Origin of the sequence: Sutcliffiella horikoshii (genome assembly GCF_044809035.1) — a bacterium.
Lineage (GTDB): Bacteria > Bacillota > Bacilli > Bacillales > Bacillaceae_I > Sutcliffiella_A > Sutcliffiella_A horikoshii_G.
The window spans coordinates 3,785,573-4,016,258 of record NZ_CP085237.1; the positions used below are offsets into that span (position 1 = coordinate 3,785,573).

At 39.7% G+C, this 230,686-nt stretch carries 184 protein-coding genes and 3 pseudogenes (2 of these 187 cut by a window edge); 53 read left to right on the forward strand and 134 right to left on the reverse strand.

The window, feature by feature from the left end:
* The 3 genes from LG307_RS19630 to LG307_RS19640 all read right to left on the reverse strand — a co-directional run.
* A protein-coding gene (locus LG307_RS19630; RefSeq protein WP_404445540.1) for a cell wall-binding repeat-containing protein crosses the window boundary here: on the reverse strand, positions 1-2,047 show its 5' end (the start). 2,510 nt of this gene lie to the left of the window's left edge; 2,047 of the gene's 4,557 nt are visible here — the first part of the coding sequence; the start codon lies at positions 2,045-2,047; its stop codon lies off the left edge, out of view.
* Positions 2,048-2,254: 207 nt separating this feature from the next.
* Positions 2,255-6,586, reverse strand: a complete 4,332-nt coding sequence (locus tag LG307_RS19635; protein ID WP_404445543.1) for a S8 family serine peptidase — start codon at positions 6,584-6,586, stop codon at positions 2,255-2,257.
* Positions 6,587-6,738: 152 nt separating this feature from the next.
* Complete coding sequence (locus LG307_RS19640) at positions 6,739-7,851, reverse strand: heparan-alpha-glucosaminide N-acetyltransferase domain-containing protein (protein ID WP_404445546.1); 1,113 nt, start codon at positions 7,849-7,851, stop codon at positions 6,739-6,741.
* Positions 7,852-7,930: 79 nt separating this feature from the next.
* Between LG307_RS19640 and LG307_RS19645 the strand changes: the two genes are divergently transcribed.
* Positions 7,931-8,665 (forward strand): PIG-L deacetylase family protein, encoded by a 735-nt coding sequence (locus LG307_RS19645; RefSeq protein WP_404445549.1) that lies wholly within the window; start codon positions 7,931-7,933, stop codon positions 8,663-8,665.
* 194 nt (positions 8,666-8,859) lie between these two features.
* Here the strand turns inward: LG307_RS19645 and LG307_RS19650 are convergent, their stop codons facing one another.
* Positions 8,860-10,197: a cell wall-binding repeat-containing protein gene (locus LG307_RS19650; protein WP_404445551.1), complete on the reverse strand. Its 1,338-nt coding sequence runs from the start codon at positions 10,195-10,197 to the stop codon at positions 8,860-8,862.
* A 133-nt stretch (positions 10,198-10,330) separates the two neighbouring features.
* Positions 10,331-12,610, reverse strand: a complete 2,280-nt coding sequence (locus LG307_RS19655) for a cell wall-binding repeat-containing protein (protein ID WP_404445554.1) — start codon at positions 12,608-12,610, stop codon at positions 10,331-10,333.
* Between the two features lie 268 nt (positions 12,611-12,878).
* Here LG307_RS19655 and LG307_RS19660 point away from each other — a divergent pair, with 268 nt between their 5' ends.
* Positions 12,879-13,244 carry a hypothetical protein gene (locus LG307_RS19660; RefSeq protein WP_404445556.1) on the forward strand — a complete coding sequence of 122 codons (366 nt, stop codon included), beginning with the start codon at positions 12,879-12,881 and terminating at the stop codon, positions 13,242-13,244.
* A 48-nt stretch (positions 13,245-13,292) separates the two neighbouring features.
* On the opposite strand, the gene LG307_RS19665 is transcribed toward LG307_RS19660, so the two are convergent.
* Both LG307_RS19665 and LG307_RS19670 read right to left on the reverse strand, forming a co-directional pair.
* A complete protein-coding gene (locus tag LG307_RS19665) occupies positions 13,293-15,479 on the reverse strand; it encodes a cell wall-binding repeat-containing protein (protein ID WP_404445558.1) in 2,187 nt (728 codons plus the stop codon).
* A gap of 111 nt (positions 15,480-15,590) precedes the next feature.
* Positions 15,591-16,358, reverse strand: a complete 768-nt coding sequence (locus tag LG307_RS19670; RefSeq protein WP_404445560.1) for an SGNH/GDSL hydrolase family protein — start codon at positions 16,356-16,358, stop codon at positions 15,591-15,593.
* Between the two features lie 141 nt (positions 16,359-16,499).
* On the opposite strand from LG307_RS19670, the gene LG307_RS19675 reads away from it, so the two are divergent.
* Positions 16,500-17,270: a hypothetical protein gene (locus LG307_RS19675; protein ID WP_404445563.1), complete on the forward strand. Its 771-nt coding sequence runs from the start codon at positions 16,500-16,502 to the stop codon at positions 17,268-17,270.
* A 225-nt stretch (positions 17,271-17,495) separates the two neighbouring features.
* Positions 17,496-18,422: a LytR family transcriptional regulator gene (locus LG307_RS19680; RefSeq protein WP_404445565.1), complete on the forward strand. Its 927-nt coding sequence runs from the start codon at positions 17,496-17,498 to the stop codon at positions 18,420-18,422.
* An 88-nt stretch (positions 18,423-18,510) separates the two neighbouring features.
* On the opposite strand, the gene LG307_RS19685 is transcribed toward LG307_RS19680, so the two are convergent.
* From LG307_RS19685 to LG307_RS19740, 12 genes are all read right to left on the reverse strand, one after another.
* The gene (locus LG307_RS19685) at positions 18,511-19,302 is read right to left on the reverse strand and encodes an SGNH/GDSL hydrolase family protein (protein WP_404445568.1); all 792 of its coding nucleotides are present in this window, start codon (positions 19,300-19,302) and stop codon (positions 18,511-18,513) included.
* Between the two features lie 149 nt (positions 19,303-19,451).
* The gene (locus LG307_RS19690) at positions 19,452-20,222 is read right to left on the reverse strand and encodes a tyrosine-protein phosphatase (protein WP_404445570.1); all 771 of its coding nucleotides are present in this window, start codon (positions 20,220-20,222) and stop codon (positions 19,452-19,454) included.
* Between the two features lie 275 nt (positions 20,223-20,497).
* Positions 20,498-21,853, reverse strand: coding sequence for a sugar transferase (locus LG307_RS19695; protein ID WP_404445573.1), 1,356 nt, complete (start codon positions 21,851-21,853; stop codon positions 20,498-20,500).
* A gap of 364 nt (positions 21,854-22,217) precedes the next feature.
* Complete coding sequence (gene tuaG, locus LG307_RS19700; protein ID WP_404445575.1) at positions 22,218-22,976, reverse strand: teichuronic acid biosynthesis protein TuaG; 759 nt, start codon at positions 22,974-22,976, stop codon at positions 22,218-22,220.
* 15 nt (positions 22,977-22,991) lie between these two features.
* Positions 22,992-23,693: a hypothetical protein gene (locus LG307_RS19705; RefSeq protein WP_404445577.1), complete on the reverse strand. Its 702-nt coding sequence runs from the start codon at positions 23,691-23,693 to the stop codon at positions 22,992-22,994.
* A gap of 15 nt (positions 23,694-23,708) precedes the next feature.
* Positions 23,709-25,211, reverse strand: coding sequence for a teichuronic acid biosynthesis protein TuaE (gene tuaE / locus LG307_RS19710; RefSeq protein WP_404445579.1), 1,503 nt, complete (start codon positions 25,209-25,211; stop codon positions 23,709-23,711).
* 125 nt (positions 25,212-25,336) lie between these two features.
* Positions 25,337-26,644, reverse strand: a complete 1,308-nt coding sequence (gene tuaD / locus LG307_RS19715; protein WP_404445581.1) for a UDP-glucose 6-dehydrogenase TuaD — start codon at positions 26,642-26,644, stop codon at positions 25,337-25,339.
* Between the two features lie 10 nt (positions 26,645-26,654).
* Complete coding sequence (gene galU / locus LG307_RS19720; protein WP_404445583.1) at positions 26,655-27,545, reverse strand: UTP--glucose-1-phosphate uridylyltransferase GalU; 891 nt, start codon at positions 27,543-27,545, stop codon at positions 26,655-26,657.
* 28 nt (positions 27,546-27,573) lie between these two features.
* A complete protein-coding gene (locus tag LG307_RS19725; protein WP_404445585.1) occupies positions 27,574-28,743 on the reverse strand; it encodes a glycosyltransferase in 1,170 nt (389 codons plus the stop codon).
* On the reverse strand, positions 28,743-30,215 hold the full coding sequence (gene tuaB, locus LG307_RS19730; RefSeq protein WP_404445587.1) for a teichuronic acid biosynthesis protein TuaB: 1,473 nt from the start codon (positions 30,213-30,215) through the stop codon (positions 28,743-28,745). The genes LG307_RS19725 and tuaB overlap by 1 nt, the downstream gene beginning before the upstream one ends.
* Positions 30,216-30,424: 209 nt before the next feature.
* Positions 30,425-31,918 (reverse strand): cell wall-binding repeat-containing protein, encoded by a 1,494-nt coding sequence (locus LG307_RS19735; RefSeq protein WP_404445590.1) that lies wholly within the window; start codon positions 31,916-31,918, stop codon positions 30,425-30,427.
* Between the two features lie 165 nt (positions 31,919-32,083).
* The gene (locus LG307_RS19740) at positions 32,084-32,449 is read right to left on the reverse strand and encodes a hypothetical protein (protein ID WP_404445593.1); all 366 of its coding nucleotides are present in this window, start codon (positions 32,447-32,449) and stop codon (positions 32,084-32,086) included.
* Positions 32,450-32,617: 168 nt separating this feature from the next.
* Between LG307_RS19740 and LG307_RS19745 the strand changes: the two genes are divergently transcribed.
* Complete coding sequence (locus LG307_RS19745; RefSeq protein ID WP_404445596.1) at positions 32,618-33,703, forward strand: acyltransferase; 1,086 nt, start codon at positions 32,618-32,620, stop codon at positions 33,701-33,703.
* 132 nt (positions 33,704-33,835) lie between these two features.
* Here LG307_RS19745 and LG307_RS19750 read toward each other — a convergent pair whose 3' ends face one another.
* Entirely contained in the window at positions 33,836-35,116 is a 1,281-nt protein-coding gene (locus LG307_RS19750; RefSeq protein ID WP_404445598.1) for a nucleotide sugar dehydrogenase, read from the reverse strand.
* Between the two features lie 345 nt (positions 35,117-35,461).
* Between LG307_RS19750 and LG307_RS19755 the strand changes: the two genes are divergently transcribed.
* On the forward strand, positions 35,462-36,388 hold the full coding sequence (locus LG307_RS19755) for a LytR family transcriptional regulator (RefSeq protein ID WP_404445600.1): 927 nt from the start codon (positions 35,462-35,464) through the stop codon (positions 36,386-36,388).
* 105 nt (positions 36,389-36,493) lie between these two features.
* On the opposite strand, the gene LG307_RS19760 is transcribed toward LG307_RS19755, so the two are convergent.
* The 3 genes from LG307_RS19760 to LG307_RS19770 all read right to left on the reverse strand — a co-directional run bounded on the left by LG307_RS19760 (position 36,494) and on the right by LG307_RS19770 (position 38,426).
* Positions 36,494-37,102 (reverse strand): class D sortase, encoded by a 609-nt coding sequence (locus LG307_RS19760; RefSeq protein WP_404445602.1) that lies wholly within the window; start codon positions 37,100-37,102, stop codon positions 36,494-36,496.
* A gap of 95 nt (positions 37,103-37,197) precedes the next feature.
* Complete coding sequence (locus LG307_RS19765) at positions 37,198-37,515, reverse strand: hypothetical protein (RefSeq protein ID WP_404445604.1); 318 nt, start codon at positions 37,513-37,515, stop codon at positions 37,198-37,200.
* Positions 37,516-37,640: 125 nt separating this feature from the next.
* The gene (locus tag LG307_RS19770; RefSeq protein WP_404445606.1) at positions 37,641-38,426 is read right to left on the reverse strand and encodes an N-acetylmuramoyl-L-alanine amidase; all 786 of its coding nucleotides are present in this window, start codon (positions 38,424-38,426) and stop codon (positions 37,641-37,643) included.
* Between the two features lie 188 nt (positions 38,427-38,614).
* Between LG307_RS19770 and LG307_RS19775 the strand changes: the two genes are divergently transcribed.
* From LG307_RS19775 to LG307_RS19785, 3 genes are all read left to right on the forward strand, one after another.
* Positions 38,615-39,151 carry a BsuPI-related putative proteinase inhibitor gene (locus tag LG307_RS19775; protein WP_404445608.1) on the forward strand — a complete coding sequence of 179 codons (537 nt, stop codon included), beginning with the start codon at positions 38,615-38,617 and terminating at the stop codon, positions 39,149-39,151.
* 364 nt (positions 39,152-39,515) lie between these two features.
* A complete protein-coding gene (locus LG307_RS19780; RefSeq protein ID WP_404445610.1) occupies positions 39,516-41,069 on the forward strand; it encodes an SWIM zinc finger domain-containing protein in 1,554 nt (517 codons plus the stop codon).
* Complete coding sequence (locus LG307_RS19785) at positions 41,062-43,875, forward strand: DEAD/DEAH box helicase (RefSeq protein WP_404445612.1); 2,814 nt, start codon at positions 41,062-41,064, stop codon at positions 43,873-43,875. The genes LG307_RS19780 and LG307_RS19785 overlap by 8 nt, the downstream gene beginning before the upstream one ends.
* Before the next feature lie 142 nt (positions 43,876-44,017).
* Here LG307_RS19785 and LG307_RS19790 read toward each other — a convergent pair whose 3' ends face one another.
* The 3 genes from LG307_RS19790 to LG307_RS19800 all read right to left on the reverse strand — a co-directional run bounded on the left by LG307_RS19790 (position 44,018) and on the right by LG307_RS19800 (position 46,342).
* Entirely contained in the window at positions 44,018-44,548 is a 531-nt protein-coding gene (locus tag LG307_RS19790; protein ID WP_404445615.1) for a VanZ family protein, read from the reverse strand.
* Between the two features lie 83 nt (positions 44,549-44,631).
* The gene (locus LG307_RS19795) at positions 44,632-45,126 is read right to left on the reverse strand and encodes a hypothetical protein (RefSeq protein ID WP_404445618.1); all 495 of its coding nucleotides are present in this window, start codon (positions 45,124-45,126) and stop codon (positions 44,632-44,634) included.
* Positions 45,127-45,790: 664 nt separating this feature from the next.
* Positions 45,791-46,342, reverse strand: coding sequence for a single-stranded DNA-binding protein (locus tag LG307_RS19800; protein ID WP_404445620.1), 552 nt, complete (start codon positions 46,340-46,342; stop codon positions 45,791-45,793).
* 335 nt (positions 46,343-46,677) lie between these two features.
* Here LG307_RS19800 and LG307_RS19805 point away from each other — a divergent pair, with 335 nt between their 5' ends.
* The gene (locus tag LG307_RS19805) at positions 46,678-47,106 is read left to right on the forward strand and encodes a YwpF family protein (RefSeq protein WP_404445622.1); all 429 of its coding nucleotides are present in this window, start codon (positions 46,678-46,680) and stop codon (positions 47,104-47,106) included.
* A gap of 74 nt (positions 47,107-47,180) precedes the next feature.
* Here the strand turns inward: LG307_RS19805 and LG307_RS19810 are convergent, their stop codons facing one another.
* The 5 genes from LG307_RS19810 to LG307_RS19830 all read right to left on the reverse strand — a co-directional run bounded on the left by LG307_RS19810 (position 47,181) and on the right by LG307_RS19830 (position 50,627).
* Positions 47,181-47,432, reverse strand: a complete 252-nt coding sequence (locus tag LG307_RS19810; RefSeq protein ID WP_404445624.1) for a hypothetical protein — start codon at positions 47,430-47,432, stop codon at positions 47,181-47,183.
* Positions 47,433-47,498: 66 nt separating this feature from the next.
* On the reverse strand, positions 47,499-48,143 hold the full coding sequence (locus LG307_RS19815; RefSeq protein ID WP_404445626.1) for a class D sortase: 645 nt from the start codon (positions 48,141-48,143) through the stop codon (positions 47,499-47,501).
* A 3-nt stretch (positions 48,144-48,146) separates the two neighbouring features.
* Positions 48,147-49,091 (reverse strand): processed acidic surface protein, encoded by a 945-nt coding sequence (locus LG307_RS19820; protein ID WP_404445629.1) that lies wholly within the window; start codon positions 49,089-49,091, stop codon positions 48,147-48,149.
* A 142-nt stretch (positions 49,092-49,233) separates the two neighbouring features.
* Entirely contained in the window at positions 49,234-50,289 is a 1,056-nt protein-coding gene (locus LG307_RS19825) for a YecA family protein (RefSeq protein ID WP_404445631.1), read from the reverse strand.
* 191 nt (positions 50,290-50,480) lie between these two features.
* Positions 50,481-50,627, reverse strand: a complete 147-nt coding sequence (locus LG307_RS19830; protein ID WP_404445634.1) for a hypothetical protein — start codon at positions 50,625-50,627, stop codon at positions 50,481-50,483.
* Between the two features lie 216 nt (positions 50,628-50,843).
* Between LG307_RS19830 and LG307_RS19835 the strand changes: the two genes are divergently transcribed.
* Positions 50,844-51,269 carry a hypothetical protein gene (locus LG307_RS19835; protein WP_404445637.1) on the forward strand — a complete coding sequence of 142 codons (426 nt, stop codon included), beginning with the start codon at positions 50,844-50,846 and terminating at the stop codon, positions 51,267-51,269.
* A gap of 67 nt (positions 51,270-51,336) precedes the next feature.
* On the opposite strand, the gene manA is transcribed toward LG307_RS19835, so the two are convergent.
* The 13 genes from manA to LG307_RS19900 all read right to left on the reverse strand — a co-directional run bounded on the left by manA (position 51,337) and on the right by LG307_RS19900 (position 67,873).
* The gene (gene manA / locus LG307_RS19840) at positions 51,337-52,293 is read right to left on the reverse strand and encodes a mannose-6-phosphate isomerase, class I (protein WP_404445640.1); all 957 of its coding nucleotides are present in this window, start codon (positions 52,291-52,293) and stop codon (positions 51,337-51,339) included.
* A gap of 63 nt (positions 52,294-52,356) precedes the next feature.
* On the reverse strand, positions 52,357-53,916 hold the full coding sequence (locus tag LG307_RS19845) for an FAD-dependent oxidoreductase (protein WP_404445643.1): 1,560 nt from the start codon (positions 53,914-53,916) through the stop codon (positions 52,357-52,359).
* A 58-nt stretch (positions 53,917-53,974) separates the two neighbouring features.
* On the reverse strand, positions 53,975-56,311 hold the full coding sequence (locus tag LG307_RS19850) for a family 10 glycosylhydrolase (RefSeq protein ID WP_404445646.1): 2,337 nt from the start codon (positions 56,309-56,311) through the stop codon (positions 53,975-53,977).
* A gap of 132 nt (positions 56,312-56,443) precedes the next feature.
* Positions 56,444-57,331, reverse strand: coding sequence for an ROK family protein (locus tag LG307_RS19855; RefSeq protein ID WP_404445648.1), 888 nt, complete (start codon positions 57,329-57,331; stop codon positions 56,444-56,446).
* A 1-nt stretch (position 57,332) separates the two neighbouring features.
* Positions 57,333-58,859, reverse strand: coding sequence for a DUF4127 family protein (locus tag LG307_RS19860; RefSeq protein ID WP_404445651.1), 1,527 nt, complete (start codon positions 58,857-58,859; stop codon positions 57,333-57,335).
* A 15-nt stretch (positions 58,860-58,874) separates the two neighbouring features.
* Entirely contained in the window at positions 58,875-61,454 is a 2,580-nt protein-coding gene (locus LG307_RS19865; protein ID WP_404445653.1) for a glycoside hydrolase family 38 C-terminal domain-containing protein, read from the reverse strand.
* The gene (locus LG307_RS19870) at positions 61,451-62,344 is read right to left on the reverse strand and encodes a carbohydrate ABC transporter permease (protein ID WP_404445656.1); all 894 of its coding nucleotides are present in this window, start codon (positions 62,342-62,344) and stop codon (positions 61,451-61,453) included. Before LG307_RS19870 ends, LG307_RS19865 begins: the two co-directional genes overlap by 4 nt.
* A gap of 5 nt (positions 62,345-62,349) precedes the next feature.
* Positions 62,350-63,225, reverse strand: coding sequence for a carbohydrate ABC transporter permease (locus LG307_RS19875; protein ID WP_404445659.1), 876 nt, complete (start codon positions 63,223-63,225; stop codon positions 62,350-62,352).
* A complete protein-coding gene (locus LG307_RS19880; protein WP_404445661.1) occupies positions 63,222-64,142 on the reverse strand; it encodes an ROK family protein in 921 nt (306 codons plus the stop codon). Before LG307_RS19880 ends, LG307_RS19875 begins: the two co-directional genes overlap by 4 nt.
* A gap of 19 nt (positions 64,143-64,161) precedes the next feature.
* Positions 64,162-65,028, reverse strand: coding sequence for a MurR/RpiR family transcriptional regulator (locus LG307_RS19885; protein WP_404445663.1), 867 nt, complete (start codon positions 65,026-65,028; stop codon positions 64,162-64,164).
* Positions 64,979-65,722 carry an N-acetylmannosamine-6-phosphate 2-epimerase gene (locus LG307_RS19890; protein ID WP_404445665.1) on the reverse strand — a complete coding sequence of 248 codons (744 nt, stop codon included), beginning with the start codon at positions 65,720-65,722 and terminating at the stop codon, positions 64,979-64,981. The genes LG307_RS19885 and LG307_RS19890 overlap by 50 nt, the downstream gene beginning before the upstream one ends.
* Positions 65,723-65,800: 78 nt before the next feature.
* Complete coding sequence (locus LG307_RS19895) at positions 65,801-67,114, reverse strand: ABC transporter substrate-binding protein (protein WP_404445667.1); 1,314 nt, start codon at positions 67,112-67,114, stop codon at positions 65,801-65,803.
* Positions 67,115-67,138: 24 nt separating this feature from the next.
* Positions 67,139-67,873, reverse strand: a complete 735-nt coding sequence (locus LG307_RS19900; RefSeq protein ID WP_404445670.1) for an alpha/beta hydrolase-fold protein — start codon at positions 67,871-67,873, stop codon at positions 67,139-67,141.
* Between the two features lie 245 nt (positions 67,874-68,118).
* Here LG307_RS19900 and LG307_RS19905 point away from each other — a divergent pair, with 245 nt between their 5' ends.
* Complete coding sequence (locus LG307_RS19905; RefSeq protein ID WP_404445672.1) at positions 68,119-68,649, forward strand: hypothetical protein; 531 nt, start codon at positions 68,119-68,121, stop codon at positions 68,647-68,649.
* A gap of 255 nt (positions 68,650-68,904) precedes the next feature.
* The gene (locus tag LG307_RS19910) at positions 68,905-70,269 is read left to right on the forward strand and encodes a hypothetical protein (protein ID WP_404445675.1); all 1,365 of its coding nucleotides are present in this window, start codon (positions 68,905-68,907) and stop codon (positions 70,267-70,269) included.
* 131 nt (positions 70,270-70,400) lie between these two features.
* Here the strand turns inward: LG307_RS19910 and LG307_RS19915 are convergent, their stop codons facing one another.
* The 6 genes from LG307_RS19915 to LG307_RS19940 all read right to left on the reverse strand — a co-directional run bounded on the left by LG307_RS19915 (position 70,401) and on the right by LG307_RS19940 (position 77,783).
* Complete coding sequence (locus LG307_RS19915; protein WP_404445678.1) at positions 70,401-71,438, reverse strand: Gfo/Idh/MocA family protein; 1,038 nt, start codon at positions 71,436-71,438, stop codon at positions 70,401-70,403.
* Positions 71,439-71,632: 194 nt separating this feature from the next.
* Entirely contained in the window at positions 71,633-72,403 is a 771-nt protein-coding gene (locus LG307_RS19920) for a helix-turn-helix domain-containing protein (RefSeq protein WP_404445681.1), read from the reverse strand.
* The gene (locus LG307_RS19925) at positions 72,381-74,177 is read right to left on the reverse strand and encodes a sensor histidine kinase (protein WP_404445684.1); all 1,797 of its coding nucleotides are present in this window, start codon (positions 74,175-74,177) and stop codon (positions 72,381-72,383) included. The genes LG307_RS19920 and LG307_RS19925 overlap by 23 nt, the downstream gene beginning before the upstream one ends.
* A gap of 452 nt (positions 74,178-74,629) precedes the next feature.
* A complete protein-coding gene (locus LG307_RS19930) occupies positions 74,630-75,907 on the reverse strand; it encodes an ABC transporter substrate-binding protein (protein WP_404445687.1) in 1,278 nt (425 codons plus the stop codon).
* A gap of 80 nt (positions 75,908-75,987) precedes the next feature.
* Positions 75,988-76,815: a carbohydrate ABC transporter permease gene (locus LG307_RS19935; RefSeq protein ID WP_148987365.1), complete on the reverse strand. Its 828-nt coding sequence runs from the start codon at positions 76,813-76,815 to the stop codon at positions 75,988-75,990.
* Entirely contained in the window at positions 76,815-77,783 is a 969-nt protein-coding gene (locus LG307_RS19940; protein WP_404445690.1) for a carbohydrate ABC transporter permease, read from the reverse strand. Before LG307_RS19940 ends, LG307_RS19935 begins: the two co-directional genes overlap by 1 nt.
* Positions 77,784-78,099: 316 nt before the next feature.
* Between LG307_RS19940 and LG307_RS19945 the strand changes: the two genes are divergently transcribed.
* Together LG307_RS19945 and LG307_RS19950 are read left to right on the forward strand one after the other, a co-directional pair.
* On the forward strand, positions 78,100-79,728 hold the full coding sequence (locus LG307_RS19945; protein ID WP_404445693.1) for a diguanylate cyclase domain-containing protein: 1,629 nt from the start codon (positions 78,100-78,102) through the stop codon (positions 79,726-79,728).
* A 173-nt stretch (positions 79,729-79,901) separates the two neighbouring features.
* Positions 79,902-81,281, forward strand: a complete 1,380-nt coding sequence (locus tag LG307_RS19950; protein ID WP_404445695.1) for a Glu/Leu/Phe/Val dehydrogenase — start codon at positions 79,902-79,904, stop codon at positions 81,279-81,281.
* A 123-nt stretch (positions 81,282-81,404) separates the two neighbouring features.
* Here the strand turns inward: LG307_RS19950 and LG307_RS19955 are convergent, their stop codons facing one another.
* The 3 genes from LG307_RS19955 to LG307_RS19965 all read right to left on the reverse strand — a co-directional run bounded on the left by LG307_RS19955 (position 81,405) and on the right by LG307_RS19965 (position 84,342).
* Positions 81,405-81,902, reverse strand: coding sequence for a VanZ family protein (locus LG307_RS19955; protein ID WP_404445697.1), 498 nt, complete (start codon positions 81,900-81,902; stop codon positions 81,405-81,407).
* A gap of 116 nt (positions 81,903-82,018) precedes the next feature.
* On the reverse strand, positions 82,019-83,062 hold the full coding sequence (locus LG307_RS19960; protein ID WP_404445700.1) for an acyltransferase family protein: 1,044 nt from the start codon (positions 83,060-83,062) through the stop codon (positions 82,019-82,021).
* A 152-nt stretch (positions 83,063-83,214) separates the two neighbouring features.
* Positions 83,215-84,342 (reverse strand): glycosyltransferase, encoded by a 1,128-nt coding sequence (locus LG307_RS19965; RefSeq protein ID WP_404445702.1) that lies wholly within the window; start codon positions 84,340-84,342, stop codon positions 83,215-83,217.
* Positions 84,343-84,521: 179 nt separating this feature from the next.
* Between LG307_RS19965 and galE the strand changes: the two genes are divergently transcribed.
* The 3 genes from galE to LG307_RS19980 all read left to right on the forward strand — a co-directional run bounded on the left by galE (position 84,522) and on the right by LG307_RS19980 (position 89,357).
* Entirely contained in the window at positions 84,522-85,535 is a 1,014-nt protein-coding gene (galE, locus tag LG307_RS19970) for a UDP-glucose 4-epimerase GalE (RefSeq protein WP_404445704.1), read from the forward strand.
* Positions 85,536-85,715: 180 nt separating this feature from the next.
* Positions 85,716-86,249 (forward strand): competence protein ComK, encoded by a 534-nt coding sequence (locus LG307_RS19975; RefSeq protein ID WP_404445706.1) that lies wholly within the window; start codon positions 85,716-85,718, stop codon positions 86,247-86,249.
* A 288-nt stretch (positions 86,250-86,537) separates the two neighbouring features.
* Entirely contained in the window at positions 86,538-89,357 is a 2,820-nt protein-coding gene (locus LG307_RS19980) for a leucine-rich repeat domain-containing protein (RefSeq protein ID WP_404445708.1), read from the forward strand.
* Positions 89,358-89,425: 68 nt separating this feature from the next.
* On the opposite strand, the gene LG307_RS19985 is transcribed toward LG307_RS19980, so the two are convergent.
* Positions 89,426-95,188: a pullulanase gene (locus LG307_RS19985; protein ID WP_404445710.1), complete on the reverse strand. Its 5,763-nt coding sequence runs from the start codon at positions 95,186-95,188 to the stop codon at positions 89,426-89,428.
* A gap of 334 nt (positions 95,189-95,522) precedes the next feature.
* Here LG307_RS19985 and LG307_RS19990 point away from each other — a divergent pair, with 334 nt between their 5' ends.
* The gene (locus LG307_RS19990) at positions 95,523-96,653 is read left to right on the forward strand and encodes a YecA family protein (RefSeq protein ID WP_404445713.1); all 1,131 of its coding nucleotides are present in this window, start codon (positions 95,523-95,525) and stop codon (positions 96,651-96,653) included.
* A gap of 48 nt (positions 96,654-96,701) precedes the next feature.
* Here LG307_RS19990 and LG307_RS19995 read toward each other — a convergent pair whose 3' ends face one another.
* The 3 genes from LG307_RS19995 to LG307_RS20005 all read right to left on the reverse strand — a co-directional run bounded on the left by LG307_RS19995 (position 96,702) and on the right by LG307_RS20005 (position 99,124).
* Positions 96,702-97,127: a DUF4064 domain-containing protein gene (locus LG307_RS19995; protein ID WP_404445716.1), complete on the reverse strand. Its 426-nt coding sequence runs from the start codon at positions 97,125-97,127 to the stop codon at positions 96,702-96,704.
* 590 nt (positions 97,128-97,717) lie between these two features.
* Complete coding sequence (locus LG307_RS20000) at positions 97,718-98,107, reverse strand: VOC family protein (protein WP_404445719.1); 390 nt, start codon at positions 98,105-98,107, stop codon at positions 97,718-97,720.
* A gap of 465 nt (positions 98,108-98,572) precedes the next feature.
* A complete protein-coding gene (locus tag LG307_RS20005; RefSeq protein WP_404445722.1) occupies positions 98,573-99,124 on the reverse strand; it encodes a hypothetical protein in 552 nt (183 codons plus the stop codon).
* A 299-nt stretch (positions 99,125-99,423) separates the two neighbouring features.
* Between LG307_RS20005 and LG307_RS20010 the strand changes: the two genes are divergently transcribed.
* Genes LG307_RS20010 through LG307_RS20020 form a run of 3 tightly spaced genes read left to right on the forward strand, consistent with a single transcriptional unit; the run spans position 99,424 to position 102,261 of the window.
* Positions 99,424-100,890, forward strand: coding sequence for a hypothetical protein (locus LG307_RS20010; protein ID WP_404445725.1), 1,467 nt, complete (start codon positions 99,424-99,426; stop codon positions 100,888-100,890).
* Positions 100,887-101,267: a GtrA family protein gene (locus LG307_RS20015; RefSeq protein WP_404445728.1), complete on the forward strand. Its 381-nt coding sequence runs from the start codon at positions 100,887-100,889 to the stop codon at positions 101,265-101,267. The genes LG307_RS20010 and LG307_RS20015 overlap by 4 nt, the downstream gene beginning before the upstream one ends.
* 13 nt (positions 101,268-101,280) lie before the next feature.
* Entirely contained in the window at positions 101,281-102,261 is a 981-nt protein-coding gene (locus LG307_RS20020; protein ID WP_404450511.1) for a glycosyltransferase family 2 protein, read from the forward strand.
* Positions 102,262-102,326: 65 nt separating this feature from the next.
* Here the strand turns inward: LG307_RS20020 and LG307_RS20025 are convergent, their stop codons facing one another.
* The 3 genes from LG307_RS20025 to LG307_RS20035 all read right to left on the reverse strand — a co-directional run bounded on the left by LG307_RS20025 (position 102,327) and on the right by LG307_RS20035 (position 106,838).
* Complete coding sequence (locus LG307_RS20025; protein WP_404445731.1) at positions 102,327-102,782, reverse strand: hypothetical protein; 456 nt, start codon at positions 102,780-102,782, stop codon at positions 102,327-102,329.
* Positions 102,783-102,851: 69 nt separating this feature from the next.
* A complete protein-coding gene (locus LG307_RS20030; RefSeq protein WP_404445734.1) occupies positions 102,852-103,229 on the reverse strand; it encodes a nuclear transport factor 2 family protein in 378 nt (125 codons plus the stop codon).
* A gap of 174 nt (positions 103,230-103,403) precedes the next feature.
* Entirely contained in the window at positions 103,404-106,838 is a 3,435-nt protein-coding gene (locus LG307_RS20035; RefSeq protein ID WP_404445737.1) for a S8 family serine peptidase, read from the reverse strand.
* A gap of 330 nt (positions 106,839-107,168) precedes the next feature.
* Between LG307_RS20035 and LG307_RS20040 the strand changes: the two genes are divergently transcribed.
* Positions 107,169-108,413 (forward strand): helix-turn-helix domain-containing protein, encoded by a 1,245-nt coding sequence (locus LG307_RS20040; RefSeq protein ID WP_404445739.1) that lies wholly within the window; start codon positions 107,169-107,171, stop codon positions 108,411-108,413.
* A gap of 87 nt (positions 108,414-108,500) precedes the next feature.
* On the opposite strand, the gene rarD is transcribed toward LG307_RS20040, so the two are convergent.
* Positions 108,501-109,439 carry an EamA family transporter RarD gene (gene rarD, locus LG307_RS20045; RefSeq protein WP_404445741.1) on the reverse strand — a complete coding sequence of 313 codons (939 nt, stop codon included), beginning with the start codon at positions 109,437-109,439 and terminating at the stop codon, positions 108,501-108,503.
* A gap of 133 nt (positions 109,440-109,572) precedes the next feature.
* Positions 109,573-110,787: a transglutaminase-like domain-containing protein gene (locus tag LG307_RS20050; RefSeq protein ID WP_404445743.1), complete on the reverse strand. Its 1,215-nt coding sequence runs from the start codon at positions 110,785-110,787 to the stop codon at positions 109,573-109,575.
* Positions 110,788-110,997: 210 nt separating this feature from the next.
* Between LG307_RS20050 and LG307_RS20055 the strand changes: the two genes are divergently transcribed.
* The gene (locus LG307_RS20055) at positions 110,998-111,705 is read left to right on the forward strand and encodes a hypothetical protein (RefSeq protein ID WP_404445745.1); all 708 of its coding nucleotides are present in this window, start codon (positions 110,998-111,000) and stop codon (positions 111,703-111,705) included.
* Between the two features lie 349 nt (positions 111,706-112,054).
* Here LG307_RS20055 and LG307_RS20060 read toward each other — a convergent pair whose 3' ends face one another.
* Positions 112,055-113,542 (reverse strand): anti-sigma factor family protein, encoded by a 1,488-nt coding sequence (locus tag LG307_RS20060; RefSeq protein WP_404445747.1) that lies wholly within the window; start codon positions 113,540-113,542, stop codon positions 112,055-112,057.
* Positions 113,523-114,098: an RNA polymerase sigma factor gene (locus LG307_RS20065; protein WP_404445750.1), complete on the reverse strand. Its 576-nt coding sequence runs from the start codon at positions 114,096-114,098 to the stop codon at positions 113,523-113,525. Before LG307_RS20065 ends, LG307_RS20060 begins: the two co-directional genes overlap by 20 nt.
* 277 nt (positions 114,099-114,375) lie before the next feature.
* On the opposite strand from LG307_RS20065, the gene LG307_RS20070 reads away from it, so the two are divergent.
* On the forward strand, positions 114,376-114,933 hold the full coding sequence (locus LG307_RS20070; protein WP_404445753.1) for a hypothetical protein: 558 nt from the start codon (positions 114,376-114,378) through the stop codon (positions 114,931-114,933).
* A gap of 40 nt (positions 114,934-114,973) precedes the next feature.
* Here the strand turns inward: LG307_RS20070 and LG307_RS20075 are convergent, their stop codons facing one another.
* The 3 genes and pseudogenes from LG307_RS20075 to LG307_RS20085 all read right to left on the reverse strand — a co-directional run.
* The gene (locus LG307_RS20075) at positions 114,974-115,534 is read right to left on the reverse strand and encodes a thioredoxin family protein (RefSeq protein ID WP_404445755.1); all 561 of its coding nucleotides are present in this window, start codon (positions 115,532-115,534) and stop codon (positions 114,974-114,976) included.
* Between the two features lie 128 nt (positions 115,535-115,662).
* Positions 115,663-116,040 (reverse strand): hypothetical protein, encoded by a 378-nt coding sequence (locus LG307_RS20080; RefSeq protein ID WP_404445757.1) that lies wholly within the window; start codon positions 116,038-116,040, stop codon positions 115,663-115,665.
* Positions 116,041-116,388: 348 nt separating this feature from the next.
* Positions 116,389-116,568 (reverse strand): annotated as a pseudogene (locus LG307_RS20085) (SRPBCC domain-containing protein); the annotation flags it as partial.
* A gap of 281 nt (positions 116,569-116,849) precedes the next feature.
* On the opposite strand from LG307_RS20085, the gene LG307_RS20090 reads away from it, so the two are divergent.
* The 3 genes from LG307_RS20090 to LG307_RS20100 are packed head-to-tail and all read left to right on the forward strand — an operon-like array spanning position 116,850 to position 118,228.
* On the forward strand, positions 116,850-117,347 hold the full coding sequence (locus LG307_RS20090) for a hypothetical protein (protein ID WP_404445760.1): 498 nt from the start codon (positions 116,850-116,852) through the stop codon (positions 117,345-117,347).
* Positions 117,337-117,867, forward strand: coding sequence for an exosporium protein D (locus LG307_RS20095; RefSeq protein ID WP_404445763.1), 531 nt, complete (start codon positions 117,337-117,339; stop codon positions 117,865-117,867). Before LG307_RS20090 ends, LG307_RS20095 begins: the two co-directional genes overlap by 11 nt.
* A complete protein-coding gene (locus LG307_RS20100; RefSeq protein WP_404445765.1) occupies positions 117,854-118,228 on the forward strand; it encodes a hypothetical protein in 375 nt (124 codons plus the stop codon). Before LG307_RS20095 ends, LG307_RS20100 begins: the two co-directional genes overlap by 14 nt.
* Positions 118,229-118,734: 506 nt before the next feature.
* Here the strand turns inward: LG307_RS20100 and LG307_RS20105 are convergent.
* The 8 genes from LG307_RS20105 to LG307_RS20140 form a co-directional block, all read right to left on the reverse strand.
* Positions 118,735-119,049 (reverse strand): DMT family transporter, encoded by a 315-nt coding sequence (locus tag LG307_RS20105; protein ID WP_404445768.1) that lies wholly within the window; start codon positions 119,047-119,049, stop codon positions 118,735-118,737.
* Between the two features lies 1 nt (position 119,050).
* The gene (locus LG307_RS20110; protein WP_404445771.1) at positions 119,051-119,386 is read right to left on the reverse strand and encodes a DMT family transporter; all 336 of its coding nucleotides are present in this window, start codon (positions 119,384-119,386) and stop codon (positions 119,051-119,053) included.
* Between the two features lie 67 nt (positions 119,387-119,453).
* Positions 119,454-120,023 (reverse strand): TetR family transcriptional regulator, encoded by a 570-nt coding sequence (locus LG307_RS20115; RefSeq protein WP_404445774.1) that lies wholly within the window; start codon positions 120,021-120,023, stop codon positions 119,454-119,456.
* 233 nt (positions 120,024-120,256) lie between these two features.
* Positions 120,257-120,763 (reverse strand): SRPBCC domain-containing protein, encoded by a 507-nt coding sequence (locus LG307_RS20120; RefSeq protein WP_404445776.1) that lies wholly within the window; start codon positions 120,761-120,763, stop codon positions 120,257-120,259.
* Positions 120,764-120,885: 122 nt separating this feature from the next.
* Positions 120,886-121,656 carry a hypothetical protein gene (locus LG307_RS20125; RefSeq protein ID WP_404445779.1) on the reverse strand — a complete coding sequence of 257 codons (771 nt, stop codon included), beginning with the start codon at positions 121,654-121,656 and terminating at the stop codon, positions 120,886-120,888.
* A gap of 127 nt (positions 121,657-121,783) precedes the next feature.
* Positions 121,784-122,545 carry a TerC family protein gene (locus tag LG307_RS20130; RefSeq protein WP_404445782.1) on the reverse strand — a complete coding sequence of 254 codons (762 nt, stop codon included), beginning with the start codon at positions 122,543-122,545 and terminating at the stop codon, positions 121,784-121,786.
* 108 nt (positions 122,546-122,653) lie between these two features.
* Complete coding sequence (locus LG307_RS20135; protein ID WP_404445784.1) at positions 122,654-124,111, reverse strand: spore germination protein; 1,458 nt, start codon at positions 124,109-124,111, stop codon at positions 122,654-122,656.
* Between the two features lie 122 nt (positions 124,112-124,233).
* A complete protein-coding gene (locus tag LG307_RS20140; RefSeq protein WP_404445787.1) occupies positions 124,234-124,410 on the reverse strand; it encodes a Spo0E family sporulation regulatory protein-aspartic acid phosphatase in 177 nt (58 codons plus the stop codon).
* A 107-nt stretch (positions 124,411-124,517) separates the two neighbouring features.
* Between LG307_RS20140 and LG307_RS20145 the strand changes: the two genes are divergently transcribed.
* From LG307_RS20145 to LG307_RS20155, 3 genes are all read left to right on the forward strand, one after another.
* On the forward strand, positions 124,518-125,411 hold the full coding sequence (locus tag LG307_RS20145) for a LysR family transcriptional regulator (RefSeq protein WP_404445790.1): 894 nt from the start codon (positions 124,518-124,520) through the stop codon (positions 125,409-125,411).
* Between the two features lie 225 nt (positions 125,412-125,636).
* Positions 125,637-126,563 (forward strand): LD-carboxypeptidase, encoded by a 927-nt coding sequence (locus LG307_RS20150; RefSeq protein WP_404445793.1) that lies wholly within the window; start codon positions 125,637-125,639, stop codon positions 126,561-126,563.
* Between the two features lie 458 nt (positions 126,564-127,021).
* On the forward strand, positions 127,022-127,384 hold the full coding sequence (locus LG307_RS20155) for a DUF3889 domain-containing protein (protein WP_404445796.1): 363 nt from the start codon (positions 127,022-127,024) through the stop codon (positions 127,382-127,384).
* A gap of 129 nt (positions 127,385-127,513) precedes the next feature.
* Here LG307_RS20155 and LG307_RS20160 read toward each other — a convergent pair.
* Positions 127,514-127,999: pseudogene (locus tag LG307_RS20160) on the reverse strand (plasmid pRiA4b ORF-3 family protein); the annotation flags it as partial.
* Positions 128,000-128,197: 198 nt separating this feature from the next.
* Positions 128,198-131,275, reverse strand: coding sequence for an efflux RND transporter permease subunit (locus LG307_RS20165; protein WP_404445798.1), 3,078 nt, complete (start codon positions 131,273-131,275; stop codon positions 128,198-128,200).
* A gap of 95 nt (positions 131,276-131,370) precedes the next feature.
* Between LG307_RS20165 and LG307_RS20170 the strand changes: the two genes are divergently transcribed.
* The gene (locus tag LG307_RS20170) at positions 131,371-132,210 is read left to right on the forward strand and encodes a TetR/AcrR family transcriptional regulator (RefSeq protein ID WP_404445800.1); all 840 of its coding nucleotides are present in this window, start codon (positions 131,371-131,373) and stop codon (positions 132,208-132,210) included.
* 273 nt (positions 132,211-132,483) lie between these two features.
* On the opposite strand, the gene LG307_RS20175 is transcribed toward LG307_RS20170, so the two are convergent.
* From LG307_RS20175 to LG307_RS20215, 9 genes are all read right to left on the reverse strand, one after another.
* Positions 132,484-133,440 (reverse strand): carbohydrate kinase, encoded by a 957-nt coding sequence (locus LG307_RS20175; protein ID WP_404445803.1) that lies wholly within the window; start codon positions 133,438-133,440, stop codon positions 132,484-132,486.
* A gap of 77 nt (positions 133,441-133,517) precedes the next feature.
* A complete protein-coding gene (locus tag LG307_RS20180; RefSeq protein ID WP_404445805.1) occupies positions 133,518-134,993 on the reverse strand; it encodes a glycoside hydrolase family 32 protein in 1,476 nt (491 codons plus the stop codon).
* Positions 134,994-135,107: 114 nt separating this feature from the next.
* Positions 135,108-136,709: an extracellular solute-binding protein gene (locus LG307_RS20185; protein WP_404445808.1), complete on the reverse strand. Its 1,602-nt coding sequence runs from the start codon at positions 136,707-136,709 to the stop codon at positions 135,108-135,110.
* A 32-nt stretch (positions 136,710-136,741) separates the two neighbouring features.
* On the reverse strand, positions 136,742-137,644 hold the full coding sequence (locus tag LG307_RS20190; RefSeq protein ID WP_404445809.1) for a carbohydrate ABC transporter permease: 903 nt from the start codon (positions 137,642-137,644) through the stop codon (positions 136,742-136,744).
* A 15-nt stretch (positions 137,645-137,659) separates the two neighbouring features.
* Positions 137,660-138,550, reverse strand: coding sequence for an ABC transporter permease (locus LG307_RS20195; protein WP_404450512.1), 891 nt, complete (start codon positions 138,548-138,550; stop codon positions 137,660-137,662).
* A 574-nt stretch (positions 138,551-139,124) separates the two neighbouring features.
* Positions 139,125-139,757, reverse strand: a complete 633-nt coding sequence (locus tag LG307_RS20200; RefSeq protein ID WP_404445812.1) for a YesL family protein — start codon at positions 139,755-139,757, stop codon at positions 139,125-139,127.
* Positions 139,758-140,155: 398 nt separating this feature from the next.
* Positions 140,156-141,478 (reverse strand): ABC transporter substrate-binding protein, encoded by a 1,323-nt coding sequence (locus LG307_RS20205; RefSeq protein ID WP_404445815.1) that lies wholly within the window; start codon positions 141,476-141,478, stop codon positions 140,156-140,158.
* A gap of 25 nt (positions 141,479-141,503) precedes the next feature.
* On the reverse strand, positions 141,504-143,096 hold the full coding sequence (locus tag LG307_RS20210) for a response regulator (RefSeq protein ID WP_404445818.1): 1,593 nt from the start codon (positions 143,094-143,096) through the stop codon (positions 141,504-141,506).
* Positions 143,077-144,864 carry a sensor histidine kinase gene (locus tag LG307_RS20215; protein WP_404445820.1) on the reverse strand — a complete coding sequence of 596 codons (1,788 nt, stop codon included), beginning with the start codon at positions 144,862-144,864 and terminating at the stop codon, positions 143,077-143,079. The genes LG307_RS20210 and LG307_RS20215 overlap by 20 nt, the downstream gene beginning before the upstream one ends.
* Positions 144,865-145,295: 431 nt before the next feature.
* Between LG307_RS20215 and LG307_RS20220 the strand changes: the two genes are divergently transcribed.
* Both LG307_RS20220 and LG307_RS20225 read left to right on the forward strand, forming a co-directional pair.
* Entirely contained in the window at positions 145,296-146,027 is a 732-nt protein-coding gene (locus tag LG307_RS20220; RefSeq protein WP_404445823.1) for a bacteriorhodopsin, read from the forward strand.
* Between the two features lie 602 nt (positions 146,028-146,629).
* A complete protein-coding gene (locus tag LG307_RS20225) occupies positions 146,630-147,400 on the forward strand; it encodes a TerC family protein (protein ID WP_404445826.1) in 771 nt (256 codons plus the stop codon).
* A 250-nt stretch (positions 147,401-147,650) separates the two neighbouring features.
* Here the strand turns inward: LG307_RS20225 and LG307_RS20230 are convergent, their stop codons facing one another.
* The 3 genes from LG307_RS20230 to LG307_RS20240 form a co-directional block, all read right to left on the reverse strand.
* On the reverse strand, positions 147,651-148,283 hold the full coding sequence (locus LG307_RS20230) for a TasA family protein (RefSeq protein WP_404445828.1): 633 nt from the start codon (positions 148,281-148,283) through the stop codon (positions 147,651-147,653).
* Positions 148,284-148,367: 84 nt separating this feature from the next.
* Positions 148,368-148,913 carry a signal peptidase I SipW gene (gene sipW, locus LG307_RS20235; RefSeq protein WP_404445830.1) on the reverse strand — a complete coding sequence of 182 codons (546 nt, stop codon included), beginning with the start codon at positions 148,911-148,913 and terminating at the stop codon, positions 148,368-148,370.
* A complete protein-coding gene (locus tag LG307_RS20240) occupies positions 148,882-149,613 on the reverse strand; it encodes a DUF4047 domain-containing protein (protein WP_404445833.1) in 732 nt (243 codons plus the stop codon). Before LG307_RS20240 ends, sipW begins: the two co-directional genes overlap by 32 nt.
* Before the next feature lie 228 nt (positions 149,614-149,841).
* On the opposite strand from LG307_RS20240, the gene LG307_RS20245 reads away from it, so the two are divergent.
* Positions 149,842-151,590, forward strand: coding sequence for a M4 family metallopeptidase (locus LG307_RS20245; protein WP_404445836.1), 1,749 nt, complete (start codon positions 149,842-149,844; stop codon positions 151,588-151,590).
* A gap of 569 nt (positions 151,591-152,159) precedes the next feature.
* Here LG307_RS20245 and LG307_RS20250 read toward each other — a convergent pair.
* On the reverse strand, positions 152,160-152,285 hold the full coding sequence (locus tag LG307_RS20250) for a hypothetical protein (RefSeq protein WP_404445839.1): 126 nt from the start codon (positions 152,283-152,285) through the stop codon (positions 152,160-152,162).
* Between the two features lie 534 nt (positions 152,286-152,819).
* On the opposite strand from LG307_RS20250, the gene LG307_RS20255 reads away from it, so the two are divergent.
* The gene (locus tag LG307_RS20255) at positions 152,820-156,869 is read left to right on the forward strand and encodes a S8 family serine peptidase (RefSeq protein ID WP_404445841.1); all 4,050 of its coding nucleotides are present in this window, start codon (positions 152,820-152,822) and stop codon (positions 156,867-156,869) included.
* Positions 156,870-157,805: 936 nt separating this feature from the next.
* On the opposite strand, the gene LG307_RS20260 is transcribed toward LG307_RS20255, so the two are convergent.
* The gene (locus LG307_RS20260) at positions 157,806-164,384 is read right to left on the reverse strand and encodes a 5'-nucleotidase C-terminal domain-containing protein (protein WP_404445844.1); all 6,579 of its coding nucleotides are present in this window, start codon (positions 164,382-164,384) and stop codon (positions 157,806-157,808) included.
* Positions 164,385-165,201: 817 nt separating this feature from the next.
* Between LG307_RS20260 and LG307_RS20265 the strand changes: the two genes are divergently transcribed.
* Entirely contained in the window at positions 165,202-167,088 is a 1,887-nt protein-coding gene (locus LG307_RS20265) for a cell wall-binding repeat-containing protein (RefSeq protein ID WP_404445847.1), read from the forward strand.
* 222 nt (positions 167,089-167,310) lie between these two features.
* Here LG307_RS20265 and LG307_RS20270 read toward each other — a convergent pair whose 3' ends face one another.
* Positions 167,311-168,456, reverse strand: a complete 1,146-nt coding sequence (locus tag LG307_RS20270) for a glycerate kinase (protein WP_404445850.1) — start codon at positions 168,454-168,456, stop codon at positions 167,311-167,313.
* Positions 168,457-168,645: 189 nt separating this feature from the next.
* Here LG307_RS20270 and LG307_RS20275 point away from each other — a divergent pair, with 189 nt between their 5' ends.
* Positions 168,646-169,008: a DUF948 domain-containing protein gene (locus LG307_RS20275; protein ID WP_404445853.1), complete on the forward strand. Its 363-nt coding sequence runs from the start codon at positions 168,646-168,648 to the stop codon at positions 169,006-169,008.
* A gap of 552 nt (positions 169,009-169,560) precedes the next feature.
* Positions 169,561-169,908: a hypothetical protein gene (locus LG307_RS20280; protein ID WP_404445856.1), complete on the forward strand. Its 348-nt coding sequence runs from the start codon at positions 169,561-169,563 to the stop codon at positions 169,906-169,908.
* A 113-nt stretch (positions 169,909-170,021) separates the two neighbouring features.
* Here the strand turns inward: LG307_RS20280 and LG307_RS20285 are convergent, their stop codons facing one another.
* Positions 170,022-170,171 (reverse strand): S8 family serine peptidase, encoded by a 150-nt coding sequence (locus tag LG307_RS20285; RefSeq protein ID WP_404450513.1) that lies wholly within the window; start codon positions 170,169-170,171, stop codon positions 170,022-170,024.
* 219 nt (positions 170,172-170,390) lie between these two features.
* Here LG307_RS20285 and LG307_RS20290 point away from each other — a divergent pair, with 219 nt between their 5' ends.
* Complete coding sequence (locus LG307_RS20290) at positions 170,391-170,582, forward strand: helix-turn-helix transcriptional regulator (RefSeq protein WP_404445859.1); 192 nt, start codon at positions 170,391-170,393, stop codon at positions 170,580-170,582.
* Positions 170,583-171,047 carry a hypothetical protein gene (locus tag LG307_RS20295; protein ID WP_404445861.1) on the forward strand — a complete coding sequence of 155 codons (465 nt, stop codon included), beginning with the start codon at positions 170,583-170,585 and terminating at the stop codon, positions 171,045-171,047.
* A gap of 34 nt (positions 171,048-171,081) precedes the next feature.
* Here the strand turns inward: LG307_RS20295 and LG307_RS20300 are convergent, their stop codons facing one another.
* Positions 171,082-171,636, reverse strand: a complete 555-nt coding sequence (locus tag LG307_RS20300; RefSeq protein WP_404445864.1) for a hypothetical protein — start codon at positions 171,634-171,636, stop codon at positions 171,082-171,084.
* A gap of 384 nt (positions 171,637-172,020) precedes the next feature.
* Between LG307_RS20300 and LG307_RS20305 the strand changes: the two genes are divergently transcribed.
* Entirely contained in the window at positions 172,021-172,497 is a 477-nt protein-coding gene (locus tag LG307_RS20305) for a hypothetical protein (RefSeq protein ID WP_404445866.1), read from the forward strand.
* A gap of 124 nt (positions 172,498-172,621) precedes the next feature.
* Here the strand turns inward: LG307_RS20305 and LG307_RS20310 are convergent, their stop codons facing one another.
* The 10 genes from LG307_RS20310 to LG307_RS20355 all read right to left on the reverse strand — a co-directional run bounded on the left by LG307_RS20310 (position 172,622) and on the right by LG307_RS20355 (position 183,154).
* Positions 172,622-173,176 carry a glycerol-3-phosphate responsive antiterminator gene (locus LG307_RS20310; protein WP_404445869.1) on the reverse strand — a complete coding sequence of 185 codons (555 nt, stop codon included), beginning with the start codon at positions 173,174-173,176 and terminating at the stop codon, positions 172,622-172,624.
* Positions 173,177-173,405: 229 nt separating this feature from the next.
* The gene (glpK, locus tag LG307_RS20315) at positions 173,406-174,935 is read right to left on the reverse strand and encodes a glycerol kinase GlpK (RefSeq protein ID WP_404445872.1); all 1,530 of its coding nucleotides are present in this window, start codon (positions 174,933-174,935) and stop codon (positions 173,406-173,408) included.
* A gap of 37 nt (positions 174,936-174,972) precedes the next feature.
* On the reverse strand, positions 174,973-175,800 hold the full coding sequence (locus LG307_RS20320; protein WP_404445875.1) for an MIP/aquaporin family protein: 828 nt from the start codon (positions 175,798-175,800) through the stop codon (positions 174,973-174,975).
* Positions 175,801-176,065: 265 nt separating this feature from the next.
* Positions 176,066-176,695 (reverse strand): type 1 glutamine amidotransferase family protein, encoded by a 630-nt coding sequence (locus tag LG307_RS20325; RefSeq protein ID WP_404445878.1) that lies wholly within the window; start codon positions 176,693-176,695, stop codon positions 176,066-176,068.
* Between the two features lie 75 nt (positions 176,696-176,770).
* Positions 176,771-177,724 (reverse strand): helix-turn-helix transcriptional regulator, encoded by a 954-nt coding sequence (locus tag LG307_RS20330; protein WP_404450514.1) that lies wholly within the window; start codon positions 177,722-177,724, stop codon positions 176,771-176,773.
* Between the two features lie 765 nt (positions 177,725-178,489).
* Positions 178,490-178,957: a DUF600 domain-containing protein gene (locus LG307_RS20335; RefSeq protein WP_404445880.1), complete on the reverse strand. Its 468-nt coding sequence runs from the start codon at positions 178,955-178,957 to the stop codon at positions 178,490-178,492.
* Between the two features lie 306 nt (positions 178,958-179,263).
* Positions 179,264-179,680, reverse strand: a complete 417-nt coding sequence (locus LG307_RS20340) for an immunity 70 family protein (RefSeq protein ID WP_404445883.1) — start codon at positions 179,678-179,680, stop codon at positions 179,264-179,266.
* A 301-nt stretch (positions 179,681-179,981) separates the two neighbouring features.
* The gene (locus LG307_RS20345) at positions 179,982-180,536 is read right to left on the reverse strand and encodes an SMI1/KNR4 family protein (protein WP_404445886.1); all 555 of its coding nucleotides are present in this window, start codon (positions 180,534-180,536) and stop codon (positions 179,982-179,984) included.
* A 174-nt stretch (positions 180,537-180,710) separates the two neighbouring features.
* The gene (locus LG307_RS20350) at positions 180,711-181,250 is read right to left on the reverse strand and encodes a SecY-interacting protein Syd (RefSeq protein ID WP_404445889.1); all 540 of its coding nucleotides are present in this window, start codon (positions 181,248-181,250) and stop codon (positions 180,711-180,713) included.
* Positions 181,251-181,267: 17 nt separating this feature from the next.
* Positions 181,268-183,154: a T7SS effector LXG polymorphic toxin gene (locus LG307_RS20355; RefSeq protein WP_404445891.1), complete on the reverse strand. Its 1,887-nt coding sequence runs from the start codon at positions 183,152-183,154 to the stop codon at positions 181,268-181,270.
* A gap of 244 nt (positions 183,155-183,398) precedes the next feature.
* Here LG307_RS20355 and LG307_RS20360 point away from each other — a divergent pair, with 244 nt between their 5' ends.
* Positions 183,399-184,067: a hypothetical protein gene (locus LG307_RS20360; RefSeq protein ID WP_404445893.1), complete on the forward strand. Its 669-nt coding sequence runs from the start codon at positions 183,399-183,401 to the stop codon at positions 184,065-184,067.
* Positions 184,068-184,198: 131 nt separating this feature from the next.
* On the opposite strand, the gene LG307_RS20365 is transcribed toward LG307_RS20360, so the two are convergent.
* From LG307_RS20365 to LG307_RS20440, 16 genes and pseudogenes are all read right to left on the reverse strand, one after another.
* Positions 184,199-184,381 carry a hypothetical protein gene (locus LG307_RS20365; RefSeq protein ID WP_404445895.1) on the reverse strand — a complete coding sequence of 61 codons (183 nt, stop codon included), beginning with the start codon at positions 184,379-184,381 and terminating at the stop codon, positions 184,199-184,201.
* A 3-nt stretch (positions 184,382-184,384) separates the two neighbouring features.
* Complete coding sequence (locus tag LG307_RS20370) at positions 184,385-184,807, reverse strand: hypothetical protein (RefSeq protein ID WP_404445897.1); 423 nt, start codon at positions 184,805-184,807, stop codon at positions 184,385-184,387.
* Positions 184,807-185,529, reverse strand: coding sequence for an SAR2788 family putative toxin (locus LG307_RS20375; RefSeq protein ID WP_404450515.1), 723 nt, complete (start codon positions 185,527-185,529; stop codon positions 184,807-184,809). The genes LG307_RS20370 and LG307_RS20375 overlap by 1 nt, the downstream gene beginning before the upstream one ends.
* 92 nt (positions 185,530-185,621) lie before the next feature.
* Positions 185,622-186,566 (reverse strand): S8 family peptidase, encoded by a 945-nt coding sequence (locus LG307_RS20380; protein ID WP_404445900.1) that lies wholly within the window; start codon positions 186,564-186,566, stop codon positions 185,622-185,624.
* 420 nt (positions 186,567-186,986) lie between these two features.
* Positions 186,987-187,277 (reverse strand): hypothetical protein, encoded by a 291-nt coding sequence (locus LG307_RS20385; RefSeq protein ID WP_404445903.1) that lies wholly within the window; start codon positions 187,275-187,277, stop codon positions 186,987-186,989.
* A gap of 16 nt (positions 187,278-187,293) precedes the next feature.
* Entirely contained in the window at positions 187,294-187,593 is a 300-nt protein-coding gene (locus LG307_RS20390; RefSeq protein ID WP_404445904.1) for a hypothetical protein, read from the reverse strand.
* Positions 187,557-189,152: a ribonuclease YeeF family protein gene (locus LG307_RS20395; RefSeq protein WP_404445906.1), complete on the reverse strand. Its 1,596-nt coding sequence runs from the start codon at positions 189,150-189,152 to the stop codon at positions 187,557-187,559. The genes LG307_RS20390 and LG307_RS20395 overlap by 37 nt, the downstream gene beginning before the upstream one ends.
* A gap of 350 nt (positions 189,153-189,502) precedes the next feature.
* The gene (locus tag LG307_RS20400; RefSeq protein ID WP_404445909.1) at positions 189,503-190,069 is read right to left on the reverse strand and encodes a hypothetical protein; all 567 of its coding nucleotides are present in this window, start codon (positions 190,067-190,069) and stop codon (positions 189,503-189,505) included.
* Between the two features lie 239 nt (positions 190,070-190,308).
* Positions 190,309-191,070, reverse strand: coding sequence for a DUF4230 domain-containing protein (locus LG307_RS20405; RefSeq protein ID WP_404445912.1), 762 nt, complete (start codon positions 191,068-191,070; stop codon positions 190,309-190,311).
* A 374-nt stretch (positions 191,071-191,444) separates the two neighbouring features.
* Entirely contained in the window at positions 191,445-193,973 is a 2,529-nt protein-coding gene (locus LG307_RS20410; RefSeq protein ID WP_404445914.1) for an RNaseH domain-containing protein, read from the reverse strand.
* Complete coding sequence (locus LG307_RS20415) at positions 193,970-197,437, reverse strand: hypothetical protein (protein ID WP_404445917.1); 3,468 nt, start codon at positions 197,435-197,437, stop codon at positions 193,970-193,972. The genes LG307_RS20410 and LG307_RS20415 overlap by 4 nt, the downstream gene beginning before the upstream one ends.
* A gap of 12 nt (positions 197,438-197,449) precedes the next feature.
* A complete protein-coding gene (locus LG307_RS20420) occupies positions 197,450-198,604 on the reverse strand; it encodes a hypothetical protein (protein ID WP_404445920.1) in 1,155 nt (384 codons plus the stop codon).
* 376 nt (positions 198,605-198,980) lie between these two features.
* On the reverse strand, positions 198,981-200,015 hold the full coding sequence (gene lsrB / locus LG307_RS20425) for an autoinducer 2 ABC transporter substrate-binding protein LsrB (protein WP_404450516.1): 1,035 nt from the start codon (positions 200,013-200,015) through the stop codon (positions 198,981-198,983).
* 18 nt (positions 200,016-200,033) lie between these two features.
* Positions 200,034-201,032, reverse strand: coding sequence for an ABC transporter permease (locus LG307_RS20430; RefSeq protein ID WP_404445922.1), 999 nt, complete (start codon positions 201,030-201,032; stop codon positions 200,034-200,036).
* Between the two features lie 49 nt (positions 201,033-201,081).
* A pseudogene (locus tag LG307_RS20435) lies at positions 201,082-202,035 on the reverse strand (ABC transporter permease); the annotation flags it as partial.
* An 8-nt stretch (positions 202,036-202,043) separates the two neighbouring features.
* The gene (locus LG307_RS20440; RefSeq protein WP_404445924.1) at positions 202,044-203,552 is read right to left on the reverse strand and encodes a sugar ABC transporter ATP-binding protein; all 1,509 of its coding nucleotides are present in this window, start codon (positions 203,550-203,552) and stop codon (positions 202,044-202,046) included.
* A gap of 241 nt (positions 203,553-203,793) precedes the next feature.
* Here LG307_RS20440 and LG307_RS20445 point away from each other — a divergent pair, with 241 nt between their 5' ends.
* From LG307_RS20445 to LG307_RS20465, 5 genes are all read left to right on the forward strand, one after another.
* A complete protein-coding gene (locus LG307_RS20445) occupies positions 203,794-204,738 on the forward strand; it encodes a sugar-binding transcriptional regulator (protein ID WP_404445926.1) in 945 nt (314 codons plus the stop codon).
* Positions 204,739-206,298, forward strand: a complete 1,560-nt coding sequence (gene lsrK, locus LG307_RS20450) for an autoinducer-2 kinase (protein ID WP_404445928.1) — start codon at positions 204,739-204,741, stop codon at positions 206,296-206,298.
* Positions 206,299-206,322: 24 nt separating this feature from the next.
* Positions 206,323-206,685, forward strand: a complete 363-nt coding sequence (locus LG307_RS20455) for a cupin domain-containing protein (protein ID WP_404445931.1) — start codon at positions 206,323-206,325, stop codon at positions 206,683-206,685.
* Positions 206,642-207,502: a 3-hydroxy-5-phosphonooxypentane-2,4-dione thiolase gene (lsrF, locus tag LG307_RS20460; RefSeq protein WP_404445934.1), complete on the forward strand. Its 861-nt coding sequence runs from the start codon at positions 206,642-206,644 to the stop codon at positions 207,500-207,502. Before LG307_RS20455 ends, lsrF begins: the two co-directional genes overlap by 44 nt.
* A 381-nt stretch (positions 207,503-207,883) precedes the next feature.
* On the forward strand, positions 207,884-208,318 hold the full coding sequence (locus LG307_RS20465) for a hypothetical protein (RefSeq protein WP_404445936.1): 435 nt from the start codon (positions 207,884-207,886) through the stop codon (positions 208,316-208,318).
* Between the two features lie 179 nt (positions 208,319-208,497).
* Here LG307_RS20465 and LG307_RS20470 read toward each other — a convergent pair whose 3' ends face one another.
* On the reverse strand, positions 208,498-208,653 hold the full coding sequence (locus LG307_RS20470) for a hypothetical protein (RefSeq protein WP_404445937.1): 156 nt from the start codon (positions 208,651-208,653) through the stop codon (positions 208,498-208,500).
* A 169-nt stretch (positions 208,654-208,822) separates the two neighbouring features.
* On the opposite strand from LG307_RS20470, the gene LG307_RS20475 reads away from it, so the two are divergent.
* A complete protein-coding gene (locus tag LG307_RS20475) occupies positions 208,823-209,722 on the forward strand; it encodes a helix-turn-helix domain-containing protein (protein ID WP_404445940.1) in 900 nt (299 codons plus the stop codon).
* A gap of 58 nt (positions 209,723-209,780) precedes the next feature.
* On the opposite strand, the gene LG307_RS20480 is transcribed toward LG307_RS20475, so the two are convergent.
* The 7 genes from LG307_RS20480 to LG307_RS20510 all read right to left on the reverse strand — a co-directional run bounded on the left by LG307_RS20480 (position 209,781) and on the right by LG307_RS20510 (position 219,038).
* Positions 209,781-211,160 carry an MATE family efflux transporter gene (locus LG307_RS20480; protein ID WP_404445943.1) on the reverse strand — a complete coding sequence of 460 codons (1,380 nt, stop codon included), beginning with the start codon at positions 211,158-211,160 and terminating at the stop codon, positions 209,781-209,783.
* Positions 211,161-211,178: 18 nt separating this feature from the next.
* Positions 211,179-212,240: a hypothetical protein gene (locus LG307_RS20485; protein ID WP_404445945.1), complete on the reverse strand. Its 1,062-nt coding sequence runs from the start codon at positions 212,238-212,240 to the stop codon at positions 211,179-211,181.
* A gap of 12 nt (positions 212,241-212,252) precedes the next feature.
* Positions 212,253-213,824 (reverse strand): YcaO-like family protein, encoded by a 1,572-nt coding sequence (locus LG307_RS20490; RefSeq protein ID WP_404445947.1) that lies wholly within the window; start codon positions 213,822-213,824, stop codon positions 212,253-212,255.
* Positions 213,821-214,882, reverse strand: a complete 1,062-nt coding sequence (locus tag LG307_RS20495; protein ID WP_404445949.1) for a hypothetical protein — start codon at positions 214,880-214,882, stop codon at positions 213,821-213,823. Before LG307_RS20495 ends, LG307_RS20490 begins: the two co-directional genes overlap by 4 nt.
* Positions 214,879-215,862 carry a hypothetical protein gene (locus tag LG307_RS20500; RefSeq protein ID WP_404445951.1) on the reverse strand — a complete coding sequence of 328 codons (984 nt, stop codon included), beginning with the start codon at positions 215,860-215,862 and terminating at the stop codon, positions 214,879-214,881. Before LG307_RS20500 ends, LG307_RS20495 begins: the two co-directional genes overlap by 4 nt.
* The gene (locus tag LG307_RS20505) at positions 215,849-218,800 is read right to left on the reverse strand and encodes a thiopeptide-type bacteriocin biosynthesis protein (RefSeq protein WP_404445953.1); all 2,952 of its coding nucleotides are present in this window, start codon (positions 218,798-218,800) and stop codon (positions 215,849-215,851) included. Before LG307_RS20505 ends, LG307_RS20500 begins: the two co-directional genes overlap by 14 nt.
* Before the next feature lie 97 nt (positions 218,801-218,897).
* A complete protein-coding gene (locus LG307_RS20510) occupies positions 218,898-219,038 on the reverse strand; it encodes a hypothetical protein (protein ID WP_404445956.1) in 141 nt (46 codons plus the stop codon).
* Positions 219,039-219,550: 512 nt separating this feature from the next.
* On the opposite strand from LG307_RS20510, the gene LG307_RS20515 reads away from it, so the two are divergent.
* The 4 genes from LG307_RS20515 (at position 219,551) to LG307_RS20530 (ending at position 221,620) form a co-directional block, all read left to right on the forward strand.
* The gene (locus LG307_RS20515) at positions 219,551-219,808 is read left to right on the forward strand and encodes a hypothetical protein (protein WP_404445959.1); all 258 of its coding nucleotides are present in this window, start codon (positions 219,551-219,553) and stop codon (positions 219,806-219,808) included.
* 664 nt (positions 219,809-220,472) lie between these two features.
* Positions 220,473-220,733: a helix-turn-helix domain-containing protein gene (locus LG307_RS20520; protein ID WP_404445962.1), complete on the forward strand. Its 261-nt coding sequence runs from the start codon at positions 220,473-220,475 to the stop codon at positions 220,731-220,733.
* A 167-nt stretch (positions 220,734-220,900) separates the two neighbouring features.
* Complete coding sequence (locus tag LG307_RS20525; protein WP_404445965.1) at positions 220,901-221,407, forward strand: competence protein ComK; 507 nt, start codon at positions 220,901-220,903, stop codon at positions 221,405-221,407.
* Between the two features lie 24 nt (positions 221,408-221,431).
* The gene (locus LG307_RS20530; RefSeq protein WP_404445967.1) at positions 221,432-221,620 is read left to right on the forward strand and encodes a hypothetical protein; all 189 of its coding nucleotides are present in this window, start codon (positions 221,432-221,434) and stop codon (positions 221,618-221,620) included.
* Between the two features lie 1,016 nt (positions 221,621-222,636).
* Here LG307_RS20530 and LG307_RS20535 read toward each other — a convergent pair.
* The 6 genes from LG307_RS20535 to LG307_RS20560 all read right to left on the reverse strand — a co-directional run.
* Positions 222,637-223,803, reverse strand: coding sequence for a nucleotide sugar dehydrogenase (locus LG307_RS20535; protein ID WP_404445969.1), 1,167 nt, complete (start codon positions 223,801-223,803; stop codon positions 222,637-222,639).
* Positions 223,804-223,935: 132 nt separating this feature from the next.
* The gene (locus LG307_RS20540; protein ID WP_404445972.1) at positions 223,936-225,273 is read right to left on the reverse strand and encodes an O-antigen polymerase; all 1,338 of its coding nucleotides are present in this window, start codon (positions 225,271-225,273) and stop codon (positions 223,936-223,938) included.
* 779 nt (positions 225,274-226,052) lie between these two features.
* Positions 226,053-227,378 (reverse strand): lipopolysaccharide biosynthesis protein, encoded by a 1,326-nt coding sequence (locus tag LG307_RS20545; RefSeq protein ID WP_404445975.1) that lies wholly within the window; start codon positions 227,376-227,378, stop codon positions 226,053-226,055.
* 362 nt (positions 227,379-227,740) lie between these two features.
* Entirely contained in the window at positions 227,741-228,763 is a 1,023-nt protein-coding gene (locus LG307_RS20550) for a glycosyltransferase family 2 protein (RefSeq protein ID WP_404445978.1), read from the reverse strand.
* A gap of 565 nt (positions 228,764-229,328) precedes the next feature.
* The gene (locus tag LG307_RS20555; RefSeq protein WP_404445981.1) at positions 229,329-230,471 is read right to left on the reverse strand and encodes a glycosyltransferase; all 1,143 of its coding nucleotides are present in this window, start codon (positions 230,469-230,471) and stop codon (positions 229,329-229,331) included.
* A gap of 66 nt (positions 230,472-230,537) precedes the next feature.
* Positions 230,538-230,686 carry the end of a glycosyltransferase family 2 protein gene (locus LG307_RS20560; protein ID WP_404445984.1) on the reverse strand. Its footprint extends 667 nt past the window's final position, so the window shows 149 of its 816 coding nt (coding positions 668-816); its start codon lies off the right edge, out of view; it ends in the stop codon at positions 230,538-230,540.

Below are 230,686 nucleotides of genomic sequence, written 5' to 3' on the forward strand. Positions count from 1 at the left end.
TTGCAGAAAGTGTAAAGCTTACTTTTTGAGAATCAAATGCTTTTAATTCTACTTTACCTTCTCCACTATTCTTCTCTACCACATAAACTGGAGTATCTACCGCTGCGAACAGCTGCATCATACCAGCACCTTGACGGCGAGGAGAATAGTCATTTCCATTCAAATCTTCAATACTTGCAGCTGTGTTCATCAACATAGCTTTTGCAAGTCTAGTACGTTCTTCTGCATTTAATCCAGAGAATTTCTCATCTGTTTTTAAGTATTGCTGAACTAGTGCAGCACCGCCGGCTACGTGAGGAGCAGCCATGGAAGTACCACTTTTCACTCCATACTTGTCATCATTTAAAGTAGAGTAAATGTTTCCACCAGGTGCTGTTATTTCAGGTTTCAATTCTAAGCTCGGAGTAGTACCCCAAGAAGTAAATTCTGTCATTCTGCCCATTTCTGGACTTTCTTGTTGATTTAATGCTTCAACTGTTCCTTCTCCACTTCCACTCGCAAGCGCTTCTTGGATAGCCAAGCCGTCGCCATAGCTTAGTTTCATGAACGGAATAGCCCAACCACCTTGATCCTTGTAGAATACTGGGTTATTAGTATTATAAACTACTATACCAGCTGCTCCTGCTGCAGCAGCGTTTTGCGTTTTATCAAAGAAAGTAAGTTCTCCACGTGACATGACAACCACTTTACCTTCTACATCAACGCCTTGATAATCTTCAGGATGCCCAAGACCATCAAGTAAAACTAATTCAACATTCTCCAAACCTTCCCAGCTGTCGATACCGTAACCAACACCAGAGAAATCAGTTCCATCAACTGATAAAGAATGCTCATATAAATATGCAGTATTTCCGGAAGCAGCTACCTGAATCGTGTCTTTATTAAGACCAGGAGCCCCTACAAGACCGATATCAGGGTTTTGGAACAACGGGTTGTCCCATCCGCGACCGATATGTCCAGCATTACCTGCAGATACAGAAGAAACGATACCGTTTTCAACTGCACGAGTAATCGCAACGTCTTCAGCACTGTCCACTTCATAGAAAGAAGCAGTAGAACCTAGACTCATGTTTAAAACGTCAGCACCAAGTTTGATAGAATCATCAATTGCTGCAAGATAAATATCAGACCAAGTAGAAGGATATAAAGGATCGTTTGAGAATACTTTCATCCCTAATACTTGCGCTTCAGGTGCAACACCTTTGATTTCACCGTTTGCCGCAACAGTTCCTGCTACGTGCATACCGTGCTCAGAAGGAGTAGGCCCTATGTCTTTAATTTCGTAGTTTTGATCATAGTAGTTATAACCATAAGGTACTTTTTCTGTATAGAATTTCCCTTTAAGGCTTTCAGAGCTTACTAGACCATCAACTAGTTCTTCCGTTAAGTATTCTTCCGTGTCTTCACTTAACACGAAATCTTTGTGAGATGGATCTACTCCGGAGTCAATTACGGAGACAACCATTCCCTCACCTTTAAAATGAGCATCTGCCCAAACTTGCATGGACTGGATATAATCATGACTTGTCGTCATATCCGGTTCCACTTCAGGGCGGTTATACTCATTCGCTAAGTATACATTTGACACCCCTTTGATTTCTTCAATCTTAGCGATGTCACCAAATGCCACTTCTCCACTGAAGCCGTTAAAAGCTGTCGTGTATTGGTGGTTGTAAGACATTGCCAATCCTTTAGAAGAAATCGCGCCTTTTACAGTTTCCTGTTGCTTTTCCACTGCAGCAGCCAAAGACTTTTTAGTGGAATCGCTTAATTCTTTATAAAGAACATTTTGTTTTGTCGCGTATTCAATTGGAGACTCCCCATCCAATTCTACAATGACACGAACTTTATCTGTTGCAGCAAATGAAGCTTTCGCTGAATCAGCAGCTTCTTCAAACTTTTGTCTTTCGACAAGAGACTCTCTTACTTCGTTTAGATCAAGCCCATTAGTTGTTTTCGTTACCGATGAAGCACCAACAGCAAATTGCAAGTTGGAGAACACAAGTAAGAAAGCTACAAATCCTAGAAAATACTTACGCAGTTGCACTAACAAAAACCTCCCCCGAAAATTTGTTGAAAAATGAAATGATACGTAAAAAGATGGTCCTCCTTTCTTCCTACATAAGATTTCAAATTACACTATAATTTTACAGAGGGTTTACTTTTTAGTCAATTGTTTATCTTTTAAATATTTTGAATATTATATTTTACAAACAAAAGAGACCTTTCCTATTAGAAAGGTCTCTCTGTAAAACTATTTTACTATATTAGAATCTACTGCTTTCGTCCCGCCATAGATGTAATAGTGCTTTACTTTTGCTTCATTTAAATAGGTTGTAAGGTCATTTACCATCGTTGTACCATTAACCAGCACAATCGGCATGTTATTTTTGGATGCAAAATGGCTTCCGCTCAGGGCATCTGGGAATACTTTACCGCTTGAGATCCCCACTGCAGTAGTTTCAGGATAGAACTTCTTGGCTACTTCTACCGAAGTCAAATATCTGTTAGTACCTGAAACCCTTGAAACATCCTTGGCTCCAGCAGCTTTCAATTTTTTCACCGCATCTTCTGTAACGGCAGATTTCCCACCAATTACAGTTACTTTTTTCACTTTATTCTGTTTTACGTAATCCTCCAGCTCTTTTGTTAAAGTGGTCTTGGAGGTGTTTAATAATATCGGCGTCATACTATCTGATGCATATGGAGCGATACTTAATGCATCAGCAAAGTCCAAGCCCGATACTACAATAATTTCCTCTGGATTTTTCTTCACCTTATTTGCTATTGCAATAGAAGTTTTTGTTCTGTTCTCTCCAGAGATTCTTTCTACTTTAAAGTGTTTTTTGAAGCTTTTTTCCACATTGGAAGATACTGCACTTGTTCCTCCCAAGATAACCACCTTGCCATCTTTCTTCAAAAGACGCTGTGCTTCATGTATCGCATTTTGTTGAACTTTGTCAGTATCATTGACAAGTAAGATGGTCCCATTCATCACTTGATTCAGGACAACCCCTGCCAATGCATCTGGATAATTCTTGCCGTTTGCAAGTAAAACGACATCCAAGGAGTGATCTGGAATTCTATTAGAAAACGCAAGAGATGTATCATATCTGTCAGGGCCAGAAATTCTTTCTTTGTGCCCTTCTCCTGGTGCCAGTTCCGTTTTGACCTTCAAATGATAAGGCTTTAGACTAGGGTTTCCATCTGAACTTGAAACAGCCAGATAATATGGCCCTGACTCTTGACCGACCGTCATTAAAATTTCTGCATCGCCTTGTCCATAGATACTTGATTCTTTAACCAAAGTACCCTTTTTGTCGTACAATTTAATGCTTCCATCAATGTCAGAAGGCACGTTGTATTCGATATGGAAGCTGCTATTTTTCCACGAAGGAATCTCATACCAATCTGTATCCTGGCCATTTGCGACATAGTTAAGGTAACCAGTGGATTCCCATTCCGACTCCCCTACTTGTTGTAAGGAGATAGGGTTGGAAGGAATGTTATTTTTCACAGTAGAACCTTTATCCTCGTCCACTTGATTCACATGACCGGCTGTTAACTGATATTTGGCAGTAGGTACTTTGTTCATCTCCCACATATAATTCATCATTACGATGAAATAGCCTGCATCGGCTTTACGGGTGAAGGACCCGTGCTCTCCTTCATAATCCCATCCGCGATCTAAAACTCTGATCGTACCAAACTCTGCTTCATCTAAAAATTGATCTCCATTTGTGTCTTCCACAATATAGACCATTGGATCAATAGCAGTAGGTTTATAGTCGGTTGGTAAGTCTTTTGAAGATGATTTTTTATCTACATCCACATAGAATGCATAAAGTTCTTCTTGCTCTCCCGGTTCCAAATAGAACATATCCAGGTCGTTGGTAATATCAAAGCTACCTGTTTTTACGTCCCCATCTAGTATGGTTGCCATATCTTCCGTGTCATTATATTCATTCGCATCATTCGTACCTTCAGATATCAGCTTTGAGCTTACTTGGTACGGTTCAAATGTGGCACGCATTTGCTCATTGTATACAGCGAGGATATACTTACTTCCACCCTTAAGGCCTGACTGTATATAATTTTCAAGTCCTGTCATCCCAAAGTTGAGCTGAACAGTGGACCAGCCCCATAACTCGTTATACTCTAACAGCTCCATGAATGGAGACATTTCCTCAGAGCCTTCTACTTGGAAATGATAGATTCCATCTGCATCCACTTCAAACTTGTAAAGATCGATATCATCCCCATACTGAATGTATTCCTCGTCCGTGGAACCAATTTCGTACGGTCTCGCCATTTCCCATAACCAATCTGTTTCTTCATACTCCTCATACTCGTCATCTTCAAGGACTGGAGTTAGTTCGTCAGACTTTTTGGCAAGGCGTTTTTGTGCATATTCTTTTACTCTCACTTTCTCTTCTATAACTTCTTCTTCGGATTCATATAAACCATATGGAAAACCGTCTACATCTTCAGGCAATACCTTTCCTTCCAGTGAGAACTCGTAAGGAATATGTGACGAGAAGCTTCCTGTACCTTCAAACCACATTCCAAAGAACTCATCAAAGTATTCAGGCATACTTGTTACTTCTACCCGGTACTTGAGACCAGGCATTGCTTCAAATACCAGTTGTTCTCCTTGGCTTGGTCCTTTATAGTTGCTGTAATCCATCATGAACCATTCATCGTACTCTTCTTCATACACATAAACGTTCAAACTAGTATCGACACCAGGAACACCTTTTACATGCGCCTTTACTGTTTGCAGCTCTTCTACTTCAAATTCATAATAATCCTGGTCCCCAAACTCACCTGCTAAGTAATGCTCTCCGTTTGATTCAAAAGGAAGGCTTGGCACTAGAACAGGATTTTCCATGGAGATGCCATCTTCTTTTAATTCTTGAGATTTCTCTAATGATAATGTGTAGCTTGTCTTGTTTTTAGCATCTGCATTATCATTTGCATCCTGCACTCCAATGACAAGTGTTCCATCCATAACTACTTCATAGAGATGTCCTTCTGCTTGTCCTACGTCTGCATAGTTGACGGTAAAGCTGTCCATTGCATTGTCTTCCCCAGCAGGATAGAATCTGTATACCAATTCATAATCTGCTTTTTCGGGTACTTCAAGTAGGCTTTGAACAAACTCTCCTTCTTTTACATCCATTTTGTAAAAATGTTGCTGATACGGTTGCGTGATGGATCCTGTTTCAGAAGCTTTACCTTGCTTAAAGCTAACCTTCTTTGCCGCTCCCAAAATTTCACCTTCAGAGGTATCTCCATATTCAGGAATCATATCTGTGTTAGCACTTAACGCCGCTACAGGGTTTACCAGTCCATGTCCGTACTTCAGATCATAACCCTTCTCCCCCAGGTCCCCTGCTGTGGATTTTAATAAGTATTCCACTTCATATGGGGTAAGATCAGGATTCTTTGCCAGTAACAGAGAAGCGATTCCCGCTACTACAGGGGATGCCATGGATGTCCCGCTTAATTCCATGAATGTCGATTTACCTGTATAGGCCGAATTATAAATGTTTTCTCCCGGTGCCACTACATCTACAGAAGCACCAAAAGTAGAGAAGTATGCCAACTCCTTGTTTGCATCTGTCGCACCAACACTGATTACCCCTTTATAAGATGCTGGATACTCCTTTACACTTGATGCAGAGTTACCGGCTGCAGCAACCACCGTTACATTAGAAGCTATGGCATAATTGACGGCCTCTTCAATAATTGGAGAAGGAGCATAACTGCCAAGACTCATATTGATAACTTGCGCTCCATTATCCACTGCATAAATAATACCTTCTGCAACAGAGAAATCGAACGCACCCATGTCACCGTTGAATACATCAATTGCCAACAGTTCAGCTGAAGGATTTATTCCAATACCACCAACACCATTATCCTTTTCCGCTGCAATGATTCCCGCGACATGCGTTCCATGCAGATCAGCGACAGGCTGCCTCATAGGATCCACAATATTTACAGAATCTACTACTCTATCTTTTAATTCAGGATGATTCTTATCAAGTCCAGAATCAATCACGGCTACTTTTACGCTATTCTCTCCAACCAGACCTTGAGCTTTCAACACCTCTAACTGCTCAATGTGGTACATATTGTTTACCTTCGGATCTGCAGTACCTAGTTTACGGTACATAACACTTGGCGTCACCGAGGATACTTTTTTCATTTTTTCATATGCCTGCAATGTTTGAGGAAGGCTCGATTTGGCATTCACTTTTACCACATCATAACCAAGCTTCGGAAAACTTTTCAAAAGAGTTGATCCCGCGTTTCTATGCTCTTGCGGAGAAAGCTTCTCTTTGTATTTAACGATATACGTTGTTTCACTTACAGCGGCTTGCTCTTTTTGCTTTTGGAATGAACTTTTCCCTGCATTTTCATCAGCAAATCTCTTAAACTGATTCACGATACTAGAATAATCCTTTTCAACAGACCTCTCTCCACCCGTGTAAGCCATCGCTTGTAACGGTGAACTAGCCACTACTGCTGTAATAGCAAGTGGAATAACAGCCTTACTCCATTTTTCCCAACGATTCATTCTTTTTCCTCTCTTCCATCACATAAAATAAAAGCATAGAAAACTAGATATATTTAGATTAATTACTAAATACTAGAATATTATAGCAGATATTTGAAAATATAGGTACAAAAAAAAGAACGCAACCTCTGTCACGTTCTTCCCTTCAAAACTTACACTCTCACATATTTCTTATTAGCATGCATGACCACCGCAACGGTGGACCAGAACAATACAAATAAGCCACTATAAACGAAATGCGGATAGGCTGCTATCCCTGATAAAAACTCAAACAATAATGAAGCAAGGGATCCTTCTCTTCCAAATAGATTAATAACAATTTTACCGAATAACAAGAACACTAGCATCTTCCCGAAATAGATTAAAAAGCTGTTCCGGCCGAAAGCCTCCAGGTACCAAAGTGGTATTGCCGTCACCTTGCTCTGCTTTCGTTCCTTAAAATCAATTAAATAGAAGAGAATCGCCAAAAGGAGCAAAGTCAATCCACTTGCGAGCATAGCAAATGAAGGAGTCCACAACCGTTTATTAAACTCTAAAAAGTTATTAAAAACAAATGCCAGTGATAGTAACCCAATAGCAATACCGAATACCCGTGTTAAAATCTGTTTCCTGCTATTTAGAACCATCCCCACCGCAAAACCAAAAGCTACATTAGAAAGGGCACTAAAGATAGATAGAATTCCTTCAGGATCAAATCCTTTCTCTCCTTGCGCATACATGTGATTTTCACCAAACACCTTTCCATCTATTACACCAGAAGGGTTACAGTCGCGCTGTGGAACTCCCCCTTCACAACTTCCACTTGAAAGCACGAGAACCGCCAGATAGACAGAAGCTATCAGCAACCCTAGAGCCAACATACTTTTCCAGCCTTTAGCCAAATAAGACAGAATGACGACACCAAGACCGGTAAGGGCAAACAACTGCAGCACCCCAGTGAACCTTAACGAATCCAAATTAAAGCTCCAAGAAGATATCAAGTTAAATAGCAGGCCATAAAGAACCAATAAGAAAGTCCTCCTAAGTAGGTCTTTCCACTTCACGCCTTTCCGGTACACAATAGCCAAGCCAATTCCGTACACTGTCAAAAAGGCCGGAAACACAAGGTCTGTTATCGTCAAACCGTACCAATATGCATGGCGAAGATAGTCGTATCCCCCTCCTCCAGGCAAGGCACTGACAAATACGGCTACGAGGACGACAATCCCCCTTGTAATATCTATCGATCTATATCTTTTTTTCTTACTAGAATTATTGACTGCCATAATAATTGTTCCTACACTTTCATCGATAAAGTTTGATAAAATGATTGTAGCATATTTGTCGAACAGGAAAGGAATACAGATGAAAAAATTAATACTTCTACTAACTATTATTTTGGCAGGTTGTTCTGCCACCAAGACCGATCAGGTTGATGTATTCTATTCCCCGCATCCTGATGATGAAGTCCTTAGCTTGGGACCAGCTATCATTCATGCTTTATCTTCCAGTAAAGATGTTCATGTTGTTCTATTGTCTAAGGGCAAAGCAAGCAAAGCCATTAATACCGTAAATGAGAGATTAGAAGCAGAAGGCCACCCTACCATTTCAGTCGAAGAGTTTGGGGATGCAAGAGAAGAGGAATTTAAAACAGCGGTGGAAGCTCTCGGAGTTTCAGCATCCAATGTGACAATCCTTGACCTGCCAGACGGAAAATTAAACAAAGACGAAATTTCAGAGATTATTGTCCAAAAAGATAAACTTTCCGATAAAGTCGTACATCACGTTATGAGTGACCAAGACCCCCATTCGGATCATTCCGTAACAGGACAGGCCCTACACAACTTGATAGATGCAGAAGCAGTTCAAAACGGAAAATTCTATTTTCCTGTGCAAGAGCATGAAAACTTCCCATTTGATAACAGAATACAGTTGTTAAGCAAACACCAACAATCACGCATGATGGAAGCATTAGAAGCCTATGAAAAATGGGACCCTGCTTCTGGAAGCTATTCTATCGGCAAAATCTCTGTACCAGACTACTTTATTACAGCCAAAAACAACATGGAAAGCCGCTATCATTACAAACCAACAGATTAATGGAGTCACCTAGTTGATTGGAGTGGAAGGCGCGCAGACGCCCGCGGGAGGAAGGGACAGGGGAGACCCCGCAACGGAGTGAGGAGGCTCCCGGACCGCCCGCAGGCAAGCGAAGCGCCTGGAACGGAAATCAACAGTATTATATACTTTCTAAATAAAAAAGGATGGAAACAATTCGTTTCCATCCTTTTTTATTAATGATAACGTTTAGCTCCCAAATATCTCGGGTAAAAGTAACTATTGGACATTTCATCGATTGTTACACCAATATTAGATCCTGCTGATTTCGCATGGATAAATTTATTATCCCCAATATATATACCCGCATGGGATGCACCATTGTGGCTTGGATCTGTTTTGAAGAATACAATGTCCCCAACCTCTAACTTACTTACAGATTTCCCACCAGCATATAAGTCCCGTGTCGTTCTCGGAGTACTAATACCGTGTTTTTCAAATACGAATTTTATATAGCCACTGCAATCAAAGCCAGATGGAGTTGTACCACCATATTGATAAGGCGTGCCTATGTATTGTTTAGCGGTATTCACAAGAGCTGCTGTGTTAAATCCAAGTACATTCTCCACATTTGTTGATACAGCACTTGTTCCACCAATGATGGAAGCTTGAGAAGAGCTTACAGAATTCAAGACCGTTTGTACAGGCGAAGGAACAGCATCCTTTTGAACCAGCACTAAAGAAGAATTTTTCTTTGCAGCCAAGACAGAACCTGTCAATGCATCTGCATAACTTTGGCCTGTTGCCACATATACATTTTCCCCAAATTTCACGTTAAGACCACTGACTACCTTAGACACCGTATCATATCGATCTTTCCCGGAATATCTTTTGGCATTCGGTACATCTCTCATTATCTTATCCGAGATGACACCAGTTCCACCTACGACGATGGTATTTTTATATTTTGAGAGTACCCTTTTGGTATCAGCTGGCAAAGTATCTGTCTTCGTTAACAAGATAGGATAGCCGTTTCTTGCTGCATGCGCAGCAATTGCCAAGCTGTCAGGAAAGTTCTTTCCATAAACAAGTACAGCTGTATTCGTTTGACCAGCCAATCTCTCTGCAATTTTAACAGAGGTTGCGTATCTGTCAGAGCCGCTGATTCTTTCTATACTTGTAATACCAGCATTTTTCAACTGAGCTTCCACATTGGCAGTCACTACACTTGTTCCACCAAGGATGATGGCATGCTTTGCTTTTAATCTAGTGATTTCATTTTTCGTTTCACTTGGTAGAGAATTATTTTGCGTTAATAAGATAGGTGCATTAAGTGAATAGGCAAGCGGTGTACCAGTAAGTGCATCAGGAAACTGATTTCCGGCTGCAATGATAACTGTATTGGAGCTTGTCCACCCTTTCTTAGAAACCGCTACGGCAGTTTCATATCTATTTTCCCCATTAATTCTATCGACATTAAAACTGTTTGCATAATTGACAGAAGGCAAAGTAACAAGAACGACCATACCAAGAACAAGAGCAACTATGTATCGTTTCCACGCTGAAGTCTTCATTTTTTCCCCCTAAATCTACATAATATTACATAATTTACTTTCCTATTATAACACTAGTAAAATAGTCCGAATATTAAAATTTAGTAACAAAAAAACGCCATAATGTAATATTATAGACGTTTTTTTGATAAGACTATTTAACTAGATTGATAACCGTATCCGTACGCACTGCGGATGTACCGCCTAAAACAGAAATACGGGAAAAGTCTCTAACACGAGCCAACTGCAATGTTTCCTCCGGTAAGTACGTTGGATTCACTAGTAGTAATGGCGCATTGCGTTTTGCAGCCAAAACAGATCCTGTCAGCGCATCAGGGAAATCTGTCCCACTTACAGCCAACCCTTCACTTGATGAAAAGTTAAACTGCGTGCCAATTTTATATGCTGTCTCGTATCTTGTTGCACCAGAAATTCTAGTTGCTTTCGGCATTGCTTTTAATAGATTTTGATTTACAACAGCCGTACCACCAACAACAATCGTTTTACTAGCTGAGTTAAGAATGGTTTTCGTTGGACCTGGAATATACCCCTTTTCCGTCAATAGGATCGGGATGCCATTTCTTGCTGCATATGGTGCAATCGCAAGGGCATCAGGGAAGCCGTACCCATTTACGACCACTGCAGTGGAGAAGCTTGATCCCATTTCGTTTGCAATCAACTTAGCCGTTTCAAAACGGTTTGCTCCTGCAATGCGTTTTACCTCCATCCCCATGTTGCGGACACTTGTGGCAACTGTATTTGAAACAGCCCCCGTTCCACCAAGGATGACGACATTCTTGGCACCTAAACGCACCAATTCATTTTTTGTTTCTTCTGTTAGTTCATTTTTCCTTGTAAGTAGAATAGGTGCATTCAACTTATAGGCAAGCGGAGTTCCAGCCAATGCATCAGGAAAATTATCACCGCGCGCGAGCACTACTGTGTTCGTTTTATCCCAACCGGTTCTTGAAATACTTACAGCTGTCGCATAACGGTTAGATCCTGAAATACGCACGTTGTCCAGGTAAGTGGACGCGATATAATACGTTTCCTGCGAACTCATATCTTTTACTGGGTACCATACAAAATGATTATTGCTGTTGTTACCAGCCTGATACGGACCGACAATCTGCAGTGTTTCACCTGCTGTAGTCATTCTTATCTCCGCACCCTCTGGAGATTTCCTTAACCTTACGCCGCTCTCTGTTGCTTTTACAAGATCATTGCTTGCAAAAAAGTGTTTAGAAGTGGTAAAAGGACCACTCACGTAATAATGTTCTTTTCTAAAAAGAAGAGATCCTGCTTGGTTGTAGTAAATATCATTTCTTAACTGTGATTCAGGAAATTTTGTAACTGTCAGTTGCGACATACGTTCAATATGACGATAAATGACATCTTGATAGGTATTACTTGGATAATATTGCGGGTCATTTCTACGTGAAATACCATTATAAGCCATGACTGCAAAGTACCAATCCTCTATAACATTCATGTCATTTCCGTTTATTTTAGGAATGCGTTCCCAACTGCTGTAGCTCCATTTTTCCTTCAATATTCTTAACCCTTCTTGAATATTGTAACGAATATCCCCTTTTAACCTAAGTTCTCGATCAGCAGTCATATTTGGCTCGGTAATTTGCATGATACCAATACCACCGTCAAAAGAAACCACCGGGTCTCCCTTTTTCCAAAGGCCACTAGGGTCATCTGCTGTACGGAATTGTCTCCAGGAACTTTCTTGCCATGCAATTGCTTTTACTAATTCCGGAGGAACGCCTGCGATAATTGCTTCCTGCGTTAAGATAGTATTTAATTGTGCATTCGTAGGATTTTCTCCAACAATACGGTTATCACCAGTAGATTGGAAAGAAAAGCTTTCTGCAACAGTTTCTTTAGCAACTGTCTGCTTTTCACCTTTTTTCACCAAAGTTAAAGAACCATTATCAGCGTGCGCATATGTATCTTTTAGTAGAGTGACACTGTCTACAAGACTCTCATTTGCATCTACATAGGTTACTATGACTCTGTCAGATTCAACATCTACGGTACCCATCTTATAATCTTCTGATAGATATACTTGTTTTAGAGTACCATCAGCCAATTCTAATACAGTGAACTGCATAAACCCGCCAGTACCTTGCTTTTTATTTTCTAATAAAACAAATCCTTTATTGTTAACATTCCAAGTGAATATAGTGGAAAATTCAGCGAGATCTATCTCTAACTCTTCCAGAAGTTCCCCTTCATAATAAACACTTGCAATAGAAGTCTCTCCATTGGAAACTGATACCTCGTAATCCCCTAATGACACTGTAGCACTTTCGCTTGAAGAAACGGAATGCTCCGCTGCCTTCCATTCTGCGTGGGCTTTGTCTACAGTCAGTACCAGTAATAATAGCAAACACATTTTTACGGCAATAATACTTTTTTGCACGAAAACCTTTCCTCCTTATCAAATAACTACAATTATTTCAATACAGATTTAATTTTAACAAATAGATTACAAGTATGAATAGGTAATTTGTCTATTATTTTCCGATTTTGTCGTGTTTCCACTAAAAATGTAAATGATTGCGTTATTTATTAAGGTAAAAGGTTTGAATTGTATGTTAGGAATCTAGTAAATGGGGAATAAAGTAAAGTAGGAATATTACTAGAGAGATATACATATGATGAGATTAGAAGAACAGGGGAGGTTTCTAATGGAATTCACAAAACGTTTTCTGCCTGTATTAAAGTTTAAACGACCGAAATTAAATATTAGCTTTGAAAGAGAAAACTTCTCTACTTTTTTTGAAACATATTGGATACAAATGATCATCGTATCCTGCCTATCCAGTGTTGCATTGGGGTTGCCTGCACTTGTTATAAAATTCGCCTACACCGAAGGCATTTTCACCTTTTACCTTCTTGCTCTACTACTCTCCACCCCATGGTTTTTAGTGCCGGTACTTTTTGTTCTTTACTATGTAAAAGACACAGCACTTGCTAAAAAGGCTGCCATGATTACTGGCGGGGTGTTACTTCTTACTTTCGTTATTTGGATTATTGCACTTTTTCAATTATAAGCACACTAAAATTAGCAATCCCCACTCCTTCATGGAGTGGGGATTTGCTTATTTTCCAATTAACTTTTGTGTCCAATGCCTAGCATCTTTTTCATACCCTACACCAATATGTGTCATATTCGGATTCAAGATATTTGCCCTGTGACCTGCTGAATTCATCCAGGCATTAACTACTTGTTCAGGACTTAAATGTCCTCTCGCAATGTTTTCTGCAGCAGTAGTATATTCAATGTTAAAATAAGCCATCATCTCGAATGGAGTCCCATATACAGGACTAGTATGGTCAAAGTAGCCATTAGCTTTCATATCTAATGATTTTTCCCTTGCAACCAAACTAAGCTGAACATGAGTGGACAACGGCGACACCCCATTCTTAGTACGCTCGATATTGACCAATTCAATCACTTTTCTTTCTTCCATACTTAAATCAGCTGTATTGTAAACACCCTTACTAGCTTTAAAGAGTAGATTAAGAGCTTTGTCATTCACCGCACTTCTACCACCAAGGACTTGGAAGTTAGAAAGATTTTCATTACTTACCAATTCAGAAACTACTGTTCTTTCTTTGTCATCAACAAGTAAAATGGATGTTCCTTTTTTAGCAGCAAGGACAGAGCCTGTTAGAGCATCAGCAAACGAACGACCTGTTGCTGTAAAAATATTTTCAGTAGGCATGTTAAGCTCTTTAATAATTGCCACTGAGGTTGCATAGCGGTTTTCACCTGGGATACGATTTGCTCCAGGTAATACAGACTCAACTGCCTCGCTCACCGCAGACGAACCTCCCGCTATAATCGTTTGGCTAATCTTCTTATCTCTTAATAGCCTTGCTGTCGGTTCATTAATAGTGGACGATCCACCTTTGACTAAAAGGATTGGATAACCATTTTTAGCTGCATAAGGTGCGATTGCAAGTGCATCAGGAAAATTGGAACCATTAGTAATTACCGCTTTAGCTGGTGTTCCACCCAAGCGTTCGGCTATCTTAACTGCTGTTTCATAACGTGTTGTTCCGCTAATTCGTTCCACTTCCACACCACTTATCTTCTCAATGCTTTTTCTAACGTCATCACTGACAGCTCCTGTCCCGCCTAACACGATGACTTTCCTAGCATCTAGCTTTTCTATCATTTGCTTTGTCTGATCTGGCAGGCTGTCCTTTTTAGTTAAAAGGATGGGAGCATCTAGTTTATAAGCTAGCGGCGCGCCCGCTAAAGCATCAGGGAAATTCTGGCCACTGGCAATGATGACTGTTTCTGCCTTTTCCCAACCTTCAAGCGCTATTTCATTAGCCGTAGTGTATCTTTCCGGACCAGATATTCTCTTACCAAAAGAAGTTAAATAAGAAGATGCGACGTACCCATTTTTCTTATTTCCTTCCAATTCGTTAGAAACAGGATACCAACCAAAATGATTAAAATTTCTATTGTTTGTAGCAGTATCATAAACAAACGAATCTTCAATCATGACTACTTCTTGATTTAATTTCCCAAGACTTGCACCTGTAGCGCCGGGGATATTCCTGACATTTACTTCTTCCGTCGCCACAACAAGTTCTTTTGGTTCAAACTTATGCTTTGTTTTATGTACAATTCCTTCTTGAGTGTAGTCCAACTTATCAAAGGATAATGAGCCATTCTCACCATAAGTAAGATGGGACAACTCTATTTTTTCTAGTGCAGCATTTAAATTCAAATCAGAACTTTTTCCAATGCGCTGAAAAATACGGTCCTGATATGAATCATAATTTCTTTCCCCGGTAGCTCTGATTAGCGGACTATTCACCTGCTTAATCCCGTTATAAGCCATGATTGCAAAATACCAATTCTCAATAGTGTCGCGGTTACCATCATTCAGCATTGGTATTTCAATCCCACTATAAGCAAATTTCTCGTTAAGAATATTCACTCCAATACGAATGTTATATTCTATGTTATACTTTAATCTTTCTTCATCATACTGATTTGCACGGTCCGTTATTTGCATGATGCCAATCCCATTGTCAGGTGCAACCAAAGGTTTACCATCCTTACAATGTACCCAACCTGATTCCTCAAATGCAATCGCCTTTACTATCTCTGGCGGGATGTCTTGGGATAGAGCTTCTGTTGTTAGCAATGAATCGATTTCTTTAAATGAAGGTTGCACACAATTACTGTTCTCTTGTGCATCAATAGATTGAGGTAAGATTAAGGTGAATACCAAAAACAAAATTAATAGTTTAATTTTTTTCAAAAAATGTTCCCCCTTCTCAATTTCTCTTAAAAACAAACTTCAAAATAAGGGTTGTTTTCAATTTGTTTAATAAGCTTTTTTATAGATGTGTTATAGGCGTACACGTCCCCTTTATTTTGCAATAAAATATTCTATTATAAAATCCGCCCAAATGTTTTGTCCTTTAGCGTTAGGGAATGATCCTTCAAGGAGTTCTTTTAGATTTTCTGAAGTTGTGTCTGGCCAGTTATCCCAGTGATTAAAGTACTCAATATTTTTTTTTGCGGCGAATTCTTCTAATGCCTGAACTTGTTCAAGATAAGTATTTGGCTCATAAATAGGATTTGGTGGCTGTATTATGAAATACGTTTCCTCATTTAATTGTTTAACAGAACTAATAATCTCTTCCAAATTTTTCAATGTATCTTCCGTTCTGACAAAACCATTATCATTTAATAATAATGGCTCAATAATTAAAATATCTGGTCTTACTGCTGCTATTTCCTCATGACCTTTTGATTCAATTAAATAATTTGTAGTTATCTTTTCAAAATTCATTATTTCAACATGGAAGGTTTGTTTGCCATAGTTCTCTTCTAAAGCATTTTTCACTTGTGATGGCCAAGGGAGATTGTTTGGATCACTGTTCATAATTGAATCAGAACCAACTATTAATATATTAATAGTTTCTTCAGACTCAATTTTATTTTTTATAATAATTTGTAGTTCATCACTCATATTTTTTGTTAAATCTAATAGACTGTCGCTTTTCGAATTACTAGATTGATTTGTATTTGTAAGTTTTCCAGCCTGCGCAATTTTATTATCATACTGTACCTTTCCTAAAAAGATTAAGAACGTTGCTACTGTACATAATAGTACAATTAGAATATTTTTCATGTCTTTTACACTCCTAAAAAGAATCTATCATAATTATATACATAAACATCTTAAACTAATAGATTTACAAGTAAATTTTTACAAAATATGATAAAATAAGTGTAAATAACAAGATTTATATAAAATATGCAGGAGGGCATTATGTTAAAGTCTCGAGTTGCTTTAATTTCGGCTCTTGCTTTTTCAACAATAGTATTAGGATTTGGAACTTTATCCTATGGAGAAGCAAGAAACACCCACATCATTCAAAATGGTAAGTATCTTTATTTAAATACTAATCCTATAATTGATCCAATTATTCCTGATCCTGAGCCTGAGCCTGAGCCAGAACCCAAGCCAGAACCTAAACCAGAACCTAAACCAGAACCTAAACCAGAACCCAAACCAGAACCTAAACCAGAACCTAAACCAGAACCTAAACCACAACCTAGACCAGAACCTAGACCAGAACCTAGACCACAACCTAGACCAGAACCTAGACCACAACCTAGACCACAACCCCAACCAGTAACGGAGCAGGAACTTGAACAAGAGGTTGAACCTGAAGAGAATTTGGAGCAAATAGAACTAGAAGAGGAAAACAATGAACTCTTACATACACCTCTTTCAAAAGAATTTTTAATTAATTATTTCGAGGAAACGGAATCGGATTATTCTACACTCAATACATATATTTTCTCCAATATCATTACAATACTAATTGAAAATAAGTACGCCTCTGAATCATCAAGTTCATTTTCAAATCTACCGATAAATGATTTAGCTACTAAGCTATCTATTCAACAGATTGAAGAGTTGGAAAAGTTCCTTTTAACAGATGAAGTAAAAACAATGGATACGCTTTTAATAAGTGAAAAATTAGAAGAAATCCGCGCCAAGAAAATACATCTTATGCAAAACAACACTAATTAAGTCAGAAACCCCAACTTTACATAGCAAGTTGGGGTTCTTTATAGCTATTTCAGCTATATTCTTCTCTAAGAAATCGCTTTTAATTTTTGTATGTTAGTTATCTAAATGTTCAAGAATTCTACAAAATGTTACAATTACAAGAAGTAATTGGATAATAATTTATTGTGCAAACGACAAATTAGCCATATAATCAAAGCTAGAATATCAAAAAAGGAAGAGTGCTAAATGTTCAAAAAAAAATGGTTTACTATTTTAATTAGTGTTTTAGGAATTACCACCATTGGTGTTGGAATCTTTGCTTTTAGTGTGTATAAGTCGCTGGAAGATGCTGCAACTTCTATGCACACCCCACTTGAAAGATCTAATTCTGATAAGAGAACAACTCAAATTGACTTCAGTCAGAAAGATCCATTAGCTTTTCTGATTCTAGGGGTAGACGAAAGACCTGGAGATAAGGGACGCTCCGATTCCATGATTGTAATGACAGTAAATCCTAATGATAAGTCCATACAAATGGTAAGTATCCCTCGTGATACAAGAACGGAAATAGTGGGAAAAGGCTTTGATGATAAAATCAACCATGCCTATGCATTCGGTGGCCCAGAAATGTCCATCGCCACTGTCGAGAACTTCCTAGATATCCCGATAGATTATTTTGTCCAGGTCAACATGGAGAGCTTCAAGGATATTGTGGATGCAGTTGGCGGGGTTACAGTTAATAACAAATTAGAATTCAGCCAAGATGGGCATCACTTTTCATTAGGAGAAATTGCCTTAGACGGAGAGGAAGCCTTAAGCTTCTCGCGAATGCGTTCAATCGATAGCGACTTTGGTAGACAGCAAAGACAGCGCGATGTCATTCAAAGTGTAATTAATAAAGGTGCATCCATATCATCCGTTACGAAAATTGATGACATTCTCGACATATTGGGTAATAATGTCCGTACTAATTTAACATTTAACGAAATGGTCGATATTCAGTCTAACTATAAAGAAGCACGTCACAATCTTTCTCAACACCAATTGACAGGGGCTGGTACAAGAATTAATAATATCTATTACCTGGTCGTAGATGAAAAAGATCGTTTGGCACTTTCCAATCAACTAAAGCAACACTTAGAGCTTGACTCAGAAGTTGCAAATAATAATTAAAGAAAAGTAAGAGGGCTACCAATTTTGTGGTGGCCCTCTCTCTTACTTCTATTATAAGTTATTCATAATTGGTTTTTATACTGTATTTTTAATTTTTTCCAATGAAATAATTTATTATATGTTCCGCCCAGACTTCATGACCTTTTTCATTCGGAATAATGTCTTCTGTCACTATGTACTCTGAAATCTCGTTTGGTTCCTTTGGCCAGCTTTCCCAGTGGTTAATGTATGGATAGCCATGTTCTTCCGCCCACGTTTTTAATTCCTCTATATCCATAGGATAGTAAATCGCATTTTTAAGTGGTTGGCCAGGTTGGAGAAAAAGAAATAAATTTGGATTCTTCTGTTTTAAATCCTCAATCATAATTGTAACGTTCTGTAGAGAGTGCTCTATTGCGATTAATCCATTACTCTCCAATAGAAATGGCTCCAATATTACAAGGTCAGGTACTGTATTTATATTTTCCAAATGGAGGCCTTCATTTACTACATCCGTTGTTGTCACTTCTCCAGGTATAGCATTAACTGTTATGTTAAACAAACCATTATATGTAGCTTCTAATTCTTCTTTAAATAAATTTGACCAATTATTTTCATTTAACTCATTTACTTCTGACCCAATAATGACAAGCTCTACTACTTCACCTTTATTATTTTTTCCTACTAAAAAATCGGAAACCTCTGGAGGTAAATTAGCAAAATCTCCTTTTGGCAACTCTTCCTTTTTTTCCAAAACCTCTACTTGAGTACTTAATTGATTGGTATTGGTAGTTACAAGCTCTTGATTCATTGCAGATCCCAATTTATTATTCCAATGAAAATTCCCATAGATTATTGCACCCATACATAATAATACTACTAACATAATCCCTGCTCTCATTATTTACCACCTCATACCAAATATACTATTTATTTAACACTTTTCAATAGATTTTGGCAATGAAAATTAATATATTTCTAGAATTATGCAAAAAAAAAGAGGTTCTCATAAACGTCATGAAAACCTCTCTTCTGGATAATACCCATACCCTATAATATTCCAAAAAGTTTCTTTTTTTTCTTAATTCTCTCCGGAATTTCTTTCATAATCATGGAGCCTTCTACTAACAATTCTGCATTTTCCAGCAACAAATATTTTGCATCGAGACCACATTCTTTTTCGATTACACTAAAAGCTTCCGCCATTTGGAAGTTTCGCCCTTTTAAATTATGAGCATCAGATGCAACAAAGTGAGTGAGGTTAGCGTCAATAAGATCTAATGAAAACTTTTTAATTTTCTTTCCAAATTTACCTGCTACACTGGCAGCAGTAACCTGTGTGCAAGCACCTTTTTTCACTAACTGGTAAAGTTTTTCTGGATTATCAATCAATTCAGCATTTCTCTCGGGATGTACAATAATTGGGGTAAGGCCTTTCATCTGAATATCATAAATAATTTTTTCCGTATATAGAGGCACTTGACTTGAAGGTAATTCTATAAATAAATATTTATCGCCGTCATTCATTGTCAACAATTCGTTTCTTTCGTATTGCTCCAATAGTTCTCCAGATATTCTGGACTCCTGACCAGGTAAAATAGTAATATCAATTCCTTCTTTAACCAAACGTTCGTTCAGTTCTTGTACCTTTTCAAGAATTTCTTCTCTTGTGTTGTAGTATTGCCCATTGTTATGGTGAGGTGTTGCCACTATTTTAGTTATACCTTCACTAAAAGCAGCTCGTGCCATTTCCATACTTTCGGTCATGTGTTTGGCACCATCATCTACCGATGGAAGGATGTGACAATGAATATCTATCATATTTAATACCTCCGAAAATAGTACTTTTATACCATTTTTCATTCTTACTTAGTCTATCATCATATTAGCATAGTATAAAGATATAAGAAATAGGTGCATTTTGTCGAAAAAGGAAAATTATACTATGGATATTATTCATATTCAATGAACCTTTATCTTATCTATTATTTAATTCACTATCTTTCTAACAAATAAACCTCCAAAATAAAAAACTTGTAGAGAAATACATAGGGTTTCTCTACAAGCTGAATACCTTGGAGACTCTAAGGTCTTTTTTATGAGGTTTTTTGATTTACAGTTTGAGTTTCCTTAACTCCTTCTGACTTGGTTTTATCAACCATCACCAGAACAGTCCTTAAAATAATGACAATATCAAATATCACTGAGAAATTACGGATATAGTGAAGATCAAACCGTAACTTGTCCTCTACACTTGTTGTGTATTTCCCCATAATTTGAGCGTAACCTGTTATGCCAGGTTTTACAGTGTTACGGTACTGATAGGAGCTGATGTCCTTTTTAAACTGCTCAATAAAGAAACTTCTCTCCGGTCTCGGGCCGACAATCGACATATCACCTTTTAATACATTAAAGATTTGAGGTAATTCGTCAATTCTTGTAGCTCTCAAAAAGTTCCCGACTTTCGTAATACGAGGATCTTTGTCGGTAGCTAACATAGGTCCTGTAGATCCCTCTGCATTTTCTATCATCGTACGCAACTTTAGGATTTGGAACTCTTTGTTATCTTTTCCTAAACGTGCTTGAGAGTAGAAAATTGACCCTCTAGGCTCCTGAATCTTAATAAGTAATACTCCTAACAAAAAGAAAGGAAGGATAAATGGAAGTACTAAAATGGAAACGGCAAGGTCAAAAGCTCTCTTTAAAATTTGTTGATCAACAGTTAATCCGAATTTTTTTACAGAAAGAGCCATTGTATCTTCAAAAGGAGTAATATCTGATTTAGATAACAATAAATCATAAAAGGATGGCACTAAGTATAAATTCTTTTTATTTTTGAAAGCATAATAGATGATAGAGCTTTTTTTCTCGTCTGTATCCTTTGGTCCTAGTATGACGGAATCAGACTTCTTAATAGCTCTAAATGTATCATCAAGTGGTGTGTGGTATTCTGCATACTTGATGTTAACTTTAGAAGCAAAAGTATCTTTTATCTGATAAGTAAGCCTTAATTTGTCTTGTGGCTTGCATATAAGCAGAATATCCTCGGGATTAGTCGCTTTCTTAAAGTAAATGAATAACACTTTCCAAATCATCAATAACACTACTGAGAATAAAAATGCCAATAATATTACTGATCTAGGTAAACCAAATGCACGGAAAAAGAAAGAAATTGCCATGGTAGCGACAGTGATGGAAAAAGTACTGACTAATATACTTCCGATGTAGTCAAAGAATCTCTTTCTTCGCGAAGGGTTGACTTCATACACGGACAAAAAGAATGTGCTGATTAATAGCACCCACGGCAGGACAACAAGGAATGAGTCCCAGTTCTTAGCATCATAGGTTTCGTAACGTACATAAAAGGCTAAGAGATATGATATAGTTATGATTAGTAAATCAATCAATATAAATAGCAGACGACGACTTTTTTCATCAAGTAAATTGCCCAAGCTCAAAACTCCTTTAATTATTCTTTTAATGGACAAAACGTAAAATAGGATTACATATTAAAATCAGCGTATCACATTTTTTCTTTTACAAACAGTGCCAGATTTAGTCAATCCAAACTCCTATTTTAATGGATTATTCTACAAAAAGGGAATGCACCTGTAGCAACCCTAAACCCTGTACCATTGTATCAAAATAAAAGCTGTTGTAAAACATATTTTATATGTTAAGTTTGTGACAACCTTGAAAAGGCAACTCCTCATTTTTATACCCAATAAATAAGACGTAAAACATGAAAAAAAGTTTCTATACAAAAAGAGCCCTTTCGAATTTGGAAGGGCTCTTACTTTTGTTCCTATAAAAAATTTAGGCTTGTACTCGTTTTTTTATGGCATAGAAAGCATAATTAACAAAGCACCAGCTTGCATAGGGTAGGCTTAGCTTTTCGATTTTTCGATAAACATACCAATTTCTTTTGGCTGTCTTTAATTTGTTACTTGATATAGACCCTTCAACAATTCGATAGTTGGCCAAAGGCTCCTGCATTCCATATGCAATATGACCTTGACGCAGGACTTTTAACCAGAGCGCAAAATCTTGCCTTGTCCGAATTAATGGCATTTGCAAAGGTTCTACTTTTCTTGTGTCGATCATTACCGTCAGACATCCAATTATCGTGTTTTTAAGAAGTCCTTTGTAATCAATTTGCTTAGGAACATCTATCACTTTATCAAGTGGTTTCCCGTTTTCATCCATTAAGTTATACGCAGTAAAGGTGAATGCATAATCATTTTTCTGCATAAAAGCCAATTGTTTTTCTAGCTTGTACGGCACCCATAAGTCGTCACTATCCAAGAAAGCAACGTAGTCTCCTTTAGCTGCTTTTAAAGCGGTATTCCTTGCCACCGCTGCACCGCTGTTTTCTTCTAGAAAGATCGGTTTGATTCTTGGATCTAATTCACCATATTCTTTTAAGATTTCTCTTGTTGTATCCTTTGAACAGTCATCAACAATGATCATTTCCCAATTTGTATATGTTTGAGTTCTGACTGATTCGATTGTTGCTGATATGAACTTCTCCGCATTATAGGAGGGAGTAATCACTGAAACTAGTGAGGAAGACATACATATACACCACCTTTACATATCTTCTTCTCTAAATAATAACGGAACGACAATATAACCAAACACAATCGTTACACCGACCAAGCCACCTAGAACGGCTCTTTTTTTGCTGGAGAAATCTTCGGAACGAGACTCACTCACCATTACAGGCTCTGTTACCTCTGCTGGATAATAGGATAATATTTTTTCATCAGATTCAATAATTAATTCTAATAGTTCCACTAAGGATAGCTCGCTGTTCTCCGCTTTACCCTCCAATTCTTCTAAGGTTTTTCCTTCTATGATATTTTCGTAAGTTAATGATTTCTTCTCTAATTCCTCGTTGTCCCTCACTAAGAATGCATCTACTAATCGTTCTAACCCCTCTTCTACCTCTTCTGCATTATCAGAACGGTAGATAAGCTCAAGGGAAGTACCAGATAAAGTATTTATTACGATACCCGATCTTATCGCTTCTAAGTCCTCAGGATCATAATCAGGAAAAGTGGATTCAAGAAAAGAATAATTGGTAATGTAACTTTTGACTTTTTCAGCATTGTTCCATTTTTCTATGTCATAAAAACCTAGTTCTATTTTTGCTTTCGCAGCATAGCTGACAACAGGTTCCGATTTTATTTCAAAAAAGTAACCTAGTCCGGCTAGTAACAATGGAATGATAATTAGCAAAGGAATGGATTTTTTTATTCTGTTTATAAGTAAGTTTAATATATTTTCCATCTTTTTCTCCTTCAATTAAAGGTTTTGAGTAGGTGATAAAACCTCTTTCTCGTTACTCTTTCTCTTTCTCTTTCTCTTTCTCTTTCTTAAAACGTTAAGCGTAACTATTCCAAATGCAAAAAGTACCCAATGGAAAAACAGGTTAGAAACGGAGCTTGGGCCTATACTCGAAAGAACAAATGCTGCCAATGCCACAAGTATCGCTTCTGTGATAAGCCTATACTGATTGGTTAATCCTTTATTAAAATGTTGGAATAACTTAATCATTAGGTAGGCGTATAGAGTTATATAACCAAGAACGACAAATATTCCAAAGTTAGTGAATATCTCTAAAAACCAAAAATGCACATTCGCCACTTGATCCGTATCATGGATGGAGTAGTTCTCCATGTAATATTCGGTATTTCCTGCACCTACTCCCATACCAAAGGAGTCCAATGAAAAATGGAAAGCATTCCTGCTCAAATTGGCTCTTCCTGTATTAGATGGAAGTCTTCCAGCAACATCATGGATGGTAGGGCTAAGAAATAAGCTAGAAAAAGTCGACCATAATTTATTGTAAAAGAGGAGAACAAACAAAGAAGCTCCCACTGCACCTAAAGCCAATATCCATTTTCTCACAACACTTTTACACAATAAAAACACGTAAAAACCTATTCCTGCAATGACAGCTAGCTGGCCTGCCCTTGACTCGGTCAACATGATTAAATGCAGAGCCGCCAAGGAAAGAACAATTCCTCCTGCTTTCCAATACTTATTCTTCCCGTTTCTAATTAGCGATAGAAAGAAGAAAAATGATATGGAAAGGAAGGTTGCAAAATCATTTTGGTTAGTAAAGACTGATGTAGGATAATGCTGATTATATTCAGGTCCTAAATATAAGGAGGAACTGGGAAGATGGTTCTTGGTAAAGTTGTTCCAATAGCCGATCAGCATGACAAAAACTGACATAACTACCCATATGTAATAAAAATTTAGTACCTTCTTAAGATCGTTAAGAAAAAGTGTAACAATAAAGATCAAGAAAATGCCCATCACCAAAATGGATATGTACTTGATACCCTCTGTTACAGACTTTGCCCATAAGAGTGTAAGGAGCGCATAATACAACCAAAAGACAAAAAAAAGCAAACTCCCTTTTACTTTTAGATCCGTCCATTTCGTCCACAAATCTTTCCTAAAGTCACTGCGAATCAAGTTAAAAACAATTAGAAAACCTACTATTATTAACAGGATTCTATATGGAAATAAGCTAAAGAATCCTAAGTTAATGGAGAAAAAAGCATTATTCAAAAAAGTTGCTCCTATTAACACATAGATAGTAACCATCAAAAACCTATTATCAATAAGGTATTCCTTTAAAATCACCATTACTAGTAACGCTACATTGAGTAATACCAAGGGGATATAAATGTTTGGTCTATCTACAAAGATCAAACCTATTGTTAGTATAGCACCAAGCAATAATCCAACAATCCCGATTACCACTTGCTTAATGCCAGTAAATCCCAGATCCATTTTCCTCCTCCTAAACTAACTACTATATTAATGTTCAGGCAGAGACATCTTGGTTTGTAAGGTGCCTTCACCATCATAATGTTAAACTTTATTATTCCATTTCTGGCACTTAGAATACGCGACCTCTATTCCACTATCGGCCTTCCGATTGAATGATAGATCAGAGAGTGTTTTTTGGCCTCACTTAGGTCAAAAATGTTTCTGCCATCAATGACAATTGGGTTTTCCAAGCATTCTTTCACTTTAGAAAGATCAAGCTCTTTAACTTCGGCAGAATCTGTCACAATTATACAAGCATCTGCACCTTGCAGGGCCTCATAGACATTCTCATAATAATCGATGGTATCACCAAAATGTTTCTTCGCTTCCTCAATGGCAATAGCATCAAAGGCCTTGATCTTCGCACCATGTTTAAGCAATTCAGGGACGATTTCAAGGGATGGAGCATCTCTCATGTCATCCGTATTTGGCTTAAACGCCAAACCAAGGATGGCAAAGGTCTTACCTTCAATATCACCAAAAACGTCTATGACTTTTTTAACTACCTTACTCTTTTGTATATCATTTGTTTCCATTACGGCTCTGATTAATTTAAAGTCATAGCCTACAGAGCTTGCGATATGCAATAATGCACTCGTATCTTTAGGGAAACAAGATCCTCCATAGCCTATTCCTGCATTAAGGAACTTCTTGCCGATACGGCTGTCGAGTCCCATACCCTCTGCAACCTTTGTAACGTCCGCTCCAATTTCTTCACAAATGTTTGCGATGTCATTGATGAACGAAATCTTGGTAGCCAAAAAGGCATTGGAAGCATATTTAATCATTTCTGCACTTTCTAAATCAGACTTTAAAATGATGGTGTTAAAAGGAGCATGTAACTGTTCAATAATTCCAGCTGCCTTGTCACTTGATGCACCGATGACAGCACGTTCCATATTCATCGTGTCCTCAATTGCAGAACCTTCCCGTAAGAATTCCGGATTGGAAACCACGTCAAACTCTTGATTCCCCCCAGAAGTCTCTTGGATAATCTTATATACCCTTTTTCCTGTTCCAACCGGGACAGTACTTTTGTTAACAACTACTTTATAAGTGTTTAAATTTTCACCAATTGTTTTTGCTACAGCATCCACGTAGGTCAGATTGGCTTCACCCGTTTCAGCCATAGGAGTTCCTACAGCTATATAAACAATCTCAGAATCTTTAATGGCCGCAGCAATGTTTGTAGTAAAAGAAAGATTTCCTTTTTCCGTATTTTTTTTCACCAAATCTTCAAGGCCTGGCTCATAAATAGGGATAATTCCTTCTTTTAAGTTGCTTATTTTCTGCTCGTCTATGTCACAACAAATAACTCGATTCCCAATTTCCGCAAAACACGTCCCCGACACAAGACCAACATAGCCGGTTCCCATAACTGCTATTCGTTTCATATTACCTATCCTATCCTTTCGTGATGTAATTAGAATTAGCTAAGGATTTTAGATATTCTATCACTTCTTCTCGCAAATCTTCTCTATCAAGAGCAAAGTCAACCGTTGCTTTTATAAAACCGAATTTATCTCCAACATCATAGCGTACTCCACCGAATTGATAGGCTAATACTTGTTGTTGGCTATTTAACGTATTAATAGCATCAGTCAATTGTATCTCCCCGCCTGAACCTTTAGGCGTGTGTTCTAGGATATTGAATATCTCCGGCGTCAACACATAGCGACCCATGATTGCATAGTTGGATGGTGCTTCAGCAAGCTTTGGCTTCTCCACAAATCCATCCACATTGATCACGTTCTCTTCTAGTTTTTCTTCTTTTGGAGAAACAATACCATACTTAGACACATCTGTATCTGGAACACTTTGAATTCCGACAACAGAAGAGCCATATTTATCATAAACGTTGATTAGTTGTTGGAGACAAGGTGTTTCTCCTTTTACGATATCATCACCAAGCATGACACCAAAAGCATCATTTCCAATGAACTTCCTTGCACACCATATCGCATGACCGAGGCCAAGCGGTTCTTTTTGTCTTATATAATGAATGTTTGCTAAATTAGCAATGGATTTTATTTCTTCTAGAATGTCGTACTTTTCTTTCTTCTCTAATGTTTCTTCTAGTTCATAGGATTTATCGAAATGGTCCTCAATTGCCCGTTTTCCTCTTCCACTAACAATAATAATATCTTCTATCCCTGATTGAACCGCTTCTTCCACGATATATTGAATGGTAGGTTTATCTACAATTGGAAGCATCTCTTTGGGCTGGGCTTTTGTAGCAGGTAAAAAACGAGTACCAAGTCCAGCTGCCGGGATTATTACTTTTTTTATTGTCATAGTTTCCACCTCAGAAAGTATATTTTCATTATAGTAACTTGCGGTATATTTGAATAAGGTCCTCTGAATTCTGTGTAACATCGAAGTTTGATGTTACCCTTTCAAAAAGACTTTGGATAACCTCTGAACCATAGCTGCCTTTATCTGTATACCCCAAAACCCCATTCACTATCTGTTCAGAGGACTTAGGTTCAATGAGTAAATCTTTATATTCTCCGAACAACTCAGGGATTCCACCTACATCAGAAGAAAGAACAGGAACCTTTAAGGCTAATGCTTCGATAATGACAGTAGGCATGCCTTCCCTATAGGATGGGAGAAGGAAGATATCAGCTGCGAGTAAATAATCCTTTACCCTTTCATTCGCAATCTGACCGGTCAGGATGATTTTATCTTTCCCTTCCAATTCACTTTTTAAGGGACCATCACCTACAAGCACAAGTCTGAAACGGTCATCCAATTGCTCTATTGCGGAAGCCATTTCCCTGATGCCCTTTTCATTCATAATCCGTCCAACGAATAATAGAAGCTTTTTATCCTCCGGCAGGCCTAGGCGCTTGCGTAGGCTGATTTTTTCTTCCTCGCTTAAATCAGTACCGGAAAACCTCTCCATATTTACTCCTATTGGAAGAACTTCCGGTTTTACGCCTGTCAGTTTTTCCGTCTTCTCGGCTAATGCACCACTTACGGCCGTCACCGTTCCAGCATTCCTGACGGCCAATTTAAAAGCATTCATGGCACTGTTACTGTATTGAGGGTAAACGTTCACATCGCTTCCGTGCAAGGTTAATACATAAGGTATTTTATTTGTACTAGAAAGGATTGCTGCCGCACCGCCGCTAGGCATCGCAAAATGGGCATGGATAATATCAAATTTTATTCCTTGATCTTCGATATATCGCTGAATGGCTTTTGCGAATCTTTTGTGTGGCTGCGCCCATTTTAACTGACCCGGGATAGCAACGAACCTAGGGCGATGTATCTTGATCCCATTCCACTCATAATTTCGAGGAAATTTCTTATAATTTTTATATTTCTGACTGACCCGAGATAAGACTTTTGGTGAAAACGGGACAGGTGCCACCACTTCAATATCCACCCCTAAATCTCGGATAGATTCCGCCTGTGTTTGATGAAACACACCAGCACCCGGCAAGTGATCAGAAGGATAAGCAGACGTAATAAAAAACACCTTCATCACAATCTCCCCCTTGTTGTTTTGTTAAGAATTTTTCTAACTGGTTTCCATTCTTTGATTTCGGGATATCCAAAATAGATGGCAACGACATATATGATCCCACCAATACCAACCGAAAGGGCAATATTAATGTATATATTGATAAATTCAACTTGATATAAAACGATCTTGAAGAAATAGACGAAAACGGCCATCATCCCTGTTATAAGTATTGGCTTTATCAAAGTACGAACATAGTCCTTCAGTTCAAGATCAATCAACTTTTTCAATAACCATCTGCCGATCATGAAGTTGATGAAACTTGTGACAACGTAGGTCCAAGCCACTATATATATATCATATTTAGTAGCAAAATACATAGTAATACCATACAGAAGCATGACTCCAAAGTCCCAATAGAAGGCGATATTTGCCTTCCCTTTTGCCAGAATGATCGAACCATTGGGGTTCATCAGGACCCTCAAGATACCAACTATCGCTAATATTCCAAGAATAGGTGTTGCATCTAGCCACCTGGCACCGAAAAACACTTCAATAAACAAGTCGGAGATTGCCATTAGACCTAACAATAACGGTAAACTGACAAGGGCAAGCATCTTGGTGACATTTAAAAAACCTTCTATTAGTAGCTTGTTATCTGACTGGCTTCGTGAGAAAACTGGAAACGCTACCCTCGTAATGATTGGATTTATTTTCATGACAGGAATCGTCACTACTTGGTACGCCAAGGAATAGATACCAAGGGCTTCCGCTCCTAAAAACCTACCTATCAATATGTAGTCTATATTTGCCCCTATCCTGTTAACAAGGCGTGACATCAACTGGAATACACCAAACGACATCAATTCTTTAATAGAAGATAAATTAAAGACAAAAGTAGGCTTCCATTTTTTTGAGTATACAGCAAAGTACAAAATACCCTTAAGAGAATTTAGTATAACTTGTGAAATTACATAGGCGTAAAGCTCCTGTATTAAAAAAAGCATGACAAGTAAGCTAATAAAGGATGCCAAGTTGGTTGCAACTTCTATTCTGCTTAAAAGATTAAAATTAAGGTCTTTTTGCAACAAATATTGAAATTGCTGACCGATTGGAGCTATAAGGAACATAATCCCCAACACTTTAATTAGTGGAACTAATTCAGGTTGATTATAAAACCCCGCGATGAGCGGGCTGGCAAAAAATAAAGCAATGAATAAGAGAATACCCACAATGATGTTCAGCCAATATAATGTAGATAATTGTTCATGTGTAACTTTTTCCTTTTGGATGATTGCTGCACTGAACCCCATATCCAACAAGATCTGCGTAAAAATAACAACCGTTGTTATCATTCCTACTACACCGAATTGTTCCTTTGTTAAGAGATTCCCGAGAATCGCAAATTGAGCAATTTGAATTACTGTTATGATGATGGTAGATAATGCTGTCCATTTTGCTCCTGATAAAATCTGTTTCGTGATAGTCGACATGATTCTTCCCTACTTTTAGTAATCTTTCTACTATTATTTACAATTAAAAACCCATTTATAGATTATAGCACAAAGTATTATAATACTTCTTTTTTGAAAGAACTGTAGGTATTACAATTACTTATCAATTATGTAAATTTCATTACTTCCCGACTGTTACAAATGCAAAACGCCTGTTTCTATGTAGAAACAGGCGTTTAAAATGAACTTTATTTATTGATGAAGTAGTTTTCTACCCCATTATAGATAGCTTTAGCCGCTCTTTCTCTGAAAGTTGCATTTGCTAAAAGTTTAGCTTCTTCAGAGTTACTTAGGAAAGCTACTTCTACCAAAACGCTTGGCATTTTGGAATCACGTATAACAACAAATGATCCTTCTTTTACACCGCGATCACGTAGCCCCAGTTCAGCTACCAACTCATTTTGAATAGATTCTGCAAGCTCTTTACTTTCCTGGGATTGATATTTGTCGCTATACCAGGTTTCCGTTCCATTTGCACCCGGATCTGTAAATGAATTCACATGAATACTTACAAAAATATCTGCGCCTCTATTTTCAGCATCTAGCACTCTATCTGCCAATGGAATATAAACATCCGTTGTTCTTGTCATCAAAGGTAATGATCCAGCTGACGTAACTTTATTTTGTAAACGTTTGGATATATCCAAAACAATATCCTTTTCTTGAAGTCCATTCTTTACAGCACCTGGATCCGTACCACCATGCCCTGCATCAATAGCAATTCTCTTTCCAAGCATAGGTGCAGATAATGTTGTAACAACTTTCTGGCCAACAGAAGTTGTGCCTCCCAACACTACGAATTCCCCTATACCTCTTTCCTTAATCAAGTTTAATGTTGTACTTGGTAGTTGTGTAGGTTGAGTTAAGAGTATAACAGCATTTTGCTTTGCAGCAAGCACAGATCCAGCTAAAGCATCTGCATAAGCATGTCCGTTTGTGATAAAAGATTTCTTCGAATTGATGTTTAACTGTTTCACAACATTTGTTGCAACTTGGAAACGATCACTTCCACCAATTCTGGTAGGAGACGGCATTTTATTGGAAACAGCGCGAGAAACACTCGTTTCTCCTCCCATGATATATGTAGATGTTACATTTCTATTTTTTAGTGTATTGGAAGTTACAGTTGGGACAGTAGTACTTTCTGTTAGTAAGATTGGAATACCATTTCTCGCTGCATATGGGGCAATAGATAATGAATCAGCAGCAGCCCTGCCATTTGCGACAATAGCCATATTTTTGGCTGGTAACTCCTTAGCGATGTTTGCAGCAACCTCAAAACGGTCGTTTCCGCTAATTCTTCTAACTTGCATTCCTAAACTTCTAATCTCTGAAACTACTCTTTCAGATACACTGGTCGTACCACCAATTACAATTACATTACTAGCTCGCAATTCTTGCAATCTTTTTTTTGTGTTTGCCGGCAAGCCATCTGCTCGCGTCAATAGTATCGGTGCATTCAAACGATATGCTAGTGGAGAAGCTGCCAACGCATCCGCATATGCGGCCCCTGATGAAATAATAACAGTATTGGATGTAGTCCAACCTTCCCTTGAAACATTAACTGCAACATCGTATCGGTCTGCTCCATCTATTCGTTTTGGTCCGCTCGCTTCAGCCGTATTAACACTGAAGAACGTCGTGAATAGAACCAAACAGATGAGCATTGTAAACTTGCGCACTTGATTACCTCCCTAAAATTTTCATCTCTCGACAAATATATCAAAAAAATACTATTTATTCACTAGTTCATCACAATAAAATGTCGATTTTTGCAAAGATGAGTCAATAATCACAAAGATGTGAAATTTCGGGACATAAAAAAACCGGAGAGATCCGGTTTCTAATTAGTTTGCTTGAACATTTTGAAGTTCCATTCTGCCCTCATTTTCGATAAAGCTAATCGTAACCTTAGATCCCTCTTCCACCGCATTTACAGCTTCTTGATTGTCAGGGGATACATAATATGTAACATAGCCGTTGTCAGTTTCTACTTCAATTGTATGATTATCTGCCCAACCTTTATACACACCAACGGATTGTTGAACGTTAGCTTCCTCTTCCACAGCTTCTTCATCCGATTCTCCTTGGCTAGCATTAGAATCAACAGCTTCCTCGTTTGACTCATTTTGACTATTATTGTTGTCAGCGGAAGTACCACAGGCTGACAATACCATTAAAAGCGAGAACATTAATACCGCAAGTTTTTTCAATGCATTTCCCCCTATCTCATTATTTACACATAAACCATACTAAAAAACTGAATAGAATTAGTCAATAAATTATTAGTATCATTTTGCTTTCCTTCAATTTTTATCCATTGTTATACTGATATAATTCCGTTACAATGTTGGTGGCCTTTCAAACAAGGAGTGAAACATATGAAAAATAAAAAATCCAATTATATAGAAGAAATTCATTTAATTAGAGCTGTAGCCTGTCTGCTTGTTGTATTAGTGCATGTTTCCGCCACTTATTACTACCAACAAGATGGGTATAATGATATAACATTCTTTTTTAATCAGATTGGTAGATTTGGAACCCCTCTTTTTGCCGTAATCAGTGGCTTTTTACTTTTTTACCATGTAAGGCAAAAAGGTTTCCAACTGAATAAATTTGTCACATCTCGATTTGTGAAAGTCGGTTCTCCATTTTTATTTTGGAGTTTATTCTATATTTTTCTACTAGTGCTACTAGAAGGTGCTACACCCTTAGCCGAAGGGAAGAAAATATTCACTATCGACTTTTTATTAGGAAACTCTTACGTTCATTTATATTTTATGTCTATCGTATTTCAGTTCTATCTGTTATTCCCTTTATTGCAGAAAATACGCTCCAGACAATTATGGACTGTACTTCTCGCACTTTCACTAGCAATTAACTATTATTTTGTCGAGCACTTTACACCAAGCTCATTTAATAATGAGTTAATACAATATGCATTCTCTCAACGTGCTCTTTTTCTAAACTGGATTTTCTTTTTTATCTTTGGCGGGTTTGCCGCATATAATTGGGATAAAATCTATACGCTTTCCAAAAGAATTAAATCTGTCTCATTAATCGCCTCTATTTTTATTGTTGTATTAACAGTTTATGAATACAAAGTGAATGGATCCGTGTCATCCAACAGACCTTTGAACTTTATTTATATTCCTGTTATCTTTGTTACTTTAATTGGTTTATATGACTATATATCCAAATTGAATTTCTTGAAACAGGCTTTAACTAAGGTAGGACAGCTTTCCATGGGCATCTATCTAGTTCATATGTTTATCATTTATCTTTTCGTTCACTATATGCCAGGATCTATCTGGACAACGCTGAACTTCCCATTTGTGTTCCTAGCAATTCTATTAGCTTCGATCCTATTTGTGAGAGCAATTCAGCTATTACCTTACGATCAATACTTGGTTACAGTGCCTAAATTAAAAAACACAAAGCGAAACAACATACCAAGATCAGCATAATAGAAGCTTTCCAGTCACTCGGCTGGAAAGCTTCTATTGTTTATATTTCTTAAAATACAAATGACTATTTTGATAGCTTAGTTTTGCTCAAATAGAAAGAAGAGCTTGAATTTTCATCCAAGCTCTCCTTTTTTATAATCTCCACAAAATAACATTCTCCGGACATTCTTCTTTTATTAACTTGCTCTTAATATCCACTACCACTCCAGATCCTTCTTTTAGAAGACTTCCAAATTGGCTCCAGCCTTTGTCTACGTATGATTGGTGTGGTACTGCAAAAATTACTGCATCGGCTGGTTGAAGGTTTTCATAGTCGACCAATTCGATGCCGTATTCTCTTATCGCGTCTTCTTTTTCGGCGTGTGCATCTGTTACTTGGACTTCTACACCGAATTCTTTTAATTCATCTATTACATCAATAACTCGGGAATTTCGTAAGTCTGGTACGTTTTCTTTGAATGTTAATCCAAGAATTGTTACTTTCGCTCCCTGTACTTTCATATCTTTTTTGATCATTTCTTTTATTAGAGAAGTAGCAATGTGTTTGCCCATGTTTTCGTTTATACGGCGGCCTGCCAAGATTACCTCTGGATGATATCCAACACTTTCTGCTTTGGATGTTAAGTAATATGGATCAACACCAATGCAGTGTCCTCCTACTAAACCAGGGGAGAAGCGAAGGAAGTTCCATTTTGTCCCTGCAGCTTGGAGAACTTCATCTGTGTCTATATCTAAACGATCAAAGATTAATGCTAATTCATTCATTAATGCAATATTTAAGTCTCTTTGTGTATTTTCAATTACTTTTGCTGCTTCGGCTACTTTAATGGTACTTGCTCGATAAACACCGGCCTCTACAACTGAATTGTACACAGAAGCTACTATCTCTAGGATTTCTTCGTTTTGTCCTGATACTATTTTTGTGATTGTTCGGAATGTACGTTCTTTATCTCCCGGATTAATTCTTTCAGGTGAATACCCAATAAAGAAATCTACTCCACCTTTTAAGCCTGATTGTTCTTCTAATATTGGTAGGCAAACTTCTTCTGTTGCCCCGGGATATACAGTGGATTCATATACCACGATTGTTCCTTTAGAAAGGTTTCTCCCCACTGTTTCAGACGCTTTCTTTAAAGGAGTCAGGTCAGGAACATTATGTTTATATATTGGAGTTGGAACCGCTACAATAATAAAATCTGCTTGTGATAGGTCTGATTCATCCATGGTAAAGTCGATATTTGCTTTCACCAGATCCTCAGGTGTTACTTCATTTGTGTAATCTATTCCTTGCTTTAATGTATCGATTCTATTTTGATTAATGTCAAAGCCAATGATCTTATGATTTTTACCAAATTCTACCGCAACCGGTAAACCCACATAACCAAGACCTACAACTGCTATTTTTCTGTTCATATTCTGTATATCCTCCTTGGGATGATAACTAATATAATGATGATTTTATATTAACAAATAAAGATTTCTTTGTAGTGATTTAAAATATATAGAATTACTATAGAAAACACAAGTTACACCTAAGGAAATATTATAATTTGATATGTTCGAAAAATCCACTTCCAACCTATATTGTAAAGGGAAAGTAATATTTAACGTTAATTTAGGCATGAAAAATTGATCGAATTTCATAAAATCCTACAAACACTACATGATAATACAGTATTTTACAGTAAATATATTGTATTAGATCAACATTGACCATATAATCGAATGTAACGATTACTAAAGAAGGAAGAGTGCTGCATGTTTAAGAAAGTATGGTTTAAAGTATTGGTAAGTGTGCTAGGTTTTGCTACCATTTGCGTTGGTATTTTTGCTTTCAGTGTATATAAATCTCTGGAGGATGCTGCAAATTCTATGCATTCCCCAATTGATAGACCCAATTCCGAGAAAAGAGTCAAAGAAGTAGATTTAAAAGAAAAAGATCCATTGTCCTTCTTAATTTTGGGAGTAGATGAAAGACCTGGAGATAGAGGACGGTCTGATTCCATGATTGTATTAACTGTAAATCCCAATAAAAAGTCCATACAGATGGTTAGTATTCCTCGTGATACAAGAACAGAAATCGTAGGAAAAGGGTTCGACGATAAGATCAACCACGCTTACGCATTTGGCGGTCCAGAAATGTCCATTGCAACGGTTGAAAATTTCCTTGATATTCCTATAGATTATTTTGTACAAGTCAACATGGAAAGCTTTAAAGATATAGTGGACGCTCTTGGTGGTATAACCATTAATAATAAATTGGAATTTAACCAAAGTGGTCACCATTTCCCTGTTGGGGAGATTGAGTTAAACGGGGATGAGGCATTAAGCTTTGCGCGTATGCGTTCTGTTGATAGTGACTTTGGTCGTCAGCAAAGACAGCGAGATGTGATTCAAGCAATTATTAATGAAGGTGCTTCCATATCTTCCGTCACAAAATTTGATGATATCCTCGAAATTCTTGGAAATAACGTCCGCACAAACCTGACATTTGATGAGATGGTAGACATTCAGGCTAATTATAAGGATGCTCGCCATGACCTATCCCAGCATCAAGTGAACGGATCAGGTACCATAATAGATAACATCTATTATCTTATTGTTGCAGATGAAGATCGTTCGAACCTCTCCACCTTGCTAAAAGAGCACTTGGAGTTTGATTCCGAAGTTGCTAGGAATAATTAAAAAAGAAAGGGCTAGCCAAATGGCAAGCCCCTTTTCTTATTATCCTAATAGCCCAAACAGCTTTTTCTTTTCTAATATTACGCATGTTTTACCGAATAAAAGTTTTTATCTAGAATCAATAGGTTTTGCATATAATATATATCTCTCAGGCGCAGCTCCAGTTAAAGTAAAGGGATAACATGTCGTGAGAAGCAGATCCTCCTTCTCCTTTTGGAGGGTAATGACTGTTCTGTCATCCTCGTCCACTATCTTAGAGTCATAGATTTCATACATATATTCCCCATATGGCATATTCACATAGAATTTATCGCCGATCTCTAATTCGCCTAAGCGAAGAAAAACGGTATCTCTATGTCCGGAAAAAACAATCTGCCCTTCTTCGCCAGGGAAAGATGCACCTTTAAAGTGCCCTACACCCTTTTCCAATTCATCAGGGTCGGTTCCTTCCACAATGGGCAGTTCTGCTTCAAGTCTTGGGATCTTCAGTAACCCCACTACTTCTCCTGTTTCAGGGGCAAAATCATCTGGTTTTTTGGGACGTTCTTTTTTATCTGGTGTGTCCTTTTCGCCTACCATTCCCTTTGTAATCGAAACAGCATCTTTCAGGGCCGCCTCCGTTTTTCTATCCATACTGATTTTTTCAAATAGGCCATAGCCTATAAAGGAAATACCGGTAACAATAAACAGGATGGCTACAATCATTCCTTTTTTCAATTTTTGATGTCACCTCTAATATCTAGTATTTTAGATGTCTTTTCTTTTATTCTACCTGATACAAGTAAAACAGCAACCACATAAGCTTCGACAAATTACAAAATACGATCGAATACGCCAGACATATTTTTCATGAAAATCGGTAAAAATGCTGCAAGAAAATGGAGACCTATCAAGGCAAAGTAATAAAATTTATATGTTGCAAAACGAAACACAAGCGGAATGATAATTAGTAGAATTCCTGCTACGTTGATCAAGGAATAGATCATGGTACCTTGTGTTTCCCCAAAAGTAACGATCAAGTAAAAGAAGCCAATTATACTAATATTGTAAATTAAAAGTAATAATGAGAGTGTAAAGCAAATGAAATTAATGAAACTCTTTATCTTTGGTCGCCAATCGACTTTTGTCATACTATTACATCCCCCTAAATAACGCCATTCTTTTATCTGTATCTTTATTTCGATAAATAAGTACAAATTCCCTGTTTTTTTCTTAATTTTGGAGAAAAAATAGTCGATACTTATATGAAAGCTTATTAATAGCAGATAAAAGTCGAGTAACCTCGAGATCTCAATCTTGCTGCAAGGCGTTTTGCATTCACTTCTTCAGAGAACGCTCCTGCCTGAACTTTGTAGAATTCCTCTTCTGTGAATACAAATGCAGGAAAGCCTGACTTGTTTAATTGTGCCGCAAGACTATCTGCATTTTTCTTCATTTGAAATGCTCCTACTTGCACCTTGTACAGCCTGGTGGAAACGCCCATTGTTTTTAGCGTTAAGTTGAAATATTCCACTACCCCTTCCGCGATGGCAAGCGCACAGGTTTGGCGATAGCTAGTTGATTTTAATAACTGCGCTTCCTCGCGATTAGTCATAAATCCACATTCACAAAGAATCGATGCCATATTCGTTTCGCGAAGAACATGGAAATCTGCTGATTTTATCCCTCTATTTTTTCTAGCGGTTGCTTGTATCAGCCCTCGGTGGACTATGGTAGCAAGGCGATTGGAATCCGGAGAGGTGGCAACAGGGCAGAATGTTTCAATCCCTTGTGCCGTATTCCATCCTCCGTTACCAAAAGCATTGGCATGTATGGAGACAAATGCCTGCGCACCCCAAGTGTTTGCCCTGTCTGTACGCTCCTTCAAATGTACGTCTCTATCATCCGCATGGGTGAACAGCACCTCTGCATCTTGATAGCGCAGCAATTCTTGCCTTGCACACTCGGCAACCTCTCTATTAAATTCGTATTCCCTCATACCATCCGGCGTTCGTTTGCCCGGAGTACTGTAGCCATGCCCCGCGTCTAACACTATTTTCATTTTCCCCACCTCTTTCTCAATTTAGGTCCATTGTCCTGATCACCTAGAGGGCTCAAAATAACCCTACGTAACCTTTTATATAATTTCTCGTCTAACTATACAAAGAGGGGTATAGTGCATATATAGATGAAAAAATGGAGGAAATACCTCATTCCGCTTGCCCAAATTCCAAGAACGGAGGATGAAACATGTATAAAACGATGACGTTCCTACTAATGTTAATGATAATGACTGCTTGTGGAACAGGAGGAGACTCCTCTCAAGGCAGTCCTGGTACAGGAGATGGAAATGCACCTGTAAAGGAAGAAACTTCTGAAGGTTCAAATGATCCTATTAAATCAAAAGAAGAGGCAAGGAAGAAGCTAGATACAAACGAACTAAATAAAGACGAACTGGCTGTCCAGGTTGACCGCCCAAACAACGATTTTCTTTTTAAAGTTACGAATAACCAAGAGAAAGATGCCGAAGTCCACTTTACGTCCGGACAAGAGTACGATTATGTTGTATATGACGAGTCAGGCAGTGCAGTGAAAAAACTATCAGAAGACATGATGTACACCCAAGCTATCAAGGAACTGATTTTAGCTCCAGGAGAATCATTGGAATACCCTATACCTTACAATGACTTGGCAGCAGACCTCCCACCAGGAGAGTATACCATCCAATTCATTTTCACCGACTCCAACCATCACGGAACTGCAGAAGAAACTTTCACTGTCGAATAACAAGGACATATGTCACGAGGTTGTAACTCCCTTACAAAAAACCTATAATAGAATAAGAAGATTTTACCGGCAAAGGTCTACGCGATGAAGTAGACCTTTTCGTTTTTTGACGTAATAGATGAGCAAATCCCCCCTACAGCCTGTAGTGCAGGACGTGAGACTCCTCGAAAATGCTAACGCATTTTCTTCGTGCGATGTAAAGCTGTCGCAGAATTCCTTGTCCTGCGGGAGGAAGGGACATGGGAGACCCCGCAACGAAGTGAGGAGGCTCCCGGACCGCCCGCGGAAAGCGAACGGCCGGAACGAAGGGCTGTAGGGAATTTACGCAATTTAAGTTATGAAACACTAATGGATGGTGACAAAAATGGAGCAGTTTGCAGCATGGCTGATAAATACATACCCACTCACTAACGACAACAACAGAAACATCCTAAAAGAAGGCTTAAAACTGTTCCGCCAAGGCAACGTCATACACGCCTACCAAGAAGGCTCCACCATGACCGGAAAAGTACAAGACAACGGCCAAAAACACGTCCTTCTTGACGAGGAAATCGGCGACCTTAGCAGATGCTCTTGCGGGGCAACTACCCTATGTCCCCATCAGCTGGCCACCTTTCTATCCATATGGTCACAATCCAAAACGATTGCCTCTCTTATTGACAGTTGGAAGGAACAAGAAATTGAAAATATCCTCCCAACCCTTGCGACGGCAACGATAAAAAAAGAAGCAACAACCTATGAGGACAGCTCCCTTTCAAGCTGGCTGGAATTTGTCGACCATCAGCATCATCAATATAAAAGCTCCATTCCTAGTAAAAGAACCTATCTGACCGGCTTGACACATGCATTTTTCCCAAAACTGCGCACCCAGGCTCCTAAGAAAGCGGAAATACGTCCATTGTTTTTATTACACGCTTCCCTCTATTGTATGGAACAAGTAATAGACAGCTATGATAGTTCACAACCTTATCAATACATTGCCGATATCCTGCACCGTTTTGTTGATACGGTCGAAGAGGAATCCAAGGGCTTGTTTCACAGCGCCATCGCCTTTCAACTTGACTCCCTGCTGAAGGAAAGCAGGCAGTTGATCCGAGAAAAGCTGTTGCAACAAGAGGAACCTTTTATAAGGGAAATGTTTTATGTGTATCAGTTTACATGGAATGATGTGTTTCAACGTCGCAATTGGATGAGTGTTGAGCTGAAAGAGATTCAAGGTGAGACTTCCCTTCAAGCGGAGCTGGCTAAGACACATTTGTTATTTTTGCAGAAAAAAGACGAGGAGGCGTTGAAGCTGGTCAAGAAAAACGGCAACCAGTATGCGCCATATCTTTTTCATTGGTTACAATCCTTGGTCTTCCATAAAGCGAAGGACAGATTGGAAAGTTGGCTGGCTGTTTCGCTCCCGATCGTGACTTCCTATATACATTCAGAACCAACCTATGATCGGAAAAGGCAGCTGACGAAACACCTTCTTAAATTGTTAACGGACTATGCGATGGAAACCAGGCAAGATAAACTTTATAAAGATGCCATGCGCCAGTTGATGCCCTATAGTTACGGAGAGTATGAATGGTACCTGTTTGAAACGAAGAACTACCGCCAGTGGGTGGAGCTGCAGCTTTGGATGGGATTTGAACTAAGCGGTTTGGAGGCTTATAAGCTGAAAGAAATCAAAAAAACGGACGCATATGCGCTTTTCCCACTCTATCATGTGGCAATCAACAAAGCATTGGAGCAGCGCAACAAAACCGCCTATAAAGAAGCGACGTCCCTGTTGAAGGCTTTACATAGTCTCTATAAAAAAGAGAAACTGGAAGACATTTGGCTTCAATATCTGCAACAGCTAAAAGAAGGAACGAAAAGACTTCGCTCCTTCCAAGAAGAATTAAAAAAGGGAAGATTCAGCTATGATTAATGAGGCGCTATTTGCCAAGTCGAACTATATTGAGGAACAAAACCAATTTTTTCTCTATGTAAAAATTCGCTCCTCGGTCCTGCCACCATCACGTTTCACCCCACTGCTTTTCACTTGGCATGAGGGATCGTTTTTTGGCACATTCCTTCAGGAGTCATCCTATGATGGGATTTCCGGGATATTTCTGAATCCGAGTGACGCACTTGAACTTTTTGCCAACAATACGGAGAATTCTTTTCTTGAGTTGGAATGGTGTGATCAATCGGAACAATACCGCCTGATTGCCCCAACAGTGTCTGATCTGTTGAATAATAGAGCTTTCCAACCAAGCTTTTCCGCATGGCAGGAAGGGAAACTTTCCTTTTCTTTGACAAAAGAAGGGCAGGAAATGATTGCACAAAACCCTCTCCTTCCTTCCTATGCCGGCAAAATGGAAGAATGGTTGGACGCCATCATGAAAGATTGGATGGAACGCAATGAAGAAGGCTATCTCCAGACATACTGGATGGATTATACAAAGGATCCGCGCCAATTAGCAGCGGAAGGTTCCCTTGTGGAATATGTGGATGAAGAAGACTGGCTTCGAGACATCGGCTGGACGAAAGATACCACTCCATTCAAACTGGGGCTCCGTCTTTTAGAGCCTGAAAAAGGCGAACAAGACTGGAAGCTTGAGACCTTATTGAAAGACAAGAAAACAGAAGAACTCTATGTATGGGAACAGGATAGCCTTCCCTCTTCTTATAAAAAGTACAAAAAAGAAGTCAATCGCGGCTTTAAAAAGTGGCAGCAGCTGACTCCCTCCCTCTTTTCAAATGGCCAGATACGTTCTTATTTGACGGAAGAGGATGCATGGCGTTTCCTTGTAGAAGGCAGTGAAAGACTGTTAGCCATTGGAAGCTTTATTTTCCTTCCACCATGGTGGCAAGCCATCAAGGATTCCCGAATCAAAGTGAAAGCACGAGTGAACGGATCCAAAAAGGGTGGCAACCATTCCCAATCCTTTGTAGGCTTGCAATCCCTAGTCAACTTTGAATGGCGCTTTTCCACACGCAACACGGAGCTTTCCGAAGAGGAGTTCCTTGCACTTGTGGAAGAGAACCGCCGCTTGGTACAGATCAAAGGCGAATGGGTCGTGTTGGATCCAAGCTTTATTGAAGAAATAAAACGAATGATGAAACATGCCGAAGAGAACGGAATCCGCATGGAGGATCTGTTGAAGAGTAATGCTGCAGGCATGGGCGGGGAGCTTCCGGTAGAAGTTGATGCAAGTGGAAGCTATTCTGTCCAGGATATCTCTTATGAACTGACCGGATCTGCCGAGCGCTTGATTGAACAACTCTATCAAGGCAAGGACATTCCTCCCTTTGAGGTGCCGGAAACATTTAAGGGCGAGCTCAGACCTTACCAGGAACAAGGTGCGGCATGGCTTACCTTTTTAAGGGAGCACGGCTTTGGGGCTTGTCTTGCAGATGATATGGGACTCGGCAAGACCATTCAGCTGATTGCTTATTTCCTTTCATGTAAGGAAAAAGAGCCAGAAGGTCCACCAGTTCTCATTATTTGCCCAACTTCTGTACTTGGAAACTGGCAAAAAGAACTGGAGAAATTCGCTCCAAGCTTGGATGTTATGCTGCATTATGGTCCTAACCGTGGAAAAGGGTCTATTTTCCGGGAGGCTGTACTGGGTTCAGATGTTGTGTTGACCTCCTATGCCATTTCACATCTCGATGAAGAGGAACTGGCAAGTGTAGGCTGGCGCACCATCTGCTTAGATGAGGCACAAAACATCAAGAATGCGGATACGAAGCAATCGCAAGCAGTGCGGAATTTAAGCGGTTCCCATCACATCGCCCTGACCGGTACCCCTATGGAAAACCGACTGTCAGAGCTTTGGGCAATCTTTGATTTTATCAATCCTGGATACTTGGGGTCACTAGGCTCCTTCCACAAGCAGTTTGTGTTGGCGATTGAAAAGGATCAGGATAAAAAGAAGATTCAACAGCTGCAAATGCTCATCCAACCGTTCCTGTTGCGCCGCACGAAGCAGGATGAACAGGTGGCACTGAACCTCCCTGCCAAGCAAGAGCAAAAGGAATACTGTCCATTGACCATTGAGCAGGCTTCTATTTACGAACAGCTCGTAAAGGAAACCTTAGATAAAGTCGAGGAATTAGGTGGCATTAAGCGTCGCGGCCTTGTGTTGAAAATGCTTGGGCAGTTAAAGCAAGTCTGCGATCATCCTGCCCTTTACTTAAAAGAGGAAGCCCCAGAGAATCTTTTGATGCGCTCGAGCAAGATGGAAAAATTGGTGGAACTCGTGGAGCAGATTCGTTTGCGCGGAGAAAGCTGCCTTATTTTCACGCAGTACATTTCCATGGGGAATATGATCATTGACGCATTGGAATCTTCACTAGGGGAAAAAGGAAGATTTCTAAACGGCAGTGTCGTCAAAAAAGACCGCGATCAGCTGATTCAGGATTTCCAGGACGGGGACTTTCATGTGCTGGTACTATCATTGAAAGCCGGCGGAACCGGATTGAATCTGACCGCAGCCAACCATGTTATCCACTATGACCGCTGGTGGAACCCGGCCGTTGAAAATCAGGCAACCGACAGAGCGTATCGGATCGGGCAAAGCCGGTTTGTACATGTCCACAAGTTTATTGCCACCGGAACGTTGGAAGAGAAAATCGACGCGATGATTGAATCGAAGCAGGCTCTGAATAATCAGATTATCACAAGCGAGGGCTGGATTACCGAGCTTGATAATGAGGAATTGAGGGATTTGTTGACGTTGCGATGAGGATATAGGTTGTCGTGGTCTTACCGGTGAACTGACTGGTAAAGACCTCTGCTTGCCTAATTCCAAAATCAGGAGGTCTTTACTTTTTATCCAAATCCTGCACTACTCATATATCACCCTCCACCAAAAAGCGCAGCCCCATCTACAAAGATGAGTCTGCGCTTTTTTTTGTTGCCTCTTTCTTATTCTTTTTAACGTAAGTGGACAAAAATCCGGTAATAATCCCTTTCAATCCACCCATCCCATCCAACCAAACATCCGCCCACTGGCCACTTCGGTCTGGATGATGAAATTGCAAAAATTCATCTAGCATCGCAATGACAAGAAGGATTGAAAAACTGAACATAAATACTCTCCAATACTTCCTCCCTAAAGAACTGGCAAAGTACCGGACAAGCAAATAACCAAGGACACTATAAAAAAACAGGTGCGCTCCTTTTCGAAAGAGGAATTCCACAAACTCATATCCTCCCATGCTTTCCACGCTCATCTTGTTATTCACATACGGAATCTCCATTCCAGAGAACACAGCAGCAAGACGTTCTTCTGCCACCAGCATCCGCAAATATGGCCTGATGTCCTGATCAGCATAGGACATGGTAGACATATAGAACAATATGACGGTCCAGCCAAAGGCCAGAAACAGATAGTATAGAATCCTCTTATTTCTCAAATGAGCCACCACCGTAATCTAGTTAGAATCGAAAAAATTCTACTTAGTTACGGTGTGTCCCTTCTAGGCATCCCTTATACTCTTCAACTGAAATTCTTGCTGATCACGCCTTGTTTTGATTGCTTTAAACTTAGATAGGCGGTTTTTCCGTTGTATTTGACAAATATCCTTTGTAATAATCCTTCTACTAGTTCCTGACAAACTTGTTCCGGGCATTCGAGCTTTAGAAATGCTTTACGCTGTCTGTACCAGGCATATGAGGAGATATCGAGTTGGTAGCTTGGGAGGTTGATGGTAACTGATATGATTCTTTTATCCTCGTATGAGCGAAAATGCAGTTCAACAGACTGGTTGGAACTCGTCGAAATGCAACGCCAATTCCCATTCTTAGCAGATTCATCTTTTGAAATTTCCAAGGCATCAAAGAAAGAGGATCCCGGTGCTGATGAATAGTCATCCTTTGGTTCTTTTACATAAATAAAATAATTCTGTCCACCTTGATTCTGATCTTCCATCCCAGGATGAAAACTTACCGTAGTCAACTTAAAATCAGCCACATCCATCACTCCCTCTTTCATTATTCACTCCTCCTTAGTATAGGTAAATTTACTTTTTATAGAAAATTTAGGAAAATTAATGTTTTATAGCTTTTTCCTGGGTATTCTGCCCTATCCTCTTTCATTCTCACTATTTTGCAAAATTCGACACTGTTCTATTTAGGAACAATCAATACTTTTGTTCTTAAGTAGAACAACGATTCTATTGATTACCTCCTTGGCAACCACTACGAACAAGAACATTATGTAAAAGAATTCAACCAACTCTATCAGATCAAACAAGCCGACGAAAAACTGATGCAAATTGTTGACTATCTAAAACAACATCCTACTTTCAAGGACATCCTACATAAATACACTAATCAAAGCATCACAGATAGAAAAGTAATGGAAGATATGCTTGCTATCTATGTGAACAAATGATATTTCAAAAAGAGCCAACCTTTAATAAGGCTGGCACCAAGAAATGGAGAACAAAGAGGCAAATCTTCTCTCTAGAGGAACCAAGAGGGCTTATCCTCTGCATCATGCTGATAAGCAAAAAAAGAAAGGCAGCTTGTTTCCGCAAGTTGCCTTTTTTAATGAAAGGCTAAAGCAAAAATGGGAGGGGAGCCCTTTGCTTTATAGGTAATAGGTAAAGAATATAGATTGCTTGATACTTGGGATGACCTTGCAAGACTTTTAGCTACACTCCAACCTTTTCAGGAGGTCGTGGTTGTGTCGACAAGTCTGGGAATTCTGATGTTCTTTGTGAAGAGTGATGAACCGGCGGCGGACTTTGGGAACTTTCCGATTGCCGATTTTCCTGCAGAGGTTGAGACTGCTCCCACCTCTGTATCTCACTACGCATTTGCTCCGTAGTCGAGTTCTGCTTTTCCGGATACGGCGGTATTGGCGGCGCAGAAGGTTTTTCCTCCTTCTTTTTTTCAAGAAACCGCACTTTGTCCACCACAATATCGGTAGAAAAAGCGGTCGTTCCATCCTTAGCTTCATATCGACTTGTCTGGATCCTGCCGGTGACTGCCACAAGTGCACCTTTTCGGCAATAATTCGCCGTCGTTTCCGCAGTGCCTCTCCACGCCGTGCAAGAAACAAAGTCTGCCTCATAGACACCTTCCTGGTTTTTAAAATTCCGATTAACAGCAAGTCTGAAGCTTGCAACAGGTGTTCCATCACCCGTATAACGCAGATCAGGGTCCTTCACCATCCGACCAATCAGCACCACTTCATTAATCACGATAATCCCTCCTTTTTCTACAAATTTCGTATTGCTCCGTTATCATAACTGCTCGGTAGGTTTAGGTAAAATGAGGGTTTTGCAATTTTATGAAGGTTTTTTTAGGTGAAATCGTGTTTTGCCCTAAAGGGAAAATACAGTTTTGGATGGTAAAAGAGATGTCGAATGATGAAATTAAACATATGGAGGATTTTTTTCTGACGTTCTATCGGGTGAGGGTATCTTTCCCTGCGCTTATGTTATAATAAGACAAAATATTGGTTCATGTATTGAGGTCTAACAGCTTCACTTAGACTCATTATGGAAACCTAAAATATACCCGTTGGAGGAAAATCATGAAAACGTTCAAACTTATTGCATTATCCCTTGTACATGGAGAAGAAGTTGAACAGCTGGATTTACAAGACGGATTGATTATTAATAGAGAGTACGGAAAAGAAAACTGGTTGATTGAAGCTTTGCTGCCTAAGAGCGAGCCGGAAAAATATGAAAAGTTCCGTGATAACGAAGAAATGCTTCATGTTCAAGCTACAATCTCAAAACCAACCAATGACCCTGCTTCCTTTGAAGCAGTCGTCCGCCAAGTGGCAGTGATGGAAGACAAGATGAGCATTCTATTCGAAGGAGAGCTCTTCCGCAAAAACACCAACTACCACGAAAAACTGCTCCAACGCCTAGTAGAAGAAGGCTACACCGGTGACGAACTAGTAGACGCCTTCAAAAACAAAGTAAAAGAAAAACCGGTGTTGGAGAAGAGTAAGTGAGGTTTAGTGCGTTAAAGAGATAAAGAGGGGTCTGACCCGCTGTGCGTTAATGCACTAAAGAGGGGTCTGACCCTTTACGGGTTTTGAGGTAAATGTCCGAAGTTTTGCTGATTTTGACCGAAGTTTTTCAAAAGTTGTCCAAAGATTGTGCATAGTTGACCGAAGTTTTCAATAAGTTGACCGAACAAATTTTTTAAATGTCCAAACCCCACCTCACAGTTGACCGAACAAATAAAAACATTGTCCGAACCATTTAAAAAAAGGTTGATAATTGTCCAAACAGCCCCTGAGTTTGTCCGAATGATTTTCCAAGCATTGATTTCCACCTAAAAACTATCCGATTTTAACAAATTCTCATCAATTAGCACAACTCCGTTCCCTAAACCCAAAAATCACCGAAATTCATCGAAGCCGCCAAACTCACCTTCTCCTCCAATCAACTCCGCCTCGATCACATACCGCTCAGGCGCACTACCAATAAACCGAAATGGATAGCAAGTAGTAATCGTCAACATCTCCCGCGGCCGTGGAACCACCACTGAAGTGTCCTCTTTATCCACAATTCTGATTCGACTGATCTTATATGTGTACTCTCCACCACCAAACCTGAGCATCACCTTGTCGCCGACTTCAAGCTCCCCCAAACGACGAAAGACGGTATCCCTATGACCTGACAGCACAATATTCCCGCCGTCTCCTGGCAAACCGGTACCCGGAACATGTCCGACGCCCTTAACAAGTTCCTCCTCTGACACACCGTGAAATATCGGTACACTTACCTCTAAAACAGGAAAATACACTTCGCCGATTTCCTTCCCAAGCTCCCCAATCGCTCTAGCTCCAGCTGCCTCTGTTTCCGTCAAATCCATCCCTGAAGGCATTTCCTCTACAAATTGCGAACCCTCTCTCCCCAACCCCGACCTATCCTCCACTGCCGATAAACCCTGCCAAAACAAAAGGCCGCTTCCCACAAACAAAGCAGCCCCCGTCACCATCAATATCCAAAGAACAAATGCCCAGCCATAACGCCCTCGCATTTCCTACCCCTTGCGGACCCTTCTGGCACCATTCAACATAAGCATGGCTCCACCAGCCACCACTACTAACCCCAGTCCTGCCAGCATTCCCACCCCATAAAGAGACGAGGTATTAGGCATCCTATTGCTATAAAGCTCGTCACTCATTTTCACGCCAACCTGACCTAAATGAATGAGCTCTTTCCCAGTGGACTGCACATAGGACGGGGCAACAATCTGCTCATCCATTACTGCTGAAGCAAGAAGCGAACCCTCTTTATCAAAAAGGTCCAAGTGAACTACCTTTCCCTCCAACCATCCGGGCTGCATAAGCACCTCCTGTGATACCTTCACTCGGCTACCGTCCTCTACATGAAGATCGGCCTCCACCCGAAACACTTCCATGAACTCTGTCCACAGGGAAAAGACTTTTTCAACAGAATTAGGTTCTTCATCCAACATCCCTTGCAATCTTTCAAGTTCCTTTGCCAAAACATCTTTTGGCAAACTCAAAATATGCCGGAAAATTTGGCGTGCCTCTTCTGCCTCAAATCCCATGGATACTAGGAAATCCTCTGCTCTCGCCACTTCTTCTTCATGGGTCATATAAAAATCAACCGCAATTTCCAAGTCCTCAATGAATGTATAATCCTGCACCTTTTCCCCAAAACGTGACAACAGTACTTCGAGCTCTTCTTTTGTCAGATCATAGGTTTCTAGCATAACAAGAAGATTTTCTTCATTTATTGGCGTACCTAGCTCATCTTGCAGGTGATTGATATCCTTGAAATCATCCAAGCTCACTTCATAAAACGCCAAATACTTATCCAGATCCTTTCTTGTCCACCCTATTTCCTTCAAATAGGAATCCACCTCTTCCTCCTTTGGCGCCGCCTTTGCATTTAGCGGGGAAAAGAATAGTGTCGACCCTATTAAACATGCACAAATAACCAACAGAAACCGCTGCATTTTCCATGCCTCCCATTTATCGTTACCATTTTTTAGTAGCATGCGCATATGCGGAAAATTTATGCAGGAAACTGGTTATTTTTCCAAATAAAAAAGCATCTAATCTCCACGCAAAAAGTCGGAAAAATTAGATGCTCATTTTTTACGAAGTGCCCTGCAAGGCTGCTTCAATATCATCTTCAAAGGTCTGGATAACAGGTTGCAAAACCTCGTCTAGCTTACGGAATGTTGATGAAACACTTCCTGCTGCTATGCCGAATTCTTCCGCTAGCGCCTTCTGTGTTTCCTGCTGTTCCTTCATAAAATGAGTGTCCAAAAAGTAAATCAGTGCAGCAGCGTAATTCTGCTCGTTGCGGATGACTGGACTCTCTTTCATGCAATAGATGGACCACAGCATAGTGGCGAATTCCAAAAATCTTTCCGGATAACCGCGCTTTTTCGCTCCGTCTGCAAACAATCCTAACACACGCTCTTGCGCCTCATCTTGAACTGGCAACTGTTGGACATCCTCTTCACTGAGTTCAAACTCTATCATTCTGCCCGCAAGCATTGGAAACTCCGCACGGATATAGTCAGTATTCATAGCCACTTCTGTCAATTCCTCAACTAACTTTTCTTCTAGGCGGATAGCTTCTAACACACCTCGTTCAAAAGTGGACATGAACACAACTTTTGACTGCTTGAAAGGAACAAACATCCCAATCACCAGTTCATTTTTACTCAAGCTGTCTTCTCTGCCGATATAAGTGACTTTTTCTTTCTCTTTTGTGAAAAAGTCCTCCATAGTATAAATTCCGCTACGCACATTCGCCACCTTATAAACGGAAGGAAAGGCTTTCTGCCAGCTTTGTGCCCATTCTTTCACCTGAGGACGGGAGAACTTGCCATCTTGTGCTGCTGTGAATTCTTCCGCAATCGTCAGACCATTATCTCGCTTTACCGTGAACATATACCAAAGATGAAGTAGCTCGTTAAAAGCCTCTTCCTTCATCTCGTCTAAGGAAAATTTATGTAGATAGTCGATGCTTACTTTTTCAAGATCACTCGAGAATTTTTCATAAGCAAATCTCATCATATCGACCTGAAGTGCCATTACTTCTGATTCCAGCACTTTATCAAGGCCATCTTGTTTTTTCTCACAACATTTTTTATATTTCTTTCCACTGCCACAAGGACATGGTTCGTTTCTTCCAATCATTCTATCACCTTAAACCTTTTGTTTTTTCTAAGCTGTTCCCTAACACACTTAAGGACAACGAGTTTAATTCTAACATATTTCTCGCTATCATGTAGGAAAGCCACGGCTGGATATCATAGCCAATCCTCTCATAAAAAACAAAAACACCCCCAAACGTATACGGAAGGTGTTATCTAGTAATCTATCATTATTTATTTTATAAGCATTTGCAGCTTTTCTTTCATTTCATTCACAAGTTCGAGCATAGAGATATTCTCTCGCTCTGTGCCCTGTTGATAAGCATATTGAAGGACTTTGATAATCTCGTCTTTGCTATCAATACTTTTATAATCGTTCATTAACTAATTTTCACCGCCTAATTAATTACAAAATATACTACAATTCTACTATTTTTCACTAAAATTACAAGTAGAATTTGAAATTTTTTCTAATAATTCTAAAATATCGTCGTAATATGTCTTTAACCGTTTTCACGACCATCCAAACTTCTTTTTTAAATTTGCTTTCTTCCCTACCCCTTTTATATAGTTATAGGGAAGGTGGGTGTATCTGAAATGAAATTTTTCAAAGGATTATTTATTACCGTGCTCATTCTGGGAGTACTTGGGTATGCAGGCTATTATTTTATCAATAAATACTTGGAAGATCAGGCAGTCGAATATGTGGAAAAAGATTTGGTGGAAAATAACGATGTGGCTATGGCCAGGGAGTATGTGGACAGGTCTCCTGCATTGAAGAGTTACCTTGCAGAAGGGGCAGAAGCGAACCTAGAAGAGCTGCCAATCCAAACACGTGAAGAAGCCACAAGGATGGTTATGCAAAAGCTCAGTTTGCAAGAAATGCAGCAGATACAGTCACAGGCCGCAAGTGGCATGACCGAACAGGAAGTGCTTGCGCTGATGGAAACATTCGAGGAGAAATTGACAGAGGAAGAATTGCTGGCATTGAAGGCAATTGTGTATAAGGAATTGTATGAATGATGATATAATTTCAAAGAAAAATCCGTCAGATTTAGATTCACTGTATCTGACGGTCTTCTTTTCTATTTTATGGATGTGAAATAATTATTTCTATTTTCCCTATAACAGTTAACTCTTCTACACCTGATGGTATGATAAAGTGGTCACCTTTTTTAAGCGGGTGAACATGTCCGTTCACCTTGAGTTCTCCAGAACCTAATATTACGCTTCCAATCGAGAAATGTTTATCGTGTTTTGATGAGTATTTCCCTTCCACTTCCCATTTGGAGACAGTAAAATATTCGGCTTCCACAAATGTTGTAACGGTAGCAGCATCCAACTTAGAAACCTTATGAACCATATCAACAGGTTTATGAGGAATAGTTGATACTTCGATGGATTTCTCAATATGCAGTTTCCTGAAATCCCCATTTTTGTCCTTGCGATTATAATCATAAATCCGATAAGTAGTATCTGAATTTTGTTGCGTTTCAAGAATTAACACACCAGAACAAAGAGCATGGATGGTTCCGCTGGGTACGTAAAAGAAGTCACCCGGTTTAACCTGCACTCGTGTCAAAAGATTCTCCCATTCTCCACCATTAACCTTTTTAATGAATTCTTCCTTTGATTCAGCAGTATGACCAAAAATGATTTCTGCATCTTTCTCACAATCTATCACATACCAACATTCTGTTTTTCCAAGCTCTCCGTTTTCATACTGATTTGCATACTTATCATCGGGATGTACTTGAACGGAAAGATTTTGGTTTGCATCAAGGATTTTTGTGAGCAACGGGAATCTGTCACTTTGATGGTTGCCGAATAACTCCCTTTGCTCCGTATATAATTCACCTAAAAGCTTACCTGCAAATGAACCATTCTTAATTATACTTTGTCCGTTTGGATGTCCCGAAACCGCCCAGCACTCTCCTGTCAATTCGGACGCAATCTCATATCCAAAATGATCAGCTAGTTTGGTTCCTCCCCAAATGCGCTCTTGAAAGACCGGCTCGAGGAATAGAACGTCTTTCTTGTTTACCATTATGTTCACCTCATCATTTTATGAAAGTTCACCATAATAACAGGTAGTAGACACTCTATCAGTTTAAATTGCACCAATTTCTGGCCAACTTAACTCGATCCCCTCTTTAATTAACATTTTTCGGAACTCAAGTAACATCCCTTCATTCTCCCTCACTTCACGCGGAAGAATCCCTTTCTCTAAGGAAAATGCCGCAAGATAGCCTACAGATTCTCCAATGTTCCATTCCACTGGATGGACACGGAAGCATCCGTTGGTGATATGTGTAGCCCCAATGTTCTTACAAGCGGGCAACAGGTTTTTCACCCGTATGGGCAATAGTGCACCAAGTGGGATTTCAAATGGATAACTTTCCGTATAAAAGAAGGTGTTGGTTTCTGTTGTTGGGTGAAGATCGATTCGATAACAGCCAATACCAACAGAGTCTTCAAACCTTTCAATCCCTTTATTTCCTCTGGTTTCTGCATTGATATGCTCTTCCACAACTGTGAACAATGCCTTTATCCTTCGTGATTCACGGATATAAGGATATTTTGCTAAACCATCCTCTGTCCCTAACACATCTGGGCGGATGCGGACTCCAGGGTAACCTTTTCCGCCATCAGGACGTGGTGCCTCTGTCTGCACCCAATATAATAAAGATAAGCTTAACTGCTTGGCTTCTTCTAGGTACCGTATACGGTCATTAGGATTTACATCAATGATGGAACCGAGCCAATAATCATTTTGGGGCCAATTGATTAAGCTGATATCTCCTTGGAATGTTCCTTCTTTAAACAGGAGTGGGTCGATGATACGTCGATAGCCCCACAGCCCCCAGAGCTCGCCTTGATGAAACATGGCAAACTCCTTGGATTCTCCTGTATGTGCATCAGGTGCGAACCAGCTCAATTGCTTGTGTTGTAAAAATGGGGCCTGATAATTTTTCCATTTATCATATTGGAGAGGCTTCTCGATTGTGAAGTCCTCTCCTTCTAAGTAATCCACTGCAAAGACATGTGTGATGGGCTGCATATCTTGAGGACGTGCTTCTTCTGGAGCGTGCAGTTCACCCGTTTCTGCTTTTGATTCAGCCCCAGTTACATATTCCACACCAGCCAAGGGCAACAAATCACCGCATTCAGTGGCATCTAAGAAGATTGCACCTGTCAGGGTGAGTGTATTCCCTGACAAAACATGCTTAACTACAACAGACTGGACTGTATCCTGATCAACAGCAGCACTTTCTACCTGATAGTTGAGTAAAATAGTTATTCTGCCGCTAGCCACATATGGAGCAAGCATTTCCTCTAAAACCGCCAACGCCACTTTCGGCTCATGGCAAAGTCTGCTGACCCAGCCGTTCCCGGGATTCAAATGTTCAATTTCAACGGCTTCTTCTTTTAGAGGGTAGTTTCTCTTGTAGTAGTCCCGTACTCGGTTACGAAAGTTACGATAACTAGCTGTGCAACCGAACTGTTCTATCCATTTATGTTCATCCGGTGGAACTGCCTGGCTTGTAAGTTGCCCCCCAATCCAATCTGTTTCTTCGGTCAAGATGACGTTTTGCCCTCTTTTAGCTGCAGCTAGTGCTGCTGTACACCCACCAAGGCCACCGCCAACCACAATAATATCCGCTTTCATCAACACTCACTCCTCTATGTATGAAGCTGGTGACAGGTATACCCGCCACCAGCTACCCTTATTGTTGCTTGAATTGTGCAAATTCCATAAGTTGTTTAAGCTGATCAAGATCTTTTAGCAGATGATTGGAGACTGCTGGACGGATGTGTTTTTCACGATCCGAAACAAAGTCCTGCGCTGCTGCAATTTTTCCATTGATCTCTGAAATGTCACCTTTATCTACAGCTCTCTCCAGGTTTATGATCTGCTGTTCCAACGCTCTAACAGCGGGATGGTCCACCCCATCTCTAGGTATATAGATATTTGCAATTTTACGTTTTGTGTCTTTAACAACCAATTCAGCTGCAAGCATCGGGTCTGCATGAGGTAAGAAAGCTTTCTTGCGTTGCGGGCCTGCTTTTAAAGCTTCAAAATGCTCTTCTCTCAGCGAGTGTAGCGCGAATTGAACCTGTCCTGCCGCGTCTGTCTCATTCATTGCTTTTACCTGGTCGACCAACAATTCATCAGAGAAACCAACGAATGGTGCCAGACCAATATAAGATAAAACCGGTTGTTGGAAGCGCTCCATGAATTCGTTTGTAGTACGTTGCACATAATTTGTATCAACTGCATAGATCATCGGAGTAATGAAATCCATGTAGCCAGCACTAACCCATTCCACCCAGTTTTGAAACTTTTGATCGATTGCGTCAGACACTTCTGGGAACACCGCAGTCGAAAGTTCTAACGATTCGTTAACTTCCTTCACTTCGCCATGAATTCTTTCTACAAAAGTAGATATTTGATTTTGTCTCCATACATTCCATTCTTCCCAAAGCTCTTTGTCTGCAGGTGTGATATCCAATGGATCAACACCTGAAACCTTCTTGAATTCATTACGGCTGTACTCATCATAGCTGTATCCATTTTCAATCGGAAGACTGACAGGATAACGGATGTAATCAAGATGAAGTCCATCCACTTCATGTGTGGTAACCATTTCGTTAAATATACTGGATAGATGATCGCGAACTGCTGGTAATGCAGGGTTAAGATAGTAGTATCCAACCTCTTTCACTGAAGGAATGCGCCCTTCACGGTCTACTGCTGCCCACTCAGGATGCTCCTTCAAAATAGGACCAGGAGGGTTTAAAGACTCATGCCCAACAAAGAAGGTGTGCACCCACGCATGTACTTCAATGCCACGTTTCTTTCCTTCCTCAATAAAAACTGCCAGTGGATCCCATCCTACGAAGTTTGGATTCTGTTCAGCAATTTCACTTGGATAGATTGTGTAGCCGTGGAAAAACGTTTCTAAAAACAGAATGTTAAAATTAGAGTCTGCAAGCTTGTCTAACGTTTCAATAATGTCTTGGCGATTACTTTCTGTCGGTCGATGCCAGACCCCACGTGCATCCACTACTTTTGACTCCACTGTTTGAAATCCTGCTTTGTTGGCTTGTTGTGCAGCTAACTCTGAATAATCAATAGTACGTTGCCAATCCTCTTCAGTGAGTGCCTCTTCGGCAATTCTCAAAAATTCCGTTGCCTCTTTTAGGGAGGCTTTTGCTTCCTCGATTGGTACATCTAAGAAATTAGTTTCTGCTGTATCAATTTGAGCCGAAGCTTTCTCCATTACAAGTTCTGCCGCGCGTATGTATGCGCTTGCATCAATGCGAGAAGTAATTTTCATTGTTTCAGGATCGAATGTTACTTCCGCCCCCACTTGTGTATTTTCAAGGATCCATCTTTGCGCAGCTCCATGACCAGACACAACGAATCCATCTTCTGGGATAAGACTGTTGCTACCGGACATTTCCACAACAATTCCATTACGAACAATAAATTCTGCACCATATTGGTTTGTACCGGTGCGTTCCTTCCCGTAAGCAGATGTATAGACAACTAGTTCATCTGCTCCGCGGCCGCCCGGGAATTCGTATGGTGCTTGCGGATCTATCTTGTTAATGGAAAAACTGGATGTTTTCACTGGATCTGTGATAACATCTTCTAAAATTTCTACCGTTTCGCCTTCTTTCAGATTCGCCATCACCCAAGTTCTTGCGGTACCATGAGCGGAGACCACAAAACCATCTTCAGGAATTGGTGCGTTAGAGATATCTACGACAGTTCCGTCTCGAACTTCTGTTATCGTCCCATCCTCTACTACTACTTCAACTCCCCACCGATTATTCTTTGTACTTGTTCCAAATTCAGGTGTATAGATGATAAGTTGATCAGCGCCTCTTAAAGTGTTGTAATCAAAAATGACATGCGTTTCCCCATTTGCCGCTTTTACAAGATCTTGCGCCAATGCTGCACTAGTTTGTTGTTGGATAGGAAGGCCAGTTAAGATCAGCGCCAAAACCAATGCACTGATGATGAACAGCTTCGCCTTTTTAATACTTTTTTTCATCCTCAATCTTCTCCCCTTTGCATTCTAAGTCTGACCATTACCAATGACAGATGCTGCGAAAAAACTCTTTCTCCCACTTGAATGTATTGAGAATGAATCACCTCCTTAAATGAAGTGTGATAGTATCGTTCGTCAATTGATTAAAAACGCTGCCCCAATTACCCCCGCTTTAGAACCAAGAGAGGCGGGAACGATTCTAATTGTCTCTCTTAGTCCGGGATAAACGTAGCTTCTCACCTTTTCTTTTAAAGGGTCGAGCACCTGTCTTTCCGATTTCATCACGCCGCCCCCCAACACAAAGATGGAGGGATTTATAGAATGTACAAGATTCGCTATGCCAATAGACAGGTAGTTTACAGCATCACTAATAATACCTTGGGCGGTTAAATCTCCTAATGAAGCTAGACGAAAAACTTCTTCCGCCCCTTCTGCAATTCCCGCTTTTCTCCCCGCCATACCAATAGCTGTTCCACTTGCCAAGCTTTCCAGTGCTCCAGCATTTAAACTATTATGTTTTGGCCCTCCAGGAAGAATAATCATATTCCCGATTTCACCTGCGTAGCCTGCTGCCCCCTGAAACAAACTACCATCCAAGACAAAGCCGCCGCCAATGCCTGTACTAACCGTTATATAATAGACACTTTCGGCCCCTAAACCTGCTCCGAATTTGGCTTCAGCAAGACCTGCTACGTTGGCATCATTATCAACTCGCACCTGTTCATTCAATGACTTTTCCAACATGCTTGCAAGAGGGATGCTGTTCCAACCGGGTAAATTGGGAGGGTTATAGATTACTCCTGTTCTTGGGTCAAGTGGACCTGGGCAACCTACGCCAACACCTTTAACGATGTCATCCCCCCTAATATCACGGATCATGTCAATCATCATGTTCATGATGTATTCCGGACCTTTTTCCGCTTCAGTTTTGCGCTCCAAGTCCCTGACTATTTTTCCGTCCTTCTGAACTAGTGCAACACGAAGATTAGTTCCTCCTAAGTCAACTCCTATTCGCAAACTCATACTACCTGTCTCCATCTTTTGCTAGACTAATTCCTATTTCAAAAGTTCGGTTCCAAGGCAAGTAAATATCTTTTATTTCATAACCTAAGGAGTATTTTTCTAAAAAGACTTTTGCTTCTTCGTTGAATCTGAACGCCACCTCTTGGAGAAGGGTTTCATCTGTGATGGTTTCAAGGTTCACTGCTTTACGCACTTGCTGCCGTACAATCGTCTGATAAAGATAGTCGTCCAGGATCCTTAGTACTATTTGTTCCTCCATATGTTCTTGGACTTCTTCATAAGGAATAGTAGGTTTTTCTTTTTGAAGATAAAGCATGGCAGATTGAGCAACCACTGTTCCGATGGTGTTCCCTGCTGTATTCCAAGCACCAAACCCGCTTAAACGAGAGAGAGTTACATCATCTAAAAGTCTCGGAAGCATTGCGGAATCCGCTCCATTTGCATAAGCCACATCCGCAATAGCAACCAGCTTCTGTTTTTTTACATAATGACGAATCCTAGAAATCCATTCACCGATGTTTCGGTGGGAAGTATCTACTTCACCCAAAAATTTTTGCAATGCTAGGTCGCCTTGTTGTTTTCCTGGCACGTTCACTGCAAAGACAATATCCGCATCATTGGCATTATCTACTGTATAGCTTCCAAATGCGAAAACTTGGCCCTTTACTGATTCACATATTGGTCTGTCCTCATACATTGCATGTATATGGGAGCCTGTTTCTCCGCTGTAAACAGGGAAGAAAGTAGGTGGTGACACATTTTCCAGTTTGTAGATAAGGCGGGAGATGAGTGTGTTCGCCACTTCATCTGCTCCTGGGTAAATAAAGACTTTGGAAGATAGCTGCCGTTTACGTACAAAATCAGTTAGTCTTTCCTGCTCTTCAATATTTAATCCGTATTCGGACGTATCATCCTGTGGAAATACAAGTACATCTATTGTTCCATTTTCCACCAAATCTAATAAAGAGAGATTTACTTGGAAGTTTCTTTCTCGGGTTTGTAGATAATCTCGTAAAATGTCAGGGGGAATAACAGCAGTTAACTTCTCTACTTTACCCTTGGATTCTTCACATTCTGTTCTTACATAGCGATGAGTATGATAGGAGTACTTCCAAATTTCCTCACCGTAATCTTTCCAATACTCTTTCTCTTCTTCATTAACATAGTTATTGGAAATGCGCATGGTTGCGCTAAAAGCCATGATTGGTTTTTCAGGATATATCTTTTTCAACTGAAGGATGAGTTCCATTCGCGTTAAGGTAACTTGTAGCTCATCTGAATTAATTCGGGACGGAACAAGTCCACCATAAGAGAGCATATCGGTTGAAAGTACGAACCCGTCAACTTCCGGTGCTACATCTAAAAGCCAATTACTTAAGCTATTTATGTTTCCGGGCTTTTTCAAAAAGCCAAGTATTTCTTTATCAGGCAATAGAACCTCCCACCCGCCTATGCGGGCAATCTGTTTAGGAAGCTCTCTCGTAACAGGTCTTGCATCAATGGGAATCAATGCTATTTTTCTATTCATCTTCACAAGCTCCCTTTATGAAAACTGTAATCTGTAGGTGGCAATGCTTTTTGGTGACAGTTTATCACTATGGTCATTTAGCGGCGCGGGTTCACCCTTATCCAATCTTACCCTTGTAATAGTCCTTATTTCCTGTCCAGATGAAAACCCAAAAGATTGTTCCTGTTCGGTAGGATTCCATAATCGAAGACATATTTCTCCATCAGAACAGTAGAGGGCGCTCCACTGCACTTCCAAATTATCGATCTCTACTAATCTAACTAAATTTTTTCCACGTGCGTCCCCCGAATATATTTTTGGAGGAACTCGATAGAAGTGGGCAGATTTTGCGATATTACCATTTGTGCATCTTGAAGCTGGTTCAAAAGCTAAATCAAAAGTGTAGGTTCCGAGACATTGAGCTTCAGGTGTTTCCATTCCAGGCCCAGCTCCTCCACCGCGGGTACGTAGGTCATCACGGGAAAGCCAGCCAACCGAACGAAGGATTGTTACCTCGAGGGTATCTCCCTTTACATCCGGCATTACTTGATATTCCTGTAGCCCTCTATGGAAAAAGTGAATTCCTATTCCGTTTTGTTCTGCACGTATGAAAGATAGGGACGGCTCTACAACAACAGGCACTTCTTTTTGCTTTGGAGCTTCAAATTCCTCTAACTTTTTCGCAGGTCGTTCCACTACATCGAAAGCGGTGTCACTATATGTTTTTTCAATGATAGTTCCTAGAGGATATTGCACGCGTAGACGTTGATCTTTTGCTCGATTGATTACTTTCACTTTACTTTCAATTCTTGGTGAGAAACTTGTTAGCATAACAGTCACTTGTATTTCCGTTTTCACTTTCTTCTCTACAGGTCCTGAGCGATCTTCTTGGCAACTAGCAGGAAGGTTCAATTCGACGTTGTAATGTAGGAGAGAAACATCTCCCGCTTCAGAATGCTCCACAATTGGATTTCCTTTTAAACTTCCGAACGTTCTTATATCGTTTACTGGAGGGGAATAAGTGTATTCATCTCCTACATCCAAAGAGCTGTAAAAAGATTGCAATCCTTTATAGATACGACCCGTTTTCTTATCCTCCAAGGTAAGAGATCCATCTTTTTCGACATTTATGCGGTAAAAGGTTGTATCTGCTACACACTCTTCCCTATTAGCCAATTTTCTACATTCCCCTTGTGCTACTTGGAAAGTAGTAAGGGAAGTTGCTGGCAGCCCTTCAACATAAAATATCACCTCATAAAAGGCCCCCTCGGTAAATTCCGGAAAAGCATCAAGCGGGGAGGCAAAATGGCGGTCTTTTCTTTTTGAAAGAATGGTAGGTTGATAGTATTGTCCCTGTTCATCCTCCAAGGAAAAATCTTTGTCCTCTTTTAACCAAATAGTCCCTCTGATAGGACCAGAATAGTGGTGAACATGCGGATTAAAAACAGTAAATACCGTATTATCCTCAAATGGCTTTCTTGTAGCATGGCCGCTCTCTGCAGCATCCTGTAATCCGGCTGTTGCCAAAGCCCCCATCTGAAGAGATTCTAAACGCTGTCCTAACTTCATGGATCGAGTCTCCATCTCACGGTGCACCTCATCCAAACTGCAACCACATATACTATCATGGGGATGATTTTTCATAAGTAGCTTCCATGATTCCTCGAGATATCTTGCAGGATACCTCTCAGACGCTGTTAGCGTTAATAGTGGCTCTGTATAACCAGTTAGTTCATCCTCCATCAATTGATTCTGCTGTTTCAGATACGTTCTTGTTGATAAGACATTTGGAAGGACATAAGCATGTTTATTGCTTCTGAGTTCTCCATAATATATCGGCAAATCTTGAGGCAGTTCGGCTTTTAATGAATTTAAGTAATTTTCATATGTACTGGATACGAATTGAATTTCCTCTGAGGAGATTTCTTTAATCTTACCAAGCATATTTCCATGCTTTGGCATCAAGTGATCTCCCCCATTTGTTAAAAGAAGGGCTGTTGTTTGAGCAAATCCCTTCACCTTATCCACATAGTTTGCCATGGAGGATTGAAAGGATTCTTCATTTAGAATAGGCTGGTAATAACCTTCTGGTAGAAAGACGGTCAACACCTGTGAGCCGTCTGGAGCCTTCCAGACAAGCTCTGAACTGTCTGAGTCAATTCCACGCCAAGCAATTGCATTGTCTATCCCGAAGCCTTTAAGAAGTTGAGGCATTTGACTGACATGCCCGAACGTATCGGGTAAATAGCCTATCATTTGTGATTCCCCATATTTATTTGCAAGCTTCATTCCAATTTCCAAGTTTCGAATGAGTGATTCACCTGAAACAAGAAATTCATCCGCAAGCACATACCATGGGCCAATGATAATTTTCTTTTCATTTATAAGGGAGAGGATGCGCTCCTCCATATCGGGTTCGCACACCTCTAAGTAATCTTCGAGTGCAGCCATTTGCCCATCAAGAACGAACTGTTCCAGCTCTTTCCTCTCAAGACCGTCTACGATTCTATCAATAACCTGAGTCAAACGGTGACGGTACACTTCAAAAGGTAAATACCATTCTCTGTCCCAATGCGTTTGAAAAACGACATAGCAAGTGTATGTTTTCTCTCTCATCCTTTCACGGCTCCTTTCATCGCCCCAGCAATGAAATGACGCTGAAGAATGGCAAAAATAATGATGATAGGCAGAATAGAGATAATCGAACCAGCTGCTATATAACGCCAGTTAGCGGAAAAGGAACCTGCTAAGGTGTTTACTCCAAGTGGAAGAGTATACATGCTAGTATCATTTAAAATAATGAGAGGCCAGAGAAAGTCTCCCCATGCCATCATGAACGTAAAGATGGATAACGTGACAATTGATGGTTTTACAAGCGGCATTAAGATTCTCCACCAAATTTGGAATGAGTTTGCACCGTCCATCCTTGCTGATTCATCCAACTCGTAAGGTATTGTCAGAAATGCTTGACGCATCAGGAATATACCGAATGCAGTCGTTGCGTGAGGTAAGATCAATCCTGCATATGTGTTTTGCAATCCCATCTCTAGCGCCAGCAGATAAATCGGAATCATTAGAAGCTGGAAAGGGATCATCATCGTACTGATAATTAGGACAAATACAAGTGTTTTTCCACGAAATTGCATACGTGCCAAAGGATAAGCAGCTAGCGAGCAGAAAATGATATTTAGTAGAACTGTAACTACCGAAACGATAATGCTGTTCCATAAATAGCGCCAAAACGGGAAAAAGTTCATGACTTCCACATAGTTCTGGAAGGTGATTTTCTCGGGTATGAACTGTGGCGGATAGGAGAAGATGTTTTCTCCACCGGATTTCAAAGAGGTTGCCAGCAACCATAGAAATGGTCCTACCATGATAAGCGTGACAAACAAGAGTGTTGCGTAAGTTAGAGAAGTCTTTATCACTTTTTTAAAAGTCAGTGGTCTTTTGGGTTTTGGATTTATTACGTTCACTTGTTTTGTATTTATAGAAGGAGAATTCATCTTCATCACCCCTTTATTACATTTTCTTTTTTGTTCATGAATTTGATGTTGATAACGGAGAAAATTAATGTAATTAAGAATAATACAACCCCTGCAGCACTCGCATACCCCATCTGCAGTTTCTCAAAAGCTTCTTGGTAGATATAGAATACAAGTGTTTTAGAGCTGTTGAGTGGCCCACCGCCTGTCATGACATAGATTTCTTCAAAAACTTTCATTGCTGAAATAGAAGACATAATGGTTACAATCATAATGGAAGGCATCAAGAGTGGAACTGTTATATGCCAAATCTGTTTCCACTTGCTAGCACCGTCAATATCTGCAGCTTCGTAAAGGTCATCTGGAATGGATTGCAGGCCTGCAAGATAGATGACCATATAGTAGCCAAGCCCCTTCCAAATCGTCACAATCATGACAGCAAAAATGGAAGTCGAAGTGGAAGTCAGCCAGTTTACAGGAGCTGAAATCACACCAAGAGAATCAAGAATATAATTAAGTACCCCCTGGTCGGCATAAACCCATTTCCAAGCAATTCCTACGACCACCATGGACGTAACTACCGGTATGTAGTAAGCAGAACGGAAAAATCCGATTCCTTTTATTTGTTTATTAACTAGGATGGCAAGGAAGATTGGTAACACTACAAGTGCAGGTACGACAATGATCAGGTAAAGTAGCGTTTGACCCAATACCTTCCAAAACAACGGGTCTTCAAATAGAGCTTGATAGTTTTCAAGACCAATAAATTCGGCATCGTTGACAATATTGTAGTTAGTGAAGCTGAGCCAAATGGCATGTAGCATAGGGTAGAAGATGAATGCACCCAAGATAATTAATCCTGGAACTAAAAACAAAAATGGTGTTAAAGGATTTCTTTTCAAACGGACTCCCCTCTTTTCTCTATAACATGTTGAAGTGCCATTGCTGCCGCCCCGAACATTCCAGCTTTATTGCCAAGTGAAGCAGGTAAGACTGCAGTCGTTACATCCATATTTCTCAATTTGTTTTCAAGTTCATGCCACCAGTGTGCTTTGGAGTCGATGAGACCTCCTCCAATAAGAATGGCTTGAGGATCGATTGCAACAGTGATGTTGTAGATGACAATAGTCAAATAATCTATATATTGGTCAACCACCTTTTTGACCTGTTTATTTCCATTTGAGTATGCTTCGAAAATCTCAGCACCATGTGTAAAAGAGAATTCCGTTTCAGTGTGAACGGCATGTATCAACGCTGTACCTGATAGATATTGTTCAATACAGCCTTCTTTTCCACAGTTACACGGTTTGCCATGAGGAATAAGAATGACGTGTCCCCACTCTCCACTTTGAAACCTGTTACCGTTAAGTATTTTTCCGTTTAATGCAGTAGCTCCTCCAACTCCTGTACCAAGTGTAAGCATAACTACAGTTTCTATTTGTTTCTTATGAGTAGCGCCAGCCCACATTTCTCCGAGTAGAGCTGTATTTGCATCATTCTCAATATAAGATTCCACTTCGTACTTTTTTTCCAAGAAGGCTTTCAGTTTCGTACCTTCCCAATTTGGTAGGTTTGCAGTGGCATAGACCACTTCTCCTTTTTCAGGATCTATCCTCCCTGCAGACCCTAAACCAATTCCAGAAATAGGAATATTATTCCGGAATAAGGAATCGATTACAGATACAACAGAGCGCAAGATGCCTTCCCTACCTTCTGCTATATTGGTAGAGACCTTCACCTCTTGCAAAATTTCTGCTTCCTTACTGATGATTGCGCCCTTAACTCCAGTGCCACCAATGTCCACACCAATTACATTCATCTTGTCACCAACTTACTGCTTAATAAATTTTTTCTATAACGGCTCTTGCCGTCTTTTCTTTCATGGATAAAGAATATTCCTTCTGTTTTACAGCAAGTCCTGTGCATAACAGATCGATCACAAAGAGTTGTGCAATCTTCGCAGCAAGTGATCCTCCCTCAAGGGGGGATTCCTTGCCTCCACTTAGCATTACCATGTCAGCAAGCTTTGTTATTGGGGACCTCACATAATAAGTGATGGCAATGATTTTTGCGCCATTTTCCTTTGCGATTTTCAACGAGTCAATCGTATCCTTCGTACTCCCAGAAACACTTAATCCAATCACAACATCTTCTTCTCCAAGTGTGGCAGCTGTCATTGATTGTAAATGGGGATCGATGACGGCATCTGATCGGAAACCGAACCGTAAAAATCGGTTTTTAGCATCCAAAGCTGTTAGTCCTGAAGTACCCACCCCAAAGAATTGGATAGATTTTGCTTTTAAAAGAAGCTCGATAATCCCATCTAGTGTTTCCTGATTTAACTTATTCATCGTTTCATCAATGGCATTCTTTGTATTGTTCGCGATGGATGCCACCAGGCTGGCTGGCTTGTTTTCATCCGATTTATTATTTTCTATTTCATGGTTGATGGAGGATAGGTCCTTTGCAATGGCAAGTTTGAATTCTTGATAACCCTTCAACCCAATCTTTCGACAAAACCTTAGAACCGTCGTTTCCCCTACCTCCGATACATCCGCAAGGTCCGTTACTGAGTAGTAAAGAACTTTTTCCATCTGCTCTAAAACTACTGAGGCAACTTTTTGCTCTGATTTAGTCAATGAAGGGTAATAACTATTAATTAATCCGCCTAACCTGCTCTTTGACACTGTTTGCACTTCCATCATATCCTGCCACTTCCTTTTCAAAAACTTTTGCAAAACTTTTTGTGATTTCCTGCGGGCGAGTAATGGCAGATCCAACCACCACTGCAAATGCTCCTAAATCCAGAGCACGTTTTGCCTCCTCAGGAGTGGAAATCCTACCTTCCGCAAATACAGGAATGGATAGCTCTTTTACTAACTTTTTCAACAAATAAAAGTCAGGTTCCTGCTTTTGCGGAGAATATGCTGTATACCCAGACATTGTAGTAGACACACAATCAACCCCAAGTTCTGCAGCAAACTGCCCCTCTTCAAAAGTGGAGATGTCTGCCATGACCAGAATATTATTGGCTTTTATGTATGCTACTAAGGTCTCAAGCGTTTCGGAATTAGGTCGAGTTCTGCTTGTCGCATCAAGGGCGATGATATCAACGCCTGCTTCTATCAGCTCATCCACTTCCTTTTTTGTTGCAGTAATATACACTTCGCTATCAGGATACTCTCTCTTTACAAGACCAATGATTGGTAGAGCTACCGCTTGTCTTATTGCTTTTATGTCCTCTATACCGTTCGCTCTAATGCCAGAAGCGCCACCTATATAAGCAGCTTTGGCCATTTTAGCCATCACTTCAGAACCATGTAAAGGTTCATTCTCCAGTGCTTGACAGGAAACGATTAATTTCCCTTTGATTTGTTGAAATATTTGTTTGTTGGTCATGTCTTCACCACCGTACTCTTTATCTAGTAAACAAAGAAAGAGAGTTTACCGATAAAAACTCCCCTTCTTCTGTGTTCGTTATTGTGCCAGGATTTCATTCCATTTTGCTTCAGCTTGCGCTAATGCTTCATCCACAGTCATTTGACCAAGCATCGCTGCATGCAATGCTTCATTCATCGCTGTGCGAAGGTCCTCAAAATTGCTCATTGGAGGAATCAGTACTTCACTGTCCTTTAATTGGCTAGCAGATACGATTCGCGCTTCATCAATTGGAGTTGGTTCAGCCGGAAGTTCATTGAAGAATGGATCATCCAAAGCTGTCTCAATAGATGGAAGAATTGCAGTTAGCTTATCAAATTCAACTTGATTCTCTGCATTTGTCATAAAGATAGAGAAATCTACAGCCGCTTGTTGGTGCTCAGATTGCTTTGGAACCACAAGGTTCATCGCTGCAACATTCTTTTTATTTGTTTTCCCAGTAATAATTGGAGCCGTTTTTGTTGCTGCTAAAATATCCGGAGCATTCTCTTCAACAATTGTCAGGAATTGAGGACCAGAAGCTAAAATGGCAATTTCACCAGCTTGATATAAATCAACCGCCTTCGAGTGTCCTTCTGTCAAAACTTCACGTGGAATATAACCACCTTCATAAAGGTCCACGAAAAATTGGAATGCTTCTTTTCCTTCTGCTGTATTAAATGTTGCTTTAGTCATATCTTCATTCGTTAAATCCACACCCATCATAACCATGGACTCCAAAAGATGGCTTCCATCTAGTGCAGGGAAGAATGCATATTTTCCTGTTTCATCTTTAATTTGCTTTGCTACCGTTTTTAACTCTTCAAAAGTGGATGGAGCCTTTTCTGTATCCAATCCAGCTTCTTCAAAAATATCTGTGTTATACATAGTTACTTGTGAAGATAAGTACCAAGGAATACCAAATGTTTTGCCATCAAATGTGTTAGAAGCCCATACTCCTTCAAAATACTGGCTACGTACATCATCCGGAACCATTTCATCCATGTTTACTAGTGCATCTAGTTCTGCAAGTTTTGCTGCAAATTGAGGATTTAAGTTCGCTACATCAGGAGCAGTTTTAGATGCGACAGATGTTAAAATCTTCGTCTCCATATCACCCCAAGGAACATCTACCCACTTTACCTTCACATTCGGGTTCTCTTCTTCAAAGTCAGCAATTACGCCGTTAATGTAGTCATCAAATGTTGGAGAAAGCTGCATTGTCCAGAATTCAATTTCCACTTGCTCATTAGAATCTGACTCTCCAGTACCTTCACTGTTATTGTTTGTCGTAGAATTGTTACTACTGCACGCAGCGGCAAATACCAGTGTAAACATCATCATGAAAGCTAACCAAAATTTTGACCTCTTCATTCTCTAATTCTCCCCTTTGTTTGCTTATTTATGGATGAAAAAATCCAACGCACGCGGCAAATCCCTCTGCCAAAATGTCCATAAATGTCCTTCGTTTTCTTCGTAGTATGTAAGATTCATAGATAGTGAAGAAAACAATTCCATCAACTTCCTGTTGTGCGTTAAGATGTGGAACACTTCATTTGATAGTGCATAATAAAAGTTGTCTTCTTGAAGCCCTACAACTTGGTAGACATTCCAGTGGAATTCTTTCTTCTCCATATGAAGCGCTTTCAGTTTTTCGCATAGCACCTCTGGAAACACGCCTGATTGAAGGAGTAAATCTGTCCATAAACTTGGCTGTTGCATAGCAATAGTAAGACATACTGTCGCTCCAAGAGAATCGCCAAGAAGGCCCATTTTTCTTACTTCCTTGCCCTGAAGCCTTATGTCTTCAAGAACGTCAGGAACTAGCTCTTGAGTAAAAAAGTCCACATACTCCTGATGCTGTCCTCCATAAGGATGATAATAGTGATATCTTTCTTTAGATGTCCCAGGTGGTAAAAGTACAAGAAGAATTCCTAACTTGCCATTTACTCTGGTTCCATCCATTTGCCTTCCTAGAACTTCTTGGATCTTCCCAATTTCGAGGTAATCCCAACCATCCTGAACAAACAAGACTCCAACATCTTTACACTCAGGCCCATACGACAACAAACCATACTTAAAGCCCCTTTGCAAAAAGACACTTTGTATGACCTTATTTTCAGGCTCGATCAAATGCATCACCTCTAAGTGGTCTGACTCATCACTTTAAAACGTTCTTTCGTACAAGTAACCGCTTTCTATTTTCATCCTAGCATATGAAAATAGATTTGTGAATATGTTCTCCAAAATTTATTTTTTTGGTGGAGAAATGCTCCTTTTATATTTTTATCGTGAATTCAAGGCTCCTACCCGCGCCAAACGGCTGTGACAAGCATATGTTATGGAATGGATAGTATGTCTAAAGGAGGCATTATTCAATGTCCTTATATTTTGAATGGAGAAAAAGTTGCGGCTGCCGGGTGCCTTGTAATTGTGACGTGCAACCAAAAGGCATGGAGCCTAGGTATTATTTTAATCAGAGCGATGAAATGTTGGGGATCGAAGCGGATAGGCCAACGCAAGCCATTGAGTTGAAGGTGAAGACGCATTTTCCAAATGAGGTAGTAAAGTTGGATGCGATGATCGAAGCTTTTATCCTCACGGAAAACAATCCTGCCTATAGTTTTATCGTGGAGTTTTCCTTGTTGCGGGAGACAACTCCTTTAACAAGTGAAAGTTTTGCTTTGATTAATCAATTTGGACAAAATGATTGTGAGAAAACAATTATTAACACAACAAAGATTACTTGGACGGATATTATTCCGCTGCCTGGCAGTTATACGTATTACTTAGAAGTGAACCATATCACCCTGCCCAACCAAAATATTGCAAGCGTGGAGGTTCAAGATCGTTCACTTACTGCCATTTCGTTTCCTTCTACTAAACAAAAACAGGCAAACGGAGAATAGTATTTTTTAAACAAACGTTGGTTTAACCGCGATTGGAAATGCAGGATTCCCAAGGGGTACAGCGGTCGGATTTGGAATTAACTTTTGAGAAAGCTATTTCTGTAAAACAAAAAAGACCTAGGCCACCCCGCTTCAGGTCCTTTTTTCTGTTTACTGTTTACACCATTATTTATTGAATTATTTTCTAGGTTGGTTTACTGTTTTTACTCTTCTGGGTATGTAATTCTTATTACAGCACTCTAAGGAGGAAGTTGCATGATCGAGCAACGTAAAGAAGTTATTGGTTCATATTTAATGGAAGAAGAGGCACTTGCCAAGATTGACTGGTTGCAGTCAGAAGGCTATCAACCGGAGGAAATCTGGATTATTCGTGATAACCGTGGGATTGTAGAACGTTTTGGCGATAGGGGATTTTCGCGTACTTCTAGTGAAAGAGAAGCTCAGCTGAATGAAGAATATTCCAGCATCAACCCAAGTAGTTCCATCGTTACCCCTAAGAGCCTTTTCACACCTGAAAATAAAAGCGTTGCTGTTACGTTGATGGAGATGGGCATTGCCAAAGAGGAAGCATACCGCTACGAGTTTGACGTGAAAGTCGGGAAAGTGCTTGTACTGGCAGAGCCGATTTCAAGCATGAAACTGCGTCAAGCATCGTTGACAGACAGTCGGATGGAAAGATATGCGACGGACGAAGCTTCCCTGCATTTAGAGGAAAGTACCGAGACTTTAAAAACCGAGAAACATGTAGTTTCACAGGAAGAGAGAATGGTAGAATCAAGTACCTCTATTAACCGCCCGGTGCCTGATTCCAACATAGATGGAAGCATCCCGCTTGATGAGCAACTTTTAAGCGGTGATCCTGCTGAGTGGGAAAAAGACTATGCTCGTGAAGAGGTGATATCCCTCCATGATCAGGCAAGTGTGACGAACGAAGCAACTACAATGGAACTGGAGGTAAACCCAGAATTCGATATAGAGGAACATTCAACTGTAGAGCAGCCTTCAAAGATTAATAACGGAAAACGTTATGCGGAAAACAGTTCCGAGGAAGATGTGAACAAAGCATTACTCTATGAACATGGGCAACCCTTCCCTATGGAAAAACCGTATGAGGAAGATGTCTATGACCAGCGAGTGGTTTCTGACGGGCCTTTAGGGGTGAAGTTGGAAGAAACCACTGGGGATATGAGCCACAGTCAGGATGAAGAGCCACTTTTCCGCTCTACGGAAAGGCAAGGAGCCTCCTCTACTAGATCAGTAGATTCTAAATCTGCAAGTAGTCATGAAGCTAGTATTTCAGAGGAACGGGGCCCCATTCTCTTTGAAGATACATTAAAGGAAATCGAAGAAGATCAGCCTTTGATGGATAGCTATGAACCAACATCCTATGAAGCAGAAGAACCTGGTGACATTTATGCTCCGGAAGATGAGACTGCTGTTCCTACAGAAGAGGAAATATATATGCATGAGGAAAATGTCCGCTACACCGAAGAAAATGATGCGCCTTTGTTTGAAGAAGGCACCCCAGAAGGCCCTTTCTCAGACCGCAAGAAAGAAAGAATGACCCAAAAACGCAACAACCTATTCAACGAACAAGACAACGACCTATTTAGACGATAATATAGGTAGAGAATAAAAAAGAGCAGTCCAGGGATTCGGGAGAATTTCTGGACTGCTTTTTTATTTTGAAAAGGGGTCAGACCCTCAAAGGATTTTCCCCTCCGATGTCGAAACCCCATCCTACTCCCTTGTTATAGGCTGACACTTTTGCCGGTTTCGCTGCTGCGGTAGATGGCGTCGATGATGAGGGAGGTTTGCATGGCTTGTTGTGGTTGGACGATTAGTTCTTCTAGTCCGAGGCAGCTGTTTACGAAGTTTTCAGCTTGCGGAAGACTTGGGTCGTCTTTGCCAGGCACCCAGTCCGCTTCTGTATTTAACAGCATGCCGTGCTTCATCTGGTTGACATGGAATGGAAACAGGTCCACCCCTCCGCTAAGGCCAGATATACTTATACTCTCTTCGTCTCCTTTAACATTCGCTGACCAGGACGTTTCAAACAGCAACGAAGCTCCACCTTCAAATTTGATATAAGCAGTTACATGATCATCCACTTCAAACGTTTCATGATCAAAGCTGCCCCACTGGTTTACCTGCCCCGGGATTTTACTCAACTCATTATAGGCCGTTCCCATCACTTCCACCGGCTTCGGATTTCCAAGCAACCATAAGGAAAGATCAAGCAGATGGCAACCATAATCTATCAAGCTTCCTCCGCCCTGCAACTCCTTATTGGTAAACACACCCCATCCAGGTACTTTGCGACGGCGCATGCCACGTGCTCTGGCAACAATCTGCCGCCCGATTTCGTTCTCATCCACTAAACGTTTCGCTGCCACCGATTCCTTCATAAAACGATAATGGTACGCAATTGCAAGCTGTTTGCCTGATTTCACAGCCGCAGCAACCATTGCTTCACATTCATCCGGTCGCATCGCCATCGGCTTTTCACAGAACACATGCAGGCCTGCTTCTAAAGCTGCAATTGTAATCTCCGCATGAAACTTGTTTGGCGTACAAATCGTCACCGCATCCACATGCTCAAACATATCTGCATAATGAGCATACACATTGGCAATTCCGAACTTCTCTCCTACCATCCTTGCCGTCTCTTCATTCACATCACTGATCGCTGTTATTTTTACTTTCTCACTCATCTTCAAAAATGTCGGGATATGGCGATTCTGCGCAATACCCCCAACCCCGATAATTCCCATACGTAACTGACTCATATCTGCACCTCATTTATATGTATTTTCCAAAAATAGTAATGCACAAAGATACTCTAGCTGTTGCTTGGAGCACAGGGCGAAGACTCCCGCGGGAGGAAGGGACAGGAGAGACCCCGCAGGCGTTTAAGCCGAGGAGGCTCCCGGACCGCCCGCAGGAAAGCGAAGCCCAGTGCGGAAAGGAACAGCGGTGTTAACTATTTTACTAAACTACTTCTATACTCATTTGGCGTCACACCAAAAAACTTCTTATACACCTTGCTAAAATACTTCTCATTCTGATAACCAATATGATAAGCAATTTCATAAATCTTCAAACTCGGATTCCCCAACAGCTCCTTTGCCTTCTCCATCCTGATCCGCGTCACATAATCGGTAATGGTTTCATGGTATTCTTGCTTGAACTTGCGGGAAATATGCTCGCGGCTCAAGTAAAAGCGATCCGCAATTTCTTGAAGCGCAATGTCCTGTTGATAGTTGGCACGGAGGTATTCCTCAATCTTTTCCATACTTGAAATGAAAGCCGCCTCCGTAGAGCGAACAGGAATCGTTTCCACATCCCCTGCAGAACTCATCGTCCTCTTGGCCAACGCTTCTTCCTTCCATTTTTTCACCGCCCGCTCTAAAGTTTCATTCAAAAGATCCGGGTCAATCGGCTTTAAAATATAGTCAAAACTTTTATAATAAATGGCATTCCGCATGAACGTATAATCATCGTATCCGCTTACCACGATGGTCACACTTGTCAGTTCCGCATCCGCAATCCACTTAAGCAGGCTTATTCCATCTTTTTTCGGCATGGCCATATCGGTAAAGATGATTTCCGGGCGATACTGCTTTATCAGCATGATCGCCTCGTCCCCATCCTCTGCTTCATAGATTGTATCTATCCCGTTTTCCTTCCAATTTCCCAACAGCTGCAGCCCGTCCCGCACATGCTTTTCGTCATCCACGATTATTGCTTTCACTTTTTTCACCTCCAACTTCTAGCGGAAGCTTCAATGTCACCATAAATCCTCCGTCACGGTGATTTTCTAAAAGAAGCGCTGCCAAATTATTGTAGTATAGCTGCAAACGTGTATAGATATTTTTTAATCCTATATTGGTTTCTTCTACTTCGGAAGCCATTTTTCCTTCTGTTAACAAACGGTAAATTTCCCCTAACCGGCTGTCAGTAACACCAGCACCGTTATCCCGGATCGTGAGGTGAAGATACTCATCGACTATTTTCCCAGAGATTTTAATCTTGCCGACTCCTTCCCTTATATCAAATCCATGTTTGAAATAGTTCTCGATTATCGGCTGAAGAATCATTTTAGGAATCCCTATGTCCATCGCATTTTCTTCTATTTCCATCTCATATTCAAAGTTCTCCCCAAACCGCTCTTTTTGCAGCAAAAGAAAAGCTTTCAAATAGTTCATTTCCTTTTTAAGCGGAACCATATCCTCCTCCATATTCATCCCATATCTCATGATTTTCGAAAGATGGGTCAGAAGGGTATAGATTTGCGGTACATTGTTTTTCAAGGCAAGCGTCCCGATGGACTGAAGGGCATTGTATAAAAAATGCGGATTAAGCTGCGATTGAAGCACTTTCAACTGGTTCGTTTTATTTTCAATTTCCAATTTGTATTCCCTGTTGATCAAAAGATTGATTCGCTCCATCATCTGTTTAAAACGATATCCTAAAATACCAATCTCATCATTGCCAAGTGACGGAAATTGCACATTCATGTTCCCCTCTTTTACTTGCTGGATGTTTTGGAGCAGCACCCTGATTGGAGAAGTAATTTTAAAAGAAACAATAAGCGAAGCCAAAATGACCAAGCACAAGCCGATTAGACCAAAGAATATGTTAATCTTCGTGACTACAAAGGCGTTGTCATAAAGCGTGGTGTAAGGGACCCGTTTCACCAAGATCCATCCTCCTACCGCAAGCTCTGTCTGGTCATAGATCATCACGCCCTGAAATTGTCCGTTGTCCCATTCCATCGTGCCTTGTGTCGATTCCGAATTCATAATCTCCGGAATCCATTGCTGTTCTTCCTTCTTGGAAGCGACCATTGGATTGGAGCTATAAATCAACTCACCTGTTGCAGAGAGGATGAAAAATTCTTCATTCTCCTTGTTGTACAGGTTCTCGCTTAGCTCCAGGATTTTTTCGGTACCGACTTCAAGTGTGATAAAAGCTAGCACGTTGTCAGATGGCACATTCGTCAAGGCCCGGTGAACATAAAGAACATTCCGCCCTTCTTGAAGCTGGCTGGTGTCGATATTGTAGTTGTATGGACTGAGCTGGGCGCGTTTATAGGCGTCTTCGTAAGCATTGGAGATGCGATCAGAGAAGACGACAGTGGAACGTTTAGAGGCGGTAATCCCCCTGTTTTCCTCTGTAAAAGAAATCTGCACCCTCGTGATATTTTCCTCCGCGTATAGGATAGTCTGCAGCACGTTTCGCACAATTCCTATCGTCAAATAGTTATCTTCTTTGTCGGGTGCCCGCATATAGTTGATAAAATCGGGATTGTTGTAGAGTGATAGGGTGAGATTATTTAGTTCTTCCAGGTAGTTTTCTAGATTTATTTTTCCTTGATAGAGAAGGTTGCTGTTTTCTTGGACGACAAGGTCTTTGAAGGCTTCTTTTGTTTGATAGTATGTAATGATGATCGACGTTCCGAATGGGAGGATCGTGATGATTAAGAGGAGTGCGATCAGTTTGTTGCGTATGCTCTTTTTAAACATGACCCTTCACCTCCGAAGCGCTTACATTTTAAGAGTCTCATTTACTCCTGTTTCCTTTCGTTCCAGGTGTTCGCTTTCCGCGGGACGGTGCTTGAGCCTCTTCACTTCGTTCCGGGGTCTCAACCTACCGTTACTCCCCCGCTGGAGTCTCACACCTTGCACTACAGAAAACAAGGGAAGCTTATGATATTAAAAGGTATTATTTTCTATATTAATTCATAAACCACGTTGATCGGAGTGGAAGGCGCGCAGACTTCCGCGGGAGGAAGGGACAAGGGAGACCCCGCAGGCTTGCCGAGGAGGCTCCCGGACCGCCCGCAGAAAAGCGAAGCGCCTGGAACGGAGATCAACAGTTCAGAGGAACTACTAAACTACTTTTTCATACTAATTCTTTCTTTTAATTATACCAGAAAAGCATGCCTGCGATGAGACATGCTTTTCGAAAATAATGCTTATTTTAAGTTATCCCATGTAGTTTGGAAGCGTTCTAGGACTGTGTCGTAATCGATTCTTCCAGCAGCGTACTCTTGGATTGTTGCTGCAAACTCTTTGTTTGCTCCATCTGGCCACATGAACCAAGTCCAAGGAACTGTTTTTTCAGCAGTAGAGTACTCAAGGATAGATTGGCCAAGGTCACCAAGTCCAGCAGGTTCGATGTTATCGAATGCAGGGATGAAGGCGAACTCTTCTGTGATGTAGCGTTGACCCGTTTCAGAGGATACCATCCAGTTTAAGAATGTTTTTGCCTCTTCGATGTTTTCAGAGTTTTTGTTGATAGCCCAGTTGTTAGGAACCCCGACAGGAAGGCTGTCAGCACTTGCATCGTCGTTGATTGGAATCGGAAGGAAGCCCATGTTCATGTCTGGATCTACTTCATAAATCATGTTCTCCGTCCAGTTACCTTGTTGAAGCATCGCTGTTTTTCCGCTAGCAAATTGCGTTACTTGCGTGTTGTAGTCCGTTGTTAATGGGTTTGCGTTACCAAAATTGATTTCTGCATCAAGTACTTCTTTGAATTCTTCAAAATGCTTGTTGCCAACAATCTTCTCTGAGCCGTCGTAAAGACCAGCGATGAACGCTTCTGGATCTTCTTGTTGTGCAAATGGAATGTTAAGTAAATGTTGCCCGATTACCCACCACTCGCCGTATCCCGCAGAGAAAGGTGTGATGCCAGCCGCTTTTAATTTCTCAGCAGCAGCTTTTAATTCTGTAATATTTGTAGGAGGTTCTGTAATTCCAGCTTCCTCAAATAGGTCTTTGTTATAGATAAATCCGTAACCTTCAAGGTTAACAGGCATTCCATAAAGCTTGCCATCTTCAGGATCTGTCATTGGCACTTTACCGATTGGCAGAACGTGCTCTGCCCAAGGTTCTTCAGACAGGTCAGCCAAATGCTCTTTCCAAAGCTCAAGCTCTTTGAATCCACCGTTGTTAAAGATGTCCGGTTGTTCACCAGATGCAAATTTCGCTTTAAGCGCCGCACCGTAATCCGCTCCACCGCCAACTGTTTCAAGCTTAACTTTGATGTTCGGATGTTCTGCTTCGAATTCTTTGATCATTTCTGCCAACTGATCGGCGATTTCCACTTTAAATTGGAAAAGGTTAAGCGTTACTTGATCTCCATCCCCGGAGTTGTTGTTATTGTTACCGGATGAATTGTCGCTGGAACATCCTGCGAAAATTCCAACCACCAACGACAACGATAATAAAAGAAGTACTAAACGTTTCATTGAATTGCCCCCCTTGTTTTTAATAAAAATTTTATAGTAACTTGTCAGAGGCCACATAAAGGACGCGGCCCATGCTAAGTTTACTTAACAGAACCTGCGGCAATCCCTTTGATGATATGCCTTTGTAAAAATAGGAAGAAGATGATGATCGGCGCGATACCCAGCATTAATGCTGCAAGCCCCATATCCCACTGCTTCGTGTACTGCGCAAAGAACGAGCTGGTCGCGAGCGGAATCGTTCTAAGCTCCGCTGTCTGTAAAACAAGTAGCGGAAGTAGGTAATCGTTCCAGATCCAAAGTGTGTTCAGGATAACCACTGTGACGGTAATCGGTTTGAGTAGTGGAAACACGATCCGCCAAAACACCCCAAACTGGCTGCAACCATCAATTCGTGCTGCTTCCTCAATTTCCACCGGTACAGTTTTCACAAATCCGTGGTATAGGAAAAGAGAGAGCGGTACGCCGAAACCAAAGTACATGACGACGATTCCAGGAATGCTATTGATAAGGTTCAGTGCGCCACCTAGCTTCATCAGTGGAATCATGACCGTTTGGAACGGGATGACCATCGCGGAAACAATGATGACAAATAATATTTTACTAAACTTTCCGGGAGTGCGGACCATTTTCCACGCAGCCATCGAACTAATCACGACAATTCCAATGTTACTGAGAACCGTGATAATCAGTGAATTCCAGAAGGCACGCGGGAATTGAATGATTTCCCACACCTTTGCATAGTTGCTGAAAAGGATTTCTGTCGGCAATGCAGCCGCGTCAATTAGTATTTCACTAAAACTTTTTACTGAGTTTATGATGACAAAGTAAAAGGGAATGAGGAACAGGATTGCCAGAAGGATTCCTATGACTTCCAGCACAAAGGTTCTTTTCGTATACTTTTGATCCATTATGCCTCAACCTCCCTTTTCTTTGTTGCCATTACTTGGAATGTCGTGAAGATCGCGACGACTACAAAGAAGATGATTGCTTTTGCCGTTCCAAGGCCATATCGGTTATTCTGGAACGCTTCTTGATAGATATTGATGGCTACAGACTGCGTGGAATTAAATGGCCCACCGCCTGTTAAGCTCAGGTTCAAGTCGAATATTTTGAATGCCATCGCGATTGTCAGGAAGAAACAGATCGTGAAGGCTGGTAAAATTAACGGAATGATAATTTTTGTGATAAGGGTGAAGTTGTTGGCCCCATCAATTCTTGCCGCTTCCAGTAAGGTATTGTCCACTCCTTGAAGGGCTGCAATATAGATGATCATCATGTAACCACTGATCTGCCAAGCAAATACGATGACGATGCCCCAAAATGCTGTTTTTTCATCTCCAAGCCATGGTAGCTGGAAGAAAGATAGACCTGTAAGTTCTCCAACTGATGCAAATCCTCTGACGAAGATGAACTGCCAGATGAAACCGAGCAATAGTCCCCCAATGACGTTCGGGATGAAAAAGACGGTTCTAAGTATGTTCTTCGTTTTCAATGCTGCGTTTAATAACAGCGCAAGGCCGAAACCTATTAAGTTACTAATAATAACTGCTGCAAACATAAATTTCGTCGTAAACATGAAAGAGTTAAAGAATACTTCATCATTCGTGAAAATCCGCTTGTAGTTTTCCAGCCCCACCCACTCAATCGCAGAACTGACACCATTCCAGGAAGTAAAAGAATAATAGATTCCCATTAGGAACGGTATGATCTGGATTACAAAGAAAAAAATAAGTGCAGGCCCAACAAAAGCCGTGTACGTCAAAATACTCTTAAGTTTCGCTTTCCTCCTCGGATCGCCCTTCACATCTCGTAACTTCGTCCTCCCAGAAGTGTTCGGTACAACAGGATCCACCTTAGGTTCAATTCTAGTCTCCATCGTTACTCACTCACCGCCTATTTTGTAAACGCTTTCTTACATTATAAATCGTCAGCCTAACATTTCAGGGTCACTCAATTGACAAGATAGGGGTACTCAATTGACAGATCCTTGAGAATCCCAGGTCCTACTTATGTCCTAGTTATTTTGAATACAATTTAAGTATCCGGTATGTTATTCCAATATTTCAAAATTTTCATAACCTACCCCTAGAAATATATTTCATTTATATTACAATTAAAATAAGGATTTTTATGACTTAAGTAAAACTGATTGAAATTAAACAAGTTAATCCCTTGAGAAAAGTAGGAATATCATGAATATAAAACAACAGTTTTCATTATTTTTTGATCAAATGGCTGACATGGTCTTTTTGGTAGAATGGAAAAATAACGAATTATGGTACACAAGCGTGAACCCATCTGCCCAACAGAAGCTTGGGATGGACATGGTTGGCAGAAGGTTGATAGATGTACTTCCTGTTTCTGTTTTCACCTCACTAGACTGGCATTATACAAAGTGCATAGAGTCTAAGCAGTCAGTTACTTACTCTGATTTGAACTTATTTGTAAGCGATCTTCCCGCCTCTGAAACAAGCCTTACCTACATAGAGGAAGGGGTAAGTAGCTATGTCCTTGCCATAACCAAAAATATAAACGCGCTAAAAAAGAAGGCGGAGGATTATATCTTCCTAGAATCATTAGTGGAAAATACAGTGGATGCCATGCTTGTCATTGACCCAGATGGGATAGTCTTAAAAGTGAATGAAGCATTTGCACAGCAATTCGGTTGGCGTGCATCTGAACTGATCGGTCAATCTTGGGATTCATTCCCCATAACCCCAGAAGAATGGAAAAAGCAAACATTGCATACTTTATCTCTTCTGAAGGAAGGGCAGTCCGTTTCTTCCCAGGAGACTGTCAGATATACAAAAGAGGGAGAATCCGTTCATACTTCTGTAAGCTATTCTCCCATCCTGAATGAAGAAAAAAAGGTCGTGGCCATTTCTATGATCTACCGCAACATCCAGCATTTAAAGGAACTTGAGGAAAAGTTGGAAGAAAGCCATGACGCCTATAAATCATTATTCTCCTATCATAAAAATGCCGTTTGCATGGTGAATGAAGATGGGATTATTGAAAATATTAATGATGCATGTGTGAGTATTACCGGCTTTCCCAGTGAAGTTATTATAGGATTTAATATTGTGGAGTACGCAAAAGAAGTAGTTCCTGACCTTGACCTGGATAAGACTAGACGAGGCGAGGTCGCAAATTTCGAGTTATTGTTCCCTGATTCTAAAGGACGTGACTTGTATTTATCTGTCACAAATGTCCCTATCATCGTAAAAGGTGTGGTAAAGGGTACATATATTATTGCACAAGATATCACGGAAAAAAGAAGCATTGAGAAAGAAAGAGAAAAACTGCAAAAACAGCTTACCTTTCAAGCTTATCATGATAGTCTCACTGAACTGCCAAACCGAAGGCTACTGGAGGAAAAGCTGGAAGAATCCCTTGGTGATGCGATCAAAAATGGCAGCATGCTTGCGTTATGCTTCCTAGATTGCGATCACTTAAAGGAAGTAAACGACACGTATGGACATGAAATTGGCGATGAACTGCTTATTGCTTTCTCCAAACGATTGGTGAAGTGTGTGAGAGAAGGTGATATTGTTGCTCGCTTAGGCGGGGATGAGTTTGTCATCCTACTTCACGACATGGAGGATTTGAGGCAAGTGGAAAAGATAGCTGAAAGGATTTTGACCACCTTGGAAAGCCCATACACAATCCAAGACAACGTGATCCATGCCACCTCTTCCATTGGCATCTCCACCTATCCAACTAACGGAACTACCGTCAAACAACTGTTCCGCAAAGCCGACCAAGCCCTCTACACCGTCAAAAACGCCGGCCGCAACAACTACCAGATCAGCGCCGTTTGATGTGGTTTAGTGTGGTGCAGAGATAAAGAGGGGTCTGACCCTCAGTCAACTAAAGCACTAACGCAACACAGCACTTCCTCAGCCTACACCCCCCGAGTTAAGTCTTCTCGGGGGGTGTTCTTTTTGGAGTGTGTTATACTTTTTAAATAGACTGATAATTAGGAGTGGTAGTTATGGCTAGTCAGACGAGAGGGATTGTACAGGAGTCTTTGGATGCGTTACTTGCGGATACTGCTTTTTTACCGGAATTGGATGGAGATGCTAGAAAGCAGGCATTCACCTCCCTTGGTGCGATCCTATCTACACCGAACCATCTACATAAATCATTTTTGCGGATCGCACTCGAAAATGGAAGCGTTGTCAGAATTCCCGCCTTCCGTGTTCAACATAATAATGCTTTAGGTCCTTATAAAGGCGGGATAAGATTCCATGAATCTGTCAACGAGGAAGAAGTCATTAACCTTGCTTCCTTGATGACATTGAAAAACGCCCTTCACGATGTGCCATATGGTGGTGGTAAGGGCGGGATAGTGCTAAATCCTCGGTCTTTTTCTGTGAAGGAACTTCATTTAATCTGCAAAAAATACGTTCAATATTTCAGCGATGTTTTAGGACCGGATAAGGATATTCCTGCTCCTGACATGGGTTCTGGCGAACGAGAGATGGACTGGATGATGGCGGAATACAAAAGCATACGTCCAGGCCAGCCCTATAAAGGAAGTTTTACGGGTAAAAGTGTCATAAACGGCGGGTCCCTTGGTCGTCGCGAGGCAACAGGTAAAGGCGTTTATTTCTCATTCCGTTATCTGCTGCATGATTTCCTGCAGGAACAGCGAAAATTCCTGACCAATAATGAAAATGCATTTGCAAAGACGGCATTGGAATATGACGGAAGTCCGTTGTCCTTAGCAGTCCAAGGGTTTGGGAATGTAGGATCTGTTGCAGCACTGGAAGCTTACCAATGTCAGCACCTGCAAAATAAAGTAGTAGCTGTAAGCGATCGGAATGTCACCTTATATAACTCGGACGGTCTGGATATCCCTTCACTAGTAAAATACGTCGCACTAAACAGCGGAGACCTGCCATCTACAGAGACTCAATTGGAAGAAGCTCAGATTAAAGCATCCATTCGAGATCGCGGGGACATTTTAAACATAGATGTAGATGTCTTAATACTGGCAGCCCTTGAAGATCAAATACATGATGACAATAAAGAAAAAATAAAAGCCGGTATCATTGTGGAAGGTGCCAACGCGCCAGTAACAAGCGAAGCGGATGAATATCTTAGCAATAAAGGCGTCATCATTATCCCAGACATCCTCGCTAACGCCGGCGGAGTGATTGTGTCCTATTTCGAATGGCTGCAAGGCCGGGAAACCCAATTCTACACCGAAGAACAAGTCTACAAACTCCTGCTAGAAAAAATGAAAAACACCATGGACACCATACTCCCAGCCTTCTTCGGTGACCCCCACCCACTAAGGCAAAACTGCTACATCCACTCCGTCATGAAACTCTCCACCGTCCTTTACAGACAAGGAAAGCTTTATTGAGGTAAAGAGGGGTCTGACCCGCTGCGCGTTAATGCACTAAAGCAAACACCAAAAAAGCCAAAAAGAACTAGGGCCTCCCCTTCTCTTTTTGGCTTTTGTGCTTTTCACTTAAACTGCATTGCATTAGACTTTTTTGTTCGCTTCTTCCGTTTGGCGCTTCCTGGCTAACCCACGGCTTATAACAGCATAGAGGACTATTCCTACCAAAGCCCCCGTGCTATCTAGCAAGACATCACTCACCTGTCCACTTCTGCCAGGAACGAATAGTTGATGCACCTCGTCAGAGATGGCGTAAAGGACAGAAAGAATAAATGCCGCTCCCATGCTCTTAAATCCATGTCCTCCACTCCGTCGAACTGCATTCAACGTAAGGACCGCAAGCAACATATAAGCAAACAAATGCGCGTTCTTTCTAACAAAGAAACTAACCTCGTCCATCTTAAATTCGGCAGCAGGTGCGACTTGTTCTACTATCTCATTCACCAACTCTGTTATTCCACCGCTCAAGTCGGCCGATTGTTCTCCCGGCTGTGCAGAAAGATAGAAAATCAATCCCATCCATCCTACAACAAGCCCCCAAGATACTACCTCAACCACTTTTTTCTGTATCTGAAAACGCATCCTACTTCTCCCTCGGAACTGTTAAATATCTTACTTGACATTAAGCAAGTATAGCATATCCCATTCTTTTCCTCCACCAGGTTGAAAGTTTACGGGACGTTCAAAAAATCTTACTACTAAGCCTTTTTAGTACTTCTAATAGGCCCGACTATAAACTTTCCGAACGGCAAGAGATTAATTAATCGTGCAAGTAAAATGGAACCAAACACCCCTGATAAGAATAAAGCAAGGGCATACCATTTAATGTTCATTTCCGGCAATATAAGGTTTATCAAATTAAACGACAAATAATGGAGTAAAAATATCTGGAATGAATACTTACTTATAAACATGATTGTTTTTGGAACTTTGGGAATGAAAGAAAACAAATAAAACAGTACAAAAAAGAGGGACACTGTATAAAACATAATATCTAGCCTAACAGATGATAATAGCGTGTATGTTCCAGAAGTGAAGATTTTCACTAATAGGTACCCTGTGATTCCTGTTGCAATTAAAGAAAGGGGAAATGCCCATTTTCTATTCTCTTTTAATTGTGTTAAATACTTTCCGACATAGTAAGCTACTGTAAAGTAAAAAATCCAGCCTATAAAAGGCATTCTTACAAAAGGTAGCCATTCTTGCATAAATTGCGGCAACCATTCTGTCTGGTAATTGGCAACGTACAAATATCCTGCATTTATTGCAAAAGTCAACGATAACATAACCCAAGCTGAGACATTTTTGAACCATTTTATATATATCCAATGAATAAACATAAACTGCAATATAATAACAATAAAATAACCATGCCAAGCACCCAGAAAAATATCATCCATTATATTACCTTTTACCTTTTCTATAGAAGCATTCTTAAACAGGTATGCATATAAACCATATAAAAACGGTGTGAGTAAATAGGGTAACAATAAAAATTGATATCTTTTTTTGAAAAAACTTTTAGGTAAAGAATCTGGATAAACTCTAGCGCTTATAATTTCTGAAATTAAAATAAACATTGGTGTAGCAAACATGAGTAAAATTTGTATAGTTTGTAACAATTGAACAGTGGTCCCAGGCAATTCATAATGTGTGTAAGTCCTTGTTAGGGCATGGATAAAAACAACACTAAGACATGCAATTGCCCTTATCCAATATATTTCGTAAATCTGTTTATTCATGATGGCCCTCCAATCAAATACTGTTCATTCTAACATCCCTCATACTGTTTCTCCTTATCTTCCCCAAATTGTAATAATAATTAATATATCAGTATAAAATTGACGTTTTTTTGTAAAGTAAAAAACCCCAGAGCAACAACTCTGGGGTTTACTCATTTATAAAGTTCGAAATATTTCCCACCAATATTCTTCCAATTAAAAGGTTTCGCTTCTTTCAAACATCGGGTTGATATACTTTCATAGTCACTCAATATTGTATGAATCGTATCTGTAATCTTTGCTGCGCTATTAGGATCTACTGCACATCCAACTAATCCATCTTGGAACATTCCGTCTAAGCCTTCCCCTTTGGAATAGATGACTGGCAGTCCTTTTGACATGGCTTCAATATATACCAAACCGAAAGTTTCTCTGAAAGACGGCATTACAAAGATGTCCGACTGCTCCATTGTATCGGCAATAACAGTTTTATCCGTTATATAGCCGTGGAATGTTACCTTTTGCTCTATGGCCAGTGACTTCGTCAGATCTTTACATTCTTGTTCAAGCGGACCGCTCCCAAAGACTTCTAGGGTGGTATCAATTCCTTGTGAGTTAAGCATTTCGCATGTTTTTATGACCGTTTTAATATTTTTATTTTCATCTAATATCCCGACAAAAACCAATTTCAATCTATTAGTAGGTACCGGTTTGTCTATAGTGCGAGCATTCTCATGCCAATAATGGTCTATTCCGTTTGGTATGATAAGACATTTGTCCTTTATTTGATCTAGTACCTTTTGGGGTAACAGCTCAAAAACCTTTTTCTGATAGGCATTAGAAATGAAGACAATATTCTTCGCATTCAAAAGCACTTTGTACATAAAAGGACGAAGATGGAAACCATATTTATAAAAGGCGTTAATATCCGTACTTCTAACCGAAACTACGTAATCGATATTGTATTTCTTGTATATTTTGTATGCTGACCCTCCATCACTGAAGATCGTATGTGCATGAATGATATCAATATCATTTTTTTCCAAAATTTCATTTTCGATTTCTTTCATTTGTTTACTGATTTTATTAAAATACATTAATTTATGATGTGGCTTAACTATGTTTTTGTAATGATAATGGACTGTCTTGTAGTCTTTTGGCAATTGATTGACACCAATACTGTTACTGCTTTTTACAGGAATGAACACATCTTGTTCGAGTCCCTTTGTAGACAATTGTTTAAATAAATTCATATATAGTTTGTTTGTTATGTAGTACGACGATAAATGCAATACTCTCATTTTTAATCATCCTTTATTAGTGAAGAGAAATTATCTCATAGTTTTTTTCTATTCTATCACATTTTATTCATAATGCATGAAATCACGTTTTCCTATATTATTACTTTAAAGCTACATAGATTTCTATTATGATTAATATAGCTTAGTCAATTCAATTCAAGAAATTGGAGGAAAAAAGAATGGCAATTTTAGTTACAGGTGGAGCCGGTTACATCGGCAGTCACACAAGCGTAGAATTATTAAATGCCGGCTATGACATTGTAATTGTTGATAACTTTTCAAATAGTAATACTGTTTCATTGGATAGAATAAAAGAGATAACTGGAAGGGATTTTGCCTTCCATGAAGTGGACTTATTAGATAAGGAAAAACTTGATAAAGTTTTCCGTGAGCATTCTATCGAGGCAGTCATCCATTTTGCCGGTTTGAAGGCTGTTGGGGAGTCTGTGGAGAAACCCTTATACTATTACAACAACAATATTACTGGGACTTTATACTTGTGTGAAGTGATGCAGGAGCATGGGGTGAAAAATATCGTGTTCAGCTCTTCTGCGACCGTTTATGGTTTACCAGAAAGTGTGCCAATTTCAGAGTCTTTCCCGCTAAGTGCAACGAATCCTTATGGCCAAACTAAACTGATGATTGAGCAGATCATGCGCGATCTTCATGTCGCAGATCCAGATTGGAGTATTTCCTTATTGCGTTACTTCAATCCGATTGGAGCACATGAAAGCGGCCGAATCGGCGAAGATCCAAATGGTATCCCGAACAACTTGATGCCATTTATTACACAAGTAGCAATTGGAAAGCTTCCACAATTACAGGTATTCGGTAACGATTACGATACTACAGATGGTACTGGAGTAAGAGATTACATTCATGTAGTGGATCTTGCAAAAGGGCACCTAAAAGCGCTGGAGAAAGTCCTTACAGATAAAGGGGTAAATGCATATAATCTTGGTACAGGCAATGGTTATAGTGTCCTTGAAATGGTAAAAGCTTTCGAAAAAGCTTCTGAAAGAGACGTTCCATTTAAAATTGTTGCAAGAAGACCTGGAGATATCGGCGAGTGTTTTGCAGATCCTACTAAAGCAAAACAAGAATTGGGCTGGCAGGCTGAAAAAGGCCTTGATGAAATGTGTCAAGACTCTTGGAAATGGCAAAAAAATAATCCTAATGGATATAAGGAATAAATCCAGTTTTTCTAGTATGTGCCTTCCCTTCTTAGTATGAAGGGGAGGTACTTTTTCATTTTTCTACAAAATTCCAGTTTTTTCGCGAAACCTATAGTAAATATTACCTATCTTACTTTATAATAAATATGTAAGCGTTTTATTTTTTGAATTAGGGGTATGGGAGGGAGTTAGATAACGATGGGGAAAGAGTTTCAAGTGATTTACCAATATCAAATTAGCTTTACAACAATGGCGTTGCAAGCACACAGGCATCCTCAGTATCAGACCTACATTAAGGATATCGAGGGTGACTATATGACGGATGACACCGCTAGAGATATATTGCATAGCGGCTGTTTAGATGACAGCAGTACCTATGATGGTCGTCGGATTGCCACCATTCATTTTACAAATTATATTCAAAAGACGCCGATTCTTATTGATCAGGCTGAAGGGATTATTGCCATTCCTACACATTCACCCGATCAGGAAGCCTGTTGCTGGCTATTTCTTCATCACTTGTCACATGTTGAAGCCATTTCCTCCACGAGATGTGCAGTCGTATTTAACAATCATGATCGATTGATCCTGAATGTGTCTGCCATTACTATTTATGAACAGGTAAAAAAAGCTTCCGTCGTGTTAACTCGTTTCTGTTCAAGCAAACAGTTCAATTTTTCGTTAAACCCAAAAGTAAAACGGTCATCAAAATCTCGTAAAATAAAAGATTAACATTTCATCATGACTTAGTAAGATCTTGCTGCAACCTATACGTGGAGTAAGGTTACACCAATCTGTTACTAATATACAAGAGAGCCGGATTCTCGTTTTACTTCCTATTTCACATGGATTAGAAATGAAATCCGGCATAATATTTTCGTCTCTTCCAGCAATTTTCTCTTTATTTATCCAAAATTTTCTACAAAATTACATAAAAAAGTGATTCTCTAAAACGAACTTTGGAAGTATAATTTTCCTGTTGGGGTAATTTCTATAAGTTGAATTGGGGGATTGTTTTAGTTGAAAAAGGGTTTTTGGCTAAATGTAATGGTTATATCCACCTTACTACTTTCATTAGTAAGTCCTGCTGCAAATGCCTATTCGGAAGGTACCGAAGGAGCAACACCAAAGGTATTATTAAAGGAAGCAGTGCCATCTGAGGATGGGAATATTTTAGTTTGGGAGACTCATAGCGAGGAACTTTCATCAGGCAGTGACGAACAAAATTTTGTATTGGTTAAAAATGGTAATGAAGTTGAAATAGTCCCTGAGGAATTAGCGGATCAAGCTACAGAATACACAAAAGTCTATACATATACAGATAAGATAGATAACCCAACAGCTATCGAATATGGTGTGGTATGGAACTTAAATGGACAAGCAACCGAGAGCAACAAAATCGTAGTGAGTACGGTGGAAAGCACCGAAGAAACTGTCCCTTCTGTAGGAGCAGTTAAGGAAGAAGAAATAGAAACCGATATCGTGGAAGAAGTTGAGACTGTTCTTAGTGAAGAAGAGTCTGTCCCTTCCGAAGAACCTGCTACTACCACGGTGGAAGAGGAATCTTCCGAAACTACTATTAAAGAGGTAGACGGATCTGAAGTGAATTTTGTCCCTTCAGAAAAAGAGAACCTTTTAAAGAACATCTTAGTTGGAGAAGAAGAGGAATCTTATCTATTACTAGAAAAAATGTTCGTCAATGAACATTCTTTTGCCGTAATGTGGTTTGGTCACGTGGATAAAAGCCTTGGAAGAATTTCAGGTTACGATCTTTATCTTAACGATAAGTTGATCACTTCTGGCGGACCTAGATTATCAGAATATGAGTTTACAAATCTAACACCTGATACTCTTTATGAAGTGAAGGTGAAGGCATTAGATAAGAACAAAAATTTATTATTAGAACAAACACTTGAAATTACTACACTCCCTGCCCCATCAGGTAAAGTCGTGAAGTTTGAGGATGCAAACCTTGCACTTGCCATTCAAACGCAAATGAACCTGGACAGGGAAATCGTCGAAAGCGATATGCAACACTTAACAATGCTTGATGCAAGTTCACTTGGTCTTACAAGCTTAAAAGGGCTTGAAAAAGCAGTCAATTTGGAATATCTATTTCTTTACGACAATAGCATTCAAGATCTATCTCCTCTTGCAGGATTGACAAAGCTTTTCATGTTAGAAGTGGAAGAAAATAACATTACTAATGTTACTCCACTAAGCAACTTGACCAACCTTTATATCCTTGGACTAGGGAACAACCCTATTACGAAGATTGATGCATTAGCTGGGTTAAACAATCTAGAAGGTTTATTTTTGCACAATACACAGGTCTCCGATATCTCAGCATTGGTAAACTTAGTCAAACTGACATTTGTAACACTAGCAGATACGAACATTGACTTTTCACCGGAATCATCAGCTTGGGATCTTCTTAATGTTTGGGCTGACGCTGGTGTCTATGTGGATGTCCTAGAAGAGGAATACTTCGAACCGTTAGAGTTGGAATTCTACAACACCACTGAACAAAGCATCTCTCTTGGCTGGTGGTACTACACAGAAAACGAAGAAGATTACGAGAAGGAATACCTCTATAAAGTGTATGTAGATGGTGTCCTTTATGAAGAAACTTATATGAATGAACTGACTATTTTGGGCCTTGAACCTTCAAAGGACTATATCATCAAAGTAGAGATGTACGACACGGATGGTACTCTATTGCATGAAAACTTTGATATGGCACAGACCCTTGCACCACCAACGGGTGATATCGTCAATATCCCTGACAGTGGCTTGAACGAAGCCATCCGTCAACAGTTAGGTCTCCAAGAGCTTGATCGTGAAATTTATCAGTCCGATATGGAGAGACTGGAATACTTATTCGCTTCCTGGATGGGTATTAAAAAGCTGGATGGCATTGAACATGCAGTGAATCTGTTTGACTTGGATGTTAGCGGGAATGAAATCAAAGACCTCTCTCCTTTAAAAGGCATGGAGTCTTTATATTCCCTAAATTTATCTGATAATCTTATTACAGATATCGGTGCTTTAAAAGACTTATATATTAGTCATCTTGATCTGTCAGTAAACCCAATCTCTGATATTTCAGACTTAAGCGGGTTGCCAGATTTGGAAATGCTGTACTTGCACCACACCGAAATCATAGACATCAGTGTCTTATTGGAACTTGAATATCTGTGGGAAGTGACTCTATTTGGATTGGAAGGGTTAACGTTTGAAGAAGGCTCTCCAGAACTTGCGATTGTAGAGCAACTTAGAGAACTTGGTGTGACTGTTTATCTGACAGAGGACGAGTACCACGGTCCTTCCCCTTATAACCTTGAAGTAATAGATGTTACAGAAAGCACCATTGAGGTCGAATGGACTTACGAGTGGGCAGACGAAGTCGATCACTATCAAGTACTTCTAGACGGAGAGGTAGTGGATACCACTACTGATATATCCTACCTTTTCACTGATCTGATGGCTGATACGTTATACAACATTGCGATTATCCCGGTGGATGTTGATGGCTGGGAAATGGACTACTTCGAAATAGACGCTTCTACACTACCAGCTGAAGAGCAGCCAGTAGATGAAGAAGACGATAACGAGGACAAAGAAGAAGAAGAGAAAAAAGATGACACACCACCAGTTGTGGTGAAGCCGGTTGATAAAGACAAGCAGCCTACGGTTGAAAAGCCATCCAACGAAACGAAAAAAGGTAATAAACTACCAGTAACAGCAACGAACACATTAAACTTTATCTTAATTGGATTAGTTATGTTGGTTGTTGGTGCAGCTGGAGTTTGGTTTGCAAGACGTCGAGTTGTCGCATAAGGCGATTATTTTAAATGAAAACAGCCGGACAGAGGATTACATCCTTTGCCCGGCTGTTTTTTTTCTAACTACTTGCTAAATTTCAGCTTTCTTCTTCCCAGATACAACACACCGCCAAACACTACCATCACCGTACCAAGCATAATGTAATTGAATGAGGATGTTGCTGTTTTTGGTAGCTTGTTTCCTTTTCCGGGATTCTCTCCACCTTTTCCTGGTGGTGTTTTCCCATTGCCTTTACCAGGGTTCTCTCCGCCCTTGCCAGGTGGTGTCCCAGGCTTATTCCCATTTCCGTTTCCAGGAGGCGTGTTACCATCGCCGTCGCCGTCACCCGGTGTACCGTCGCCAGGATCTCCGTCCCCATCACCTGGGTCCGTTCCTTCCTGCTCGCCTACTCTCACTACAACCGTCGTCAACGGGTCAATTGTGATGCCTTCTGCAGTCAGTTCGAAACCGCTCGGCTCCGAAACTTCAACCACTCCAGCTTCATCAGCATCAACCACTACCACACCGTCCGTCAAATCCTGCCCCAACGTCAATGTTCTAGCAGAAGTGTCTGCATTGATGAATGTGTAATACTCCACACCTGCAGTGGATACGCTACGGTACGCAACAACTAGGTCTTGCTCGCCAATTTCAGGTGCATCAATCATCGTTACATTGGAATCTACTAAGTCACGGTCTCCCAGGCGGAATGCATCGCTAGAACGGCGCAACTCAATCAATCCAGTTGTGTATTCACGTGTTACATTATTCACTGGGTATTTCTCCGCATCTGTTGCCTTTTCCCAATCGATCCGGTTAATGATATCCGAAGAATCATAAGAATCGTGGATGAAATAAGGATAAACAAACGGGTTGCCTGCAGAGTCTGTCATATACGTAGACTTGTATGGCGCTTCTGTGGCATCCGCTCTCCATTGCTTAGTACGTCCAAATTCCTGGCCTGCATGCAAGAACGCCGTTCCTTGAGACGTCAGCACCATTGCATTACCAACACGAATGCGCTTATGAATTTCTAAATCGTTCTCAGCGATTTCCGGATCTTTTTTAATAGATTGGGCAATAACATCATATAGCGTCAAGTTGTCATGCGCTTCGATGTATTGAACCACATCGCCCGGTTGATCTGCTTCAAAGTTATAAGGCTGTCCTTTGATGTTATCGAAAATTTGCTGCACGTTACGTGCGCCACCTGTGATAAAACGCGGCTGCCCTTCGCTTCCGAATCCGGATTTAAGCTCGTTACGGAACTCATCAGAGAAGCTTCCGACTGCTTCCGTATCTTTCATCCATTGCTGGTCAGCAGCTTGAACAGGCTCGCCTTCGTCCCCGGCAAAAGTCACCCACCCTTCGCCAATCATGACGATATTCGGGTTCAATTTTTTCGCTTCGTCAAAAGCCATTTGGATACTTTCTGCATCATGGTCCCCCATCATATCAAAGCGGAATCCGTCCACTTTGTACTCGTCCACCCAATGCTTAATGGAATCTACTAGTACTCGTCGGGACATTTCATGTGTCGTGCCAAGACGTCCACCACCGAAGCTTGTTCTCGGCGTTCCGTCCGCATCCATGAAGTGATAGTAGTTTGGTACAAGATCCTCGAAAATGTGAACCTGTGCCGTGTGATTGAACACCACATCCAATACCACACCCATGTCGCGCTTATGAATCTCGTTAATCAGATTCTTAAATTCTTTGATTCTCAGTTCCGGATCCTCCGGGTTCTCCGAATACATACCGGATAGGGAGAAATAACCGTGCGGGTCATAGCCCCAGTTGTAGTTTGTATCAGTGGAAGCATAATCCAACATTCGCTCGCCAGACTCCAATTCATTGCTAAAATAGTAACTCATTACTGGGAGCAACTGAATGTGCGTCACACCAAGCTCTTGAATATAATCCAATTTTTCTACAAAAGAAGCAAATGTACCAAATTGGGCTTTCAGGTCTTCCCCAATATTCGGGTCAGACGTGAAGTCGCGCACATGCACCTCATAGATAATGGTATCTTCGCGTTTTTCAAAGCCAGGGATGTCCGCATAATCAAGGTCAGGTCCGATGGAACCAACGTCAACAATCGCCGCTTTACCAATTTTCCCCCCTGCTTCATTGTTCCAAGCTGCCATGGATTTTGCATAAGGATCCAGGGCAAGATTCGTTACATCACCATGTGTAATTTCATAGTGGTAATAGTAACCTTTCAAACTATTAAGTCCGGTATTATCTTTCGATAGTTTTACAGACCAGACACCACGGTCCCCTTTAACCATTTCAATGGTGTCGACCACTTCATTTTGATCATCTTTGTCATAAAGAACGACAGATACTTTGTCCGCTTTTGGCGACCACACTTTTAACGTAGCCGTTCCATCTTCATGCAATTCTGCTCCAAGCTTCCCGTCATAGGCATACATTTCGTCAATCAGCTTCCAGCCTGATTTGGCAGAAACGGTCACATCACCATATGTGACATCAAAAGGTAGCTTTTCTAAATCAAACTCTCCGTGAACATGGACAGTTTTTTCTCCTTCAATAGTGACATCTGTGAAGGATACCTCATTTCCATCTACATCAACGATTTTCAACTGTTCTTTCAGTTCTGCTACATCTAGTCCTTCTGTTTTTGTAAAAGTAAGGGTGATCAGCTTATCCGACAGGACTTCTCCGGACACAAGCGCCAGTGGCACAGTTCCATAAGGATTCGTATAAACCTTATCTTCGCCTTCTTTTACAAAAAGTTGGTTGTATTGTTGTAACATTTCAAACGTCATATCTCCTGTTTGCGCCCCTGATTGTTTGTTCACAAAAAGGAAGCCGATTTTGTTTGCATCTTCTTTCAGTTTGATGTCGTAGTAGGCACCGTATTTACCAATACCTGCAGCATCTGCGGCACCGTTCGGCCAGCCGTCAGACGGGGACTCGACATCTTCCCAATTCCATAAACCCCAACCGTCATAGTCAGCGTTTGTTCTTTCATAATGAATGCGGACCGTATTTTCCGGAAGGTCAGCAGGTTCATACAAAAATACTTCATCAGATCCTTGTTTAATCCATACTTCATTTAAATCTGGACTAAAGAGTTCAACCGCTTTGTCCCCGCCATCCTTATCACCGTTTGTCGTGTTAAGTACGAGGAATCCAATATTTTGTGCGCCTTCTGCAAGCTCTACATCTACATACGCACCGTATTCTGTAACGTTTTCAGCTTCAAACGGTGTACCGCCTGATGGCCAGTTTTCCGATGGAGCTGCCACGTCTCCCCATAGCCATAGGCCAAGGTTTTCGTAGCTGTTGTCTGTGCGTTGATAGTGAATGCGAAGCGTGTTTTCACCAATTTCACCTGGTTCTGTTGGCTCTTCTTCAACAGGTGGTACTGCTCCGTTTTCCACTTCAAGCAGCACCGTTCCCCCGTCTTCCATCGCTGGAATAGAGAAGCTCACTTGACCTTCTTCATTTGCTCGATACTCCTGACCGGAATAGTGGTCAGTCACCACTGCTTCTGAGGAACCGAAGTTCAAGGTTACATCTTTTGCAGTAGCTTCTGTATTTAGTCCTACGTAAACGGAATTTTCACCGTACGTACGGGAGAATACCAGATATCCGTCAGTGTCAGATCCCGCTACCTTCTCGCGGTCCCCTTTTGCAAATGTATTTGGATTTTCGTTACGGAAGGCTAGTACTTTTTGATAGTGTTCTAAAATCTCATTGCCTTCCACATCATCCCAAGGCATGTTCTGGCGGTTCGTATAATACGGATAATCATTCTTACCAGGTAAACCTAGCTCTTCCCCGTAATAGATGACAGGCTGACCTTTTGCTGTCAACTGAAGGGATGCTGCCACTTGATACTTCCCGAGGTCTCCGCCTACCATCTCCAAGAATCGATCCTCGTCATGGCTTCCTAAAAATTGACCTAGTGTTGCTGTATTAGTCAGTTTGCTATTGCGATCTTCAAGCTTTTGTTGAACCGCATCTAGCTGCCCGTTCGCAAAGTCACTAGCATAGTTTTTAAATTCAAAGTCTAGTAAAGAATCCATCATTCCGCTGTTCAGGTAGCCTTGGTCGTCATTGACGTTTGCCCCCCATGCTTCCCCGATCAGCTTGTGCTCTGGCATTTCTTTTGTCAAAGCATTCTTGAATGCCATCCAAGTCGTGTCTTCCACATGTTTAACAGTGTCCACACGGAAGTAATCGATGGTGTTGCCTTTTGCCGTTCTGGATTTTTCGATCCAGTCTGTCTGCCATTTTACGACCTGTTCACGGACTTCCGCGTTTTCAGTAAGGAAATCCGGAAGACCAGCAAGCTCCCCGCGAACTGTATCAGATCCACCATTACGAAGCATCCCGTCAAAACGTGCACGATCTTCATTTGTCGGGAAGTTTGCCACACTGCTGCTGTCACCTGGCTTCAACCCATAACCAGTGTGATTTAATACCACGTCGACCATAATCTTGATTCCACGTTCATGGGCTTGGTCAATAAGGTTGTGGAAATCCGCCATGGTGCCGAAATGCGGGTTCAATCCCCTAAAATTATCCGCCCAATAGCCGTGATAACCATAGTAAGGTGTATCTCCGCTTTCGTTGTGTCGCACATCATATTTAATATTATCCACAACCGGACTGATCCAGATTGTATTGATTCCAAGCTCGTCCAGGTAATCAAGTTTTTGCGTGATACCTTTGAAATCTCCGCCCTGGTATGTACCAGACTTGCTTGTATCATAGCCAATTCCATGCGGATCATTGTTGGAAGCATCTCCATCAAAGAATCGGTCTGTCAGCATAAAATAGACCACCGACTGATCCCAATCAAAGTCCGCTTCTTCACCTGTGAAAGTACGTGCCTGAACTTCTATTGTTGCAGAACCCTCGTGGCGATTCCCAAATTCATCAACCGCAGTGATAGGTAAGGTTTTTACACCTGCTGTCACACTTTGCTTGACCGCTACTGTCAATTCATTCAGCGCAGGATCGATCGTTACTTTTTCTTTGCCGCCTATTTCTGATAGATTGATAGACATCTCACGGATTTTCGTTTCTGTATCTGATTCAATATCTACTTTTACGACTGAGTTCTGGTTATAATCGACCTTAGCCGGTGTAACAGAACCTGTCACTTTTATATCTGACGCCAAATACTCGACAACGGATTTCCCATCCACTGTGTTATATGGGTCAGATACTTCCTTTGTCTCTCCATCCACTGTCACAAAATAAGTATATTCATGCTCGCCTGTAGGCAGTTCGTTCACCGTATAAGTAAACCGCTCGTTTTCAGGCTCCGCAGTCATCTCATATTTTTCACCTAAAATAGAAAGCTCGACTTTCTCGACCTTGTCCATTTCATCAGTTGCATACAGGTCCTTATCACGGAAAAAGAATTCTGCGCTGCCATCCGCAACCACTGGTGCACTGCCGTCAGGGATTTGCGTAATTTTTTCCTGCTGACTTGTTACGTGTACTTTAGTGATGTCATCGATTTTGTTGACCTTTATCTCTCGATCTCCATCCGTGTCCTTTTCTTCCCAGTCTCCTTTACGGACAATAAAACCAACTTTATCCGCAGTACCGCTTACCGCAATATCAGCATATGCAATGCCATCTTTTACTTCTGTAAAGTCTATCTGGTCATCTTTCACACCAGTCCCCCAGACCCACAGATTCCAGCCTTCATAATTCCCATCAGGCCGTTCGTAGCTTAACACAATCCGTTTGTTCCCGGTCTCGGCTACCGCTTTCGTCGGTAGGTACCCCGCAAACATGGAAACCACTAGAAGAACGGAAAGTAGTACAGCCATTCCCCTTTGAAACCTTTTCTTCATATCCCTTGCCCCTTTCGTTATCTCGATCTCGACACCACTTACCATGATGACTGACTGCAATTTTGTGGAAGCGTTTGCACTTGCAAGTAGAATTCACCCCATTGCGAAACCGTTTGCACGATGTTGCACAGAAAGCAGCCCCACAACTATAAATCTACAAACTTATGCAAACGCTACCAAATTTCTACTTCTAACATACTATGAATTCTGAAAATTTTCAACGAGTTTTTTGAGTTTTGGGGACAGGCACGGCGACCCACTTGGGTCGCCGTGCCTGTCCCCTCAGCTTAAAAAAGGTTATACTAAATAAAAACGATCCACTGGAGGTGGAAAAATGCAAAACACAATGGAGGAGCTTAGTAGTAATCTCTCTGTCCCTTTTTCTTTAAAGGATGCGCTATCTCTTAAAACAAAAGACGAGCTACACACCTTACGCAGAGAATATGGAATCAAGAATGCAAGCAGCCTCAACAAAGGTCTGTTGGTAGACTTGTTGTCGGAGGAGATACCTAAGCGTTTGGAAAACCTCTTCTTCACTTGCGATGATCATCGCATCCATGTTTTGAATGACCTTGTTTTCAAGGGTGGACAGGTTTTTGCCGATAGTTTAGAATCCCAGCAGATTTCTTTTTTCCAAGCTACTGGATTTATTTTTCTCGTATCGAATGAAGGAAATGAAAAGCTTGTGCTGCCTTCTGACCCTGCGTTGATTGAAAGATTGCAAGCACACTTAACTGATACGAAGTGGCCTCCTATCATTAAGCAGAATACGGAATGGATTAAGATTGTTCATGGAATGCTTTTTTATTATGGCTCTCTAAGCGACGATCAATTTTATGAAATAGTGGAAGGTCAGTTTGTAGAACCCAAAGAATTTCGCCGCTTTATCTACACTATTCGTGAGGCGAGGTTCTATTATGAATCCCATTATCAAGATGAAGATGGATTTTCTTTTTATGATGTGATGGAGCCCCGAGAAATACTAGAACAGCAAGAGATGAGACCGACCCTAGACTTCTATCCTTTTACAAAAAAAGAATTAATACGGGCCGGAGAAGAAGGTTACGTAGAACGTACACCAAGTTTTAAAAAGGTTTCTGCCCTTTTAGTGAAAGAGTGTTCCCTTTCTAAAAAAGAAGCAGACCTCTGGACGGAAGAGTGTCAATCTATGTTTAAGGAAGGATATATACCGAATGAGGTTGTAAAGATACTTTCGGAAAACATCGATTTTAAAACCATGGAGTCTGCCAAAAAAGTCATAGATGAACTGATGACTTTTTATAACAATACGAAACAGTGGTTCCTTAAAGGGTATGCTCCCAGTGAGATTGAATCTGGGAAGCCTACAGAAACGCCTACTCGGAACAACAATGTCATAAATTTCGAGTCAGGACAGAAAGTGGGAAGAAATGACCCTTGTCCATGTGGGAGTGGAAAGAAGTTTAAGAAGTGTTGTGGAGATTGAGGAGTTTTTATAAAGGCACAGTGATCTCCGGATCACTGTGCCTTTATCTTAAATATGTTGTTCGGTTACTTTAGGTTTTCTTACAAATGCCATGATTCCCGCGATCAAGTAAAGGATGGCTGGGATGAATCCGATACCAAATGTTCCGATTCCAATGACAAGGGCTGCTAGGATTAGCATGATTCCTGCAAGTACAGGCTTTTTGTTTCCTTTAATGGCAATGATTCCGATTACTCCTAGAATTAATGAAATGATTCCCACTGTAAGTAGCGTAGGGCCTGCCATTGCCAACAAATCCATGAAAGTTGCCATGTCCGTTTCTCCCATTGCTGGATCGGCAGCCATTTCTTCTTCCATTATCTCTGCAAATTCAGGATCAGACATACCTAAATTCATCAATACTCCAAAAAGAGCCGTCAATCCGCTGATGATCACTGCGATGACTGTCATTACTATCTCTGCTGTACGTTTCATTCTCATTTCCTCCTCATATTATGTAGCTAACTGTTGTCTCTTTTTCCTTATATGAGTTATACGGTAATCGACCCAATAAGGTTTCAATTTTATAAAAAAGATATCCCCATTTTATCACGATAGAAAAGAGGATAAAATAGTAAAATATTATATTATTTTTCCAAACTACATAATATAGCTTTCGCCTTCCCTCCAACAATTCGCTAAAAAATCCCTCAAAACGCGCAATACAACGCGGAAAATGTAGGAATTTTTGTTGTTTATATCAAGTTAAAAAAAGGTATTTTCAAAGTATAGAAGCATACTAGAAAATAACGAAAGCGGGGAAAATCACAATGAAAATTAAAGTAAAGAGCTGGAGAATGCTAACTGCCCAGGATAAATTGTTCATACTTAAAGCGGTAAGCCGCCAATCACAAGCAAAGGTGAGTGCATAATTACTTAATAGAAAGAGAACGGGTCACTTCCATTTACTTATCCTCATTAATTAAAGCCCGATTTATTCAACTATTTACTTCTACTATCTAAGTCTGCAATTTTAGTCATTCGACTTGTTCTTTTGGAAAATGCCAGCACAACTGCTGGCATTTTTACTTATTTTCATACAACTCGATTGGAAGCCCGTCTGGATCAGAAAAGAAAGTGAATCTCTTGTTAGTATGCTCATCTGTTCGTATCGGCTCAACTTCTACACCCTTCCCTTCCAGTTCCTTGACCGCCGAGTCAATATCTATCGTTTGAAAGGCCAGATGCCGAAGTCCTTGTGCTTCCGGGTAGCTTGGCCTTACTGGTGCATTCGGGAATGAGAATAATTCCAGTTGTGTGCCGTCGGGGAGAGCAAGATCCAATTTATAGGAGTCCCTCTCTTTACGGTACACCTCGCGGATAACGGGAAAGCCCATTAGATTAACGTAGAACTCTTTAGAAATTTTATAATCAGAGCAAATAATGGCCACATGGTGGATGCCTGTCAGGTTCATGAAAATGGTCTCCCCTCTTTTTTTCCATCTTACAGAAAATCAACCTCAGACACAAAGAAAAGGACAGTATATACTGCCCCATTTAGAAAATTGACGCCTTAATTAGGGTTGATCAGCAATGACCTTTCCCTCCAATATTAATACTGATCCCAAAAATGTTGATGTTAAAGTTGTTCTCGCACTTTTTGCAATGATGTTTCTCTTTGTGTTTTGGTTTGCAATGTGTTTGATCTTTATTTTGGGAGCTAAGGTAGTAGTAGCATTTCATTGTGTTGCACCTCCTTTAAAAGGAAGGTGACGGGTTTCTTAGGTGATCTTGGGGACCCGTCCCTCTACCTTTTCTATTATTCTATGTATGTTGGAGGAGGATGCATGGGCTGATGTCCTAATAGAGATAGTGGAATTTAATAGAGGATAATAGAAATGGAAAAAGCAGAGAGGCTTCCTCCCTGCTTTTTGAAAATGTTACCTGAATCTTGCCGCTTCAAAACGAGTACTTAAATTTGGGGTGTTTGTTTCAATAATACCTGGTGTCGTACTTGTTAAAAACACCTCTACTAAATCTCCTGCTTCTAATTGAAGAATTGTGTTGACGTTGATTGCGTTCACATACAAGAATTGGTCGTCAATCTCTGCCCAATAATCGTTATCTGCCGCAACACTTACGCCATTGACACGAATTTCAACACGGACGCGGTATGGGATCGTGCCATCATCTGCTAGAAACGTCACCGTTCCTGCCACATAATAGACACCAGATCTGCGGGGTACAAAAGTAGAATTGTTGGAGTTGTAGATGTCACCAATATCAAACTGCTCTTCCTGGAATAAAACCTTATAAAAAGTGTCGATTTCTTCAATGATTTGAGTTTCCGTATTTACCGCACGGAAAGCGTCTGTTTCACGGTTGCCATCATCATTGCCGTCATTACATTTAACTTTGATGTTGATGTCTGTTTTACATTTTGATGCTTGATTGGACTGTTGGATGGGGCTGTATTTGTAATAGCATGCCATACTTATTTCACCTCCTTTCAAATTAGGAGGAAGACGATCCCCTATAGGTTGATAGGGCACCTTGTCCTCTATTTTCTCTATTATTCTATGAATGAAAGTTTAGTTTGATTGGGTTTATCGAGGGTTAAAAACGTACATTTTTTTAATATGAACTTCCTTATTAAGTCATTGTTAGAAATTCTTTTCTGTAATATAATCTAAAAGGTTGAAATATTTTCTAAGATAAGGAAGTTTTTGGTTATGAGAATGAAAAAATTCAAAAATTTGCTTTTGCTTGGTTCTGCTAAGGAGAACCAGCCGTGAGCGCTAGTATATTTAATTTTTTAGAGAAAATAATCTATGTTATCTTTTTTACCGTAATTGCTCTGATTGTTGGCATAAATGTTTTTGAAACGAGTGGACACCATTCAATCAGTACGATGTCTCCTAAATATTTTGAGGTCATGACACTAGTAATTGCCTTGTTGCTATTTGGGACACTAATTGGTTTCCGAAAAAAAATTGCTGGTTTACTAGAAAAGATTCCAATTGCCGTTTGGTCTGTCGGACTTTTAGGATTCAGCCTAATTTTACAGCTAATTGTAGTCAAATTTTTTGCAGTCAGGCCTTCATGGGATTTTGGGGCGCTTGTGAACGGAGCGAAACTATACTTGGAGACTGGTGAGGTTTCCGATTACTTTTCCATCTATCCCAACAACATCTTTTTATTTTCCATTTTATTGCTGATAGGCAAGCTTTTCACCCCGGACCTTGGTGTCTATATTCTTTTTAATATATTAATAATTATTGCCAGTCAGTATATGATTTTCCGTATTGCCTTAAAGGTTGCTGATAAATCCGTTGGTATGATAAGTCTTGCGGTAAGCGTACTGTTCTTCCCTTATATCTTTTTCGCACCGGTAGTCTACACGGATACAATATCACTAATATTTTTACTTCTGCCATTGTATTTATTGCTAGATGAAAATGGAGAACTCAAGAAGAATCTATCAATCATCCTGTTAGCTGCCTTCATTTTTTCTTTAGGAATGCTTTTAAAAGGATCCCTTATTATTTTTGTCATTGCTTTTAGTATCATCCTTCTCCTTTATATGAATGGGTGGAAAAGGGCATATTTTATCCTTCCATTTGTGATGCTTTTTTTAGTAAAGACATTATTTAACACAGCCCTTTACCAACTGGACATTCTGGATAAACGTCAACTAGCTCAGACCAGTTTTCCCGTTTCCCATTGGCTGGTAATGGCGCAGAATAATGAGCGGTTTGGGAAATACTCAGGTGATGATGTGGAGTGGACTAAGCAGCTGTTGATGACACATCCTAGGGAAGAGGTTTCCAACATTCATTTTGAGGAGCTTCAGCACCGCTTCCAGGAAAAAGGACTGCTTGGAAACCTGAAATTCAACCTTGAAAAAATAACTCACACTTGGACGGACGGGACGTATTATTCCCTGAATAAAATTAAGAGGAATCCGATTGAGCCGACAAACATTACAAGTCTACTCGACTATAAATCTGGAGATATCCTTCAAGGTTATGCGAGGGTCCAACATTTGATTTTATTTATTGGATTGCTTTTGGCATTCACATTGGTTAAAGATAGAAAGGCTTTTGTCACATTCTGCATGCTAAGCATTATCGGCTACTTCTTCTTCTTTCTTTTATGGGAGACTCGTTCACGCTATCTGGTAAGTGTCACCCCTTTAATTATTTTAATGAGTTGTATGAGTTATTTAAAAATAAAATTCAGGAGATCTATCGAATGAAAAGATTGCTTAAGTTCGGAACAGTCGGTGTTTTCAACACGTTAATCACTTTCGCCAGCTTCACGTTTTTTTTCTTTATTGGAATAAACTATCTGGCTGCAAATGTGATGGGATATATATTGGGCATGCTGAACAGCTATTATTGGAACAAAAAATGGGTTTTCAAAGATAAGAGAGATAAGGCATCCATTTTTTATAAATTTGTCGTAGTCAATATGGTGACGCTTGGTGTACATACGCTCCTTCTTTTCTTATTAGTGGACTATGCCGGGCTACAACCGATTATCGCCAACTTGTTCGCAACAGGTGCAGGGTTGGCCATAAATTATTTCATAAATTCCAAATGGACATTTCGTCAAGAACAGCAAGTAGGATAATGGAGGAAAAATGATGAGAGATTTAATATCAATTGTGGTGCCAATGTATTTTGAGGAAGAAGTGGCGCAGGAATGCTATAACAGGCTGAAGGGTGTCATGGATGAGCATTATATCAACTATGAATTTATTTTCGTCAATGATGGTAGTACAGACCGGACGATGGAGATACTAAATGGAATAGCCGCAATGGATCCGCAGGCGAAAATCGTTAACTTTGCACGAAATTTCGGTCACCAGACAGCAGTTACCGCAGGAGCTGATTATGCTAGCGGGGATGCAATCATCATTATTGATGCCGACTTGCAGGACCCGCCTGAAGTCATCCCTTCCCTTATTGAGAAATGGCAGGAAGGCTATGAAGTCGTATATGCTAAACGAAAGAAACGAGCAGGCGAAACAAAATTCAAACTCCTGACCGCAAAATATTTCTATAAGTTTCTTAATTATATGGCAGACATTGAAATTCCCAAGGACACAGGTGATTTCCGACTTATAGACCGGAAAGTAGCAGACGTATTCACACAAATGACCGAGCGAAACCGCTTTGTTCGCGGAATGTTTTCTTGGATCGGCTTTAAGCAGACCTTCATTGAGTACGAACGAGATGAGAGATTCGCGGGTGAAACGAAGTATCCTCTGCGTAAAATGCTCCGATTTGCTTCTGATGGGATTATCGCATTTTCCACTAAGCCCTTAAAAATAGTGATGTCACTTGGTTTCTTATCTGTATTGGTTTCTTTTGGCGTCCTTGCCTACACCATTCTAGTTAAGCTTTTTGGGCAGGAAGTCGAGGCCGGCTGGGCTTCCATTATGGTGGCAATCACATTCTTCAGCGGAATTCAGCTGCTTGGTATGGGGATTGTGGGAGAATATATTGCACGGATTTATGATGAAAGTAAGAACCGCCCAATTTATGTAGTAAGGGAGACAGTCAATCTCAGTGATAGTGAGCAGACGAAAAGTATTAATAAACTTCCTAGTATGATGAAATAAAAGAATAAACGGCGAAGCCAAGAAATTCATGTCCATTCTGGCTTTGCCTTTTATATTTTCATTTCCTACACCCCTACCATCACCACAATGCTTCCCTCACCAATTTGATAGCTCTTTATTTTCCCAACTGGAATCTTCCGAACAAGCTCCCATCCATTAAAATCGATGGTAATATGGCCACTCTTGTAGGTAAGATGCGGCGGCTTATCAAAAATACGTTTATTAAGAATGCTAAGGTTAAACGGCTTTAGCTTGGCAATTTTAAAAATAATCTCTCTTCCTTCCATCCGAACCGGCTGAAGGGTAATGGAAAATGACACATCCTTTTTAGCCACCTTAAGATCCGCTTTCGCTTTGCCGATGACAATGATTTCACCTTCTGTAATTTCCACCGCAACTTCTTGCAGTTTTTCGTTTCTCTTAAGGACCTCTTGCAACATATAGGCAGTGATTGGGACCGGAATGCCCTTACTGTCTTTGAGTTGGTTGACGCCACTCTTTATTTTTTCGAAAAAATCCATGGGGTTCGCCTGCTTCCTTGGTAGTTTCGCCTTGGCATAATAAGGTGCAATACCCGCCAGAATCATTCATTAAAACATCCCATGCTCATTTGGTGACTCTTCCGGAATTGCCTGGCCGACATCCCACATCTCCACTATCCTATCTCCTTCAAAACGAAAAATATGAACAACTGCCGCTCCGGTGTCATCTGGATGCTGTTTGATATGAGAGTGCACAACCACGGTATTTCCATCCGCAATTGCATGCTTCACTTCAAGCGTTTTGTTCGGGCTTTGAGCCGCGTTCTCTTCCATTGCTTGCATGAGCGATTCAGCATCCCCTCGAAAATAAGGATTGTGGTGACAGAAATCAGTGGCAATGTGGCGTTCGAATGCTTCACGGATTTTTCCTGAGGCCACCAGTTGGAGAAATGAGATGGCTGCCTCATTGTATATATTACTAATCATTTTATCTCAACCTTTCATGTATGTAGTATTTTGCTTACCTTAACATCTACCTCGATTGAACCATGATAATAGATACTCTTCATAAACTTCGTCTTTTGCTAGCATAAGTCCTTCACCATCCGAAAATAAAACAGACCCCTCTGCTAATAAAGCAAAGGAGCCTGGGAATACCATCTATCTTTTTATTGTCATTTTTCTTGGTGCAGAAGTTAAGGTTAGTCCAGTTTCATCTGTACCAGTTACGGTTACGTAATAGTCCCCTTCAGGATAGTCTGCGTCAGGAGTCCAACGTAGGCCGTATATAGAGTGTTCATTGTCAATGTTTGCTTCTTCCAAGGAGTTCCCTTCAGCATCTGTAATGACAAAGTGCCAGTCAAGTCGTTTATAGCCGAATACAGTGATGGATGCTGGCTTGTTTTCATTAATATTGGTCCCGGATACGTGAAGGTAGTTGATAAATGGATCAGCGTGTTTCAATTCTTCATTGCCGACATAGCCAACCCCTACATTTCGGGCAGCATCGATAGAGGATACCATGACGATCTCAGGCTTAACAGAAGAAATATATTCGTACTTGCTGTCTCTGAGGTTTTTATAGGAACCATTCACCCAAATCATGCTTCCGATATAACCTGTTCCCTCTTCTTCCACATCCCAAGTAATTTTATAGGATTCATCCTGCTGTTCCGTCACTTTCAAGTTTTTCACCACAGGTGCTACCGTATCCACTTTTATTGGCACTTTCGTTTCTTGTGGCTCTGCACCTTCATAGTCAAGAGTGCTAGTAAAAACATAGTAATATTGTCCCTCTTGAAGTATGTTTCCTTCGTTATCAAGAGAGTTCCAGAAAGGATATTCAAAAGAATAATAGTAATTCCGGTAGCTCATGATATTTTTGCGGAACGGGTATGGGCTTCCATCTTCTGTGAACTCTTCGAAGTTTCCGATAGTAGATACAGTGTTTCCGTTTTCATCCTGAATACTCAGGGTCATTTCCTTCAGATTACGTAGAGCCGTAAAGGAAGGATAAGCACCTGAACTGGTGGATCTTGGGGAAACCCCTATTGCATCAGCATCAAAGGTTCCGGTAGCTCCATCGTATCCTAATGGCAGGTCCAGTATTTCATTCCACAGGACCGTATAGCCAAGGTAGGCATCGCCGGTTACTGGGCTTTCATCCACATTGGAGATGGCACTCCAATCTCCGTAATAGCCCATGAAAGGAATGGACAAATTGGTTAACTCCTTTACAGAGCTTCCCTTCGGAACAAAACGTACATACCCTTCAACAAAGCGGCCATCACTAAGTTCTTTTGGCAAGGTGATCGAAATGTTCACTTTGTCATCACGATGTGGCTTGTATTGGAACTTGCTGTTTCCTTTTTGTTGTTTTCCATTAATCTTAATAGAAGCATTTTCTACTGGAATAGAGTTTAAAGTTAAATACTCTCTTTCTACTCCCTCATAGGTTCTCTTTTCCGTTTCATCTGTCAACACATCGACAAAGATTTCATATTGATGTTCTGGGTGAACAAGATCTTTGTTCAACGCTTCGACATTCAACGTGAAGTCAAAGGTACGGTCAATCTCTTTAAGTGCGACAGAAGCAGCTTGTTCAAGTGGCACTCCAACATGCTGAAGCAAGTATGGGGTCGTTAGTGCCTGCTCGATTTTCATCATACCCGATCCTTGTCTGCGTGGTGAATATACCGTGTTTTCATGCTTTGGATTGGTTAAAAGCATCGATGTATTCATAAGTGCATTTTTGGCTTTCAAGACTGTTTCCATTGTTTTAGGAAGCTCCCACTCCTGATAATACTTTTGAAGCAAGAGGGCACCACCTGCAGCAACATGTGGACTCGACATGGAGGTTCCACTCATTGTTTCGTATTGGTTATTGATGACCGTTGAGTTGATTTTTCCACCTGGTGCTGTAATTTCCGGTTTAAAACTTAAGTCGGTAGGTGAACCAAAGGAGGAAAAGGAAGACATAGGCTCTGTTGCTGTATTTTGCACCCATAGTCCTTCATCGGATAATTGCACAGTCACCTTTTCACCACTTAGTAAAAGTTCAACTAGCTTATTCCCTTTTTCCTGCTCAGTGGTGACAGCAGGAATGGAATATGCACTAAAATAAAGGGAAGAATAATCCGACACACCTGGTGGTGGAATGACGATTGCCGCTGCCGCTCCCTTCTTGTTTGCTTCTATTTGTACTGTAGAATAGAAGGCATAGGCCTTTGCTGGTTTGGAGAGGACAATCTTCCCTTCCAATGATCCCAAATTTTTGAAATCTGCTGTCAATCCCTCTCCCACATAAACGACCTCATATTCCTTTGTCGGGTCTAGATGATCAATCGGTTTCTTGATGTTCGGCTGAATCTGGTAGCCTAGCACACTACCATCATTTAAACGAAATCCATCTACCTTCATAAGATCATTCTCAGAAGAGGCTACTTGAAGGGCATAAGGCGTTATACCAGGATCTCCAACAAGCCCAATATCAGGGTTCTTTGCCAGTGGTAGCTTAGAACGCTCCAACAGGCTTTGTTTAGTGCTGTACGCGGCATTTCCAGCTGAAGCAACAACCAGCACCCCTTGTTCTGTTGCATACTGGATTGCACGCTGAACTGGATCATTCGCATCTACACTGCCTGCATCCGATCCTAAACTTAAGTTGATGACATCTGCACCAAGCTCCACAGCATGGTAGATTCCTGCTGCGATATCATCATCATACGCATAGCTTCTTGTATCAGAGAAGACTTTTTCGGCTAGCAGCTGCACATCCGGGGCTACGCCGACCGCTTTTTTCTGGGACTCTTCAAATGCTCCGACAATTCCTGCCACATGTGTACCATGAGAGCTCTTTGCAGGGATAACATCATCATCTTTGTCTGCCCAGTCATAGCCTGAAGGTACCTTGTCTGTGTACCATTTATCAGCGATTTCCGTGGCATCCAATTTTTTCTGGATATTATCCTGATTAAGCTTTGCATGTTCTTTTCCATTCTCAGAAAGCGTCAGCGCCTCATGACGATAATCTATTCCGGAGTCGACGATCGCAACAACCATCCCCTCTCCACGATAGTTGTATTTTGTCCATACATTCATCGCTTCTACCAAGTCCTTGCTATTTACAACAGTATGCTCGTAGGTCTTGGCGATACGTACACCTTTCACACCATTCATGCTCTGAATTTTCTCTGCTTCGCCTAAAGTGGACTCCATACTGAATCCATAAAAACCTTCTGTGTAGGTATGTCTTATTTTCCCTGAAATATTTCTAGCTTTTACTAGGCTAGTTTTCACTTTTTCTATTTGTTGCTCTGTTTGGGAGGAATCTCTCTTATCCTCTACTTCAACTATTAATCTTACTTTTTCATTTGGATTAGATGACTCAATCTTTTCTCCATATAAAAGATCGTTGTTCTCCTGTTCAAACATATTAAAGATGTCTTGCCCTGCTGGTCCTTTCTTCAGAATGTCCAATTTAGCGTCCGTTTCCTTAGAGTACTCAAATCCAGCACTAGCTTGCGATGCAAATCCATTGAACAGTAGTACAAAAATAAATAAAATAGATAGTGCTTGTCGCTTGGTTCGTTTCATCTTTTCACCCTCTTATAGTTAATAGTTTTCTATGATTCTATCCTTAATCTTAGAGGGACAAGTTTTGTCTGTAAATTGGGTTAATATCTGGGTTTTAACTGGGTTTTTCCAAATCTATTAATATATCAACCGAGAGTAATAGACTAGTTTTTATAGCCAAAAAGACTCAGGATGAAAAACAATCAGCTCTATTGGTTTCAATGAGGAGTATTTAATTTTCCCAAACCTACGTTTTTCAGGTGTAAAAAATAGACATCCAACCACCTTTTACTGCCTATTACCTGACTAAAATAAATGCTAAGATAGGGTAAAATATCGGTGGTGAAAAGGATGAAAGAAGGGTTGATCATTAAGTTATATCGTGAGCGTTCGGGGATGACTCAGACGCAGCTGGGGAAAGGAATATGCTCTGTCACCCACATCAGTAAGATAGAGAGTGGGAACACTAAATATTCTGCTGAAATCACTGATCTTATTTGCGAAAGGCTGAATATTGACCTTAAAAAAGAATTGGCCGATTATGAACAGTTGGAGAATTTGTTAGATGATTGGCTGCAAATGATGATTCATCAAGAGACCGATGAGCTTGATCATATAAAAGAAGATATAGAGGCGAACACTTTTATACATATCCCTCAAGTGCAACAAACCTATCGAATCCTGCTAGCAAGATACTGGCTGACAAAGAGAAATTTAGAACGTGGAAGGAATCTATTGGAACAGATTCAAACCCGCTCTGAATACCTCGAACGAAAGAATAAGAATCTGCTTTCTCACACATTGGGCATCTATTGCTTATCGGTCGGGAAAACTAAGAAAGCTGCTCAACATTTAATAGATGTAAATCCACTGGAATATTCTAATCATGAATTTTACTATCATCTTGCTTCCGCCTTGCATGCAATGGGTTCGAAGGTAAAAGCCTATCATTACTGTAATCTTGCCCTGTCTTATTTTCAAAAAACAAACAACTTCAAGCGTGTTTTAGACACACAGCTACTAATGCTTTCTCAGATGGATTCTGATCCTATTTACTTGAAGGACGTTGCTTTAAACAACTACCAAGACCTGATTAAAAGTTGTCGTAGATATAATGAAGGAGCCAAAGAGGTATACATATGGCATAATCTCGGGGTACACAACACATTCAGAGGACTCTACTTAGAAGCAATAGAAGCCTATCAAATGGTCTTGAAACAGTGCGAAAAGCCTTTTCTCCCTCACCTCAAGCTAGGAGCCTTAAGGGGTTATATTCACAGTTCACTTATGAGCGAAAGTTACATAAAAGAAGAACTGGAGGATCACTTACAGACAGGTTTTTACTTGGCCGAGAAAATGTCGAACCATACCTATCTTCATGCCTTTCACGCTCTCCAATTGCAGCTCAATAAGAAAGGAGATGAAGAGTACTACCGGTTCCTCGAAGAAATCTTTCTCCCACAGCTTCAAGCTGAAGGAAATCAGACCATTCTCACTTTATACGAACGAGAACTCTTTCACTACTATTGCGAGAAAGGTGAATATGAAAAGGCATGTAAATTGACGAAGAAGTATGTGGAGATGGGAGACTTTTAAGAAGGCAGCCTTTTTTATATTGATTGTTTCTTACTAAAAAAAGCTCCCCACTCTTTTATGTAAAAAAGATGGGGAGCGTTGCAGTATTTATAAACTTCTATATGGGACAACTGCATGCCTTACCCGCCAACTTTTCATTAACGTAAAGGTATAAAGCCCAAGCGCCACCCATATACAAACAAACGCGACTAGATGCACACTAGTAAACGGCTCATGGAACAAATATACACCCATAATCAGTTTGATGGTTGGGGCAAAATACTGCAGCAAACCTACCATTGATAACGGAATTCTCTTCGCGCCGCTTGCGAAAAGCAACAACGGAACGGCCGTAACCACACCGGCTAGCAACAGAAGCAATGTCACACCGATACTGCCGCCAAATGCTCCTCCACCGGCACTCCCTCCATGCACATACCCCAAAAACAACAGTGCAAAAGGCGTGATCAACAAAGTTTCAATCGCCAGCCCCACAAGCGCCCCCACCTGAACCATCTTTTTAATCAGACCGTAAAACGCAAAACTCAAAGCAAGCATCATCGCTACCCATGGAAAAGTCCCGAAGCTGAAAGTCAGCACGAGCACACCAGCTCCTGCTAGAATAATAGACAACGTCTGAAGACCAGTCAGCTTTTCTTTCAACACTATAACGGCAAGTAAAATGCTTACCAGCGGATTGATGTAGTAGCCGAGGCTCGCTTCGATTACACGATCAGCGTTCACCGCCCAGATGTACAGGCCCCAGTTGATGCTGATAAAAACAGAAGCAAGACTGATTCCTATAAGCCGCTTTCGATTTCTAACAAGCGCCTTAAGCTCTAAAGAAAACGCTGGTAACTTCCGCAATACAGCTAAAATAAGCAATATAAACACAAGCGACCACACAATCCGGTGTGCAAGTATTTCCCCTGCAGGTACGTCGTCCACTAACTTCCAAAACAAAGGGAGGATTCCCCATAAAAAATAAGATAAGCCTGCACAGGCAACTCCTACTCCGAACTCCCTATTTCCTGCTGTTTCATTCATTACTGTACCCTCTTTGCTAACAATATTTGTTTTTAGTGTAGGGCCGTTCAAACAGAAAAGCAACGAAAAAGTTTCGAGATACGAAAAAAATGAAGGCAGCCATCTGCTACCTTCATTTTTATTGAATTCAGACCTACGTACCGTTTAACACTGACATAAAGGAAAGCAGCAGGAACACTGTTAAAACTCCAAATAACAACGGCCGCTCCTTTCTTATAATAAATGAGACAGCTACTAAAACAAGCGCAAAACTTGCTGGTATGTCTAATATGCGATTATCTAGGAAGAGTCCGAGTATAAAACCTAGGACTGCAACAATTATGGAGATTCTCTTCAACAAGAAGCTGACTCTCCTTAAGCCAGTCTCCTTTATCTTCCACTCACCAAGATAACTCCTATTATCAATTTTTGTACCTTCCTGCAAATTTCTTTCATCAAACCTGACATAGGAGGGCTGCATATATGGTGCAGATCCATTGATAGCTTCGAAGCCCCAGTGAAAAGGTCTTCCTTCTATTTTAAAAAATATGTTCCTATTAGATAATGAATTAGCCTCTATTTCTATGTATGTTGGTTCAAGAGGAATTTCCCCATCCGTTGAAAAGACAATCCGCTGACCTTCTGTAGTACCAAAATATTTTTTCCATGGGAGTGTGCGAATATCACTAAAGAGAAACTGCAACTTCTTCTTTTTTTGGAGAAAAGCCATGCTGCAATCCACGGGGATCCAGCCCGTTTCTTCTAGATACACTTCATTCCACACATGCGCCTGCATTTTACCCACTGCCCAGCTTCCGACAATTGTACGGCAGGGAATGTTCAGTACCCTGCATAAAGCAGTATAAAGAAAGGAGTATTCGCCACAATCCCCCTTTTTTTCATCCAAAAAAGCAGTCGCACCCCGTGTTTTTGGAGGATATACATATTCATAGTTATCTACTAAATAGTAAAAAAGGAGTTCTGCTTTATCGCATGCTCCTTCAGCTCCGGTAGTTATCTCCAGTGCCAATCCTCTAATTTCTTCTGTGAGTGGTGATAAAACGGTAGATCTTAAATAAAAGGTTCTCGCTTCATTTGCAAGAATTTCGGAAGAGTCCTCTGGATGATATGCACCACTTTTAAAAGAGAGCTGGATTTGCTCACCCTCTTTCAATTCGTAATAAGCGATTTCTTGATCTACACTGGTGGAAAGTCGATTAGGCGGACGGGTAACCTGAACTTCCTTCACCTTATTTTCAGCTGGCCACGCTAACCAAAGTTTCGTTAGCCCTTCTTCACGGTTTTTATATTCATATTCATATATAACTTTTGATTTTTCACTTTTAAAATTAGTATTTGTTAAGGACATATTCAAACCTTCTTTCCTGAAACATAGGTTAGGGTTACATATCTTACATTCTTGGTTATTCTCTATAATCCTTTTATTTTCCAGCAAAAACTTTATAGATACTAGCTTCACATTTTATTAAGAAATAATGTACTCACTTAACATTTATACCCGATATACCCCTTGCCAAAAGACCACAAAACCTTCATATTAAAAGATAGGAGGTGCGATATGCGAAACGATATACAACCACATGAACGGGCATATTCGACCAAGGAAGTAGCGGAAGAAGTGGGGATTGCCACCCCTACTGTACGGAAATATGGACAGATACTAGAGCGGAATGGATACGAGTTTTTAAAGGATGGAGACAGGCGGATCTTTGTTGAATCAGATGTTAAAGCACTTGTAGCGCTGCGCGATACGGACAAGCCTCTCGACAGCACGGCACGCGATATAGTGGAGCAACAAAAAGAGCGCTTGGAAAACATGTCGGAAACAGATATAGCGCTACCCGATACGAACGAAACTTTACCAAGCGATCCGAACCAGATTAAAGAAGCCTTTAAATACTTAGTAAATGAACTTGCCGCAGCACGTGAAATGAATATCCAATTGAAAAACGATATGTCCCATATTAAAACAACGGTATCACAACTTCAACAGGACCATCATTTCATTAGTTCCAGCATCGGAAATACGGCACAAAAAACGAACAATAAGATTGAGAAATTAACAGAACAACAAAGAGCCCACTATGAAACTCTTTTGGAACAAGAAAGAGAAAGAACCGAACTCTTACAAGAAGAAATACAGAAAATGCGCGACGAACAGAAAAAAGAATGGTTATCCCAGAATGAATTTAATAAGCGACTAGAAGAGATGCAAAAACGGGATAGTGGCAATTGGAGTTGGCTGATTTCGTTATTCAAGAAGTAAGCAAAGGGCAGCTTAGCACTGTTTCTAGCGGCGTATCGCCGGGCGATATGTCGAGGGTGGGTATTGTTAGCAGGGATTGCTTCTTCCTTTAAGCCATTACATAATATGCATAAACCTATATCAATACCCGATACGTTATAAATCCCTTTTTATAAAATCGCCTGTGATACACGGAATGTGTAACATAGGCGATTTTTTTAACTAATAAAGGATTAATGTGTCGCATCTTTATTTTCCCTTTATCATATTTCAACAATTTCCCGAGAAATATCTACAACTCTCGGATTTTCAACACAGTTTATCGACATTATTCCCTCTATGTTCACCCTTCTATTTCAGAGCAAACTTGTCACCACAACATAATCTCCCACTCATACTCAAACCATTTAGTTACGCTTGTAATATCTAGTTGATAGTTAGTTACGCTGTTTGGCATGATAGTCTGAATAATAAAGGTACCTTCACTGGTGACCATTTTATTTACCACCTCATTGGTAACCCATTCCTTATCGCCTATTTCCGCTACAAAGCTTTCAATGTCACGAATATTTGTTTCACCTATAATAGTCACCAACTTTGAGTTGGCTGTATCTTGCTCGACTGTTACAGATTTAATGGACCATCCATTCTTTTCTAATTCATTGTTATTGTCAGTCAATTCAAATTGAGTATTTTCTGGCTCTTCTATTCGAAAACCTTTTAGTTTTAAAGTCAATGCTTCACTACGAGGTAAGTTTTCCAAAACACCCATCCCTTTTACTCGATTAGCAAAATCATAATCAAAAGTAAAAGACTCCCCCATATGCGAGCTTATGTTTAATCCATCAACCAATAATTCCTCACCAGCACTATTCAAAATACTAAGCTCAGGCATTATCATGGATGTTAAATCTTCATTTTCACGAGCTTTTATAATTTCCTCAAGCTGATCTTTTTTATTTTCTGTGTACTCCGCATAAAATTGCAGTTGGTGAGCATTGGTTGAAAGCTGCCACTTAAGCGGGCCTGCATAAAAATCATCAAACATAAAATCGATATTATGTGAATTACTTTTAGTAAGGGTTTTTGCCTTTGTCACATCAATTGGGACATCTATGCTCCACTCCCCTTCTTGCATGAAAAAATCATCAAATTCTATCTGAGCACGAAACGTATCAGGAAGAGGAAGTTCTTCCACTTCAGAAGGTTTAATCACAATTGAATTTTGCAACCAACCATTGCTCCCTAAAGAAACTTCCCTTTGAGGCAACTCCTGTCCATTCAAATCCACTATCTTCCCGTTAGGCGGCAAGGTCTCATACTCAACTTTTATTTGGCTAAGGTGTTCCACATTATGCTTCTTTAAGAAATTCTTTAACACCCATTCTTCAGGTTTTAATCTATAAAAAATTTCAATCTTCAATGGGCTTACACTAATATCCGTAACTTCTAGCAGAACACCTGCGTCCTTCACCGAATATAGTGCTTCTTTTTCCTCTTGTACTACTGGAGTGTCCGAATTTCCTGTATCGCTTTTTTGTGTATCGCTAAAAAAGGAAGCTCCTATGCCAAAAGCCAGGATAATACTTGCAGCAGTCAGCAACTGATATGGCCAGTTCCATCGTTTCCTTTTTGTTTGGTACGGCTCAAGCTTGCTTAACACTTCGTCATCAAATCCAGCGGGAAGCAGCGGTGATTGAATTGTTTCTTGTAGGAAGGCATCCTCGTTTTGAAGGGCAGTCACCACCTCCCTACACGAGGGACAGAACTCCAAGTGTTTTTCAACGTGTTTCTTTTCCTCCTGAGACAGCACTCCATCCATATAAGCAGCCAGCTGATCAAATTCGAAACATTTCATGAAAATAGCCTCCTTTCTCCTGTTGCATGCTTTTCCTCATTTGATTTTTCGCCCGGTGAATTCTGTTGGCGACCGTGTGTACAGGGATATCAAGCAATTCGCCTATATCCTCGTAGCTCAAATCGTTGGTGTATTTGAGAAGGACAATAAGACGGTCCTCCTTTTTCAAGCTAGCTAAAAGATTTTCCATTTGCTTATATTTTTCTTTTTGAAGATAAATCACTTCCGGTGTTAAGGTTCCGCCACCCGTTTCGTCCGAGTATTCCACTGTATGGAATTGTTTTTTCCGAAAGGTGTCCATGCAATGATTGATGGAAACTCTGTATATCCAGCTCGCAAAGCTGCCTTTCCGATCATATTTATCAAGCTGCCCGTATACCTTGATGAAGCACTCCTGCACGAGGTCTTTCGCGTCTTCCGGATTCTTCACCTTCCGCAGCACCACAGCATAAATCCTGTTTTTGTAACGATTTATAATAAACGCAAACGCTTGCTTATTCCCTGCAAGCACCTGCTCCACAAAATACATATCATCCTGCTGTTCCACAAGCCTCATCCCCCTATCTATTAAGTATAACGTAATAATAATTAGAAAAATTTCATGGAAAGGGAAAAAAGTGGGTAGAGGGGACAGGCACGGTGACCCACGATGAGAAAATTTTCATAAAAAAAGTAGCCCAAAGTGATTAACCTCGGCTACCAATGCTTTCAAAGTTTTATACACGTACCCCTTTCCATTACGGTTTTTCAATTTTAATAAAATATATATTTCTAAATCCAGATAATTCCTTTATAGTTAAAGAGAAAAGATAGAAAAGGGGAGCAAAAAACTTATGATAAAGGGTAATTCCTATGTATTAATACTGACTTTAATTTTATGTATTTCCCTATTTTTAATTTCTAGCATTCCTCCATATATAAAGAGCGTTCAATGCTTTTTCACAGCATTGCTGTTTTTCCCTACATTTAGAGAGAAAGTCACAAAAGATAGCTTCAGAAAAGTTAGGGTAGCAATACTTACTTCTATGTTATTGCCATTCTTTTTTATGTTTGAATGGTTTACTTTTTCCACATCGGGCAGTACCAATATCACTTTCTTTTTTGAAGTTATCTTAGGGACCTTGTTCATGCTATTGTTATTTTGTTTTTATGGATCGATAGGCACTATTTTTTATGGCATTCCTGCATCCATTTTTGCGGATTATTTCTCAGATAAATTCGGCAGTTCTCGTATTTTCATTTCCGGTATTCTACATATAGGTTTAGGCTTTGCTACGTATTTGATTGTGCCGGAGTATCTGCTGTTGGCTGTCGGCGCCTCCTGTATCTTTTTTATGTTAGACGAGATTGGACGCTACCGCTCTGGAGGATTCCACAATAAGGAAGCCTGAGGTTATCTTGCTTAACCTCAGGCTTTCCATACACTCTCTATTACCTATTCAAGATATTCAGCAAAGTACCCTTGAAACTCTCATACACATATGTCCAAAGTACTTCCTCGCTTACATATCTTTCCCTTAAGGTAGCAATAATTTCCTTCTGCTTTTCCGCAAAAGAAGAATCTTCCTTAGGCGGCAGTCCACCACGGAGTTCATCCACTATCTGTTGGACTTCTGGTGCACGCGGCCCCCATTTGCCGAGAAGTTCGCCTTGTTCGCTTAGAATGAGAATCATCGGAATCGCTCGTCCCCCATTTGTCAGATGACGGTCAATCAGGCTCGTATCTGCATCCCTTAGAGCTACACGAAAATCAATGTCTGCAGCCTCAGCCAGCTTGCGGATGACTGGGTTGATCATCATCGCGTCGCCGCACCAGTCTTCTGTGATGGTTAGGAAATGAAGCGATTGCTGTTGCAGCTTTTCTATTAAACCATCTGCAGGCAATCGAAAGTTTTCGTAGACCGTGAAGCTTTCTTCTTTTAACTCACTCATTTCATCCATGTATGTCTGAATGGATCTGCCTTCTTGGTAAAATTGTTGTTCGGTTTTCATGGTGAATTCCTCCTACACTGTTTTTTGGGCTTCTTTTGTAATAAAATGATTTATAGCCCATTTAGCACCTTTTTGCAAGTAGTTCATTAGGCAGCCCCTCTCTAATGGTTCCGACCACTTTTTAAGGGTCATGGTTTACTTTCTTCTGGTTTTTTCGGTAACAAGGCCAAGTCAAAGAAATATAATCCGAGTGACATCCCAATTGCAATAGATATAGATCTATAGAGATTCGGTTCATTAAAGTTTAGAAGAAAGCTCAGCCCAAAGAAAACGATAAAATATAGGATAAATAGACCCGCTCTACTTTGTAACTCTTGACGTGGTAGGCTTTTGGCTTTCCAAAGGATTGCAAGGATGAAATATAAAAGGGAAGCGATTAAAAATATGGCGTAACCTATTACCATCGCCGTTGCAAATGGGTGATTTACATCCTTGTAAACTAGGAAAAGTGTAAGGCTGGTGCTGATGGTGAAAATTATTAGGTACACGATGGACAGTTTCCGCATAGTTTGGACCCCCTTCCTAGTAATTTCCTACTAAAATTGATTATTTCAGAGATTGATTGGATGCTCAAGGGTAATTTTTGAGTGAAGATTGATTAAAGCAGCCTCTTTTGGCGTTCTGTTTCCGGTTACTTTATGTAAATATATGGATTATCAATAATTTGAATCGCTTATTTGACTATTTCGGCGGTTTATTTGTATAATTCACCTCATTTTTTGCATACTTCCTCCTTTGGGTTAAAGGGACAGGTAATTCAACTCATGTCTTGCCTAGTACATTGCTTGAATTCTAAAAGGGATACCCTAGATAGGTATCCCTTTCTTCATGATGTCCCATCTACATCTATTCTCTTAACGAGACGAAACATGCTCTTCCAACCGATCCCACGTTTCTTTGATACCATGCTCCATTCCCATTTCCACTACGGTCTTTAAAGCCTCCGGAGATTCATACTCCGCGCGGTTTATCAGCTTTGTCTTACCATCATGCTCCTCAAACATCAAGGTAGATAACGTTCGGTTGTCATTAACAATCCTCCACCTTCATATTTTTCATCACGTTTTCCCAGGCTACATGGGTAATTCTTCTCTTGGCGGCGGCCTCTCATTTCTCCTTCTTACTATTCGGTGGCCCCCTTTCATATCCTTCTTTTTCGAGGTTCTTTTCTCAAACAATGCACTATTCTATTGAAGCAATAAAGGGTCACATAACCTGTCCCTCGACTCTCCTACACCCCTTTTCATGCACCTTTCCAGAACTTGTCTCATAGAATATTTTAATAGATTAGTATTTTTTAGGAGGAGTTCGTTTGATGATACGCAAGTATAGCGTTAAGCAGGAGTCAGCCGGTTTGACTGATAATGTTGCTAGGGTCCTCAGTAATGAGAGGGAGCATAGGAAGTGCCCGTCGGAGAATTTTGTGGAAACGCATAAGTTTCAAGGGTTCGGTGAGAACGAGACAGGTAACATTCCGCTTACTTTTACTATTAACGCGGGTGATGAGTATGTTTTATTTGAGGATTTTACAGAAAATCATAATAAAACTTACTTTCAGGTTGGGAGTCCTTCGTTAGGCCCGGAATTCCTTGATAATAATTTGCTTGTGAGGGTAACGACCGACTCTTCGGAGACACCTTTTGAATACAACCTCCCACTCTCACAAACGCGGGCATTTCAATTGGAAAATGTACGTCGGATATCGGTGCAACTTAATAATCTACCAATCTTTTTTCAACGAGAAATCAGCTTTTATCTAGAAAAGACATTTTGTATCTCATGTTCAGAAGGAGGTATTGGCAATGTCATGTAAAGACTGTCGAATGAAATATTGCAGGAAGGCACTAGGTTCCATGAGGTCCCAGGGAGTCAGTCCTAATGGTCACCATAAAAAACCAAAATGCATAGAAAATAGATGTGAAGTGGAAACCCATAAGGTCCGAGGAAACGGCGAGAACTTAACCGGAAACATTCCAATCAATATATTGGTTCCAGCTTTTAGAGAGGAGTTGGTTGTGTTTGAGGATTATACGAAAAACCACAATAAAACCTTCCTCCAGCTTTCGGTAGAGCCAGCCCCACCTGATAATACATTTAGGGTTCTGGATGTAAGAATTTATACTAGGGATTCCGATGAACCTATCGATATCCGCCTTACTACAAACCCATTTGGACCTGAATTCTCCGGTATTCCAAGAGGGATTCAAGTGGGAAATTTTGTCCGACTCACAGTTACCAATACGTTTGAAGGTCCAAGCATTTTACAAGTTTATATGGAAAAAACATTCTGCATTTGTTGCAGAGAAAGAGTGAGCAAGAATGAAAAAGGATAGCCATATTGAAAATCATTTTGTGCAAGGCAGCGGGTTTAACCAAACCGGTAACATCCCTCTCCTCTTCCCCATCCGGCCAAACCAAGCTGAGATCATTTTCTCGGATGAAACCCCAAACCACAATCAAACTCTGATTCAAATTAGATCTGTTGCCGTAGACCCTTTTCCTCCATTTCCACTTCAAGTTTTCATTTTCACAAAAAGGGTCGCTCCCCCGATTGTTGCAGAAACAGATGCCAACACAAGAGCATTTCAAGTAGAAGACTTCTTTTTCCTCGCCATCGTTTTCCAAGACGAAGTCGGTGAACGTCAAGCCGCAGCTGAAGTGTTTATTCAGAAAACTTTTTGCATTGATTGTTAGGTGGTGAGGGAACGGGACGGTGGATACCTTTGATAAAAGAAACTGCTGATCTGCCCTTTGACTATTTTTTAAAAAAGACATCTAAAACCAGATAATTCCTTTATAGTTAAAGAGAATAGGTCTACCATATTTAAACCAAAGAAAGAAGGGTAGATAAGACGAGAGGAAATTCCTATGTATTAATACTGACTTTAATAGTATGTATCGCTCTATTTTTCTTTTCTAGCACTCCTATCTATATAAAAAGCGTACTAATCTTCTTCTCGGCATTGCTATTCTTCCCTGGATTCAGAGAAAAACTTACACAAGATCGTTTTAGGAAGGTAAAGGTAGCTTTGCTAACTTCTATGTTATTACCAGTAGCCTTTATAATCGATCTATTTCTGTCGGTGCCTCCGCTATTTTCTTTATGGTAGACGAAATTGCTAAAGGGATATCCCATAAAACATGGTTAAAGGGAGAGGTTTCTTAATGGTACGAAAGAGGAAACCTCCTTAGTCGATCTTTTATGAAACTAACTTTAAACCAGTAACACCCACAATAATTAATATCAAACTAAAAACACGTGAGCCGTTTCTTGATTCACCAAAGAAAACCATGTTTATCACTACAGCCCCTGCTGTACCTATACCTATCCATACTGCATAGGCAATACTTAATTGAAGATAGGAAAATGCCTGATATAACAAGAAAAACGACATTCCAAAACCACCGAGGAACAACGCTCCCGTTTTTAGGTTTTTCTTTGTACTGAATAACTTCAATCCGATTACACCAACGATTTCACTTATTGCCGCGAACGTAACAAATAACCAACCCATTTTACTGCATCCCTTCCTCTGTTTTATTGTCAGCCAGCTTCAAACCAATAACTCCTGCCACCAGTACGCCAATAAAAAATAGTTTCATCAAATCTATGCTTCCTTCAAACAGGAAATAATCCATTAGTACAGTTCCAATAGAGCCCACTCCGGCAAATACTGCATACACCGTTCCCGTGGGCAGTCCTTCACATGCTTTAGCCAAAAAATAAAAATCAATGATGATTACTAAAATGACAAGCACCCAATTCCATGCCGTTTGTGCTGTACTAAAGCCAAAAACCCACACCATTTCCAATGCGCAGGTGATCAGTACATATATCCAATATTTATTCATAAAGATTCTCCTCTTTGTAATAATATGAATGACGTTCATTCATTTTTATCAAAATAAAAAACACACTTCACGGGCGTAAAGCATGCTTCAAGAATTCAAGTAATTCTGCCTTATGCTTTTGCTCATTTACTGCCTCATACTCATTGAATAAAAATACCTGCTCAGCAGCAGATTCAATTAACCCAAGCAATAATTGTGAGGTTCTGGCAGGATCTACAGAATCCCTTATTAAATGACGCTTTTGATTCTCTTTTAAAATAGAAGCAACCAAATCGTATAGAGGATAATAAATGGTTTCCCACTTGCTAATATGCTCTGTGGTAGAAATCCCCGCATAAACAAGAGCCGAAACATCACGAAATTCCGCGGTTACCTGAAAAATAGCATCCACCAATTGATCAAGTTGTTCCTTTAAAGATGCGTCTGTTGAAACATCCTTTTTAATTTGTTCCATGAACTTTAATACGATTTGCTCTGCTATTGCAGGCATCACAGAAAGTTTGGAAGGAAAATACAAGTAAAACGTCCCTTGCGCAATTTCTGCTCTTTTCACAATATCTGAAATCTTGGTTCTTTCAATGCCTTTTTCCTTAAATACTTCAATCGAAGCCTGGACAATCTTTTCTTTTTTATCCAATACAATGCCCTCCAATCATTAATGACTGAATATCATTCATTTTATCCGGAGAGAAACTGTTTGTCAAGGATGGCGTTCGTTATGTAGCCTGTATTTACGTATTTATGTATTAGGCTAACCCATCAAGCAAGTATAGTTTACGAGGAAAGGTCCATACCTTTCTTAAAATAAAATACTATAAGGGATACCTATGTATCCCCTAATACTCAGTGTTTCTTCCAAAATATATTCTCTTAACGAGACGAAACATGCTCTTCCAAACGATCCCAAGTTTCTTTAATGCCATGCTCCATTCCCATTTCCAACACCGTCTTCAAAGCTTCTGGAGATTCATACTCCGCGCGATTTACAAGCCTTGTCTTGCCGTCATGCTCCTCAAACGACAATGTGGATAATGTTGCAGGCATTTCCGAAGACTCATTGCCCTCTGCATCTGAAAAATAATCGATATATTCGATTTTTTCATTCGGAACAATTTTTTTGTAAACTGCTTTTCCCCAAGACTCAAATCCAAAAAAGTCGCCTTGGCTCTCATCCACACATTTCATGCAATAATGCCAAACGCCACCTTCTCTAAAGTCCAGATCACAAACTGTCAGCTCCCAGCCACGCGGTCCCCACCATTGCCTTAGATGCTCTGCTTCTGAAAAAACTTTAAATAAAACGTCTTTAGGGGCATTGAATTCACGCTCTAAAACCAGTACGTTTCCTTCCACTTTTGAGATCATTTTGGTTGTCATATAACGGTCCTCCATCAATTTTGGCATTACGCTACATGAAGAACGGCATATAAGAGGAGGTTTGTCCAAACCTTTCCTTCTCATATCGGCATTTCTTCTCCCTTACTATTCGGCACCGCTCTTTAATATCCTTCTTTTTCTAGCCGTTCATATCTACTCAACACATCAAATAAAAACTCTCGATTAAACCCTGTTTTCTCATATATCCGTTCCACCCAATCCTCTACCCTTATCAAGGCTGGATCCTCTATGATTCCTTCTGTTGTACTCAAGAAGCTATTCCAATTATAAAATTCCCAATGAGCAATTTCCTTTTTGTAGGGAAGTCGACACTCAAGTAGAGGCTTTGGTTGAATCGAGTTCTGGCATATTTCCGCTGCCTTTAAAAAATAGTCCATTTCCACCGGTTTGGTCTCGTAATGCTGGCGAGAGACTTTCCCGTTAGGACGATGGTAAAGAATCTCGACCTGTTCCTTGTTTGGAAAGACCTGAATATCGGCCGCCGGAAAAAAACCACTAAGCTTTTCTGACGTAAAATTCTTACCTTCCTTAATAAGAATTGGAGAAAGCCATTGGTCACCTAAGTCACATAAGTAACGATCTCCCTCCTCATCTACAACCATCACACCCACATGGGCATCGTCTGTTCCAATATCATGGCCGATTGGATAAGCTGTTATTCCTTCTTTTCTAAATGCATCCAAAAGCCAAATGGCAAGATCATAACAATTCCCAGTGACACCCAACACCTCTCTATCCTCTTTCATTTGTGAAACAGAACGTTGTTTCGGCTTGTTTACTTGAGCATGATACACCCACATTTTTGTCAAAGTTTCCATCGGATAGGTCGAAAATCTGTCCCAGATGGAACGAATATAGATTGGTGGCTGCATGGCTGTACACCTGTCCTTTCTTAATTCAGCTAAGTTCCATTAAAACTAATTTAACAAAAAAATAAACATTGCAGGGAAATCAAAGGAATATAAAAAAACAGCCCAGAGTTTCTGAACTGTTTTTTCATCAATTTATTACTTCTTCTTCCTGTGCCTTCGAGAAAAACCATCCTCCTGCTGCAATCAGAAGCAAGACTACGTAGAACGTTACTTTCCACTCTGTGGATTTTGGGAACGTTTCAGGTAAGATGCCTAATTGAGGATGCGCTAATGTGTATACGAGGAGTTTCACCCCGACCCAACCGACAATGAGGAATGCTGCAATTTCAAGACCCGGTCTAGATTTCAGTAAGGCAACGAATAAATTGGCTGCAAAACGCATAATTATTAGCCCTATCAATCCTCCAGCAAAAATCACCAGAAACTTCCCGCCGTCCAACCCTCCAATGGCAGGTAGCGGGGTATCCGGAAGTGTTACAGCTAGTGCAACGGCTGCTAGAATCGAGTCTACAGCAAAAGCGATGTCAGCTAACTCCACTTTAATTACAGTTCCCCAGAACCCAGCTTTCTTTTCCTTCTCTTTTTTTATCTTCTGTCTCTTAAAGACATATTTTCTAAGAATATGGTTCAGTGAAATGAAAAGAAGATAAATGGCACCGATTGCCTGTACTTGCCAAACATCCACTAAAAATGAAATGGCAAACAAAGAGCCAAATCGAAAAACGAACGCACCTGCTAGTCCGTAAAACAATGCTTTTTTGCGCTCTTTTTCTGGTAAGTGCTTTACCATGATTGCTAATACCAAGGCGTTATCTGCTGCTAAAAGCCCCTCAAGTGCTATAAGAAGCAATAAAACCCATGTATATTCCAATAATATGGATACATCCATCACTAATCCTCCTAACAGCTGTAGGCTTACGTATTTATGGTTTGCAACACCCGTAACTTTTAGTGATGGATGAATTAGGTATCCAAAATTTTTTTAAGAAGAAAATATCTATTTCTCACCTTCCATATTAGGATAGCTATGCTTACTATTATTTATTTTTTCTAATCTGCCTCTAAAAAACGTATCATGAAACTCTTCTATGCGGAAGGGGATGATTGGGGTTAAGTATGGTACGCCAACAGAGCGACGGGAAACCATGTAAATAATCAAAATGGTTGTCCCAATAATCACGCCAGAGATTCCATAGAAATTTCCAATCCATAAAAATGCAAAACGGAGTGCATTGGTAGGGGCTGCCATCTGCTTGGAGGCAAATAAAAGGCTTGTTAAATAAGTTACGGCCACTAATATAAGGCTGAACGGGTGTATTATTTTTGCTGAAACTGCTGTTTCTCCAATTGCTATAGTAGCCAACAAAGAAACAAAAATAATCGCACTCTGTGGGATTCTAAAGATCGCATCAGCTAAAACTGTAAGTAAAAAAAATAAAACAATCATACTCCAAAACGGGGAAAGTAGCTCATCCCCCTTAAACAAAGTTTCAGCTACATTTTTGGGTAATTGATCAGAATAGAATTTAGACATGACAACATAAACGCTTGGGATATAAATCGTCATAATGAAGCTGATCAGCCTTATAAATCGAATACTAAAACGTCCCAGTTTCTGATTATATTCATCTGGAGCCTGGAGGGCAGATACAAATAAACCTGGTAAGATGATTCCATATGGATTCCCATCAACCATCACTACTACTTTTCCATCATATAAAGAGGAAGTAATCACATCAGGACGTTCGGTGTTCTCAGACATAGTAAATAAAAAATCCTTGGTTGGATTCTCCATCGCTTCTTCAATTAGTTTTGCCTCTAATACATAGTTAACTTTCAGGTTATCTATACGCCGCCTAACTTCAGTTAAAACATCTTGGTCCACGACACCTTGGATGTACAGTATAGAAATGGCAGTTTTAGAAAGCCCTCCGATATCCATAGAGTCTATGCAAAAATTAGAAGTTCTTATCATGCCGCGCAATAAACCGATATTTGTATCGAGCTTTTCTGTTAAGCCTACCATACCACCACGCGGAGAACGCTCGCTTACCACCTGCTCCAAACTTCTCTCTTTCCTCTGAGCATTCTTGGCAATGATCCCCTTAGAATATCCTTCTATTAGCATGATCGTATTTCCGTTTAAAAGAGCATCTGTCAGTTCATTTAATGTGCTTGCTATATTGATGCCGGCAGTTTTAACGATTTTTTGAGCCACATTTTCCACCAAGAAATCGTCCCACTCTAATTCACCATCAAACGCTAAAAGAGGTTCAATAATATTGGTCTCAATTTTATCAGTATCAGCAATTTCTTCCATATACATGAGAGTAACATATACAGTATTTTCGGTGCCCATTTGCAACTTTCTAATGGAAAGGGATGATGTATGGTGAAAACTTTTTTGAAGGTCTTTGATATTCTCTTCAAAATCTGTATGAATGGAATTATACATGTCAATCAATCACCTTGCATATATTAGTATATTTTCCCTTTAAAAGGAAAATGTTAGATCGTTAACTAATATGCACGAATGAGGTGAAACTATACTAACTGATTAGTCTAACTCTATTGAGCTTATTTTAATTTCAGAATTTGTATCACATTCAATATAACGTCAAGTTCTTGACTTATGGTGATGGTTGTATCACTATCAAGACCATTTTCTTTGTATGATTGATATAATTTTTCCCTCAAGGTTTCTACTAGATTTTCCAGTTTTTCTTTTGGCATCGTAACTAATTTATTTTGCATAATTGCTCGTCTCGTTTCTTTGAATAATATAAGGCTAAAGTTGTTTAACAATTTAAGGCTATTTATAATAATGTTATAAAAATAATTTCAGGTGGGTTTGAGGGCTTATGAATCTTGATCAAATAAAATATATCTTAGAGGTAGCAAAAGAGAGATCTTTAACAAGGGCAGCTATTAATTTGCACGTGTCCACACCCGCTATCAGTAAATCCATCTCTCAGCTTGAAAAAGAACTGGGAATAACCATTTTCCATCGCTTTCGTCAGGGGACCGTTCCCACGACAGAGGGAAGAAAGATTATTAATAGCGGACTTGAAATATTATCGATTTTGGATGAACTACAAAAAGAATTAACACCAGAAATTAAATCTAAGACACTCAAAATAGGATGCGGACCATCTTTGACCTACGTAATTTATGATGCCTATCTGCTTTTTAAAGAAGAAAATAGCCATGTTCAAATAGAGATTATTGAAATGGACCAAGATGAGATCTTGAAAGCATTAAAATACAAAGAAATAGACATAGCATTCTCCCCTTTTGATATAGAAGAGCTAAAAAATGCAAATATGCAGGATTCAATGGTTTTTGACTTAATTTATACAGGGCATGCATGTGTATATGTTAGCAAGCATTCCAGTCTCTATCACAAGGATATAATCTATACAGAAGACATCAAGGATGAAAAAGTGGTCCTCTATAACTCTAAACGAGCACAACTCCTGAATGAAAAGTTTTTAAAAAACGTACAACCTTTCCTTACTTCTAATAACATCGAGGTTTTAAGGACATCTGTTTTAGATGGACACGCTATTTGTATTATTTATGATTTTTCATTCAAAAATCACTCAGATGTAAAGAATGGGAATTTAGCTGCCATTCCTTTGGGAAATCCTAACCTAATAAATTTTGATTTCTGGGCAATTCGCCACAACAATGTTGAAACTTCTAATGAAGTCAGCGATTTTCAGCACAAGGTAATCAAGTTGCTTCGAGCTTGATCATATTTAACTCTTATCTTTAAACACGATTTACATTAATTATCAAACGACTACAATTATAAGCTCTCAACTAATTAATGTAAATTCAACAAAAATAAACATTAGTTAACTTTTGGTTAATCTATTAAGGTGCTAAAATCGACTTACTAGGTTTAACCTCCCTCTTCTCAAAAAAAATTCTCCTCATATATATAGAAGTAAATTGATTTTTGAGGAGCGAAGTACATGGCTATTAAACCACTTGCGCTTCAAAATGGCGATACAATTGGTTTGGTTACTTTAGGGAGTCCACTTGCTGCGACTACGATAAATACACGGGTGCAAATTTTGCGGGATATGGGGTTTAACGTTGTTTTTGGAAAGTACGTGTACTCTATTGATGGGATTGTGTCCGCTCCTGCTGACAAAAGGGCTGAGGATCTTATGGATATGTTTAAGAATCCTAATGTGAAACTGATCCTTGCGACACGCGGCGGGACAGGTGTACAAGGGATTCTTCCTTATCTTGATTTTGATGTGATTGGGGAAAACCCTAAGTTGATTTCAGGATACAGTGATATCACCGTCCTTTTGAATAGCCTTTATCAGTATAGTGATCTTATTACGTTTCACAGCCTGATGCTCATTGATTTTCGAGCGGAAACTCCCTCTTACAATTTCAATCAATTTTTTGCAGCGACTTCTACATTCACCTCTCCGCGTGCCCTTATCAATCCACCGGAAGTTGTGCGAATGGGGATAAATCCTGGAAATGTGACAGGGCCTATCGTTGGAGGAAATATCACTTCCATCGTTAATACGCTCGGCACGCCGTATGAAGTCGATACAAAAGGTAAAATTTTGTTTCTGGAGGACACCCATACACCGGCCAACATGATACTTCGTTACTTTACCCAACTGTCGATGGGAGGAAAATTCAACGATTGCCTCGGCATCATCATGGGGGAATGCACGAATTGTCCGGTGGCGTATAACACTTCCTACGCAGACCTCATTAATTCAGTTCTCGTTCCTACTAGGAAGCCATTGATCACCAACTTCGCTACAGGCCATGGCAGGTTTAAGGCCGCTATACCGATAGGAGCTACCGTTAATATGAACGCTACGAATAATACAATAACAGTGATGGAGCCGGCGGTGTCGTGGAGATAGAGATGAGTCTGGGGAGAAGGAAGGAGGTGTGGGGATAGCGCATTTTATGGTAACCAGAGCGGTTTTAGATGTAAATATATGGACTATCGATAATTTGAACAGGTTTTTTGTATAATTCACCGGTTTTTTTGTATACTTTAGGTCTTTTTTTATCTAATTCCTTTCGCTTTTTGTATATTTACCTTTTGCTAGCTAGCATGGACCCTCTATGCAACCTCATCATTATCTCAAAATACCATGCCAAAATAGTCGATGTTTGTCATACCCCTCTCACTCCTTATTCCAAGCGATGAAAAATAATTCTGAACAAACGTTTGATTAAAATTTACTATCCAAAAATAATTACATACTTAATGGTGTTGTAGAGGCAAACACCATGATTCACCTACAGTTTTCCTTAAAATAAATTAAAATCACTCTTGTTTGGGTACGATAAGCCTCAAATGGAGGGATTTACTATGAAGAAGATAATCTTATTTTCATGTATAGCTTGTTTCCTATTGATAGGGTATCAACCTGCTTCATCATCAATGGCCACACAGATAACAACCCAACAAGTACCAAGTTACGCAAAATGGGGACAACTTGCAATGAAACGGACGAAGGAAACCTATCCAAAAGCGGAGATTGTGGACTATTCACATCTGGGCAGACAGGAAGGGCCGATATTAACAACGGAAAAATTCAGGTTATGGTTAAAAGGAGAGGACAAAGAGTTCGGGGTTAACGTGACGATTAGTTTTTATAATGATACGGAGATGGTTAAAGAGGTTAAATTGGAGGAAATTAAGCGAAAAGCAAAGGGTAAAAAGCGTAGATAGTGGATTGCATACTATGAAAAAAGCCCTAGGTTAAAGCACGCAATTAACCTAGGGCTTTCTCATTTAGTGACCTAGCTGCAGAATCACCCAGCTCACACCTTCTTCAACATCCAATTTATCTCTTCTTTATTAAACTCCACGTACCCTTGCATCTCCCCCACTCTTTTGTTTGGTGGTAATCGGGATGCTTGCGATTTTTAAGATAGAGATAAAAACCTCATACCCCATCTCTCCTCCTACATCTTCAGGCGGTGCGTTTCCTTCGCCGTCCGTACAGATTGGATAGTTGACGGTGTAATCTTTTATGACGTCTTCCACTTCAATTGTGTGCTTCCAATCATCGCCGAAATCATAATTGTACACAATTTTGCTCCCTGTAAAATCCTTCAGTTTATACCCGTGCTCCATTTTCATAGGGACGGCTCCTTGATAGGAAAAGGCTTCCTCATGACAAACCAAGTTAAGGCTAGGTTTTTCCTCCCATCCAGAACCACCTTGTTTCTTTTCAAAAATTTCAAAGTCATGAATATGGCTGTTTTGCCAAGAGAAAGCAGTCTGTAAAACGTCACGCAGCTTAGAAAAAGTAATACCAGAGGGAACAGTAATCCGTCTCCAAACAGAACGCTTATGAAGCTAATCTTGCCACTAACTTCCGGTCTTTAGTTTTGACATACACCATTGCGGATGTAGCCTGCATAAGGTTCTCCTTTTTTATCGTGTTGCCTTGATTTTAACATAGGAAGAGGGGCATTGTGCCTGTCCCCTTTTCCCACAAAAAAGAGGCGCACACCTCTGGACGCCTCTTCCCTTTATCTAATTCTCTTTCACTTCTCTACGATTTTTCTTAAACATCTTCGACAATACTTCATACACAATCGGTACAATGATAAGCGTCAACAGTGTTGAACTTGTCAGTCCACCAATAACGGTAATTCCGAGTCCTTTGGAAATCAGGCCTCCACCACCGTCGATTGCTAGTGGGATCAGTGCTCCGATGGTTGCGATAGCTGTCATAAGGATTGGGCGTAAGCGGGTTGCGCCTGCTTCCAGGATGGCTTCGCGCATGGTCAATCCGTCACGTTCCATGTGGATGATCCGGTCGACTAATACGATCGCGTTCGTTACAACGATACCAATCAACATGAGTAGTCCCATCATAACTGGAACAGAAATCGTCTCTCCTGCAAGCAACAGGCCGACAAAGGCACCGATTACGGCGAATGGTAAGGAGAACAAGATCGCAAATGGTGCGACCCCTTCACCGAATGTCACAACTAGGATGAAGTAAACAATCGCGATGGCTGCAAGCATGGCAAGCCCGAGCTGCGTGAATGTTTCTTGCATGTCTGCTGTCACTCCGGCAACTTCCATCGTTACGCCGTTTGGCAGATCTACGTCGCTGATCGCTTCGTCCACTTCTGCCGTTGCTTTGGAAACGTCATCGCCAATGACCGTTCCGCTGACAGAAGCGTAGTATTCGCCTTTTGATCTTGCCAGGGTATTCAGCGTGGTGCCTTCTTCTACTTCCACAAGCTCTGATAGAGGCATCGTGGTTCCCATAGCTGTTGGCACTTCTGTTGCTAATAATTCTTCAATCGATTTTGGCTGCTCTTGTTGCTCTTGTTTTACAATCACATCAAGGGTTTTGCCGTCTTTTTCTACATTTGTCAACACTTCTTCAAATTGCGGGCTAAGCATCATCACGATTTGACCTGCTGTCAGTCCGTATTGAAGCAACTCATCCTGACTGACCTTCAGAGTATGCTCGACATAGGCTTCCTCAGCAGTCGACGAAACATTTTCGAGAGAATCTGTTCCGCTCATCGCGTCTTCCATCTTTTTCACAGTTTCATTCAAATCATCAAGATTTTCACTGGAAAATGTATAGCTGATCTCGTTGGATGCCATGGCTCCAGTGGTGAAGTTTTGGCTTTTCCATTCACCGGATTGACCGATGTTGAACACATAGTCTTCCACTTCGGTTCTTGCTTCAGGGAAGTTTTCCATGTCAGCGTCAAAGATAAGGTACATTAACACACCGTCAGAGCCGCCGCCCATCATGGCCATTTGTTCATTGGCACCGTCTGTGACAGACAGCTGGACAATGTTGATATCGTCCCGTTCCATCATGGCTTTTTCGACTTCTTCTACATTCGCGAGGGTCTCATCTTTTAGCTCCCCAGCTTCTGGTGTGTACGTTAAGTACATCACTTTTTCTTCTTCGCTACCTAAAAAGCTGAACCCGATAAGCGGCGTCAGTCCAAGACTTCCGACCAATAATACAACCGCGATAATGGATGTAATAATTTTATGGTTCAAGGACCAATTCAAGGCACCTTTGTACCAATTTGCAAGCTTGCCTACTTCTTTATGGCCGCTTTCTGTTTTTTCGCTATAAAGCTTTTTCCTGAAAAGGAAGTGCGACATCGCCGGAACGATGGTTACTGCCACGATTAAGGACGCTCCAAGCGCGAAAGTCATCGTTAGGGCGAACGGCATGAACAGCTCTCCAACCATTCCGCCAACGAAGATCAGCGGTGCAAAAACAGCAACCGTTACGAGCGTTGAGGAAAGAATAGGCTTGAACATTTCAAGCGTTGCTTCCCGGACAAGTGCGCGTCCTGTTAATTTTTCTTCCTTCAGATGCAATCTGCGGTATATATTTTCCACCACAACGATGGAGTCATCGATCACACGTCCTATTGCGACCGTCACCGCACCAAGCGTCATGATGTTCAATGTGATTTCCATCCAGTTTAATAGTAAAAATGCAATGAAAATCGACACTGGGATGGAAACGATGGAAATAAGGGTGGATTTGATATCCCTTAAGAATAACAGGATGATCAAGATGGCAATGGCCCCACCAAACAACGCTTTTTCCACCATCGTTGTAACGGATTTCTCGATTGGTTCTCCTTGATCAAGGGTCACATCAACTACTAAACCATCGATACGTTTTTCTTCTTCTTCCATTAATGCTTTTACTTCATTTACGACATCCACCGTGTTTGCTTGCGGATGCTTCAATACTTGGATCGCAATGGCGTCTGCTCCGTTCGTTCTGGAGACAGATTCCACTTTACCGATCACTTCGATCTCAGCAATATCACTTAATTTTACAAAAGGAACTTGAACCGTTTCGGAAGGAGTAACAGGAATCAGCATTTCCTCTAGTTCCGCTGCGGTCATGAATTTCCCATCGACGGAAACTGCTTCCTCTCCCTCTTCAAATTCGTAAAGTCCTAAGGAAACGTCCATGTTGCTTGCTTGGATCATTTGTTTGACATCATCTTCGGTTAACCCGAGTTCTGTCATACGTTCTGTGTTATAGCGAAGCTCGACTTCTTCTATATGCTGTCCGGCAATGGTCGCGGACGCAACGCCTTCAAGCTTTTGAATCTTCGGAAGCAATGATTCTTCCACCGTTGCCGAAAGTTCCACGATATCCTCTGTTTCACTGCTTGCACTTAATGCAACAACAGGCATCATATTCATGCTGATCGAGGTAACCATCGGTTCTTGGGCACCCTCAGGCAGTTCCACATCAGCCAATGCAGATGCTAACGCCCGCTTTGCCTCATCCATATCTGTTCCATATTCATATTCAATCTGTAAGTTTGCCATGTTGGAATACGAGTTGGAATAAACAGCTTTCACATTGTCTAACCCTTCCGCCACCTGCTCAAGCGGGATCGAGACATCCTCCATCACGGTTTCTGGTGTAGCTCCAGGATAAACATCCATCACCATTAAAAATGGGATCGAGATATCTGGAATCGTTTCCGTTTTCATCTTTGTACCGGAATAAATTCCAGCTACAGTAATAATAATTGTGAGTAACCATACTGCCAGTTTATTTCTTATTGCAAAATTGACTAACCCTCTCACGGTTGCACCTACCCTTTTATTGACTTTATATACTCCATTTCATATAATAATGACTATCCGGTCATATGTCAACGAATTAGTATAGGAGAAATTACATGTCTAAAAAACAACTAATCATGGAAAAAGCGACAGAGCTTTTCGCCAAACAAGGCTTTGAAGCCACTTCCATTCAGCAAATCACGGAGCAATGCGGCATATCTAAGGGGTCTTTCTACCTGTCTTTTAAATCAAAAGACGAGCTGATCACAGAGATGCTTGACCACTTTTTCATGGAGGTAACGGTCGAAACTGACCAGTTAGTCAATTTAGGAAAAAATGATCCCAATTTACTTTATAAATTCTATAAATTAATGTTTCATTTCTTTGCAAAACACGCCGATTTTGCAAAAGTTCTTATAAAAGAAATGCCCCATTCTTTGAACCAGGAGTTATTGTTGAAATCCCGGGCCTATGATGTCCAGACGTCCAAGAATATTTTGGACATGGTCGAGAGTATCTATGGGGACAGAGTTCAGGCAACCAAGTTTGACCTTGTTTATTGTGTGAAGGGCTTTTTGCGGATTTATTCGGAGCTGTTTCTTTTCTACAAGGTGGAGTTGGATATGGATTTACTGTGTCAGTCGCTTGTGGAAAAAACGGATAGCTTAGCAAAGCATTCTAACATTCCGTTTATTACGGAGGAGCTGGAGTTTTATTTGAAAAATGCAGATAAAATCGGGGATTCTGATTCTAAGGAAGAAGTTCTTGCTTTGATTGATAAGCAGGCAGGGGAAATGGAAGATCCTGTGGTTAGGGAATCTTTGGATATGTTGCGGGAGGACATTTTGGAGCCTTCGCTGCCGCTTGCCGTTCGGAGAGGGTTGATTGAGAATGTGCGGGTGCATGCTGATGGGAAGTGGCTGGCGTTGGTGTTGGATAGGTGGTTTGGGTTTTAGGGTGTAGGTTTTAGGGACAGGGACAGGCACCGCGCCCCAGTTTGGGGTACGGCCTGTCCCTGTGCAAACCTTGTGTCCCGACAGCCCTTGTTTATTCAAATGTCCGAAGATTTTTGAAAGTTTTTGTATACTTTTCCCCTTTATTTGACTAATTCATCCAGTTTTTCGAATAATTCACTTCACTGATCTAACTTAGAGCTCTCTTTAAACTGCCAGCTGGAATTTAAATTGCTTACATTCATCATTCCTGTTACACCCTCTCGAATACTGTATCTATATAACTTCTTCCAGTGTTGGAATGGATGTAATAGCCCCTACTTTTGTACAAACCAATGCACCTACTTTATTACTGAATAAGATAATCTCTTTAAGAAGTTGAAAATCTTCCAGTATCTTTTCAGCGTTATTCCCTTTGGAAAATTGAAAAAGTGCGGCTCCCACAAATGCATCACCTGCTCCAGTCGAATCAATGGAATCTACAGGAATACTAGGTATAGTTTCTTGCTTCTTTCTGTTTGAGATCAATGTGCCTCTTTTCCCCAATGTTATGGCTACTATTTTTGCTCCCAGTGCATGAAGGATTTGCACACCGCTTTCAAGCTCCTCGGTACCTGTGATGATTTTTAATTCCTCTTCACTGACTTTCACAAAATCAGCCAATGAGATTCCTTGTTTCACTAAATCGACAAAAATACTTTCTCTTCCTTTCCAAAGATCCAACCGATAGTTTGGATCAAAGGATATAAACTGTCCCCTTTCTTTTGCCGATCGCAAGGAGTTATAGTAGGTGGTTCTGAAAGGTTCCTCCAATAGAGCGGTTGCCGAACCGAAATGTAGGATGGAAGCTTGCTCCATTTTGTCTTGATCAAGTTCCTCCTCCAATAAAAGAGCATCTGCCCCCCGATTAAAAACAAAGTCTCTTTCACCATTTTTCTTTAATGACACAAAGGCCAATGTTGTCGGGTTGATTTTATCCAATACAAGCATCGACGTATCTACCTTTACCTCGTCCAATGTATTTTTCAGAAAGTGTCCAAATGGATCATTCCCCACCTTTCCGCTGAACAGCGCATATCCTCCCAATTTCACAATGGTCGCACATACATTGGCAGGAGCTCCCCCTGCTTGCTTTTCAAAGTTTTTCCCTCTTTCTAAATCAATGTCCACGTCTGTACAGAAAAAATCTATCAGTAGCTCTCCCATACAAATGACCGAAGTATTTTCACCCATTAAAAGATCCACCTTTCCATCCATAATTGAAAAGCTCTAATCAAAATTTCGATTAGAGCCCTTCTTTACTTTACTCTTCACATACTCCAGATTGATTTAAGAGGCGTAAGTGTTAATTGACGTACGTTTGCCGTTCCTTCTTTTGAAAATAAATTTACCTTATTTGCTTTTTCATGAGGAAAGACAAGGCTGGTAACTGCAATCCTTCCACTGTTGGCAAAGACCTCAATGGATGACGCATCCACGAAGATTTGAAGATTTATTGTTTCACCGTCCATGTTCAAGGGTGCTTCCTGGATAGCAGCGAATGATTCTGAGAAACTATTATCACCAGCAGCCGTACGATCAACGATTAACAATTCCTTCACTGCATCATAACTGATTGTTGTTTTTTCCTCCTTGGAATTCATGACGGATAAACCGAATAATTCTGCGGTCTCTTTTTCAAATTCAACCTCTATCTCTGTTAATTCACTGATCTTGTAAGAAATTGGTTTATTTTCGTCAAGAGCTAGATCTTTAAATGACTCCGCTTCCCCGCGGATGCTATTGATTTCCGCTACAGGTGACTGCACGATTCGCAGACCGGCGGCCGTGGATGTTAAAGATAATTCTCTTGGTAATGTCATCGCACTGCGCCATTCTTCTGTTGGCAATTGATTAGCATAGCGCCAGTTGCTCATCCAACCAATATAGATCCGCCTGCCATCCTCTCTTGGAATATCAGACCAGCTCACACCTGCATAGTTATCTCTGCCATAGTCCAGCCAAAGAACGGCTTCTTCAGAATGTTCATTCAGAAAGGTTGTGCCATCAAAGTCCCCGACAAAATACTGCGTTCTGGATCCTTCTTTGAATTTCGGGTTATCTCCAATACTTACGAGCATGACCCATTTCTTGTTCTCTTGTTCTCCATCAATGGGCAATTGGAATAGATCCGGGCATTCCCAGACACCGTCATGTGATCCTTCATTCATTCCAAACACACTGGCAAACTCCCACTCTCTCAAGTTCGTGGATGTGTAGATTGTAACGGTTTGACCCGTTGCCAGCACCATCACCCATTTGTTTGTTTCTTCATGCCAGAACACTTTTGGATCACGGTAGTCTGTAATGTCCACATCAGAAAGGACTGGATTCCCTTCGTAAGTTACCCATGTTCTTCCATCATCTTTGCTGTATGCCAAGCTTTGACGCTGTCGTGGCAGCTCTGTGCCAGGATAGTTATCTGCATGAGTAAAAATCGCAACCAAACCTGGGGCGTCCTCAAAAAATCCCGTAGTATTGTTCCAATCCACAACCGCGCTTCCCGAGAAAATGGCACCATGCTCATCCGGGTATAATGCAATAGGCAACTCTTCCCAATGGATCATGTCTTTGCTTACTGCATGTCCCCAGTGCATAGGCCCCCATGTAGTACCATGCGGATGATACTGATAAAATAAATGATACTCTTCGTTGAAAAAAACCATCCCGTTCGGATCGTTCATCCATTTTTCCTTGGGGGAGAAATGAAATTGCGGGCGATGATTCTCTTTATATTGAACTGTCATGAACACTCTCTCCTTTTCGAGGCTTTCGCCAGATTACAAGTAAATGTCGGACACCGCCCAAACTATTGACAAAAACCGTCCATATTCCGGTGGTGACAGGCACTTGTAAAATGATTACTGTCTATCAAATCCTGCTTGTTTAATCTCAAGCCATTCGGATAAACCTAGGCGTTCCAATTCTTCGAGGTATTCCGCCCATTCTGCTTCTATTTGTCCATTGGTAATCCATTCCGCACGCTTTCTGTTTACATATGGAATCAAGTCCGCTTCGATCTTGGAAAGGCGATCAAGTTCCTCTTTATCGAAAAATACTCTCGGGTAGATATTTTCTGCTTTCATGTGTGGTACCATGACTTCTTTCATCAAGTTCAATCTCCACGCAGCATCGTCAGGCTTGGTTGTAACCGTACCATAGTAGCTGTCTAAAATTGCAAGAGGTCCACCGACAGAAGTTTTTTCACGCAATTCAACAGGTGCCGTACCGTCAAGAGGCAAGTGTCTTAGCATTTCTTCCTCTTCATCCCACGCAAAAATGTTTTGTTGTTCATCATCACCATAGGTACCCCAGTTGTTTTGTACAGATTGTGCTGGATCATAAAGCTCGTCAATCCACTTCGCTGTCAATTCAAGGTTTTTATTGGCACTTGTAATAACCATTCTGGAGCGGTCAAAGCCCATTCCATTGGTTCTTGTGACGTTCTTGTGCCCATCTGGCCCGAATAAAGGAGGCATTAAATCGTATTTGTCGTTCATACCTGTAATATTTCCTTTATCCCATGTGAAGTACATTCCATAGCGTCCTTCTTGTCCTTTGGCCACATATGCAGGCCATTCATGCTCAAATGCCTCAATATCAAGAAGTCCCTCATCATACAAATCGTTCATGAATTTGATTGCTTCTATATATCCTTCGTCCGCTGCAGTCAATTTTACTTCGCCATCATTTGTCACTACTGTGCGATCCCAGTTATCGCCAAGGCCGAATGCTCCAAATAGGAAGCCTGGATCTTGTCCACCGTCATTGATGATAAATGACATGGGAATTGTTTGGCCATCTCCTGCAGGATCGTTATCTCTAAAGGCAATCAATACTTCTTTCAATTCATCAGTTGTAGTCGGCATTTCCAGTCCTAGTTGGTCAAGCCACTCCACATTGATCCAAGGGAAATTATCGACAGAATGAATGCTTTCTTTCCCTTCCCCTAATTCTTCAATCCAAGGAAAGGCATAAATATTTCCATCAGGAGCTGTCATCATCGCTTCGTATTGGGGAGCTTTCTCCAAAATAGCTTTCAGGTTTGGCATATAATTTTCAATCAAATCGTTAAGTGGAATAATTGCTTCGTCTTCTGCAAGCTTTAACAGTTCATAGTCACTGAATGCAGCATTTTTGATCGCATCCGGCATTTCGCCAGTAGCCATCGCAAGGTTTCTTCTTTCTCCAAATATTTCGCCAGTGAAGTTTCTCCACTCAATGTGAACACCTGTTTTTTCTTCTAATCTTTCATAAATCAATTTTTCGTTCGGATCATCAGGAGCCAGCGGAGAACTCGATGTCATTATTTTCAGTGAAATGTCCTCCTGGTCCAACGGGAAAGTAATATTTTCTAACTCATGATCATCGGACCATGTCTGTTCTGCATTATTAGAACAACCAGCAATCAATAATACACTTGCCAGCAAAGAAGCCAGGAGTACTTTGTACATCTTTTTCATAACTTAACCCCACTTTTCATTTTTTTAAGTATTTATTTTAATGACCCAACCATAACTCCTTTTTCAAAATACTTCTGGAAGAACGGATACATAATCAATAAAGGTAAACTTGCCACAACAATGGACGAGTACTTAATCATTTCTGCGATTTTCTGCATCTCCGCACGAGCCAGTTGATCGGCAATCATGCCTGGCTGTACCTCGTTCTGGATGAGTATTTCACGCAATACAAGTTGAAGCGGATAGAGTGAACGGTCATCCAGATAAATCATCGCTTGGAAATATGCATTCCATTGACCGATAAAGGCGAATAGTGCCAGTACAAAGATAATCGGTTTGGCTAAAGGCAATACGATTTTCCAGAAAATCATCAAGTCTGATGCACCATCTATTCTTGCGGCCTCTTTCAGCTCATTTGGTATCGCTTTAAAGTAGGTCCTTGCCAATATAAGATTCCAAACTCCCACTGCACCCGGGAGAATAATGGCCCAAGGTGTATTCAACAATCCCAATGAACGGACTACTAAATAGGTCGGAATCATTCCACCATTGAAAAACATGGCAATCAGGAAGAAGATAACGAAGAATTTTTTCCCGACAAGATCGTCCACAGATAATGCATAACCGGCAAGAACGGTAAAGCTGATGGCTACAAATGTAAATCCTGATGCATAGAGGACAGAGTTGAAGAAGCCTCTCATAATTGTTCCATCTTGGAAGATTCGAATATATCCGTCAACCGTCCAATGATCAGGGTTGAAGGACAGTCCTTTTGTAGCCAGGATTTGCGGCTGTAAAAACGAGCCAAGTAAGACATATAAGAGAGGGACTGTAACAACGACTACAACCAGACCCAACAACACTTTATTGACCAGAAGAATTATCCGGTCTGTTTTTGAGCTGTTTAATAAATGGGTACTTTTAGAACTACTCATCGTTTTCCTCCTTTCCTAATAAAGCGTTTCGCCTTTAAGTTTTTTCACTACTTGATTCGCTGTTGCTAGTAGTACAAGACCAATCACGGTATTGAATAAACCTACCGCAGCACCGAAGGACCAATCTCCTGCCAAGAGCCCCCGCTTATACACATACGTATCGATAATTTCAGAAGCTGGTAAGTTCCGATCTGTTTGTAACAAGTAGGCTTTTTCAAATCCGACACCCATAATTCCTCCAATTGCAAGAATGAAAAGAACCGCCATCACCGGTTTCAGTACCTGCAGATCGATATGCCAAATTCTCTGTAAGAGGGAGGCACCGTCGATTGTTGCTGCATCATGCAGTTGTGGATCAGAATTGGATAGGGCCGCAACATAGACAATGGATGCAAAGCCTGCCCCCTGCCATATACCCGATGTAATAAAGATGGTCCTGAAATAATCAGGTTCCGACATAAATGAGACAGGTCGATTCATAAACAATTCAAGCAATCCATTAATCGGTCCTGCCGGAGATAAGAAGAGAAACAGCATCCCGGCTATAACTACCGTTGAAATGAAATAAGGTGCATAGATAACCAACTGAATGTTCTTTTTGATTCCCGACCTTCTAATCTGATGAAGCATAAGAGCCAATATGACCGGGACAGGAAACCCGATCAACAATTCATAAGAACTCAGTTTAATCGTATTCAGGAAAATCTGTAGAAAGTTTGGTGAGGTCAGGAAACTGGTGAAATGAGCTAAACCAACCCAGTCGCTTCCCCAAATTCCTTTTGTCACACTAAAGTTCTGAAAAGCAATCAGCACCCCATACATTGGTATATAGTTGAAAATAAAAACAGATAACAAAGCTGGTGCAAGGAATAAGTACAAAACCCAATTTTTCTTTATGTAGGCCATTCGATTCTGCTTCCTTTTTTGTGTTTTAGGAACTTTCGTGACCTGACTTGTAATTTCTACCGGCTTGTCCAGAGGTTCTAAACCCTGACTCATGAATATCACCCCTTTATATATTTTTTGTGATTTGTTCTTCAAACCCTTCGTTTCCTTCAGACCTATTGCGGATGCAAGATAGCGCTTTCTTGGTTCAAATATAGCAAAATTAAAAGAAAGGATAGTTTAATATTTTTGGGTTAAGTGTTTTAAAATTTTCGGTAGTTGAAACCGGATACACTTTTCCTCAACAAGCGGCTAAAAAATAATTTTCTAAAAAACAGGCTCTGTTAAACACCGCTGTTGATTTCCGCAAAAGGCTTCGCTTATCCAAGGGCGACAATCTTGAGCCTCTGCGGGCTTTGCTCTGTGGGGTCTCAAGATTGCCGCTACTCCCCCCGCTAGAGTTTACGCCTTTTGCTCCAATTCAACAGCTAGAAATCATCACAATTTCAACATTTAACTTTAAATGAGCCAAAAAATAAAAACCTTCGCTAAACACGAAAGGTTTCCTCAAAAGCTTGAATAATATTAAAGAGCTTCAGAGGGAAAGCTCTGCATGTGAAGCCTTTTCTTTTCTCGGAAAGGAATGGGAGGCGACTTTTGTCATGAAATAGGCTGCGAGACTTATACCGAAAACAAGTATTAATGCCGGAATTACCATATAGGCGTAAGCAACAACTGCAAGCAATGCAAGCAGGAAGATGGTATAAAACGGTTTTGCAACCGCTAGAATTACCGCATGAAAAGGGTACTTTAAGAGCTTCAAGTCAAAATGGACGAAGATCGGGAATATATACAATAGGCTCAAGAGATAGAGAATACCTATGACAACCGTTGCACTTGCCAAAGCCAATTGAAGAATGCCGTTGTCCATCTGCTGAAGCACTCGGATATCCAAATATAGAATAAATCCCACCATGATCATCAGATACCCTATTAAATTGGACATGATGAACTCTGATTTAAAATGATTCCAGAAGGATTTAATAATAGCTGTATCCTCATCCTCCATTATCATTTGCTTTAAAACTGCAAACATTGCCGCAGTTGCGGGGAACAGTCCTGCTATTAAAAGACCTGAAATAGAAAATAAAACCCATAGAAGGTTGAGTAATACTAGATTAAATGCCCAATTTCCTAATCGAATATACCATTGCGACATATCAAACATATGATGTACACCTCCATCACAATGACGGAAATAATTCCGTCTCCCAACACTTTATCAAAGATTACCAGGAAGATAGTTTAATATTTTCGGGTGAGGACATTTAATATTTTCGGGTGTTGGAAACGCATACAAAAATTAAAGATAATACTCTGTTAAAAGTGATTGTTGAGATTGAGAAGGTTTCTAGCTGTTGGATGGAACAAAAGGCGAAGACTCCCTGCAGGGGGGTAGCGATAATCTTGAGACCCCGCAGGAGAAGCGCGAGGAGGCTCAAGATTGTCGCACTTGGGTAAGCGAAGCCTGTTGCGGAAATCAACAGCGGCTTTTAACAGAGCCAAAGATAAAATAGCTTTGGCTACACGCAAAAACCTCCAACAATTTTATTGGAGGTTTCCATCTCATTCATACTCCTGTAAGGCATTGTTAATTTTTTCAACCGCTTCATCTGCCGCTTCCTTAATATCCCTGCCTTTAATGCCCACATCTTCAAATAATACCTTTACAGTATCGCTAACTACGGAATAAGCGGGGGTCACCGGCCGGTTTTTGGAATGATTCTGGCCTTGTTGAATAAAGATATTTTTGGGATACTCGTTTAACTCAGGAAGAGCCTCTGCTACCGAATACCTAGCAGGGATTTCACCTGTGAGTTCCGCAAACTTTTTAGAGCCCTCATAGCTTGTCAGGAATTTAACGAATTCCCAGGCCTCCTCCGGATATTGGGTTTGGGACGAAATTCCGATGGCCCACCCTCCGCTTGGAGTCACCTGATATTCTCCCATCGGCAGCGGTGCGACTCCGAAGTCCTCTTCAAGTGAAAAGTCTTGAATGTTCTCTAACTCCTGCAAATCCCAAGATCCCAAAATGGTCATCGCAAGCTTCTCTGTCTCAAAAGCTGCTGGAGGTAATTGCATAGTAGCCACATTATGTTTTAGATAGAGGTCTTGGTAGAATTGCAGTGCTTTTAAAGATTCTTCGGAGTTCAAGTAACCTTCCGCTGTTGTTCCGTCAGGACTCAGTACACTTCCTCCGAACTGCCATAGAATGGGCATCTTGAAATAGGCGGGTCCTTCCCCGTCCGTGAATCCCTGAGCTGGATCTATTCCATATACTTCTTGATTAGGATTGCTAATTTTTAGTGCAATCTCCAAAACCTCTTCCCATGTCAACGGATTGTCGGGATCTTGTGAAGGAAAAGGGATGCCGGCTTTTCTGAACAAATGCTTATTGTAATACAGGGCAATGCTCGATTCGACAATGGGTGCAAGATATATTTCCTCTTCATAGGTTAATCCAGTAATGGTCGGCTTTGAGATGTCGGCAATATCGCCTTCCTCTTTCATGTACCGGTCTAAAGATAAAAGCGATCCTGCATTGGCATAGAGCCCTAAGTTGGGACTGTCGATTGTCATTATATCCGGGTGGTTTCCTGCAGCCAATTCCGTACGAAGACGTAATTCATATTCCTGTCCCCAATACTGTGCCTGCATATTGATTTTTATATCGGGATATAGCGCCTCAAAGTCTGCTACTAATTGTTCATACGCAGAATTGAATGACGCATTTCCTAGATTACGCCAAAAGGTGAGCTCTATTTGTTCTACACTTTCCGCTTCCTCCCCGTTTTCTACCGTTTTATCAGAGTAGCTATTTTCAAACAGGACATACCCTGCTGCTATGACAAAAGCCAACATTACAAGGATAAGGGCTATCTTTTTCATAAGATCACCTTTCTTTCTATTTACCTCAGCTGTCACGGTTTATGGATTTACGATATTCTGCAGGTGAATAACCAAATTGCTTTTTGAAAACTGTACTGAAATACCCTGAATTGGAGAAGCCGACAAGGTGCGCAACGTCAATGATCTTAAGCTGTGGGTCCTTTAGAAACTTTTTGGCATTCTCCATTCGCAGGCAATTTAGATAATCACTAAAATTTTGGCCTACATGATTTTTAAAAATCTCGGATAAATAAGCACTATTAATATGGAATTGTTTTGATAAGCTGGAGAGTGTAATTTCGCTAGCATAATGAGACTCAATGAAACGCCTTGCATTTTCCACCAATCCAGAACCACTTGAAGAAGATCGGACTTCCTTAACCTTCTGTACAATAGCCTGGGCCAATTGTTGAAGTTGCTCTTTCACCCTGATTTGGGAATTGAGTTCCCATATGCTTTGCTGACAATTCCAGATTCTATCTTTCATCTCCACCGTATCCATGTCATATTTTCTGGCAAGTGAGCCCAATAGAAATAGAACCCGGTTGGCCAGAAAGGAAAATGCCATCATGGAGAGATTTCCTCCTAAAACATCTTGAAGGGAATCTTGGAATGCCCTTTGGTCGGCATTTTCAATGGCATTCGTTAGTCTCTTCTCCACATCCAAGGTGAAGTTGAACACCTCGTTTTGAGCCGTCCCTTCAATCACCTGTGAATGGCTCCCAACCTGACTTTGACTCCAAGAGAGCAGTGCGGAAATATACCCGTTCTTAAATTGCTGAAAACCTTTGACACCCTTCCCGATGCCGATAACCGTTTCTACTTTCAAATATACTTTTACTTTGGCCTGCAAGTTTCTGATAAAATCCGATGAATGCGTTAAGGGTGCACCATGGTTTTGATGTATGAAGTGAATCATATTAGAATAGCCTGCATCATAGAAGAAGTGTGTACCTTCATTCCTTTCAGCATATTCCTTGCAGAGCATCTTGAATGGCAGTAGCAGCTCCTTCAATTCATCGGGGTTTCCTTTTGCACTTCTCATTTCAACCGTTACGAATTGAACCTCGGTGTTCTCCTGTGCCAAAGTCTCCAGTTGCAACTGCTTTAACCTATCCTTGGCTACATTATATTCCGTAAATTCCTCTTTCACTAAATACAGCAAATACTGTTCGCGCATCTCCTCCAGCTGGTTATGCACAAACCTGTTCATGCGCTCCGATTCTATTTGCTTTTTCTTTTCCTTCTCTGCTTCGATGCGGATTCGTTGCAGTGCCTCCTCCAATTCATCAGGAGCAACAGGCTTAAGAAGGTAATCTTTTACTCCCGCCTTCATCGATGATTTTGCATATTCAAAATCGGAATACCCCGATAGCACGATTACTTTTATATCTGGGTACTCCACATGGCATCGCTTAACAAATTGCATCCCATCCATGATGGGCATGCGAACATCTGTAATGACGATGTCCACCTCTTTTTCTTTCAGAATCTCGAGGGCTTCCTGACCGTTTGCTGCCTCAGCGACAATTTCAAAGCCTGCCTGTGCCCAATCTATTTTCATTCGGAGACCTTTGCGTATTTGAATTTCGTCATCACTAATTAGCACCTTCATCATGTATATCCCCCTTAACTTTTATACATAATGTAATCTTCGTTCCTTTGTTCCGCTCAGAATCAATTTGAAAGCTAAAATCATCCCCATAATAGAGTTTCAATCTACCTAGGACATTCTTCAACCCGATACTTGTCCCTTTACTTGCCAAAACAATAGTGGAATCATTCATATCTGCATTCATCAAATCTAATTTGACTCCCTCTGACATCCCGATGCCATTATCTTCAACCGAGATGAATACCTGGTCCTCTTCTTTTACTGTCTTTATAATTATTTCTGCATGGGTGTTCTCCATAAAGCTGTATTTGGCTGCGTTTTCCACAAGCGGCTGTATGATAAATTTGATTATTGGCAACGACTTTGTTTCCGGTTCCTCTACAATACTAATGGAAATAGCATCTTCGTACCTGACTTTGAGAATGTCTGTGAAATTGCGTATATAATTAATCTCCTTACCCAAAGGTACAACATCGGTAAGGGTATTCAAGGAATAGCTCATCATCCTCCCTAAATAGACACTGACATTGATGACGTCTTTGTTTTTCCCCTGTGCTGCCAATCCTCCAATAATCTCAAGCGTATTATTCATAAAATGAGGATTGATCTGGAGAAGCAATGCTTTATATTCTGCATCTTTTCGGCGAAGATTTGCTTCATACTCAATTTTTATCAATTTATTCAGCTGGTCAATGGTCTGGTTAAACACTTTAATGTGATAGCCAACTTCGTCGTTTGGTGTCTTTATTGATGGCATATAGTGTGTTGCACCTGTGAAATCTCCCCGCTCGATATATTCCATCGCTTTGGTCATCTTTCCAAGAGGTCGTACGATGTTTGTGGAAAACAAATAGGAAGCGAGAATCGTCAAAATAAAAATGAGTCCAGAAGTATAAAGCAATCGATTTTGCAATTGATTTACTTTGGAAAACAACTCTGATTTGGTGATCTCACTGAATAGAATCCAATCCCCTACAGAGAGTTTTTGATAGAAAACAAGGTATTCCTCCCCATTGTGAGAACTTTCTATCAGTCCCTTACTTTTTGCACTATTCACTATTTCCCTTAAACTATCGTCTAGTACAACCTCGGGAGTGCTTACGCTTCCTGTCAGAACATTTTCACCGGTGCTGCTCAGTAAATGTACACGGCCATTTTCCCCTAGTGTAACTTTCTCTAGGGCTGTTTCTAGCAAGGTCGATGGCAGATTCACTTTTATCACTCCGAATTGATTAAGCGTGTAGATATCATATAAAGGGATTACAAAACTATTTACATAGCTTTGTACATAAGGTTGCTGATAAGCGTCTGTATGGGCCTTGATCCATCGCTGGTTTTTCTCTGAGTACTCTTGAAACCACTCGACCTCAGAGAGAAAGGGATGGTTTGTCCATATTCCGGTGCCATCATTCAAAAAAACTGAAATGGACATGGTATTGGAATTATTTAAGGTCATGGAGGACAGCCAGATTTTTAATTCATTTCGAATAAAATGGAGCTCGGCCAAAGAGGCATTGTCGCTCTCTTCCAACTGTAGCCATTGCTGAGTGGTCTGGTTTACTAACACCTGTTTACCAAGGTCCTCTGCTTGTACAGTTACAGAGTCCAAATATAATGAATATTGATCCATCATATCAATGGTGTTGTTTTTAGTCTGATCTTCAATAACCGAAGTAAACCAGCTTGGTATAATAATGGATAAAACAATAAATGGAACCGTTAACATAATAGTGAAAATAAAAAATAGCCGATTTCGTAAGGAAAAAAACATATTTGCCCCCAGGGAAGATATCATATTAAATAATAATTTTATTCTAATGAAATAAAGGTCTAATTTTTAACGCAAAATTTTGCTATCATACTATTCTTATAAATTAACAGATGAATCGGTGGCTGTCACTGTCGTATTTAAGGTGCAACATTTAGAGGAGTTTGTTTCATGCAGATTTAATCTTAAATCACTTACCCATTTTTCTATCAGAAACCACTATAGCCAGCGACAAAGAAGCACCAACAAATAATTGCTCAATATTTTCTAACATTAAATATGGTGTGAAGTTCCTTAACTTAGGTCCTCACACCATATTTTATTACATTTTAAAAGGGAGACGGATTGGCATGCCTGTCCCCTCAACACCTAAGCATAAATACCACATTTCAGGAAAGAATAGCCACATCATATAAAATACTGGATAAAGCGAGTTGATTGATTTGTACACTGAGATATATCCCATTGAGGTAAATCTTTTATGGTTCTATGTTGCTGTCATGTTCTTAGCTGCTGTTATTTTTGCGATTATGGGTTTTAAACGAAGAGGGCTACCTAGAGCAGAATACTTAATTGCGTTTATTATTGTGGCTTGGTCTGGAACTGCTTATTCTGCAATGGCGTTAGGGCAGGGGCATGTTACCATCGGGGATAAAGTAACCTATTTCGCACGATATTTGGATTGGTTAGTGACAACTCCACTTTTACTTGTGGCGCTAGCTTTTACAGCGATGCATTATATGCCAAAAGATAAGGTGTTAATTGGAGGGCTGATAGCTGCAGATGTATTTATGATATTGACAGGCCTGATTGCAGACTTATCTCCCTCTCCGGTAAGGTACTTTTGGTATGGTTTAGGTTGGATAGGACTAATGTTTATCATGTATATCCTCTGGTGGCCCCTTAGACAGAAGGCCATGTCACAAAGTAGTAAGCTACATCGCTTCTACCTTATTGTTGCCGGATACCTTACCATTCTTTGGTTTGGATACCCTACATTTTGGATTCTTGGGCCTTCTGGTGTTCATCTTTTTGACCAAGTAACGGATACAATCCTTTTTGTATTTCTTCCAATCTTGTCCAAAGCCGGGTTCAGCCTCATTGACTTACTTGGTCTGCAGAAGCTAGGAAAGAATTCAACTAAAGTACCCCAGCCTATACAGTAATTTTGGGGGAAGTTTCGTAAGGAGATTAAATCAGACGATACCTCCTCTCCCCAAAATATTTCCTTGCAAAATAATTCAGAACATAATATTATTATCTTAATAGCACATGAGTTAGTGTTATGCTCAATCTTTGAGCCTATATACTCCAAAGGGGAGTAGCTGACAGTTATTTCGACAATACGTGATAGTAATATCACCGGCTTAACTGGCAACCTTAACGTTGTTTGCGAGACCTTTGCCATTATGGTAAAGGGATATATTTGTGCATTTCCAAACCTTTACCATGCAATTGGTAAAGGTTTTTTGTATTTTCCGGGGAGGGAATGACCATCTAAACAACACATTCACTAAGACCTAATCTAGAATTAAAAACTCATCTGAAAAGGAGAAAAACGAACGTAATTGAAACACTTACCTGATAAAAATCTATTAATTTGGTTAACCTTTTTTGTCACTTTGAAACTATATGCAGTGTCGATTTTAACCTTGGACCTTCACAATCCACCAAGATCATTGGCATTACCATCAGCACCAGCCATTTAAATGAACCTTGTTTTACATGATGAACATAAATAATAGATTACTGGAGCGGAGGAAAATGTATGGATATTGGATTGTTGCTTGAATACGGTTGGGTGTTGCTCATTCTAATTGGTTTGGAAGGAATTCTTGCTGCAGATAATGCGCTTGTTATCGCAACGATGGTCAGGCATTTACCTGAAAATCAACGAAAAAAAGCTTTATTTTACGGATTGGCAGGGGCATTTGTGTTCCGATTCGGATCCTTGTTCCTTATCTCCTACCTTGTACACATATGGCAGGTTCAGGCTGTAGGGGCATTATATTTGTTGGGGATCGCTTTATATCATCTTTTGAAAAAGCATGTATTAAAGCCTAAACTCATAAAGCATGCGGAGGAAAAGAAAGGCTCCGGCTTCTGGATGACCGTTATTAAAGTAGAGCTGGCTGACATTGCCTTTGCTGTTGATGCCATCCTTGCTGCAGTTGCACTTGCCGTGATGCTTCCGACGACAAACCTTCCGACAATTGGTGGTTTAGATGGTGGACATTTCGCGGTCATCTTAGCAGGCGGAATCATCGGATTGATCATCATGCGATTTGCAGCAGGTTACTTTGTTACCTTGCTTGAAAAAAGCCCTGGTTTAGAAACTGCAGCATTCTTTGTGGTCGGTTGGGTAGGGGTAAAACTTGGAGTGTACGCACTTTCCCATCCGGAACTGGCGATCCTTTCAGAAGGATTTGCTAAAGGCGCTCCTTGGAAAATTACATTCTGGGCTGTACTTGTGTTAATCGGTGTGTTTGGGTGGATTCTCTCCAAAGAGAAACCAAAGGTACAACAGGTGGCAAATTGATATGATGGGTTGCAGGGACACATAGTCCTGCAACCCATTTTTAATTGAAATATTTCATCACCTTCTCTGCTTTGTGTAAGCTGTATGTGGAAGGTTGATATGTTCTTTGTTTCTTTGGAATCTCCAGGTTTCTTCAAATACAGGATATGAAAAGAAACCCACTTCATTTTAATGAAGTGGGCCAATTTACGTGTCTTATATACGTTCTACATACTCGCAAAGAGGAAGCAGAGAACCTTCCCAATGATTCTTAGTTGTTATCCGGATCTGTGTCGTCGTGGTAAGTTGAGTTTCCTGTCTTTGCGTCGAATGTCCAGTCGACTTTAAGTGTGTCGCCTTGGAATTGGTTTTGATCTTCGCCATTATCGACAAACTCAAATAGTACAAAGATTTTCTCTTCTTGTCCTACAGGGATTCCATCTGGAACTGGTAAAGCACCAGTCTGGTCATTACTTCCAATAAACGAACCGATTGCCGTTACATCCGGTGTTTCTCCTACTAATTCAGCTAATGTTGTTTCAACGGCTATGTTAGTGGCACTGCTTGTATTGTACATAATCGTTACTTTGATATGTTCTGCCATATCTTCTGTATTGTCACCTTTTACATCTTCCACTTGATACTTTGTATCTAATAATACTTGATAGATATCAAGTGTTCCATTGTTTTTAAGTGTGAATTCCCGGTAAATTTCATCCCCCGGCTTGATGTTGTCAATGTTCACAACGGCGCTTGGATTCATCGCTAAATCCAATTTACCCGCAGCAAAAGTATTCTGTGTTGCCTCTGCATCACTAAAGTATGAAAATGTTCCTCCCCCAATCAATGATAAACCTAACGCTGCACTCATAATCCCTTTACTTACATTCTTAGTAAAACTCATCAATGAATCCTCCTTATTAATAATAAAATAATATAGTAAACTCTTATGTATTTTTGTTGATACATAGGAGATGAAACCAAGTCATCATGCTTTGCTTCCTTCAAGCTCGTTCTTAGCAACAATAATGGAACGGAATGCAGAAATCAGCAATAAGAACCCTGGAATAATTAACAATAGAGCTGAGCCTGCTTTTGAATTGGAATAATTAAGGGCATATCCTATATATGGAATCGTAAAGTTGGTGTACTTTCCGATGATATTTTGTGCTTGTACCGTCCATAGATCGGGGCCGTTATTGTTATCCCCTTTTGTTTTATACACTGCTTGTCCATTCTCTTTTTGGACATCGATGATTCTGTGTGTAATGAGCTTATCTTCCATGCGAAAGGTAATAATATCGCCTATTTTATAAGAAGTATGCTGATCTCCCAGTTTTATTGAAATAATGGACCCTGTTTGGAATGTCGGTTCCATGGATCCTGATAATACCGCTTTTACCTGGTATCCCATAAAGGTCGGTTCCCCTCCCGATAGTCTGGAAGAAAGAACGATAAATGCTGCCAAACATATTATTATAAGAAAGATCGTTCCTATTACACTACTCACTATGCCACGCAGTTTCTTCTTCATGTGTTGTCACCTGCTTATCATTCGTTATTTCCGTTGATTCTTCATCTGTTATCTCCATTGGTGCTTCATCCTGAGATTCAGAGTTCTCTGAATTTGGATTAGTCTGTGGTTGTCCAATTATAGGTTTCTCTTGGTCTGGATTAAACTGAGGTTGTTCTATAGAAGGTTCTTCTTGATCTTCTAATTCCTGTATCTGCAATAAGATAGAAGAATGAATGGCCTCAATGTGTGAAAAGTCGACAGTTGCTTGTACCTTTTTCAACAATTCTTCAATATGCTGAAAACCCCTACGGACAAAATCATATGTATGGGCGTTCGACACTTCCTCCTTCTGCATGTCCATGTGATATAAGGACACTTCATCATATAGATTTTGGAGGGTGCCTAATTGGCGAGTGAGTTCCTCTTTCATCGCTGTCACTTCATCCAGTTTCCTATATAATTCTTCCATTGATGCATGGGGTGAAGGATCAGCGATTGTTTTTACATTGTGTTCCATGCTTGTTGACACCTTGTGTGCACGATTCTCCAGTTCTTTAATGGTTGCCGGAAAAACAAACGCCGCATTCACGGTGATGGATTCTGGTGAAACACGACTTGAAAATGCCGCTTCTGTTTCTCCTACCAGCTGAGTCCCGGCATAAAAGGCCATACAACATAAGGAAGATAGCAGAATGTCTCTATGAATTCGTCCCCTCAAATAATTATCCCCCTTTGCTGAACCATTTGACTCTAAGTATACAGAATGTTAAAAAAAAGAAAATTGGGTTAATTTGATGCGGAAATAGGTAGGGATTCTGTCGAATGTTGCCGTGCAACGGAAAAATCGCATAAAATCCTACAAAAAATAACCCAATTGATTAAATCGCTTGTTTCCTCAATAATCAAAATTGTTAGATATCTCATTTCAACGAGAGGGTGAATGTGTTTGAAAAAGAAAAAGCAGAAGAAAATCAGTAAAAAAGCAGCCATTCCTGCAGTACTGGCTCTATCAGTAACATTGGGAGGTTTAGTACCATCTGTACCTGGATTTGTAGGAACATCAAGCATTGTTTCCGTACATGCCGAGGAAATGAGTAAGCAAGAGATTGTAAAGGCGTTCCTTCAATCTAAAGTACAGGAGAAAACCAAATCCTTGGTTGTGGGGGATCAATTCAAGATCATCAGCGAGGAAACGGATAGCGAAACAGGTACATACCATGTACGCACTATCGAGCAGTATCAAGGGATACCGATTTTTGGTTCAGGCCAAACCGTTGCATTAGATGCCAATAACAATGTATATGCATCGTTTGGTAATGTTACACAAAAGCTTGCACGTATTGTCATCCCAACAGAAGCATCTATTGCAAAAGAAGAAGCTGAGAACATCGCCAAAGCGGATGTGGCATCTGACATGGGCGTGGCTGAACTGAAAACGTACGATGGCATGGACACGGAGTTAATGATTTATCCGCATGAAGGGAAATACTACTTAACTTATTTAGTGAAAGTATCTACATCCACACCTTCTCCAGGGTATTATCATTACTTCGTGGATGCAACGAACGGAGAGGTAGTCAACAGCTTTAACGCATTGCATGAAGTGGACCCTACAACTCTTACAGTTGCTCAAGGAAGAGGATTAAACGTATATGGAAAAATGCAGTATTTCCCTATAGGAAAAGATACGGCAACTGGAACCAGTTATTTATATGGCGGTTCTATCGCTGGGGGAACATTTGGAAAACCAAATATTGTACCTATCGCGACGTTTGATGCACGCCGTATGCCTGAAACACCATTCATCTTGCTTTCAGCACTTTTAGGTTTCACTGGATTTGAAGTAAAGACAACGAGTTCCAGCAATTTCTTCCATGATCCTGCAGCTGTTTCAGCTCATACTAATGCTGATAAAATAAACAAATACTTCCAACAAGCACACAAACGTAATGGTATAGACGGCAATGGTACCCCATATATTAGTACGGTGCATATCGGTTCTAAGTGGAACAATGCCGCTTGGAACGGAAAACAAATGCTATACGGAGATGGTGATGGGATCCGTCTTGGTTCATTAGCAGGCGGATTGGACGTTGCTGGTCATGAAATCACTCACGGTGTCATTGAAAACACGGCAGATCTGATTTATCAAGATGAATCCGGTGCGATTAATGAATCCTTAGCCGATATCTTCGGGGAATTAGCTGAAATGTACTCATCCGGATCTTATGACAATCCTTCAGAGTGGGAAATGGGAGAAGATATTTATACTCCAACCATACCAGGAGATGGAGGTCTTCGTTCATTGAAAGATCCGCGTTCCAAAAAACTACCTGAAGCATATGGCCTGAGGGATAACAGTTATCCTGATCACTATGACGACCGTTATATCGGTGAATTGGACAGAGGCGGCGTGCATATTAACAGTAGCATCAATAATAAAGCGGCCTACTTAATTTCTGAAGGCGGCACAAACAACGGTATAACAATTACTGGACTTGGCCCTGCACAAACAGGCTCCATCTTCTACAGTGCATTAACAAAGTATTTGACACCTTCCTCTGGATTTAAAGAAATGCGCGAAGCCGCTATCCAAGCTACCCGCGATAAATTTCCAGATAAGAATGGACAACCATCACCACAGGTACAGACAGTCATGAATGCATATGATTCAGTTGGTGTTATGGGTGAATAATAGTGGGATTTATGGGACAGGTTCCTTGTCCCTAAAGTGATCTAGAAACGAGGGGTTTTCCCCTCGTTTCTTTTGATTTTAGACTCTTTACTATAAATAGAAGTCTTTTTAGTTAAAGGCTGTTTTCGTATTCTTTGTTGCTTTTTTGAATATTTGAACCATCCGTTATATTACTTACTGTCGTGCTCTTTTCCCTATTGTACTAAGAAAACTACTTGCATATATTAAAATTGTAAGCAGTAAAAAGTCCAATTGCCGACTTTTTTACAAGTAAATAGCAACCATTTTTGAGAAAAGAGCCTATTTAAAATAGTAGTTTTAGAACACAGGCTCCTTATATGTACCTTATTTTTCTTTTAATGCTGATTTTCAAGATAAGCTTCCTCACTATCCGTGACAATCTTATAATCCTCCGTCGAGTCCAATTCATTATAATTTTCAACAGCAGCGAACAACAAGACCAGGTCCCTTGTCCCGGAACCTGGTCTTTTCATATTGGAAAACGGTGTCTGTCAGAAGCCACTGAAAAAGGGCCTTTTTCAGTGGCTTCTGCCTTTCCCCACGTCCTATTAATTAGGTATTCCTAGTTCATCCAGTATGTCTTCCAATGTTTGTCCGTTATGTTCGAGTTTTGGCATTGGAGGATTATGCGCCCATGTGTTTCTTGCTCCGTAGTTGGCGAACACAGGCCACATGTCACGGTCATCTACTATGCCGTCAAAATTTATGGCTTTATCAAAGCATGCTTGCTCCTGTGGATACTGGTAATCATATTATGAAAGTGATAAAGAACGGATAGATAAGTAAAATAAGCTGAGGGACGGTTCTCTGCATCCTTGGGTAAGCTTTTTACTTGGCTTGTGATAAGCATTTCAAGTGGTATTTTTTTATTTGTACATGTTTGCTCAATCCGAGAATTATAAATATGGCCTTCAACGTTTCTATGTAGTTATTTAGTCTTTGATAAAAACCCCCATTGTCAAAGAAATAGTTTGAGAATACAATTCAGACAGAAATAGATCTATAAAACTAGTACGTTCACCTCAGCGAGTCTTCTAGCATGACCTATTTACCTAAAATATACTTGAAAGGTGGTGATGATATTTTTGTACCAATGCAGTTCAGGTGATACCTATTTCTGGACTATTTATAGTCTTCCTACTTTGCAGAGTCTTCCTAATTGAAATCAAAGTAGTTGTTTTTAATATATCTGTTGTGGGGGAAATTTAATGAAACCAAGATTATTCAGGTCGTATAGAAAGAGATCGACACTTAAAAAGAGTACATACCTTCTAGTTATAGCTACTCTCCTTTTATCTATTTTCAATCCTTTTGTAAGGTTAATAGAAAATACCCATGCAGCTTCAAAGAATTCAGCTGTAGACATATTATCTTCATTATCTGATGAGCAAAGAAAGGCTTTAAGAAATTTAGAGGCCACTCAAAATGAAGGGCTATTAGGCTTTGAACCAAGGGACCTACTTGTGGAAGAAGACACAACGGTCATCGTTGAATTCCAATCAAAACCTGAAGAGATCTCCAGGCTGACCTCTGCTTTAAAAGGGGTAGATATTTCAACGAAGGAAGCCAAGGAAAAAGTCCAAGAAGAACACGTGGAATTTGAAGACTATGCAAAAAAGAACAACATTAAAATAGAAAAAACCTATCAAACAGCATTTAATGGAATGGCCGTAACCTTACCAGCTGACAAGATTGAGAGCTTACTAGAGATCGATGGTGTTAAAGCCATTTATAAAAATAATACGTTTTCGATTGAACCAGAGCAAGAAAACGATCAAGAATCCTATACACCACATATGGCAGACAGTATTCCGTTTTTAAGCATTGACCGACTGCATGAGGAAGGCATCACAGGAAAGGGAGTGAAAGTGGGCGTAATTGATACGGGCATTGATTACCATCACCCTGATCTAAAGGATGCGTTTGCAGGTGGTTATGACATCATAGATAACGACGATGATCCCATGGAGACTACCTATGAGGACTGGAAAGAATCGGGACGTCCGCTTGTAAACAATTTTAATTTTTACTATACATCTCATGGAACTCATGTAGCAGGTACCATTGCAGCACAAGGTAAAAACACCGGTGGAGTGACTGTAAAGGGTGTTGCCCCTGATGTTCAATTGTATGGCTACCGGGTATTGGGTCCTTATGGATCTGGGCAGTCAGAAGACATTATCGCTGGAATTGACAGAGCCGTATCAGATGGGATGGATGTCATCAACCTTTCCTTAGGGATGAACGTGAATGAACCATTCGATCCAACGAGCATTGCCATTAACAATGCCGTACTGAGTGGAGTTGTGGCCGTCGTTTCAGCAGGAAACACCGGTTCAAAGGCATATTCACTAGGTACACCCGGTGCAGCTGCCTATGCACTGACTGTAGGTGCCAGTTCCACTTCTCTACCGATTGTATACTTTACCGCAACAGGTGAAAAAGATGTATCTATTGAACTGCAAGAATACGCAAATGATTTTGTCACTGACTTACGCTCGTTTGAGAACCAGTCGTTTGACATTGTAGACCTTGGGAATGGAAGAAGAAGTGACTACGATGGGAAAAATGTTGAAGGTAAAGTGGTACTGGTCAATCATGGAGTCATTGGCACACAAGATAAAATTGTCTATGCAAAGGAACACGGTGCGATAGCAGTATTGATTTATCACAATGACCCTGACATAGGAGAAATTTCATCTTTCGCTGGAGAAGATCACCGCTTTATTCCTAGCTTTTACATGAACAATCAAGATGGACTGGAGTTAAAGGATCTTCTTCATTCCGGTGAGGCGAAACTCAAATTTTCAAACTACACAGTAAGTTATACAAAAGAGGATGAACTAGCCGAATTCAGCTCACGGGGCCCTTCCAGGGAAAACATAGATATCAAACCAGAAGTAACGGCACCAGGGGTAAGCATTCTATCTACTGTACCGGCTTATTCCGTGTTCAACGCTGCCTCATCCGATTACCGATTTGCCTATGACCGATATTCAGGTACATCCATGGCTGCCCCACACGTAGCGGGAATGGCAGCTCTGATGCTTCAGAATAACCCTGACCTTCAGCCTGCGGACATTAAAACACTCTTAATGAATACATCGGTTCCTTTAAAAGGGGAATATAGTGTGTTTGATATCGGGGCAGGAAGAATAAGCCCTTATGAGGCGATTCATTCAGAGGTAGAATTGAAAGTCATGGATAAGACGCCCATGATTGATAATGGGGAGAAAGTAGAGTTAGACGAAGTAACAGGCAGTCTTAGCTTCGGCTCCTATTTTCCAGGTGAAGGAAATGTTCGAACACAAAGATCTATTACCATTGAGAATAAGGGAAAAAAGAAAAAACAATTTGATGTTTCAGTAGAATTCACTGAATCTTCCTTGGATGCTAAAAAAGGCGTACAAGTGATCGTCAAAGATAAAGTACACGTAAAGTCTAATTCCCAAACAAAGACAAATGTTTCCTTAATCGTTCCAAAGACTGCAGAAATTGGCATGTATGAAGGCTATATTACGTTTGAAAACAAATTAGACCAAGAAGAAAGCTATAGAATTCCATTTGCCTTCAGAACCATGGAAAATGGTTTCCATTTCACTGAACTTTCTTCGCCTGCCATTTCACCCCCTTATGTTCATGTCAAACGAAACTACTATGCTAAAACATGGGTGGACCTTCAATTCAGCTTTAAGTCACCTATGAAAAAAATAGATTTTGTCTTAACAGAAGGGAACACAGGGCAAGATTTGGGTTACCTGGGGTCACTTAATCTTGAATCTGCTTACGACGGCATAAATTATCAAGTCAGCAACGTATTTAACGGGGAGTATTATCCTTTTACCAATGAGGAAGAACAACCGATCGCATCAAAGACTACGAAAGCAAAGCCAGGTTCCTATAAGATCAAGGCAATCGGAACCAGTAAGCAGGATCTAGTGTTTACACAAGAAATGAATGTTTTCATAGATCCTAAGAGCCCAAGTTTATGGAGTGAATTAGATGAAAACGCGTCCCCTGTCATTGAATATCCAGCCAATCAAGAAGAATACACTTTCGCCGTGAAGGTGCACGATTCTGAAATTGATCAAATGATGAGTGCGGGGATGAACGTAGATCAAACCTTGAATACAATCAACTATTCCATCAATAATAACTACAATCCTGTAATACCGGTAGCAAATGATGGATCGCTTAATTTGAATGTACCTCTGGATGTGAACAAACCTTTTATTAGTTATGCCATTTTCGCAAGTGACGCAGCTAATAATAGGAGTGAAAAGAAAACCTATTATTTCATAAAAGAGGGAATGCCATATGGATACATGGATTCTGACGCTACTACAGTAAACATGGGAGACACGTTCACGACCACTCTAGTAATAAACAACGTAGAAGATCTGGTGTCGGGAAAATGGACTATCCCGAATTTCGCGAATTACTTTGACGTAGTGGACGTTCGACCGAATGCACAGTTGGCTAATGACGCTAACCCTGTAGTGAATTCGGAAATTCAAGGAAACAATTTAAACATTACATTGAACGCTGATCACCCTTTGAGTGGAGAGCTAAAGGCAGTCGACCTGCAAATCAAAGTAAAAGATTCCAGCTTCCAAGTAATCGGAGAATTGAAGCCAACCTTTACGTACACGAATAATCTTGATGAGGTAAAAACGATTCCATATGCTCCACAATCCATCAACATTGTTCCAATATATTCTGAGCTTTTAGGTAGGTTAAGTTCGCGTGGGTTAGGCTTCGGTATAGACTGGACCAAAATGGGAGCCACCATCGACCTCCGGAATGAAGACGGGACGGAGTATGACGAAGCAGGCAGTCTGAATCGATTTGGCAATTTCACCCTATCTAAATTGCCTATCACATCCGAACCTTTCCAATTAGAAATTTCCTTACCAGGACATTTTACCTCACACCAATCAACGGGAGTCGGTGTACAGGTGGATGATGAAGTCCTCGGTCAACAACTAGACCTATTTACGATTTCTCTAACACCAGGCGATGTGAACCAAGATGATACCATCGACATTTTCGATGCATTGCTCATCAAAGAGAATTGGAATTCAACCAATCGCAGTGCTGACATCAACTTCGATGGAACTGTCGATAGAAAAGATCTTGATTTGGTCGTACAAAACTATTTAATTCAGAATCCGGATGCCCAGGATCCTCCTGAACCACAAACAGAAAGTGAAGGAGTTACATTGGAGGATATTTTGGAAGAATTGGGTGTTAATTAGGAAAAGACTTAAGGGGCTTGCCCCTTGTCCCAGAATCAAAATAAAGACGAGGGAAATTAATCCCCTCGTCTTTTTACGCATTGGGACGGTTCTCTGCTTCCACAATTTAAAATTCAGAACCGCTTGGCTTACTGTGGAGCGCTCAACACAGACCACACAACAAAAAACTACAACGACTTTATTATCCTAACCCCTTTAGAAGTGGAAGGCTCGCTTAATTTATACCTAAGCGTATTATGGAGCACAGAAGCCTTCTCTCCCAAACAGAAAAGGCTTTTCTCCTATTTATAGTAGTAGGTATTTCAGGCCCTAACAAATAAATTAAAGTATTTTTAGTTTCTCTTCAGCCCCCTTTTAAAGTTAATATATAATTCCAACTATGTATTTATATTCTTGTATTTTTTTTACAAAATCTAATTTATCTATAATGCGTAAGTGAAGGCCTGAAGGGACAGGCACGGCGACCACATTTGGGTAGACCTGTCCCTTCAACCCGTGTTTAGTCAAATGTCCAAAGATTTCGGGTTTTTGACCGAAGATTTTTGAAAGTTGACCGAAGTTTTGGGATAGTTGACCGAAGATTGGCAAGAGTTGACCAAACAAAATTTTGAGGTGTCCAAAGGTGATTGAAAGTTGACCGAACGGAGTTGCGATGTGTCCGAACCTCTAGTACATTTCTATATTATTTGTCCGAAGCAAGAAGAAAAATGACCGAACGAATTTTTTTAACAAAAACAGAGGCATTTTTCACAAATAATATTCATTTTTTACTCAAATACTGATTACAGGACAACAGCCCCCGTGAAAATGAATAAACGGAACCGTTCAAATAAAACAAAAATGATGTGAAGATCCCAAGATCCTCACACCATTATCTGTGTCAGCTTAAAGGTGAGGCGGGTCAGCATGCCTGTCCCCTCGACTCACCCTACACCCTCAATTTTTAGCAATTCTCCTTCTATTCCAGAAGAATAATCCGCCACCAACTGATACTAGTACTAACCCGGTTAGTAAAACAGAGAAAGTATTTGTTGCTGTATTCGGAAGTTTATTTCCGTTTCCAGGTTTGTCACCCGGTTTGTTACCTGGTTTTTCTCCTGGCTTGTTCCCTGGTTTGTCACCTGGCTTATGGCCTGGATTTTCTCCCGGTTTGTTACCTGGGTTCTCGCCCGGTTTATTCCCTGGATTTTCGCCTGGCTCTTCACCCGGCTCTTCTCCTGGCTCTTCACCCGGCTCTTCTCCTGGTTCTTCACCCGGGTTTAAACTTACATCTACAAATCTACCTTCAATTTCAGTCGGGATTCCTTCGCTTCCAATATTCACTAGATGCTCACGGAAGTTTTCCCAATCGGATAGGCCAAGATCAGTTACTCGGCCTTCTGCATAAGCATTTGCAAAGACGTCATAGCCGTCTCCGCCTTTTGCTGTGAAGGCATTTGTAGCAATGGTATATGTTTCGTCGTCTTTCAATTCTACTAAATGACCGTTTTCATCCACATATTTAATAGATACGACACGTTCGCCTGCAGGTTTCGTAGAATCAAATTCTATTATACCTCCTGATACGTGTAAGAAACCGCCATTTTCACCTGGGTATTGGCTGAAACTTCTTTCGAATGCTTCTTTAAGTTCTGCACCAGTCAAGTCCATTGTTGCCAGTGTGTTGGCAAACGGAAGAACTGCGATAACTTCTCCTACAGTGATTGGACCTTGATTAATCGCTGCACGGATACCGCCACCGTTTTGTAGTGACAAGATGACATTCTTGCCAGTGAAGTCTTTCGCCTTCTCAAGCATTCCGTCGGTAATCAGGTTACCTAGGATTGTTTCGTTTTTACGTACGCTTGGTTTTGTATTGTCGCCATCTGTACGTGGATTTTCTAATTCAATTGGTGTTGATACGCCGATTTCTTCGTTTGCAACCGCATCAACGCGTTCTTTGAATGGTGCTAAAACTTCTACTGCTTCTGGGTCAGCTTCCTTGCCGCTGACAGAGATCAGCTGTCCGCTATTTTCAATTACTACACCATTTTCATCGAATCTTACGTCTAGTAGACCAAGATTGCTATTGGAGTTTCCAGTTTGAACGATGACAGTAGGAGTTTCGTCGTTACCTACCACTACCGGTTCTTTCAATGCCGTATGGCTGTGTCCACCAACGATGATGTCGATGCCCTCTACTTCTTCAGCAAGAACTAGGTCATTGTCGATTGCTGCATTGTCGTCATATCCTATATGCGTTAATGCAATGATCTTGTTAACGCCTTGTTCTTCTAAGGAAGCAACTGCTTTTTCTGCTGCTTCTAAATAATTTTCAAAAGTGATGGAGCCTGGGCTTGAGATATCCGCTGTTTCTTCTGTTGTTAAACCGAAGATACCGATTTTCTCGCCATTCACTTCTTTGATGATCCCATTATAGATTTCACCATTTTCATATACTTCTTCAATGGAGTCATTGAATAGTCCATCGAACTTTGCATCTTTAGAGAAATCAACGTTAGCACTTACAAATGGGAAGTTTGCTCCTTTAACAAAGTCAACCAATGCCTGATGGCCTTCTGCTGAAGAACCTAAGTCAAATTCATGGTTTCCAAATGTCATGGCGTCATAGCCCAACAGTTTCATTAAAGCAAGTTCCGCTTCACCTTGGAACTCATTGAAATAGAGAGTTCCAGTGAATACATCTCCTGCGTCAAGTAGAAGTGCATCCGGATTTTCTTCTCTGATTTCTTTTACAGCTGTAACGGTTTTCGGCATGTTTTCCAACGCTGAATGCGTGTCATTTGTATGCATAACCGTTAGGTCGAATAGACCTTTTATATCTGTGATTCTGCCTTCAGTTTCAGTAGGGATTCCTTCGCTGCCAACACTTACTAAGTGGTCGCGGAAGTTTTCCCAATCAGATAAGCCTAGATCTGTTACACGTCCTTCTGCATAAGCTTTTGCGAATACGTCATAGCCGTCTCCGCCTTTTGCTGTGAATGCATTTGTTGCAATCGTGTATGTTTCGTTGTTTTTCACTTTTACATATTTGCCATCTTCATTTAAAAACTTGATGGATTTAACGCGCTCGCCTGCTGGTTTTGTAGAATCAAATTCTATTTTACCGCCTGCTACGTGTAAGAAACCGCCATTTTCCCCTGGATATTGACTTAAGCTGATTTCAAAAGCTTCTTTTAGCTCCTCGCCAGTTAACTCCATCGTTGCCAGTGTGTTGGCAAATGGAAGAACCGTCATGATTTCCCCAACCGTGATCTCGCCTGCATTAATAGCTGCACGGATTCCTCCACCGTTTTGCAATGCCATAATGACATTTTTGCCAGTGAAATCTTTCGCTTTCGCAAGCATTCCGTCTGTGATCAGGTTACCAAGGATTGTTTCGTTTCTACGTACACTTGGCTTTGTATTGTCGCCGCCTGTGCGTGGGTTTTCCAATTCGTAAGGTGTAGTTACACCGATTTCTGTTTGCGCTACTTCATCCACATGTGCTTTAAATGGAGCAAGCACTTCTACTGCTTCTGGGTCAGCTGCAATGCTATCGTTGATTGCGATAATGCGACCATCATGTGTAGTAATGACACCATTTTCGTCAAAATTAACATTCAACACACCAAGGTTGTTGTTTGCATTACCAGTTTGAACAATCAGGGTTGGTATTCCATCATTGACTACCACTACAGGCTCGGACAATGCTGTATGGCTATGTCCACCTACGATTACGTCAATGCCTTCTACTTCTTCAGCAAGAACTAGATCATTGTCGACTGCTGCATTGTCGTCATATCCAATATGAGTCAAAGCGACAATACGATTAACACCTTGTTCTTCTAAATATTTAACTGCTTTTTCAGCTTCTTCCAGATAGTTCTGGAATTCAATGGAGCCTGGGCTGGAGATATCAGCTGTTTCTTCTGTCGTTAAACCGAAGATACCAACTTTCTCACCGTTAACTTCTTTAATGATACCGTCATAGATTTGGCCACTTTCGTATGCTGATTCGATAGAGTCATTGAAAAGTCCATCAAACTTCGCATCTTTTGAAAAATCAACGTTTGCACTTATTAATGGGAAATTGGCTCCCTTTACAAAGTCAACCAATGCTTGATGGCCTTCTGGTGAAGAACCTAAGTCAAATTCATGGTTACCAAAAGTCATCGCGTCAAAGTCCATTAGGTTCATCATGGCTAGATCTGCTTCACCTAGGAATTCATTGAAATATAATGTTCCTGTAAATGCATCACCTGCATGAAGAAGCAGTGCATTCGGAGAAACCTCTCTAAGTTCTTTAAGCTTGGTGACAGTCCTTGGCATTAAATCCAATGCAGAATGAGTGTCATTCGTATGGAAGATTGTCAAGTCTGGACCCGCTGGTTTTGTTAAATCAAGTTGTACCAACATAGGATCATGGTCAGATGCCTGACCTTGTGCTTCTGTGAAATTCGCATTGATATGGATCATGTCCACTGTTGTATTCGGTACTAGATTGTTAGAAACTAAGATATGGTCTAAAACTTGGTTGTTTCCTTGATAGAAGTAAGAGAAACGGTCTTCTGCAGGAACTAGATCAACCATGTTTGTTAAAACTCCGCCTTTAAGTGTGTCAAGTGCCGGTGTGAATTCAAAGTCATTCATATCTCCAGCAACCACAATATTTAAAGCAGGGTTTTCTGCAAGTCCAGCATCTACGAAATCATTAATTGCTTGTGCTAATTGAAGTCGCTCAGTTTCTGAACCCAATTGTGGAGGTTGATTTGCTCCCCATAGAGATTGGTCTCCACCTTTAGAATTCAAGTGAGTACCGATGACTACGACTCGTTCACCTTGGAATTCGAATTCTGCAGCAATTGGTTTACGTGTGTTAGAGAATGCTTCAGGATTGATTACACCTGGGTTAAGCGTTAAGTTACCTTCTTCAGTCCAAGCATTTGCTTCAGTTGCTGTTCCTTTAGTAGCATCCACCAGCTCCACTCTATCAGGGTTGTATAGGTAACCAACACGGATATTTGCGCCTGGCGCACCACCGTTTGTATTATTTTCAGGTGCAACATCTGTCCAATCATACTCTGGACCACCAGCAACTTTGATTGCATCAATCAAGCGCTCATAGCTCTCGGATGCATCTGAACTACCAGAATCCGTCTGTCCGTCATTATCCTGAACCTCTACAAGCGTGATGATGTCAGGAGATTTCATGTTTTCCACAAATGAGTTTGCGATTCTTTCCACTTTCTCATCTGGTGTGTTTGCTTTGTTGTTAGAGAAATTTTCAATATTGTAATTTGCTACAGTCAATTTGTCGTCTGCAGGTTCAATATGTGTAACTTCCGGTTTAATAGTGGATGGGATAACATCCGGCAATGTGTTCTTGTCAGTTACCAATTGGTAGCCTGCACTTGCATAAGAAAGGATACCAATGACATCTCCATCAAATTGATCGCCTGATTTAAAGTCGTTTCCAACGTTATCAAGCATGATTTTTTCAGGGTTGTAATCGTCTGCTGCGATATTTAATCCGCCCATAACGTTTAGTTCGTTATTTGTTGTGCTTTCTACAATGATTGGAACATCGCCGGAATATGGCGGTCCAACTACTAGAGCATCCGGGAAGGATAGACGCATATATTCAACAGATTCCCAGAAATCAATACCGTCTTCTTCTGGATCAAACGATGCCATTTTATCGTTATCGATAATTTTGTTTGGAGGGAAAATATCTTTCCCAACTACAAGAGGTGCAGGAAGGTCTGCTGTTCCTGTTTTTTCTACGGCAGAACCAGTAATTTGTGTTCTGGAAAGGTTGGCTCCTCCACCAAATTCTGTAACTTTTCCATCTACAGAAACGGCATCCCCAACAGAAACACCATGGTTTCTTAGGTAGACTTCAATGGCTTCAGATGTAGCACTATCATCATCTGCATTCTCAACGTCTTGCATCACAAAGCTGTTAGCACCAAAGACATGTGTGACAACACCTGTGATATCAGAAACGGATGATCCGTTGTACTCGGAAACATGGCCTTTTCCTTGGATGTCATGGATAAAGATTCCTTCTGTATCCAAAATTTTATAAGTGAAGCTGTATACTTCGCTTTCTGTACCTTCAGCAACCGCAATCGCTTTGATGGTCGTTTCACCAGTTTCTAAAGCAATTGGTTCTGTGTATTTTGTGCTTTCTGTAGTTGGAGCTGAACCATCCGTCGTGTAATAGATTTCAGCACCTTCCGTACCAGATTTCAATTCAATTTTCGTACCTGCTTCTACAACTCCTTCAGCTTGAGTTACATATACAGCAGGCTTATTAACTAGATCATAGCTATCTAGACCAGTAGTTTTTAAGTGATAACCAGCATTATTGATAGATCCAACACCTGTAAGATGAACTTTATCGCCTTCTTTGTATTGCTTGATTAAGTCATCATAGTTGGAACCTGTGCGGTTATCGTGAATGACCGTTACGCTTTCTCCATTTTCGAAAACAGCTTTGAACGTTGCTGTTCCATAGGAATCTTTCGTCATTTCAGAAATCGTCACGTTTTCAAGTTTTAAAAATTCACCTTGTGTGCTTTCATCCACTTTTGTCACAACTTGTGCGGCAGGAAGTTCGTTTCCGGATGAGATGATTTCTAGACTTGTAATATCAACGATTTCTAACTCATTGTTATAGGTTGTCAGTTTACCGGTAATTTTAATTTCATCACCAGGTTTTGCACTCTTAGGACTTCCATAGATGAACATTCCTGCAGTTTCATCCTGCATGTAGAAGGAATCTCCGCCCCAAAGTCCTGTGTTCGTTGTCGCAATTCCTTCAATCGTTACCGTGTTGTTCTCGCCAAGTTCGCGAGCTTCCGCAATAGTGATGGATGGAGTTGGTTCTGGATCGGTAGGCTCACCAGGATCGGCAGCTCCGAAAGTGTGTTTTCCAAGGTCAGTGAATACATCTTTCCCTTGGCTCGTCCATTCTGTGCTTTTATCAAAAGCGTCGTTGATGACCGTATCGCCTGTTGTAATATTGCTGTCTCTAACAAGAGAAACGTCAGCTAGGACATTTGCAACGGAGCCGACTTGGCCAATGGAATCTACTACTTGTCCGTCTTTTTTCAGGACAATTTGATCGTTTCCGTTGAAGTTGATGACCTGTTTGCTGGTGTCAATTTTGTCCGTGACAGCAACAATATCTGCATGTGCATCAGAACGAGAAATAACGTATGTATCTCCAGCTGCAATCTTTCCATCTAGTGGTAAAACTAGATCCGTTGTGGTAGTTCCTGTAGTGGCACTCCCACTGTTATTGTAATGTTCAAGTGTATAGCCGCTCAGGTCAACTTCTGCACCTGTACCATTAAATAGTTCAATAGCCTTATTAAAAGAAGATCCCTCAATATACTCCGAAATAATGAGATCTGTAGCAACAACTGTTTCAGCTTTCACATTCGTATTAGCCATTGGTGATAGTAAACTTGTTAACAAGAATACTAACGTGACAATACTAATACCCCTCTTATGTCGTCTCTTCAATTTCTTTCCTCCCATTTTCTAAAAGATTATTGACCCTATTGTTGAATCATGGTGATTTTGCGTGACTTACGTAGTAATTAGGGGAAAATTGTAACAAATGTTTCCCAGTCATTATTGTATAGCCCTATTATGAATCTAGTGTTAATTTATTGTGAAGATTAGTAGAATTATCACAAGATCCAAGAGTGCTAATGTTCGGAAAATAATAACTAGATTCCTAGAATTTCGACTTAATCCAACCAATACAAACAAAAAACCCCCTTCCCCATTATAGATTGGCGCGAATTATCTGTAAATACAAATTCTTCATGTTAGCGCTTCCATTTGTTTCCTAGAGGGGGTGTGAGGGTGGGCTACGGAGACAGGCACGGCGACACATTTGGGACTTTGTGCCTGTCCTTTCGGTACCTAACATGTCAAATGTCCGAAGATTTTGCGTTTTTGACCGAAGATTTTAAAAAGTTGGCCGAAGTTTTGGCGAAGTTGACCGAAGATTGGCGGGAATTGACCAAACGAAATTTTTTGGTGGTCGAAAGTTGACCGAATGTCGTTATGAATTGTCCGAACTCCTAGTATTTTTCATCTTTTTTATCCGAAGCGAGAGGATAAATGACCGAACAAAATTAAAACAGCGAAATCTAAGCAATTTCCCTATATATTCTTTTTTGTTCTATCAGCTATCCAGCCGCTAGTAATTTGTGCCTGACCCCCGATACCTCCAAAAATAAAAAAAGACAAATCTAATTACAGGAATTATAATAAAAAAGTGTTCAAGTTTTTACCATTACTTTGAGGAAGTTGAGGGAGTTAGCGGAAGATGAAGAAGTTATGTGCTTGGGTGGTTGCTGTTGCTGTTGGTTGTGGGGTTTTTAGTGGTTTTTCTGGAGAGGCGAATGCGTTGAGTGAGTATCATCGTGTAGCTGGACATGATCGTATTTCAACTGCTATTGAAATTTCGAAGGCTGGTTGGGAACAATCGGATGTGGTAATTCTGGCAAGGTCGAATAACCCGGCGGATGCTTTGGCAGCTGCAAGTTTGGCAGGTACTTTGGAGGCTCCTATTTTATTGACTCCTACCAATACCCTTCCTGAAAAAGTGTCTCAGGAATTGGATCGATTAGAGGCAAGTGAGGTTATCATTCTTGGCGGAACTGCAGCCATTAGTGATGATGTCTTGAAAGCTTTGAAGAAGCAGGGTTATTTTACAGAGCGGGTGTCTGGATCAACTCGTTTTGAAACAGCCGCTAAAATTAATGAAGTAGCTGGAACAAATAGAAACACGAAAGCTATTGTGGTAAATGGATATACGGTGGCAGATGCGATTTCCGCTTCTAGTCCTGCTGCGATCAATGGCATTCCTATCTACCTTGCAACAGATAGCAAGCTTCCTGTTGCACTACCGGCAAATATTAAAGAAGTGACGATTTTCGGCGGGGAAAAGGTAGTCGGCCAATCTGTACGAAAAGAGCTTGAAAACAAAGGCATTAAGGTTACTAGAATAGCAGGTGCCAACCGCTATCAAACTAATATACTATCATTGGATGAAACACTTGCGGATAATGTTCTGATTGTGAGAGGGACTTCCGTAAGCAAGACCAAGGAAGACTATCCTGATGCAGTGACGGCTTCTGGCCTTGCAAAAGTGTGGAATGCCAATATGATTTTAGCTAACCCGACAAAGGTCGTCCCTGAAGTGGAAGATCATTTCTCCACAAACCGTTATATTGATATAACTGTAATTGGAGGAGAAAGCGCTGTTTCTTCGGATGTAGTTTGGGAGAGCACGGCGTATGTGGACACTGAATTAAAAGAGTACATCGATGAAAAGATGGTAGATGTGGCTATTCACCCTACAAAACCAATCATTTATTATACAAATACTCGCAAAGCCGTAAAGGCATTAAATTATGAAACTGGAAAAGTGAACACTCTTCATTTTGACGAAGAAGCGGAGAGCATTTATTTTGCAAATAACAAGCTATATGTCTCCTTGTTAAAAGGGGAGCATAGCAGCTACTGGTGGGAAGAGGATCAAGAGGGTGTGATTGCCGTGGTCAACGCAGATACCTTCACTTTGGATAAGCGTCTCGAGGTTAATATTGATCCTTATGATATCGTGGTGGACAGTAAAGGCTTCATTTATATCGCGAGCGGGTCCGGGCAACATAGTCACTTAAACAGTTATGATGCCAATGGGAAGCACCTTTCTACTCAAGGAATTTATGAATTAACGAATATTGAGCTGGCTCCTGGTGAAGATAAAATCTTTGCAGTGAATACCACCATTTCCCCGCGCGATATATCAGTCTATCAATTATCAGGCGATGGGAACATCGGAGACTACAAAGATTCTCCATACCATGGCGAATTTGATTTGGATACGAAAATTAAAGTATCCGCAGACGGAAAATATGTATTCAACAATGCTGGATATGTATTTAATGCTGATGGGCTGGGATTAAATGAAGAGTTAGCATACGATTTTACCGATGTAGTCTTTAGCAGCGATTCCTTCATCTTAGGAAGAAATGGGCTTTTACTTGGCCATGACATGGGAAGTTTTGAAGAAACAGATCGCCTGTCTACTCACGGCGAGGTGCATGCACTGCTTCAAAACAAAGATGATATCGTAGTTATCTCCCACTTCTATGAGGACGAGTCTACTGTGCCGTTGACTGGTGTGGAGGTTTTTAAAAAGAATTAATGGGCTAGAGGGACAGACATTTTTTCTTTGTAATCAGTGTAATAATCTGTAAATATGTGTATTATCAATAATATGATTAGTTATATTGAATAATTGGTTGCTTTTTTTGTATATTCCACAAAAAGAAAGAAGGGTAGAGGCAGTCCTCATACTCTTCTTTTTTTTCGTGTTGTATACTTTCAGCCTCTAAAGCAAAGACGGGTCAGTGTCTGTCCCCTCGACTCACAACGGTCTCATAAGTCTACAAATCTGCTCCACCGTCACCTCAATCTGCCGCTCGGTCACTTCCGGTTGCATGGCTTCCGCTAGACTCCTGCATTGGGTTTGGATGGAGAATACTGCATCAAGGTGTTCATTCAGTAGCACTGTATCGGTATCTATTCTTCCTGCAATGCCAACTACTGTTTTGCCGTGCTTTTTTGCCAGCTTTGCCACACCAATGGGGACTTTTCCGTAGATTGATTGGCTGTCCAGGCTTCCTTCTCCTGTAAACACGAGATCGGCGTGCTTCATTTTCTCAGAAGCATTTGTATAATGCAGGATCATTTCTATTCCAGATTGCATGTCAGCACCTAAAATTCCTGCAAAGGCACCACCTAGCCCGCCGGCGGCACCAGCTCCGGGTATTTCTTGTATGTTCACGCCATGCTTTTGCTTAACTAAATCAGCGAAGCGTTTTAAGTGACCATCCAATTCTATGATTTCATCCTTTGAAGCACCTTTCTGCCCTGCAAAGACAAATGCAGCTCCTCGGGGTCCATAAAAAGGATTCCTCACATCACTGGCAATGGTGATGGTACATTCCGACAACTCTGGTAATGCTCCTTCTGAAGAGAAATCGTGTACATGTAGTAACGGATTTCCATCTTCCTGAGATAGCAGTCTTCCATTTTGATCATAAAATTTCCAGCCAAGTGCCTGCAGCATCCCAATGCCACCATCATTGGTTGCACTTCCGCCTAATGTGACAATCAGATGCCGATATCCCTTTTCAATCGCGTCCCGTATTTGCGCACCAAATCCATAAGAGTTGGCCGCCATCGGATTTCGTTTTGTGATTGGAACTAAGGTAAGCCCCGTACTTTCTGCACATTCGATAACTGCATGTGGCTTTCCGTTGTAATCGAATACGCCGTACCTCGCCAGTGTCTGTTCCATCAAAGGGCCAGACACTTTAACTTCCTCCACTTTCCCTTTGTTGGCGTTGAGAAGCGCATCCACCGTTCCTTCCCCTCCATCTGCCATAGGTAAAATTTCAACCTCTGCCGAAGGAAACACAGCTTTTACGCCTCTAGCCATAGCCTCCCCAACTTTATAAGCCGACAAGGAGCCTTTAAAGGAATCGGGTGCTACAAGTATTTTTTTCAATCTATTCACCACCTGAATCCAAGCTTCTCCCGATTAATTCGACGATTGATGCCTGAATCCTCCAACCCTTTATAATCATTCGTTACCCTAATAGAGAATCTTTTGCACAGAACAACTTCGTTTTCAAGAAAAGGAATGTCTGAGCTCCCAACCTCATAGGCTTAGAGTAAAAGAAGGGAGCTGGTCTCCATGCTTGAGTGGAGTGCTATTATTGCAGCTGTTGCGTTTACCATCCTCGTCATCTATTTGATTATGACATTAAGAAAAGTAATGACCACACTTGCTGAAACCGAAAAAACGCTGTCTGACGCACGGACAGCGGTGAACGGAATATCAGAGGAAGCAAAGGATCTAATTCATACAGCCAACCAAATTTCTGATGATGTAAAAGGAAAAATGAAAGCCGTAGATCCTTTAATTGAGTCCGCTCATGATGTAGGGGATATGATACACAACGTTACAAGTGAGATAAAGAGAACGGCTATGCAAAAAAGACAAACAAAAACCATTCATGCGCAAGAAAGTCATCCAGTTCAAATTAAAGTAAAGTAATAGGACAAACAGGTCCGTCGCCTAATAGGCAACGGACCTGTTTGTGATATCATTTTGATATACCATGCGAGAATAGTCGATATTTATCACATTAATAGTAGGTTTATCAGAGCAAGTCAAAAATTTCATTTAGTCAAACGTTTGTTTAAAAATAACTATTCCATTAAAACTTTGAGATACCAGTTGAGTCTAGTGAGCTAGCATATTCGCTATTTCATTTTTGAGCTGGAGTCGCTTAGATTCATTAATTCTTACCCTAATCGCGGTGTTCACCACTTCAGGGTCATAGTAAAGAGCGTGACGATCTCTGCTTCTTCACACTTTATCACTTTAGTGGGTAGTAGGGTCAGGGAACCTGTCCCCTCAACCCACACCCCAGAACCTTTTCACTACTTGTCTCATAGAATATTACTAGATTAAATTTTTTGAGATAGGAGGAATTGGTTTGATTAGGAAGTATAGTTTTGCTGATAATCCTGAAAGAAATGGTAGAAAAAACAGGGATGTCCACCAAAAAGTTTTGTTGAAAGTTATGTTATGCAGGGGGTTGGTGTGGACGAGGCTGGTAATATCCCGCTCCGATTTAATATTGAGGGTTTATTTACCTATGAATTGTTTTTCGACTTCACTACACATCCAAACAAAGTGTTTTTTCAGTTGTCCAATCTTCCTTTGGAGGATGAGGAAACAGGTTTTGATTTAATTGTTCAGGTTATTAATGATTTTTCTGACGAGCCGGTGGAAACTGCCATCCCAATAAACCAGACAAAATCATTTCAATTCGCAAATGTAAGGCTCGACACTCTCGATATGTTAGGTCAGCAGCGAATTAGGTTTTATTTAGAAAAGACTTTTTGCATTTCTTGTAAAGAAGGAGGACCTGAAAATGAGATGTCATGATAATAAGAGGTACTGCCAAGCTTCAACTATTACATCAGCTAGTCCGCAGCGGGAAAATGGTCATAAAAAACGAGTTTGCAAGGAAAATAGCTGTGAAGTGGAAACACATATATTCAAGGAAATGGTGAGTCTCTTAGAGGGAATATTCCTGTGGAAGTCTTTGTTCCCGCCGAGACGGAAGATATCGATAAAACATTTTTGTAATTGGCAGGATAATCAACTGACAACCCCATAGTATTGCCAGAAGCAGCAACGATGTTAATTCCTTCAACTCCTTAAATTCCTTCACTTACGTTCAGTCAGACATTTACCGTTGACTATTGCTCTGGTCTTAAATTTTCCTAAAAGGTTAAAAAAAGAGGGTGACAATTATCACCTAGGATTAATACATACATCCCAAAAACCTTATTTACCAACTTCATTAATTAAAATAATTGCCCAAATGCAATTTATATGTTACATTTTAATAAAGGGTGTGGAAAATGAATAGAGTTAGAGAAAAACGTCAAGAAATTGGAATGACACAATTAGAATTAGCAAATCTAACACAAGTAACCAGACAAACAATTGGACTTATTGAAAAAGATTTATATAATCCAAGCATAAAAATATGTATATTACTATGTAAAGCTTTAGGTACTACTTTAAACGATGTTTTTTGGGAGGATGAGTAAATGAATACTGGATTTTTAACTATTTTTTTACCTGAAGATGAATATAAAAAAGAGAAAATCTTAACTTATATGGCGGAAAGTACTTTCCTGTTAATAATTTCTCATACTATTTTACTAATTTTACAAAAATCAAATTTATTTAGTTTTAATAATAGTGTACTACTATTTTTATCTATTATGTTTCCTATTATTTATACACTTATAAGATACACAATTTCAGGCATTGAATATACATACGTCTTCACAAAAAATGATTATCAAAAAACACGTAAAAAAATCATATTTTCATCAATAAAATTCACAATTTTATTTTCCGTTTTATGGATTACACTAATAGATTTACCAGATTCTAATTCTGGTTGGTTTAATCTAGCAGGGATGGCAATATTTATATTTTTATTTTTCAACTTATTTAATATAATCTCTTTAAAAATTTCTTTTATAAAAAACCAAAAAATACAATGAATAATAAAAAAGGACCCCCAATACAGGGGCCTTTTTATTTACACTTAATTCCATACCAAGCTAGAGATGCAGCTAAACCAATAGCGCCACCTTTTATAGCGTTTTTACCAGCAATTTTTGCTAATTCTTTAGCAAGTAAATCCCAATTTTTCTTTTCAACAAGTTTCCACATACCACCAGTCAAAAATCCAATTCCTGTAGCATCTACAATTTTATCACCTACACACTTTTTCCAAGATGTTGACCTAGCCATAATTTGATTTTCTGAAAATGATCCATAATCAGGAACACCAATTAAATCACTTTCTTCTAATTCTTCTCCATTTATCATTTTCGCAAATGCTAAAATCGATGGAAGAGCCTCTTCACCAAAAAAATCAATAACTACTTGTTCATTAACAACATATGTATCATTTTCAAGATTCATAGCCTCTTCAAATAAAAATTCTAATTCTTGTTCCAATTCTTTCTCTACAACATCTGTCTCAACTTGAAGATCATTAGATGATGCATAAACACTTCCAATAGGCGCAACCACAGCTGTTAGAAACATCATACTTGCTAAAATAGCACATGAAAACTTTTTCATAAAAACAACTCCTATAATTTATTTTTTTGGCAATTTTAAAGAATGAGAGTAAACTATTGAATAATAATCACTAGAAAATTACAAATCCCGACTCTATATCCTTATTTATACTTCATCTATCATTCTTCTAAAAAACTTTCTTACTTTCCCCCTTTTCCAACTTTCATAAATCACCCTCTTATTAACCAATGTCATGATCTCCCTCTTTTATGGCAGATTCATTATATTAATCAAACATTAATACAACCTTAGCCAAACCATAAATAATCCTTAAAAAAATAAAAGGACGAGACAGCGAACCTGTCCACTCAGCTCTTCATAGAATGATAGATAAAATATAAAACAAAAAGAGTGAATAATTTAATGAGTGATAAGAGGTATCGCATGGATATCGTCGTGAATGGTAGGGATGGTCATGCGGAACAAACTCCTGCTTTCCGCGCGGCGAAGGTAGATTGGCAGGATTATGATAATGCTGATGAGTTGGTGAAGGTTTTTTTTACAGGTGTGCAGTTTGATAATGGGGATATTTACAATGCAAATACGTCTACATTTGTTCCTTCAGAGGATGGGGTTTATTTTGTAGCAGGAAAGGTTACTTTTTTTCCCAAGAATGATGCGATTCCGTTTCGGGCTCGTTTGGAGGTTCGGGTGAATGGGGAGAGTGTTGCAGCTGACAACGAATATTTCCTCTCTGGCGTTGTTCCATCCATGGTTTTTGCCAATATAGTTAACACCTCTACTATTTTGCAACTCCAGGCAGGCGATTTGGTAGAAATATTCTTTACAAGTACCTCAAGAGGAATCATTGATGACGACAGGGATGGCTCTAGCACTCGTTTTGAAGCTGCAGGGATTTGATAATGGGCGGTGGGGATAGGCGCGTCTTTAACACACTACCGTAAAGACGGGTCGCCGTGCCTGTCCCCTCGACCCACAAAGAAGACAGGCACGGCGATCCAGTTGGGTCGCCGTGCCTGTCCCCTCAACCCCCAAAATTCCACAAATCTGTATTCGATGTTGTTACTGCTTTGGCACCTGCATCAAGTGCTTGCTTTACGTCGTCTTCATTGTCTATTAATCCGCCTGTTATGATATCGATATTTGTATCGTTTTTAACCCTCTCAATAAATTGAGGCAATACGCCTGGTAATACTTCAATAAAATCAGGCTGGACGTTGGCTGCTAACTTATAACTCGTTTCCAGAGCAATTGTATCAATGAGAAATAAGCGCTGAATGGCGATAATATTATTTTTCTTGGCTGTTTTAAGGACATCTCCCCGTGTCGAAATCAGACCTACTGGCTTTAGGTTATGACATAAAAATTCCGCAGCATTTTTATCACTTTTTAAGCCCTGAATTAAATCCGCATGTAAAATGATTTTTTTCTGCCTATTCGCAGCATATTTCATGACACTAGCCAGCTGCGAGATATGGATCTCAAGTATGACAATATATTCATAATTACTTTCAAGTACCATTTCAAAGTCTTTCATCTTTTTGATTGCAGGAAGAACCTTCTGACCATTAAAGTCCATATACACCCTCCAGTATTGAAGTTCTTAATAGAATTCTCTAAACAAATATGCACTATTACTCATTAAATTAAAGAAGTTAACTGCTGAAATCAGAGCTCAATAGAAAAGAGACCACAACAAACTTGTAAACATATTCAATATGTTTACAAGATGCCGTGGTCTCGTCATCTACTCAGACCTTTACTTAACTTATCATCAGTTTAACATACCGTGCAATTATTCGTAAAGGTTATACAGATTGCTCTTCTTTTGATAATCGAACAACCGGTTTGAATCCCATAGTGGATTCAACAGCTTTTTTCCATCCATTATATAAATTCGTACGTGTTTCTTCGTTCATCGTTACCTCAAACGTGTGATCGATCATCCAGTTTTCAGCAATTTCATCACGACTTTTCCAAAAACCGATTGCAAGACCGGCTAGATAAGCTGCACCAAGTGCCGTCGTTTCATTTACTTGCGGTCGTTCAACAGGGACATTAAGTATATCGCTTTGGAATTTCATTAAGAAATTATTTTTAACTGCACCGCCATCCGTACGAAGTTTTTTCAGTTTTATTCCTGAATCCGCCTCCATTGCCTGGAGCACATCTTTTGACTGGTATGCAAGAGATTCAAGTGTTGCACGGATAAAATGCTCTTTTGACGTACCGCGTGTTAATCCAAAAATGGCACCTCTTGCATCGCTGTCCCAATAAGGAGTACCAAGCCCAACAAATGCTGGGACAACGTAGACACCGTCTGTCGATTCTACACGATTCGCATACTCTTCCGTATCCGGAGCTGCTTTGATCATCCGCAAACCGTCACGCAACCATTGAATGGCAGATCCAGCTACAAAAATACTTCCTTCTAATGCATACTCAACCTTCCCGTCAACTCCCCAAGCTATTGTTGTCAGTAAGCCGTTTTTGGAAGGAACAGGCGTCTCACCCGTATTCATTAACATGAAGCAGCCTGTACCATAAGTGTTTTTCGCCATGCCCTTCTCAAAGCATGCTTGACCGAATAAAGCCGCTTGCTGATCGCCTGCTGCACCTGCGATTGGCACCATCTCCCCAAAGAAATGATAATCTGCCGTGTGGGCATACACTTCCGATGAAGAACGTACCTCTGGGAGCATCGATGCTGGAACATCTAAAATATTCAGCAGCTCCTGGTCCCATGTCAATTCATAAATATTATACATAAGCGTTCTTGAAGCATTTGTAAAATCGGTTACATGTGCCATTCCACCACTCAGCTTCCAGATTAACCATGAATCAATCGTCCCAAATAGGAGCTCACCATTTTCTGCTTTTTTTCTAGCACCATCCACATTGTCTAATATCCATTTCACTTTTGTTCCTGAAAAATATGCATCTATTAATAAACCTGTTTTCTTTCTAAATAACTCATCATGCCCTTTTGATTTGAGCTCCTCACAAATATCAGCTGTTTGACGTGATTGCCACACGATTGCATGATAAACCGGCTTTCCAGTATTTTTATCCCATACAACAGCAGTTTCTCTTTGATTGGTAATACCAATTCCGGCAATTTCACTCGGTTTCACTTCCGCCTCTGATAAGACACCTGCAATAACAGCAAGAACGGATCCCCAAATTTCATTTGCATCATGTTCCACCCAGCCCGGTTTAGGAAAATACTGTGTAAATTCCTTTTGAGCAGTATGAACAATCCCTCCGTCTTTGTTAAACAAGATTGCCCTTGAGCTGGTTGTACCTTGGTCTAAAGCAAGAATATATTTTTTTTGCATCTCATTTTCCCCCTAGATATATTTTTAAATAATTATTTTAGGATGCTGCCTTCTTTTTCACTTCTACATCCACCTGGGTGGAGGCTGGCATCACTTTTGTCGCTAGCACGACAGCAGCGATTACCCCAACAAGAATGAATAAACCTGTCTCAGATCCATCGGTAAAGACGATCTGATAAAACTTCGCTCCTAAAACTCCTCCCAGTAAAGGACCTACAACTGGAATCCAGGCATATTTCCAATCAGATGAACCTTTCCCCGGTATTGGCAACAAAGCATGTGCAATACGGGGACCTAAATCACGAGCAGGGTTGATAGCGTAACCCGTTGTGCCGCCAAGTGAAAGTCCGATTGCTACAATAAAGAAACCGACGATTAGTGGATTTAACCCTTCTGTAAATTCATTTGCACCAATACTTAACAGGCCAAATAGTAAAACCGCTGTACCCAAAATTTCACTAATTAAATTTGAGGGAGTGTGACGTATAGCTGGACTGGTTGAAAATACTGCTAGTTTCGCTCCCTGGTCCACTGTTTCTCTCCAATGGGGCAGATAATGCAAGTAAACGATTGTGGCTCCTATGAATGCCCCCAGTATCTGCGCTGCAATATAACCTGGCACTTTTGCCCAAGCAAATTCCCCAATGTACGCCATTCCAAGCGTTACCGCTGGATTAAGATGGGCTCCACTAATACCACCCACTGCATAGACACCAAATGCTACAGCAAACCCCCATCCCATTGTAATGACCATCCATCCAGAGTTTTCGGCTTTCGATTTTTTTAGAACAACGCCTGCAACAACTCCTCCTCCAAAAATAATTAGAATCATCGTACCAACTACTTCACCTAAAAAAGCAGTCATTTACATCACTCCTTTAAAATAATTTTGATTTTACTAATTTGGAAACGTTTTCTTTTTTGAAGTAAAAAAAGACAGCTCATGTACCAAAGGGGATCTCCATCCACTCTGGTACATAAGCTGTCTCTCAAAGACTCATCAGCCAATTAATTAACTTGACTACATTATACACAAGCTTTGCTAATTTGTAAAATGGGCTGAGGGGACAGGCACGCCGACCCAAGTGGGTCGGCGTGCCTGTCCCCTTGATTCACTGATTCTCCTTGATTCAAACCGAACTCATCAATTCAAAGAAATGTTCTGGTTTCTGTGTTTTGTTAAGTTGATACCAGGATTCTAGTGTTTCGGGTGATAGTACTTCTAGTTTTTGGAGTACTTCCCTTGCGAATTCAAGGGGGGCGATGCCGGATGCGGTAATTAGGTTATCACTTGTCGTTGCCAGGAGCTCTTTTTCGTGAAAATTTTCCCCTTTATAGTCGGGGCATACCATCTTCAAATAATCCAAGCTATTGCTTGTGTGCTTTCTGTTATCGAGGTATCCCATATTGGCTAGCGCTTCTGTTGCGCCACATATTGCGGCAACAATCGACCCGGTATCTAATGCTTTCCCTATTCTTTGTAGGATGGGGTGTTGTTCTTTTTCTCCCCAAGTAAATCCTCCAGGTAAGATGAGCAAGTCTGCTTTATTAAAAGTACATTGATCAAGGGAAAGATCTGGCGTTATCTTCAATCCACCCATAGTGGTGATGGTTTCTTTGGTTGTTCCTATTGTCACAATGTTTAGAAGGGGGATGTCTTTTTTAAAATATCTCCCTGTGTTTAGTTCCGCTATTAAGTGACCATATTCCCAGTCCGACATTGTATGAAATACATACAGATACGCTTTCTTTGTTTGCATTTTCTATTCGCTCCCATCATCATTGATAGTACCTAGTATAATAAAACTTCCCTGACATCCGCTGTCAGGGAAGTTTTATTCTTGGTGAAATTTTATCAATGTTGATAAGGTTGTTATCATTTCCTCTTTTAGACTTTGCGGTTCCATGACTTTGATGGAGGTACCAAACGGGATAAGCAAGGATGGAACATACTTGTGCAAGACTTCCTTCTCGAGAAGAAAAGTTGCTTGATTATCTGTTCTTTGCTGTAGGTAATTCTCAAAAAACCAATGTTCGCAAATATCCTTTAGTGCATGCATACTCCCCGTAAGTACGAGCACAGCGGTTTCTACCTTTTCAATAGATGGAAAAAGACTGTTAAGAAAAGCCGCACTCGTTGAAAAATCCTCTGGTTGTGTAAACTGATTTTCCGTTGGTACTAGTGTTTCTATTCGATCGACCCTAAAACTTCGAATTTCCTTTCTAAAATGACAAAAACCTGATACATACCAATTAAGATTCCAATGAATAATTCGGTATGGATCTATCGTCCGAATTGATGGTTCTTCCCTTTTATTTTTGTAGTTGATTTCTACGGAATATCCACCCAAAATAGCTTGTTCCAAGGCTTGGAGAGTGGACTGGGGGTGGGAGTTTAGGCGATTCAATACTTCCAAGCTAGTAAACTGCTTGGCTATCTTTTTTTCCTGCTCTTGATTGGTATAGTTGTTAAGCTTGGAAACAGCCCTCGTGAGTGCTTCCCCGCCATAATAACCAGCTCCCTCTGCAAATATTGCAGCATGCAGTAAGGAAGTTTGTTCTTCCTGATCAAAAAAGAGAGGGGATTCATAAAATTGACTCAGTAGTGTATACCCTCCATTATGTCCTGTGTCTGAAATGATAGGAACACCGCTTGTAGAAAGTGTATCCATATAACGATAGACCGTCCTTATATTCATTTCCAACTTTTCTGCTATTTGTTTGGCCGTTATTTTTTCCCCTGTGCGAAGCATCCAAAGAATCGCAAGGGTATTGTCCGTTTTAGGGATGATGGTTCACCTCCGTGGTGTTGGGTTGGTGGGCTGAGGGGACAGGCACGCCGACCCATTTTCGCTTCGCAGCGTTAAAATAAGAAAGAACATGTGTGCAGGACCCTCCACCCATCTACACTACAATTCCAACAAGTGCTACTCCTCAGTTGCTATAAACTATTTCAAAATACCATGAAAAAATAGTCGATATAACCCGAACTACTAAAATCCCAGTTCTTACAACATCAAAAATAAAATTGATCAAACGTTTGTTCAAAAATAATTATTCTTAGAAAACACGTTACTAACAATGAACGGGTCACCGTTATTGACCCCTCAGCTCCTAAAAATAATAAACCTAGCTATAAAATAGGGTGTGCATGTACACGCAAGGATAAACATTGCCCTTAATATTTTGGAATCAATCTTTAAGAAATAGTTATCCACTACGGAAGCTAAAATGAAGATTAGCAACATAATGAAAGAAAGTGACCATTGGGCTTCTTTTGAGGCATTCTTCATGGGAGAATTACTACCTGTTCATATAAATCTATTTTTTTCACAACATCCCCTCCCTTTATTAATTGTTACTTACCCTGAAAATCAACTTGAATAACCAATATTTGTATATAACCCGACACTAAAAAAGCAAAGGAAGCAGCGGACCAATCCAAACTCCCGTCCTCCCTAACGATCTTATAGGTGGCCGGCGTGCCAGTCCTCTAAACCCACACACCTACAACTGTAAAAGAACTAGGTTACTTAAGCCAACCAAGGTCTAATTTAAAGGTTATTACCCTTAACTTCTACAAACCACAAATCAAAAATATCATCTGGCAGTAGTTCGGAGTCAGTCGAATAAACTAATTCGTATCTATATTTTCCTTTTAGGCTATTTTGCTTTACATCATAATGTAATTTCATTTCAGTTGGCATCTCTCGATTGTACTCTTCACACTTCTTATGAATAAGCTTTAGATTTTGATTGCCTATTCTAAGGACTGCCTTTTGCCTATCTCTTGAAACATCATAAACTTGAGCAAGTTGACTGTCAGATTCTTTTACAGCTTTGTTTAGTTGATGCATATGAACCACTTCTCCATTAATTCTAAAAAAGAAGTCAAAGACATACATCTTAGGTTCATAGGAACAATAGATAAAAATGTCGTCTGCTTTATTGTCTACGTATTCTAAACAAATAGCTACCATGTCTGCTTTTAATTCTGAGAAATAATCTTCAAATAATTTCATATTTTCACTTTAAGAAAGAGCCGTATTTTATTATCTTTCATTTCACTAATCTCAAGTTCTGATGCTGGTCTTCTGAGTTCACTTCCATAGTTAGCTCCAATCTTCTTCATATCTACTAACTTCTCCTTCCAACTTTGTATTTTCAGTCTTCCTCTCTCCCTCTGAGGTGTTTAATTCTTTATTTTTTCTTCCCCAAAAATTAAACCAAAAAGGCTTGAGGATCCCTTTAACCTCAAACCTTTTTGGTTTACCAATAAACGTGTCTCCGTGTCTCTTCAACCCATTCTTTATTAAGAGAAGCGATAACTAAATTTGCTTAATTCTAATATCACATTTGTCTTCTATTGCGATATCCAATACCTCATTCATTACTTCAAAGAAGGTTTTTCCTTTAGTTGTGGCAAAATAATTAGCTAAATTTGTTACATTGGGGCTTACTCTATCTCCCCCCGGAGGAGTTTTAGATAAATCCTCAATGTCCCATATAACTTTTTCTGTTGGGAGAGCAGATAATTCCCTTTCTATTTCTAAAAGATTTCTTTTAGCAATAGTCACTTCTTCCCACTCTAATTTATCATGATATAACTTTTTCATTAACTCCGGATATTTGGTTCCCCAACCTTCTTTTTCTAAATGATAGGAAACAGTTGAAAAAAAGGAATGGACAAAATCAACAGGCCCTAATTCATAGTGAAAGCAATCTACTAATAAACCTACAGACATATGAAGCACCTCTAACTATAAGTTTATAATTCTAGCTTTACTAACTAATCCTTTAATAAATTTTCATCTAGAAACATTTCTATCTCATCTAGATTGACATTTTTTTCTCTTTGTGAGGAGTGAATTTCATTATAAATTCCTCAAAGTTATTTGCAATGAGAAAAACATTTCTTTTCCGTTTTCTCCGGTTGTTTCGTCTTCATGATACCAATAATAGATTTTTTCTCGATATTCTTCTTCGAGGCCTAAACATATCAGATCTCCGCCATCTGCAAATTTTCGGATCATATCCTAGATCAAGTTACCTTTTATTAGAAGCATTATTTAGAAATGCATTCAACCTATTCCCCAAGTTTAATTTAACGTTCTTCATATTACTTTCTTCATTTTGTACTCTACTAATGCTAAATATGAAATCCTTAAAAGAGTTTGAAACCAAAAATATATTTTCCCCTTCCATATCATGAAACCAAACATATATTTTATCATCCTCACCCATGCATATTAAATCCCCACCTGGCAAATCAGCAATTGGTATCAAAGTATCTGGCAAAATTTCTTTGTAAATACGAATCTTATCTTCCAAATTATTTTCATCATTATTTAAACCATATAAAGAGTCAATTTCAAATTGAGAAATATTTTGTATTTGTTTTATTTTTAAAGAAGGAGTTAGTCGGTAATCTTCTTTTATATAGTCATTGCCGTAATATTTTAAATAATATTTATAGTCATTAGGAAGTTGGATATTATGTTTTTCTTCGATTTTTTCTATATCCTCATCGTTCCAAATTGTATTAACTTCTCTTAAATCAAAGTCAATTATTTGTTCTAACTTCGCTTTTAATTTATCCATCTAATAGCCTCCTCTTAAATATTTTATTCGGCAAGTAAGAGGGATCGGAAGCTATCCTATTGTAATCACTTAAAGATGTATAAAGGAAACAGAGAATAATCCCCTGCTTCCTTGTGATAATTTGATGAATGAATAGGTAATGTAATCAATATATTCTTTTTGACCTCTAGAAATTTATTTAACGACTTTAAGATTACTTAGTAACTCAACTAAGGTATCAGCTAGTACCTCTTGCTCTTGTCTCTCAAAATCCTCTATAGTTATTTGCCCTGTAACATTATCAAACATAACTGCCATGTCTTCTGGTGAAACAAATCCTATTTGTATATATCTAAGTTCTCTTCCATTGCTCTCTTCATATTTCTTCATCACTTTAAAGAATTCATATATAGACTTACCGGGTTCAACGGGTTCAAGGCTAATCAACTTTGCGTCGTAGAAGCCTTGTAGATTTAAAAACCAATATGAATTGAAATATCCTTTTAATGTTTGATGAATATTCATGTCTAGTTTTTTTTCAATTTCCTCAAAATCCTCTAGATCATACTTTTCAATTGGTTTCCAACCAACATACTCTTCCTCGTCCGGTTCACTAACGTATAATAGTGGATTTATGTCTTCATCTAAAGGTACTTGGGGATAGGTATTATACTCACTTTTCCACATAAGTACGAGTTCATTGAAATAGTTTTCTAATGCTTTCTTAACTTCCATGTTCTACCTCCTAAATGTTACTCTATAAATACCTGTAATCTTTCAGCTCTACTTTGGTCTTTCCCCCATACTCCTATTTGTTTCTCGATATTATGAATTCCCCCACTTCCAGGGTGTAAAGGTTGTGGAATAGCCATTGCTTGTCCACCTCCACCGATATGGTGGTGAACTAATGGTTTTCCTTTTAATCCAACAATATCATATTGTGAAAAGTGTTTTCTAAAAACTGCATCATTTACAATCGCCCAACCATTATTAAGATTTTTAATGTTTGCGTTACTAAAATATTCAGGGTGTAATTTATATAATTCCTTAAAATAATAATTGTTATCTCTTAACCAACCTTCAGAATTTGTTTTTTGTTTCCCTTTTCCAACGTAAGGCATATCCACTACAAGTTTTTCATCGGCTGCTATACGAGTAACAAACGTGCCTTTCCTAGTTATTATTTCATATTCTTTATTTAGCACAGTGTCGTCTATATCACGATACACTCTCACAGGATGGCTTGTATTTCCTTTACCTTCTCCCCCGACAACCTTACTTAGAGTGGTCTTATTTAAATCATTAATCTTTTCGTATAATCCAACACTGTTCATCGCATTCGACGGCACACCAGCAAAGGCCATTCCCGACTGGTTGTTCGGGATCATGCCACCCATCAACTCACGCACCCGCTCCAAACCCGCTGCGGATGAACCCTTCACCGAACTCAGCACTTTTTCCTGCTGGTCCTTCAGCTTGATATTAAGGTCTGTTTCCACCCGGGTACCAAGCTTCCCAGCCATTCCACCAACTTTGGAGAGTCCTTTGTCTCCTACGACGGAAGTTCCGATGATGGCGGTCGCGTAGCCTAGCCATTCGCCTCGGCTGGTCGCATCGCCGTTGATAACAGATTCGTTGAAGGAGGTGTAGAGTTCATGGCCGATTTCTAGCAGTATTGCTGGGTCAGAGACTACTGTGTCTAAAAATTCTATGGTTTCTTTTAGCACTTGGTCTGGTTCTGTTGCTAGACGTTTAATGCCATCCCAGGTGTCGGAAGCGGCGCTGATAATTCCAGCTCCAAAGCCATCGGTGAAGTCCCAGAATGCTTCTCCGGCGGTTTTCTGCTTCGGCTCCGGCCTCGCGCAACTCGGGTTCACCCATTGATCAAACGACGCCGCATGCCCTATCGGGTAAAACACACCAAGTTCTGGAAAATACTCACTGTTCCACCGCTGCATGACGGTCTGGTTATACAGCTTTGTCTGCAGGTGGCCGTAAGCCTCGAGATCCTGAAGCATTACGGGGGAGAAGCTGGCCAACTTCATCTTACCAGAAACGAATTGTTGGCTCATTTCCTCTATGTAACTCTGTATGAGAGATAAGTCCTCCATTAACGCCGTGAACGACTGGGTTTGTTGATGGTCGAACTTGCGCAGTTTGTCCACGGTCTGATTTGCTGATTGCTTGGCTTGTTGGATGCCTTCGTGGAACTGGTGATCCTGCAGCCTTGGGAGGTGCACGATGTCACTGACACGGCTGAGCTGGTAGTTGGTCTCTCCAGTCAACTCGGTCACCATTCGGTTAATCTGATTCAAGCCATCCTCCAGCTCACTTGTCAGGAAACCTTCGTCGATAAATCCGCGCGAATTACCCTCGAGTCCATCCAATTCATACTGCAGTTGTTGAAGCTTAGATTGAAAGTTTGCTAAGAACGTTTGGAAAAATTGCAGGAATGGGAGGTGTGCATATTCATAGAAACGCCTGATCGCACTGGCCCCTTTGCCGCGGAAGGAATCTTTTGAAGAAACAAAAGACCGAATTCCGTTCTCTACATGATTTAGTTGATTCTCGAGTTCCGACAGTTGCCGGCTCATTCCCTTGATTCCATCGTGCAGGGAGGATACATCTAAAACTTTCATGGTTCGCCTCCTTTCGTTATGATTTTACAGAAACTGTATATGCATAAGTATGACGGTTCGACATATGAGGGGGAATTCCTGCTTGGGGGTGGAAAATGGGAGGAATGGACTAGTCGCAGGAGTTATAAATGACGATGTGGTTAGTTTTCTCTTAATAGTTTCTGTATTTTTTTGTAAAATGTATTCCATTTAATTTTCATTAATGTATAATTCTACCTGTACATAAGAAGGGGGAGGTTTACAAATGAAAAGGTCCATTACGTTATTGCTAACTATTATTCTTGTTATCTTGTTGTCAGCCTGCGGTTCAAATAATACTTCCGGAAATGAAAACATCACTAATAATGAAGCGACTGAGACGGAAAATCAAGAGGAAACAGAAAAACAAGAAAACGAGGCTCCTGAAGAAGAAGAAGCGACTGCTGAAGGTGAATGGGAAACTCAAGTTGGAGAGACTATTGAAAATGAGGGCGGATCTCATACATTAGTAAAAAGATTTGACCAAGTAGAATCAAAGGAAACAGGACCAATTATTCTAAACATTCCCCAAATCAACACCATCTCTTCCCAACTTAAAGGGGATATGGCAGAGTTTTTGGAGACAGATGCAATAGAATACATCCAAATAGATATGGAAGTGGAAAACACTTCAGACGAAACGATTTCCTTTTATGCTGGTCAACCCACTATTACCACCAATACTGGAGAACAACTTGATGCAGAGATGTGGTTGTCAGATCATATTGATGGAGATTATATCGGTGCGGTGAAAAAGTCCGGTTCTCTATTCTTTATTCTTAACAACTCTAATGCTGAAGATATTGATTGGGTCAGAATAATTATCGAAGCTCCACATGATGAGAATTGGGATAGTGTAGGAGAAAAAATAGACTTTCAGGTTGATTTTAACTAATCCAACATAATAATCAGGTGGTCGGCTAGTAATTAAAACTAGCCGACTTTTTTATTGAATCATAATAATCATTTCACTTTGACCTACCAACGTTCTAAGTAGAAATCGTTCAGAGTGCCTGTCCCCTTGATTTATTTTTCCTTATGTCTCTTTCCACTTTTAAAAACGAAAAACAACAAAGAGAGAAAGAATAAGATATTTGATAAGTTGACTAGTAGTTTGATTTCTTCGTTTAAGTCTTTTAACCCGAAGAGGATGTCAATCGCTGAGGTAACGCCTGTAATAACCAGCACAACAAAAAAAAATAAATACATATTTTACTCCTTTGCTATTTCATGATTAGCATCTATAGAAAGGATCTTTTTACTTATCTCTTTGGCTTCTTCATCACTAACCACGCAATCAGGTACTGTGTTTAGAAACAACAGGTTTTCCAAATACTTCACTTCTCTACAGTTGGATAATTCTACAGCTTTTCTTGCATGATACAACGCTGAAGTATAAGCACCTTCCACATGGCAAAGTGGCTGTGATAATAAGATATATGCCAAATCGTGTAAACGTTCATGGTTTTCTTGAGATAAAAGATAAATCACAAACGTGTAATTTGAGAGATTTTCATTATTAAAGGATATTTCAAGAAGATTTTCATAAGCAACACTAAAATCTGTACTATTAAATAGTTCTTCGGCTTCTAAATACTTTCCCGATAAAATATAACTTTCTAGTTGATCTTTCATTATTTATTCACCCACCCGTTACTTATTCTTACCTGGCCGTTTACTCTTGTAAAAGTAACAGTAACAGTTTGTCCGTTCATAGACAATGTTTTCTTACGTGCACTCCCATAGACAGATTCTTTTCCATATCGCATTACATGAGACATCACCTTGGACACATCAGTCCAGTTATTATTTGTTACTTTGTTCCAATCATGCTTGTTAGCCAAAATATGAGCTCTTTTATTTGCGTCTATATTCTTTACAGATGACAAAACGGTGTTAAAACTCTTACTGGATACAGCATTTTGCACAGCTTTTTTACCGTATTTCTTCATTGCATATTGAATACCGTGTCTCGCTATAGCAGCAACAATTACTAATGGAAGAGCAGATGCCTCAAGTTCAGTAGTGTTCATGTCGTATATTTCACCGTTTTCCTGATTAACAAAGGTGGCTATAAATATATCGTCCTCAGATTCATGAACAACAACGTCATAAATTGTACTAACAACCGTATTATCCTCATGTAATACTTCACTATTAACTGTAAATAATTCTGTATCGACATCCATAACTACGTCAACTGAAACATCTTCTTCCAAAGCTAGCTCAATTACAACCATTTCACTGCTGGATTTAATATCAGTTTGGATTGCATTTGAAATCTCTTTACCTAGCTGACTCTCTAAATGTTTTTCAAAATCTTGCGTTGACTTCGGTGTGTAGATTATGACTTTCAGTCGAAGCTTTTACCAAATTATAGTTTGGGAGTAACGGGAAAATAATAAAGAAAATTAACAGTCTAGCTATATGTTTTTTCATTATGAGCACCTCAATTATTTAGTTTTAAAATACCATACCCATACTCTTTAGAGGGAAGATGTTCCTCATCAAGTACATGAGCATTCTCTAATAGTAGATTTTTCAATTCAATATGGTTTAATTTTTTGTGAGAATGTTGTAAAAGTGTAGCAATAAAACCTGTTGCATAGGCAGTGGCAAAAGATGTCCCATTAAATAGAGAATACCCTCCCTCATGGTCCGTAGATAATATCTCTTTACCGGGAGCAGCAAAGTCAATTTTTCCTCTGGCTGATGTTTTAACTCTGAGTAATTCCTGATCCACTGCTGTAATTGAAAAAACATTCTCATACTTTGCTGGGAAGTCAGCGTTTAACCCATATGTATTACCAGCTGAAGCTACAATGATAATACCGAAATCTAAAGCATCTTTAATTGCCTTTTTTATTATTAAGCTCTCTGCTTGATAACCAAAGCTAATATTTATTACATCTATTCCTTGAGAGACACACCATTCTATTGCGGAAACAAGATTTTTCGGTTCTCCTCTACCTTGCTTATCTAAAACTTTCACATCATAAAGTTCAACACTTCTCGCAACACCAACAACTCCAATGTTATTGTTATTGGCAGCGATGATACCCGCAATTGCAGTTCCATGTCCTAAGTCATCTACAACTGGTTCGCCTGGATCGATAGCATTAAATTCTGCAACAACTTTTCCTTTTAAATCTTCGTGTTCCTGATAAATACCACTGTCTAAAACTGCAACTTTTATCGTTCTCATAGGAGAATCACTAGTTGAAAAATCAATACCCATTGCTTCCAATCCCCACGGTGAAACCTGAACTTCCCTTTTTAAGTTTTTTGTAGGTTTTGCAACAGGGGTTTCATCAAAATTAAAATAGTCCCAACATAAAAGACCAACACCTAACATGACTAATATTGATAGTAAGACTGTTCTTACAATAATCACCTCCTAATTTAACCATCTAATTTATTCCTCCTTAACAACCCCTGAACATACCAATTATATAAACTGAACATAACAACATCCTTAACTAAACCATAAATAATCCTTAAAACTGATAGATGACTGTTACTGCGTATCAGGCCGGGATGCGTATGATATTTTAGAAGAGAAGGTCATATGGAATTCTTAAATTAATGGAAGAAGCCACTGGCTTTTCCTAAATGAGGTGATCTTTGTCAGGTATGCTTCAAAGGGTAAGTTATGGCAACGCGGCGTACCTGTCCACCAAACAACTAGGTCTTGTAACTACAAAAAAAATAGGCCAACCCTAATGAGGTGGCCTGTTGTGCATACGATTAAATCTTCAAAATTCAGGTTTTATCGGTGAATAATTAACGTATTCATTAATGGGTAACATATTTCTCAATTAAAAGTATCTGTCAGCATATCCTCTGCCTTGTCCATTTCACCAAGCATTGGGTTCATATAATCATTATGCGATTCCAAATAAGCCCTTACTGAACCACTGATCCTGAACATATCTTTTCTCAGGTCTTCCATATTACAACTCTCCAACATATCATTAGCATGTTGATAACGAGAAATAATCAATTCAAGCATTGGTGTAGGTTGGGATAAATACTTCTCCTTTAAAAGAGCAAGTACCTTTTTTATCTGTATAAGTAGTCTATCGTGCTTTTCATTTTTTGACATGCCCGTCTCTCACTCCTTATCTACTTGGGATTTCCCTAATTTCTTTTACCCATTCATTGGGCCAATTCTGTGGTAGCAAAATTTGATCCCCTCCTCCTTTAAAAATCGTGTCTGTCTGAGTCATTTGTTGCTCTACTTTACCAATATTTAATTCTGTTCCTTTAGGTATTTCAATAACCGCCTCATACTGTCTACTATTCTTCCACTCTGGCAATAAAGCAGAATCTATTTTACTATTTATTCTGTTTGAGGCTGGTACCGTAGTAGCAAAAGCCCCTTCTATACCTGCCTTACCACCGAATGTACGGTATACCATAATGCTTTCATTAGTGATAACAGTTCTATAATGACCATCTGTAATGTTTTTTTAAGCCATGATGGTAATACCACTTGTTCCTTAACAGTTACTTTGTTATCAATTGCTGTTGCATATTTGGCATTAATCTCCGGTACACCTTTACCCGTACCATTAACTCCCCTACCGAACCCAACCGCCTCAATCCTCATAAGAACTAGGGTTTGCAATTGCTTCACTTTCGCTATTATATTCGTACTATTAAGCACATTGAATGGAACATTATCAACCATTACTAGTGCTGGTTCCATGCCTCGTCTTGGAACTAGGTTATCCATGAGCTCTCGGACTCGGTCCATGCTTGGTTTTGTTGGTTCTTTGGCTATTGGTTTGGGAGTTTCTTGCTTGTCCTTAAGTTTTATTTCCAAGTCCATTTGGGTTTTGCGGCCTGTTTGAACAGCCTTACCAGCTCCCTTGACGATTCCCGTTCCTCCGGCAAAAATACTCCCTACGGTAGGGACGGCATATCCAAACCATTCGCCGCGGCTTTGCGCATCCCCATTGAGGACCATGGTACTAAAAGAATCAGCCAGTCCGTATACAATTTCCCACAGGATTTCTGGGTTTTTAGCCGCCTCGTATGCAAATTCCAAGGTTTCCAGAGCCACTAGATGTGGCTCTGACACAAGTCTTACTATCCCATCTTTAGTTTCCTTCAAAAATTTCTTAGCACCATCGGCAAAACCTGAACGAAAGTCCAAAACAGCATCATCTAGTGATCTTATCTTCGGCTCCGGCCTCGCACAACTCGGGTTCACCCACTGATTAAACGCTAACGGGTTCCCGACCGTGTAAAACACACCAAGCTCCGGGTAGTGTTCACTATTCCAACGTTGCATAACCGTTTGATTATATAGCTTTGTCTGCAGCTTTCCGTAAGTCTCGAGATCCTGAAGCATTACCGGTGAGAAACTGGCCAACTTTATCTTACCAGAAACAAATTGCTGGCTCATTTCCTCTATGTAACTCTGTATGAGGGATAAGTCCTCCATTAATGCCGTGAACGACTGGGTTTGGTGGTGGTCGAACTGGCGCAGCTTGTCCACGGTTTGGTTTGCTGATTGTTTGGCTTGTTGGATGCCTTCGTGGAACTGGTGATCCTGCAACCTTGGGAGGTGTACGATATCACTGACACGGCTAAGCTGGTAGTTGGTCTCTCCAGTCAACTCGGTCACCATTCGGTTAATCTGATTCAAGCCATCCTCCAGTTCACCTGTCAGGAAACCCTCGTCGATAAACCCGCGCGAATTCCCCTCGAGCCCGTCCAATTCATACTGCAGTTGTTGAAGCTTAGATTGAAAGTTTGCCAGGAACGTTTGGAAAAATTGCAAAAACGGGAGGTGCGCATATTCATAGAACCGCTTGATCGCACTGGCTCCTTTGCCGCGGAAGGAATCCTTTGAGGAAACAAAGGTGCGAATTCCGCTCTCTACATGGTTTAGTTGATTTTCAAGATCCGACAGTTGCCGGCTCATTCCCTTGATTCCATCGTGCAGGGAGGATAAGTCTATAACTTTCATGGTTCGCCTCCTCTCTTCACGTTTTTACAGAAACTGTATATGCATAAGTATGACGGTTCGACATTGGTTGGGATATTCCTGCTTTGGGGTGGAAAATGGGAGGTTTGGACTAGGTAGATTGAAATAAGAGGCGGAAAGTTGCTCGCCTCTCTGTTTTCTATTTTCTCTTTCCACTCTTGAAAACAAAAAACAACAAAGATAGAAAGAATAAGATATTTGATAAGTTGACTAGTAGTTTGATTTCTTCGTTTAAGTCTTTTATCCCTATGAAGATGTCAATCGCTGAGGTAACGCCTGTAATAACCAGCACAACTAAAAAAAATAAATACATATTTTACTTCCTTTCGATTTTAAAGTAGGAAAAATACTATTGCTCTTGATGCAACATCTGCAAGATAACTGGGTACTCCTACCTTTTTCAAGGCATTAGATAATCCTGCTTCGGCGGTCCCAGTGAAGTCTACTAAAATATCTAAGGCCTCCATTAAGACTTGATAACTTAAATAGAATTTTAAACTCTTTTTTGCATTAGCAGTTAAAGGAAGTTTATCAACATATTCTTTAATTTGTTCATTCCAAGCACGAGATCCAACATTTTTCAGCTTTTTCATCATTTGTTTAGCTGCCGTTTTTGCAGCCATACCTTTTAATCCGTATGTAGTAATTTCACCAGCTTGTGGTGGTGGATTTATACCTAAATTACTGCTAACTGTACCAAATAAAGCATAGTAATCTACCTTACTTAATTCTAGAGCAACCTCCGGATCAAGCTCTACGTTCGAAAGTCCTGAATTAGCATCTATTGCAAATTCAGTCTCTTTATCTGCTAATTGTGCCGAAAAAGCCGGTGTTGCAATGGTTAACAACATCAAAACAGACACCGATATCAAACCAACCTTTTTACCTTTACTCATCATTAATCATCCTGTCTATAATCTAAAGATAGCAAGCAATCATAGCTGCTTCATTAACTATATAGAATGAACATTAAAATAAGCTTAACTCAACCATAAATAATTCTTAAAAAATAAAAATTGAACAAACTTCCTAGGTTGCTTTCTAACAAAAAAATCCACCAAGCAGCGGAATTTACCTATTCAGTGGATTATTTTATTCTTTACCATTAAGTTTATTAGTTTATCTTTATTTGAATCTATCAATCAAACTTAACATTAACCGTATAATTAATATTCTTAAAGAACTCTTCCAACACAATTTCTGCATTTTCCTCTGCTGATTCTAGTAAACCAACAGCGATGGCTTCTTTTCTCGTTTGTTCTTGAGCCTTACCGGCTAGGTCGAATCCCTCTTCCCAATCCACATTATCATTAAAGAGCCCACCGTCAACAAAGGTTACTATTTTATCCATTTGTAGAGCTGGATCCTGTATAAGCTTTGCATGAGGAAGGGTGATATCAATTTCTTTGGTCTCTTCGTTAATAACCATGTCCTTTGAAGTAATCCCCTTTAAATCAACACCAGCAATAACCGTCGATGGTACGACTACTAGTATTTCTCGCTTTGTGCCTAATAGATTCATAGAGATATCTTTCCCAAAAATCTTATTATCCTCTTCTTGTATAACAACTTTCATATGCGCTTTAACTGTTGCTAGTGTAGCTAGCTCCTGAACACTTTCAACATAAGTTACAGACTCTGCTTTGAAGGTATCGCCGGTAAAAATCCAAACTCCTCCTGAGATAAAAACTAAAAGTATAAAAATGCTTAAAGTAATCTTTAACATACTTGCTTTTAATAAGTTCTTAAATACCCCTCTTGATAGAGGCAAGTGACTTGCACTACGAGTCAGCGCAGTTGTTGCAGCACTTTGTTGTTGTGCTACCTGCAATTCTTTTAATAGTCTTTCTAGATGTGCAATCTTTTCATCTTTTTCTTCCATACTCTCTCTATTAATCATCGTTCCTTCTCCTTTAATTGTCCTTGTTTACATTCAAATCACTAATCCTATTATCTTAGGAAAATTTATATAAATAAAGGAATATTTTAAAATAATATCATAAAAAAGGAAATTTATATTTACTAGGAATCAAAGAAAGTGGATAGAATTTCAGGGGATCTGTCCTCACAACTCTGCAAGATTCTGATAGAACGGGGGAATTTAATAAAAATATAAACCAGGTCCTTCGCCTTTCAGGGTGCTGGACCTGGTTTTTTTGGTGTAAAGTTAAATGCCTTCACTCCGGCAAAATAACATAAAAAAACAAAATCTCCTATATGATAAGTTTCAACACACTACCGTACAGACGGGTCGCCGTACCTGTCCCTTCAGCCCTATTTGAAATCCTCTACCAACTGCTGAATCCAGTATAGGGTTTGGGGAAGGTTTGTGAATGAATCGTATGAGATGTTTCGTCGTCTGCTTTCATGAGCATAGTTTGCTAGTTCTTCACGCGTGAAACGTTTTCCGTTGATGATGGAAAACTCCACTAATCTCTTTCTTTTATAGTTAATTTCTTCTTCAGCTGTAAACCTGGATTTACCTAATTGAGAACGGATTTGATCTCCTCTGTCAGCTAAGCTTAGAAAACTAGTTTGATTTAGAGCAAATAACCCTTTTGGTTGAGAATTAGACCATTTTTGATTTTTATAGGCCCGTGTAAAGTAACTCGGAACATCATCCCAATTATTATAACGGATTATATGAACGTTTGATAAATGAGCAATAGGATTCGTTGCCGATGAAAACTTGGTGTTTTTTAACCACGAAATTTTCATTCTGAGATTGGCTGGTAGGTAGAGTAAAACTTCTCCCTCGAATGATGAAACTTCTCTCATAATGTTTTCAAGGATAAACGATTCTTCGATTTTAGGTACACTCCTTTTAAAATATTTGAGAGTATCAAATAGTCCCGCAGCCTTATCATAGAGTATCCATTGGGTAATTCCTGCTATCTTAATTGAAATCTGATTATCCTGTTGTTTGGTCATAAACAAGACGTTTCTCCCAAAAACTCTTTCTTCCATTATACCTATTTCCAATATACTTTCCTCAACTGGGGTTACAAATGATTGCGTAATCCCTTGCTTGCTCAGACAATCAAGAAATGCATGGCGATACCTCTGGAGTTTATTATTCGGGTTATCTAAATTTCGGTCCGGATGATAGGTTTTAGATGGATCCCCGAAACGATAGTTTATAAATTGCACATGATGTCCATGCCTTCCAAACGCTTGCCTTATTGCTTGATAGGGATCCAGTTTGCCTGGTTTAGTAAGTTTTTGATAGTCGGGTAAAAAGAATAAGTTAATACAGGAATCCTGTTGAAGATCGTTTGCAACCTCCTCGTACACATCCTGTACCTTTTTTTCAAAGTCCTCTGCATATAGCTGATGCGCATTCTTTATACTTTTATATTTTATAAATACCGGCAATATTTTATTTTGAAACTGAATATTTGTTTCCTCAGCATTTCGAAACGGAAACTTCTCCACACCTGCAGGAAGATTATTATCATATATCTCATGGAACAAGATTTTCTTAATATCCTCATAATGACTAGGATCAGCAGAAAAGATATTAATCGTAAGAAGATTGATATTATTAGGTATTGTCATTTGAGAAAAGGGAATCTTTTTAGATGTTTCTTTCTCTTTCACTTTAAATTTTTTTGATGAGACGTCCATAATCCCTGGAATTACTTCAAGTCCTTTCAATACCCTCGAAAGTTCATAATAGAAGTTTCGATCTTCTTCCAAAGCTATCCCATTACCAGTCAATTGAAATGAACGATAACCCTCCCACCAAGAAGCATTAGCATATGAATACGGGACCCCGATAAATAGCTTGTCTTTCACATTGCCATTTTCAACATAATGCCTCGTGTTATTCAGGATATCTATTATTGTTATATGGTGGTTTTTCAGCACATCCTCATGTATAGTTGGCATTTCATAGAAGAATTGGTTGTCCTCAGATTGCTTCGCTTTTAGGGTGGTGTGTATAAGAACGTTTTCTTTAGTTTCATCTTTAAAAAGTGAGCCGATATATACAGATGCTTGTTCTTTTAAGTTCTTATATTTAGTTGGTTCAGGTGATACTATCCATTGACGTACACTTGTCTTAAGATTAATATACCACCCTTCCTGACCAACAAATTCTACAAAGCCTAAAGTGAAGACTAATGAACTGTATCCTCCCGCCACCTCAACGATATTAGAAATTGCTTCATGTTTACTATTTGTAACGGAATGCGAAAATTGTAGAGTTCCGTTGAATTGCTCCTCTTTCTGCTCCCTTTCACCGGTTGAGTAATCATAGTAATATAGCTCAAGTGCCAGAGTAATTGGCTTTTTACATAATTGGTGTGTAAAATAGCCCGAAATAATTTGGAAAGAACCCATATCGGATGTAACAATTTCATACAGGGACTTTTTCTCCATCTTAGGGTCAAGTAGAAAAGAATGCAGTACAGAATTATCTATTCCCCATTGATAGCGTCTATTTGAATCTTTCAACAAGATCATTAAATCCATGGCAACAGAATCCATTACATTTACAGAATAATATTCCTTTGCAATGTATAAAAAGGGCTTTTCGCCTACATACGAGGAGGAAGTTAAAGAATAATGAAAAATGTATGGGTGCTTTTCCAACATTAATTTCATAATTCCCATGAGCTGCCACTTTTTCTTGTAAAATACATCCCTAGTCAACTCAGTCCACTTATCTGGCATGTATAAAGCAATAACCTCACATTGTTTTAAATGATCCGGTGATATTTTATAGGTCATAGGTTGCAAATATTTCTTTTTTCCTATACTTATTAGTTCCTCTTCAAACGTTTCAATGGGTGTAATCAAGATGTAACTTCCTCCTTTGTTTCTTTAATTGCAATACCTTGTAGAGCGTCCTTTAACGGCGCAAATAATATGTCCGATAGGAAGTCACCTTCCTTACATAAGAGATGTTCCATCATTGCCAGCAAGCTGTCTTGATGATTCTTTTCCTGAGGGTATACCGGCAGGCCCGTTACTGATTTTTCAGCCGTTTCAGGTGCAAAAGCCGAATCAACTAAGTGTACGGTTAAATCGGTTCCTCCCCTTAAGCCTCTTCCAATCGTTTGATAGAGGAGAACCAGCATGTTCATTGTGATCACGCGCTTATTTTCTTCGGATAAGCTTTTCCAGAATGCTCTTTTATTTGTCAAGTGCGTATATAGTCTCCATACTTTTCTCTCCACTGCATACCAATACCGGAATAATGGTTCGGTCAATTCCACCTGGTGATCTGCCTTTTCTAGAAATCCATCAAGGGACGAATGCAACTGATGTATAATTTCTTCCAAGTTGTCAGGACTCGGATATGGTCGAATCAAGAAATACATTGTTCCTATTAATGATTTATGGCTTGTCTCGCTTTGCAATATATTTAAGCCTCGTCCCACTGAACTTGCTACGAAAACTAGTATGTCAACTTCTTGGCTGTGTAGTCTCTCTATCTCATTTTTTTGAACATGGATGTTGTGATTATATTTAATTTCTAATCCATGTGAAAATTTATTAGGAGCATATTGAACTCGTATTTGATAGTTTGTTTCTTCTTGGAGAATGCGGCCAAGGATATCGGCAGTTTCAAAAGAGAAAACTGGCATGGCTATAATTCGCCTCTTTCCATTTTGTGGTTCGCCTTCCTCACCATATTCATCTTGCATTCTCTTAAGATCGCTTTCAAACTTCCCGCTCTTCACAAAGTGTTTCACTATATACCTTAATGCCGTTTTCTTCTTAGTTATGGAATCTAGTCCTGAAACCTTCAAAGCTTTCCCATTGTCATCTTTAATTGGTGCATAATGCAGGTTTATCTTTTGCTCCACCTGCGCCCTATTGGATAACAACCAATGCGGTTTTACTTTAGTATGATAAGAACTGGATCCAGGTGCGTAGCTTGTAGCTGATAAAAATAGAGTTGTGGGTATTGGCACATTATCCACATGTTGAAAGATAAATGGTAGATTCGCCAATAACTCTCTTCCCACTCCAAAGTAATAATTCATGATTAGCCGGTGACTTTGATTATCCTCCCCAGTATTAAGGCGATAGGACACCAAACCATTTATCAAGGGAGAAGGAGCATAGGTTTCGGTTTCTGTAGAAATCATATTTTGAAAAGTCGCTAACGCCGGGTGATTTTCTTTTTCTAGAAAGTAAAGAAAAGATTTGTAGTTGTCAATTAAAAAGCGGGTATGATAATCAAAAAGGAAAAACGATAACACCAAATCCAAGCGGTCCCTGATTTCTTCACTATATCCTCCTGAATGGTAAGCTCTGTTTTTAAACGTGACAGCCTTTGCTGACTTCAACCCATTTAAGAAACCCTTCATAAGTTTACCTCGGGAAACTACTAATTCCTCATCCTCATCTCTTTCCCTTGGTAGATAGTAATCTCTCAAATCTGCATATAGCAGCCTGAGGTCTCTGTTACTGATATCACTTTTTGATAATAAATACTCTGAGAAATAACTTTTTAGGTCTGAAGGGTTTTCACATTCTATCATGTCTCCAATAAAATCATAGATGAGTTGTTCTCTAGTAAAGGTTTTATTCTTCAGTATATCTTTATTCACCGGCCTATTAAATACATTTGAATACAGGTATCTTCCCATTCGGTGTGAGGTGGAGATAGAAATAGAGTATTGGTCCAGGAAACCCTTGAAGCTAGATTTATTGAAAAACGAAATGGAATCATACATATAATCAAGAAAGCTTGCTTGATCATCCTTTTGATCTGTTACAACATTTAATGACTGTACGCATGCGTTATCGAATCTCATCTGTGCGGCATCATATTCATCCACGATAATTAAGTCAGAGCGCATCCAGCCGAGTGTCAGGAAATTGCGTTCCAATACATCCGCATAGTAAGGAACGCTTGTTTTTAAAAAAGCCTCGTAATTCCCAATCCAAACATCCGCTTCCGTAAGCAACCTGTATTTTTCATATTCGCCGTTCTCAGAGTAATCTGGCGCGACCATCTTGATTTCTTTGCCTTCCACCTGTACCTTTATAAGCTGGTTTTTTAACTTGTTTTGATAGCCAAAGGTCTTTTTCAAGTATTCTCTCGTATAGTTCATATCTGAAAGAATCTTTAGTTCTTCCTGGTTATCATTTAAGAAGAGAACAAGGTTTTGGTACTGATGTGCATACGCATCTTGAAAGTTTTGTTTGTGCCTAGTTTTATCATTATCCCCCATAAATACAGCGGATTTAATGCCCAGCTCCTTCAATTCTTTCATTAACTGAAAACACTTTATTACATCGTTTTCTAGAAACAAGATTTTTTTGCCATGCAAAGTAAGGTTTTTTGCAAGAAGTTTTGTTAGGATGGACTTTCCCGCTCCAAGGCGGCCGATAATATGGTTTACCGAATCAAGGAAAAACTTAGTAGAGGAAACATTTCTATTTTTGTAATCAATCTCTTGAATGTTCATTTCCTCCAGGAGACGGAGCCACTTGTCGTCACCAGTATCTTTTACCAGTTGCTTTGCTGTCGCTTCTAAATCCAGAATCTGATTAAGTTGGTGCACATCTTTCTTTTGAGCGACTATTTCTTGGATATGATCGGTGAGTATAAAATGGTGTATGTCTTTATATAAGTGATCCGAGTAGACTTCGTTGGCTTGAAGTGAATTAATGCCGTTTCCCTTAGTACTTCGTATTTTTTTTGAGCTTATATCTTCCTTAAATGTGACTAACCTGGCTTGATGTTCGTCTGTAAAAAAAGGATAAGCTTTTAGCAAAAGCTGAACATTTCTATCATCATCTAATACTTCTTGGAATAATTCTCTGATTCTTAATACATCGCGAACGCACCGGTTATTTTCCCTGACCCAATCAACGTCTTCAGCATCGGTGTACCAGTCGAACATCCGAAATTCTGGACCTAAGCTTTTATATTCGCTCCATAGTCTTGTGATGTTGGTCCTGCTATAAAGTGGTTTCAAGAGAAACATAGCTCGCTTCAGATAGAACTGATTAAGAGACCGACCTCGAAAGTATTCGCTCCGGTTTTGACTAATAAGATGCAGGTTTTTAAAAGGGTATTGGCCGTTATTATGAAGGTCAGCGAATATTATCTGCCCACAGAACAAAAACAGTTCTAGATAGACCATTTCCCTTGTAGCACTCTCCTCTGCCTCTTTCAATAATGCAGAGAGTTCTTGCTTTTGGGGTGATGCTTCTAGATAATAATCAGGCAAGCTAATAGCAACATTTGGTTCCAATCGGATTTCAGAAGACATTAAATGCTGGAAATCTCTTCTCTTCATTTATTTACCTCCTCAGGAAAACAGCCTTAAATGAATATCCTCTACCAGCTGCTTTTCATTAAGAAACTGAATTTCTTTCCCGCCTGTCTGTCTAATTTTTGAGATATTTACCTGCCCTCTTAACACTTCCATATAATCAGAGTAAATTTTCCGATAATCTGGGATATAAATATAATCAATTGCTAAGAAGCTGTAGGGTTCTGTATTCATCTTATGGGCGAGTTCTTCAGGTTTTCGATAATCTTTCACATCTATATACAAGGTGGAACCCTCGTATTTGACACTAATATCCCCGTCTCTTTCTAATTTCGGGAATAACTCGACTTTTGCTCCCATCGGTTCAAACTTGTCTTTCAATACATTGTAGATTCGATATTCCTCCAACCCTGGAATCACGTTGTAAAATACGCAACCTGGTTTAGGGATGTAAGCTGATTCTCCTTCACCTATGGTGTATGTTCGTTTTTCAAGCTTGTTTTTCCTCTTATTTACAAAGCAAACATGCGTGTTGTTGCAGTTGTGTTCATCTCTCATAGGCAGGTGACAATGGTTACATATAATAAATTCCTTTGTACCATTAATCTTGTCGTATAAATTTCTGATGAATCTCTCATCTTCATTAGTTAATGAGTATCGAGTATCCAAGTCTAAAATCCATCGTTCAAATTCATTTTCTCTTTGTATGTTTACTTGGGGTTCGTTGGTGCAAGTTCCATTGGTGTAAAATCCTTTGTTATAGACTCTTACACGAACTGCCGTGTATAATTTCTGGTACTTCTCTCGGTACCCGGCATTCCTACAATGATTTAAAAAGGTTCTCATATTCGCTTGCTGATTTTGAAGTGGATCAATTTTATTTTCTTTATAGTCGTGATAAAACTCCATGGCTACCTCCCTTAAGCGGTCGCCAGCAAACAAAGTAGTGTTAGCTAACTCCCATAATGAGGTATTTTCAAATTGCTCATGGGATACTAATTCTCCCAAAGGAACTGTTCTTAAATTATTGAAGAAGTCAATGAAGTTGTATGGCATAGAGGCAGGGTTTAGAAGTAATAACTGTTTATATGTATCTTCCATTTTCATTAGCGAATCAATAGATTCGCTAAATGATAAATATTCTCTTATTAAAGTAAATATTAAGTCTTCCGTTGTTGGTTTAATTTTCATTTAGACCGCCCTTTTCAGGAAAATTAGTTATTTAAAACACACTACCGAATCCTCATCTGGAATTTTCACTGACTTTCTATTTTTCCAAACCCTAACGACCTATCCATTATTATACAATTATCAAACTAGAATTTACACCAAATAATGGACATATTTTAAGCAAACCCGTGTTCAGGCAGAAATAAATTTAGTTATCTGTATAATTCGACTTTACTCTGTCTCAGTTTCACAAAAGTTAATCAAAAAACAAAAAAATAAACAGGTCCGGCAACGGACCTGCTTTCAAACTATGTTGCTAAAAGAGAAGCCTCTTACTCTAAAACCCTTTCCCCCTCTAAAGCAAAGCCGTGGTCATCTTACCTGTCCCCTCAACCCACTAAAAATCATACCCATCAATATTATCCTTCGTAAATATCACTCGCTCTGGCAACAAGATAATCCCACTATCCTCCGCTGTATACTCATATCCCTGTATCGTATTCGGTTCGATCTTCACCTTCCCGATCTCCGGTACCTCAAACTCATCCCCTACTTTAAGTTCTTTTCCTTCTACTGTCATAAGGTAGGCGACGTAAGCTGCTAGGGCGCCTTGTTGTTTGACGTCCCATAGGCCGAATTGTTCGACGGTTCCGCGTTTGACGTAGTCTCTCATTACGTTTGGTGTGGAGAATCCGGTGATGACTACATCGCCGTCTTTACCTAGGTTTTCTGCTGCTTGGGCCATGGCTGGCAAGGCTGTTGCGTCTGGGCAGATCACCGCATCGATATCCTCATAAGTCTGCAAAATACTTTCCCCGACGGACAAGGATTTTTGCGCGTCGTTTTCGCCGTATTGGGTGGTGACGATTTCCCAGCCAGGGTAGTCAGCGGCGATGATTTCTTTTGCTTTGGTTACCCATTGGTTTTGGTCGGTTACGGTTGGGCTGGAGTAGAAGAAGGCTACTTTTCCGGTGTCGCCGATCTGATCGGATGTCATTTTGATCAGTAGCTCTGCCAGTTGTTCTGGTGTTCCTTGGTTAATATAGAAGGAACGGTCTTCCGGATTGACATCAGAGTCCCATGTGATGATTTTGACGCCTTTGTCTTTTGCCCGCTTCAACGCTTGGCTCAGACCGTCCACAGATACGGAGGAAATCATCAATGCGTCATAGCCTTGGTTGACGAAGTTGTTGATGTATTGCACTTGGCCGGCTACGGTCGCTTCAGTCGGGCCGTCGTATTTCAACTCCACTTCAAGCGAGTCGGCCATCTCCTTTGCCCCTTGACCGCCAGATGTGAAGAAGCCGACACCCGTCAATTTTGGAATAAAGGCGAGCTTCACGTCTTCCTTGCTCTTTTCCCCGTCGGCCCCGCTGCTGCATGCCGCTAGGAACGTTCCCAGCACCAATACTAAAATCAATAAACCTGCCATTTTGAATCTTGTCATCTCTTATATCCCCCTTTTTAATAGGCTTCTAAAATTAAGACTCGTGATAGAGTTCCAGTTCGCATATTTCATTACCACGGCGAGGATCAAAATACTGCCGATGACCACGCTGATATGCGGACTTGATAAGCCGCTCATCTGCAGGCCATATTGCATCAGTCCGATAAAGATACAAGCGATTGCGGTTCCAAGGACACTGCCTTTACCCCCGAAGATACTGGTCCCGCCGAGTACGACGGCTGTGATGACAGGCAAAACTGCCTCTGCTCCAAGGTCCGATCTTGCAGAGCTGAAGTAAGAGGTGAGGACGATTCCGCCCATGCCACCACCAAATCCTGATAGCATATAGGTGCTCAGGACGGTCCCTTTCGTTTGGATGCCGCTGTAAGAAGCAGCTTTTATATTGATCCCCACCAGGAACACGTTTCGACCATAACGCGTGTAATGGAGCAGGATGCCAAAGAATAGTACGCTGAGCAAAATAAACCAAATTGGATTAGGCACACCCAGGAAGGTTCCGTTAGCCAGCTCCACAAAAGAAGCCGGGAACCCGCTGATTCCTTCATATCCGGATGCACTCGATCCGCCGGAGATGACGAGGGCGACTCCGGAAAATAAGAACATCGTTCCAAGTGTGACAACCAGTGGCTGTACATTGGTGCTTGCCACAAGGGCTCCGTTTACTCCACCTGCCAAGACTGCCACCAAAAGCGCGACCACCAAAGCAAGCCAAATGGACATGCCGCTCAACCAAAGCACTCCCAGTACGATGGAGGTCAATCCCATAATGGAGCCGACGGAAACGTCAATTCCACCAGTGATGATGACAAAGGTAAGCGGAATCGCGGCCAGGGCAATAAACGCAAAGTCATTCATGCTGTAGAGGAGGTTATCTATTCTCAAAAAGCTTGGGGAGAGGATGCCAAAAATCATGCATTCTAGCAAGATCAGGAGCACTAACACCCCTTCCCATTTATAGAAGATTTTTAATTTGCTCTTCATCTGCTCCCCCTCCTTTCAGCGCGGCATCCATTTCTGCATGTTTTCTTTCTCGCTTTCTAGCACTCTGTTTTTTTACAAAAGATTGAAACTTGGAATCTCCCACGACAATGATGAGGAGAAGCAAGCCGAAGATTGCATTGTTAAAGTAAGCCGGCATCTTCAAAAAGATCAGGGAGTTAGTGATGGTCGTCAGAAAAATGGCCCCGAGCCCTGCTCCTATGACGGTTCCAAGTCCGCCTGTCAAGCTGACACCGCCCAGTACCGCAGCAGCGATCACCTGCAGCTCCATGCCGGTGCCTGTTTGATTTGGGACAAAGCCAATGTTCATGACAAATACAAGGCCTGCCATGGAGGCGGACACTCCTGAGAGAACGAACGCAAGCACGGTCACTTTCTTGACCGGTAATCCAACTAAACGGGCCCCTTCCGGATTATCCCCGACAGCGTAAAAGTAGCGGCCAAACCGTGTTCTTGTCAGCCACCAATGCGCCAGAACCACCAGGATCAGCGCGATCCACACCGGGACATTCAATCCTAGATAGGTGGCATTGGCAAGCTTTTTGTAAAAGTTAGGGATATTTTCGATCCACATTCCTTCCGTATAAAGCAGCATGAGTCCGCGGATGATTCCGAGCATGCCAAGGGTCATGATAATGGAAGGAACTTTTAGATAAGAAACGCCAACTCCATTCAGAAGACCGACAAAAGCACCGACGAGCAAGACAGCTGGAATGACGATCCACAAATTGACACCGGTGGTCAACAGTACTCCACACACCGCAGCGGACAGGCCCATGATGGAACCTACCGAGACGTCAATATTGGACGTGAGCAGGACAAAAGACTGCCCGATGGCCATCACGAGCAGGATGACACTTGCCTTGATCAATAACGAAAACGTGTTACCGGAAAAGAATCCCGGGTTGATGCTCGTGACGAATAATAGATAGGCGACAAAGAGCAATACAATGGAAAGCTCTCGGGCTTTTAAGAACCGAATCACCTGTGCACTCATCGGTGGTTCACCTCGCAACCGATGCCGAATGCGTAAGAAGCGATGGTATCTGGCGTCATGTCCTCTTTGCGTTCAAGCGCCTTTACGATTCTGCCTTCATACAGCACCACCACCCTGTCGCTGAGCTTTACGACTTCCTCGATATCGGAGGATATGAGGAGGACGGCCAGGCCATTTTGCTTCAGCTTTTGAATGATCTGGTAGATGTCCCTCCTGGCATTGGCATCGATTCCCCTTGTTGGTTCATCGAGAATGATGACCTTTGGGGAGGTGGCCAGGCTTTTGGACAGGACGACTTTTTGTTGATTGCCTCCGGACAGGTCTTTGACTTCCTGTTTGGTGGAGGTGGTTTTGATTTGCAATTGAGAGACATAGTCTGCCGCAAGTGCGTCTTCTTTTGTAAAAGGTAAAAAGAATTTCGTAAGGCGGTGAAGGATGGTGGAGGATATATTGTTCTGAATAGAAGAGAGTGAAAAGATGCCATGTTTATGCCGGTCTTCCGGAACATAGATGAGTCCCTTATCGATGCGTTGCCTTACGGAAAGAGATTGAATTTCGTCCCCTTCTAAATGGATGTTGCCGCAAGAGGTTGGCGCGAGTCCGGAGATGGCTTCTGCGAGCTCTGTCCTCCCTGCCCCCACCACTCCTGCAATGCCAAGGATTTCTCCCGGACGTAGGGAAATCGAGATATCTTTGAATTTAAGCGAAGAAAGATTCTCGACCTCTAAAATGGGCCTTTTCTTTTCCTGTTTCGCTACCTCTTGCGTTTCATCTGCTATCTTCGTTTGTTTATTTTCCGGCATCAGACATGCCAAAAGCCTTTCGTACGTAAATTCAGCTGTTGGTCCTTTGGCGGATATGATTCCGTCCCGCAGTACGGACACTTTGTCGGCAAGCTCGAAGATTTCCGAGAATCTGTGGGTGATATAGATGACGCCGATTCCGGCTTTGGTCAGCTGCCTGATGGTTTGAAACAGACTGTCGATCTCCCCGAATGTGAGGGTGGATGTTGGTTCATCAAGGATCAGGATGTCTGCTTCCCGTGTTAATCCGCGAAGTATTTCTATTAATTGCTGTTCTGCAATGGAAAGGGTCATGGCGCTTTCTTCTAGCTGCAAGTTCCAGCCCAGTCTTTTGATTAGCTTTTCCACCTTTGTCTTTAGGTCTGATGGTTTTCCCGGCAATCCGATCAGGATGTTTTCTTCTACCGACATATTCGGGAAGATCAGCGGTTCCTGAGGCACCAGATAGATGCCGTGATGATGTGCTTCATGTGTGGAGGAAAAGCGCACTTGCTTTCCTTTTACCGCCATTTTTCCACTGTCTGGTGGATACAGCCCCGTGATGATCTTCATCAGCGTCGATTTTCCTGCCCCATTTCCTCCCACGATGGCGTGCACTTCGTGTGGCAGCACTTCGATAGAGACCCCTTTTAGAACGTGGTTTCCTGTGAACTGCTTATACATGTTTTCTATTTGAAGGAGAGGATTGTGCGTTATGTCCATTTTTATCTGTCACCACCTTGCCTTTATTTAAGCGCTTACAACTAAACATATGATTGTGTGTTGGATTAATGTTCAAAAATGATTCATGCCTGTTATTTATTTACACAGCAAGGAAACCGAATATGCCAACTGGGAATTAATTTTTTCTTTTCGTTCTTTTCTTAAAAGTGCGGGGATATATTTTGGATAAAGCGCGAACATTTATCTCGCTTGCGCACATTTGTTGAGGAGTGTACAGCAGATGACACATGACAGTTATACAGAGAACCTTCTAATAAAAGTAGCCTGGTATTACTACAAAGACAATTTGACTCAGAATGAAATTGCTTCTCTATTGGGGATCTCCCGTACGAAAGTGGTCCGGCTGTTGGAGCGTGCCAGGGTCGAGGGGATTGTTCAGTTCCAGATCAAAGGAATGGAAACGAACGGCTTGACGATGGAGAAGGAATTTATCAAAGCTTTTTCCCTTCCACACGTGTTCATCATCCCTACTCCACCGAATGAGAAAGACTTAAATGATAGCTTGTCGCGCGCAGCTGCCCAGTATTTGAATCATAAACTGCAGCCGGAGGATCTAATTGGCCTTGGCTGGGGCCGGGCTGTCTCACGTACGGTCGACTATTTGTCCATGGAGCCCAGCTGCCATGTGTCGGTGGTCACGTTGACAGGCGGAGTGAACTATTATTTGCATAATCGCAATTTCCAGGACCGGGGAATGGAAAAGTTCCAGCATATCCATGTGATTCCTGCTCCTTTTCTAGCCTCAACAGAGGAAATGGCGGAAAGCTTTTTATCAGAGCCTTCTATAGAAGAGATATTGGCGTTAGGTCGCTTATCCAAGTACATCCTCGTTGGGATCGGGGGGATTTGTCCGGATGCCACCATCATTCAGGAGGAAAAAATGACATTGAATGAGCTGACATTCATTAAGCGGCAGCAGGCAGTTGGCGATATTCTTGGTCAGTTCTTTGATCGGGATGGAAAAGTGATTGATCTTCCCCATCATAAGCGATTGATCGGCCAGCCTATCTCTACCTTGGCATCAATGAAAAATGTCATTGCTGTCGCAGGCGGTGAAAAGAAAGTGGAAGCCATACTCGGTGCCTTAAAAGGCGGGTATGTCCACACGTTGATTACCGATGAAACTACCGCGCTTTCTCTACTTCAGATGGAGGTGAAAAGATAGATGGAACATTTGTTAGCACTTGATGCGGGCACTGGAAGCATTCGTGCTGTCCTGTTTGATTTGGATGGCAGGCAGGTTGGGGTGAGTCAGGAGGAATGGACGCATCTGGCAGATCCGAACTATCCGGGTTCGATGGATTTTGACTATGAGGAGAACTGGGGCAAGGTAGTCCATTGTATAAAAGATGTCATCCATAAAACTGGGGTCTCCCCTACTTCAATCAAGGCGTTGAGTGCCACGAGCATGCGCGAAGGGTTGGTCCTTTATGATGAGAACGGCCAGGAGATCTGGGCCTGTGCGAATGTGGATGCCCGTGCAGGAGAAGAAGTTTGCCAGCTTAAAAAGATGAATCCGGAGCTAGAAAAAGAGATTTATAATGTTTCAGGCCAGACGTATGCGCTTGGGGCCATCCCCCGCCTTCTTTGGTTGAAAAAGCATGAGCCGGAAATCTATGAAGCTACGGAATGCATGACGATGATTAATGACTGGATTCTTTATAAACTATCAGAGGTTTTACAGGTGGACCCTTCCAATGGTTGCACGACCGGGTTGTTTGATTTGGAACAGCGAACATGGGAAGCGGGCATTGCTGATAAGTGCGGGGTCAAGGCGGATATTTTCCCTGTGGTGAATGAAGCTGGGAAAGTGATTGGCAAAGTGACGGAAGCAGCTGCCTCCCTAACCGGACTCGCCGCTGGAACACTAGTGGTGTCAGGTGGCGGGGATGCGCAGATGGCGTCTGTTGGGGTTGGTGCCATTGAAGCGGAGCAGACAGTGGTTTCCGGGGGATCTTTCTGGCAGCAGGAGGTCAATGTCGGGAAACCGCTTGTTGATAATGCGGGTCGTATTCGAGTCAATTGCCATGCGGTCGAGGGCTTATGGCAACTTGAGGCGATTGCCTTTTTTCCGGGGCTTGTGATGCGGTGGTTCCGGGATGCGTTTTGTGAGGTGGAGAAAGCGGAAGCTGCAGCATCAGGCCGGGATGCGTATGAAATTTTAGAAGAAAAGGCAAAGAGTGTTCCTGTTGGAGCCAATGGCATCCTCCCTATTTTTTCGGACACGATGAATTACAGTGCATGGCGGCATGCGGCACCTTCGTTCGTTAATCTTAGTCTGGATCCTGAAAAGTCTGGGAAGGCGGCGTTGTTTAAGTCTCTTCAGGAGAATGCGGCCTTGATCACGTATGGAAACCTTAAGTTAGTGGAAGAAGCTACCGGATTTTTCCCGGAGGAAGTGATCTTTGTCGGGGGTGCTTCCAAGGGTAAGCTATGGAGCCAGACGCTTGCTGATGTGCTTGGTGTAAGGGTGAAGGTTCCGGTCGTGAAGGAAGCGGCGGCACTAGGGACGGCGCTGTATGCCGGAGTTGGTGCGGGGTTGTATGGTTCGATAAAAGAAGCCGTGGATTCTGTGGTGCAGTGGGAAACTACGTTTACGCCAAATATGGAGAACCATCAGCAGTATCTAGGAATCTATGAGACTTGGAGAAAGGTCTATGCGGAGCAGTTGAAGCTTGCCGATCTTGGTGTGACTACTCATATGTGGAAGGCTCCGGGTTATTAATCTACTTGGAAAGGAGGTGAAGGAATGAAGAAAGTCAATGAGAGTGATTTTGAGTACCGCTTTGGGGACAATGGCCCGAAGTATTTAACAAAGGGGCCGAATGTGGATGTGGGGGTCGTGGTGTTGAAGCCGGGCCAGGACTTTCCGAACCACTATCATACAGAGTGCGAGGAAATTTTCTATATCTTAGAGGGTGAAATAGATTTCTATATTAACGGGGATAGGGTCGAAGCAAAGCCTGGGGACATGATCCAGTGCCGACCGGGTGATTCCCATTACTTAATCAACCAATCGGATGCCAACTTTAAAGCTGTCTTCATTAAGTCACCGCATATCGGCAAAAATGATTCGGTGGTTATTAATAAGCCGGTTATTGCGGAAACATAATCGTTTGATAAAAAAGGAGTGGGTTCATGTGACATGGGGATTTAAAAATCGATTGAATAAAATACTGCCTAACGGGCGGGCTGTGATGCTTGCGATTGATCACGGGTATTTTCTTGGGCCAATATCGGGGTTGGAGAAGCCGGGGGAAACGGTGAAAGAGTTACTTCCTTACACAGATTCCTTGTATTTAACGCGGGGGACGCTTGCTTCCTGCATACCTGAGGATACGGAAAAACCGATGGTGCTGAGGGTTTCGGGTGGACCGACTGTGTTGAATGACTTATCCAACGAGACAATTGTGACGTCGATGAAAGAGGCTGTCCGCCATAATGTGGTGGGTGTCGGGGTTTCGGTATTTGTGGGATCGAAGCATGAAACACAGACGATAACTAATCTAGCCCATGTGGTGAGTGAAGCACATGATTATGGTTTACCCGTTCTAGGGATTACGGCTGTTGGAAAAGAATTAGAAAAACGCGATACGAGATTTCTGGCGCTTGCGTCCAGGGTGACGGCGGAAATGGGTGCGGACATCGTGAAAACCTATTATTGCGAGAACTTTGAACAGGTGACAAGTAAGTGTCCGGTGCCAATTGTGATAGCCGGCGGGCCGAAGTTCGATACGATAAAAGAAGCGTTGGAGATTACGTATAATGCGATGAATCAAGGTGCTGCAGGGGTGGATATGGGACGGAATATTTGGCAGTCGGCTCAACCGACGGCGATGATCCGTGCGATCCATGCGATTGTGAAGGAAGGGTTTACGGTGAAAGAGGCTGTGGAGTTGTATGAGAATTGTGCGGAGGTAAGGGCTTAGTGGGTTGAAGGAACAGGCACGCAGACCCGGCGTGCCTGTCCACCAAAACTATCTCACCATACTATGCAAAAATAGTCGATGTAACTCGATTACTTTTTGACTTTGATTTGATAACACAGAAAATAATATTAAACAAACATTTGTTTAAAAAGCGTTATTTATATATAACTTATAAGAGAGCAATCGGAAACCTAAATTCCGGTTGCTTTTTTGTTTTTACCAATCACCCTCGTGGATGAGTGGCCTTCTTCATAAGATTAGTTTTAACACACTAACGTATAGACGGGTCTCCGTGCCTGTCCCCTCAACTCTCCATTCTCCTTCAGTGTGAAACCTATCTCCAAGTAAATCGTCTAACCATATGACAAGGGGTGATTAATTTTGAGAGATTTTAAGTTTTTAGCAATGTTGATAGTGTTAGTTTCAATAATAATGGCAGGTTGTTCCGGCGAGGTAAGGGGTGTAAAAGATGTTGGGCAAACCATAGAAGTCCAAAAGCGTGTTGGGGATGAGGATTCGAATAATTATGAGGTTTTGAAAGTAGTTTCTGACATGGAGCAAGTAAACAAAGTGGAAAAATTATTGGATGATGCGGCATGGGAAAATGCAGAAGTTTCCATGGTTCGCCGTGCTGATTACCGGTTTTCTTTTCCGAACCCAGAGGCCAAGGTAGTATTATATGAGCTTTGGGTAGGCCCCCAAAAAAATATAGTAGAACTTGTTATTAACGGTGAAGGTAGATATGTAAAGTTAGGAATAAATGAGTCAGCGGAACTTTTTGAAATACTGACCGGGGAGAGTTTGGCGGATTTTTAGAAAGCTGTATTGAGTAATCAGCAAGCTATATAAAGCAGATGGTTAGGAAGACCAAACTACATATTCTAAAAAAAAGTTAAGGAGGGATCATTTCCCTCCTTAACTCACTTTAATACTGTAAAGTCAAGACGGGTCGTCTAACCTGTCCCCTCAGCTCATTGTATCTTCTATTTTACTAATCAATCTTCAGATGGTAATGTTGGATCATTACGGGAATCTGGGGTTACTATGTCTTGGGAAGCTAGCATTTCGGTACTTGTGATGGTTGCAGAAGAAATTCCCAGGGAGAGGCAGATTACTGTTATTGCAGAACAAGTATAGATCAATTTTCTCATTTTGATTCCTCCTAAATAATATCTACTTCTAGTATAATTATAGTATATTTCTAGAAAGTACGATTTTGATGTATAGGTCCATTATCGGATAAATTATGGTATTTTACTTCAACTTGTAATAAATTGTGTATAATTTATGATATTTGTCTTATTTTTAGGAGGGGGCAAAATGATGGACAGTAAACTATTTGGAGAAGAAATTAAGAGGTTGAGAAAACAACAGCTATTATCTCAAAAAGAGTTATCCGAAGGAATTTGCTGCCAGACAACTATAAGTAGTATCGAGAAAGGACGTGCGCTACCTAGTATTGATATTTTGTACTTTATTGCATTACGGTTGAATGTTACTATTGACTATTTTTTTCAAAATAATTATCAAAATAATCAAACTTATATATCAGATACCATTATTAGCATCGAAGAGTATGTAAAAACGAAGAAGTACCATGAGGTTTATGAAATAACCAAGCTTGAGAGGAAGTTAAGTAAATCAAGAGATCTTGGCAGGATGTTCAATCAATTTATAGATTGGCATTTCTTTAGGTCATCTCAATTAATTGGGTTAATTTCTTGGGAAGAATGCGTGGAACATTTGGAGCTTTTACTTTTGAGTAAAGAGAGAAATAAAGTACATTTTCAAAATTTACGAATTAAAAATGTCATTGCCAATGTTTATGCTGAAAATGGAGATTATAAGGAAGCTTTAAAACACTATACTGATATATTGAATGCGGATATAAGACTGGAAGCATATCGACGCTTTAAACTGAAAGTATACTTTAACCTTTCTAAGTTGTATTTTTATGAAAAGTTGTACGAGCAATCAATTGAAACTGCAGAAAAAGGGATAAAGCTATCCAAGGAACTTGAGGATATATCTATGTTAGGAAACTTATATATTCAGGCTTCTCAAAGCTTGCTTAAACTAAAAATTGTTGATACTAATAACATAAAACATTATTTAGCTAATGCAAAGTTTGTATTTCAAATGACGAACAATCAAAAGAATCTAGAATTTATTGATGAGCTTGAAAAGCAAGTCGCAGAATTGAATTTTTCTCAAGTATAGAAAGAAAAGCTTCAAAACCGCAAGAGGGTTCAGAAGCTTGTGGCTTATATGTTTCTTATTAAGAGGCAGATAGTTCTTTGTTTGCCTTTTCTTTTTTTACCAGGGAGGCACTTTGCCATTTTCCTATTAGGTAATAGGACATAGAATTTATAAATGTCATTATATTGATCAGGGACAGGGCAATAATGACACCTGAAACCTTATCCGCAAATAGATTAGGGATAATTAGTAAGCTACCAAGGACAATTACATACATATTGGTTATGGTAAGGTACATACCGCCTTTATAGTCCCCAGATCCAGCCACAACAAAAATAAAGATGAAAGAAATCGTATTTAAGGCCCATGGAATACTATAAAGCAAGTAGAATTCTTTAAACCTTGCAATCATGTCTGCGTCAGAGGAAAGAGCTGGTGCAAGTATATCACTAGATAGTAGGATAACACTGACAACAAAAACACCATAACCGCCTAAAACAATCATCACTTTCTTGACTGTTTCTTTAATGGATTTTATATCGCCTTTCCCCATAAAGCCAGAGACAATGGGTATCAAACTTGCAGCAAAGTTTTGGGCGAATACGCCAAATACCATAAATGCGTACATCCCAACGGCATAGACATTAAATGCTTCATCCGGATAATAAGAAAGAATGATAATATACAAAAACATCGACAAGTTAAAGGTGATGCCATTGAAGATCTGGGAACCAACAAACTTTTTGTTCTCTTTAATGATTTGAAAGGTTGGTTTGAATGACATCATAACTTTGGACAGGCCTATTTTCAGATAATCGTCATTGAAAATTTTAAACAGCAGATATAGTGTGCTTATCACATTCGCCAAGACGGTTCCCACCGCTGCTCCGCTCATCATGGACAAATTGTAATAATTAAATAGCATCATGGCTAATGGAGTAATCAGTAAGTTTATTAGAATTGCAAAAAGTAAGCTCATATAAATTATTTTCAGCTTTTGAAAATATCTTGGTAGGAGCAAAAGAAAGTTGTTAAGAGAAAAGAATAGATACCCCGCAAAATATATTAATAGATAATCATTCAGGTATCCATTTACAGAGTCGTTCACTCCAAAGATATATTTGATAAATGGCAGAACGCAAAATCCTAGTAACATTACGACGACACCTGTGTAAATAGAAAAGGAAAAGGCGTTTTTAATTCCTTCTTTTGCTTGGTCTGTTTTACCAGCACTATAGTTTTGACTAATAAAAATTAATAAAGCTGAAATGACTGCGATGAGTACCATTTCAATAAAAGTGATGATGGATGTGGATAGGCGCAGTGCCGATAATGCGTCGGTATCACCAATAAATACTCTGATCCAAAGAAGATCTATTAGGATTAATAGTAAATCTGCTATTCCAATTAATGTTACAGGGAGAGAAAATTTTAATAATGTTCTCCATTTTGTATCCATTGTTTTTCCCCCAAGTTCCTATTTTGCCCCTATAATGACACTGTACATGATGGTTTTTTGACTTCCATTGATTCCTAGTAGATTCTCGAAAGTTCCCACACTAAAGCTTTTAACCGGCCTGCAATAGTTTTCTTCAGATGCATACATCATGCAGTAAAACTGTGCGAGAAAACCGATGGCCAAGATGTATGGGGTGACCTTTCCTTCTTCATTAAAAACAAGGTTGTCAATGGTGAATACATACATTCCTGATACACCTTTAAAATTAATATAGGGATAAATACTGTTTAACTTTTTATAGTCCACCTTTGTTTGGCTTTCAGGTATGTTGAACATCCCATTTCCGTCATTGTGTAATCTAATTAGTTGAATGGCATTTTCTTTTAGTGGGTGTACAAATAATCTGTTCAATTGATTATAGAGTCGTTGAAAATCTGAACTATCATCAAGTAGCGGTATGAGATTAAATGCTGTTATTGGGTGTAAATATGGTCCGCTGTTCCTAATGGAGCTTAAATGATAAAACCCCTCCAATTTAGCATGCTGATAATCTTGATGTGGGATGTTTGCCTTTTTTAACAAGAGGTACCCTTCTTTTTCAAGAACTGTATAATGATCACCACAGGTTGTTGCAACATGATTGATGTTAAATATTAAATGGCCAGCTTCTAGTAGGAGTAAGCTTTTTTTGATGGACTTATAGTACTTAGGATATATTTTTCCATATTCAAGAAGAATGTCTCCTTCATCCGCCTCTCTTGCAGCATTCTCATAGAGTTCAAATTTTTTCGTTTGTTCGTTTTTAGTTATAAACGAGCCAGTTCTCGTTGTAACGAATAAACGAATTGGGTACAAGCTTCTTGGGGATGGGTAACCTTTGTGGACCTTGAAATACGTGTTTTTCTCTACTCTGTTGTAATCGTTGAGTCCTGTCATGATTTCTTGAAGTTGATTATCACAGACAGCGTTGTCGTCCAAAAGGACATAGTCATCTATCTTATGCTCTAGTATCTGTTCTTCATTATTAAAAAGTGAATTGTAAGCCAGTTCTTGAAGAAAGTCATTTTTAGAATAATTCATGCCTGCTCCTCCTTATGCCAGTGGGTGAATGTTACGTTCTTCCCATCTTAATTTGTCATCCTGCGTATTGGTTATCCTTACTAGGTCGGATGTGAAGTCGACAGGCAATGCGCCAACGAGAAGCACCTTTGTACAGGATAATGAAAGGGAGTTTAATAGTGAGTTAGATTGATGAATAAGTAAAATGTCTTCATACTGTGCTTTTATTTCCGTGACAACATAAGCAAGTTCCTTTTGTAAATTCTCCGTATAAAACGAGTATCTCAACAGGTCAGCATATGTTTCTCCTCTAACATTACTAAGCTTCTTCTCTAATAATCCTTTCACTTTGTAGGAGGCAAAAAGGTAGAAATGATCTTCAATGGAATCAAGTCTATCTTTTGCTTCTACTTCTCTAATCATGGTGTTTAAAGCACCTTCTTTTAAGCCTGTTAAATTTAAATAAGCATTATAAAGTTCGTGAAAGGCTGATTCCAAGGCATGCTCAAGCTGCGGATGACAGCCAAGCCCTGTGATGGAATAGATTTGATTGTGAGTATCACTGCTTCGTACAAGTGCCCACACAACAGGTATGTTTGCATCATTAGGTAGCAAATAGAATTCTAATTCAAAGCCTTCGAGAGCAAAAAATAGTGTTTGACTTTCATAGCCTTTTAAATTTTCTATTTTTATTATTTGTGCATGTCGAAACCAGGACTTGAAGAAGATATCTCTTTCATATGCTTCCAAGATGGAAAACAAAGCCGCTTCCTCGTCACAATTCCCAATAGCACAGCCATTGGAGCTTTCAATGGTGTATTTATTTCTCATCCCCGGCTTTAAGTATTGAACCATTTGTTCTGGCACATAGAATGATTCGCCGTTTACTAATGAATTAGCTTTCACCCAGTCTATTTCTAGGTCATGGTGATAGCTTACCAAGTGATATTTTTCTTTAGGGGTTTCTGAAGCATAAAGTCCGAACTTTTCTGGATTGACAACGGCCACTTTGTTCTGTAATTCGTTATAAGATCCCATGATGGAATCAGGAAGATCTAGTAGGCTAGAGTATCTTTCGGTGTATTCCATTAACGCTTTTCTTGTTGCTGTAGGTGGATGGTAATCAAACCCAAACCCTTGAATGGTAAAATATTTTCTATTTGCAACTGCGATCGAGGAGCCTGTATCCCTGATGACATAGCCACCATGGATATGAAATAACGCATTTTTCAGATCTTCAAGCAACAGGTGAGATGGTAACCGCTTACTGCTTGCTGAGTTCTTAATTAATTGTTTAACTTGGTCAAACCCATAGGAGAAGGTTACGGTCCGTTTTGAGATATGCAGATTCCATTCTTTATATTTCTGAACGTTTATTTTGAAAAACAAGATGCTTTTCTCTACACTCTCTATGTCTGGACATATGTAAGAGCTTGTAGGTACCTCTCCCGATAGTATCGGTGGATTAAGTGCCGGCTCTCCTTTTTTCTTCCTTTGTATCGTAATACTTTCATCATCCGAGACAAAGGAAATGTGGTAGTCACCGTATTCACCTGATCGAAAGTGTTTAGTGAAAATAGCATTAACTTCTTTATTGGTCATCATTGTACTAATTCCTCTGTTTTCTCAGGAGCCTTAAGCCCATTTAGGTGCAAGGTTAATAGGTAGCTTATAGTATTGACGGTTGGAGTCTTCGGGTGTGAATACGATTGATTATCTATAGCAAGATTCAAAAAATCATATGTTTCTTCTATTTCTACTTCTTGCTGAAATTTGATAAACCATAATTTCTTTACCAGCGTTTTGACTTTTTCCGTATCTATCTTTTCAATAGGTAGTAAATCAATGGTAGCCTTCACTTGAGAATGCTGTGCAAGAAGCTGGAGTAAATTATTGATTGCATCCTCTTCCTGGAAACCTATACTTACAAGTTCATTTTCCAGCCAGTCTGTTTGATAGGTCAAACAAACAAAAGGAAAAAAGTATTTATAATCAAAGGTTACTGGCCCTTTGTTTAATTTTTCATTTAGAAAATAGCTGTTTTTGAAATTTTTATAGTTAATATGGGTTTTCTCGATCATTCTTGTCGTATTTTCGTATATGGATAGATCAATAACCATTAGTGCTCTAACGAGAAGTGATGGTTCAATCGCTTTTTGTTGCATTTTCTCTAAAAAAACATGGGCAGCATACTCTAAGTAATCATTGCTCCAAACTTCCGAGTTGTGAGGATCAATCGCATAATTAGAGATATACATTTCATTTTGAAAAAATGTAACGTGCAGTTCAAATTTGCCCATTCTATCATTTACTAATTTAAGAGAACCGCCATCTATACTTTCAACAAGGTGATCGCACTCTCTTTTTAGAACGTGAATAAACGATGGAGGAGCTGAAATACGATTGATGCCATCAAAGGAAATCTCCTTCTTTTTCTCTAAGGTCGTAGCCATTCCTTTTTCCAATAGCAGTTGCACAACCTTCTGATCAAAGGCATGTTCAGAATCAACAGGTTCCCCTGCTTTCAATGCCTTAATAATTTCATAGACTCTATTCCTTGACGCTTCATTCAACACTAGCTTCAAATTTTTTTCTTTTGTACAAATGTAATAATCATTTTCTGTATCAATGATATATGTTGTTGGATCAAGAAAGACCTTCATCCGTATACCTCCTCCTTTTTAAACCTGATAGAGCTTAGCAAATAATTCATATAAAATTTGTCTAGCGGTTTGATGTTTAGGAGCACCAGTTTTTCATATAACACATTTAATATCCATCGGTTGGTGATTAAGACCGCATCCTTTAAAATTAATTTACTTAACTCGGGAATACCCATTGCAAGCTGATGCCTTTTGGATGATGTTTCCACCTTCTTTTCTATATGGGCATCGTCATGTGGCGAATGAAAATTCAGCACGTCGCGATTCACAGCATCCTTTATCTCTTGAAACATCATTTTCAGCTCTTGTGTTAAGGTATTATCCTTATCCAAGCTTTCTATTAAGCTCTCTCTATCATTCTCAGCAGCGTGATTAAATCTCTCTACAATCGCCTGTTTATTCTTTTCACTTAAAGAGTGTAATAGACCGAGGTAATGAGAAAGATGGGAAACAAAACCGTTGGAATAAAGTGCATGTTCCTTGGAGAGCACCGTATCTGGTAGATAGGACCAAAATGGTACCATGTCCTTTGTAATGGAGAGGATATGGTTATCCTTGCTCCAATAACTATTCACAAACCACCTGTCAAAAATTTGATTGATTTTCATATATATCTGTAATTGCTCCTCATTCTGAAAGTTGTAAAAATCCTTCCTTTTTGTAAGGAGAACCTTGTTTTGATGAACTTCCTCGAGCACATTCTCTTTCACAGCTATTTCTGCAACCTTCTTATATTTGTTTTGGAAAGCTTCCTCATCATACTTTTCTGTTGGGTGAGCAATAAGCAAGCTGTTAAATTCAGCGGAAATCTGGCTTATTTGACTGTGGGTAAACCATCCAAATACCGTTAGATGTAAGCCATTTTCAAAACTCTTCTTTAGAGATACTATTGATTCCCCTTCCAACAAGGTACGGATGGATGAATAGATAGGGTGATTGTCCACTTCATTTATGTAGATGTTCATTTCATAAAAGTTCATTGTATTCTCCTTTAATCTGCAATCTGTACTTCAAATTGTAGAAAATATATTTAACCAAGCAATTCACTTCACCCTCAAGCTGCTTATTGATCCCGATCACCCGGTTTAAGGTCATATGAATGATGCTGTTGAATATATAGTTTCTTCTTTCTACTGAAAATTGTTGATTGACTATGCTGGAGTAACACCTTCCTGCTTCCTTTTTTTTCTTAAAAAGTCCATGTTGATGTTCTTTATATAGTTCCACTGCCTGATTTCCAAGCGCCGTATAATAATTCCTGTTTGACTTAAACTTCTTTAAAAAACTTTCGTCTGTATTGGAATGGACATGCAGCTGTTCCAAATAGGATGCTGCGCTTTCATAGCTGTCATGAAAGTCGAATAATGTATATAACATGCAAATAATACCTTGTTCCGTTTCCTTTTTCATCTGCCACTCTTTTTGCAGGTTCAGTTGAAAAACCACCATTGTTTCATGGCAAAAGTATTGGTAAGCTTCTTGAGAAATGGTGCTTCCTCCATATCTGCTATGCTCGGGTTCAAATAAATGCGTAGAGTAATCCTTTACTTGCTCTTTCATTCGCAGATCTTCCAATGTTTTCATAAACAAATTCTCTGTATCCAGGCTTATCACTGATTTGTATCGAATTCTTAGGTGCGGTTTTCCTGAAAAATCCAAATAGTTTATGTAGAACACCTCTGAAAGTCCACTTTTATATAAATGGTCCAAGCATGAAATTAGAACGGCCTGCTTATGATTTTGATGGTAATAAATTTTGTAGTATTTCCATTCATGATCAATTAGCTTTTCGTGTGTCCCCACATCTGCTACTGGGACATTCTTAGTGGTATTTTGAACAGTTGGTGGTATGGTAACAATGTAATCTCTCACATAATTTCGGTTATTTCTAATGGTGTCATTTAGTTCAGGCGCTTCGATAAAAGTTAGATGGTTACTATATTTCACAGTCTTTTTAATGGCATCTAACACTAAATCCTGACCAATACTCGTATGTAGCATAATCGGTAACGTTTTATCCCCGTCAAGGAGATAAACATATTCTTCATTTAAGGAATGCTCTTCGACGAATTGCTTTAAGCGCTGCCGTGGTTCAGCTTTCAGTTCTTGCAATGGGATATTCCATCTTCGCGGAGAAAGAATAATATTTTTATACTGAATCCTTGGAAGATGCCTAAGCGTTTTCAATCTTCCCAGGTTTATATTGGATGGAACTTCACTAATGTATTTGCCAAACAAAGATAAGAAAAGAAGCGGTTTTTGTTCCACAAAATTGTTGTAGTAAAGCATGTGAGTAGAGACTGGTAACAATCGCTTGTTGTGTTTTCGACTTTTTAGATATAAGCCAACTGAATCTGCTCCAACGTAGATATCTTCAAGTTGGATGACATTGTCCTTTTTTTCACTTTTACAGGTGATATCAATCACATAATCTGGCTTTTTATAAGAAATACCGAGATCCGGATAATTGTTTGGTATTCCGTTTAATTCACAACTGATATAGTAGTCATCCGAATAGTATGTGGTTTCTTCTTGATGTTCTTTTAAGTCTAGCCTTCCAGAAAAGGAGGATGCTGTGTTTCCAAAAGAATTTACTCCCAAGTGATAGAGTTTTTTTTCGTTTTCTACCAAAACAGAGAATTTCATATCATATCCGTCTTTTAACTTATGCTGAAGAGTATTTTTATAAATAGTGGAGATGGCCTTCATGTCATCTTCATGAATCTCTAGCAAATGTTGATTGGAACTTTGATTGCTCCAAAGCTTATCCAGCATATAAGCTATAAATTCTTCATCCTGCTCCGAATTTTTATTTTGATTTTGAAAGGATGGCAAACCAATACCTTTATCACCATCTAGTAACTCAGTTAATTGCACTTCGTTAAAGAATCCATATTTATCAACAAACTTTAGATAATAGTGATTCCAAGCATTTGAAGTGAATTGCTGACTGAGATTTGCTAAAAGTGATAGATTTTCTGCCATTGCTTCTACTTCTTTCCTATCTAATTCTGAATGATCATCCATTTGCTTTTGATAGATAGAGTCGATGACAAGGTATTTATCAGATTCTACTAGTCTTTTCATCTTGCTGATGATTTCTAAATATATTGGTATTCCCTCTCCCACTTTCTGGATTTTATAGTTCTCAATCATATTGGAGATAGAAAGGATTGTGGAATATAGCTGATCATCAAGGAATCCTGAACTTGCTAATAATTTTTTTAGTAGATAATCGTCCTTGTCATAGAAAACTGTGGGCTGTAACTCACTTACAAGAAACTGGTTTTTCAATAGATTTTTTATCGTGTTTAGACATAGTAGCTTTTTCTCCGTATCTTCTGGCACAATATGGTTCACTAAATCTACTAACTTTATTGGGGAGATAGAATGGTTTACCAGGGTTTTGATAAGGGGACCTTTTTTTATTTTCAGTTGTTGTACGTTGTTTTCAAGGATACTATCCAAGTTATAGTGCTGACTGCTTTCTATTACTAATGGATTTAAGGACACCTTCATTTCAGAATTTATTCCTTGTGCATCTTCTATGATAGCTACTAGTTTTTTGTACCATTTAATAGACAGTCTGACTTTTTTTTGTTCTAATGCATGTTGCTCCACTATAGCTGTAGTAAATTTCCTACTAGATATACCAGAAAACAGCCCAAAAGGCATGGTTCTTGAGGACATACGTAGTAAGTACTTTACAAGTGATAACTTTGCACCAGCAGTAATTTTTCCATCTACTAATTGTTGGTATAGGCTAGTGCTTGCGATAAGTATTCTTTCTTTGATTTGACCTTGGTTTAAATAAGCAGCTAGTACTGTTTCAAGCTCCTCGTTGTTATTAAATATTGAATCCAGCACATCTATCTCCAGGGCTGGACTTCTTACTAAATAGTTGTCCGTTACTGCCATCTTTATGGACCTTCCCTTCAAGCAAATATTTGAAATGAAAGTTGAAAGCTCAGTTCAAGTTTGAACTGAGCAATCAGTAGAAAAGTATAAAAGCGAATTAGTTTTGAGTTACAACTACTGAGCAAGAGTTATGCCCTTGAGATGCTCCCATTGTATCAAGTACAGTTGCAGAAGAAACTTCGTACACCTCTAACTCTAGTGCGAAGTCCTCAACCATCAAGTTAAGTTCTTTCATCATTATCCCTCCTCTCCTGTGAACTAGGCCCTAAACGAATAATAGCATATGTCAAAATTATATGAATTTTCCAAAACCAGCTATATTAGACAGGTTTTCTTCTTATTTCATCTTCGAGAATATGATTTTATTTAAAATTAAGGAATATATCTTATTTAGAATGATTTTAATGGAATATGTAGGATAGGTTCGTAGGATCAAACATTAATGCGATAAATCAGGGCTGTGAAATTGTGTGGAGATGGGACAATAGTGTATTGGAGCCACGTGATTTTTTAGTTGTTCCCGTTTCAAAATTATTTTATAAAACCTTGCGGGAATTGTTGAGCAAAATCGAAAGGAAATCACGCCTTTATTCCCAATGGAAAAATTTCCGTTAAACAAACATTTGTTTAAATAAAACTATTCAAGAATATATTTAAGTCACACGAAAGTTATTTTTAGGTAATTAGTAGTAATAGGACATTCTATGAATCTAATCATCTATAAAAAATTAACTTTGGGAGGTGCACACCATGAGTAATCAAGTATACAGAATGAAAGAAATAGATAATGAAAAAAGCAAGGATTTTCATTCCTTAGAAAAGCAATCGATTCATAAATCCTTCCAGACACACGAAGCTGGCTTTTCGGGAAGATTTATTGTTCTTCCGAATTCAGAAGAGTTAACTGCTGAATCTGTTTTAAAGATTGAAACACCGAAAAAGAACAAAAACAAAGAATCATATAAAATTAGAATTGATAATCAAAGAGATCGAGAGAAATTAGAGTGAATCAAAGAGGAATATAAACTAACAAACACAAAAGCGAATCAAATCGTAGTGGCGTATAACAAAAAGAGAAAACTAAAAGAAGATATTGCACATGAATACATTAATAAAGAAGAAGCTAAAAAATTCAAAGATGCTATTTCGAAACTCTCTATTAACTTAATTAAATGTTTGCAGTCAGAAAGTGAATTTACTTTGTCTGATGAGCAAACGAAAGAGATTATTTCTGAACTTAATGTTCTCGAGACCTTCATAACTTCATTTATTCGTAGACATAAGATTGACTGAGTAAGCTAAGTTAAAAGGTCGCTATGTAATGAATATAGCCAAATAAACGTACCCACTTTTGCCATGTTTTAGCCCATCTATGACAAGTTTTTGTACCACGTCTACCCTGGAAAGGACCACCCTTCTATATAATTGAGATGCACCTTGCGGTGTAAATCAGTTATATAGAAGGTTTTTTTGTGACTAAGGATCGGGAAGTGGTGAAAAGGAATGAAGAACGTAGCACCAGGTAGTCATTGGATGAAGGGGTAACTGACCAGGACTTACAGGACTGCCTTAGTGCCAAATAAAAATACAGAAATACCCTAAAAAGGACTACCTGTCTGTGTTCCGGCTATCTAGACAACAAGATAATGAGGTTAAAAAAGGGGATACCTCATTGGACGAGCGAGAATTGCATAAAAAAGCATTGGGTATTGTTATTAGAAAAGTACGTAAGGAGTATGGATGGAAACAGGAGGAGATGGAAGAGTACACGAATCTTTCAGAGACGATGATTGGTAAACTTGAGCGTGGAGAAAGAGAGCCTTTAGCCTACACGCTATACAAGATCAGTCGTAATTCCCAAAAGTACATCAGTATAGACTTACTATTTCAAATGGTTGAGGAAGAGATTAATAGAATGCGTAAGGAGCGCTGAGTTACGAAATTACTAGTATATTGGTTACTCCGAAAACATACTCATTTATACCCCACCATTCCCCAGCAGCAATAAACCCTTATCTAACATACTTACTTTCATCATGAAGAGATTTGGATATAGATTATATTTAGATGGCGTCATGCCCTCTTTTAAAGGAGATGTTTATGGAAATAGTAAACGAATACCTAATTAATCAGCGTACCATCGCAATTCAGCCCCACCTTCATCCTCAGTATCAAACAAAAATCATTGACATGGAAGGCATCTACTATACTAGCGAACGGCCAGCAGAGATCCTGGCTAGAAGCTGTATCAAGTACGGTGCCACTTTTGATGGCAGACGTGACGCCGCCATGAAGCTGACTAACTTCATCCAGAAAACACCACTCTTAGTAGCAGAAGTATATAAGATTATTGCACTTCCAACGCATTCTCCAGAGCATAAAGACTGTGCTTGGATTATGTTTCATCAAATTATGGAAGTGATACATACTAAGCAATCCATATGTCGCCTGAAATTTCATAATTATACGGAGATCGAATTTCCAGTTTCTTCTCAAACAATAAGACAGCAAATACAAAAAGCCGCTGTCATCTATTCCATCTTTTGCACAGAACAGAAGATCAGCTACAGCTTTATAACCGACGGGAAGAAGCGACCGGTTCGGTAACATTTTGGGGATGGGGTGTTATATATGACAATCAAACAAGAGATACTATGTCCTGTTTGCCGGCAGCCATTTGCCAATAATGATTTGGTGAAATTAGATATAGTGAACACTGTTTATCATGTTGGATGTGAGGTTGAATTTGTGGCACCTTCGGGCGCAATGGATACTTTTAAAGAGATGTTGCAAAAGGTTTGGGTTTTTGATGAGGAATAACCAGGTTCATTAACAACAATACACTAATCGATAAAAGAGTTATCACGGAAATTCTAAAGGGGGGGAGAACTTTTTACTTATTGCCTCCTACTTTCAAACAAAGGCCCACTATTAAGCATAAAGTTCCAGCAAGTTCGGTGATGAGCGGTGGAAATCATACACCCTTATGGCCAACCCTGAATGACCAAATCTCTCTTCAATTGCACGTGGATAGCCAATATCCGGATACAATACCTTACTATCGAGCTGTCTCGTAATTAGCACTTATATGATCCATACCGAAAGGAAAGAATTCATTTTGTTCCTTAAAAATAGAGAAAGGTTAATCAAATAAACAATAGATCAGATGATAAGTTGTATTGTACTACCAAAATTAAGAAATAAGAAATATTTTTGTAAACTAAGATGGAATGCAGTTTAGGGAGCCGCTTTACTTTGTTATGGAGGTATACGGAAAATATAATTAAAAACAACTACATTCCTACCTATATAAATAGAAACAATCATTATTAGAGAATATATATTATAAAGTTGGCTTTAAAATGGAATATCTTTGAGTTGGAGGAGCTAAACAAGGATCTGATTAACGAAAATGGAACAGATATAAAGGATATAGATTAGATTTTTATGGAGCAAATCTAATTCATGATGCTAAATTTAATCCAACTACAAATGATAATCAGAATTTAAATGGGGTACTGCCTTGATAAGCAGCGAGAAACGAAGACTTTGCAGCTCTTAAACTACTGATAGAACGGGGCGCTAACGTTACATAAAAGAATAATCATAGGCAATTGTCCGTGGATAAAGCAAAAGAGTGGAGTCAAATTAGAGCACTAAATGTAGGGTGTGCATGTTCAATGAAGTCTGTTTGTTGACATTAAGGGGGATACCTTCTGGGTTTCTTAGTTAATTTATCCCAGGTTTCAATGAAGAAGCAGAAGAAGACTATGTTTTTTGCAGCAGGAAATATTAAAGGATCAAGGTTACTATCTCCTCGACCCTTTTCTTTTTTATCAATCTCTACTATAAAGATCTCTCGTATAGACCTTTTCCTCTACATCACGTAAATTATCAGATAATCTGTTTGCTACAATTACGTCTGATACGGTCTTAAATTCTTCGAAGTCGTTAATTACTTTTGAATTAAAGAATGTCTCCTCTTGAAGAGCCGGTTCATACACAACTACTTCAATTCCTTTAGCTTTAATCCGTTTCATAACACCTTGAATAGCTGATTGTCTGAAGTTATCTGAGTCCATTTTCATTGTAAGTCTGTAAATACCTACAACCTTAGGGGCTCTTTTAATTATCATATCTGCAATATGATCTTTCCTTGTTCTGTTAGCATCTACTATTGCTCCCATAATGTTGTTAGGTACATCTTCGTAGTTAGCTAAGAGCTGTTTCGTATCCTTTGGTAGGCAATAACCACCATATCCAAAAGATGGATTATTGTAGTGATCTCCAATACGAGGATCTAAACCAACGCCATCGATGATTTGCTTAGTATTTAAACCTCTTATCTCTGCATAAGAATCTAGCTCATTAAAAAAAGCAACTCTCATTGCTAGATAAGTATTTGCGAACAATTTAATAGCTTCAGCTTCTGTAGAGTTGGTAAATAAGATGTCGATATTTTCTTTATGTGCACCTTCCGCTAGTAAGTCTGCAAAAACTTTTGCCCTTTCAGACTGTTCGCCTACAACAATTCTTGAAGGATACAGGTTATCATATAATGCTTTACCTTCTCTTAAAAACTCTGGTGAAAAGATAATATTTTCTGTATCAAACTTTTTTCGAACTGTTTCTGTATAACCTACCGGAACAGTGGATTTGATAACCATTACTGCATCTGGATTAATAGATAACACATTTGCGATAACCGCTTCAACAGTTCTAGTATTAAAATAGTTTTTCTCCGGATCGTAATTTGTTGGTGTTGAGATAATTACATAATCAGCATCTTTAAAAGCTTTATAATTATCTGTTGTTGCAGTTAGATTTAGTTCTTTTGTTGCTAAATACTCTTCTATCTCATTATCAATAATTGGAGATCTTTTATTATTAATCATATCCACTTTTTCTTGAATAATATCTAGGGCAGTTACCTTATTATGTTGGGCTAATAATATTGCATTAGATAACCCAACATAGCCTGTACCTGCAATTGTGATTCTCATTGATACTCCTTCTTTCTCTTTCAAATTGTTTTACTTATTACTTGTAAAATGACAATGATAATTATACTTCAATTAGTAATTAAACATAGCTTTGATGAAATTCAAGTTCAAAAATATTAATTTGATTAACTACTAGGACGGAATGTTAGTTTTTCCTTTCTTCAAGAATTTAGAATTAGTAAATAATATGATAAAGAATAAGGTTAGCCAATACTGTATAAGCGCCGGCTCCCACCTTATAATTCCCATTACCATTACATAAAAAGCTAAAATATAAAGTGAAATAGATCTAATATTTTTTTTCGATAAGTAATTTCTATATGCAATAGATAAATAAAGTGAAAATATTAACGAATTAATTATTATTCCTATTACTCCTCCATCTCTATAGAATACATATAGCATAGTTGGGAGGGCATTAAAGATTAACCCTTCCCCAATGTATTGAAAGGGTTCTAATTCATCTATTATGATTCTTGGAGGCAGATCTATAATGTTCTCACTAAAATTTTTCCAAATAAGCTCTATTGGAAGAAATAAACCTCCAACAAATCCTCCTCCGTAAAGAAAACCACTATTAAAATTACTATTCTCTATTAGAGTAGTAAAATAAACTATAGGGAGACGGAAATAGTTCAGCATTTCAATAATTATTTGATTATCAGTTATTGAAAAATTATTATCACTTCTCATCACAGTAAATACTACACCCATGAAAAATATTAATACAATTATATTTCTTAGTTTTTTCTTCCTATTTCTTATAGTTCGATGATAAGTATCATTAACAATATATTTGATATCTTTCATTTTTAATAAAAGGATTGCACCAATAATAATTATTGCAAACCTAAATAACATCATTCTACCACCAGTAAGAAATGCATAATATATTCCAATTAAAAATAAGAATATAAGTAATTTATTATTCTTTAAACCAATCATATAAAATGAAATTAATATTATAAATAAGGCTAAAATTAACGAATTAGCAAACCACTGGATAAATATCGTTTCAATTCCAGAATTAAATAAGCTATTTTCAGTTCCTACCGTTTCAGTATAAATCATTCTTCTAATTAATGTTAAATCGCCATTTAATACATGTGTTAATACTCTTCTGAAAAAAAAGGATAATAAGATAAAAACGACTATTAAAATAAACCAAAAATTCCCATAATTAATCTTATCACTAACAACGGTCCTATTACCTTTATAATTCTTGGATGAAGGCATAAAAAATAAAAAACCAATATTCATAGAAATCATAAAAAATAATATATATGATTGAATATATTGTATATAAACAATATTTTTATTAATTAAATATGGATATGATACTAGAGCTATTATTATCCATAGTAAATTAAAAATTAGAACTAAATAATTAATCTCTTTATTTTTAGTGAATATTATTGTCATAAAAAAAATGGATGATACTAAAATAAACACAATTAAATATATAGTCATTATCTCTCCCCAAACTTTTTCTAACTACTTAAATGTATTATTCAATTTTTCAAACTTATATCTCACCTTGGTTCCAAACTCGTTTAGGTATAGGGACATATATCGCAATTTCAATAACTATTCTTTTGAGACGCATTGCGCATTGAATAGCTCACTGTCTAAAGTTATCGAAGCTATTTTCATGACAAATCGCTAAAGAGTGATTAATTGGGTTATTAAAAATGGTTTCCTCTTCGTGAGTTAAGTCTAATTCCTTCTATAATATGCTTCTCACATTCATCTTTTTACTTTTGCATATAGATCTACCTCACTAAAAATAATATCGTAACGTAAGATAGGTGCCGCATATATTTAAACGCTTTACTCATTTTGTATTTGCAATAAAACAGTAATCTCCTCTTTTAAAGCACTTTGAACAAAAAATGAGCAAACACACCCTCAGCTCTTAATAATTGTCCCCCCAAAGATATTACGATATGATAAGGGAATCATATTACACTTATAAACTAGGTGAAGATGTGATAACGTTACAAATACTCTTAAGAATGGATTGGTTTAATTACCACTATTGTATTTGGATTAATGAATAACACACTACTAATAACCAATTCAATTGAGCAGATATTAAAATAGCTTACTCTTTATACTTAAAATTATTATGAATTGCAGCTGTTATTGGTTATTGTCTATTCTAAGTTAATCTTGTCTATGATATCACAAGCCATTGCCTTTATTATTTTGAGCCAGTAATACAACGTAATTTGTTTTTAAAATTATTATCAAAGAGAACTTTGATTCTCCCTTACTTTATCAAATCTTCTACTAATAAATATCGTGATAAAAATTAATATAACATTTAATAGTCCGCTAGAGGCTCCAAAAAAAGCAATTGAAATGATATCACTTGAAAATATTAAATAACCAATTGCTAACATCTTTACACGAATCACCAATGAAATAATTGTATATATTAAATGGAGTCTTTGGGCAGATAAAACAGGTAACGTTCTTAATGCTGGTTGAAGAATAAATGATGAAAAGCTCCATAATCCTATCCACCTCGCATATTCTCCCGCCACTATCCAACTAGAACCAAATACAAAACTAAATAGTTGAGGACCAAAAATAAAAATAATACCAAAAGGAATAATTGCAATGACTATTAGTATCAATGTTGCCTTTGTTAATAACTTTGTGACAGTATTATTATCATTATTATTAACATTATTATTAGCGACATTAGAAATCTTAGGATAAAATACGTCACCAACTGATTTTCCAATTAATTGTGTGGGAATACTCAAAACTGTTCTTCCAATATTATAAAAACCTACCGAAGCAGGCCCAAAGAAACTTGCTAATAACAAAATTGGAAAACCCTCTGAAATTGAAGTTAGAAATGCTTGAGGAGCCCTATATATAGGAAAATCTTTATAACTATTAGCAAGCCTTTTTATTGAAGATTTGCTTTTAAAAATATTTAAAGAAATTTTATATTTTGATTTCCTGGTAAGCATCAATATCAAAAGAGCTTTTAAACCTTGTGTTAGAGCGGAGAACAAAATCAATACAGATGCTATTGGATAAAAGAATCCTACTCCCACTTTCCCACCATTTACAATTACTGCTTGTAAAAAAGTCACTTTTGCTGAAATGCCAAATTGATTTGTTCGGATTAACCACTGTTCTGTAACTTGTAACAGACCTGAAAACAAAATAACAATTGGTATTAGATACAAATATGAAGCAATTTCCTCTATTCCAAATATATTTATTATCAAATCATTTACAAACAATAATATTAATGAAATTACTATAGAAATTATTGTTGTTATTAGCAACGATAATCTTATTAATCCCTTTGCGTCATCATTATTTTTGGGTAGTACGATAGCAATTGGTATAGTTAGAGCTGATACAGGCCCAATAATAGAAATAATTGCCATGAATGTGCCCATTGAACCATATGCTTCAGGACCATACAGCCGTGTAATAATAGGTGATAGCAGCATGCCTATTATTTGAGCTGCTGCAGTCCCTGATGATAATATAATTACATTTTGAATAAATGGTCTTTTAGTAAATTGAATTATTTTATCTTTCAATTCCAAATTCCTTTATCTTTTATTCTGTTTGAACTGATTTGAACTTTTTAAATCCAAAGATTATAAACAATTATTCTCAAAACTATTAACACTAAGTAGCTTTACTTAGTATTAATCCAAAGCAAGCTCTAAATTATTTACCATTACCCTCAAACAAAAGTTGAGTTAAATACTTTTTTACAAAACAATCTTTTCTATAGGCATTGAACTATACCTTAAGATAAATAATTCTATTCTCCGTTATAAAATAAAAGTTATAAGGGTTATTAATTTTTTTTACTTATCAACATTTTTTATTCTTTGTTCCACGAACAATTGCTTCTTTGTTTATCACCTAATAATTCATTAATTCACATTTAAAATTACGATATTTTTTTATAGATATGATTTGCAACAAGATAACTAATGTCTACAAAATTTGATAATATTTTATCTTTTCCACAGAATTTACTATATACTTTTAACTTGTCCTTTAAATTAAATTTAATAGAATTTAGAACATCAAACGTTGATTCTTTAACTACCCTAGAGAAAATATCCCTATTAAATTCATTATTATTATTTTGATCTATAAGTTTATTTACCACATTGGGTATGCTTTTCAATGTATCATAACTAACATTTTTGCTAAAGAAATCATTAAATATGCTTAATTCTTTTTCTGAAAGATGGAAATTATAGTGTTTTAAAATATCTAACTGTATGGCATTTATTATTTCTTGTCTTGCTGCAGACTTATTTTTTTTTGACTTCGCAGTAATGTTAGAATGGCTAATTCTATACTTTATTAGTATCTCAGGTAGTATGAATAATTTCCCGATTTTAGAGACTTGTACGAAAAAATCGTAATCTTGCACAACAAAATAACTAGGATTATATTTTATTTTAAAATTATTTATTGACTCTAAACGGATAAAAGCAGTTGAATTACATATTCTATTTAAAAATATTAATCCCGCCTTTATTTCTTGATCGATAGTAAATTTAGAGATAACTTTTTTATTAAATTTCCCACCGATTAACTGATAATTACTACCTAAGACATCTATATCCTTGTTTTTTTCCATAAATTTAACTTGGACTTCTATTCTATTTAAGAAAGCTATATCATCAGAGTCCATAACAGCCAAATATTTCCCCTTGGCCTCTTGTAATCCTAAATTTCGAGTATAAGGTATACCTTTATTTTCGTTATTTCTTATTAACCTTATTCTATTGTCATTAAAAGAATTGATTATATCTAAAGAATTGTCAGTCGAACCATCGTCCACAATTAATATTTCTAAATTTTTATAAGTTTGATCTATGATACTATTTATACATTCTTTTATATTCTTTTCGGAATTATAAACAGGAATAAACACAGTTACCTGAGGTTGGTACAATTTTTATCACGCCTTAAACTAAATTTAAATTCTGTTTTATTTCTCATATAAACTAAAATTTTATACTAAGGAGAAAGCAATTTTCAACAACCATATTGTTATTTCATATATCATTGATAAATCTATTAATAATTTACCCCTTAATAGTCTAAGTTAGTATATGGATAGTGTTTGGATTAATTTCTTGTAAAGAAAAAATGAATCAAGCAAATCATCAGTATGAAAACAAGTAGTAACTGTTTCCATACCTTAAGAATAACCGCTTAAGAACTAATCCGATAAATAACATAATTGGTGTTAAGAATAAGAGAAAAGACTAACTATTTGGATCATAACCAAAAATAGTTTTCTCAATATTAAGAAAACTTAACTATTTAATGCTTTTTAAAGTATAATTTCCGACAATAAAAGTAAGCTCTCTCCTTATTAATATACAAGAATTTTTGCGTTTTTTTCTAAGCCTTATAAAATTTATATTAACGTCAAATATTTAATTACCTAATCTTCATAATCCTTTTTACATATTTAATTTCTGACAACTACATGATATAACTAATTTTATATACTATGCACTTCCTTCATTTTTCTCTCTGTTAAATTCACTTAATGTTTCTGAGATTACTTGGTCATATTTAGTTACAGCATTATCGACACTAAAAAAAGAAGCTCTTCTTTTTAAAAATTCCTTATTTTCATGATTATTAAGTTGATTAATAATAGCCTTTTTCAAATTAAGTTGATCTCTTGTAGGAACTAACTCCCCATATTTCCCATCATCCAATATCTCTCTCGGACCATTCGGGCAATCTGTCGAAACAACCGGGGTTCCACATGCTAAGGCTTCAACTAGTACTGTTGGTAACCCTTCTAAATCAGAAGACAAAACAAATAAAGATGAATTACTTAGGTAACAATAGGGGTTATTAACAAAACCTGGCATATCTACAACATCTTTTATGTTCAATTGAATAACCAATTCTTCAAGTTCTTTACGTTGTGAGCCTTCACCAAGAATAATTAACCTTGAAGAAGATTCCATTTTATTTACCTCGGAAAAAGCTTCAATTAACAGCTTAAAGTTTTTAACAGGTTCTAACCTTCCAACTCCTAAAATCACTTTGTATTTTTTACTGTTTTTGCTATCAAACCATTTATGATTGACCTCTTCCATCGTTAGCTTTTCAATTTGGGTATCAACAATTGGGTTATATACATGATTTATTTTTGTTCGATTATTATTAATTACTCTTTGCAAATCACTTTTTACCCCTTTTGAAACACAAACAACTTTATTAGCATATTTGTATGTTATTCGCATAAAAAAGGGAATCAATCTCCTACTTAATTTGTCTTTTCTGTATTTAATTGATGGAGTTGAATGCTCGACTACGATTAATGGAAACTTCTTTCCCGATAAAAACTTCGTAATTATAGAAACAATATTAGTTAAACTCATATTTGAAATCATTAAATCAGGAGGATTCTTTCTAGTATATCTAATTAATTTTGGTATTGAAGAGGACAAACTATTACAATTAAGTACCTCAATTCTAATGTCTTTATTTAGATTATATTTTATTTGTTTTTTCAATAGCAATAAGGTTACTTCATATCTGTTAACATCTAAATTATTTGCCAAAGTAGCAACTATTCTTTCAGCACCGCCACCATCTAATGTAGGTATAAAAATTAATATTTTATATTTCATTGATCTCCCTCAACATATGTTTGATATTATAATACGATTGTTTGTAAAAAGGTCTAATTCAATTCTCTAAAATAGGGAAATAATTATATTAATTAATCTCCTAAATTTAAATGGTAATAACCCCAAGATAAATCTAATAGGTGGAATTACTATTAAAAGTAATTGCTTTTTATAAAGAGATATACTTCTTATTTGCAAAATCATAGAATTATATA

What these genes read in the sequence shown, in the direction of transcription:
- LG307_RS19705 (WP_404445577.1), bottom strand. Translation starts at nt 23,693, where the DNA reads ATGGAAAATATATTAAACTTACTTATAAACAGAATAAAAAAATCCATT.
- LG307_RS20080 (WP_404445757.1), bottom strand. Translation starts at nt 116,040, where the DNA reads ATGCGGAAACTGTCCATCGTGTACCTAATAATTTTCACCATCAGCACC.
- LG307_RS20290 (WP_404445859.1), top strand. Translation starts at nt 170,391, where the DNA reads ATGAATAGAGTTAGAGAAAAACGTCAAGAAATTGGAATGACACAATTA.
- LG307_RS19865 (WP_404445653.1), bottom strand. Translation starts at nt 61,454, where the DNA reads ATGAGAGAGAAAACATACACTTGCTATGTCGTTTTTCAAACGCATTGG.
- LG307_RS20455 (WP_404445931.1), top strand. Translation starts at nt 206,323, where the DNA reads ATGAAGAAAGTCAATGAGAGTGATTTTGAGTACCGCTTTGGGGACAAT.
- LG307_RS20050 (WP_404445743.1), bottom strand. Translation starts at nt 110,787, where the DNA reads ATGTCCTTAACAAATACTAATTTTAAAAGTGAAAAATCAAAAGTTATA.
- LG307_RS20335 (WP_404445880.1), bottom strand. Translation starts at nt 178,957, where the DNA reads ATGAAATTATTTGAAGATTATTTCTCAGAATTAAAAGCAGACATGGTA.
- LG307_RS20515 (WP_404445959.1), top strand. Translation starts at nt 219,551, where the DNA reads ATGAGTAATCAAGTATACAGAATGAAAGAAATAGATAATGAAAAAAGC.
- LG307_RS20390 (WP_404445904.1), bottom strand. Translation starts at nt 187,593, where the DNA reads ATGGTATACCGTACATTCGGTGGTAAGGCAGGTATAGAAGGGGCTTTT.
- LG307_RS20035 (WP_404445737.1), bottom strand. Translation starts at nt 106,838, where the DNA reads ATGAAACGAACCAAGCGACAAGCACTATCTATTTTATTTATTTTTGTA.
- LG307_RS20065 (WP_404445750.1), bottom strand. Translation starts at nt 114,098, where the DNA reads ATGAGGCTTGTGGAACAGCAGGATGATATGTATTTTGTGGAGCAGGTG.
- galU (WP_404445583.1), bottom strand. Translation starts at nt 27,545, where the DNA reads ATGACAATAAAAAAAGTAATAATCCCGGCAGCTGGACTTGGTACTCGT.
- LG307_RS19825 (WP_404445631.1), bottom strand. Translation starts at nt 50,289, where the DNA reads ATGATTGGAAGAAACGAACCATGTCCTTGTGGCAGTGGAAAGAAATAT.
- LG307_RS19670 (WP_404445560.1), bottom strand. Translation starts at nt 16,358, where the DNA reads ATGAAAAATATTCTAATTGTACTATTATGTACAGTAGCAACGTTCTTA.
- tuaB (WP_404445587.1), bottom strand. Translation starts at nt 30,215, where the DNA reads ATGTCGACTATCACGAAACAGATTTTATCAGGAGCAAAATGGACAGCA.
- LG307_RS20475 (WP_404445940.1), top strand. Translation starts at nt 208,823, where the DNA reads ATGATGGACAGTAAACTATTTGGAGAAGAAATTAAGAGGTTGAGAAAA.
- LG307_RS20110 (WP_404445771.1), bottom strand. Translation starts at nt 119,386, where the DNA reads ATGAATAAATATTGGATATATGTACTGATCACCTGCGCATTGGAAATG.
- LG307_RS20370 (WP_404445897.1), bottom strand. Translation starts at nt 184,807, where the DNA reads ATGAAAGATCAACTAGAAAGTTATATTTTATCGGGAAAGTATTTAGAA.
- LG307_RS20440 (WP_404445924.1), bottom strand. Translation starts at nt 203,552, where the DNA reads ATGGACATAACGCACAATCCTCTCCTTCAAATAGAAAACATGTATAAG.
- LG307_RS20385 (WP_404445903.1), bottom strand. Translation starts at nt 187,277, where the DNA reads ATGTCAAAAAATGAAAAGCACGATAGACTACTTATACAGATAAAAAAG.
- LG307_RS20055 (WP_404445745.1), top strand. Translation starts at nt 110,998, where the DNA reads ATGCGAAACGATATACAACCACATGAACGGGCATATTCGACCAAGGAA.
- LG307_RS20075 (WP_404445755.1), bottom strand. Translation starts at nt 115,534, where the DNA reads ATGAAAACCGAACAACAATTTTACCAAGAAGGCAGATCCATTCAGACA.
- LG307_RS20500 (WP_404445951.1), bottom strand. Translation starts at nt 215,862, where the DNA reads ATGAACTTTTATGAAATGAACATCTACATAAATGAAGTGGACAATCAC.
- LG307_RS19815 (WP_404445626.1), bottom strand. Translation starts at nt 48,143, where the DNA reads ATGCGAGGGCGTTATGGCTGGGCATTTGTTCTTTGGATATTGATGGTG.
- LG307_RS19765 (WP_404445604.1), bottom strand. Translation starts at nt 37,515, where the DNA reads ATGACAAAAGTCGATTGGCGACCAAAGATAAAGAGTTTCATTAATTTC.
- rarD (WP_404445741.1), bottom strand. Translation starts at nt 109,439, where the DNA reads ATGAATGAAACAGCAGGAAATAGGGAGTTCGGAGTAGGAGTTGCCTGT.
- LG307_RS20530 (WP_404445967.1), top strand. Translation starts at nt 221,432, where the DNA reads ATGACAATCAAACAAGAGATACTATGTCCTGTTTGCCGGCAGCCATTT.
- LG307_RS20360 (WP_404445893.1), top strand. Translation starts at nt 183,399, where the DNA reads ATGAAAAGGTCCATTACGTTATTGCTAACTATTATTCTTGTTATCTTG.
- LG307_RS20210 (WP_404445818.1), bottom strand. Translation starts at nt 143,096, where the DNA reads ATGATGAAGGTGCTAATTAGTGATGACGAAATTCAAATACGCAAAGGT.
- LG307_RS19635 (WP_404445543.1), bottom strand. Translation starts at nt 6,586, where the DNA reads ATGAATCGTTGGGAAAAATGGAGTAAGGCTGTTATTCCACTTGCTATT.
- lsrF (WP_404445934.1), top strand. Translation starts at nt 206,642, where the DNA reads ATGATTCGGTGGTTATTAATAAGCCGGTTATTGCGGAAACATAATCGT.
- LG307_RS19660 (WP_404445556.1), top strand. Translation starts at nt 12,879, where the DNA reads ATGGAATTCACAAAACGTTTTCTGCCTGTATTAAAGTTTAAACGACCG.
- LG307_RS20130 (WP_404445782.1), bottom strand. Translation starts at nt 122,545, where the DNA reads ATGGATGTATCCATATTATTGGAATATACATGGGTTTTATTGCTTCTT.
- LG307_RS20485 (WP_404445945.1), bottom strand. Translation starts at nt 212,240, where the DNA reads ATGAATTATTCTAAAAATGACTTTCTTCAAGAACTGGCTTACAATTCA.
- LG307_RS20555 (WP_404445981.1), bottom strand. Translation starts at nt 230,471, where the DNA reads ATGAAATATAAAATATTAATTTTTATACCTACATTAGATGGTGGCGGT.
- LG307_RS19830 (WP_404445634.1), bottom strand. Translation starts at nt 50,627, where the DNA reads ATGAACGATTATAAAAGTATTGATAGCAAAGACGAGATTATCAAAGTC.
- LG307_RS19950 (WP_404445695.1), top strand. Translation starts at nt 79,902, where the DNA reads ATGGCTAGTCAGACGAGAGGGATTGTACAGGAGTCTTTGGATGCGTTA.
- LG307_RS19780 (WP_404445610.1), top strand. Translation starts at nt 39,516, where the DNA reads ATGGAGCAGTTTGCAGCATGGCTGATAAATACATACCCACTCACTAAC.
- glpK (WP_404445872.1), bottom strand. Translation starts at nt 174,935, where the DNA reads ATGCAAAAAAAATATATTCTTGCTTTAGACCAAGGTACAACCAGCTCA.
- LG307_RS20320 (WP_404445875.1), bottom strand. Translation starts at nt 175,800, where the DNA reads ATGACTGCTTTTTTAGGTGAAGTAGTTGGTACGATGATTCTAATTATT.
- LG307_RS20510 (WP_404445956.1), bottom strand. Translation starts at nt 219,038, where the DNA reads ATGATGAAAGAACTTAACTTGATGGTTGAGGACTTCGCACTAGAGTTA.
- LG307_RS20030 (WP_404445734.1), bottom strand. Translation starts at nt 103,229, where the DNA reads ATGATTAGTAATATATACAATGAGGCAGCCATCTCATTTCTCCAACTG.
- LG307_RS19805 (WP_404445622.1), top strand. Translation starts at nt 46,678, where the DNA reads ATGAAAACGTTCAAACTTATTGCATTATCCCTTGTACATGGAGAAGAA.
- LG307_RS20195 (WP_404450512.1), bottom strand. Translation starts at nt 138,550, where the DNA reads ATGGCCTACATAAAGAAAAATTGGGTTTTGTACTTATTCCTTGCACCA.
- LG307_RS20490 (WP_404445947.1), bottom strand. Translation starts at nt 213,824, where the DNA reads ATGATGACCAATAAAGAAGTTAATGCTATTTTCACTAAACACTTTCGA.
- LG307_RS20535 (WP_404445969.1), bottom strand. Translation starts at nt 223,803, where the DNA reads ATGAGAATCACAATTGCAGGTACAGGCTATGTTGGGTTATCTAATGCA.
- sipW (WP_404445830.1), bottom strand. Translation starts at nt 148,913, where the DNA reads ATGAAGAAGAAACTGCGTGGCATAGTGAGTAGTGTAATAGGAACGATC.
- LG307_RS20420 (WP_404445920.1), bottom strand. Translation starts at nt 198,604, where the DNA reads ATGAAAATTAAACCAACAACGGAAGACTTAATATTTACTTTAATAAGA.
- LG307_RS19645 (WP_404445549.1), top strand. Translation starts at nt 7,931, where the DNA reads ATGAAAAAATTAATACTTCTACTAACTATTATTTTGGCAGGTTGTTCT.
- LG307_RS20525 (WP_404445965.1), top strand. Translation starts at nt 220,901, where the DNA reads ATGGAAATAGTAAACGAATACCTAATTAATCAGCGTACCATCGCAATT.
- LG307_RS20310 (WP_404445869.1), bottom strand. Translation starts at nt 173,176, where the DNA reads ATGGACTTTAATGGTCAGAAGGTTCTTCCTGCAATCAAAAAGATGAAA.
- LG307_RS20295 (WP_404445861.1), top strand. Translation starts at nt 170,583, where the DNA reads ATGAATACTGGATTTTTAACTATTTTTTTACCTGAAGATGAATATAAA.
- LG307_RS20305 (WP_404445866.1), top strand. Translation starts at nt 172,021, where the DNA reads ATGGATATCGTCGTGAATGGTAGGGATGGTCATGCGGAACAAACTCCT.
- LG307_RS19935 (WP_148987365.1), bottom strand. Translation starts at nt 76,815, where the DNA reads ATGGATCAAAAGTATACGAAAAGAACCTTTGTGCTGGAAGTCATAGGA.
- LG307_RS20300 (WP_404445864.1), bottom strand. Translation starts at nt 171,636, where the DNA reads ATGAAAAAGTTTTCATGTGCTATTTTAGCAAGTATGATGTTTCTAACA.
- LG307_RS19860 (WP_404445651.1), bottom strand. Translation starts at nt 58,859, where the DNA reads ATGAATAGAAAAATAGCATTGATTCCCATTGATGCAAGACCTGTTACG.
- lsrB (WP_404450516.1), bottom strand. Translation starts at nt 200,015, where the DNA reads ATGGCAGGTTTATTGATTTTAGTATTGGTGCTGGGAACGTTCCTAGCG.
- LG307_RS20020 (WP_404450511.1), top strand. Translation starts at nt 101,281, where the DNA reads ATGAGAGATTTAATATCAATTGTGGTGCCAATGTATTTTGAGGAAGAA.
- LG307_RS20015 (WP_404445728.1), top strand. Translation starts at nt 100,887, where the DNA reads ATGAAAAGATTGCTTAAGTTCGGAACAGTCGGTGTTTTCAACACGTTA.
- LG307_RS19850 (WP_404445646.1), bottom strand. Translation starts at nt 56,311, where the DNA reads ATGAAAAAAAGTATTAAAAAGGCGAAGCTGTTCATCATCAGTGCATTG.
- LG307_RS20140 (WP_404445787.1), bottom strand. Translation starts at nt 124,410, where the DNA reads ATGCAAAATAAATTAGTTACGATGCCAAAAGAAAAACTGGAAAATCTA.
- LG307_RS19795 (WP_404445618.1), bottom strand. Translation starts at nt 45,126, where the DNA reads ATGAAAGAGGGAGTGATGGATGTGGCTGATTTTAAGTTGACTACGGTA.
- LG307_RS20000 (WP_404445719.1), bottom strand. Translation starts at nt 98,107, where the DNA reads ATGAACCTGACAGGCATCCACCATGTGGCCATTATTTGCTCTGATTAT.
- LG307_RS19905 (WP_404445672.1), top strand. Translation starts at nt 68,119, where the DNA reads ATGTCCTTATATTTTGAATGGAGAAAAAGTTGCGGCTGCCGGGTGCCT.
- LG307_RS20190 (WP_404445809.1), bottom strand. Translation starts at nt 137,644, where the DNA reads ATGAGTAGTTCTAAAAGTACCCATTTATTAAACAGCTCAAAAACAGAC.
- LG307_RS19725 (WP_404445585.1), bottom strand. Translation starts at nt 28,743, where the DNA reads ATGAAGGTGTTTTTTATTACGTCTGCTTATCCTTCTGATCACTTGCCG.
- LG307_RS20350 (WP_404445889.1), bottom strand. Translation starts at nt 181,250, where the DNA reads ATGGAAGTTAAGAAAGCATTAGAAAACTATTTCAATGAACTCGTACTT.
- LG307_RS19960 (WP_404445700.1), bottom strand. Translation starts at nt 83,062, where the DNA reads ATGAATAAACAGATTTACGAAATATATTGGATAAGGGCAATTGCATGT.
- tuaG (WP_404445575.1), bottom strand. Translation starts at nt 22,976, where the DNA reads ATGTCTTCCTCACTAGTTTCAGTGATTACTCCCTCCTATAATGCGGAG.
- LG307_RS19995 (WP_404445716.1), bottom strand. Translation starts at nt 97,127, where the DNA reads ATGAAACGTACAGCAGAGATAGTAATGACAGTCATCGCAGTGATCATC.
- galE (WP_404445704.1), top strand. Translation starts at nt 84,522, where the DNA reads ATGGCAATTTTAGTTACAGGTGGAGCCGGTTACATCGGCAGTCACACA.
- LG307_RS20345 (WP_404445886.1), bottom strand. Translation starts at nt 180,536, where the DNA reads ATGGATAAATTAAAAGCGAAGTTAGAACAAATAATTGACTTTGATTTA.
- LG307_RS19910 (WP_404445675.1), top strand. Translation starts at nt 68,905, where the DNA reads ATGATCGAGCAACGTAAAGAAGTTATTGGTTCATATTTAATGGAAGAA.
- LG307_RS20090 (WP_404445760.1), top strand. Translation starts at nt 116,850, where the DNA reads ATGATACGCAAGTATAGCGTTAAGCAGGAGTCAGCCGGTTTGACTGAT.
- LG307_RS20480 (WP_404445943.1), bottom strand. Translation starts at nt 211,160, where the DNA reads ATGGATACAAAATGGAGAACATTATTAAAATTTTCTCTCCCTGTAACA.
- LG307_RS20170 (WP_404445800.1), top strand. Translation starts at nt 131,371, where the DNA reads ATGTCTAAAAAACAACTAATCATGGAAAAAGCGACAGAGCTTTTCGCC.
- LG307_RS20340 (WP_404445883.1), bottom strand. Translation starts at nt 179,680, where the DNA reads ATGTCTGTAGGTTTATTAGTAGATTGCTTTCACTATGAATTAGGGCCT.
- LG307_RS20200 (WP_404445812.1), bottom strand. Translation starts at nt 139,757, where the DNA reads ATGTTTGATATGTCGCAATGGTATATTCGATTAGGAAATTGGGCATTT.
- LG307_RS20125 (WP_404445779.1), bottom strand. Translation starts at nt 121,656, where the DNA reads ATGCAGCCACCAATCTATATTCGTTCCATCTGGGACAGATTTTCGACC.
- LG307_RS20325 (WP_404445878.1), bottom strand. Translation starts at nt 176,695, where the DNA reads ATGCAAACAAAGAAAGCGTATCTGTATGTATTTCATACAATGTCGGAC.
- LG307_RS19915 (WP_404445678.1), bottom strand. Translation starts at nt 71,438, where the DNA reads ATGAGTCAGTTACGTATGGGAATTATCGGGGTTGGGGGTATTGCGCAG.
- LG307_RS19745 (WP_404445596.1), top strand. Translation starts at nt 32,618, where the DNA reads ATGAAAAATAAAAAATCCAATTATATAGAAGAAATTCATTTAATTAGA.
- LG307_RS20095 (WP_404445763.1), top strand. Translation starts at nt 117,337, where the DNA reads ATGTCATGTAAAGACTGTCGAATGAAATATTGCAGGAAGGCACTAGGT.
- LG307_RS20405 (WP_404445912.1), bottom strand. Translation starts at nt 191,070, where the DNA reads ATGATTAATAGAGAGAGTATGGAAGAAAAAGATGAAAAGATTGCACAT.
- LG307_RS20025 (WP_404445731.1), bottom strand. Translation starts at nt 102,782, where the DNA reads ATGGATTTTTTCGAAAAAATAAAGAGTGGCGTCAACCAACTCAAAGAC.
- LG307_RS20395 (WP_404445906.1), bottom strand. Translation starts at nt 189,152, where the DNA reads ATGAAAGTTATAGACTTATCCTCCCTGCACGATGGAATCAAGGGAATG.
- LG307_RS20135 (WP_404445784.1), bottom strand. Translation starts at nt 124,111, where the DNA reads ATGTATAATTCCATTCATACAGATTTTGAAGAGAATATCAAAGACCTT.
- LG307_RS19990 (WP_404445713.1), top strand. Translation starts at nt 95,523, where the DNA reads ATGCAAAACACAATGGAGGAGCTTAGTAGTAATCTCTCTGTCCCTTTT.
- LG307_RS20400 (WP_404445909.1), bottom strand. Translation starts at nt 190,069, where the DNA reads ATGATGAGTAAAGGTAAAAAGGTTGGTTTGATATCGGTGTCTGTTTTG.
- LG307_RS20060 (WP_404445747.1), bottom strand. Translation starts at nt 113,542, where the DNA reads ATGAAATGTTTCGAATTTGATCAGCTGGCTGCTTATATGGATGGAGTG.
- LG307_RS19885 (WP_404445663.1), bottom strand. Translation starts at nt 65,028, where the DNA reads ATGATGGAAGTGCAAACAGTGTCAAAGAGCAGGTTAGGCGGATTAATT.
- LG307_RS20255 (WP_404445841.1), top strand. Translation starts at nt 152,820, where the DNA reads ATGAAACCAAGATTATTCAGGTCGTATAGAAAGAGATCGACACTTAAA.
- lsrK (WP_404445928.1), top strand. Translation starts at nt 204,739, where the DNA reads ATGGAACATTTGTTAGCACTTGATGCGGGCACTGGAAGCATTCGTGCT.
- LG307_RS19690 (WP_404445570.1), bottom strand. Translation starts at nt 20,222, where the DNA reads ATGATAGATATTCATTGTCACATCCTTCCATCGGTAGATGATGGTGCC.
- LG307_RS19955 (WP_404445697.1), bottom strand. Translation starts at nt 81,902, where the DNA reads ATGCGTTTTCAGATACAGAAAAAAGTGGTTGAGGTAGTATCTTGGGGG.
- LG307_RS20105 (WP_404445768.1), bottom strand. Translation starts at nt 119,049, where the DNA reads ATGGGTTGGTTATTTGTTACGTTCGCGGCAATAAGTGAAATCGTTGGT.
- LG307_RS19890 (WP_404445665.1), bottom strand. Translation starts at nt 65,722, where the DNA reads ATGACCAACAAACAAATATTTCAACAAATCAAAGGGAAATTAATCGTT.
- LG307_RS19650 (WP_404445551.1), bottom strand. Translation starts at nt 10,197, where the DNA reads ATGAAGACTTCAGCGTGGAAACGATACATAGTTGCTCTTGTTCTTGGT.
- LG307_RS20265 (WP_404445847.1), top strand. Translation starts at nt 165,202, where the DNA reads ATGAAGAAGTTATGTGCTTGGGTGGTTGCTGTTGCTGTTGGTTGTGGG.
- LG307_RS20415 (WP_404445917.1), bottom strand. Translation starts at nt 197,437, where the DNA reads ATGAAGAGAAGAGATTTCCAGCATTTAATGTCTTCTGAAATCCGATTG.
- LG307_RS19945 (WP_404445693.1), top strand. Translation starts at nt 78,100, where the DNA reads ATGAATATAAAACAACAGTTTTCATTATTTTTTGATCAAATGGCTGAC.
- LG307_RS20145 (WP_404445790.1), top strand. Translation starts at nt 124,518, where the DNA reads ATGAATCTTGATCAAATAAAATATATCTTAGAGGTAGCAAAAGAGAGA.
- LG307_RS20180 (WP_404445805.1), bottom strand. Translation starts at nt 134,993, where the DNA reads ATGACAGTTCAATATAAAGAGAATCATCGCCCGCAATTTCATTTCTCC.
- LG307_RS19930 (WP_404445687.1), bottom strand. Translation starts at nt 75,907, where the DNA reads ATGAAACGTTTAGTACTTCTTTTATTATCGTTGTCGTTGGTGGTTGGA.
- LG307_RS19685 (WP_404445568.1), bottom strand. Translation starts at nt 19,302, where the DNA reads ATGAGAGCAGGGATTATGTTAGTAGTATTATTATGTATGGGTGCAATA.
- LG307_RS20445 (WP_404445926.1), top strand. Translation starts at nt 203,794, where the DNA reads ATGACACATGACAGTTATACAGAGAACCTTCTAATAAAAGTAGCCTGG.
- LG307_RS20495 (WP_404445949.1), bottom strand. Translation starts at nt 214,882, where the DNA reads ATGAAGGTCTTTCTTGATCCAACAACATATATCATTGATACAGAAAAT.
- LG307_RS20175 (WP_404445803.1), bottom strand. Translation starts at nt 133,440, where the DNA reads ATGGGTGAAAATACTTCGGTCATTTGTATGGGAGAGCTACTGATAGAT.
- manA (WP_404445640.1), bottom strand. Translation starts at nt 52,293, where the DNA reads ATGGTAAACAAGAAAGACGTTCTATTCCTCGAGCCGGTCTTTCAAGAG.
- LG307_RS20040 (WP_404445739.1), top strand. Translation starts at nt 107,169, where the DNA reads ATGAAAGAAGGGTTGATCATTAAGTTATATCGTGAGCGTTCGGGGATG.
- LG307_RS19845 (WP_404445643.1), bottom strand. Translation starts at nt 53,916, where the DNA reads ATGAAAGCGGATATTATTGTGGTTGGCGGTGGCCTTGGTGGGTGTACA.
- LG307_RS20470 (WP_404445937.1), bottom strand. Translation starts at nt 208,653, where the DNA reads ATGAGAAAATTGATCTATACTTGTTCTGCAATAACAGTAATCTGCCTC.
- LG307_RS19750 (WP_404445598.1), bottom strand. Translation starts at nt 35,116, where the DNA reads ATGAACAGAAAAATAGCAGTTGTAGGTCTTGGTTATGTGGGTTTACCG.
- LG307_RS19775 (WP_404445608.1), top strand. Translation starts at nt 38,615, where the DNA reads ATGTATAAAACGATGACGTTCCTACTAATGTTAATGATAATGACTGCT.
- LG307_RS20225 (WP_404445826.1), top strand. Translation starts at nt 146,630, where the DNA reads ATGGATATTGGATTGTTGCTTGAATACGGTTGGGTGTTGCTCATTCTA.
- LG307_RS19940 (WP_404445690.1), bottom strand. Translation starts at nt 77,783, where the DNA reads ATGGAGACTAGAATTGAACCTAAGGTGGATCCTGTTGTACCGAACACT.
- LG307_RS20100 (WP_404445765.1), top strand. Translation starts at nt 117,854, where the DNA reads ATGAAAAAGGATAGCCATATTGAAAATCATTTTGTGCAAGGCAGCGGG.
- LG307_RS19835 (WP_404445637.1), top strand. Translation starts at nt 50,844, where the DNA reads ATGAAATTTTTCAAAGGATTATTTATTACCGTGCTCATTCTGGGAGTA.
- LG307_RS20120 (WP_404445776.1), bottom strand. Translation starts at nt 120,763, where the DNA reads ATGACAACCAAAATGATCTCAAAAGTGGAAGGAAACGTACTGGTTTTA.
- LG307_RS20365 (WP_404445895.1), bottom strand. Translation starts at nt 184,381, where the DNA reads ATGTATTTATTTTTTTTTGTTGTGCTGGTTATTACAGGCGTTACCTCA.
- LG307_RS19925 (WP_404445684.1), bottom strand. Translation starts at nt 74,177, where the DNA reads ATGTTTAAAAAGAGCATACGCAACAAACTGATCGCACTCCTCTTAATC.
- LG307_RS19895 (WP_404445667.1), bottom strand. Translation starts at nt 67,114, where the DNA reads ATGAAGAGGTCAAAATTTTGGTTAGCTTTCATGATGATGTTTACACTG.
- LG307_RS19965 (WP_404445702.1), bottom strand. Translation starts at nt 84,342, where the DNA reads ATGAGAGTATTGCATTTATCGTCGTACTACATAACAAACAAACTATAT.
- LG307_RS19820 (WP_404445629.1), bottom strand. Translation starts at nt 49,091, where the DNA reads ATGCAGCGGTTTCTGTTGGTTATTTGTGCATGTTTAATAGGGTCGACA.
- LG307_RS20155 (WP_404445796.1), top strand. Translation starts at nt 127,022, where the DNA reads ATGAAGAAGATAATCTTATTTTCATGTATAGCTTGTTTCCTATTGATA.
- LG307_RS19770 (WP_404445606.1), bottom strand. Translation starts at nt 38,426, where the DNA reads ATGAAAATAGTGTTAGACGCGGGGCATGGCTACAGTACTCCGGGCAAA.
- LG307_RS19855 (WP_404445648.1), bottom strand. Translation starts at nt 57,331, where the DNA reads ATGAGTTTGCGAATAGGAGTTGACTTAGGAGGAACTAATCTTCGTGTT.
- LG307_RS20430 (WP_404445922.1), bottom strand. Translation starts at nt 201,032, where the DNA reads ATGAAGAGCAAATTAAAAATCTTCTATAAATGGGAAGGGGTGTTAGTG.
- LG307_RS19880 (WP_404445661.1), bottom strand. Translation starts at nt 64,142, where the DNA reads ATGAATGTAATTGGTGTGGACATTGGTGGCACTGGAGTTAAGGGCGCA.
- LG307_RS20250 (WP_404445839.1), bottom strand. Translation starts at nt 152,285, where the DNA reads ATGTGGCCTGTGTTCGCCAACTACGGAGCAAGAAACACATGGGCGCAT.
- LG307_RS20230 (WP_404445828.1), bottom strand. Translation starts at nt 148,283, where the DNA reads ATGAGTTTTACTAAGAATGTAAGTAAAGGGATTATGAGTGCAGCGTTA.
- LG307_RS19975 (WP_404445706.1), top strand. Translation starts at nt 85,716, where the DNA reads ATGGGGAAAGAGTTTCAAGTGATTTACCAATATCAAATTAGCTTTACA.
- LG307_RS19785 (WP_404445612.1), top strand. Translation starts at nt 41,062, where the DNA reads ATGATTAATGAGGCGCTATTTGCCAAGTCGAACTATATTGAGGAACAA.
- tuaE (WP_404445579.1), bottom strand. Translation starts at nt 25,211, where the DNA reads ATGGATCTGGGATTTACTGGCATTAAGCAAGTGGTAATCGGGATTGTT.
- LG307_RS19870 (WP_404445656.1), bottom strand. Translation starts at nt 62,344, where the DNA reads ATGAATTCTCCTTCTATAAATACAAAACAAGTGAACGTAATAAATCCA.
- LG307_RS19640 (WP_404445546.1), bottom strand. Translation starts at nt 7,851, where the DNA reads ATGGCAGTCAATAATTCTAGTAAGAAAAAAAGATATAGATCGATAGAT.
- LG307_RS19985 (WP_404445710.1), bottom strand. Translation starts at nt 95,188, where the DNA reads ATGAAGAAAAGGTTTCAAAGGGGAATGGCTGTACTACTTTCCGTTCTT.
- LG307_RS20070 (WP_404445753.1), top strand. Translation starts at nt 114,376, where the DNA reads ATGATAAAGGGTAATTCCTATGTATTAATACTGACTTTAATTTTATGT.
- LG307_RS19755 (WP_404445600.1), top strand. Translation starts at nt 35,462, where the DNA reads ATGTTTAAGAAAGTATGGTTTAAAGTATTGGTAAGTGTGCTAGGTTTT.
- LG307_RS20185 (WP_404445808.1), bottom strand. Translation starts at nt 136,709, where the DNA reads ATGAAAAAGATGTACAAAGTACTCCTGGCTTCTTTGCTGGCAAGTGTA.
- LG307_RS20275 (WP_404445853.1), top strand. Translation starts at nt 168,646, where the DNA reads ATGCTTGAGTGGAGTGCTATTATTGCAGCTGTTGCGTTTACCATCCTC.
- LG307_RS20540 (WP_404445972.1), bottom strand. Translation starts at nt 225,273, where the DNA reads ATGACTATATATTTAATTGTGTTTATTTTAGTATCATCCATTTTTTTT.
- LG307_RS19675 (WP_404445563.1), top strand. Translation starts at nt 16,500, where the DNA reads ATGTTAAAGTCTCGAGTTGCTTTAATTTCGGCTCTTGCTTTTTCAACA.
- LG307_RS20205 (WP_404445815.1), bottom strand. Translation starts at nt 141,478, where the DNA reads ATGAAAAAGATAGCCCTTATCCTTGTAATGTTGGCTTTTGTCATAGCA.
- LG307_RS20005 (WP_404445722.1), bottom strand. Translation starts at nt 99,124, where the DNA reads ATGGCATGCTATTACAAATACAGCCCCATCCAACAGTCCAATCAAGCA.
- LG307_RS20505 (WP_404445953.1), bottom strand. Translation starts at nt 218,800, where the DNA reads ATGGCAGTAACGGACAACTATTTAGTAAGAAGTCCAGCCCTGGAGATA.
- LG307_RS20215 (WP_404445820.1), bottom strand. Translation starts at nt 144,864, where the DNA reads ATGTTTTTTTCCTTACGAAATCGGCTATTTTTTATTTTCACTATTATG.
- LG307_RS19680 (WP_404445565.1), top strand. Translation starts at nt 17,496, where the DNA reads ATGTTCAAAAAAAAATGGTTTACTATTTTAATTAGTGTTTTAGGAATT.
- tuaD (WP_404445581.1), bottom strand. Translation starts at nt 26,644, where the DNA reads ATGAAACGAATAGCAGTTATGGGAACCGGCTATGTTGGTCTTGTGTCG.
- LG307_RS20150 (WP_404445793.1), top strand. Translation starts at nt 125,637, where the DNA reads ATGGCTATTAAACCACTTGCGCTTCAAAATGGCGATACAATTGGTTTG.
- LG307_RS20355 (WP_404445891.1), bottom strand. Translation starts at nt 183,154, where the DNA reads ATGAAAGTTTTAGATGTATCCTCCCTGCACGATGGAATCAAGGGAATG.